The sequence below is a fragment of the Stutzerimonas sp. LR2 genome (assembly GCF_055755175.1).
In genome coordinates this window covers 400034-630719 of the sequence record NZ_JBVTRR010000004.1, presented here as the reverse complement: position 1 = coordinate 630719, position 230686 = coordinate 400034, and the positions used below count along the sequence as shown (strand labels likewise).

199 protein-coding genes (1 of these 199 only partly in view) are annotated in these 230686 nt (G+C 64.2%); 113 read left to right on the top strand and 86 right to left on the bottom strand.

Translation table 11 applies throughout. The features are described 5' to 3' along the window. Together ACVRRC_RS17260 and ACVRRC_RS17255 are read right to left on the bottom strand one after the other, a co-directional pair. Positions 1–1839, bottom strand: partial view of a TonB-dependent receptor domain-containing protein gene (locus ACVRRC_RS17260; protein WP_472997283.1) — the 5' portion only. The gene continues 117 nt to the left of window position 1, outside the view; only the first 1839 of its 1956 coding nucleotides appear in the window; it begins with the start codon at positions 1837–1839; its stop codon lies beyond the left edge, outside the window. Between the two features lie 89 nt (positions 1840–1928). After that, a complete protein-coding gene (locus ACVRRC_RS17255) occupies positions 1929–2186 on the bottom strand; it encodes a type B 50S ribosomal protein L31 (RefSeq protein ID WP_011912949.1) in 258 nt (85 codons plus the stop codon). Positions 2187–2512: 326 nt separating this feature from the next. On the opposite strand from ACVRRC_RS17255, the gene ACVRRC_RS17250 reads away from it, so the two are divergent. Then, complete coding sequence (locus ACVRRC_RS17250; protein ID WP_014596466.1) at positions 2513–3559, top strand: threonine aldolase family protein; 1047 nt, start codon at positions 2513–2515, stop codon at positions 3557–3559. Between the two features lie 61 nt (positions 3560–3620). Here the strand turns inward: ACVRRC_RS17250 and ACVRRC_RS17245 are convergent, their stop codons facing one another. After that, a complete protein-coding gene (locus ACVRRC_RS17245; protein ID WP_014596467.1) occupies positions 3621–4409 on the bottom strand; it encodes a helix-turn-helix transcriptional regulator in 789 nt (262 codons plus the stop codon). A gap of 59 nt (positions 4410–4468) precedes the next feature. Between ACVRRC_RS17245 and ACVRRC_RS17240 the strand changes: the two genes are divergently transcribed. Further along, the gene (locus tag ACVRRC_RS17240) at positions 4469–6124 is read left to right on the top strand and encodes an MFS transporter (RefSeq protein ID WP_472997282.1); all 1656 of its coding nucleotides are present in this window, start codon (positions 4469–4471) and stop codon (positions 6122–6124) included. 88 nt (positions 6125–6212) lie between these two features. On the opposite strand, the gene ACVRRC_RS17235 is transcribed toward ACVRRC_RS17240, so the two are convergent. Further along, a complete protein-coding gene (locus ACVRRC_RS17235) occupies positions 6213–6560 on the bottom strand; it encodes a MerR family transcriptional regulator (RefSeq protein WP_061373482.1) in 348 nt (115 codons plus the stop codon). A gap of 75 nt (positions 6561–6635) precedes the next feature. Between ACVRRC_RS17235 and ACVRRC_RS17230 the strand changes: the two genes are divergently transcribed. From ACVRRC_RS17230 to ACVRRC_RS17215, 4 genes are all read left to right on the top strand, one after another. Then, entirely contained in the window at positions 6636–7457 is an 822-nt protein-coding gene (locus ACVRRC_RS17230; protein WP_045632184.1) for an aminotransferase class IV family protein, read from the top strand. 184 nt (positions 7458–7641) lie between these two features. Beyond that, entirely contained in the window at positions 7642–8337 is a 696-nt protein-coding gene (locus ACVRRC_RS17225; protein WP_170800008.1) for a response regulator transcription factor, read from the top strand. 98 nt (positions 8338–8435) lie between these two features. Next, positions 8436–9674, top strand: a complete 1239-nt coding sequence (locus ACVRRC_RS17220) for a sensor histidine kinase (RefSeq protein ID WP_256045223.1) — start codon at positions 8436–8438, stop codon at positions 9672–9674. Between the two features lie 86 nt (positions 9675–9760). After that, a complete protein-coding gene (locus ACVRRC_RS17215; protein ID WP_472997281.1) occupies positions 9761–11716 on the top strand; it encodes a TonB-dependent receptor domain-containing protein in 1956 nt (651 codons plus the stop codon). 120 nt (positions 11717–11836) lie between these two features. Here ACVRRC_RS17215 and ACVRRC_RS17210 read toward each other — a convergent pair whose 3' ends face one another. Further along, positions 11837–12745, bottom strand: coding sequence for a LysR family transcriptional regulator (locus ACVRRC_RS17210; RefSeq protein ID WP_014596474.1), 909 nt, complete (start codon positions 12743–12745; stop codon positions 11837–11839). Positions 12746–12846: 101 nt separating this feature from the next. Here ACVRRC_RS17210 and wrbA point away from each other — a divergent pair, with 101 nt between their 5' ends. Both wrbA and ACVRRC_RS17200 read left to right on the top strand, forming a co-directional pair. Next, on the top strand, positions 12847–13473 hold the full coding sequence (gene wrbA, locus ACVRRC_RS17205; RefSeq protein WP_014596475.1) for an NAD(P)H:quinone oxidoreductase: 627 nt from the start codon (positions 12847–12849) through the stop codon (positions 13471–13473). After that, the gene (locus tag ACVRRC_RS17200; protein WP_472997280.1) at positions 13470–14648 is read left to right on the top strand and encodes an MFS transporter; all 1179 of its coding nucleotides are present in this window, start codon (positions 13470–13472) and stop codon (positions 14646–14648) included. The genes wrbA and ACVRRC_RS17200 overlap by 4 nt, the downstream gene beginning before the upstream one ends. Before the next feature lie 14 nt (positions 14649–14662). On the opposite strand, the gene ACVRRC_RS17195 is transcribed toward ACVRRC_RS17200, so the two are convergent. Next, positions 14663–15499, bottom strand: a complete 837-nt coding sequence (locus ACVRRC_RS17195) for an isocitrate lyase/PEP mutase family protein (protein WP_045157846.1) — start codon at positions 15497–15499, stop codon at positions 14663–14665. Positions 15500–15765: 266 nt separating this feature from the next. On the opposite strand from ACVRRC_RS17195, the gene ACVRRC_RS17190 reads away from it, so the two are divergent. Further along, on the top strand, positions 15766–17892 hold the full coding sequence (locus ACVRRC_RS17190; RefSeq protein WP_472997279.1) for a putative bifunctional diguanylate cyclase/phosphodiesterase: 2127 nt from the start codon (positions 15766–15768) through the stop codon (positions 17890–17892). Between the two features lie 8 nt (positions 17893–17900). On the opposite strand, the gene ACVRRC_RS17185 is transcribed toward ACVRRC_RS17190, so the two are convergent. Both ACVRRC_RS17185 and ACVRRC_RS17180 read right to left on the bottom strand, forming a co-directional pair. Next, on the bottom strand, positions 17901–18233 hold the full coding sequence (locus ACVRRC_RS17185; RefSeq protein ID WP_013982547.1) for a protealysin inhibitor emfourin: 333 nt from the start codon (positions 18231–18233) through the stop codon (positions 17901–17903). Between the two features lie 9 nt (positions 18234–18242). After that, on the bottom strand, positions 18243–19286 hold the full coding sequence (locus ACVRRC_RS17180; RefSeq protein WP_013982548.1) for a M4 family metallopeptidase: 1044 nt from the start codon (positions 19284–19286) through the stop codon (positions 18243–18245). Positions 19287–19485: 199 nt separating this feature from the next. Between ACVRRC_RS17180 and ACVRRC_RS17175 the strand changes: the two genes are divergently transcribed. From ACVRRC_RS17175 to ACVRRC_RS17165, 3 genes are read left to right on the top strand one after another with little or no spacing between them, the layout of a single operon-like run. Then, positions 19486–20925 (top strand): cytochrome ubiquinol oxidase subunit I, encoded by a 1440-nt coding sequence (locus ACVRRC_RS17175; RefSeq protein ID WP_011912958.1) that lies wholly within the window; start codon positions 19486–19488, stop codon positions 20923–20925. A 3-nt stretch (positions 20926–20928) separates the two neighbouring features. Further along, complete coding sequence (cydB, locus tag ACVRRC_RS17170) at positions 20929–21936, top strand: cytochrome d ubiquinol oxidase subunit II (protein WP_011912959.1); 1008 nt, start codon at positions 20929–20931, stop codon at positions 21934–21936. Continuing rightward, positions 21936–22103 (top strand): DUF2474 domain-containing protein, encoded by a 168-nt coding sequence (locus tag ACVRRC_RS17165; protein ID WP_011912960.1) that lies wholly within the window; start codon positions 21936–21938, stop codon positions 22101–22103. The genes cydB and ACVRRC_RS17165 overlap by 1 nt, the downstream gene beginning before the upstream one ends. A gap of 266 nt (positions 22104–22369) precedes the next feature. Here the strand turns inward: ACVRRC_RS17165 and ACVRRC_RS17160 are convergent, their stop codons facing one another. Together ACVRRC_RS17160 and ACVRRC_RS17155 are read right to left on the bottom strand one after the other, a co-directional pair. After that, a complete protein-coding gene (locus tag ACVRRC_RS17160; protein WP_048329391.1) occupies positions 22370–23407 on the bottom strand; it encodes an AraC family transcriptional regulator in 1038 nt (345 codons plus the stop codon). Beyond that, complete coding sequence (locus ACVRRC_RS17155; protein ID WP_472997278.1) at positions 23404–24417, bottom strand: carbon-nitrogen hydrolase family protein; 1014 nt, start codon at positions 24415–24417, stop codon at positions 23404–23406. The genes ACVRRC_RS17160 and ACVRRC_RS17155 overlap by 4 nt, the downstream gene beginning before the upstream one ends. 187 nt (positions 24418–24604) lie before the next feature. Here ACVRRC_RS17155 and ACVRRC_RS17150 point away from each other — a divergent pair, with 187 nt between their 5' ends. The 5 genes from ACVRRC_RS17150 (at position 24605) to ACVRRC_RS17130 (ending at position 30713) form a co-directional block, all read left to right on the top strand. Further along, positions 24605–26635, top strand: coding sequence for an NADPH-dependent 2,4-dienoyl-CoA reductase (locus ACVRRC_RS17150; protein ID WP_017245326.1), 2031 nt, complete (start codon positions 24605–24607; stop codon positions 26633–26635). Between the two features lie 32 nt (positions 26636–26667). Next, complete coding sequence (locus tag ACVRRC_RS17145; RefSeq protein ID WP_106443378.1) at positions 26668–27090, top strand: nuclear transport factor 2 family protein; 423 nt, start codon at positions 26668–26670, stop codon at positions 27088–27090. Positions 27091–27277: 187 nt separating this feature from the next. Beyond that, positions 27278–28636 carry a chromosome partitioning protein ParA gene (locus tag ACVRRC_RS17140; protein ID WP_472997277.1) on the top strand — a complete coding sequence of 453 codons (1359 nt, stop codon included), beginning with the start codon at positions 27278–27280 and terminating at the stop codon, positions 28634–28636. An 8-nt stretch (positions 28637–28644) separates the two neighbouring features. Beyond that, positions 28645–29592 carry a 1-aminocyclopropane-1-carboxylate deaminase/D-cysteine desulfhydrase gene (locus ACVRRC_RS17135; protein ID WP_472997276.1) on the top strand — a complete coding sequence of 316 codons (948 nt, stop codon included), beginning with the start codon at positions 28645–28647 and terminating at the stop codon, positions 29590–29592. Between the two features lie 17 nt (positions 29593–29609). Next, positions 29610–30713, top strand: a complete 1104-nt coding sequence (locus ACVRRC_RS17130) for a cyclic nucleotide-binding domain-containing protein (RefSeq protein WP_017245329.1) — start codon at positions 29610–29612, stop codon at positions 30711–30713. Positions 30714–30723: 10 nt separating this feature from the next. On the opposite strand, the gene ACVRRC_RS17125 is transcribed toward ACVRRC_RS17130, so the two are convergent. Further along, positions 30724–32118, bottom strand: a complete 1395-nt coding sequence (locus ACVRRC_RS17125; protein ID WP_125866138.1) for an MATE family efflux transporter — start codon at positions 32116–32118, stop codon at positions 30724–30726. Between the two features lie 121 nt (positions 32119–32239). Between ACVRRC_RS17125 and pdxB the strand changes: the two genes are divergently transcribed. From pdxB to ACVRRC_RS17085, 8 genes are all read left to right on the top strand, one after another. After that, positions 32240–33385, top strand: a complete 1146-nt coding sequence (pdxB, locus tag ACVRRC_RS17120) for a 4-phosphoerythronate dehydrogenase PdxB (protein WP_019407641.1) — start codon at positions 32240–32242, stop codon at positions 33383–33385. Between the two features lie 86 nt (positions 33386–33471). Beyond that, the gene (dnaX, locus tag ACVRRC_RS17115) at positions 33472–35490 is read left to right on the top strand and encodes a DNA polymerase III subunit gamma/tau (RefSeq protein WP_014596491.1); all 2019 of its coding nucleotides are present in this window, start codon (positions 33472–33474) and stop codon (positions 35488–35490) included. 19 nt (positions 35491–35509) lie between these two features. Further along, the gene (locus ACVRRC_RS17110; RefSeq protein ID WP_008567825.1) at positions 35510–35836 is read left to right on the top strand and encodes a YbaB/EbfC family nucleoid-associated protein; all 327 of its coding nucleotides are present in this window, start codon (positions 35510–35512) and stop codon (positions 35834–35836) included. A 79-nt stretch (positions 35837–35915) separates the two neighbouring features. Beyond that, entirely contained in the window at positions 35916–36515 is a 600-nt protein-coding gene (gene recR / locus ACVRRC_RS17105; RefSeq protein ID WP_014596492.1) for a recombination mediator RecR, read from the top strand. A gap of 145 nt (positions 36516–36660) precedes the next feature. Then, a complete protein-coding gene (locus tag ACVRRC_RS17100) occupies positions 36661–37650 on the top strand; it encodes an ABC transporter substrate-binding protein (protein ID WP_013982562.1) in 990 nt (329 codons plus the stop codon). A gap of 102 nt (positions 37651–37752) precedes the next feature. Then, a complete protein-coding gene (locus tag ACVRRC_RS17095) occupies positions 37753–38499 on the top strand; it encodes an ABC transporter ATP-binding protein (RefSeq protein ID WP_013982563.1) in 747 nt (248 codons plus the stop codon). Next, on the top strand, positions 38496–39269 hold the full coding sequence (locus ACVRRC_RS17090; protein WP_011912976.1) for an ABC transporter permease: 774 nt from the start codon (positions 38496–38498) through the stop codon (positions 39267–39269). The genes ACVRRC_RS17095 and ACVRRC_RS17090 overlap by 4 nt, the downstream gene beginning before the upstream one ends. Positions 39270–39279: 10 nt before the next feature. Continuing rightward, a complete protein-coding gene (locus tag ACVRRC_RS17085) occupies positions 39280–39981 on the top strand; it encodes a type 2 periplasmic-binding domain-containing protein (RefSeq protein ID WP_472997275.1) in 702 nt (233 codons plus the stop codon). A gap of 41 nt (positions 39982–40022) precedes the next feature. On the opposite strand, the gene ACVRRC_RS17080 is transcribed toward ACVRRC_RS17085, so the two are convergent. The 4 genes from ACVRRC_RS17080 to hemN form a co-directional block, all read right to left on the bottom strand. After that, a complete protein-coding gene (locus ACVRRC_RS17080; RefSeq protein WP_472997274.1) occupies positions 40023–40631 on the bottom strand; it encodes an SCO family protein in 609 nt (202 codons plus the stop codon). A gap of 38 nt (positions 40632–40669) precedes the next feature. Next, entirely contained in the window at positions 40670–41218 is a 549-nt protein-coding gene (locus tag ACVRRC_RS17075; protein WP_011912979.1) for an adenine phosphoribosyltransferase, read from the bottom strand. 26 nt (positions 41219–41244) lie between these two features. After that, positions 41245–41979 carry a fumarate/nitrate reduction transcriptional regulator Fnr gene (gene fnr, locus ACVRRC_RS17070; RefSeq protein WP_011912980.1) on the bottom strand — a complete coding sequence of 245 codons (735 nt, stop codon included), beginning with the start codon at positions 41977–41979 and terminating at the stop codon, positions 41245–41247. Between the two features lie 111 nt (positions 41980–42090). Further along, positions 42091–43473, bottom strand: coding sequence for an oxygen-independent coproporphyrinogen III oxidase (hemN, locus tag ACVRRC_RS17065; protein ID WP_472997273.1), 1383 nt, complete (start codon positions 43471–43473; stop codon positions 42091–42093). 206 nt (positions 43474–43679) lie between these two features. Here hemN and nadE point away from each other — a divergent pair, with 206 nt between their 5' ends. Then, entirely contained in the window at positions 43680–44507 is an 828-nt protein-coding gene (gene nadE / locus ACVRRC_RS17060) for an ammonia-dependent NAD(+) synthetase (protein WP_013982567.1), read from the top strand. 14 nt (positions 44508–44521) lie between these two features. Here nadE and ACVRRC_RS17055 read toward each other — a convergent pair whose 3' ends face one another. From ACVRRC_RS17055 to ccoN (ACVRRC_RS17000), 12 genes are all read right to left on the bottom strand, one after another. Next, the gene (locus ACVRRC_RS17055; protein WP_061373496.1) at positions 44522–45238 is read right to left on the bottom strand and encodes a sulfite exporter TauE/SafE family protein; all 717 of its coding nucleotides are present in this window, start codon (positions 45236–45238) and stop codon (positions 44522–44524) included. Continuing rightward, positions 45231–45437 carry a cbb3-type cytochrome oxidase assembly protein CcoS gene (gene ccoS, locus ACVRRC_RS17050; RefSeq protein WP_011912984.1) on the bottom strand — a complete coding sequence of 69 codons (207 nt, stop codon included), beginning with the start codon at positions 45435–45437 and terminating at the stop codon, positions 45231–45233. The genes ACVRRC_RS17055 and ccoS overlap by 8 nt, the downstream gene beginning before the upstream one ends. 92 nt (positions 45438–45529) lie before the next feature. Next, positions 45530–47950, bottom strand: a complete 2421-nt coding sequence (locus ACVRRC_RS17045; RefSeq protein WP_079328604.1) for a heavy metal translocating P-type ATPase — start codon at positions 47948–47950, stop codon at positions 45530–45532. Between the two features lie 7 nt (positions 47951–47957). Then, on the bottom strand, positions 47958–48458 hold the full coding sequence (locus tag ACVRRC_RS17040; RefSeq protein ID WP_017245337.1) for a FixH family protein: 501 nt from the start codon (positions 48456–48458) through the stop codon (positions 47958–47960). An 11-nt stretch (positions 48459–48469) separates the two neighbouring features. Then, positions 48470–49882 (bottom strand): cytochrome c oxidase accessory protein CcoG, encoded by a 1413-nt coding sequence (gene ccoG / locus ACVRRC_RS17035; RefSeq protein WP_011912987.1) that lies wholly within the window; start codon positions 49880–49882, stop codon positions 48470–48472. 137 nt (positions 49883–50019) lie between these two features. Continuing rightward, positions 50020–50937, bottom strand: coding sequence for a cytochrome-c oxidase, cbb3-type subunit III (ccoP, locus tag ACVRRC_RS17030; protein WP_011912988.1), 918 nt, complete (start codon positions 50935–50937; stop codon positions 50020–50022). Continuing rightward, entirely contained in the window at positions 50938–51123 is a 186-nt protein-coding gene (locus ACVRRC_RS17025; protein ID WP_003294837.1) for a CcoQ/FixQ family Cbb3-type cytochrome c oxidase assembly chaperone, read from the bottom strand. Between the two features lie 6 nt (positions 51124–51129). Further along, positions 51130–51741 (bottom strand): cytochrome-c oxidase, cbb3-type subunit II, encoded by a 612-nt coding sequence (ccoO, locus tag ACVRRC_RS17020; RefSeq protein WP_011912990.1) that lies wholly within the window; start codon positions 51739–51741, stop codon positions 51130–51132. 12 nt (positions 51742–51753) lie between these two features. Next, complete coding sequence (gene ccoN, locus ACVRRC_RS17015; RefSeq protein WP_011912991.1) at positions 51754–53181, bottom strand: cytochrome-c oxidase, cbb3-type subunit I; 1428 nt, start codon at positions 53179–53181, stop codon at positions 51754–51756. A gap of 352 nt (positions 53182–53533) precedes the next feature. Next, positions 53534–54469 carry a cytochrome-c oxidase, cbb3-type subunit III gene (ccoP, locus tag ACVRRC_RS17010; protein ID WP_472997272.1) on the bottom strand — a complete coding sequence of 312 codons (936 nt, stop codon included), beginning with the start codon at positions 54467–54469 and terminating at the stop codon, positions 53534–53536. 98 nt (positions 54470–54567) lie between these two features. Beyond that, the gene (gene ccoO, locus ACVRRC_RS17005) at positions 54568–55179 is read right to left on the bottom strand and encodes a cytochrome-c oxidase, cbb3-type subunit II (RefSeq protein WP_011912993.1); all 612 of its coding nucleotides are present in this window, start codon (positions 55177–55179) and stop codon (positions 54568–54570) included. Positions 55180–55192: 13 nt separating this feature from the next. Further along, positions 55193–56617, bottom strand: coding sequence for a cytochrome-c oxidase, cbb3-type subunit I (ccoN, locus tag ACVRRC_RS17000; protein ID WP_011912994.1), 1425 nt, complete (start codon positions 56615–56617; stop codon positions 55193–55195). Positions 56618–56679: 62 nt separating this feature from the next. Between ccoN (ACVRRC_RS17000) and ACVRRC_RS16995 the strand changes: the two genes are divergently transcribed. Then, entirely contained in the window at positions 56680–57423 is a 744-nt protein-coding gene (locus ACVRRC_RS16995) for an alpha/beta family hydrolase (protein ID WP_472997307.1), read from the top strand. Here ACVRRC_RS16995 and ACVRRC_RS16990 read toward each other — a convergent pair. Then, positions 57413–58981, bottom strand: a complete 1569-nt coding sequence (locus ACVRRC_RS16990) for a methyl-accepting chemotaxis protein (protein WP_045632207.1) — start codon at positions 58979–58981, stop codon at positions 57413–57415. The two genes, ACVRRC_RS16995 and ACVRRC_RS16990, sit on opposite strands and share 11 nt — an antisense overlap. 349 nt (positions 58982–59330) lie before the next feature. After that, entirely contained in the window at positions 59331–62006 is a 2676-nt protein-coding gene (gene acnA / locus ACVRRC_RS16985) for an aconitate hydratase AcnA (RefSeq protein WP_170800045.1), read from the bottom strand. A gap of 173 nt (positions 62007–62179) precedes the next feature. Between acnA and rlmM the strand changes: the two genes are divergently transcribed. Both rlmM and tusA read left to right on the top strand, forming a co-directional pair. Beyond that, positions 62180–63229 carry a 23S rRNA (cytidine(2498)-2'-O)-methyltransferase RlmM gene (gene rlmM / locus ACVRRC_RS16980; RefSeq protein WP_084903143.1) on the top strand — a complete coding sequence of 350 codons (1050 nt, stop codon included), beginning with the start codon at positions 62180–62182 and terminating at the stop codon, positions 63227–63229. 72 nt (positions 63230–63301) lie between these two features. Then, positions 63302–63553, top strand: coding sequence for a sulfurtransferase TusA (tusA, locus tag ACVRRC_RS16975; RefSeq protein ID WP_011912999.1), 252 nt, complete (start codon positions 63302–63304; stop codon positions 63551–63553). A 41-nt stretch (positions 63554–63594) separates the two neighbouring features. Here tusA and ACVRRC_RS16970 read toward each other — a convergent pair whose 3' ends face one another. From ACVRRC_RS16970 to coxB, 4 genes are read right to left on the bottom strand one after another with little or no spacing between them, the layout of a single operon-like run. After that, positions 63595–64449 (bottom strand): cytochrome c oxidase assembly protein, encoded by an 855-nt coding sequence (locus ACVRRC_RS16970; protein WP_045158179.1) that lies wholly within the window; start codon positions 64447–64449, stop codon positions 63595–63597. Next, positions 64440–64799 (bottom strand): hypothetical protein, encoded by a 360-nt coding sequence (locus tag ACVRRC_RS16965; RefSeq protein ID WP_013982581.1) that lies wholly within the window; start codon positions 64797–64799, stop codon positions 64440–64442. Before ACVRRC_RS16965 ends, ACVRRC_RS16970 begins: the two co-directional genes overlap by 10 nt. Continuing rightward, positions 64799–67327: a cytochrome c oxidase subunit I gene (gene ctaD / locus ACVRRC_RS16960; protein WP_019407626.1), complete on the bottom strand. Its 2529-nt coding sequence runs from the start codon at positions 67325–67327 to the stop codon at positions 64799–64801. Before ctaD ends, ACVRRC_RS16965 begins: the two co-directional genes overlap by 1 nt. Continuing rightward, positions 67324–68214, bottom strand: coding sequence for a cytochrome c oxidase subunit II (gene coxB, locus ACVRRC_RS16955; RefSeq protein ID WP_045632211.1), 891 nt, complete (start codon positions 68212–68214; stop codon positions 67324–67326). The genes ctaD and coxB overlap by 4 nt, the downstream gene beginning before the upstream one ends. A 147-nt stretch (positions 68215–68361) precedes the next feature. On the opposite strand from coxB, the gene ACVRRC_RS16950 reads away from it, so the two are divergent. Continuing rightward, on the top strand, positions 68362–68841 hold the full coding sequence (locus tag ACVRRC_RS16950; protein WP_013982584.1) for a DUF2231 domain-containing protein: 480 nt from the start codon (positions 68362–68364) through the stop codon (positions 68839–68841). A gap of 102 nt (positions 68842–68943) precedes the next feature. Here the strand turns inward: ACVRRC_RS16950 and ACVRRC_RS16945 are convergent, their stop codons facing one another. Beyond that, complete coding sequence (locus ACVRRC_RS16945; RefSeq protein ID WP_011913003.1) at positions 68944–69357, bottom strand: CopD family protein; 414 nt, start codon at positions 69355–69357, stop codon at positions 68944–68946. A gap of 105 nt (positions 69358–69462) precedes the next feature. Then, positions 69463–70314: an ion transporter gene (locus ACVRRC_RS16940; protein ID WP_011913004.1), complete on the bottom strand. Its 852-nt coding sequence runs from the start codon at positions 70312–70314 to the stop codon at positions 69463–69465. A 189-nt stretch (positions 70315–70503) separates the two neighbouring features. Here ACVRRC_RS16940 and moaA point away from each other — a divergent pair, with 189 nt between their 5' ends. From moaA to fliT, 9 genes are all read left to right on the top strand, one after another. Beyond that, the gene (moaA, locus tag ACVRRC_RS16935) at positions 70504–71499 is read left to right on the top strand and encodes a GTP 3',8-cyclase MoaA (RefSeq protein WP_045158182.1); all 996 of its coding nucleotides are present in this window, start codon (positions 70504–70506) and stop codon (positions 71497–71499) included. Between the two features lie 234 nt (positions 71500–71733). After that, the gene (gene smc, locus ACVRRC_RS16930) at positions 71734–75222 is read left to right on the top strand and encodes a chromosome segregation protein SMC (protein WP_045158183.1); all 3489 of its coding nucleotides are present in this window, start codon (positions 71734–71736) and stop codon (positions 75220–75222) included. Positions 75223–75396: 174 nt separating this feature from the next. Continuing rightward, entirely contained in the window at positions 75397–76218 is an 822-nt protein-coding gene (zipA, locus tag ACVRRC_RS16925) for a cell division protein ZipA (RefSeq protein WP_014596513.1), read from the top strand. 279 nt (positions 76219–76497) lie between these two features. Then, on the top strand, positions 76498–78873 hold the full coding sequence (gene ligA, locus ACVRRC_RS16920; RefSeq protein ID WP_472997271.1) for an NAD-dependent DNA ligase LigA: 2376 nt from the start codon (positions 76498–76500) through the stop codon (positions 78871–78873). Between the two features lie 406 nt (positions 78874–79279). Continuing rightward, positions 79280–80749, top strand: coding sequence for a flagellin (locus ACVRRC_RS16915; RefSeq protein ID WP_045158186.1), 1470 nt, complete (start codon positions 79280–79282; stop codon positions 80747–80749). A gap of 73 nt (positions 80750–80822) precedes the next feature. Continuing rightward, complete coding sequence (locus ACVRRC_RS16910; RefSeq protein WP_230624767.1) at positions 80823–81182, top strand: flagellar protein FlaG; 360 nt, start codon at positions 80823–80825, stop codon at positions 81180–81182. 77 nt (positions 81183–81259) lie between these two features. After that, a complete protein-coding gene (gene fliD, locus ACVRRC_RS16905) occupies positions 81260–82726 on the top strand; it encodes a flagellar filament capping protein FliD (RefSeq protein ID WP_472997270.1) in 1467 nt (488 codons plus the stop codon). Between the two features lie 122 nt (positions 82727–82848). After that, positions 82849–83235, top strand: coding sequence for a flagellar export chaperone FliS (fliS, locus tag ACVRRC_RS16900; RefSeq protein WP_045158188.1), 387 nt, complete (start codon positions 82849–82851; stop codon positions 83233–83235). 45 nt (positions 83236–83280) lie between these two features. Next, positions 83281–83577 (top strand): flagellar protein FliT, encoded by a 297-nt coding sequence (gene fliT, locus ACVRRC_RS16895; protein WP_045158189.1) that lies wholly within the window; start codon positions 83281–83283, stop codon positions 83575–83577. Positions 83578–83644: 67 nt separating this feature from the next. On the opposite strand, the gene ppnP is transcribed toward fliT, so the two are convergent. Together ppnP and ACVRRC_RS16885 are read right to left on the bottom strand one after the other, a co-directional pair. Then, positions 83645–83926: a pyrimidine/purine nucleoside phosphorylase gene (ppnP, locus tag ACVRRC_RS16890; RefSeq protein ID WP_045158190.1), complete on the bottom strand. Its 282-nt coding sequence runs from the start codon at positions 83924–83926 to the stop codon at positions 83645–83647. 73 nt (positions 83927–83999) lie between these two features. Then, positions 84000–84341 carry a DMT family protein gene (locus ACVRRC_RS16885; RefSeq protein ID WP_045158191.1) on the bottom strand — a complete coding sequence of 114 codons (342 nt, stop codon included), beginning with the start codon at positions 84339–84341 and terminating at the stop codon, positions 84000–84002. Positions 84342–84470: 129 nt separating this feature from the next. On the opposite strand from ACVRRC_RS16885, the gene ACVRRC_RS16880 reads away from it, so the two are divergent. Next, complete coding sequence (locus ACVRRC_RS16880) at positions 84471–84722, top strand: YkgJ family cysteine cluster protein (RefSeq protein ID WP_472997269.1); 252 nt, start codon at positions 84471–84473, stop codon at positions 84720–84722. A gap of 120 nt (positions 84723–84842) precedes the next feature. On the opposite strand, the gene gltA is transcribed toward ACVRRC_RS16880, so the two are convergent. Continuing rightward, the gene (gltA, locus tag ACVRRC_RS16875) at positions 84843–86114 is read right to left on the bottom strand and encodes a citrate synthase (RefSeq protein WP_003302389.1); all 1272 of its coding nucleotides are present in this window, start codon (positions 86112–86114) and stop codon (positions 84843–84845) included. Positions 86115–86474: 360 nt separating this feature from the next. Between gltA and sdhC the strand changes: the two genes are divergently transcribed. The 15 genes from sdhC (at position 86475) to htpG (ending at position 104704) form a co-directional block, all read left to right on the top strand. Further along, positions 86475–86849 carry a succinate dehydrogenase, cytochrome b556 subunit gene (gene sdhC / locus ACVRRC_RS16870; RefSeq protein ID WP_003302391.1) on the top strand — a complete coding sequence of 125 codons (375 nt, stop codon included), beginning with the start codon at positions 86475–86477 and terminating at the stop codon, positions 86847–86849. Next, complete coding sequence (gene sdhD / locus ACVRRC_RS16865) at positions 86843–87211, top strand: succinate dehydrogenase, hydrophobic membrane anchor protein (RefSeq protein WP_472997267.1); 369 nt, start codon at positions 86843–86845, stop codon at positions 87209–87211. The genes sdhC and sdhD overlap by 7 nt, the downstream gene beginning before the upstream one ends. Before the next feature lie 3 nt (positions 87212–87214). Beyond that, the gene (gene sdhA, locus ACVRRC_RS16860) at positions 87215–88987 is read left to right on the top strand and encodes a succinate dehydrogenase flavoprotein subunit (protein WP_011913019.1); all 1773 of its coding nucleotides are present in this window, start codon (positions 87215–87217) and stop codon (positions 88985–88987) included. A gap of 10 nt (positions 88988–88997) precedes the next feature. Next, positions 88998–89702 (top strand): succinate dehydrogenase iron-sulfur subunit, encoded by a 705-nt coding sequence (locus tag ACVRRC_RS16855; protein WP_472997266.1) that lies wholly within the window; start codon positions 88998–89000, stop codon positions 89700–89702. A 292-nt stretch (positions 89703–89994) separates the two neighbouring features. Further along, positions 89995–92826: a 2-oxoglutarate dehydrogenase E1 component gene (locus tag ACVRRC_RS16850; protein WP_019407614.1), complete on the top strand. Its 2832-nt coding sequence runs from the start codon at positions 89995–89997 to the stop codon at positions 92824–92826. Positions 92827–92897: 71 nt separating this feature from the next. Beyond that, positions 92898–94133: a 2-oxoglutarate dehydrogenase complex dihydrolipoyllysine-residue succinyltransferase gene (gene odhB, locus ACVRRC_RS16845; RefSeq protein ID WP_472997265.1), complete on the top strand. Its 1236-nt coding sequence runs from the start codon at positions 92898–92900 to the stop codon at positions 94131–94133. Between the two features lie 95 nt (positions 94134–94228). Beyond that, complete coding sequence (lpdA, locus tag ACVRRC_RS16840; protein WP_011913021.1) at positions 94229–95665, top strand: dihydrolipoyl dehydrogenase; 1437 nt, start codon at positions 94229–94231, stop codon at positions 95663–95665. A gap of 193 nt (positions 95666–95858) precedes the next feature. Further along, positions 95859–97025, top strand: coding sequence for an ADP-forming succinate--CoA ligase subunit beta (gene sucC, locus ACVRRC_RS16835; protein ID WP_011913022.1), 1167 nt, complete (start codon positions 95859–95861; stop codon positions 97023–97025). Beyond that, positions 97025–97909 (top strand): succinate--CoA ligase subunit alpha, encoded by an 885-nt coding sequence (gene sucD / locus ACVRRC_RS16830; RefSeq protein WP_011913023.1) that lies wholly within the window; start codon positions 97025–97027, stop codon positions 97907–97909. Before sucC ends, sucD begins: the two co-directional genes overlap by 1 nt. A 368-nt stretch (positions 97910–98277) precedes the next feature. Then, positions 98278–99597 carry a branched-chain amino acid transport system II carrier protein gene (gene brnQ / locus ACVRRC_RS16825; RefSeq protein ID WP_014596526.1) on the top strand — a complete coding sequence of 440 codons (1320 nt, stop codon included), beginning with the start codon at positions 98278–98280 and terminating at the stop codon, positions 99595–99597. An 89-nt stretch (positions 99598–99686) separates the two neighbouring features. After that, the gene (locus tag ACVRRC_RS16820) at positions 99687–100412 is read left to right on the top strand and encodes a DUF599 domain-containing protein (protein ID WP_013982601.1); all 726 of its coding nucleotides are present in this window, start codon (positions 99687–99689) and stop codon (positions 100410–100412) included. A 57-nt stretch (positions 100413–100469) separates the two neighbouring features. Then, positions 100470–100931 carry a PaaI family thioesterase gene (locus ACVRRC_RS16815; RefSeq protein WP_011913026.1) on the top strand — a complete coding sequence of 154 codons (462 nt, stop codon included), beginning with the start codon at positions 100470–100472 and terminating at the stop codon, positions 100929–100931. Continuing rightward, the gene (locus ACVRRC_RS16810) at positions 100928–101371 is read left to right on the top strand and encodes a PaaI family thioesterase (RefSeq protein ID WP_011913027.1); all 444 of its coding nucleotides are present in this window, start codon (positions 100928–100930) and stop codon (positions 101369–101371) included. The genes ACVRRC_RS16815 and ACVRRC_RS16810 overlap by 4 nt, the downstream gene beginning before the upstream one ends. A 65-nt stretch (positions 101372–101436) precedes the next feature. Beyond that, a complete protein-coding gene (locus ACVRRC_RS16805; protein ID WP_017245267.1) occupies positions 101437–102678 on the top strand; it encodes a hypothetical protein in 1242 nt (413 codons plus the stop codon). Positions 102679–102799: 121 nt separating this feature from the next. Continuing rightward, on the top strand, positions 102800–104704 hold the full coding sequence (htpG, locus tag ACVRRC_RS16800) for a molecular chaperone HtpG (protein ID WP_011913029.1): 1905 nt from the start codon (positions 102800–102802) through the stop codon (positions 104702–104704). A 63-nt stretch (positions 104705–104767) separates the two neighbouring features. Here htpG and ACVRRC_RS16795 read toward each other — a convergent pair whose 3' ends face one another. Further along, positions 104768–105202 carry an OsmC family protein gene (locus tag ACVRRC_RS16795; RefSeq protein WP_423567408.1) on the bottom strand — a complete coding sequence of 145 codons (435 nt, stop codon included), beginning with the start codon at positions 105200–105202 and terminating at the stop codon, positions 104768–104770. A 200-nt stretch (positions 105203–105402) separates the two neighbouring features. Between ACVRRC_RS16795 and ACVRRC_RS16790 the strand changes: the two genes are divergently transcribed. From ACVRRC_RS16790 to sstT, 5 genes are all read left to right on the top strand, one after another. Beyond that, positions 105403–106428 carry an amidohydrolase family protein gene (locus tag ACVRRC_RS16790; protein WP_013982604.1) on the top strand — a complete coding sequence of 342 codons (1026 nt, stop codon included), beginning with the start codon at positions 105403–105405 and terminating at the stop codon, positions 106426–106428. Positions 106429–106492: 64 nt separating this feature from the next. Continuing rightward, a complete protein-coding gene (locus tag ACVRRC_RS16785; RefSeq protein WP_014596532.1) occupies positions 106493–106963 on the top strand; it encodes a DUF3859 domain-containing protein in 471 nt (156 codons plus the stop codon). Positions 106964–107116: 153 nt separating this feature from the next. Then, positions 107117–108742: a methyl-accepting chemotaxis protein gene (locus ACVRRC_RS16780; protein ID WP_472997264.1), complete on the top strand. Its 1626-nt coding sequence runs from the start codon at positions 107117–107119 to the stop codon at positions 108740–108742. A 130-nt stretch (positions 108743–108872) separates the two neighbouring features. Beyond that, on the top strand, positions 108873–110480 hold the full coding sequence (locus ACVRRC_RS16775) for a methyl-accepting chemotaxis protein (protein WP_472997263.1): 1608 nt from the start codon (positions 108873–108875) through the stop codon (positions 110478–110480). Positions 110481–110657: 177 nt separating this feature from the next. Then, positions 110658–111896 (top strand): serine/threonine transporter SstT, encoded by a 1239-nt coding sequence (sstT, locus tag ACVRRC_RS16770; protein ID WP_020306184.1) that lies wholly within the window; start codon positions 110658–110660, stop codon positions 111894–111896. Positions 111897–111960: 64 nt separating this feature from the next. Here sstT and fabB read toward each other — a convergent pair whose 3' ends face one another. Continuing rightward, positions 111961–113178, bottom strand: coding sequence for a beta-ketoacyl-ACP synthase I (gene fabB / locus ACVRRC_RS16765; RefSeq protein ID WP_013982608.1), 1218 nt, complete (start codon positions 113176–113178; stop codon positions 111961–111963). 11 nt (positions 113179–113189) lie between these two features. Continuing rightward, complete coding sequence (gene fabA, locus ACVRRC_RS16760; protein WP_003285418.1) at positions 113190–113705, bottom strand: 3-hydroxyacyl-[acyl-carrier-protein] dehydratase FabA; 516 nt, start codon at positions 113703–113705, stop codon at positions 113190–113192. Between the two features lie 416 nt (positions 113706–114121). On the opposite strand from fabA, the gene ACVRRC_RS16755 reads away from it, so the two are divergent. From ACVRRC_RS16755 to ACVRRC_RS16720, 8 genes are all read left to right on the top strand, one after another. Continuing rightward, complete coding sequence (locus ACVRRC_RS16755) at positions 114122–115144, top strand: NAD(P)H-dependent glycerol-3-phosphate dehydrogenase (protein WP_013982610.1); 1023 nt, start codon at positions 114122–114124, stop codon at positions 115142–115144. Positions 115145–115159: 15 nt separating this feature from the next. Next, on the top strand, positions 115160–115516 hold the full coding sequence (locus ACVRRC_RS16750) for a DUF4389 domain-containing protein (RefSeq protein ID WP_026006572.1): 357 nt from the start codon (positions 115160–115162) through the stop codon (positions 115514–115516). Beyond that, positions 115513–115971, top strand: coding sequence for a phosphohistidine phosphatase SixA (gene sixA, locus ACVRRC_RS16745; RefSeq protein ID WP_017245274.1), 459 nt, complete (start codon positions 115513–115515; stop codon positions 115969–115971). The genes ACVRRC_RS16750 and sixA overlap by 4 nt, the downstream gene beginning before the upstream one ends. A 76-nt stretch (positions 115972–116047) precedes the next feature. Continuing rightward, a complete protein-coding gene (locus tag ACVRRC_RS16740) occupies positions 116048–116491 on the top strand; it encodes a hotdog fold thioesterase (RefSeq protein WP_017245275.1) in 444 nt (147 codons plus the stop codon). A gap of 130 nt (positions 116492–116621) precedes the next feature. Then, complete coding sequence (locus tag ACVRRC_RS16735; RefSeq protein WP_017245276.1) at positions 116622–117434, top strand: alpha/beta fold hydrolase; 813 nt, start codon at positions 116622–116624, stop codon at positions 117432–117434. Next, positions 117431–118288 (top strand): alpha/beta fold hydrolase, encoded by an 858-nt coding sequence (locus tag ACVRRC_RS16730; RefSeq protein ID WP_256068506.1) that lies wholly within the window; start codon positions 117431–117433, stop codon positions 118286–118288. Before ACVRRC_RS16735 ends, ACVRRC_RS16730 begins: the two co-directional genes overlap by 4 nt. Before the next feature lie 217 nt (positions 118289–118505). After that, complete coding sequence (locus tag ACVRRC_RS16725) at positions 118506–119324, top strand: DUF4892 domain-containing protein (RefSeq protein WP_011913044.1); 819 nt, start codon at positions 118506–118508, stop codon at positions 119322–119324. A gap of 85 nt (positions 119325–119409) precedes the next feature. Beyond that, positions 119410–120504 (top strand): AI-2E family transporter, encoded by a 1095-nt coding sequence (locus ACVRRC_RS16720; RefSeq protein ID WP_020306189.1) that lies wholly within the window; start codon positions 119410–119412, stop codon positions 120502–120504. 13 nt (positions 120505–120517) lie between these two features. Here the strand turns inward: ACVRRC_RS16720 and ACVRRC_RS16715 are convergent, their stop codons facing one another. Continuing rightward, on the bottom strand, positions 120518–121504 hold the full coding sequence (locus ACVRRC_RS16715; RefSeq protein WP_011913046.1) for a patatin-like phospholipase family protein: 987 nt from the start codon (positions 121502–121504) through the stop codon (positions 120518–120520). A 121-nt stretch (positions 121505–121625) separates the two neighbouring features. Between ACVRRC_RS16715 and selD the strand changes: the two genes are divergently transcribed. The 16 genes from selD (at position 121626) to ACVRRC_RS16635 (ending at position 138258) form a co-directional block, all read left to right on the top strand. Next, complete coding sequence (gene selD / locus ACVRRC_RS16710) at positions 121626–122660, top strand: selenide, water dikinase SelD (RefSeq protein ID WP_013982616.1); 1035 nt, start codon at positions 121626–121628, stop codon at positions 122658–122660. Next, positions 122660–123766 carry a tRNA 2-selenouridine(34) synthase MnmH gene (gene mnmH / locus ACVRRC_RS16705; protein ID WP_236450432.1) on the top strand — a complete coding sequence of 369 codons (1107 nt, stop codon included), beginning with the start codon at positions 122660–122662 and terminating at the stop codon, positions 123764–123766. The genes selD and mnmH overlap by 1 nt, the downstream gene beginning before the upstream one ends. 28 nt (positions 123767–123794) lie before the next feature. Further along, on the top strand, positions 123795–124073 hold the full coding sequence (locus tag ACVRRC_RS16700) for a hypothetical protein (RefSeq protein ID WP_011913049.1): 279 nt from the start codon (positions 123795–123797) through the stop codon (positions 124071–124073). A 278-nt stretch (positions 124074–124351) separates the two neighbouring features. Continuing rightward, entirely contained in the window at positions 124352–125269 is a 918-nt protein-coding gene (locus ACVRRC_RS16695) for an AAA family ATPase (RefSeq protein ID WP_011913051.1), read from the top strand. 34 nt (positions 125270–125303) lie between these two features. Next, positions 125304–126266, top strand: a complete 963-nt coding sequence (locus tag ACVRRC_RS16690) for a DUF58 domain-containing protein (protein WP_017245280.1) — start codon at positions 125304–125306, stop codon at positions 126264–126266. Beyond that, the gene (locus tag ACVRRC_RS16685; RefSeq protein ID WP_013982620.1) at positions 126263–128263 is read left to right on the top strand and encodes a transglutaminase TgpA family protein; all 2001 of its coding nucleotides are present in this window, start codon (positions 126263–126265) and stop codon (positions 128261–128263) included. Before ACVRRC_RS16690 ends, ACVRRC_RS16685 begins: the two co-directional genes overlap by 4 nt. Positions 128264–128381: 118 nt before the next feature. Next, entirely contained in the window at positions 128382–129179 is a 798-nt protein-coding gene (locus ACVRRC_RS16680; RefSeq protein ID WP_045158201.1) for an acyl-CoA thioesterase, read from the top strand. Positions 129180–129428: 249 nt separating this feature from the next. Beyond that, positions 129429–129884 carry a hypothetical protein gene (locus ACVRRC_RS16675; RefSeq protein WP_013982622.1) on the top strand — a complete coding sequence of 152 codons (456 nt, stop codon included), beginning with the start codon at positions 129429–129431 and terminating at the stop codon, positions 129882–129884. Positions 129885–129944: 60 nt separating this feature from the next. Continuing rightward, positions 129945–130382: a YqaA family protein gene (locus ACVRRC_RS16670; RefSeq protein ID WP_011913057.1), complete on the top strand. Its 438-nt coding sequence runs from the start codon at positions 129945–129947 to the stop codon at positions 130380–130382. A gap of 67 nt (positions 130383–130449) precedes the next feature. Continuing rightward, the gene (locus ACVRRC_RS16665; RefSeq protein WP_472997262.1) at positions 130450–131508 is read left to right on the top strand and encodes an AraC family transcriptional regulator; all 1059 of its coding nucleotides are present in this window, start codon (positions 130450–130452) and stop codon (positions 131506–131508) included. Between the two features lie 186 nt (positions 131509–131694). Then, entirely contained in the window at positions 131695–132462 is a 768-nt protein-coding gene (locus ACVRRC_RS16660; protein WP_126526485.1) for an SDR family NAD(P)-dependent oxidoreductase, read from the top strand. A gap of 11 nt (positions 132463–132473) precedes the next feature. After that, positions 132474–133658 (top strand): acetyl-CoA C-acyltransferase, encoded by a 1185-nt coding sequence (locus ACVRRC_RS16655; protein WP_472997261.1) that lies wholly within the window; start codon positions 132474–132476, stop codon positions 133656–133658. 10 nt (positions 133659–133668) lie between these two features. Further along, the gene (locus ACVRRC_RS16650; RefSeq protein ID WP_313289234.1) at positions 133669–134808 is read left to right on the top strand and encodes an acyl-CoA dehydrogenase; all 1140 of its coding nucleotides are present in this window, start codon (positions 133669–133671) and stop codon (positions 134806–134808) included. A gap of 127 nt (positions 134809–134935) precedes the next feature. Beyond that, complete coding sequence (locus tag ACVRRC_RS16645; protein ID WP_458993387.1) at positions 134936–136555, top strand: long-chain fatty acid--CoA ligase; 1620 nt, start codon at positions 134936–134938, stop codon at positions 136553–136555. Between the two features lie 75 nt (positions 136556–136630). After that, on the top strand, positions 136631–137713 hold the full coding sequence (locus ACVRRC_RS16640; RefSeq protein WP_472997260.1) for a CaiB/BaiF CoA transferase family protein: 1083 nt from the start codon (positions 136631–136633) through the stop codon (positions 137711–137713). Between the two features lie 278 nt (positions 137714–137991). Continuing rightward, positions 137992–138258: a hypothetical protein gene (locus ACVRRC_RS16635; RefSeq protein WP_011913064.1), complete on the top strand. Its 267-nt coding sequence runs from the start codon at positions 137992–137994 to the stop codon at positions 138256–138258. Positions 138259–139114: 856 nt separating this feature from the next. On the opposite strand, the gene ACVRRC_RS16630 is transcribed toward ACVRRC_RS16635, so the two are convergent. The 5 genes from ACVRRC_RS16630 to ACVRRC_RS16610 are packed head-to-tail and all read right to left on the bottom strand — an operon-like array spanning position 139115 to position 144661. Next, positions 139115–140266 (bottom strand): acyl-CoA dehydrogenase family protein, encoded by a 1152-nt coding sequence (locus ACVRRC_RS16630; RefSeq protein WP_472997259.1) that lies wholly within the window; start codon positions 140264–140266, stop codon positions 139115–139117. A 38-nt stretch (positions 140267–140304) separates the two neighbouring features. Next, positions 140305–141399 carry an enoyl-CoA hydratase/isomerase family protein gene (locus ACVRRC_RS16625; protein WP_156245959.1) on the bottom strand — a complete coding sequence of 365 codons (1095 nt, stop codon included), beginning with the start codon at positions 141397–141399 and terminating at the stop codon, positions 140305–140307. Positions 141400–141401: 2 nt separating this feature from the next. After that, the gene (mmsB, locus tag ACVRRC_RS16620) at positions 141402–142292 is read right to left on the bottom strand and encodes a 3-hydroxyisobutyrate dehydrogenase (RefSeq protein WP_472997258.1); all 891 of its coding nucleotides are present in this window, start codon (positions 142290–142292) and stop codon (positions 141402–141404) included. Positions 142293–142328: 36 nt separating this feature from the next. Next, positions 142329–143102, bottom strand: a complete 774-nt coding sequence (locus ACVRRC_RS16615) for an enoyl-CoA hydratase (protein WP_011913069.1) — start codon at positions 143100–143102, stop codon at positions 142329–142331. Positions 143103–143149: 47 nt separating this feature from the next. Beyond that, positions 143150–144661, bottom strand: a complete 1512-nt coding sequence (locus ACVRRC_RS16610; protein ID WP_125919097.1) for a CoA-acylating methylmalonate-semialdehyde dehydrogenase — start codon at positions 144659–144661, stop codon at positions 143150–143152. Positions 144662–144818: 157 nt separating this feature from the next. On the opposite strand from ACVRRC_RS16610, the gene ACVRRC_RS16605 reads away from it, so the two are divergent. Beyond that, positions 144819–145712 carry a LysR family transcriptional regulator gene (locus tag ACVRRC_RS16605; RefSeq protein ID WP_014596559.1) on the top strand — a complete coding sequence of 298 codons (894 nt, stop codon included), beginning with the start codon at positions 144819–144821 and terminating at the stop codon, positions 145710–145712. A 75-nt stretch (positions 145713–145787) separates the two neighbouring features. Here the strand turns inward: ACVRRC_RS16605 and ACVRRC_RS16600 are convergent, their stop codons facing one another. Further along, positions 145788–146141, bottom strand: coding sequence for a YgaP family membrane protein (locus tag ACVRRC_RS16600; protein ID WP_014596560.1), 354 nt, complete (start codon positions 146139–146141; stop codon positions 145788–145790). Between the two features lie 198 nt (positions 146142–146339). Here ACVRRC_RS16600 and ACVRRC_RS16595 point away from each other — a divergent pair, with 198 nt between their 5' ends. Genes ACVRRC_RS16595 through ACVRRC_RS16570 form a run of 6 tightly spaced genes read left to right on the top strand, consistent with a single transcriptional unit; the run spans position 146340 to position 154177 of the window. Beyond that, on the top strand, positions 146340–146429 hold the full coding sequence (locus ACVRRC_RS16595) for a hypothetical protein (protein WP_017244973.1): 90 nt from the start codon (positions 146340–146342) through the stop codon (positions 146427–146429). Between the two features lie 8 nt (positions 146430–146437). Next, complete coding sequence (gene kdpA, locus ACVRRC_RS16590) at positions 146438–148138, top strand: potassium-transporting ATPase subunit KdpA (RefSeq protein ID WP_125872651.1); 1701 nt, start codon at positions 146438–146440, stop codon at positions 148136–148138. 11 nt (positions 148139–148149) lie between these two features. After that, a complete protein-coding gene (gene kdpB, locus ACVRRC_RS16585) occupies positions 148150–150201 on the top strand; it encodes a potassium-transporting ATPase subunit KdpB (RefSeq protein WP_472997256.1) in 2052 nt (683 codons plus the stop codon). 42 nt (positions 150202–150243) lie between these two features. After that, on the top strand, positions 150244–150810 hold the full coding sequence (gene kdpC, locus ACVRRC_RS16580; protein WP_472997255.1) for a potassium-transporting ATPase subunit KdpC: 567 nt from the start codon (positions 150244–150246) through the stop codon (positions 150808–150810). A gap of 5 nt (positions 150811–150815) precedes the next feature. Further along, positions 150816–153485, top strand: a complete 2670-nt coding sequence (locus ACVRRC_RS16575) for a DUF4118 domain-containing protein (protein ID WP_472997254.1) — start codon at positions 150816–150818, stop codon at positions 153483–153485. Further along, the gene (locus tag ACVRRC_RS16570; protein WP_472997253.1) at positions 153482–154177 is read left to right on the top strand and encodes a response regulator; all 696 of its coding nucleotides are present in this window, start codon (positions 153482–153484) and stop codon (positions 154175–154177) included. Before ACVRRC_RS16575 ends, ACVRRC_RS16570 begins: the two co-directional genes overlap by 4 nt. Before the next feature lie 11 nt (positions 154178–154188). Here the strand turns inward: ACVRRC_RS16570 and glgP are convergent, their stop codons facing one another. The 3 genes from glgP to ACVRRC_RS16555 all read right to left on the bottom strand — a co-directional run bounded on the left by glgP (position 154189) and on the right by ACVRRC_RS16555 (position 161127). Continuing rightward, positions 154189–156699 (bottom strand): alpha-glucan family phosphorylase, encoded by a 2511-nt coding sequence (gene glgP / locus ACVRRC_RS16565; protein WP_472997252.1) that lies wholly within the window; start codon positions 156697–156699, stop codon positions 154189–154191. Positions 156700–156770: 71 nt separating this feature from the next. Continuing rightward, complete coding sequence (locus ACVRRC_RS16560; protein WP_048329302.1) at positions 156771–157880, bottom strand: endonuclease/exonuclease/phosphatase family protein; 1110 nt, start codon at positions 157878–157880, stop codon at positions 156771–156773. Positions 157881–158007: 127 nt separating this feature from the next. Next, complete coding sequence (locus ACVRRC_RS16555) at positions 158008–161127, bottom strand: transglycosylase domain-containing protein (protein ID WP_472997251.1); 3120 nt, start codon at positions 161125–161127, stop codon at positions 158008–158010. Positions 161128–161320: 193 nt separating this feature from the next. On the opposite strand from ACVRRC_RS16555, the gene ACVRRC_RS16550 reads away from it, so the two are divergent. The 3 genes from ACVRRC_RS16550 (at position 161321) to ACVRRC_RS16540 (ending at position 163241) form a co-directional block, all read left to right on the top strand. Then, positions 161321–162121: an AraC family transcriptional regulator gene (locus tag ACVRRC_RS16550; protein WP_014596569.1), complete on the top strand. Its 801-nt coding sequence runs from the start codon at positions 161321–161323 to the stop codon at positions 162119–162121. 161 nt (positions 162122–162282) lie between these two features. Further along, complete coding sequence (locus ACVRRC_RS16545) at positions 162283–162933, top strand: AzlC family ABC transporter permease (protein ID WP_084899016.1); 651 nt, start codon at positions 162283–162285, stop codon at positions 162931–162933. Continuing rightward, the gene (locus tag ACVRRC_RS16540; protein WP_013982642.1) at positions 162930–163241 is read left to right on the top strand and encodes a hypothetical protein; all 312 of its coding nucleotides are present in this window, start codon (positions 162930–162932) and stop codon (positions 163239–163241) included. The genes ACVRRC_RS16545 and ACVRRC_RS16540 overlap by 4 nt, the downstream gene beginning before the upstream one ends. A 5-nt stretch (positions 163242–163246) precedes the next feature. Here ACVRRC_RS16540 and ACVRRC_RS16535 read toward each other — a convergent pair whose 3' ends face one another. After that, positions 163247–163915 (bottom strand): TIGR04211 family SH3 domain-containing protein, encoded by a 669-nt coding sequence (locus ACVRRC_RS16535; protein WP_013982643.1) that lies wholly within the window; start codon positions 163913–163915, stop codon positions 163247–163249. 473 nt (positions 163916–164388) lie between these two features. On the opposite strand from ACVRRC_RS16535, the gene ACVRRC_RS16530 reads away from it, so the two are divergent. From ACVRRC_RS16530 to ACVRRC_RS16515, 4 genes are all read left to right on the top strand, one after another. Further along, complete coding sequence (locus ACVRRC_RS16530) at positions 164389–166842, top strand: PAS domain-containing protein (RefSeq protein WP_419186706.1); 2454 nt, start codon at positions 164389–164391, stop codon at positions 166840–166842. A 123-nt stretch (positions 166843–166965) separates the two neighbouring features. Further along, a complete protein-coding gene (locus ACVRRC_RS16525) occupies positions 166966–168294 on the top strand; it encodes a TrkH family potassium uptake protein (protein WP_125851330.1) in 1329 nt (442 codons plus the stop codon). Next, positions 168284–168988 (top strand): potassium channel family protein, encoded by a 705-nt coding sequence (locus ACVRRC_RS16520; RefSeq protein ID WP_013982646.1) that lies wholly within the window; start codon positions 168284–168286, stop codon positions 168986–168988. The genes ACVRRC_RS16525 and ACVRRC_RS16520 overlap by 11 nt, the downstream gene beginning before the upstream one ends. Before the next feature lie 119 nt (positions 168989–169107). After that, entirely contained in the window at positions 169108–169497 is a 390-nt protein-coding gene (locus tag ACVRRC_RS16515) for a GFA family protein (RefSeq protein WP_013982647.1), read from the top strand. 3 nt (positions 169498–169500) lie between these two features. On the opposite strand, the gene ACVRRC_RS16510 is transcribed toward ACVRRC_RS16515, so the two are convergent. From ACVRRC_RS16510 to ACVRRC_RS16490, 5 genes are all read right to left on the bottom strand, one after another. Further along, positions 169501–171849 (bottom strand): FdhF/YdeP family oxidoreductase, encoded by a 2349-nt coding sequence (locus tag ACVRRC_RS16510; RefSeq protein ID WP_472997250.1) that lies wholly within the window; start codon positions 171847–171849, stop codon positions 169501–169503. Then, positions 171846–172643, bottom strand: a complete 798-nt coding sequence (fdhD, locus tag ACVRRC_RS16505) for a formate dehydrogenase accessory sulfurtransferase FdhD (RefSeq protein WP_170800120.1) — start codon at positions 172641–172643, stop codon at positions 171846–171848. The genes ACVRRC_RS16510 and fdhD overlap by 4 nt, the downstream gene beginning before the upstream one ends. 107 nt (positions 172644–172750) lie before the next feature. Beyond that, positions 172751–173638 carry a LysR family transcriptional regulator gene (locus tag ACVRRC_RS16500; protein WP_020306227.1) on the bottom strand — a complete coding sequence of 296 codons (888 nt, stop codon included), beginning with the start codon at positions 173636–173638 and terminating at the stop codon, positions 172751–172753. Positions 173639–173688: 50 nt separating this feature from the next. Beyond that, entirely contained in the window at positions 173689–174726 is a 1038-nt protein-coding gene (locus tag ACVRRC_RS16495; RefSeq protein ID WP_048329294.1) for an AraC family transcriptional regulator, read from the bottom strand. Positions 174727–174733: 7 nt separating this feature from the next. Beyond that, positions 174734–175648, bottom strand: a complete 915-nt coding sequence (locus ACVRRC_RS16490) for a GGDEF domain-containing protein (RefSeq protein WP_014596579.1) — start codon at positions 175646–175648, stop codon at positions 174734–174736. A 1079-nt stretch (positions 175649–176727) separates the two neighbouring features. Between ACVRRC_RS16490 and ACVRRC_RS16485 the strand changes: the two genes are divergently transcribed. From ACVRRC_RS16485 to ACVRRC_RS16460, 6 genes are all read left to right on the top strand, one after another. Continuing rightward, a complete protein-coding gene (locus ACVRRC_RS16485; protein WP_079329043.1) occupies positions 176728–179211 on the top strand; it encodes a TonB-dependent receptor in 2484 nt (827 codons plus the stop codon). Between the two features lie 74 nt (positions 179212–179285). After that, entirely contained in the window at positions 179286–181202 is a 1917-nt protein-coding gene (locus ACVRRC_RS16480) for a phytase (RefSeq protein ID WP_472997249.1), read from the top strand. 66 nt (positions 181203–181268) lie between these two features. After that, positions 181269–181982: a protein TolQ gene (tolQ, locus tag ACVRRC_RS16475; protein WP_472997248.1), complete on the top strand. Its 714-nt coding sequence runs from the start codon at positions 181269–181271 to the stop codon at positions 181980–181982. Positions 181983–181993: 11 nt separating this feature from the next. Beyond that, positions 181994–182458, top strand: coding sequence for a protein TolR (gene tolR, locus ACVRRC_RS16470; protein ID WP_041771721.1), 465 nt, complete (start codon positions 181994–181996; stop codon positions 182456–182458). Continuing rightward, positions 182458–183246 carry an energy transducer TonB gene (locus ACVRRC_RS16465; RefSeq protein ID WP_472997247.1) on the top strand — a complete coding sequence of 263 codons (789 nt, stop codon included), beginning with the start codon at positions 182458–182460 and terminating at the stop codon, positions 183244–183246. The genes tolR and ACVRRC_RS16465 overlap by 1 nt, the downstream gene beginning before the upstream one ends. 29 nt (positions 183247–183275) lie before the next feature. Next, positions 183276–185237 (top strand): PhoX family protein, encoded by a 1962-nt coding sequence (locus ACVRRC_RS16460; protein ID WP_472997246.1) that lies wholly within the window; start codon positions 183276–183278, stop codon positions 185235–185237. 8 nt (positions 185238–185245) lie between these two features. On the opposite strand, the gene ACVRRC_RS16455 is transcribed toward ACVRRC_RS16460, so the two are convergent. Further along, positions 185246–188230 (bottom strand): PAS domain-containing protein, encoded by a 2985-nt coding sequence (locus ACVRRC_RS16455; protein ID WP_472997245.1) that lies wholly within the window; start codon positions 188228–188230, stop codon positions 185246–185248. A gap of 215 nt (positions 188231–188445) precedes the next feature. Between ACVRRC_RS16455 and ACVRRC_RS16450 the strand changes: the two genes are divergently transcribed. Continuing rightward, positions 188446–190443: a UvrD-helicase domain-containing protein gene (locus ACVRRC_RS16450; protein WP_472997244.1), complete on the top strand. Its 1998-nt coding sequence runs from the start codon at positions 188446–188448 to the stop codon at positions 190441–190443. Here the strand turns inward: ACVRRC_RS16450 and ACVRRC_RS16445 are convergent. From ACVRRC_RS16445 to ACVRRC_RS16425, 5 genes are all read right to left on the bottom strand, one after another. Then, entirely contained in the window at positions 190440–192161 is a 1722-nt protein-coding gene (locus tag ACVRRC_RS16445) for a bifunctional protein-serine/threonine kinase/phosphatase (protein ID WP_106443315.1), read from the bottom strand. The two genes, ACVRRC_RS16450 and ACVRRC_RS16445, sit on opposite strands and share 4 nt — an antisense overlap. A 63-nt stretch (positions 192162–192224) precedes the next feature. After that, positions 192225–193037 (bottom strand): formate/nitrite transporter family protein, encoded by an 813-nt coding sequence (locus tag ACVRRC_RS16440; RefSeq protein ID WP_011913097.1) that lies wholly within the window; start codon positions 193035–193037, stop codon positions 192225–192227. A 167-nt stretch (positions 193038–193204) separates the two neighbouring features. Then, the gene (gene nirD / locus ACVRRC_RS16435) at positions 193205–193588 is read right to left on the bottom strand and encodes a nitrite reductase small subunit NirD (protein ID WP_045633191.1); all 384 of its coding nucleotides are present in this window, start codon (positions 193586–193588) and stop codon (positions 193205–193207) included. Continuing rightward, entirely contained in the window at positions 193588–196146 is a 2559-nt protein-coding gene (gene nirB, locus ACVRRC_RS16430; protein WP_407043128.1) for a nitrite reductase large subunit NirB, read from the bottom strand. The genes nirD and nirB overlap by 1 nt, the downstream gene beginning before the upstream one ends. A gap of 391 nt (positions 196147–196537) precedes the next feature. Next, positions 196538–197296: an SIR2 family NAD-dependent protein deacylase gene (locus tag ACVRRC_RS16425; RefSeq protein WP_407043127.1), complete on the bottom strand. Its 759-nt coding sequence runs from the start codon at positions 197294–197296 to the stop codon at positions 196538–196540. A 206-nt stretch (positions 197297–197502) separates the two neighbouring features. Between ACVRRC_RS16425 and ACVRRC_RS16420 the strand changes: the two genes are divergently transcribed. After that, the gene (locus tag ACVRRC_RS16420) at positions 197503–198831 is read left to right on the top strand and encodes an oxygen-independent coproporphyrinogen III oxidase (protein WP_472997243.1); all 1329 of its coding nucleotides are present in this window, start codon (positions 197503–197505) and stop codon (positions 198829–198831) included. A 6-nt stretch (positions 198832–198837) separates the two neighbouring features. Here ACVRRC_RS16420 and ACVRRC_RS16415 read toward each other — a convergent pair whose 3' ends face one another. Genes ACVRRC_RS16415 through ACVRRC_RS16375 form a run of 9 tightly spaced genes read right to left on the bottom strand, consistent with a single transcriptional unit; the run spans position 198838 to position 208210 of the window. Continuing rightward, positions 198838–200331, bottom strand: coding sequence for a methyl-accepting chemotaxis protein (locus ACVRRC_RS16415; protein WP_017245004.1), 1494 nt, complete (start codon positions 200329–200331; stop codon positions 198838–198840). 51 nt (positions 200332–200382) lie between these two features. Then, the gene (locus ACVRRC_RS16410; RefSeq protein WP_221292072.1) at positions 200383–201648 is read right to left on the bottom strand and encodes an SAM-dependent methyltransferase; all 1266 of its coding nucleotides are present in this window, start codon (positions 201646–201648) and stop codon (positions 200383–200385) included. Further along, entirely contained in the window at positions 201635–202450 is an 816-nt protein-coding gene (locus ACVRRC_RS16405) for a DUF1365 domain-containing protein (protein WP_218422548.1), read from the bottom strand. The genes ACVRRC_RS16410 and ACVRRC_RS16405 overlap by 14 nt, the downstream gene beginning before the upstream one ends. Beyond that, positions 202447–203694 (bottom strand): NAD(P)/FAD-dependent oxidoreductase, encoded by a 1248-nt coding sequence (locus ACVRRC_RS16400; protein ID WP_218422583.1) that lies wholly within the window; start codon positions 203692–203694, stop codon positions 202447–202449. Before ACVRRC_RS16400 ends, ACVRRC_RS16405 begins: the two co-directional genes overlap by 4 nt. A gap of 2 nt (positions 203695–203696) precedes the next feature. Next, entirely contained in the window at positions 203697–204464 is a 768-nt protein-coding gene (locus tag ACVRRC_RS16395; RefSeq protein WP_221292071.1) for an SDR family NAD(P)-dependent oxidoreductase, read from the bottom strand. After that, a complete protein-coding gene (locus ACVRRC_RS16390) occupies positions 204461–204889 on the bottom strand; it encodes a nuclear transport factor 2 family protein (protein ID WP_011913107.1) in 429 nt (142 codons plus the stop codon). The genes ACVRRC_RS16395 and ACVRRC_RS16390 overlap by 4 nt, the downstream gene beginning before the upstream one ends. After that, the gene (gene phrB, locus ACVRRC_RS16385) at positions 204886–206316 is read right to left on the bottom strand and encodes a deoxyribodipyrimidine photo-lyase (protein ID WP_221292070.1); all 1431 of its coding nucleotides are present in this window, start codon (positions 206314–206316) and stop codon (positions 204886–204888) included. The genes ACVRRC_RS16390 and phrB overlap by 4 nt, the downstream gene beginning before the upstream one ends. Further along, positions 206313–207248: a MerR family transcriptional regulator gene (locus tag ACVRRC_RS16380; RefSeq protein WP_079328475.1), complete on the bottom strand. Its 936-nt coding sequence runs from the start codon at positions 207246–207248 to the stop codon at positions 206313–206315. Before ACVRRC_RS16380 ends, phrB begins: the two co-directional genes overlap by 4 nt. A 2-nt stretch (positions 207249–207250) precedes the next feature. Further along, positions 207251–208210 carry a YbgA family protein gene (locus ACVRRC_RS16375; RefSeq protein WP_279639354.1) on the bottom strand — a complete coding sequence of 320 codons (960 nt, stop codon included), beginning with the start codon at positions 208208–208210 and terminating at the stop codon, positions 207251–207253. 329 nt (positions 208211–208539) lie between these two features. On the opposite strand from ACVRRC_RS16375, the gene ACVRRC_RS16370 reads away from it, so the two are divergent. Together ACVRRC_RS16370 and hemH are read left to right on the top strand one after the other, a co-directional pair. Next, the gene (locus ACVRRC_RS16370; RefSeq protein WP_049325079.1) at positions 208540–209442 is read left to right on the top strand and encodes a TIGR01777 family oxidoreductase; all 903 of its coding nucleotides are present in this window, start codon (positions 208540–208542) and stop codon (positions 209440–209442) included. Positions 209443–209517: 75 nt separating this feature from the next. Then, entirely contained in the window at positions 209518–210543 is a 1026-nt protein-coding gene (gene hemH / locus ACVRRC_RS16365; RefSeq protein ID WP_053527048.1) for a ferrochelatase, read from the top strand. Between the two features lie 42 nt (positions 210544–210585). On the opposite strand, the gene ACVRRC_RS16360 is transcribed toward hemH, so the two are convergent. The 8 genes from ACVRRC_RS16360 to ACVRRC_RS16325 all read right to left on the bottom strand — a co-directional run bounded on the left by ACVRRC_RS16360 (position 210586) and on the right by ACVRRC_RS16325 (position 217907). Further along, positions 210586–213246 carry an EAL domain-containing protein gene (locus ACVRRC_RS16360; protein ID WP_472997242.1) on the bottom strand — a complete coding sequence of 887 codons (2661 nt, stop codon included), beginning with the start codon at positions 213244–213246 and terminating at the stop codon, positions 210586–210588. Between the two features lie 175 nt (positions 213247–213421). Continuing rightward, a complete protein-coding gene (locus ACVRRC_RS16355) occupies positions 213422–213862 on the bottom strand; it encodes a PAS sensor domain-containing protein (RefSeq protein WP_011913114.1) in 441 nt (146 codons plus the stop codon). Between the two features lie 84 nt (positions 213863–213946). Beyond that, positions 213947–214474, bottom strand: a complete 528-nt coding sequence (locus ACVRRC_RS16350) for a DUF3833 domain-containing protein (protein WP_048329271.1) — start codon at positions 214472–214474, stop codon at positions 213947–213949. Beyond that, a complete protein-coding gene (locus ACVRRC_RS16345) occupies positions 214471–215706 on the bottom strand; it encodes an MFS transporter (RefSeq protein ID WP_472997241.1) in 1236 nt (411 codons plus the stop codon). The genes ACVRRC_RS16350 and ACVRRC_RS16345 overlap by 4 nt, the downstream gene beginning before the upstream one ends. Further along, positions 215703–216224 (bottom strand): chalcone isomerase family protein, encoded by a 522-nt coding sequence (locus ACVRRC_RS16340; protein WP_472997240.1) that lies wholly within the window; start codon positions 216222–216224, stop codon positions 215703–215705. Before ACVRRC_RS16340 ends, ACVRRC_RS16345 begins: the two co-directional genes overlap by 4 nt. Before the next feature lie 9 nt (positions 216225–216233). Beyond that, positions 216234–216605: a dihydroneopterin triphosphate 2'-epimerase gene (gene folX, locus ACVRRC_RS16335; RefSeq protein WP_053527043.1), complete on the bottom strand. Its 372-nt coding sequence runs from the start codon at positions 216603–216605 to the stop codon at positions 216234–216236. Next, positions 216605–217162 (bottom strand): GTP cyclohydrolase I FolE, encoded by a 558-nt coding sequence (folE, locus tag ACVRRC_RS16330; protein ID WP_017245016.1) that lies wholly within the window; start codon positions 217160–217162, stop codon positions 216605–216607. The genes folX and folE overlap by 1 nt, the downstream gene beginning before the upstream one ends. A gap of 304 nt (positions 217163–217466) precedes the next feature. Then, complete coding sequence (locus ACVRRC_RS16325) at positions 217467–217907, bottom strand: thiol-disulfide oxidoreductase DCC family protein (RefSeq protein WP_049324554.1); 441 nt, start codon at positions 217905–217907, stop codon at positions 217467–217469. Positions 217908–217999: 92 nt separating this feature from the next. Between ACVRRC_RS16325 and ACVRRC_RS16320 the strand changes: the two genes are divergently transcribed. The 5 genes from ACVRRC_RS16320 (at position 218000) to nahK (ending at position 227004) form a co-directional block, all read left to right on the top strand. Then, entirely contained in the window at positions 218000–218947 is a 948-nt protein-coding gene (locus tag ACVRRC_RS16320) for a MerR family transcriptional regulator (protein WP_181090897.1), read from the top strand. A gap of 34 nt (positions 218948–218981) precedes the next feature. Further along, positions 218982–221513, top strand: coding sequence for a pyrroloquinoline quinone biosynthesis protein PqqF (gene pqqF, locus ACVRRC_RS16315; protein ID WP_170800970.1), 2532 nt, complete (start codon positions 218982–218984; stop codon positions 221511–221513). Positions 221514–221770: 257 nt separating this feature from the next. Then, the gene (locus ACVRRC_RS16310) at positions 221771–222958 is read left to right on the top strand and encodes a porin (protein ID WP_013982685.1); all 1188 of its coding nucleotides are present in this window, start codon (positions 221771–221773) and stop codon (positions 222956–222958) included. A gap of 313 nt (positions 222959–223271) precedes the next feature. Beyond that, positions 223272–224435: a nitric oxide-sensing protein NosP gene (gene nosP, locus ACVRRC_RS16305; protein WP_013982686.1), complete on the top strand. Its 1164-nt coding sequence runs from the start codon at positions 223272–223274 to the stop codon at positions 224433–224435. After that, positions 224365–227004, top strand: coding sequence for a hybrid sensor histidine kinase/response regulator NahK/ErcS' (gene nahK, locus ACVRRC_RS16300; RefSeq protein ID WP_011913125.1), 2640 nt, complete (start codon positions 224365–224367; stop codon positions 227002–227004). Before nosP ends, nahK begins: the two co-directional genes overlap by 71 nt. A gap of 30 nt (positions 227005–227034) precedes the next feature. Here nahK and ACVRRC_RS16295 read toward each other — a convergent pair whose 3' ends face one another. From ACVRRC_RS16295 to tusD, 6 genes are all read right to left on the bottom strand, one after another. Then, positions 227035–228039, bottom strand: a complete 1005-nt coding sequence (locus tag ACVRRC_RS16295) for a glutathione S-transferase family protein (RefSeq protein ID WP_014596611.1) — start codon at positions 228037–228039, stop codon at positions 227035–227037. An 84-nt stretch (positions 228040–228123) separates the two neighbouring features. Then, a complete protein-coding gene (locus ACVRRC_RS16290; RefSeq protein WP_472997238.1) occupies positions 228124–229107 on the bottom strand; it encodes a glycosyl transferase family protein in 984 nt (327 codons plus the stop codon). Next, entirely contained in the window at positions 229104–229436 is a 333-nt protein-coding gene (locus ACVRRC_RS16285; RefSeq protein ID WP_014596613.1) for a TusE/DsrC/DsvC family sulfur relay protein, read from the bottom strand. The genes ACVRRC_RS16290 and ACVRRC_RS16285 overlap by 4 nt, the downstream gene beginning before the upstream one ends. Beyond that, the gene (gene tusB, locus ACVRRC_RS16280) at positions 229433–229735 is read right to left on the bottom strand and encodes a sulfurtransferase complex subunit TusB (RefSeq protein ID WP_125865316.1); all 303 of its coding nucleotides are present in this window, start codon (positions 229733–229735) and stop codon (positions 229433–229435) included. The genes ACVRRC_RS16285 and tusB overlap by 4 nt, the downstream gene beginning before the upstream one ends. Beyond that, a complete protein-coding gene (gene tusC, locus ACVRRC_RS16275; RefSeq protein WP_256045173.1) occupies positions 229735–230094 on the bottom strand; it encodes a sulfurtransferase complex subunit TusC in 360 nt (119 codons plus the stop codon). Before tusC ends, tusB begins: the two co-directional genes overlap by 1 nt. Then, positions 230094–230486 (bottom strand): sulfurtransferase complex subunit TusD, encoded by a 393-nt coding sequence (gene tusD, locus ACVRRC_RS16270; protein WP_026012488.1) that lies wholly within the window; start codon positions 230484–230486, stop codon positions 230094–230096. Before tusD ends, tusC begins: the two co-directional genes overlap by 1 nt. Positions 230487–230686: the final 200 nt, after the last annotated feature.

The following is a 230686-nucleotide window of genomic DNA, read 5'->3' as shown; positions in this document are numbered from 1 at the left end:
CAGGGTGTCGCTGATGCGCTGGCTGATTTCCAGGTGCCAGAGGCTGTAGGCGGGAACTGCATGGGCCGTGTTGCTGGAGTAGGACAGTTGGCTGCCGACATACTCGCCGCGCAGTTGTCCGGTGAAGTCTGCGGTGGGCGTCCATTGCAGCCGGGTGTTGGCCAGGTGACGGGCACGGTCGCCCAGCCGGCGATCGACGCTGCGATCGATGGCGTCGAGGTAGGTGTAGTTCAGCTCCCAGCGGAGATCGGCCGGCAGATCCAGACCGCCACCAAACTCCAGGCCGCGGATTCGCGCCTTGTCGACGTTGTCGTAGTTGCGGACCTCACGGCCGCGGAGTCCGCAGCTGGCGACGCACACGGTCTGGATGAGCCCGCGAACATTGTTCTGGAACACGCCGCCATTGAGCGTCCAGCCACTGCCCTGGTAGTCCGCGCTGAGCTCGTAGGTGGTGTTGATCTCGGGTTCCAGATCGGGGTTGCCGTAGATGGTGAACATCCCGCCGCCGCCAATGGCCGAGTAGCCAGGGGAGAGCTGCTTGAGCGACGGCGCCTTGAAGCCGCGCCCACCGCCACCCTTGAGCGTCAGCGCATCGCTGACGTGATGCACGAGGTAGGCGCGCGGGCTGTTGTGCCAACCGTATTCCTCGTGCCGATCGAAGCGATTTCCAACGACGAGCGACCAGGACGGGGCGAACTCGATTTCGTCCTGCAGGAACAGGGCGCGATGAATGATCCGCGCATCACCGCTGGCAAAACCTCGGTCCTCAAGCTGCTCCTTGCGCCATTCGCCGCCGAGGGTGAACAGGTGGGTGTCGGCCTGGAGGGACGCGCTGCCATCGATCACGTCGTCGGTGAGCTCCTGGCGCGGCGAAGTTGGGATGACCCCGTTGGTGTAGCGATTGTTGCGCTCCAGTGAGTTGCGATAGGCGCGCACGGAGCTTTTGCCCCAGGCCCATTCTCCACTGTGCGCAAGCGACAACCGCTCGCGCTCGATGCGATCACGGGATTCATAGTCGACCGGTGCGCGGCCTGCACTGCGGGTATTGCGCCAACGATCTTCCTCGCCGCTTGCAAAACCTAGGTCGATGCGTTGCGCCGCGTCCGGTGTCCAGCTGAGCGTTGCGCTTGCGCTTTGGGCGTCTCGACCTTCGATCTCGGACAGCCGCGTATCCCGGTGCAGGGGTGTTTCCTGACGGCGCCGCGTCTCTCCTGTCAGCGACAGGCCAATCACGCCAGGCACCAGCGGACCGCCGGTATAAACACCTAACTGATGGGTCTGACCTCCTCGGCCATCTTCCCTCACTCCGCCGTTGAGCTGCGCCGCTCCCTGCCAGGCCTCAGTGCTGCGGCGGGTGATGACGTTTACCACGCCGCCGAGGGCTTCGGAGCCGTACAGCGAGGACATCGGGCCGCGCACGACCTCGATGCGCTCGATGGCTTCGACCGGCACCCAGCCCAGATCGAAATCCGCGTGCGCCACGGCGCCGCCTGCGTTGCCGATGCGCTGTCCATCGATCAGTACCAGGGTGTGCTCGCTTCCCATTCCACGGATGCTCACGCCCCGGCGCGTCATGCCAACGCCGGTGAACTGCAGCCCGGCAGTACCGCGCAGCGCATCCTCGAGATCCTGAACCGGTCGCAGTGCGAGCTCCTCCCGACTGATCACCGACACGCTGGCAGGCGCATCGCCAAGCTGCCGGAGGGTCGACGTGGCGGTCACGACGGTTGGTTCCAGATGCAGCGCCTGGTCGGCGAAGGCCGACAGTGGAAAGAGGGCGAAGGCGGGGATCAGGCGAGCGCGGTGGCAGGCATTGCTCAGGCGGTTACGGCGGGACATCGGGTCGTCTTCCTTGAAGGATCGGGCGGACGGGCACAGCGGTGCCGTCCGCTCAAGAGAGCGGGTCGGATCGCTGTGACACGGGAGATTTATTTCTTCGTGGCGAAACCGGCGAAGCGCTTGTTGAAGCCGGCAATGCGCCCTTCGGTGGTGGTCTTGCGCTGCTTGCCTGTGTAGATGGGATGCGAAGCACTCGAGACATCGAGGGCGATGTACGGGTAGGTATTGCCGTCGGTGTGCTGGTGGGTGCGCGTTGTCTCGGCCGTCGAGCCGATCAGGAAATAAACGTCTGCTGCCGTGTCATGGAACAGCACAGGCCGATAGTCGGGGTGGATGCCTGGTTTCATGTCAGAGTCTCCAAGAAGGAATGCGCTGATGATGTTATATCATAACAATCGGTGCAAGCCTCCGGAGCCGGATATGACTTCAGACGTCGAACTTCTGCAGGATGCTTGAAGAATCCTTGAGCCATTCGCTGCGCCGTCCTTGTCGCGTGTGCCTTCGGTCTACACGGCAGGCAGACCGAAGGTCGAATGACTAACCTGCGAAGCCAGGGCTGCGAGCCAGCCTAGCTGGTCGGTGGGCAATTCCCGTTTGCGCTCGGAGGCGCTGGGCTCTACAAACTAACGTGCTGCCCAGTAACAGTCCGGCAGTGCCACACGACGAGGATTCGATGACCACCGCCAATCAGCAATTTGCCAGCGACAACTATTCCGGCGTATGCCCAGAAGCCTGGGAGGCCATGGCCAGAGCGAATCAGGGGCATGACAGGGCGTACGGCGACGATCAATGGACAGCGCGCGCGGCCGATCACTTTCGGGCGCTGTTCGATACCGACTGCGAGGTGTTTTTCGCTTTCAATGGCACGGCTGCGAATTCCCTGGCGCTGTCGTCGCTCTGCCAGAGTTACCACAGCGTGATCTGCGCCGACATTGCCCACGTCGAGACCGACGAATGCGGCGCCCCCGAGTTCTTCTCCAATGGCTCCAAGCTGCTGCTCGGCCGGTCCGAGCAGGGCAAGCTGACGCCCGCGGCCATTCGTGAAATCGCCCTGAAGCGCAAGGACATCCACTACCCCAAGCCGCGCGTGGTGAGCCTGACCCAGGCCACCGAAGTCGGCACCGTGTACCAGCCCGAGGAATTGCGCGCGGTCAGCGATACCTGCAAGGAGCTTGGCCTGCATCTGCACATGGATGGTGCCCGCTTTGCCAATGCCTGCGCTCATCTCGGCCTTGCTCCTGCCGAGCTGAGCTGGAAAACCGGGGTCGACGTGCTCTGTTTCGGTGGTACCAAGAACGGCATGGCGGTGGGCGAGGCCATCCTGTTCTTCAATCGGGATCTGGCCATCGATTTCGAGTACCGCTGCAAGCAGGCCGGCCAACTCGCCTCCAAAATGCGATTCCTTTCTGCGCCGTGGGTTGGCCTGCTGGAAAACGGGGCTTGGCTCAAGTACGCCGACCACGCCAACCGCTGCGCTCGGCTGCTGGCCGAGCTCATAGGCGAATTGCCGGGGGTTGAGCTGATGTTTCCGGTACAGGCCAATGGTGTCTTCGTCAGCCTTCCGCCAGCGGCGCTGGAAGCGCTGAAACACCGCGGCTGGCTGTTCTACACCTTCATCGGCGTCGGCGGCGCACGCTTCATGTGCTCCTGGGACACCAGCGAAGCGCGGGTGAGGCAGCTGGCCGATGACATTCGTGCGGTCGTGATCGGATCGGTGTAGGTGCACCGTTGCGTTGCGTAGCTGACGTCATGCCCGATGACGAGCGGTTGCAGCTGGCGCTTCAGGTCTGGAAGTACACCACCATTCGAAGATGCCGATGCTCATCCACGATGAGCGTTTCGTGACGATAGCGATATAGCGTGCCGCTCGAGTCGAGAAGATGGCTGATGCCGCGTTGCGCGACGACCCGGTGGGGGGCTTCCCATTCCTGTCGAAAGCCGGGGGACAGCAATCGGAGCGTCTCGATCAGGTCTAGCATCAACGGGTCGTCAGGGGCGACGGCAACGTCATACCTGAGTTGAGCCAGGAGCCCAGCGGCGTCGTCACCCCAGGCCGGCATCCGACGACGCATGCTGGAATCGGCAAAGACGAGTTCCAGCACGTTGCGCTCCTCTGGCAGCTTTGAACTGAAGCGAAACAGATCATCCGCCGCCGTGTTCCACGCGATCGCATCCCAGCGCAGATTCTGAACGTAGGCGGGTCTGGGCAACTCGTCGAGCAGCTGCTGGATTCCCGCCGACACCGAGGTAGGTTGCCGCGCCTCGGGCGATGGAGGGCGGCGATGTGCGAGCAGGAACAGATGGCTGCATTCGGCATCGTCCAACTTGAGCGCGTAGGCGATGTTCAGCAGGAATTTCTCCGAGACATGAATATCGCGCCCCTGTTCGAACCAGGTGTACCAGGACAGTCCGACGCCGGCGAGCGCGGCCACTTCCTCCCGCCGCAGGCCAGGAGTACGGCGTCGTTCGGTGGACGGCAGCCCGACATCCGCTGGCGTCAGCTTCCGTCGATGGTGCAGGAGGAAGTCGGAAAGATCTTTGCGAGTACGCTTGAGGCTACGGTCAGCCATGGCTGTTGGTCCTGACAATAGGATAACTAGCAAAATTGTAATAGGTTAATGGTGCCCCGATGATGACGCCTCCGCAATCGACCATGCGTGAGGACACGATGACCCTTTCATTGAAATCCAAGTCGTCTGGAGTGCCCGTCATTTCCTGCGTAGCCGAGCGTAACAAGCGAGCTGGGCCGCGTGCCTGGGCCGGGCTGGCACTGCTATCGCTACCCACGGTCATGCTGGGTCTGGACTTGACGCTGTTGCATCTGACATTACCGGCGCTGGCGCTCGACCTCAGCCCGACCAGCACTCAAGCGCTCTGGATCATGGATGCATACGGTTTCTTTATCGCAGGCTTCTTGATCACCATGGGTACGCTGGGCGATCGGATCGGGCGACGCAAGCTGTTGATGATAGGTTCGGTCGCCTTCGCCATGGCGTCCGTGGTCGCCGCTTTTTCGACCAGTGCCAACATGCTGATAGCGGCGCGGGCGGCCCTTGGTGTGGCAGGGGCAACGCTGATGCCTTCGACGCTCGCGCTGATCAGCAATCTGTTCGTCGATCCGCGTCAACGGGCGCTCGGCATCGGCATCTGGGCAACGATGTGGGGAGTCGGTTCCGCATTGGGACCGGTGGTCGGTGGCCTCATGCTCGAGTGGTTCTGGTGGGGTGCGGCGTTTCTACTGGTGGTACCCGTTGTAGCTCTGCTGGTGCTGCTGGGACCGTTCGTCCTGCCAGAATACCGATCGCCCAGGGCCGAACGCCTGGATCTGTTGAGCGTCCTGCTTTCCCTGGCCGCGGCGTTGCCATTCGTTTATGGCCTCAAACAGGTGGCCAAGGAAGGTCTGGTGTCCAGCGCCGTTATGGCGACGATCGTCGGGGTGCTGTTTGCCTGGCTGTTTGTAAGGCGTCAGCGCCGTCTGACCGACCCATTGCTTGATCTCTCTCTTTTTTCCGACCGCGCCTTCTCCGTGGCGCTTGCCGTGCTGCTTTTCGCTCTGGTCGCGGTTGGCGGCACCATGTTGCTCGTCGCGCAGTACCTGCAACTGGTAGCTGGATACTCACCTTCGGATGCCGGTCTGTGGATGGGGTTGGCCGCGTTGGCGATGATCATCGGTGGTATTGGTGCTCCGCTCGTTGCCCGAGCGATCCGTCCCGGCTTTGTCGTTGCGGGGGCACTGGCATTGTCGGCGGCGGGTTATCTCCTGCTCAGCCAAGTGACGGATGCAACTTCGGGCGTGCTCATGGCTGTCGCCTCGCTTGCCTTGGCCTACCTGGGCAACGGCACCATCGCGGCGCTGGGCACAGATCTGGTGGTTGGGGCAGCACCTGCAGAGAAGGCCGGGTCGGCCTCGGCCATGACCGAGATGGTGCAAGACCTCGGGATATCGTTCGGCATCGCGTTGCTCGGCAGCATCGCCGGGGCGGTCTATCAACGAACCATTACGCCCTTGCTCTCCGGCGAGCTGACCGCCGCCACGCGCGAGGCAGTGGCGGACAGCCTCTGGGCCGCGTCGTCAGTCGCCGCACAGTTGTCGCCGGAGCAGGTTGCTCATGCACAAGCCGCATTCGTGAGCGGTGTTCGAGGCGCAGCCTTGTTCAGCGCTGTGAGCGTTGCCGCGCTGGCGGTTGTTTCAGCGGTTGCGCTGCGCCATCTGCGTTCCAGTGGGGTAGGGACGGGCGCTAGCGATACGGTTATCGACGGGCTACAGGATGGGGTAGATGCATGAATCGCAAGATTGATCTCGTTGAGATGCAGCCCGGCTGACCGAAGAGGAAGGCAACATGCCTCGCCGAATCGCTCTCCGTTGGGATGGCTCACTGGATTTCCAGCAGAAACCTCTCGAGCACCTTGCGGCTCTGCATGAGTTTTTCGCTTTTCTGGTCGACCAGGGCGATCTGTTCGATCAGCGTGGAGCGGAGCTCATCGCACGGCTCCAGCAGATGAGCTTCGCCCCGGATGCACGGCAGAAACTGTTTGATCGTGGCGAGCGTCATGCCTGCGGAGCCCAGCAGCTTGATCCGCTCGACAGTCTGCTCTTCACGCGGCCCGTACTCCCTGAAGCCGCTTGGGCTGCGTTGCGGCTTGAGGAGGCCTTCCCCTTCGTAGTAGCGCAGCATGCGGATGCTCACTTCGCATCGCCTGGATAGTTCACCGATCTTCATTGCTGGGCTTGACTCTAACAGTGCTGTCAGATTTTACACTCGATGCTCCCAATCGACAGACGAGGAGCATTTCCCATGGGATCACGCCCGCAAATCTACCCGATATTGCTCAACGAAGTAGCCGCAACGGCGGATGACCTGACGCCTCTCGCGTTCGCCGGCTTCGCGCACTTCACGGCCTTGCAGGTACGGGGGCGTCGAGTCAAAGGTCTCGATCTGCATTTGGCGCGCCTGCGAAACGCTTCGATCCAACTCTTTGATCGCGCAGTATCGGACGAAACCGTGCGGCGCAGCATCCGGCAGGCGATTGAGCTCGGCCCTCAGGATCAGTCGCTCACCGTCACGGCGTTTTCACCGGAGGGCGAATTCACCGCTGCAAGCGGTAGCGGCGAGCCGAGCCTGCTCGTTCGTACTGGTCCTCCATCGGATGGTCCCGAAGGGCCCCTTCGACTGGCCGTCGTCGAGCATGAGCGACACCTGCCAGCCATCAAACATGTGGGTGAGGGCGCGAAAACGCATTATCTGCGCAAAGCTGTGGCGCAGGGCTTCGACGACGCGGCCTTCATCGACCGGCATGGTCGCCTGGGGGAGGCGACTATCTGGAATCTCGCCTTCTGGGACGGACGTTCCGTTGTCTGGCCGCGTGCGCAGATTCTGGCGGGAACGATGATGGGTATCGTGCAGCGTCAGCTGGGCAGCCTTGGGATCGCGCAGCGGCATGAGGATGTCTTTCTCGACGGCTTGGATAAATTCGCGGGCGCCGCCGTGATGAATTCCTGGACGCCGGGTGTGGCGGTCTCCGCCATCGGTTCTGTCAGCGTCCCTGAGGCACCGGGATTCCTAGACGCGTTGCGTGCCGCTTTCAATGCTGAACCCGACGTGGCGCTGACTACCTAGCCGTGGACTGGCTCGATGAGTGCCGGGCGGGATGCCGGGCGCCGGAGGAGCAGCCGAACTGTTCAAAGTCCTGAAGTCGGTCAACGGGGCGTTGTGTTTGTTATGGTTCGGGCGATCGTCTTGCCTTAAGCTATTTGAGAATTATTATCTTTAGCTGCCGGTGTTTCAGGTGACAGGGAGTGGTATGGGAGCATCGCTCGTTGAAGTGCTGGTCATCGAGGATGATCAGGTGCTGGGCGCGCAGCTAGGCGAGCTGCTTCGGTTGCAGGGATACAGGGTGCGTTCGAGCCCGCTCGGAGAGTGTGGTCTGGCAATGGCGCTCACCAAGGCGCCTGATCTCATTCTGCTGGATGTGATGCTGCCGGATGTGAATGGTTTTTCGGTACTACGGCGTCTGCGCGAGCAGCAACAGACGCCGGTTATCATGCTGACCGCGTGCGGCGCCGAAGAAGAGCGTATTCGTGGCCTGCGCCATGGCGCCGACGACTACCTCGCCAAGCCGTTCAACTTCACGGAACTGCAACTGCGGATCGATGCCATATTGCGGCGCACCCGTACCGCTGATAGCCGCGCGATTCAACCGACCTCGTTAACTGTTGACGCCCTGGTGCTGGACAGGCAAACACTGCGTGCCCGCGTTGCAGAGCAGGATCTTGCGTTGACCCCCTTGCAGTTCCGGCTGCTGTGGCAACTGATCGTGCAGCGTGGCGAGGTGCTGACCAAGCCCTACTTGTACCGCGTCGTTTTCGAGCGCGAGCATAGCGGCTACGACCGCAGCCTGGACATGCACATCAGCCGCATCCGGCGTCGGTTGAGTGAGGCCGGGCTGGCCGCGGACCGTCTGCAGACGATTCACGGACGCGGTTACAGCTTCCAATGAACCGTCGCCTGTTCTGGAAACTCTGCCTTGGCGTAGCGCTTGGAAGCGTGGCGCTTTTCTGGGTCATCGCTCGCCTGAGCGGCCAGGCGCAGGAGCAGATGAGCTTCATCGACGCCGAGCATCAACGCACTCTGCGTGCGTATGGCGTACAAGCTGAAGCGCTGTACAGGGCCGGCAACGAGCAAGAGCTGGCGCGCTGGCTACAGCAGCTTCAGGAGCGAGAGCAGACCTGGGCGGCGATAGTCGACCCACAGCTGTCGGCGATTGCCGGCAGCGAGCTGTCCGAGCGGTTCAGACGGGAGTTCTCTCTGGGGCGCGACCCGTCCTGGAAGATTCATCTGTACTTCCAGGACAACCCGATCATGGATGTGCCCTTCAGCGACGGGCATCTTCGCTTTCTGATTCAGCTGCCACAACGCATGCGTCCCGGGCACTACTGGTATCCGGCTCGCTTGCTGCTCGAACTGGTACTGCCGCTTGTACTTCTGGTCTGTGGCTGCCTGCTGCTCTACCGCCATCTAATGCAGCCGCTACGACGGCTTGAGCAGGCAACTCGGCAGTTCAGCGAGGGCGATTACTCGGCTCGGGCAGGGGTATTGCTGGGGGCGAGACGAGACGAGCTCGCCGGTGTGGCGTCAACCTTCGATTCCATGGCCGAGCGCATTGGCGGCCTGATCATTGACCAGCGGCGGCGTTTGGCCGAAATGTCCCATGAGCTTCGTACTCCGCTGGCTCGCATCGAGATGGCCGTCAGCCTGGCTGAACAGGGAGGCGACGCATCCACCTTGCTGTGTCGTATTCGCCAGGATTGCTCGGCGATGCGCCGCCTGGTCGAGGATGCCCTCACATTGAGCTGGCTCGAGACCGAGCGACCGACACTGCGTGCCGAGACGCTGGATCTGACGGATCTGCTCGACAGCATTCTCGACGATGCACATTTCGAGTACCCGGATCGCCAGATTGAAACCCAGCTGCCTGCCGAGGCGGAGCTGGTGGGCAGTTGCCACCGCGCGCTCGGCCAAGCCGTCGAGAATATCGTCCGTAATGCGCTCGACCATACGCCGCCGGGCAAGACGGTATGGGTTTGCCTTCATGCCGCTCCCCAGGCGTATCGACTGGAGATCATCGACCAGGGACCGGGCGTGCCGCCGCAGTGGCTAGAACGGATCTTTCAGCCGTTCGAGCGTGTAAGCGGCGACCGTCCGGGCTTCGGCCTGGGTTTGGCTTTGGCCCAGCGGCAGATTCGGGCAATCGGAGGGCGCCTGGCTGCGAGCAACCACGTCGACGGCGGCCTATGCATGACCATATGGTTGCCGCGGGGCGGCGCAGCAACGTAACAGTTGTAAAAGTGATACGTGGCCGATAGGGCACGGGGTCACAATCATTAATACGAAGCGTTCGTATTAATGATCAGGGGTTCGTCATGCAGCACTGTGCTTTCCGGCTATCACTTCTCGGTTCGCTGTCCTTTTCCGCGCTGTTATTCACCATCACCTGCCAGGCACAGACCAAGGAGCCGCTGGAGCTGAGCAGCAGCGAGGTGACGGCGCGCCACGAGCAAGGAGACAGCGTCGACGCCGAACAGCTACAGCATTATCAGGCAGCCGACTTGCAGGATGTATTCGAGTCCAGCACGGAGGTTTCGGTTGGTGGCGGCGCCGGTGTGGCACAAAAGCTCTATCTTCGCGGGCTTGAAGACACACTTCTGAATGTGACGATCGATGGCGCCAACCAGCCGGGCCAGACCTTCCACCATACCGGCCGTATCGGTATCGAGCCGGAGCTTCTCAAGCGTGCCGAGGTCCAGCCGGGGACCGGCGACGCAACGGCTGGGCCGGGTGCGCTGGGAGGCGCGATTCGTTTCGTCACCAAAGACCCGGACGATCTGCTGCGCGCCGGCGAGCGCGTCGGGGCGCTGGTCAAGGGCAGCTATTTCAGCAATGCCGAGGGCTTCAAGAGCAGCAACAGCCTGTACGGACGGCTCGATGATGTCTGGTCAGCCATGGCCGTGGTGACGTACCAGGACCAGAACGACTACCAGGATGGCAATGGCCGGAGCGTCCTCGGTACAGGTGCTCGGCAACAACTGGGGTTCGCCAAGGTGGTCGGTCAGCTGACCGATGAACAGACGCTGAGAGTGGCGTATGAGCGGCGAACCGATGAGGGCGAACGCAGCCAGCGTCCGCAATGGATTCCAAGTGGCTTCAATCCGTTGTACCCCCTGGAGACCGAGCGAGAAACCCTGACCTTGAACTACGGCTGGAACCCGATGGACAACGATCTGCTCGATGTCGGGGTGACGGCGTACCACACCTCCACCGAGCTGCAGCAGGACGGCCGCTATGGCCTCTATATCGGCGATACGAGAAGCGCCGGCCTTGATGTGCGTAACACCAGCGAACTGGGTGCTCATCGGCTGACCTATGGCATCGACTATCGCGACGACCAGACCCGTCTCGGGCCGGACGGCGACCGCAACCTGGATGAAGAGAATGGCGACGTTCTGGGATTCTATGTGCAGGACAGCTATCAGGTGACTCGGAAGCTGCTGTTGGGCATGGGGCTACGCTACGATCGTTACCGCCTCGATGACCGGGACGGTCAAAGGTTTTCGGATTCCGGGGCCAGCCCCAATGCGAGCCTTCGTTATAACCTGACTCCGGAACTGGCGCTCCTAGCCAGCCATGCGCGAGCGCTACGCGGTGTTCAGGTGCGTGACGCATTCAAGCTCGATGCAGCTGGAAACGACGCGGACCTGCAAGCCGAAAAGGCGCGTACCAATGAAGTGGGGTTCGAGTATCGTCAGGGCGGCCTGGAGTTGTCGGGTAAGGTTTACGACACCCGCATTCGGGACGTCATCTACGATCCGAGCGGGCGCCCGAATCTGTATGTCAACGGCGGGACTTTGAAAAGTCAGGGTGTGCTGTTGCAGAGCGCCTACCATTGGCAACAGCTCAGCGTTGGGCTGAGCTATCACCACAACGATGTCGAGCTCGACGGCAACGAGCTCAATGTGTACGAGCACAACGGATTGGGTACGACGCTCGGTGATACCTGGATCGGTTTCGCTGATTACCGCGCGACAGATCGATTGAGCTACGGCTGGCAGGGGCGTTTCGTCACGGCTGTCAATTCGCTGCGCACCGGAGTCGGCACGCTCGATAAGCCTGGTTACGGCGTACATGACCTTTACGCTCAATGGTCCGTGCTGGGCGATGACCGCCTGGTACTGAACATGACGCTGAAGAACCTGTTCGACAAACAGTATCTGGATCACGCCAGTAACGAAGATTTCGAGAGCATCCCTGGCTATGAAGGTGTCCGTGGCAGCTACGAGCCAGGACGCGAGTTGCGTCTGGGTGTAACGCTGCGTCTCTGACTGAAATGGCGCGCAAGGGTGAGCCCGGCGCGCTTTTCAATGAGCGGCGGCCGCTTGCACGGTCAACCATCCTGGCGCGTCTCGGTTCAGCTTGTTGTCTGTTCGACTGCACTGAGGTACCTAGCCGCGAACCGGCTCGAGGAGTGCGCGACGGAATGCCTGGGCAACAGGGCCCAGCGGCTCGTCCAGGCGGTGCGCCAGGTAGGCTTCGGACTGCACCTCGCTGTTGCGCCCGAGGTCGGGAATGGGCACGCGCACCAGGCGGCCCGAATCCAGATCGTTCTGCACCTGCCATGTCGGCAGTCGCCCCCAGCCGAGGCCCTCGCGTATCAGCGCCAGCTTGGCATCCTGAGTGTTGACCCGGCAGGTGAAGGGGGACAGAACGCCGAATGAGCGGCCCTCCGAGAGCGGGGTAGGGTCGGTCAGAACGATCTGCAGATGGTTGGCGAGATCGGCGATTCCGAGCCGCTCGCGCTCTTCCCGTGCAGCGAGGGGATGTGTAGCGCACACCACCGCAACCTGCTGTACCGAGCCGATGGCTTCCAGCGACAGCCGAGGATTACGGAAGTCCTCACCGACGATTATCGCCAGCGCGCAGCGCCTGTCCTCCAGCGCGGCGATCGGCCCTCCCAGCGCTTGCACATCCATGCGAAAGCAGGTCGACGGAAACTCGGCGCTCGCTGCGGCAACCGCCCGCGCCACCGACTCGATCGGGAACAGGGTATCGACTACCAAAGCCAGTTCCAGCTCCACCCCGGCGCCCAGCGCACGGGCGCGCGCCCGCATGGCATCGGCACGCAGCAGGATGTCGCGCGCATGCGCCAGCAGGGCCTCGCCTTCGGGCGTCAGTACTGGCCGATAACCACTGCGATCGAACAGTTGCAGTTCCAGCTCTGCCTCCAGATTTGCAATCGCATGGCTGACCGCCGATTGCACGCGCAACAGCCGCGCCGCGCCGGAGCGAAAGCTGCCGCTGTCGGCAACCGTGACGAACGTCCGGATCTGATCCAGCGTCATTGCATCGAGCATGATCTGCTCCGTAGATCGTGTTGATCGAAATTTAATCACTCTTGGAGAGCATCGCCAGTGCTTATCGTTGGCTCGGTCCAATGACAACGAGGATTCGAGCGATGACTAAGGTACTGGTGCTGTATTACTCCTCTTATGGGCATATCGAGACGTTGGCCCACGCCGTGGCCGATGGGGTTCGTCAGGCAGGAGCGCTCGCACAGGTCAAAAGGGTGCCGGAACTCGTTCCGGAGCACGTCGCACGCAAGGCGGGCTACCGGACGTTGCAGCCGGCGGATGTCGCTTCCGTTGCCGAGCTGCCCGAGTACGACGCCATCGTCATCGGCACGCCAACGCGCTTCGGCAACATGGCTGCACAGATGAAGAATTTCCTCGACCAGTGCGGCGGCCTGTGGGCGGACGACCGTCTGGTGGGCAAGGTTGGCAGCGTTTTTACCTCGACCGGCAGTCAGCACGGGGGACAGGAGAGCACGATCCTGGCGACCCATACGGTGTTGCTGCACCTGGGCATGGTGATCGTCGGGTTGCCCTACAGCTTCAAGGGTCAGTTACGAATGGACGCCGTTACTGGCGGATCGCCCTACGGTGCCTCCACGCTTGCCGATGACGGCAGCGGCGGCGACCGTCAGCCAAGCGAGAACGAACTGGAGGGCGCCCGTTATCAGGGCCGCCACGTCGCACGTGTGGCGGCCGCGCTCGCAGGTGCTGGCGGTGGTATCGCCGGATGAGCCGCTCGCTACGAGGCGCTCGATCGGCGCTTGCCAATTGGTTGGTGCTGGCCAGCGGCGTCGTCGCGGCACTGCATCTGGGCAAGGCCGCCATCGCCACCCCGATGCTGCAGACGGACATGGGGCTGAGTCTCGCTCAGGCCGGCTGGCTGACCAGTGTTTTCGCTGTGCTGGGCTTGCTGGGCGGTGCCCCGGCAGGTGCGCTGGCTGCCGTCATGGGACGGCGCACAGCGCTGTTGCTTGGCCTCGCGATCATGGCGCTGTCCGGTTTCGCCGGCACCCTGGTGCCTTCATTCGGTACGCTGCTGGTTTCCCGGCTGTTGGAAGGGCTCGGGTTTCTGCTGGTGATCGTCGCCGGGCCGGCGATACTGGAGCGCCTCGCGACCGGCGCAGCGCGTGATCGTGCGCTGGCGCTTTGGAGCTGCTTCATGCCATGCGGGATGGCCCTGGCCATGACGGCCGGGCCGTTTTTCTCGGCCTGGCAATGGCTGTGGTGGTCCAGTTCGGCTCTGGCGCTGATCGCTGCGCTGGCGGTTTTCTACTGCGTCCCCGAGGATCCGAGGCAGCGCGTGGCAGGGCGACTGTTCGACGGTGTTCGGCGGGCATGGTCCAGCGCCACGGTCCTGCTGGCGTCCACATTCGCGCTGTACAGCCTGATGTTCTTCGCCCTGTTCGCTTTTCTGCCGGTGCTTCTGATGGAGCGCATGGACGTCACGTACCGCGATGCCGGCTTGCTCAGCGCCTTGGCCAGTGCGGTCAACATCAGCGGCAACCTCGCCGCAGGCTGGCTGCTGGCGAGAGGGATCGGGCGCGGTGCGCTGATCCTCTTTGCCAGCGCGACCATGGGCGCAGCCGCGCTCGGAATCTTCCTCGGACTGTTCCAGCCACAGACGACCTTCCTGCTGTGCCTGCTTTTCTCGGCCGCTGGCGGCCTGATTCCGGCAACGTTGCTGGCATCGGCGCCGCTGGCGGCCCGGGAATCAACCCTGGTGCCTGTCGTGGTCGGTGTCGTCATGCAGGGAAGCAATCTTGGCCAGCTCTCAGGCCCGGTGCTGGTGGGAGGGATGACGGCAGCCCTTGGATGGGGGGCCGCCGGATGGATCGTCGCCGCCGCAGCCATGATCACTGGCGCCATCGCGCTCGTGCTTCAGGCTACGCTGGTCCGCAACGGCTGACGCGCAATCACGTGTTATGGCCTGTCTCGGCGATCGAACATCCCGTCGAGCTCTGCGCCAGAGGCCGCGTCGGCGAAACCATCGAAACGGCCGTGCTCGGCAAGGGAGCGAGCGGCGCGCAGGAAGCCTGCCCACGCCGTGCGGGCCAATGCACCGCCGACACTGATGCGCCTGACGCCGAGGTCCGCGAGGTCCTGCACGGTGAGATCGGTGTCCCAGCCGATCAGCACGTTGACCGGCTTCGGCGCCACCGCCGCGATCACCGCACTGATCTGCTCTCGCGTCCTGAGCCCAGGTGCATAGAGGCAGTCGGCGCCAGCATCGGCGTAGGCTTTCAGGCGCCGGATGGTGTCGTCCAGATCGGGACGGCCGACGAAAAAGTTCTCGGCGCGTCCGGTCAGGATGATTTCGCCGCCCGCCGCATCGATGGCTTGCCGCGCGGCCTGCATGCGTTCCGTTGCCTCGGCGATCTCGCGCAGGGGCGCGCGCGAATCGCCCGTCGAATCCTCGATGGATATCCCCGCCACGCCGGTCTCGATTGCCATGCTCACGTTCTCGGCGACGCCGTCAGGCGTGGCGGCGTAGCCGCTCTCGAAGTCGGCATTGATCGGCAGCTCTGTAGAGCGAGCCATCAGGCGCAGGTGGGCGAGGACATCATCACGCGTCATCTGTCCATCTGCATGCCCGCAGGACCAGGCGTAACCTGAGCTGGTGGTGGCCAGGGCCCTGAAGCCGAGGCTGGCGAGAGCCGCTGCGCTACCGACATCCCAGGGGTTGGGCAATACGAAGCAGCCCGAACGGTGAAGCTCGCGGAAAATGGCTCGTTTCTCGGACTGGCTGCGATCGACCATGGGTACCTCGGCTGGCTGGTGGGCGCGCCGGATTCGCTATGCCGGCGCGGTTAAGCGTAGATGGTGCGCTGCGACTCGGCATTCGTGCCTGATTTCGGTGCGTCGAGACGATCGCTGCGCCTTTCTGGAGCGTACTGCACGTGTTTGCAGCCTGCCCAGGCGGGTAGCCTGACGCAAACAGGCTGGAGCGTTTCTTGCTCGGTGCTGGCTTTCTGCCTTTTCGCAGCCGACCGTACGGTCATGCGAAACATCTCAAGCCCGAAAAGATGATCGATAAATCCGCCAACCGCCGCAGCAGCCTGCTCACCTGCGAGGTCCTAGACCGCTCTCGCGTACTCGATACCCTGGTCAACAACCTGGAAGGAATGGCCTATCGCTGCCGTAACGATGCGTCGTGGACGATGATTTTCGTCAGCCAGGGCTCGCTGGGGTTGTGCGGCTACAGCGCCGCGGCCCTGGTGGATGACGCGGAGGTATCGTGGGAGCAGATCACCCATCCGGATGATCGCGCGCGGGTGCGCCGCAGCATCGATGGAGCCATCGCCGCCCTTGGCCGCTTCACCGTGCATTACCGGATCCGCACTGCGGCAGGTTTCATCAAATGGGTCATCGAGCGCGGCGTCGCGGTGCCGGACGAGCAGGGCGAAATCGTCGTCGAAGGCTTCATCGAAGACATCACCGCCCAGCGCGCCGTGCTCGAGGCACTGGAGCAGGCGGAGCTGCGCTATCGCAGCATCTTCGAGAACGCCTCGGAGGGGATCTTCCAGTCGACCCGCGATGGCCGCTACCTGGCTGCCAACCCCGCGCTGGCCCGTATCTATGGCTACGACAGCGCCTCCGAACTGGTTGCCGGCCTGGCGGACATCGAGCGTCGTCTGTACGTCCAGCCGGGGCGGCGCGAGGCGTTCTGCCAGCTGATGGAGCAGCATGGCGAGGTGCTCAACTTCGAGTCAGAGGTCTACCGGCGCGATTGCACGCGCATCTGGATTTCCGAGAATGCCCACGTGGTGCGCGGCCCCAATGGCGAGTTCATCTGCTACGAGGGCACGGTGCAGGACATCTCCGAGCGCAAGCATTACCAGCAGCAGTTGGAGCGGCAGGCCAACCACGACCTGCTGACCGGTCTGCCCAACCGCATACTGCTCAACGACCGGATCGAGCAGGGCTTGGCGCGGGCGGCACGCCTGGGCTACTACCTGACGCTGGTGTTCATCGACCTGGACAACTTCAAGTTCATCAATGACGGCCTCGGCCATGTCGCTGGCGACGAGCTGCTCAAGAGCATCGCGGCGCGCCTGGCCGGCAGCCTGCGCGGCTCCGACACCGTGGCGCGGGTGGGGGGCGACGAGTTCGTGCTGGTGCTAGGAGACCATTACCGCATCAGTACCGTGATCTCCTTGCTCGAGCGCGTGCTGAACGAGATTCGTCGCCCTGTGACCCTTGCCGGGCGCGAATTCCAGGTTGGCGCCAGCCTCGGCGTGGCGATGTTCCCGGATGACGGAGAGGATGCGCAAACCCTGCTCAAGCATGCCGATATCGCCATGTACGCGGCGAAGAAACGGGGACGCAACAACTTCCAGTTCTTCACCCATGACCTCAACCGCATCGCCGATGAGCGTCTGAATCTCGAGGCCGCGATGCGCACCGCACTGGAGCGCGACGAGTTCGCGGTGCATTACCAGCCGAAGGTGGATGCCCAGCGGCGCATCGTCGGCTTGGAGGCGCTGGCCCGCTGGACACACGCCGACCTCGGGGTGATCGGCCCCGATCGCTTCGTGCCGGTGGCCGAGGAAAGCGGCCTGATCATGCCCCTGACGCTGGCCGTGCTGCGCCGCGCATTCAGCGACGCCCGGCGCTGGAATGCGGGACGCCAGGTACCGCTGCTGGTGGCGGTGAACCTCTCACCGCTGCTGTTTCTCGGCGACGATGTGGTCGAGCGGGTCATGGCGGTGCTCGACGAGGTGGGATTGTCGCCGCTGCTCGTCGAATTGGAGATCACCGAAACGGTGTTTCTCGGCGATGGCAGCCGCGCCGTATCCATTCTTGCCGACTTCAAGGCACGCGGCTTTCGCCTGGCCATGGATGATTTCGGCACCGGTTACTCGGCGCTCGGCTATCTGCGGCGGTTCCCGCTGGACATCATCAAGATCGACCGTTCGCTGGTCACCGGTCTCGAGCAGGAGGACGAGGTGGCGATGATCGCCCGCGCCGCCATCTCGCTGGGCAAGAGCCTGCACAAGACCGTGGTTGCCGAAGGCGTAGAGAACGCCGCGCAATTCGAGTTCCTGCGCCACAACGGCTGCGACGAATTCCAGGGTTACCTGCTGTCGCGGCCGTTGCCGGCGACGGGAATCGACGCGCTGCTCGCTGCAGGGGACGAGCTGCGCTTCTAGCCGTTCGCTCAGCCTGGCGGATCGGGGATCGCGCCGTCCTGCCAGAGCCGCAGCAACTCCTGTGGCGCGCGCTCCTCGGCGATCTGCAGGATCATCTCGGCATCGCTGTCCTCGCGGCGATAGTGCAGTTCGACCTTGAAGAAACGCTGGTCGCCACGACCGACGTCCTTGCTGGCGACCGGCAGGCAGCGCTCCACAACCGAGCAGAGGCCACGGCGCTGCGCCGGGTCGCAGTCGGCGAATTCGATCTGCCGGGGGCGGGTGAGCGCCGGCGCGGCAACGAGACCGCCCTGGCGCGAGATCCGCAAGGATGTTTCAGGGCCCAGGGCCGGCATCTTCATGTTGCCTCCTCAGCGCGGTGAAACGCCGACCTGCAGCCATGCCTGCTGCACGGCTTCGGCTTCGCTGGAGCCGCGGCCGAACAGGCGCGTTGCCTGTTGCAGCGTGACGCCTGCAAACGTCGCGAAATCGGCATCGTTGGGTAGTTGCGGGTCGCAGATAGTGGCGTACCAGACGCGCCCGGCCTGTTCCCATGCGTACCCGCCCAACGCCATGGCCGCGAGGTGGAATGCGCGGTTGGGGATGCCGGAATTGAGGTGCACGCCGCCGTTGTCTTCGCGGGTTTCGATGAAATCGCGCATATGCGCCGGCTGCGGGTCGCGGCCGAGCAGCGGGTCGTCGTAGGCGGTGCCGGGGTTGGCCATGGAGCGCAGCGCCACGCCCTGGACCTTGTCGGTCAGGAGTTCGGCACCGACCAGCCAGTCGGCTTCGGCGGCAGTCTGGCCAAGCGCATGTTGCTTGGTCAGCACCCCGAAGACGTCGGAAACCGACTCGTTCAGCGCCCCTGGCTGGTTGTAGTAAACCAGCGCGGCCTCGCTCTCGATCAGCCCGTGGGCCAGCTCGTGAGCGACCACGTCGAGGGAGCGGGTGAAGCGTTGGAAGAGCTCACCGTCGCCATCGCCGAACACCATCTGCTCGCCGTTCCAGAAGGCGTTTTCATAACCCTGGCCATAGTGCACGGTGCCGATCAGCGGCATGCCCAGATCGTCGATGGAGTCGCGCTGGAACACCTGCCAGAAGAAGGTGTAGGTCGCGCCCAGGGCATCGTAGGCCTCGTCCACCGCGGGGTCGCCTGAAGCGCTCTGACCCTCGCGGCGACGGAGCGTGCCGGGCAGCTGCATGCGCTGCTCGGCATCGTGGATGCGCCGTTGTGGATGACCGGGCGTGCGCAGCTCGCCGAGCTCGGCGATCGCCGTGGGGCGGGGCGGTCCCGGGTTGGGCAGCAGGCTCTGCACGTGGTCCAGCGTTTCGCGAGCACAGCTGCGCAAGTAGGGCGAGCCGCGATCGATCATGCGGTCGAGAATGTACGGCGGGATGAACGAACGGATGGGCACCGGCGAAACTCCTGGTCGGATGCGGCTAGCTGCAGCATAGACCGCTCAGGTTCGATCGGGCGGACCGCCGATCCAGAGGCTGCGACGACTTGCTGCGGCGGTTGCGCTGCACCCTTGGCGCGATCTGCTGTCACTTGTGCTGGACCCCGTATTCGCCGTCACAGACGAGGCGGGAGGTCATCAGACGAGGAGTTGCCCAATGTTCGGACTGGAAGCACTCGAGCTGGCACGTGTGCAGTTCGCGTTCACCATTACCTTCCACATCATCTTCCCGGCCATCACCATCGGCCTGGCCAGCTACCTCGCCGTACTCGAGGCGCTGTGGCTGAAGACGAAGCAGGAGGTCTACCGGGACCTCTACCACTTCTGGCTGAAGATATTCGCGGTGAACTTCGGCATGGGCGTGGTCTCTGGCATCGTCATGGCCTACCAGTTCGGCACCAACTGGAGCGCCTATTCGGAGTTCGCCGGTAGCGTCACCGGGCCGCTGCTGACCTATGAGGTGCTGACGGCCTTTTTCCTCGAGGCCGGCTTTCTCGGCGTGATGCTGTTCGGCTGGAATCGCGTCGGGCCCAAGCTGCACTTCTTCTCCACGGTGATGGTGGCCGTGGGCACGCTGATCTCCACCTTCTGGATCCTCGCTTCCAACAGCTGGATGCACACGCCGCAGGGCCACGAGATCATCGATGGCGTGGTGGTGCCGGTGGACTGGCTGGCGATCATCTTCAACCCGTCATTCCCCTATCGCCTGGCGCACATGTCGGTGGCTGCGTTCCTTGCCACGGCGTTCTTCGTCGGCGCTTCGGCGGCCTGGCATCTGCTGCGCGGCAAGGACAACCCGGCGATCCGCAAGATGCTCTCGATGGCGATGTGGATGGCGCTGCTGGTCGCTCCGGTACAGGCGGTGATCGGTGATTTCCATGGTCTGAACACCCTCGAATACCAGCCGGCAAAGATCGCTGCGATGGAAGGGCACTGGGACAATTCCGAAGGCGGACCGACACCGCTGCTGCTGTTCGGCTGGCCGGACATGGAGGCCGAGGAAACCCGCTACAAGATCGAGATTCCCTATCTCGCCAGCCTGATCCTCAATCACAGCCTGACCGAGCCGATCCCGGCGCTGAAGGACTTTCCGCCCGAGGACCGGCCGAACTCGACCATCGTGTTCTGGACGTTCCGCATCATGGTCGCGCTCGGGCTGCTGATGATCATCACCGGCATCTGGAGCCTGCTGCTGCGCCGTGGCGATCGGCTGTACAGCTCCCGGGCGTTTCTGCGCATGGTGCTGCTGATGGGGCCGTCCGGGATCATCGCCATTCTCGCCGGCTGGTACACCACCGAGATCGGACGTCAGCCCTGGGTCATCTACGGCCTGATGCGCACCGCCGACGCGGTCTCGAATCACGGCGCGGGGCAGCTGGGGCTCACCCTGGCGATGTTCGTAGTGGTCTATTTCGCCGTTTTCGGCATCGGCATGGTGTATGTCCTGCGGCTGGTGAAGAAAGGGCCGGTGATCAGCGAAGGGCGCGAGAAAGGTGCCGGCGGGCCGGGCGAGGCGCGCACGCCGATGCGTCCGATATCCGCCGCGGACGAGGCGATCAACCATGAACAGGGCGATCAACTGGGCGAGAGGAACTGAGCCATGGGTATCGATCTTTCACTTATCTGGGCAGTGATCATCATCTTCGGGATCATGATGTACGTGGTGATGGACGGCTTCGATCTAGGCGTCGGCATCCTCTTCCCGTTCGTGCAGGACACTTCCGATAGGGACGTCATGATGAACACCGTGGCGCCGATCTGGGACGGCAACGAGACCTGGCTGGTGCTGGGCGGGGCAGGGCTGTTCGCGGCCTTTCCGCTGGCCTATTCGGTGGTGTTATCGGCGCTCTACCTGCCGATCATCTTCATGCTGATGGGGCTGATCTTCCGCGGCGTGGCATTCGAGTTCCGCTTCAAGGCCAGCAAGCAGCGGCAGCACATATGGGACAAGGCCTTCATCGGCGGCTCGCTGGCGGCGACCTTCTTCCAGGGCGTGGTGCTCGGCGCATTCATCAGCGGCCTGCCGGTGGAGGGGCGCGCCTATGCCGGCGGCGCATTCGACTGGCTGACGCCGTTCTCGCTGTTCTGCGGGCTGGCGCTGATCGTCGCCTATGCACTGCTCGGGTGCACCTGGTTGATGATGCGCACCGCCGGCGAGCTGCAGCGGCGCATGCACGACATCGGCATTCCTCTGGTCTGGGCGGTGTTGGCAGTAACCGGCATCGTCAGCCTGTGGACGCCGCTGACCCACCCGGATATTGCCGAGCGCTGGTTCAGCATGCCGAACCTGCTGTACTTCATGCCGGTCCCGGTGCTGGTTCTGCTATGTGCCTTCGGCCTGCTGCGCTCGATCCAGCGGTACGCCAACTACACGCCGTTCCTGCTCACCCTGGCGCTGATCTTCCTCGGCTATAGCGGGCTGGGTATCAGCCTCTGGCCGAACATCATCCCGCCATCGGTGACCATCTGGGAGGCGGCCGCACCGCCGCAGAGCCAAGGCTTCACGCTGGTCGGGGCACTGCTGATCCTGCCGCTGATCCTGATGTACACGGCGTGGAGCTATTACGTGTTCCGCGGCAAGGTCAGTGCCGAGGATGGGTACCACTGATGGCCCCGCATGAACGAAAGCCCGCCGGCGAGGGCGAGCCGAAGCCACTCTGGCAGCGCATGAGCTGGCTAGTACTGATCTGGAGCGGCAGCGTGCTGGCGCTGGGCGTCGTGGCCTGGCTGCTGCGCCTGGCAATGAACGCGGCGGGGTTGTCCTCGCCGTCCTAGCTGCACACCTGCTCCAGCTGCCGGCGACAGTCGATCGTTGGCGTCGCCCCGTGCTCTCCGGTCACGATAGGTTCACCATCGGGCTGTAGGCTCCTCGGCATGAAACTTGATAACTGATCGATGAACATTGGTTCGATGTAGCCGCAGGCGAGGAGATTCGCGATGGACGACTATCAGGATGAGCTATTGGAATGGCATGCCGCCGAGCATGATCATCCGGACAGTGCCGAGGACGCCGTCGAACTCTAGTCCGAAGGGTCGACTGGTCAGACGCCGCGCCGCTGCGCGCGCCGGTAATCACCCGGCGTCTGACCGCTCCAGCGCTTGAAGGCGCGCTGGAACGCCTCCGCGGAGGAAAAGCCGAGCAGCCAGGCGATTTCGCCGAAGGCCGATTCGGTATCGCGGATATAGGCCATCGCCAGATCGCGACGTGTGTCGTTCATGATTGCGCGGTAGCTGCTGCCTTCTTCGGCCAGTTTGCGCCGCAACGTCCAGGCGGGCATCTGCAGGCGGGAGGCTATCTGCTGCAGGTCTGGCTCCTGCCCCTTGAGCATGGGTCCGAGCATCTGCGTGACGCGTTCGCGCAGGCTGCGGGTGCGGGTACGCCGCTCCAGCTCGCCTTCGCACAGCTCGACCAGATGTCTCCAGGTGCCGGGACAGTGCTCCGGATTGCGCAGGGCCAGCGCGCGCTGATCCAGCTGCAGCTGGTTCGCTTCGGCGCCGAAGGCCACCGGGCGACCGAACAGCGCTTCGTAACGCGCCGCATATTCCGGTGCCTCGAACTCGATATGGATTGCCGCGGGCACCAGCGGCTGCCCGCACAGGCGTGTCAGCTGGGCGATCCAGCTGGCGAGCACGGTGTCGACCACGAAACGGTTGTAGGCGTTGTAAGGGCTGATGGAATAGAAGCGCAGCCAGGCACCGGCGGCGTTTTCGTGGAAGCTCGAGCTGCCGCGATAGTTGGAGGCATACAAGGGTTCGTAACGGATCAGAGCCCGCGCCGCGTCTCGCACCGTCGGCGCCTGGGTGGCGGTCAGTCCGGCGAGCCCGAGGTGGCTCGGCTTGCGCAGACGTCCCATCTCCAGGCCCAGCGCGGGATCGCCGGCCAGCTGAATCGCCGCATGGCCGAGCCGCATATAGCGCGGGATGGACAGCCGTGCATGAGGCTCGGCGAGGCGCTCTGCATCCAGCCCATAGGCCTGCAGCAGCGGTTGCGGATCCTGCCCATACAGCTGCAGCGCCTCACCCAGACTGTGCAGGAAGCCGACCGAAAGATCGCCCAGCCGCACCCGTTGCGCATTCATGGCGCGCTTCCAAGCCAGTGGTTCTTGATCTGTACCGGAATGCCATGTCCCGGTGGGGCCGGGCGGCGTGGGGAGCCGAGCAGGTTCCAGGGGACGGCCAGGGTATGCACGGACATGGCTGAGGGTTCGGCGAGCCGGTTGTCGGGTGCGCTGCCGCAGGCAGATTGTGGGTCCGCCAGGGCGCCCGGTACCGCCAGCAGTCTCGCCTCCGCTGGCGGTCGCTGCAGGTAGGCATCGCAACCTAGCAGCACCGCCAGCGAACCTGCGGGCGTTTCGATCAGTCGGTGCGGTTCGGGGATCGGGGCGACGCTGTAGCGTCGCTCGTACCGGCTCAAGGCGTGCTTGTACTGCAAAGCACCGAGCGGCTTGCCGCGGCCGTCGAAGGTCAGGCTGATCTGGCGCAGCGGTCCGTCGCCGATCTTGAGCCTGTCGTTTTCCAGATAGGGCTCGGGCAGCACGATCGAGCCCGCTACCAGGGTGACGCCGAACTCCTTGGCGAGGCCGCCGAAAATCGCCTGGTACTCTTCGGCCATCTGCCGCGCTTTGAGGCGCAGCACGGCACCGGTGCGGCGGTCGTCGCCCTGGTTGCCGGTCAGGACGCGCAGATACCGCCCGGGGTTGCTCAACGCCATCCACTGCATGGCGTCGCGCAGCGTTCGCGCCTGCTGGACTTCCGGCTTCTCGCCCAGGGCGAAGAGGCCGGTGCCGACATGCTCGGGCAAGACCACGACGGTGCGCTCGCTGAGCAGTCCTTCATCCGCCGCCTGTTGCAGGTAGGTACGGAACTTCAGCTGCAGCCGCTCGCGGCTCTGGTAGTCGGCCGGTTGCAGTCGGGTTTCGATGCCCAGCAGATTGCCCGCGCCGCCGGCCTGACCGCGGCTTTCGATGGTCAATGTGCGTAGGTCGGATAGCAGCGGCCCGCTGCGGCGGTCGTGGGTCCAGTCGAAATAGACCGCGAGCGAGACGCCGGCCAGGACCGCCAGCAGTGCGAGATTCAGATAGGTGCGCATGAAAAGAAGGCCGTGATGAACGCCGTCAGACTAGGTAATGCGGCGTGGCTTGCCAAGCGTTTTGCGCTGAATGATCAGAAAGTTGTCATTTATGATCATTGAGCGTGAGGTTTGGGCTGTTTATCGTCGCTGCATATCCGACCGCAGCCCCAAGAGGCTCGGCACCGACAATGATGAGGACACACCGATGACCGCCTTCCCGCATCTGCTGGCTCCGCTCGATCTGGGCTTCACCACGCTGCGCAACCGCACCCTGATGGGCTCCATGCACACCGGTCTGGAGGAGATGCCCAACGGCTTCGAGCGGATGGCGGCGTTCTTCGCCGAGCGCGCCCGCGGTGGCGTCGGCCTTATCGTCACCGGTGGCGTCGGGCCCAATGAGGAAGGCTCGGTGCGCGCCGGTGCCGCCAAGCTGTCAACGCCGGAAGAGGCCGAAGAGCACAAGATCGTCACCCAGGCCGTGCACGAGGCCGGCGGCAAGATCTGCATGCAGATTCTGCACGCCGGTCGCTATGCCTACAGCCCGCAGCTGGTCGCACCCAGTGCGATCCAGGCGCCGATCAACCCGTTCACCCCGCGGGAGCTGGACGAAGAGGGCATCGAGAAGCAGATTCGCGATTTCGTCAACTGCGCGACCCTGGCCCAGCGCGCCGGCTACGACGGCGTAGAGATCATGGGTTCGGAAGGCTACTTCATCAACCAGTTCCTGGTCGCTCACACCAACCACCGTACCGACCGCTGGGGCGGCAGCTACGAGAACCGCATGCGTCTGCCGGTGGAGATCGTGCGCCGGGTGCGTGAGGCGGTCGGCCCGAACTTCATCATCATCTATCGCCTGTCCATGCTCGACCTGATCGAGGGCGGCAGCATCTGGGAAGAGGTGGTGCAGCTGGCAAAGGCCATCGAGCAGGCCGGCGCCACGCTGATCAACACCGGCATCGGCTGGCACGAGGCGCGGATTCCGACCATCGCCACCAAGGTGCCGCGCGCGGCGTTCACCAAGGTCACCGCCAAGCTGCGCGGCGAGGTGAACGTTCCGCTGATCACCACCAACCGCATCAACACGCCGGAAGTGGCCGAACAGGTGCTGGCGGAGGGTGATGCCGACATGGTGTCCATGGCACGTCCGTTCCTCGCCGATCCGGAGTTCGTCAACAAGGCGGCCGCTGGGCACAGCGAGCGGATCAATACCTGCATCGGCTGCAACCAGGCCTGCCTGGACCATACCTTCAGCGGCAAGCTGACCACCTGCCTGGTCAACCCCCGTGCCTGCTATGAAACAGAGCTCAACTACATTCCCACCACCGCGGTGAAGAAGATCGCGGTGGTCGGCGCCGGTCCGGCGGGCCTCGCCGCAGCGACCGTCGCAGCGGAGCGGGGGCATCAGGTGACGCTGTTCGACGCTGCAAGCGAAATCGGTGGGCAGTTCAATGTCGCCAAGCGCGTGCCAGGCAAGGAAGAGTTTTACGAGACCCTGCGCTATTTCCAGAATCGGCTGGAGGAAACCGGGGTCGAGGTGCGCCTGAATACCCGCGCCACGGCAGAGGCGCTGCTGGCGGGCGGTTTCGACGAGATCATCCTGGCCACGGGCATCGTGCCGCGCACCCCGGAGATTCCCGGAATCGACCATCCGAAGGTGATCGGCTATCTAGACGCGATTCTCGAACGCAAGCCGGTCGGCCAGCGCGTGGCGGTGATCGGTGCCGGTGGCATCGGCTTCGACGTGTCGGAGTACATCACCCACGATGGACAATCCACCAGCCTGGACCGCGAGGCGTTCTGGAAGGAGTGGGGCATCGATCTCGGCCTTTCCGTGCGCGGCGGCATCGCTGGCATCCAACCGGCGCCGCATGCACCCAAGCGCCAGGTCTATCTGCTGCAGCGCAAGAAATCCAAGGTCGGCAACGGGCTGGGCAAGACCACCGGCTGGATTCATCGCACGGGACTGAAGAACAAGCACGTCCAGATGCTCAATTCGGTCGAGTATCTGCAGATCGACGACGCCGGGCTGCATATCCGTGTCGGCGAGGGCGAGCCGCAGGTGCTGCCGGTGGATACGGTCATTCTCTGCGCCGGCCAGGAGCCACTGCGTGAGCTTCAGCAGACGCTGGAGGCTGCGGGCGCCCGGGTCCACCTGATCGGCGGCGCTGATGTGGCGGCCGAACTCGATGCCAAGCGAGCCATCAATCAGGGCTGCCGTCTGGCCGCGGCGCTCTGATTCCATTCAGGCTTAACCCACGGAGCACGCGTATGGACATCAATACAATGCTGCAGCCGCAAGCCGCCGAATGCCTGCAGGCCTGGCACGCGATGATCGCCCAGCGCGATCTGAGCGGCTTGCCGGAACTGCTGCACCCCCTGGCGGTGTTCCGCTCGCCGATGGCTCACAAGCCTTATGAAGGAGCGCCTGCGGTCAACCTGATCCTCAATACCGTGCTGCAGGTGTTCGAAGGCTTCCGCTATCACCGCGAGCTGGCCAGCGCCGAAGGCCGCGATGTCGTGCTCGAGTTCAGTGCCAGGGTGGGTGATCGCGAACTGAAGGGCATCGATCTGATCCGTTTCGACGAAACGGGCCGGATCATCGAATTCGAGGTGATGGTTCGCCCCATGAGCGGCTTGCAGGCGCTTGGCGACGAGATGAAGCGTCGCCTCGCCGCCTATGGCGGTAGCTGAATTAGCTAAGCTCATCGCAAATCCGCCGGACGGCTCTGGCGGGTCGCGCGATGCGCGGGCTCGCTGCCAACCGAGTCACATTGCACGCTTGATCAATTCCCCTAAACTCGAGCCCCAAAGAGACGCGATCGTGGATAAGCGTTTCAGTATTCGGGCTCGCGGTGACGGGCGATAAGGGAAGTCGAGCATGCAGAACAAACCGCAGATGGTCGAGGCCGTGCTGTTCTACAACGAAGGCACCATCTGCAAGGAAATGCTGTATCCGGAGTTCGAAGCGGTGCTGGACGGGGTGGTTGCGTTGCCCGAGTTCGCTGACCGCCAGATGCATGCCGTCTACGTGATGATCAACCCGCGGCTGCAGGTGCGTGCCGCCGTCTTTTTCTGCCTCGACTTCAATGAAGATGGTTCCGCCGATGACGGCTGGAACATTCCGCTGCGCCAGCTGGCCGAGCGCACCGGCCGCGGGCCGGACATGGGCGCCGGCCCCATTCGCCTGGCCTGCCGCAGCCAGTGCCCCGTCTCCTGGCACCAGATGCATATGTGGGATCCCAAGGTCAGCGCCGAGCGCAACGATCTGGCACTGCTGCGCGACACCATCAAGCGCAACCAGCTCGGCCTGCTGGTGGAGGACGAGGGCGCGCCTGTCGTGCCTGCCGAACGCCTGCAGATGGTGGCCGAAGACGCCTGGTACGCGGCCGAGGCTGGCAAGGAGGCCACTGCCCAGCGATCCGAAAGTCACGAGCGGGAGCAGCGCCAGAAAGCCGCGTTGCTCATCAAGCAGCAGCGTCAGCGCATCGCCAATCTCGAACGTTTGCGGGAAGAGGACGCGCTCAAGAGCGCTGCGGCGGCGGACAAGGAACGCAAGCTTCTGCAGGACGAGATCCGCTCGCTGCAGCAGCAGCTGCAGCAACAGACCGAACTCAATGCCAGCCTGCATGCGCAGATGACTGCGCAGGCGGAAAGCTTCCAGAAAGCCCGCGAGGAGATGAGCAAGCAGTTGCGCACGCTGGAAGTCAGCGGTCGTGTCGAGATCGGCGCGGCGCGAGAGCAGTTCGAGCATGAGGCCCAGGCGCGCATCGCCGCAGCAGTGGCCGAGTACAAGGAGCAGGTGGCGATCCGCGACGTCGAACTGGCCTATCGCAATGAGCTGGACGCGCAGCAGGAAGATGAGATCCAGCGGCTGAAGAACGAATGCGAGACGCTGCGGCAGAGCGGTGACCGGGTGCTGGAGGACCTGTCGCGCCAGGGCGTGGTGTTCATGGCCTACCATCCGGGCGCCGGACATCTGACCATCGCGCTGCAGGACCTTGCTCGCTACCGAGCCAACCCCCTCGCTTATGCCGCTGCCAAGTGCTTCGTCTCCGAGGAACAGTACCGGCAATGGCTCGAGCACTACCAGAAACCCGCCTGTATCGCGACTTTGGCCAGTGGCGAGCGTTGCGCCATGCCGCTGGACAAGGTCGATGCACCGAGTCGTTTCGTGATCGGCGAATCCAACTGCTGTGCCCGGCATCGTAAGGAAGACCGGCAGCGTACCGGTAGCTGAGCCGTTTGTTGATTTCCGAACTTTGCGTCGCCTCCGATGCCTCGCTGATTCTGCAACGTCTGCATCTGGACTGGTTGCAGCAGGCCGCTGTCGACGTGGTGGTGTTGCGGCTCGACCTGGCGGACCCGGAGCTGTCCGGAAACAAGTGGTTCAAGCTCGTTAACCATCTGGACGCAGCCCGCCGTGCCGGCGCGCCGGGGCTCATCAGCCTTGGTGGTCCGCATTCCAACCATCTGCACGCTCTGGCCGCGGCCGGTCACCGTTTCGGTTTCGCGACGGTCGGTCTGCTGCGTGGACACGAGCAGGACACGCCGACGGTGGCCGATCTGCAAGCCTGGGGCATGCAGATCCACTGGCTGGGCTACGGTGGCTTCCGGGCACGCAACCTGCCCGGCTTCTGGCAGCCATGGCAGCAACGCCATCGCGGTTACTACTGCATTCCCGAGGGCGGAGGCGGGCTGCCTGGCGCCCTGGGTTGCGCCGAACTCGTGCCAAGGCTGCCATCGGCACTGGCTGCGGTCGGTTGGGACGATTACGACGCTGTCTGGCTTGCCGCCGGAACCGGAACGACCCTGGCCGGACTGGTCATCGGCGAGGCCGGGCGGCATCCGGTAATCGGCGCGCTGGCCGGCCCGCCATCGCATGCTGTCGATGACAATGTGGCGGCGCTGCTCGCGCAGGCGGGCGTTGCCAATGAGGGCTACGAGCTGCTGGATGCCAGCCGCGGCGGTTTCGCCCGGTTCGACAAGGAGCTGGCGAATTTCATGTACACGGCCGAGCGTGACGGCGGGGTGCCGCTTGATCCGATCTATACCGCAAAGACCATGATGGCATTGCGCCTTTATGTCGAGCGCGGTTATGTTGCCGCCGGCACACGCGTGCTTTTCGTCCACACCGGTGGATTGCAGGGGCGCCGTGCTGCTGAGAGTCAGCTGCACAAGCTGATCCATGGCTAGAGGTTGGATTTTCTAGGATGAACAAACCGCTGCACCCTGATCAGCTGCGTGATCTGATCCCGTTGAACGCGCTGTCGCCACGTCAGCTCTGGGAGCTGCGTGCGCGCACCGTGCCGCTTGTGCTCACCGCAGGCGAGGTGCTTGAGCTGGACGAACGGCACGCGACGACACGCTACTACCTGATGGCCGGGAAGCTGCTCGTCAGCGATGTCGAGGGGCAACAGGGGCTGCTCGCGGCGGGGACTCCGGCGGCGCTGCATAGCCTGCTGTCAGAACGGACGCGGGAGGTGCGGGCACTGGAGGATTGCCATCTGCTGAGCGTGGATGCCGTGGAACTCGATCGCCTGCTTTCCTGGCGCCAAGCGCTGCAGGATGTGCTGCTGCAGCTGACCATGGACGGCGAAGAAACGGAGTGGCTGGAACGTCTGCTCGAAAATCCCCTGTTCGCCCAGGTTCCTCCGCAGAACATACGCAGCATGCTGCACCGGCTCGTGTCGGTCGAGGCACCGGCCGGGCAGACGCTATTGCGTGAAGGCGAGGCGGGGGACTGCTGCTATTTCCTCAAGAGTGGTCGGGCGCAGGTGCTCAAGGCCGAGGGCAGTGGCGAACAGCTCTTGGCGGAGCTCGAAACCGGCGCCTGTTTCGGCGAGGAAGCGCTGCTGGAAGATCGTCCGCGCAACGCCAGCGTGGCAATGATCGAGGACGGCAGCGTGCTGCGCCTGGGCCGGGCCGACTTTTTCGAATTGCTCAAGGCGCCGGTGGTGAGCGAGGTCGATCTGGACGAAGTGGCCGATCTGCTCGGCTGCGGCGCTCAGTGGCTGGACGTTCGGCTCGCCGATGACTACGAGCGCGGCCATGCCATGCAGGCGCTGCACATGCCGCTGCACCTGCTGCGGCTGAAAACGCGACTGCTGAATCCCCGCCGCACCTACCTGTGCTATTGCGAAAGTGGCAAGCGCAGCGCGAGTGCGGTCTTCCTGCTGACCCAGCTCGGTTTCACTGCCTATGCGCTGCGGGGCGGGCTCGATGCGCTCGGCAGCGATGATCGCGCGGCGCTGCTGTGGGAGTGCGGCACCGGCTATCTGGCTCGGTCCGATGGACGCATAGAACGCAGCCTCTGAGCGGGTTGGCTCAGGCCGCGCTTCTGCGCAATGCGGCATGGCGGCGGATTTCCCGGCGCGCACTACGTGCCAGCCGCACGCTCAGCAGCAGCGCCGCGCAGCTGAGACCAGCGATCAGGCCCTGCCACAGGCCGCTCGGCCCGCTCGCCGGGCCAAGCTTATCGGTCAGCCCCAGCAGGTAACCCACCGGCAATCCGATGCCCCAGTAGGCGAACAGCGTGTAGACCATGGTCATGCGGGTGTCCTGATAACCGCGCAGCGCGCCCGCCGCGGTGACCTGAACCACGTCCGAGAACTGGAACAGCGCGGCATAGAAGAACAGGCTGGCGGCGACCGCGATCACCGCTGGATCAGGCGTATAGATCCGTGCGATCTGCTCGCTGAACAGCAGCATGACGCTCGCCGAGAAACAGGCATAGACCAGCGCTGCGGCGATCCCGACGCCGGCTACGAAACGGGCATCGCGCGGTGCGCTGCGGCCCAGCTCCTGACCGATGCGCACGGTCACGGCCATCCCCAGCGACAGCGGGATCATGAAGATCAGCGAGGTGAAGTTCAGGGCGATCTGATGCCCGGCCACCACCGTCGCACCGAGCGCACCGATCAGCAGCGCGATCACGGAGAAAATGCTCGCTTCGGCGAACACGGCGATGCCGATGGGCACGCCGACCGACAGCAGGCGACGAAGCATCGGCCAGCGCGGGCCCTCGAAGCGGGAGAACAGCTGGCTTGCCTGATAGGCCGGCGCACGCTTCACCCAGATGGCCATGGACGTCAGCATGAACAGCATCACCAGTGCCGTGGATACGCCGCAACCCACTCCACCCAGCGCCGGCATACCGAGCTTGCCGTAGATGAACACGTAGTTCAGCGGGATGTTCAGCAGCAGGCCGAGAATGCCGATGACCATGCTCGGCCGTGGGTGACCCAACCCGTCGCTGAAGCAACGCAGTACCTGATACAGCGCCATGGCCGGGAAGCCGCAGGCGACGGCGCGCAGGTATGCCATGGTTGGATCGATCAGGGCGGGTTCGACCTTCATCAGATGCAGCACCGGCTTCGCGTTCCACATTAGCAGTGCACTGCCGATGCCGATGCCAACGCCCATCCACAGGGCCTGGCGCACCAGCGGGCCGATTTCAGCGTGGTGCCCGGCGCCGAAGCGCTGGGCGACGTTGGGTGTGGTGGCCAGGGTGATGCCGCTGACCAGCAGATAGACCGGCACCCAGATCGAGTTGCCCAGCGCGACGGCAGCCAGGTCGTGCGGACTGACGCGGCCGGCCATCACGGTATCGACAAAGCCCATGGCAGTGCTGGCCAGCTGAGCGATCATCATGGGCAGGGCGAGGGCGAAGAGGGTGCGCAGTTCAAGGCGGACCCGTCTGAGTCGAAGCTCAGTGGGCATTGCGAGGCGTTCCAGTTGTATACAAGAAACGCGCTAGTCTACGCCGGGTCGCTGCACGCAGGAAGGCGGCAAAGCGTCGGCGGCCCGTCTAGAATGTGCTTCCCCCAATCGGAGCCACACCATGCACATCCTTGCCGACGAAAACATCCCGCTGGTCGATGAGTTCTTTGCCGGTCTCGGCGAGATCCGTCGCATGCCCGGGCGTCGCATCAATCGGGCGGCGCTGGAGGGCGTGGATGTGCTGCTCGTGCGCTCGGTGACGCGGGTCGATCGCGAATTGCTGCAAGGCACCGCGGTGCGCTTCGTCGGCACCTGCACCATCGGCACCGACCATCTGGACCTCGACTATTTCGAACAGTCCGGCATCGATTGGGCCAGCGCGCCTGGCTGCAACGCGCGGGGGGTGGTCGATTACGTATTGGGTTGCCTGTTGGCCTTAGCCGAAGTCAGGGGCGAAGCCCTGGCGCGACGCCGCTTCGGCGTGGTGGGTGCCGGCGAGGTAGGCGGGCGCCTGGTCGAAGTGCTGCGAGGCCTCGGCTGGGATGTGCGCGTTTGCGACCCGCCGCGCCAGACTCGCGAGGCAGGCGGTTTCGTGACGCTGGATGAAGTGATTGCCGAGTGCGATGTCATTAGTCTGCACACCCCGTTAAGCATGAGCGGCGACTGCCCGACCTTCCATCTGTTCGACCGTCAGCGCCTGAACGGGCTGCGACCGGGTGCCTGGCTGATCAACGCCAGCAGAGGAGCGGTGGTGGATAACGCGGCGTTGCGCGATCTGCTGCTGCAGCGTCCGGATCTCGAGGCGGTGCTGGATGTCTGGGAAGGCGAGCCACAGGTGGACGTCGAACTGGCTGATCTGTGTCGCATCGCCACGCCACACATCGCCGGCTACAGCCTGGACGGCAAATTGCGTGGCACGGCGCAGATCCATGCGGCCTACTGCGCCGCTCGCGGCCTTGAGCCGGCCGTCGAGCTGGCGCAGCTGATGCCCGGCCCTGCGCTTGCCGGGCTCACCTTCGCCGCATCGGCAGAGCCGGCCGAGATGCTGGCAACGCTGTGCAGGGCGGTCTACGACCCGCGTCGCGACGACGCGGACTTCCGCCGCAGTCTCCAGGGCGACGATGCGCAGCGCCGGGCTGCCTTCGATCTGCTGCGCAAGGCCTACCCGGCGCGACGTGAGATCGACGGTCTCGCCGTAAGGATAGAGGGGGACAATCCGGCGTTGACGGCGGTGGTGAGCGCGCTCGGGGCCCGCTTGCTGCGCTAGCCTCGGATCGGACTCAGCTCGGATGCAATTTCCATCCTGCTCCGCTAGCATTACCCGTCCTCTGCCTAGTTCCCCGCGATGGTGTTATGAGTTATCAGGTTCTTGCACGTAAATGGCGTCCGCGCTCGTTCCGCGAAATGGTCGGCCAGACGCATGTGCTCAAGGCCCTGATCAACGCGCTGGACAATCAGCGCCTGCACCATGCCTATCTGTTCACCGGTACCCGCGGCGTCGGCAAGACGACGATCGCGCGGATCATCGCCAAGTGCCTGAACTGCGAGACGGGCGTCAGTTCCACACCCTGCGGGCAGTGTTCGGTCTGCCGGGAGATCGATGAGGGGCGCTTCGTCGACCTGATCGAGGTGGACGCTGCAAGCCGCACCAAGGTCGAGGACACGCGCGAACTGCTGGACAACGTGCAGTACGCGCCGAGTCGTGGACGCTACAAGGTCTACCTGATCGACGAAGTACACATGCTCTCGTCGCACTCTTTCAACGCGCTGCTCAAGACCCTCGAAGAGCCGCCGCCCCACGTCAAGTTCCTGCTCGCGACCACCGATCCGCAGAAGTTGCCAGTGACCATCCTGTCGCGCTGCCTGCAGTTCTCGCTGAAAAACATGCCGCCGGAGCGAGTCGTTGAGCACCTGACCCATGTGCTTGGCGTCGAGAACGTTCCTTTCGAGGAAGATGCGCTGTGGCTGCTCGGTCGCGCCGCGGACGGTTCGATGCGCGATGCCATGAGCCTGACCGACCAGGCGATCGCCTTCGGTGAGGGCAAGGTGCTGGCCGCCGATGTGCGGGCGATGCTCGGCACGCTCGATCACGGTCAGGTCTATGGCGTACTGCAGGCGCTGCTCGAGGGCGATGCCCGGGCACTGCTCGAAGCCGTTCGTCATCTCGCTGAGCAGGGGCCGGATTGGGCCGGCGTACTCGCGGAAATGCTCAATGTGTTGCATCGCGTCGCCATCGCCCAGGCGCTACCGGAAGCGGTGGACAATGGCCAGGGCGATCGCGATCGGGTGCTGGCGCTGGCGCAGGCGCTGCCAGCCGAAGACGTGCAGTTCTATTATCAGATGGGCCTGATCGGGCGACGCGATCTGCCATTGGCACCCGATCCGCGCAGTGGCTTCGAAATGGTTCTGCTGCGTATGTTGGCGTTCCGCCCAGCGGATACGGGTGACGCGCCACGAACATCGCTAAAGAATTTGGGAATCAGTCCGGCCACAGCTGATTCCAAGCCTGCAGCGGTGGCCGATACCGCTGCCCCCGGCGTGTCGCCTGTTTCAGCCCCCGCTCCGGTTGGTCCTGCCGCCGCTGTGGCGCCGCCAGCGGCTCCGGTGGTGATAGCCAGTCCGGCTGAGTCGGCGGCCACAGTGGCCCCCGAACTGCCTGCCGTGGCGCCGTCGCCGGCAACGCCTGCGCAAGAGCAGGCCGTGCCGGTGATCGATGTACCCTGGAACGAACCGCCCGAGGTCCCGCCGGTTGCCGTCGAGGCCAATGCAATACTGCCCGAGCCGGCACTGGACGGGCCACCCGACCATGTGGCTGCCGTGGTTCAGGTCGAAGAGCCTGACGATGACGAGCCGCCGCTGACCGACGAAGACTATTTCGAGGTCGAAAATCAGGCCGAGGCTTACTTCGAGGAGCTGCAGCAGGACGAGACGGACCAGCAGGAGGTCGAACCGCTGCCGGCAGTTGAGCCTGCCACCGGGCTGGCTGCCGAATGGCTGGAGCTCTATCTCAAGCTCGGTCTGTCCGGCCTGACCGGCAGCATCGCGGCCAACTGCACGTTGATTTCGGTGGAAGGCGATCGCTGGCTGATGCATCTCGACCCGGCCCAGAGTGCCCTGTTCAACCCGACGCAGCAGCGCCGGTTGAACGATGCGTTGAATCAGTACCACGGGCGTACGTTGCAGCTCGATATCGTGCTGCAGAAGCCCGAGCAGGAAACGCCGGCGCAGGCCGCGCAGCGTCGTCGCGCCGAGCGACAGCGCGCCGCTGAACAATCGATTCATGCGGACCCGCTGGTCCAGCAGTTGATGCAGCAGTTCGCCGCGGTGATCCGCGAAGGCACCATCGAACCCGTAGAACACTCAGAACCCTGATCGAATTGAGGTGATACCCATGATGAAAGGTGGCATGGCCGGCCTGATGAAGCAGGCGCAGCAGATGCAGGAAAAGATGCAGAAGATGCAGGAAGAGCTGGCGAACGCCGAAGTCACTGGCCAATCCGGTGCCGGCCTGGTCAGCGTGGTAATGAACGGCCGTCATGACGTCAAGCGCGTCAGCCTCGATGACAGCTTGATGCAGGAAGACAAGGAAATCCTCGAAGACCTGATCGCTGCGGCCGTCAACGATGCGGTACGCAAGATCGAGCAGAACAGCCAGGAGAAGATGGCCGGCATGACCGCAGGCATGCAGCTCCCGCCGGGCTTCAAGATGCCGTTCTGATCCATCGCGCAGTTCCAGCCGGGCCGCCCCCTCGCTGTGGGGCGGCCGGTTTTTTCAGTGATTCCATTTCGAGACGTACATGAGCTTCAGCCCGCTGATTCGGCAACTCATCGATGCCCTGCGCATTCTTCCTGGCGTAGGACAGAAGACCGCGCAACGCATGGCGCTTCAGCTGCTCGAGCGTGACCGCAGCGGTGGTCTGCGCCTGGCGCAGGCGTTGACCCGGGCGATGGAAGGTGTCGGTTACTGCAGGCAGTGCCGTACGCTGACCGAAGACGAACTCTGCCCGCAGTGCGCTGATCCGCGGCGCGATGATTCCCTGCTATGCGTGGTGCAGAGCCCGGTCGACGTGTTTGCGGTCGAGCAGACCGGCTTTCGTGGGCGTTACTTCGTGCTCAAGGGGCATCTGTCTCCGCTCGATGGCCTGGGGCCAGAGGCCATCGGCATTCCGGAGCTGCTGGGGCGGGTGGCGGGTGGCGCATTCAGCGAAGTCATCCTGGCAACAAACCCCACTGTCGAAGGGGAAGCCACCGCGCACTACATCGCACAGATGCTCATTCCCAAAGGCCTGACCATCAGCCGAATTGCCCATGGTGTTCCACTGGGCGGCGAGCTGGACCTGGTCGATGGCGGCACACTGGCTCACGCCCTCGCAGGGCGCAAGCCGATCAGCCTATAACTCGACGCCTTTAGCTTATTGCTACTTGCTAGTGCCGTTCTGCAGATAGTTCGGGTAAAGTTCTAAGCCATAAACGTTAGATAACCAAAGCGAATATACTGCTTTGTTTTGGTTATATGCGCTGGCTATCCGAATCGAGGTCGAAATGAAAGCGAAGCTCTGGCTGGTTCCTGCTCTTGTGCTCCTGAGTGCGTTCGCGCAGGCGCAGGAAAAGTTCAAGGTAGGTTACATCCGGGTGATGGATGATGCCCAGGCCATGGTCGCCCACGAGGCAGGGCTGTATAAGAAGCACGGCCTGGACGTCGAACTGATCGAGTTCAGCTCGGGCACCGATCTGATCAAGGCCATCGTCGGCGGTCAGCTGGATACCGGTGTGCTGGGCTTTACCAATGCGGTGGCCTGGGCGTCCAAGGGGGCCGATCTGAAGGTGGTGGGTGGTGCGCAGCAAGGTTATCACTCGATCCTGGTGCGTGAAGATACCGACATCCAGGACGTGGCAGGCCTCAAGGACCGCACACTGGCTTCGCAGCGCGAAGGCAGCACCGCCGATGCGGTGCTGCGTGGCGTGACCTTGAAGAATGCCGGCCTCAAGCCGAGCGATGTCAACATCATGGGCGTCAGCCCGGCAGTTGCGGTGCAGTCGCTGGTATCCGGGCGAGTGGATGCCGCCTTCCTGTTCGAGCCCTACGACCGCATCGCACAGCTGGTGGCGCCGGTTCGCCAGGTCTATGAGATCGGCGAAGTGTGGCCGTTCCCGTGCATGGTGGTGATCACCTCCGGCGACACCCTGGCCAAGCGCAAGGATGCCGTCTGGAAATCCCTGGATGCTCAGCGCGATGCCATCGAACTGCTGGACAAGCAGCCGGCCGAAGCGGCGAAGCTGATCGCCGGCTACTTCATCGCCGAGCCAACCTTGAAAACCCTCAAGCGCGGCGAACTGGCTCGCGAGGTGGTCATCGAGGAAGCCATTGGCACCCAGACCTTCAGTGCCAAGCTTGGCGACGACGATCTGGCCCGTATTCAGGAGCTTGCCGACATTCTGCAGGAGCAGGGCTCGCTGAAGACTCGCGATGGCAAGCCGTTCGATACCCGAGCCATTCTCGATCTGAGCTGGCAGGAAGCACGGGAACTCTGATCGGCGCTGTGCCTTTCGGCAACACAAAGGCCCGACCCTGAGTCGGGCCATTCATTTTGCCCGCATCGCCGGGCCGTTTCGTTTCTGGATTTGCGGATTTTTATGCAGCTCAGGTTTGAAGATGTAGACAAGCGCTTCGGGCAGCTCGAAGTCATCAAGGGGTTCAGCGGCGAGTTCGCCCAGGGCGAGCTGGTCGCCCTGGTCGGGCCCTCGGGCTGCGGCAAGTCGACCTTGTTGCACCTGGTGGCGGGGCTGGAGAAGCCCAGCGCTGGCCGCGTGCTTGCCGATGGCAAGCCGATCACCGAGCCGAGCCCGCGACGTACCTTGGTGTTCCAGGAGCATGCGCTGTACCCCTGGCTGAGCCTGCAAGGCAATGTCGCCATGGCGCTCGAGCTGCAAGGCGTCGCCAAGAGCGAGGCCTTCGAGCAGGCGCGTGTCTGGCTCGAGCGTGTCGGGCTAAATGGCTTCGAGCATTACTATCCCCACCAGGTTTCCGGCGGTATGCGCCAGCGCACCGCCCTGGCCCGCGCCTTCATCGCCAAACCCGAGGTGCTGCTGCTGGATGAACCGTTCGGCGCCCTCGATGCTCTGACCCGCATGGCACTGCAGGACGTGCTGCGCGAGCTGATCGAGGAGCATCAGCCGACCGTGCTGCTGGTCACCCATGATGTGGACGAGGCGCTCTATCTCGCCGATCACGTACTGGTGTTCAGCCCACGGCCGACTCGAGTGCTCAAGACCTTCAACTTCACCCATTGCGAGAAAAGCCACGACCTGTCGGCGTTTGCTGCCGAGCGTAAGGAGATTCTCAGCCTGCTGGGTATCAAGACGGAGGTAGCGCACCCATGAGTCAGGCTCGTCGTCTAACCGGCCCGAAGAAATACCTGGCCGTCGTTCTGGCCATCCTGTTTATTCTGCTGATCTGGCAGGCGGCGGCCTGGAGTCTGCCGGCGTTCCTCATGCCGGGTATCCCGACCGTGGTCGAGCGCCTGATCACCACCATCCAGCAACCCGAGTTCCGCGATGGCCTGTATGGCAGCATGAGCCGCCTGGGCAGTGGCTACGGCTTCGCCTTGCTGTTCGGCATCGGTTTCGGCCTTGTCGGCGGCGTGTTGTTCTTCTTCCGCGAGATCCTGCGCTCGGCCATCGTCATCCTGCAGTCGATTCCGTCGATTGCCTGGGTGCCGCTGTTCCTGATCGTGATGGGGTTCGGCAATCTGCCGATCATCGTCGTGGTGGCGCTGGCAGCGTTCTTCCCGATGGCGCTTTCGGTGATGAACGCCACCGAGAGTGTGCAGCCGGTACATGTCTCTGCCGCACGGGTGATGGGCGCTTCGCGTTGGCAGCTGCTACGGCGTGTCTATCTGCCGGCGGTGATGCCCGAGCTGATCACCGGCGCCCAGCTGGCCTTCGGCAACGCCTGGCGTGCACTGATCTCTGCCGAGATGCTGATCGGCTTCGGCCAGGGGCTGGGGCGCTCGCTGGCTTACTCCGGGGAGATCGCCGATATGGTGGGAGTCATGATGAACATTCTGGTGATCGCCATTCTTGCCACCCTGATCGATCAGGTGGTGCTGGAGAAGTTCAAGCAGCGGATGCTGCGCTATCAGTACGTCTGAGGTTCGGCCAGTGCCTGTCTTTTCGCACATCGTTCTCTGGCTCGCCTTGTTCACGCCCGCAGTGGGGCTGGCCGAGTCGCTGCGGATGGAGTTGCCCGAGCATCGCGTGCTGTCGAGCAGCGAGACCGAAAGTTTCGAGGCGGCGCTGGCCGAGCAGCTTGGCGTCGAACTCGGGCGCCCGGTGCGGTTCGGGGTGTCGGACGGGCAGGTCGGCGTGCGCGTGGAGGCCAGCCAGCAACGTGGCGTGACCACTTACTATCGCGCTGTCCCCGCGGCTCTTGTCCCCACCGACGCAGGGCCCGCCGCCTGGGCGGAACTTCGCGACCAATCCGTCTGCGTCAGTACTGCAAGCCCCTATGCGCCAGTGCTGCGCGAGCGTTTTGGGGCATCGCCGCGAGAGTATCCCAGCTCGGCGCATGCGCTTATCGGTCTCAAGCTGGGCGAGTGCCAGGCCGTTGTCGAGGATGAAGCCTTGCTGACCGAACTGGCTACGTTGCCGGAGTGGCGCCGCTACAAGCGCCTGCTGCCGCCGCTGGCGGATGCCGAGCGGCAGCTTCGCCTGACCGCGGATCAGGCGCGGTTACAGCAGGAAATCGACGCACTCGTCGCGCAATGGAGTGTGGACGGGCGCCTGGCAAAGCTGACGCAGCAGTGGATCGACGAAGTCGCCTTTCAGGCCTATGTGTTGGCCGACACCCTGGATTGCCACTGACTGCTTGATTGCTTTCGAGCTGCGCGAGTGCGAAGGGCTCGTCAGCGTTCTGTATCAACGATCTGCGGCAACATCCGCCGCAACCCCGCGAGTTGGAGCGGGGCACGGATGTGCCCGCGCAGCGTGCCGTCGGGGCCCACCAGGGCCAGATTGCCGCTATGGCTGACGCTGTAGTCCCCCTGCGTCTCGCTTACTGGAACGAATGGCAGGCCCAGTGCCTTGGACAGCCGCTGCAGCTGCTCCATATCGCCGGTGAGGCCGTTGAACCCGCCGCGGTAGTAGTCCAGGTACGTCTTCAGCTGCTGAGGTGTGTCACGCGCAGGATCGGCAGTGATCAATACCAGCTGCAGCTGGTCGCGGGTTTCCTTCGGGAGCTGGCTGAACAGCCGGCGCATGTCGCTCAGCGTGGTCGGGCAGATATCCGGGCAGGCGGTGAAGCCGAAGAACAGAATATGCCAGCGTCCCTGTAACGATCGCGTGTCGAACCACTGGCCATCCTGGTCGACCAGTTCCAGAGGCGGTATCGCGCGCTCACGGGGCAACAGGAGGATATTGGCCTGATCCAGCAGGACGTTGCGATCCAGCGCCAATGCGGGTGTGGTCCAGGCCAGCACAAGAATCAGCAGGCAGCGCCAGAGTCTCGTTGGCACGGCGTCTCCTCCAGATCGAGCAATCGGCGATGGGTTGGTCAGCGGTCGCTCAGCTCGAAGGCGGTCAGCGTGAAGGTTGGGATGCCGATGTCCTGCAGTTTCTGCGACCCGCCGAGTTCGGGCAGGTCGATGATCGCGGCAGCTTCATGGATGCTGGCGCGCATGCGTCGTACCAGTTGGGCTGCGGCGAGGAGGGTGCCACCGGTGGCGATCAGGTCATCAAACAGCAGTACCGAGTCGCCTTCACACAGGCTGTCGGCATGAATTTCCAGGTGCGCTTCGCCATACTCGGTGCAATAGGCCTGCGAAAGCACGTCGGCGGGCAATTTGCCCTGCTTGCGGAACAGCACCAGCGGCTTGTTCAGCTCGTACGCGAGGATCGAGCCGACCAGAAAGCCGCGGGCGTCGAGCGCCCCGATATGGGTGAAATCCGCTTCCACGTAACGCTGGATAAAGCTGTCGGCCACCATGCGCAGCGCCTTTGGCGACTGGAACAATGGCGTGATATCGCGAAATATCACGCCGGGCCGCGGAAAGTCCGGAACCGGGCGGATCAAGGTCTTGATGCTGAATTCGTCGAAGATCATCGGGCTACTGCTCCAAACTCGGTGACTCAGACGTCCATGGCGCCGCCGGCGAGGGCGCACAGTCCGATGGAATCCAGGATGCGCACTTCCTTGCCCTCGGCTTCGAGCAGACCGTTCTGCTGGAAGCGGGTAAACACGCGGGATACGGTCTCGACTGCCAGCCCTAGGTAGTTGCCGATCTCGTTGCGCGACATGGGCAGGCGGAACTGATTGGCGGAAAAGCCCCGTGCGCTGAAACGAGCCGACAGGTTGATCAGGAAGGTGGCGATGCGCTCGTCGGCAGTCTTCTTGGACAGCAACAGCATCATTTGCTGATCGTCGCGGATTTCGCGGCTCATGATGCGCATCAGTTGGCGGCGCAGTTGCGGCAGCAGCACGCTCAGCTCGTCGAGACGCTCGAAGGGGATTTCGCAGACCGATGTGGTTTCCAGTGCCTGGGCCGTGACTGGGTAGCTTTCGGTGTCCATGCCGGAAAGGCCAACCAGCTCGCTGGGCAGGTGGAAGCCGGTGATCTGTTCTTCACCGCCATCGGTCACGCTGAATGTTCGAAGCGCACCGGAACGCACGGCGAAGACCGAACTGAAGGTATCGCCCTGGCGGAACAGTGTCTCGCCTTTCTTCAGCGGGCGGCCGCGCTTGACGATATCGTCCAGCGCGTCCATGTCCTGCATGTTCAACGACAGGGGCAGGCAGAGCCCGGAAAGGCTGCAATCCTTGCAATGAGCTTGCCGCTGCGCACGGACCTTGATCGATTCGGACATAGAGGGCTTCCTGGAAACCGGTTTATAGCGCGCAAGGTTAACTCAGTACGAACGCTATGGCCAATTGGCGCAAGGGTCGCAGGTCGGAAGATTGGACGATGGTCTGAGCCGCTAGATGACGCGCGAGAAGCCTTGGTTGCCGTGTTCGGGCAGGTAGTGATCGAAGAGCATGCAGATCGAACGCACCAGCAGGCGTCCGGCCGGCTGAACGATAAGATGGCTCTCGCTGATCTCGATCAGTCCGTCTGCGGCCATCTGTTCCAGCATCGGCCAGGGCTCGGCGAAGTAATGGCGGAATTCGATGGCATGATCGTGTTCGATTCGGGCGAAGCTGAGCTCGAAATCACAGATGAGCGCCTGGATGACATCGCGGCGGATCAGATCGTCCTGATTGCAGCGCAGCCCCCTGGCGGTGGCGAGCTGACCCCGGTCCAGCTGATGCTGGTACTCCGCGATGTCGCTGTGGTTCTGGCAGTACAGGTCGCCGATCTGACTGATGGCCGACATGCCCAGGCCGACCAGATCGCAGTGGCCGTGGGTCGTGTAACCCTGAAAATTGCGTTGCAGGCTGCCGTCTTCCTGAGCCATGGCCAGTTCGTCGTCGGGTAGCGCGAAGTGATCCATGCCGATATATCGATAACCGGCATCGGTGAGCAGGTGGATGCTCTGCTCCAGCATTGCCAGTTTCTCTGCAGGCGCCGGCAGATCACTGGCGTTGATCCGTCGCTGCGGTGCGAACCGCTCGGGCAGGTGAGCGTAGTTGAACAGTGACAAGCGATCGGGTTGCAGATCGATAATGGCCTCAACCGTCTTGGCGAAGCGTGCCGGGGTCTGCAGCGGCAGACCGTAGATCAGGTCGATGTTCAGCGAGCGATACTGCAGTGTACGTGCCGCTTCGATGATGGTGCGGGTCTGCTCCAGTGTCTGCATGCGATTGATGGCGCGCTGAACATCCGGGTCGAGATCCTGCACGCCGATGCTGATGCGATTGAAACCAAGCTCGCGCAACAGGCCGATGGTCGGCCAGTCCGCTTCCCTTGGGTCGACCTCGATACTGAAGTCTCCATGGTCGTCGTCCTGCAGATTGAAATGCTGGCGCAGATGTTTCATCAGGCGGCGCAGCTCGTCATGGCTTAGGAAGGTCGGTGTGCCGCCACCGAAGTGCAGTTGCTCGACCAGCTGGTCCTTGCCCAGGTGGCAGGAGATCAGGTCGATTTCCTTTTCCAGGCGCTCCAGATAAGGCTGCGCCCGGCCGCGGTCCTTGGTGATGATCTTGTTGCAGCCGCAGTAGTAGCAGACGTTGGCGCAGAAGGGCAGATGGACGTACAGAGACAACGGGCGGGACGCCTGGCGGCTGCTGCGCAGGGCGTGGAGTAGATCGAACGAACCGATCTTGTCATTGAACTGGGCCGCGGTCGGGTACGACGTGTAGCGCGGGCCGGCCTGATCGTAACGACGGATCAGGTCGGAATCCCAGCGAATGGAGTCGAGCATGTGGCGTTCCCGGTCATGACGGCGGTCGCTGGATTCTAGGTGCAGGACCTCGCGACGGACTTGACCTGTATCAAAGTTGATCAGACCCTAGTGCGTTGGGTCAGATCGCTCCCGACATGCGGAAGGATCGCCGTGATTCGTGGTCAGATGGTCACCTTCCTCCGTTTCGAACCAGTAGATCCTAAATGTCGCTAGAGGAGAGTTTCATGCACAGTCGTCAGCAGGAAATCGCAGCCGCGCTCCATGTCTGCGCACCTTTCACCGGGCCGGAGTCCGTACAGACGGAAATCGAACGTCGGATACGCTTCATCCAGTCCTGCCTGCGCGAGTCCGGCATGAAGACACTGGTGCTGGGTATCAGCGGCGGAGTCGACTCGACGACTGCTGGCCTCTTGGCGCAGCGGGCCGTCGAGGGGATGCGCGCCGCTGGCGAGGGAGACCACTACCGTTTCATCGCCGTGCGCCTGCCGTATCAGGTCCAGCATGACGAGCATGAAGCTCAGCTGGCGGTGGATACCATCAAGCCCGATGAATGCCACACGGTGAACATCGGCACCGCGGTACTCGGTCTGGCGGCCGCTACCGAAGCACTCGAGCCGCTGAGCCCTGAACAGCGTGATTTCGTGCTGGGTAACACCAAGGCGCGGATGCGCATGGTTGCTCAATACACCATCGCCAATGCCCGTCAGGGGCTGGTGATCGGAACGGACCATGCGGCGGAGGCGGTGATGGGTTTCTTCACCAAGTTCGGTGACGGTGCGTGCGACCTGACGCCGCTGGCCGGTCTGGTCAAGGATCAGGTTCGGCAGATCGCCGCCGCGCTGGGAGCGCCGGAGCAACTGGTGCACAAGGTGCCGACCGCTGACCTCGAAGAGCTGTCACCGGGCAAGCCCGATGAGGCGGCGCACGGCGTCAGCTACCGCAACATCGACGACTTCCTGCAGGGCAAGCCGGTACCGGACGAGGCCGCCCAGATCATCGTCGATACCTATGACAAGACCGCACACAAGCGTCAGCTACCGAAGGAGCCCTGAGTTCCGCGCCCAGACTAGTGCGAATGCTCGCCGTGGACTGCTGCATTGCCGTGCCCCATGAGCCATTGCTGATGAGGACCCGGCAGGGTCCACAGGCCGAACAGGATCACCATCAGGCCACCGGCGATGCGTACGCCGCGTTTGCGCAGCAGTCCCGTCAGGCGCTCGGCGGCCAGGCCCGTGGCAAGCAGAACCGGCCATGTGCCGATGCCGAAGGCCAGCATCAGCAGAGCACTGTCCCACGCATCGCCCTGGCTGGCCGACCAGAGCAGGGTACTGTACACCAGACCACATGGCAGCCAGCCCCAGAGTGCCCCGAGAACGAGCGCGCGGGGCAGGCTGGTTACCGGCATCAGCCGGCTGGCGACGGGCTGGATCTGGCGCCAGAGACCACGCCCTAGCGCTTCCACGCGGGTCAGGCCGCTCCACCAGCCAGCGAGATAAAGCCCCATGCTGATCAACAGCAACGCGGCAACGACACGCAGTGCCGTCGCCGCCGGGCTATTCGCAATCGCCCAGCCTGCCAGACCGATCAGAAAGCCGGCAACGGCATAGCTGGCCACCCGCCCCAGGTTGTAAGCGAGCAGCAGGCGCAGGCGCTTTGCGCGCTGTTCCGGCGGAATGGCCATGGTCAGCGCGCCCATCAGCCCGCCGCACATCCCCAGGCAATGTCCGCCGCCCAGCAGGCCTAGGACCCAGGCGGAAAGCAGAAGCGGAGCCAGTTCAGTCACCTTTGCGCTGCTCCGGCTGCTGTTTGGCATCATCCTGTGCGTCCGCGGGACGCTGAGGCTCTTCGTCATCGAAGAGAATGCTGTGCGCCGGCCCGTCTAGGTCGTCGAACTGACCGCTGTCCACTGCCCAGAAGAACACCCAGATCGCAACGGCCACCAGGACCACGGCAACAGGGATCAGGATATACAGAGCGGCCATCAGGACCTCCAGAGGCCGAAATCAGGGTTTCGGCTGCGATTAATGGCGTGTCGCCTTGCGCATCGGCGCCGGTGGGGCGGTCCGCTTGCGGATCAGCCGCGGCCCGCTGGATCCGGCTGGCGCGTGAGCCGCAGGGCGTTGAGTACCACCAGCAGCGAGCTGATCGACATCCCGAGCGCCGCCCATAGAGGAGTGACCCAGCCCACTGCGGCGAACGGCAGAATCAGGCCATTGTACAGACTTGCCCACGCAAGGTTTTCGATGATGATGCGTCGGCTGCGCCGGGCGATATCGAAGGCCTGCGCGAGACTGCCGAGACGATTGGACAGCAACACGGCGTCGGCGCTTGTCTTCGCCAGATCCGTTGCCGAGCCCATGGCGACGCTGATGTCGGCCGCGGCCAGCACCGGGACATCGTTGACGCCATCGCCGAGCATCAGCACGCGATGCCCTTCGGCCTGCAATGCCTGCAGCCTGGCGAGCTTCGCCGCCGGAGTCATGCCTCCTTCGGCCTGGTCAATGCCCAGGTCGCTGGCGATCTGCGCCACCATCGGCGAGCTGTCTCCGGAAAGCAGCAGTGTCCGCCAGCCGCGTCGGCGGCAGGCTTCCAGCAGAGCCGGGGCGTCGTCGCGTAGCCGGTCGTCGAGTACCAGCCAGGCCAGCGGGCCTTGCTCGTCGCCCAACAGAAGCCACTGGCCGTGTTCGCCAGGAATGGCCGGCGCGGAACCGGCGAAACCTTCGGCCACGAAGCCCGGCTGGCCGATGCGCAGGTTGCGGCCTTGAACGCTGCCCTGCAGGCCGAGGCCTGGTACCGTCTCGACGGATTCGGCAGCCAGCGGCGCGCGGCCGAAGGCGCGGGCGATCGGATGCTCGGAGCGGTTCTCCAGCGCCGCGGCCAGCGCGAGACAGCTATCGGCATCGAGCTCACCGAGCGGGTGCACGGCGCTGAGCGTGAGGCGCCCTTCGGTGAGGGTTCCGGTCTTGTCGAAAACAACGGTGTCGATCTGGTTGAGGCCTTCCAGGACATGTCCGCGGGTCAACAGCAGGCCGAGCTTATGCAGGGTGCCGGTGGCCGCCGTCAGCGCAGTGGGGGTCGCCAGCGAAAGGGCGCAGGGGCAGGTCGCGACCAGCAGCGCGAGGACGATCCAGAAGGCGCGTTGCGGGTCGATCTGCCACCAGACCAAGCCGACGATGCTGGCCACCACCAGCACCACCAGCAGAAACCATTGGGCGACGCGGTCAGCCAGTTCGGCGAGCTTGGGTTTGTCGCCCTGGGCGCGTTCCAGCAGGCGGACAATGGCGGACAGCCGGGTGTCGTCGCCCAGTGCCTGGACCTCCACGGTCAGCGGGCCTTCGACATTGAGGGTGCCGGCGGTAACCGAATCGCCGGCACCGCGTGGAAGAGGCAGGTATTCCCCCGTTAGAACCGACTCGTCGACGCTGGATTGCCCGCTGAGAATCACGCCGTCAGCCGGGATCAATCCACCGGGCTGCACCAGCACCTGGTCGCCGAGCTGCAGTTCGCTGAGCAGGATGCGGTGACTGTGACCGTCGGCATCCAGCTTCAGGCAGGAGGCCGGCAGCAGGTTGACCAGTTGCGCGGTGGCGGCCGCTGTGCGCTCGCGTGCCCTGCGCTCCAGGTATCGCCCGGCCAGCAGAAAGAGGGCGAACATGCCCACCGCATCGAAATAAAGCTCGCCCTGGCCGGTGATGGTCGACCATATGCCGGCGACATAGGCGCCGCCGATGGCCAGCGATACCGACACGTCCATGGTCAGGTGGCGGGTACGCAGATCCCGTAACGCACCCTTGAAGAAATCGGTACAGCAGTAGAAGACGATGGGCGTGGTCAGCAGCAGCGCGGTCCAGCGGAGGGTGACGAAGAAGCTCTCCGACAGGTCCAGGTTGAACTCCGGCCAGGTCGCCATGGTTGCCATCATGACCTGCATCCAGAGCAGGCCGGTGACACCCAGTTGGCGCAACGAGCGCCGGTTCTCGCTCGCCAGGCGTTCGGCCGCCTGGTCGGCCTGATACGGGTGGGCCGCGTAGCCGATGCGGCGCAGTTCGCCCAACAGCTCGCTGAGCGGTAACTGCGCATCGCTCCAGCGCACGTTCAGGCGATGATTGGACAGGTTGAGGTTGGCCTCGGCCACGCCCTTCAGGTTGCGCAGATGGCGTTCGATCAGCCAGCCGCAGGCCGCGCAGCTGATGCCTTCGATCATCAGGGACGTGCTTGCCAGCTCGCCCTGGTGCTGAACGAAAGGTTGCTGTACGTCCTTGCGGTCGTACAACGCCATTTCCTCGCTGAGCTCCTGTGGGAGCGCCTGGGGATTGATCGCCGTGTCGCTGCGGTGCAGGTAGTAGCTTTCCAGGCCGCCCTTGACGATGGCTTCGGCCACCGCCTGACAGCCCGGGCAACACAAGGCCCGCGTCTCACCCAGCACGCGGGCCTGAAAGGGGCTGCCGGGAGGAACCGGCAGCCCGCAGTGGTAGCAGGGGAGGGGCTTTGCCATCAGCAGCTCAAGGCTTCAGTTCGAGCGCGCGGCCGGTTTCAACCGTCTTTTCACCATACAGGCGCCAGTCCTGGTCGCCTTCTCGGCCGAGGAGCTCGATGAAGCGTCGGCCGGTGATCGACTCCTGCATCTGTCCCTGATAGATGCCATCGCCCTGCGGTTGCAGGACCACGCGGCGGTCACGCTCCGGCTGGGTCGGGGAGAGCAGATTCAGCACCAGTTGCTGAGGCCGGCTCGCACCGCTCAGCTGCACCTCGGCCAGACCGCGCTCGTCATTGAGGACGATACGGGCCTGCATCTCCAGACGCTCCGCCAGCTTTTCGCGCTCGAGGGACTGGTTGATTCCTTTGCCGGCATCGTAGTAGTTGTCCGCCACCAGCGTATCGGCGTTGCGGATGGCAATCGTCAGCAACGACACCCCCAACACAACCGAACTCAGCAGAATCGCGATGACAAACCAGGCCCAGAACTGGGTGTACCAACGTGTTTGTTCGTTATCGGAGCGCATGCATTACCTTTCTAGCGGATGCTTGGGCCGATGAAACGGCTGTCGGCATCGTCATTGATCGATTCGTCGTCTACCGAACGGACATGGAAGACGATCTCATTGGTGCTCGAGGGCAGCTTCTCCGGTGCGATGGACAGTTCCACCGGCACGGTCACCAGCTCACCCGCTTCGGCCCGTATCTCGCTGCGGCCCTCATAGACCAGGCCGTCGAGACCCGAGGCCTCGATCACGAAGGTCTGCTCGCGCTGAGCCTTGTTCATGACCTTGAGGGTGTACACGTTCTCGATATTGCCTTGCTCGTTCTCGCGATAGAGCACGCGATCCTTGAGCACGTCCAGCTTGACCAGCGGGCGATCATACACGGCATAGGTGAACAGCCCCATCATCGCCAGCAGCGCGACCGCGTAACCGATCAGCCGCGGACGCAGCAGATGGGTCTTCTGGCCGGACAGGTTGTGTTCGGTGGTGTAGCTGATCAGCCCGCGTGGGTAGTTCATCTTGTCCATGATCGCGTCGCACGCATCGATACAGGCCGCGCAGCCGATACATTCGATCTGCAGACCGTCGCGGATGTCGATACCGGTCGGGCAGACCTGCACGCACATGGTGCAGTCGATGCAATCACCCAGGCCCATGGCCTTGTAATCGGCGTCCTTCTTGCGCGGGCCACGCTTCTCGCCGCGGCGCGGATCGTAGGAAACGATCAGCGTGTCCTTGTCGAACATCACGCTCTGGAAGCGTGCATACGGGCACATGTAGATGCAGACCTGCTCGCGCAGATAGCCGGCGTTGCCGTAGGTGGCGAGCGTGAAGAAAGCCACCCAGAACAAGGCCCAGCCGCCAACCTGCAAGGTGAGTAGGTCAGGTACCAGTTCGCGGATGGGGGTGAAGTACCCGACAAAGGTGACCCCCGTCGCGAAGGAGACGAACAGCCAGATGCTGTGCTTGCCCAGCTTGCGGATGAATTTGCCGCCGCTCATGGGAGCCTTGTCCAGCTTCATGCGCTGGTTGCGATCACCCTCGGTGACCTTTTCGGCCCACATGAAAACCCAGGTGAACACGCTTTGTGGGCAGGTGTAGCCGCACCATACGCGGCCGGCGAACACAGTGATGAAGAACAGGCCGAAGGCGCAGATGATCAGCAGCCACGACAACAGCATGAAGTCCTGAGGCCAGAAGGTAGCCCCGAAGACATGGAATTTGCGCTCCGGAAGATCCCACCAGACAGCCTGTCGGCCGTTCCAGTTGATCCATGCGGTGCCGAAATAAAGGATGAAGAGAACCGCTCCGCCGACGCGGCGGATATTGCGAAACAGGCCGGAGAAGGCTCGGGTGTAGATTTTTTCACGCGCGGCATAGAGGTCAGCGGACGCTCCTGCCTTGGACGGAGGGGTTACATCACGAACGGGGATCTGCTCAGTCATCGAGTGCGTACCACGGCGGAAGGTGGGTGTCCCGGCCGATACGTGCCAACCGGGATCATTTTTCTGTCCAGCTGCGAATGGTACGCCCGGAGCGTTGAGGTCGGGTGTGACAGGTCGTCACTCCCGACCCCGGTCGATCACTGCTCCGGTTGCTGCGACAGGCTGTAGACGTAGGCTGCCAGCAGGTGAACCTTGTCATGGCCAAGGATCGCTTCCTGGGCAGGCATGCGGCCATTGCGACCGTAGCGCAGGGTCTGTTGGATCTGAGCGAAGCTCGAACCATACAGCCAGACGTTGTCGGTCAGGTTCGGCGCGCCCATGGCTGTAACGCCCTTGGCTTCCGGTCCATGGCAGACTACACAGTTGGCCGCGAAGATTTTTTGACCCTGCTCAATGTCGACGCTGATACCCTCTGGGGTATCACGGCCGGACAGGCTGCGAACGTAGCCAGCCACGTTGCGAATGCCTTCTTCGCCGATCACGTCCTTCCACGCCGGCATTGCAGCCTGACGGCCATGCAGGATGGTGGTCTTGATCGTCTCGGGCTCGCCGCCCCACAGCCAATCATCGTCGGTCAGGTTGGGGAAGCCATAGGCGCCCTTGGCGTCGGAGCCGTGGCAGACGGAGCAGTTGGAGGCGAACAGACGGCCACCCATCTTCAGCGCCTGCGGGTCCTTGGCCACTTCCTCTACCGGCATGGCGGCGTATTTGGCGTACAGCGGGCCGTACTGCTCGTCGGCCTTGTCCATCTCGCGCTGCCATTCCTTGACCTGAGTCCAGCCGTCCTCATAGCCCGGCAGCAGGCCTTTCCAGTTGCCCAGGCCGGGGTAGAGCGCCAGGTAGCCGAGTGCGAACACCACGGTGCCGACGAACAGCATGAACCACCAGCGCGGCAGCGGGTTGTCGTACTCCTCGATGCCGTCATAGGAGTGGCCAACGGTTTCTTCGGTGCTGTCAGGGCGTTGGCCCTTGCGAGTTGCCAGTAGCAGCCAGACCAGCGCGGCAATGGTGCCGAGGCTCAGCAGGGTGACGTACCAACTCCAAAACGAGGTCATTTATTTCTTACTCCTGGAAGCTTCTTCATCACGCTTCTTGGCGTCGGTCTCGTCGTCCGCGAAGGGCAGATTGGCGGCTTCGTCGAAGCTTTGCTTGCGTTTGCTGCTGTAGGCCCAGAGCACCACGCCAATAAAGGCGACGAATACCAGAATTGTGCCCAGGCCACGAAGAGTCCCGATTTCCATCATGCGTTACCGTTTGTTGGTGAGTGCGGTGCCGAGTACTTGCAGATAGGCCACCATGGCGTCCATCTCGGTCTTGCCACGAACGGCATCCCGGGCGCCGGCGATGTCTTCGTCGGTGTAGGGCACGCCGAGGGTGCGCAGCGCCGACATCTTCTTGGCGGTGTCCTTGCCATCGAGGGTCTTCTCGACCAGCCACGGGTAGGACGGCATCTTCGACTCGGGCACGACGTTGCGCGGGTTGTACAGGTGCGCACGGTGCCAGTCATCGGAGTAGCGGCCGCCGACACGGGCCAGGTCCGGACCGGTACGCTTGGAGCCCCACAGGAACGGATGGTCGTAGACGCTTTCGCCGGCGACGGAGTAGTGGCCGTAGCGCTCGGTTTCGGCGCGGAACGGGCGCACCATCTGCGAGTGGCAGCCCACGCAACCTTCGCGGATGTACAGGTCACGGCCTTCCAGTTGCAGCGCGGTGTACGGCTTCATGCCCTCGACCGGCTCGTTGACGGCGTCCTGGAAGAACAGCGGGACGATCTGGGTCAGACCACCGATGCTCACCGCCAGGATCATGAACAGGGTCAGCAGACCGATGTTCTTTTCAAGTATTTCGTGGTTCTTCATCTATCCGTTTCCTCAAGCGATCTGCGCGGCAGCGTCGTACTGGGCTGCTTTGGCGACACGCACGGTGCGCCAGGTGTTGTAGGCCATCAGCAGCATGCCGGCGAGGAAGAAGGCGCCGCCGAGCGCACGGACGATGAAGCCCGGGTGGCTGGCTTCCAGCGCTTCGACGAAGGAGTAGGTCAGGGTGCCGTCTTCGTTGATTGCGCGCCACATCAGGCCCTGGGTGATGCCGTTGACCCACATCGAGGCGATGTAGAGCACGGTGCCGATGGTGGCCAGCCAGAAGTGCGCATTGATCAGGCCGATGCTGTGCATCTGCTCGCGACCGAACACTTTCGGGATCAGGTGGTACATCGAACCGATGGTGATCATCGCTACCCAGCCGAGGGCGCCAGCGTGTACGTGGCCGATGGTCCAGTCGGTGTAGTGGGACAGGGCGTTGACGGTCTTGATGGCCATCATCGGACCTTCGAAGGTCGACATGCCGTAGAACGCCAGCGAAACCACCAGGAAGCGCAGGATCGGATCGGTGCGCAGCTTATGCCAGGCGCCGGAGAGGGTCATCATGCCGTTGATCATGCCACCCCAGCTCGGTGCCAGCAGGATGATCGACATCACCATGCCCAGGCTCTGCGCCCAGTCCGGCAGGGCGGTGTAGTGCAGGTGGTGCGGGCCGGCCCAGATATAAAGGGTGATCAGCGCCCAGAAGTGGACGATCGACAGGCGATAGGAATACACCGGACGCTCGGCTTGCTTCGGCACGAAGTAGTACATCATGCCCAGGAAGCCGGTGGTCAGGAAGAAGCCCACGGCGTTGTGGCCGTACCACCACTGCACCATCGCATCGGTCGCGCCCGAATAGATCGAGTAGGACTTGAACCAGCTCACCGGGATTTCCAGGTTGTTGACGATGTGCAGCATCGCCGTCACCAGGATGAAGGCACCGAAGAACCAGTTACCCACATAGATGTGCTTGGCCTTGCGCTTCATGATGGTGCCGAAGAACACGGCAATGTACGACACCCATACCAAGGTGATCAGGATGTCGATCGGCCATTCCAGTTCCGCGTATTCCTTGGAGCTGGTGAAGCCTTGCGGCAGCGTGATGACCGCCAGCACGATCACGGCTTGCCAACCCCAGAAGGTGAAGGCAGCGAGACCATCGGAGAACAGCCGCGTCTGGCAGGTGCGCTGAACCACGTAGTAGGACGTGGCGAACAGTGCGCAACCACCGAAGGCGAAGATCACCGCGTTGGTGTGCAAGGGACGCAGACGACCGAAGCTCGTCCACGGCAGGTCAAAATTGAGCGAGGGCCACACCAGCTGCGCGGCGATGAAAACACCCAGGCCCATCCCAATGATTCCCCACACCACCGTCATGATGGCGAATTGGCGAACCACCTTATAGTTATAAGCAGTCTCACTTATTGCTGTGCTCATGCAAGGCTTCCACGCTAATGGCATTTTCGAAGGCAAAAACGGCGGCAAGTATGGAGAAAGCAGGGGGGCAATGCAAACGACGCCCGGGCTCTCTTTGCTGGCCGAAACCCTGATTTAAAGCGTCTTCCGTGTGCTGTGCAGGGACGATTCGCACCAGGCCGGTGCGCGGGATTTATCGAGTTCGCCTTATGGTTCTAGGCGGGGCGGCGAATCGGAAGCAAAGCTTAAAAGTGCAGCTGCGGAGGGGGAAGGTCTTCGGTCGGCTGAGGATGCGACAGATAGTCGCAGCGCCGTGGAAGTTGCCTTGGAACAAGGCGGGAAGGGCGGTACGAGTGTACCGCCCTTTTACGACTCACTGCTTGGCGACTTGTTCCGGGTTTTTCGACAAGCTGTAAACGTAGGCAGCGAGCAGGTGCACCTTGTCGTTGCCCAGGTACTGCTGCTGAGCCGGCATCTGGCCGTTGCGGCCGTGACGGATGGTCTGCTGCAGTTGGCCCAGGCTCGAACCGTAGATCCAGCCGGAGGCATGCTGCAGGTTCGGCGCGCCCAGCGCGGCCATGCCTTCGCCACCCTGGCCGTGGCAGACGGCGCAGGTCTGCGAATAGACCTCCTTGCCTTTGCCCAGATCGGCATCGGTGCCTTCCGGCAGCGGCAGACCGGCGAGTTCGTTGCGCACGAAGGCGGCGACGTTCTTCACGCCTTCTTCGCCGATGGCCTGGCCCCAGGCCGGCATGGCAGCGATACGGCCGTTCAGAATGCTGGTCTTGATCGAGGTCGCATCACCGCCCCAGCGCCAGTGCTGGTCGGCCAGGTTTGGGAAGCCCAGGGAGCCCTTGGCGTCGGAGCCATGGCAGATGGCGCAGTAGTTGGCGAACAGGCGGGCGCCCATTTTCACAGCCTGCGGGTCCTGTGCCACCTGTTCCACCGACATGGCAGCGTACTTGGCGAAGATCGGGCCGTACTTCTCGTCGGCTTGCGAAACCTCACGCTCCCACTGCTTCTCCTGCGTCCAACCACCTTCGTAACCCGGCAGGACGCCTTTCCAGTTGCCCAGGCCCGGATAGAGCACCAGGTAGAGAATGCCGAACACCAGCGTGCCGATGAACAGCAAGAACCACCAGCGCGGCAGCGGGTTGTCGTATTCCTCGATGCCATCGAAAGAATGTCCCATCGTCTTGTCCGTGGTGCCGGCTGGCTCGCCCTTGCGGGTGGCGAAGATCAGCCAGAACAGAGCGACGATGCTGCCCAGCGTCAGCAGGGCGATGTATCCACTCCAGAAATTGCTCATGTTCTACTCCTGGACAGCCCGAGCAACTCTAGCTGTCCGCGATTGAAGTCCCTGATGGCCGCCCTCGGCGGCGCACCTTTCTTAGATGGAGAGCCGTTTTACCGCTTGTTGGTCAGAGCCGTGCCGAGTACCTGCAGGTAGGCCACCATCGCGTCCATTTCGGTCTTGCCCTTGACGGAGTCACGGGCGCCGGCGATGTCTTCGTCGGTGTAGGGCACGCCGAGGGTGCGCAGCGCCGACATCTTCTTGGCGGTGTCCTTGCCATCGAGGGTCTTCTCGACCAGCCACGGGTAGGACGGCATCTTCGACTCGGGCACGACGTTGCGCGGGTTGTACAGGTGCGCACGGTGCCAGTCATCGGAGTAGCGGCCGCCGACACGGGCCAGGTCCGGACCGGTACGCTTGGAGCCCCACAGGAACGGATGGTCGTAGACGCTTTCGCCGGCGACGGAGTAGTGGCCGTAGCGCTCGGTTTCGGCGCGGAACGGGCGCACCATCTGCGAGTGGCAGCCCACGCAGCCTTCGCGGATGTACAGGTCACGGCCTTCGAGTTGCAGCGCGGTGTAGGGCTTCATGCCCTCGACCGGCTCGTTGACGGCGTCCTGGAAGAACAGCGGGACGATCTGGGTCAGACCGCCGATGCTCACCGCCAGGATCATGAACAGGGTCAGCAGACCAACGTTCTTCTCGAGTTTTTCATGCGATTTCATTTACGTCGGCTCCTCAAGCGATCTGCGCGGCGGCGTCATACTCGGCCGGCTTGGCCGCCTGAACGGTGCGCCAAGTGTTGTAGGCCATCACCAGCATGCCGGCGAAGAAGATCGCACCACCGATCATCCGCACCACGAAACCGGGGTGGCTGGCTTCCAGCGCTTCGACGAAGGAGTAGGTCAGGGTGCCGTCGTCGTTGATCGCACGCCACATCAGGCCCTGAGCGATACCGTTGACCCACATCGAGGCGATGTAGAGCACGGTGCCGATGGTGGCCAGCCAGAAGTGGGTGTTGATCAGGCCGATGCTGTGCATCTGCTCGCGACCGAACACTTTCGGGATCAGGTGGTACAGCGCGCCGATGGACACCATGGCAACCCAGCCGAGGGCGCCGGCGTGTACGTGGCCGATGGTCCAGTCGGTGTAGTGGGACAGGGCATTGACGGTCTTGATCGCCATCATCGGGCCTTCGAAAGTGGACATGCCGTAGAACGCCAGCGAGACCACCAGGAAGCGCAGGATCGGGTCGCTACGCAGTTTGTGCCAGGCGCCCGACAGGGTCATCATGCCGTTGATCATGCCACCCCAGCTCGGTGCGAGCAGGATCAGCGACATCACCATGCCCAGGCTCTGCGCCCAGTCCGGCAGGGCGGTGTAGTGCAGGTGGTGCGGGCCGGCCCAGATGTAGACGGTGATCAGTGCCCAGAAGTGAACGATCGACAGGCGATAGGAGTACACCGGACGCTCGGCCTGCTTCGGCACGAAGTAGTACATGATCCCGAGGAAGCCGGCGGTGAGGAAGAAGCCCACGGCGTTGTGGCCGTACCACCACTGCACCATCGCGTCGGTGGCGCCGGAGTACAGCGAGTACGACTTCATCGCGGTGACCGGAATTTCCAGGTTGTTGACGATGTGCAGGATCGCCACGGTCAGGATGAAGGCACCGAAGAACCAGTTACCGACATAGATATGCTTTACCTTGCGCGTCGCCAGCGTGCCGAAGAAGACGATCGCATAGGCCACCCAGACGATGGTGATCAGGATGTCGATCGGCCACTCCAGTTCCGCGTATTCCTTGGAGCTGGTGAAGCCCAGCGGCAGGGAGATCGCGGCGAGCAGGATGACCAGCTGCCAGCCCCAGAAGGTGAACGCGGCCAGCTTAGGCGCGAACAGGGTGGTTTGGCAGGTGCGCTGAACCGAGTAGTAGGAAGTTGCGAACAGAGCACAGCCGCCGAAGGCGAAGATCACCGCGTTGGTGTGCAATGGGCGAAGACGACCGAAACTGGTCCACGGGAGGTCGAAGTTCAGAAATGGCCAGGCCAATTGTGCTGCGATGAAAACGCCGAGCCCCATCCCGACGATTCCCCACACCACCGTCATGATGGCGAATTGGCGGACCACCTTGTAACTGTAGGCGGTACTGGTTGCTGTGTTCATGTATGGGCTTCCATCCACGGGTAATGAGCAGTTTTTTCTTTCTAATAGAAAGCGGGGCAAGAATGGGGAAAGGGCAATCTGCCGGTATTGACGCGGGTCAATACACACAATGTGACAAAGGGCATCTCGTCGGCTGGAACCATCCTCGGGGCGCGGCGTCGGCCAGCCTGATTCTGGCCCACGGCGCCGGTGCGCCGATGGACAGTCCGTTCATGGAGCAAATGGCTGTGCGCCTTGCCGCGCGCGGGGTTGCGGTGTGCCGCTTCGAGTTCGCCTACATGGCGGCGCGACGCCAGGGAATGGGCAGACGCCCGCCCAGTCCGCAGGCTCAGTTGCTCGCACAATGGCGGGAAGTCCATGCGCTGGTGCGACAGCAGGCCACAGGACCGCTGGCCATCGGCGGCAAGTCCATGGGCGGGAGAATGGCGAGCCTGTTAGCCGATGAGCTGGAGGCCGAGGCACTGGTGTGCCTGGGCTATCCGTTCCATCCCGCGGGGAAGCCGGACAAGCCTCGAGTGGCCCATTTGCAAGGGCTGAGGACCCCGACGTTGATCGTGCAGGGCGAGCGCGATGCACTCGGTGATCGCGAGCGGGTGGCGCAATACCCGTTGTCGCCTGCGATCGCCCTGCATTGGCTCGCTGCGGCGGACCATGATCTGAAGCCGCTGAAGCGCTCGGGGCTGACCCACGAGCAGCATCTGGACGAAGCGGCGGACGTCATCGCCGCGTTTCTGGGCGGGCTTCAAGCCCCTGAGAAGTGGCAGCGAGCACCTTGTGACGCTCGCTGCACTACGCTCAGCGGTTGAAGCGTTCGACCAGCGCGTACTGCCCCTGCGCCGTTGCCGCGAGATCCTCGCTGAGCAGCGCCGAGCTACGGGCGTCGCCGGCGGTCTGGTCGGCGAGGCGGGCGATGGTGCTGACGTTGTGGCTGATCTCGTCGGCGACGGCGCTCTGCTCTTCGGTGGCCGAGGCGATCTGCGTGGTCATGTCGATGATATTGCCCATGGCCTCGTTGATGCCCGTCAGCGCCTGGTCGGCCTGGAGCACCTGCTCGACGCCGCGGCTGGCATGGACCCGACCGGCCTCGGTGGTCTGCACGGCGTGGCGTGCCTGCTGCTGCAGCTTTTCGATGAGCTGGTGGATCTCGCCGGTGGCCGCCCCGGTACGCTGGGCCAGCTGGCGTACCTCGTCGGCAACCACGGCGAAGCCGCGGCCGCTCTCGCCGGCGCGCGCCGCCTCGATGGCGGCGTTGAGTGCCAGCAGGTTGGTCTGATCGGCGATGCTCTTGATCACGTCGACCACGCTACCGATCGCCTCGCTGTCGCTGGCCAACTGATTGACCGCTTCGCCGGTCTTGGCCACCGAGTCGGAGAGTTGCTGGATGGCCTTGCGCGTCTCGGCGGTGACTTCCCGGCCGTGGACGGTGAGGCGGCTGGCTTCGCGGGTGGCGTCGGCTGCCAACGCAACGTTGCTGGCCACCTCCTGCGTGGTTGCGGCCATCTCGTTGATGGCCGTGGCCACCTGCTCGGTTTCCTGATGCTGCTGCACCAGGCCGTTGGCACAGTTCTGAGCCAGCGTGTCGGCCTCCTTGGCCTGACCCTGCAGCTGCACGGCGGTGTCCTGCAGGCGTGTGAGGCAGGTCTTCAGGTGGGCCTGCTGGCTGAGCATGGCCATTTCCAGCTGCGCTTCGACGCCGCGGCTATCGGTGTACATGCGCGCGATCAGCGGATCACTGGTGCTCTGCTGCGCCAGCTGCATCAGCCGGCGCAGGCCACGCTGCTGCCAGTGCAGGCCGGCAAGGCCGAGCGGAATCGACAGCAGGGCCGCAGCCATGAAGCCCACGGCATGGTCGAAGAATGCACCGAGCAGAAAGCCGATCTGGCCCACCAGAATGAACGGCAGCCACTTCATCAGTACGGGTAGCCAGACGTCGCTGCGCGGTACGCCGCTCTTGCCCGCATTCAGTCGTGCGTAGAGTGCTTCGGCGCGCTGGATCTGCTCGCGCGTCGGCTTGGTCCGCACCGATTCGTACCCGGTGACCTGCCGCTGCTGATCGAGAATCGGCGTGACGTAGGCATTGACCCAATAATGGTCACCGTTCTTGCGACGATTCTTGACCACGCCCATCCACGGCTTGCCTTGCTTGAGCGTTGTCCACATATGCTCGAACACCGCGGGAGGCACGTCCGGATGGCGCACCAGGTTGTGCGGCGCGCGGATCAGCTCGTCGCGAGCGAAGCCACTGACTTCGGCGAAGATGTCGTTGCAGTAGGTGATCTGCCCTTTCAGGTCGGTGGTCGAGATGAGGCGCTGCTGGTCGGGGAAGGCATATTCACGCTGGGATACGGGCTGGTTGTTACGCATCGACTTTTCACGCCTGGCATTGAATGTTCGGAGGAGCGCGCCTGACCTTTGATGTTCTTCTGGGTCCGGGCTGACCTATGGGTCGGCCATGGCATGGCGTTCTTGAGACGGCAAAGCTGATTCGAGGATCAACTTTGGTCGAAAGGCGACTGACGGCAGATTCGGCTTAATGGTTCTGCAATCTTTTTGCGAGAGGGTTAATGCGTGTCCGGACGTTCCGGTCGGCGGGGCGGTGGCGAAGTCAGGGACCGGACAGCGTGCATGGATGTTCAGGCGGCTGGAGATTAGACGCCAGTGGACGGCGAAACGCCGGTGCGAACGGATTCGCACCGGCGTTTTTTCTGCCTGATCAGCTCCCGATCAGCTGGCGCAATACGTAGTGCAGGATGCCGCCGGCCTTGAAGTACTGGACCTCATTCAGCGTGTCGATGCGGCTCAGCACTTGGAACGAATCGCGCGAGCCGTCCTGCCGTTCCACGTCGACGGTGAGCAGCTGGCGTGGCCTGATGTCCGCGCCGAGCCCTCGGATCGACAACTTCTCCGTGCCGTTCAGACTCAGCGACTGACGCGTCTGCTCGCCGACGAACTGCAGCGCCAGCACGCCCATGCCGATGAGGTTGGACCGGTGGATGCGCTCGAAGCTTTCGGCGATGACCGCCTTCACGCCCAGCAGGTTGGTGCCCTTGGCGGCCCAGTCACGGCTGGAGCCGGTGCCATACTCCTTGCCGGCAATCACCACCAGCGGCACGTCTTCGGCCTGATAGCGCATGGCGGCGTCGTAGATCGACAGCTTTTCACCACTCGGCTGGTAGAGCGTGTTGCCGCCTTCCTCGCCGCCGAGCATCTCGTTCTTGATGCGGATGTTGGCGAAGGTGCCGCGCATCATCACTTCGTGGTTGCCGCGGCGCGAGCCGTAGGAGTTGAAGTCTTCCGGCGCCACCCCCAGCGACTGCAGGTACAGGCCGGCCGGCGAGCTCGCCTTGATGTTGCCGGCGGGCGAGATGTGGTCGGTGGTGATGGAGTCGCCGAACACCGCCAGAACCCGGGCATTCTCGACGTCCGCCGGCGGCGCTGGTGGCTGGCCGATATCTTCGAAGTAGGGCGGGTTCTGCACGTAGCTGGAGCTGGCATTCCACTGATAAGTGTCGCCGGCGCTGACCGGAATCTTCTGCCAGTGCTCGTCACCGCTGAATACGTCGGCATAGCGGCTGCGGAACATCTCGCCGTCGATACGCGCCACGGCTTCGGCGATTTCGGCGCTGCTCGGCCAGATATCCTTCAGGTACACCGGCTGATTCTGGTCGTCGTAGCCCAGTGGCTCGCGATCCATGTTGATGCGCGTGGTGCCGGCCAGGGCGAAGGCGACCACCAGCGGTGGCGAGGCCAGCCAGTTGGCCTTGACCAGCGGGTGCACGCGGCCCTCGAAGTTGCGGTTGCCGGACAGCACCGACGATACGATCAGGTCGTTGTCGGTAATCGCCTGGCCGATGGCATCCGGCAACGGTCCGGAGTTGCCGATACAGGTGGTGCAGCCATAGCCCACCAGGTTGAAGCCGAGCTGGTCCAGATAGCGCGTCAGCCCGGCCCGCTCGAGGTAGTCGGTGACCACCTTGGAGCCCGGCGCCAGTGAGGACTTGACCCAGGGCTGACGCTTGAGCCCGCGCTCAACCGCCTTCTTGGCGACCAGGCCGGCGGCCATCAGTACATTGGGGTTCGAGGTATTGGTGCAGGAGGTGATTGCCGCGATGACCACCGCGCCGTGCTTGAGGTGGAAGTTCTCGCCCTTGACCTCCACCGAGGTGTCGGCCTGCTGCTTGCGTCCGCCGGTTTCCAGTAGCAGGTCGAAGTTGGCGCCGATATCGCCGAGCGTGACCCGGTCCTGCGGGCGCTTGGGCCCGGCGACGGACGGCTGCACCTGGGCCAGGTCCAGCTCCAGGGTAGCGGTGAACACCGGGTCCGGCGAATCGCTGTCACGCCACATGCCCTGAGCCTTGCTGTAGGCCTCGACCAGGGCAATGCGCTCCTCGTTGCGGCCGGTCAGGCGCAGGTAGTCGATGGTGATCTGGTCGACCGGGAAGAAGCCGCAAGTAGCGCCGTACTCGGGCGCCATGTTGCCGATGGTGGCACGGTCGGCCAGCGGCAGGTGATCCAGCCCCGGGCCGTAGAACTCGACGAATTTGCCGACCACGCCGTGCTTGCGCAGCATCTGCGTCACGGTCAGCACCAGGTCGGTGGCGGTGACGCCCTCGTTGAGCTTGCCGCTGAGGCGGAAACCGATCACCTCAGGAATCAGCATCGACACCGGTTGGCCGAGCATCGCCGCTTCGGCCTCGATGCCGCCGACACCCCAGCCGAGCACGCCGAGGCCATTGATCATGGTGGTGTGCGAATCGGTGCCGACCAGGGTGTCCGGGTAGGCGACGGTTTCGCCGTTCTCTTCGCGGGTCCAGACAACCTGGCCGAGGTATTCCAGGTTGACCTGGTGGCAGATGCCGGTACCCGGCGGCACCACGCTGAAGTTGTCGAAGGCCTGCTGGCCCCAGCGCAGGAACTCGTAGCGTTCGCCGTTGCGCTGCATCTCGATCTCGACGTTCTGCTCGAAAGCCTGGTCGCTGCCGAAGCGGTCGACCATCACCGAGTGGTCGATCACCAGGTCCACCGGCGACAGCGGGTTGATCTTCTGCGGATCACCGCCGGCCCTGGCCACGGCATCGCGCATGGCCGCGAGGTCGACTACTGCCGGGACGCCGGTGAAGTCCTGCATCAGCACCCGGGCGGGGCGGTACTGGATTTCCTGGTCCGAGCTGCGGGTTTGCAGCCAGCTCACCAGCGATCTGAGATCGTCACTGCGTACGGTCACGTCGTCTTCCCAGCGCAGCAGGTTCTCCAGCAGCACCTTGAGGGAGGTGGGCAGTCGGCTGATGTCGCCCAGCTGGGCGGCTGCGTCGGGAAGGCTGTAGTAGTGGTAGGTCTTGCCGGCAACCTCGAGGCTGCGGCGACATTTCAGGCTATCCAGGGAAGGCATTCCTCATCTCCTTGTGCCCACACGGTGAGGGCTGGCTGATGAACGAGCTTTGAAACTAGCCCTTGGGCAGGTGTTTCGCTACTGCACTGGACCGGGCGATGCGGGCGAGGGTTCCCGCGGTCGGCTATGATGCGCGGCTTTGGCGCAGACCCGACCGCTCACAGGAGCCGAACATGAATACATTGTTGCTGCATTGCCGCCCCGGGTTCGAAGGCGAGGTCTGTGCCGAAATCAGTGAGCACGCCGCCATCCTCGAAGTCGCCGGCTATGCCAAGGCGCGGCCTGACAGCGCCTGTGCCGAGTTCATCTGCAGCGAGCCCGGCGGCGCCGAAAGGCTGATGCGCCGGCTGCGCTTCGCCGATCTGATTTTTCCGCGGCAATGGGCACGTGGCGACTACCTGCAGCTTCCGGAAACCGATCGCATCAGCGTGTTGCTGGCGCACCTGGCGGACTACCCGGTGTGCGGCAGCCTGTGGCTGGAGGTGCTGGATACCAACGATGGCAAGGAGCTTTCCAACTTCTGCCGCAAGTTCGAGGCGCCGCTGCGCAAGGCACTGGTCAAGGCCGGGCGCCTCGACGAGCAGGGCAAGGGGCCGCGCCTTCTGCTCACGTTCAAGAGCGGTCGCGAAGTATTCGTCGGCATCGCCGAGGCGAACAACAGCGCGCTGTGGCCGATGGGCATCCCGCGCCTGAAGTTTCCGCGCCAGGCACCCAGCCGCTCGACGCTCAAGCTGGAGGAGGCCTGGCACCATTTCATCCCGCGTGAGCAGTGGGATACGCGGCTGGCGGCGGGCATGACCGGCGTCGATCTCGGCGCGGCGCCGGGCGGCTGGACCTGGCAGCTGGTCAACCGGCATATCAAGGTCAGCGCGGTGGACAACGGGCCGATGAACGCCGACCTGATGGATTCCGGGCTGGTGGAACATTTTCGCGCCGACGGCTTTACCTTCCGCCCGAAAAGGCCGGTGGACTGGATGGTCTGCGACATCGTCGAGAAGCCGGCGCGCAATGCTGCGCTGCTGGAAACCTGGATCGGCGAGGGCCTGTGCCGCGAGGCGGTGGTGAACCTCAAGTTGCCGATGAAGCAGCGCTACGCCGAGGTCAAGCGCCTGCTCGAACGTATTGCCGACGGGCTGGCCGAACGTGGCGTCAAGGCCAGTATTGGCTGCAAGCAGCTGTATCACGACCGGGAAGAGGTGACCTGTCACCTGCGCCGCCTCTGATCGTTGATCGGCAGCGGATGACCTGTTCTCCCGCTTGCGCCACAATGCACGCCTGTTTTCCGGAGCCCCCTGATGAGCCAATCAGCTGAAATGACTGTCGACGCCGTTCTCGACGCCACCGGCCTGAACTGTCCCGAGCCGGTGATGATGCTGCACAACAAGGTGCGCGACCTGGCTGGCGGGGCCATGCTCAAGGTCATCGCTACCGATCCCTCGACCCAACGCGACATTCCCAAGTTCTGCGTGTTCCTCGGCCATGATCTGGTCGAACAGCAGGCCGAGGCCGGTACCTATCTGTACTGGATTCGCAAGAAACTCGACTGACCGCGCCTTCCCGCAGGGCCGACGCTCGGCGCCGTTGCGTGTCAGAGATCGGGCGCGGCGGCTCGCGTATTCTGCCGCCGCCACATGCGGGTCAGCCAGCGCCAGGCGATCCAGCCGCCGCCGATCAGGTAGATCAGCCCCCCCGGCACCCACATGATCAGCCCGGCCAGCTGCTGATCTTCCACTGAGCGGCCTTCACCGTAGAACGACACGCTACCGAAGGTGAGCAGGGCGCCCAGCAGACCGGTGTGCATCAGCGTCAGCAGCACCGCCATCAGTGCCTGTGGAACCTGCTTCGGGTTCGCGCGCAGCACCGACCACCAGAACAGCCAGCCGGTGAACAGGAAGCATGCATGCTCGAAGGCATGCCACCAGAGGTTGTCCAGCGCCAGCACATAGAGCTTCGGTGTGTGCCAGATCCAGATCACCGCGCCATGCAGCAGCGCCAGCAGCGTGGGGTAGCGCCCGGCACGCAGGATGCCGGTCCATAGCGGCTGGGCGAGGCGGCCGGTGACCCCGCGCCATTGCGGCAGCGGTCGCGCCAGCGCCCACAGCGGGGCGATCACGATGATGAACAGCATGTGTTGAGTCATGTGCCAGGCTGTGCTGGTTTCCGCCCAGTCGTCGATGGGGCCGAACACCGAGAACACCACCAGCAGCATTGCCGCGTGAAAGCAGAGGGCTTCACGGCGCCGCGGCGCTACCTTGCGACCACCGAGCAGGTACAGCAGCCAGGCCGCTGCCACCAGCAAAGCGGTCAGCAGCAGCGGCGCGCGGTCGAGCACATGGGCGTCGAACAGGCCGTGGGCGAAAGCAGGCGTCGATACACTCAGGGCTGCCGGCAGCGCCAGCAGTCCCGGTGGTATCCGCCGTTTGGCTCGGGAGATCACAGGCATGGCGGTATCTGCAACAGCGGAATGCCGACGAACAGCGTGGCCAGGGCCGCGATGAAGTGAATCCCCGCAGCGATCTTGGTGACGAACTGCTGCCGTTCGTTCTGTTCCTCCGGTGCCCGCGACAGACGCCAGAAATAGCGCGCCATCCACAGCAGCAACGCAAGGGTCAGCAGGGTCAGGGCACCCAGGCTGCCGTTCAGCCAGTTCCATACGCCCTGGGCCGGGTCGGGCGGGCTGAGCTTGCAGATCACCGCCTGGCCGCCATACATGGCGACGAACCACAGGCTCCAGATGATCAGGCCGATCGGAATCTGGATCGGATGGTAGGGCGACGTCCGCGCATACCTCATCACGCACCTCCCCAGGTGGCCGGAAACAGCACGATGGCCGCATAGCTGACCCAGAGCACACCCAGGTTGTAGTACCAGAGCTGCTCGACCACGACGGGCTCGTATGGCGCCTTGTCGCCCACGTAACCGAGGGCTACGCGCCACGCCTGCAGACCGGTGAGCACCGCTGCCAGTGTGCAATGGATCAGGCTGTACGCGAGCATCACGAACACCACGGCATCATGTGCGGTTTCGGTAGGTGCCAGCCCCGCGCTCAGCATCAGCCACAGCAGCATCACCGACTGCGCCAGTGCCAGCAGCCCCAGCCACGCCAGCTGCGCCATCAGCCCGTGGTGCGTGCCGGCCCGCAGGCGCTTGATCAGACGGTGCAGCCAGAGCGTGCCCGCACTCAGCAGCACGGCGCTGGCGAACATCAGCCAGCCGTTGAGCTGGCTCTCCGGCACCCGCCATTGCGGCGAAACGGTCCAGAGGTAGAACCAGCCGAACAGCAGCGACAGATACAGCGCGCCGTTGGCCAACAGCGTTACGCCCATGCCCCACAGGCCCGGCCCGTCGAAGGTGCGTGAATGCAGCGGCGGCTCACCGGGCTGGGTATGGGCATCCGGCGCGGCGGCGGGGTGGGCACCGTTCTCCCACGACCAGCGCAGCAGTACTACCACTGTCGCCACGGTCGCGCCGAGGGCGACCCAGTAGAACTTGTTCAGCAGGCTGAGGCAGAGCACGGCGAGGAACACGGACGCAATGAACGGCAGCCAGCTGTTGCCCGGTAGGTGAATGATCTCGCGCACCTTGCCGGTCAGCGGGTCGCTGCCCCAGGTCTCCCGGCGGCCATGATCGATGACCGTCAGCGCGTGCTCGCCTCGGGCTACGCTGTCTGGCAGGTCCGGGTCCTTCCATAGCGGGTGGCGATCGGTTACGTCTGGCAGGCTGACGAAGTTGTAGGCGCTCGGTGGCAGGCAGGTGGCCCACTCCAGCGTATCGGCCTGCCAGGGGTTCTTCGGCGCCGGCTTGCCGAAACGGAAGTGCAGCACGATGTCCAGCAGGATGGTCGCGACGCCCACCGCCATGATGAAGCTGCCGATGGAGGACACCAGGTTGGGCATGTCCCAGCCCAGTCCCGTGTCATAGGTGTAGACCCGCCGCGGCATACCGATCAGCCCTGTCCAGTGCATGATCAGGAAGGTCACGTTGAAGCCGATGAAGAACAGCCAGAAGCCCCAACGGCCGAGCTTGGCCGAGGGCATGCGGCCAGAGAAGTGTGGCAGCCAGTAATATAGCCCGGCCATCAGCGGGAAAACCATGCCGCCCACCAGCACGTAGTGCATGTGAGCAACCACGAAGTGGGTGTCGTGCACCTGCCAGTCGAACGGCACCAGTGCCAGCATCACGCCGGTCAGCCCGCCAGCGACGAAGACGATGAGAAAGCCCACCAGCCAGAGCATTGGCACCTTGTATACCGGCTTGCCGAGCCAGAGCGTCGCCAGCCAGGCAAAGATTTGCACACCCGTGGGGATCGCCACCAGCATGCTCGCCGCCGAGAAGAACGCTGTGGCCAGCTGCGGAATGCCGACCGTGAACATGTGGTGCACCCACAGCCCGAAACTGATGAAGCCGGTGGTCAGCACGCCCAGCACCACCCAGCGGTAGCCCACCAGCGGACGCTGGCAGAACACCGGGATTAGCGTCGAGACGATTCCCGCGCCCGGCAGGAAGATGATGTACACCTCGGGGTGGCCGAACAGCCAGAACAGGTGCTGCCAGAGCACCGGGTCGCCGCCCCGGGCGACATCGAAGAATGGCATGCCGGCCGCGCGCTCCAGCTCCAGCAGAATGGAGCCGAGGATCAATGGCGGGAAGCCGACCACGATCATCATGGCCATCACCAGGATGTACCAGGCGTACAGCGGCATCTTGTGCAGCGCCATGCCGTTGGTACGGGTGCGCAGGATCGACACCACCAGCTCGACCCCCGCCGACACCGCGGAAATCTCCACGAAGGTGATGCCGAGCAGCCAGAAATCCGAGTTCACCCCCGGCGTATGCGCTGAACTGGACAGCGGCGTGTACATGAACCAGCCGGCCTTCGGCGCGATGTCGAGGAAGATGCTCGACAGCAGGATCAGCCCGCCGAACAGGTAGCAGTAATAGCCCAGCGCGGACAGTCGCGGGAATACCAGGTCGCGGGCGCCGATCATCTTCGGGATCAGGTAGACCGCCAGCCCTTCCATCATCGGCACGGCGAAGAGGAACATCATCACCGTGCCATGCATGGTGAAGACCTGGTTGTAGACGTCCGGCTCCATCAGCTCGTAGCCGGGCAGGGCGAGCTGCGTGCGGATCAGCATCGCCAGCAGGCCGCCGACGAGGAAGAAGAAGGCGCCGGTCACCAGGAAGCGAAGGCCGATGCTGGTGTGGTTGACGATGGTCAGCGCGCGCCAGCCGCGCGGGTTGCCCCACACCTCGTTGAACTGGTCGTGCAGCTGGTCAGGGTCGGTGGCGGGGGCGCCAGTGTTACGGGTCGGGGTCATGGAGCGAGCGTCTCCAGCCAGTCGGCAAGCTCGCCGAGGGTTTCTTCGGGAATGTCGTCGTGGCGGGGCATGGCAATACCGTGCTTGATGCTCTGATGATCGCTGAGCCAGCGGCGCAGGCCTTCGGCGTCGTTGGCAATCACTCCGGCACCCAGCGTCGGGCGGGTCGCCAGGTCGCTCAGATCCGGGGCGCGATTGCCGTCACTGACACCGGCGACGCGGTGGCACTGCCCGCAGCGCTCGTCGAACACCTGGCCGGCGGCGCCGCCCGGCGGCTGGTGCTCACGCCCGGTGCGGGCCTCGATCCAGGTAGCAAACGCATCGGCTTCGAGAGCTTCGACATGCAGGATCATGTGCGCGTGCTGGCTGCCGCAGAATTCCGAACACTGCCCGCGGAAGACGCCAGTCTGGGAGGCCTGCAGACGCAAGGTGTTGGTCCGCCCGGGCACCATGTCCAGTTTGCCGCCCAGTCGCGGTACCCAGAACGAATGGATGACGTCGGCACTGGTAACCTCGACGTCGACCGGGCGATCTATCGGCAGGATGAACTGATTGGCGGTCACCACGCCGCTTTCCGGGTAACGCACCTCCCACCACCATTGATGTCCGATCACCTGGACACGCAGCGGCTGTTCGCCTTCCACCGGCAGCGGCAGCATGCTGCGTCCGGTAGGGATGCCGAAGGCCAGCAGCGCGACGATGCTGACCGTGGGCAGGACGAGGCCGCCACCGATGATCCAGCGCCGGTTGATGCGCTTGGCCTCTTCGGCGCTGTGGGTGCGCGGCTGACGCAGCATGGCGTAGATCCACAGCGCGCTGACCACCACCAGCACCACCACGGAGAAGCCGAACATCGCCCACCAGACATTGGCCACATCGCGCGCCATGGGGCCGGCCGGCGACAGCGCCGATTGCGGCCCCTCGCAGCCGAGCAGCGAAGGAACTGCCAGCGCCAGCGTGGTCCATTTGAAAGGGTTGCCGCCTCGTCTCGCTGAGCGGGCGGCCTGTTTCAGTTTGGAGCCTGGGAGGGCCGGATGGCCACAGAACGCGAGTCCATCAACAGTAACGCCGCCATTGCGGGCCATCCGCTGCACCCGATGATGATCCATTTCCCGGTCGCTGCTCTGATCGGTCTGGTGCCGGCGGACCTGGCCTACCTCTGGACTCTCGACGAGTTCTGGTGGCGTGCTGCGCTCTGGCTGTCCGGCGTCGGCGCGATCGGCGGCTGGATCGCCAGCATCGCGGGTGTCATCGACCTGGTATCGGTTCAGCAGATCCGCCGCAAGGTCACCGCCTGGTGCCATGCGATCCTGGCGGTGATGATGCTGTCGTTGGCCTCGCTGAACTGGCTGCTGCGCTACCAGGGCATGGACCGCGGCGACGGCGACGCGATGTGGGGGCTGTATCTCTCGCTGCTCACGGCCGTGCTGATCTCCCTGGCCGCTTTCCTTGGCGGGCGGCTGGTCTACGAGCACGCGGTCGGTGTGGATCTGGATGGCGAGCAGGCGCCCTGAGCCGTCGCAACGACGTGCCGGAGACGGCCAGCTCGGGCAGGCGGGATGGGAATGGTCGAGGCGGGCCGGGCGATCGGTCATGCGGGGCGGTCATTCCTTGAGTCAGAAGGGTTTGGCCAGTACCAGCCACAGGGTCAGGGCAATCAGAACCGGCACCAGTACACCCAGTGCCATGCACTGGTATGTGACGCCGCGCTCCGGCTCACGTTCGATACGCAGGACCAGAACGCCACACAGCGCATGACAGAGCGCCATGGCGGTGACCACCGTGAGTTTCATGATCAGCCAGCCGGCGAGGGTGCCGTCACGCAGGAACAATGCCGTGCCGGACCCAATGGCCAGTAGCGCGGCCGGTGTGCTGATGAGGGTGAAGACCATGCGGGTGAGGTGGGCATGGTCGCGGTAGAACAGCTGCTCGCTGCGCTTGGTGCCAGCGGCGATCATCGCCGGAAGATAGAGCAGCGAGCCGCACCAGCAGAGCAGGGCGGCGAAATGCAGCAGTTTGAGCAAGGGCATGCCGGTCTCCATCCTGCCTGACGCGAATCTGAGGATGTGACAGTGGCGCTTCAGGGCAGTTCGTCGCTTTTGCCGGCGAACTGCCTTCCCGGTCGTTCGCGGGCGTCAGCTTTGTGTCTGCTGCTCTCGCGGCTCGAACAGCTGGCTGCCGCAGCGGCTGCAGAATGCTGCGTTGGGTTCGTGGGTGAGCTTGTCGCAGGTGGGGCAGTTGTGGCGCAGGCTGTCCTGGCGCATCGCATTGGCCAGCTCGGCGGTGAAGATGCCGGTCGGCACGGCGATGATCGAGTAACCAGTGATCATCACCACGGTGGCCAGCGCCTTGCCCAGCGGTGTCAGCGGGACGATGTCGCCGAATCCGACGGTGGTCAGGGTGACTACCGCCCAGTAGATGCTCATCGGAATGCTGGTGAAGCCGTTGCTCGGGCCCTCGATGACGTACATCAACGTGCCGTAGACGATGATCAGGGTGGTCACGCTGAGCAGGAAGACAATAATCTTCTGCCGACTGCCCTGCAGCGCCACCAGCAGGAAGTTGGCCTGGCTGAGATAGGGCGCGAGCTTGAGGACGCGGAATATCCGCAGCATCCGGATGACGCGCACCACCAGCAGGTACTGCGCATCCGGGAACAGCAGGGCGATGAAGGCCGGCAGCACCGAGAACAGGTCCACCATGCCGTAGAAGCTGAGGATGTACTTGCGGGGTTCGGGGTGAGTGTAGATGCGCAGCACGTACTCGACGGCGAAGATCGCCGTGAAGCCCCATTCCAGATTGGTCAGCAGCTGGCCGTGCCGCTCGTTGAACGAGGCGATGCTGTCGAGCATCACCACCACCAGGCTGGCGAAGATGATCACCAGCAGCCAGGTGTCGAAGCGCTTGCCGGCCGGGGTGTTGGTGAAAAAGATGATGGTGTAAAGGCGCTCACGCCAGCTCATCGCTTTCAGGGAGTCGTTGTCCATTGGCCGTGGTCTCTCGCATGGGTGGCAGATTTCGCGGTCGCCTGCCAAAGCGGCCCATTAAAGCATTGCCCCGGGCCGGCTGCATGCCACTCGGTGGCGTTGGCGGTACGCCATTGGTAACGTCGCTTTGCCTGAATCGTACTTAGCGCATAGTCTGAACACAGGCGCATCCCGCAGTTGGAGAGTTCCATGCCCGATTCCCAGTTGGTCGACCCATTCGGCCGGCGCATCACCTACCTGAGGTTGTCGGTAACCGACCGCTGCGATTTTCGCTGCACCTATTGCATGAGCGAGGACATGGTCTTCGCGCCCCGTGCGCAGATCCTCACGCTCGAAGAGCTCTATGCGGTGGCCGATGCCTTCATCAGCCTGGGCGTCAAACGCATCCGCGTGACGGGTGGCGAACCGCTGGTGCGCAAGGGGCTGACCGGCTTGTTGGCGCGGCTCGGTGCGCGCAACGAACTGGAAGATCTGGCCATCACCACCAACGGCTCGCAGTTGCCGAGCCTGGCTGCATCGCTGCGTGAAGCCGGCGTGAGACGGCTTAATATCAGCCTCGACTCGCTCAAACGCGAGCGTTTCGCCGAGCTGACCCGCCGTGATCGGCTCGACCAGGTGCTCGAAGGCATCGAGGCTGCGCGTAGCGCCGGCTTCAAACGCATCAAGCTCAACAGCGTAGTGCAGAAGGGTCGCAACGACGACGAGATTCTCGACCTGGTGGAGTTCGCCATCGAGCGTGGGCTGGATATCAGTTTCATCGAAGAGATGCCGCTGGGCAGCGTGTCCAGCCATCAGCGCCAGATAACCTTCTGCTCCAGCGACGAGGTACGTGAGCGCATCGAGGCACGCCATACGCTGGTGCGCAGCAGCCATGCCACAGGTGGTCCTTCGCGCTACTGGCAGGTGGCCGGCAGCGAGACGCAGGTCGGCTTCATCTCGCCGCACAGCAACAACTTCTGCGGCAGCTGCAACCGCGTGCGCGTGACAGCCGAGGGCAAGCTCGTGCTGTGCCTTGGCCATGAGGGCGCGCTGGATCTGAAAAGCCTGATGCGGCGCTATCCGGGCGACAGCGAGCGCCTGCGCAACGCCCTGGTGGATGCGTTGCAGCTCAAGCCGGAAAAGCATCACTTCCGCACCGACCAGCAGGTTCAGGTGGTGCGTTTCATGAGCATGACCGGCGGCTGAGACTGTTTCGTCTTCCATTCTCTGAATGGCGCTTCATTTCCGTGATCATCCTGTCGCCTTAGAGCATGGCGTGGCCCGCAGCTGCGTTTCTGTGCACCGACGCGCTGCGAGTCAACCGGGGTGCCGTGATAAACTTCGCGGCTTCTTGCCAGCAGCCCAATCGATGCCAGGAATCCCGATGCTCATGGCGACTCCGCTTGTTCGTTCCCCCGTCGACCGCCACGGATAGGCCGCATGCGACTGAAAAGCATCAAACTCGCCGGTTTCAAATCCTTCGTCGATCCCACTACGGTCAGCTTCCCCAGCAACATGGCGGCGGTGGTCGGCCCGAACGGTTGCGGAAAATCCAACATCATCGACGCCGTGCGCTGGGTCATGGGCGAAAGCTCGGCGAAGAACCTGCGCGGCGAGTCGATGACCGATGTCATTTTCAATGGCTCCAATACCCGCAAGCCGGTAACCCAGGCGAGCATCGAGCTGATCTTCGACAACTCCGACGGTACGCTTACCGGCGAGTACGCCGCCTTCGCCGAAATCTCCATCCGCCGTCGCGTCACCCGTGACTCGCAGAACACCTACTTTCTCAACGGGGTGAAATGTCGGCGCCGCGACATCACCGATATCTTCCTCGGCACCGGCCTCGGACCACGCAGCTATTCGATCATCGAGCAGGGCATGATCTCCAAGCTGATCGAGGCCAAGCCCGAGGATCTGCGCAACTTCATCGAGGAGGCGGCCGGCATCTCCAAGTACAAGGAGCGCCGGCGCGAAACCGAGAATCGTATCCGTCGCACCCACGAGAACCTGGCGCGCCTGACCGACTTGCGCGAAGAGCTGGAGCGTCAGCTCGAACGCCTGCATCGTCAGGCGCAGTCGGCGGAGAAGTATCAGGAGTACAAGGCCGAGGAGCGGCAGCTCAAGGCGCAGCTGTCGGCACTTCGTTGGCAGGCCTTGAACGAGCAGGTGGGCCAGCGCGAGCAGGTCATCGGTGATCAGGAGGTCGCCTTCGAAGCGCTGGTGGCCGAACAGCGCAGCGCCGATGCGAGCATCGAGCGCCTGCGGGACGGACACCATGAGCTGTCCGAACGGTTCAATCAGGTGCAGGGTCGCTTCTATTCGGTCGGCGGCGACATCGCGCGCGTCGAGCAGAGCATCCAGCATGGGCAGCAGCGCCTGCGACAGTTGCAGGACGATCTGCGTGAGGCAGAACAGGCGCGCCTTGAGACCGAGTCGCACCTGGGCCACGACCGCACGCTGCTGGCCACGCTCGGCGAGGAGCTGGCGATGCTCGAGCCGGAACAGGAGCTGTCCGGCGCCGCTGCCGAAGAGTCCGCCGCCCAGCTGGAAGAAGCCGAAGCCGCCATGCAGGGCTGGCAGGAACAATGGGAGCGCTTCAACCAGCACAGCGCCGAGCCGCGTCGCGCCGCGGAAGTGCAGCAATCGCGCATCCAGCAGCTGGAGCAGAGCCTGGAACGCCTGGCCGAGCGTCAACGCCGGCTGGATGACGAGCGCGCGCTGCTGGCGGCCGACCCCGAGGACAGGGCGATGCTCGAGCTCGACGAGCAACTGGCGGCCAGCGAGCTGGATCTCGAGGCGCTCGCCGCGGTGGCCGAGGAGCTCAACGAGCGCCTGGAGCAGCTGCGCGATGAGCTGCAGCAGGCGACTCGGGCTCAGCAGCAGGCGCAAGGCGAGCTGCAGCGACTCAATGGTCGGATCGCGTCCCTCGAAGCCTTGCAGCAGGCGGCGATGGAGCCGGGCAAGGGGGTCGCCGAGTGGTTGCGCGAAGAGGGGTTGGAACAGCGCCCACGCCTGGCAGATGGGCTACGGGTCGAGCCGGGCTGGGAGCTGGCGGTGGAAACCGTGCTGGGCGCAGATCTACAAGCGGTGCTGCTGGACGATTTCGCCGAGGTCGAGCTTGCAGGCTTCCAACAGGGCGCATTGAATCTGGTCAGCGCGCCGCGCGGCGGTGACCGCCGCCCGGGCAGCCTGCTGGAGCGGGTCGAGTCGGCGCTTGATCTTTCGCCATGGCTGGGCCACGTGCGACCGGTCGAGTCGCTGGAACGCGCATTGGCCGAGCGCCCGTCGCTGGCGGAGGGCGAGAGTCTGGTCAGCCGGGATGGCTATTGGGTCGGCCGGCATTTTCTGCGGGTGCGTCGCGCCAGCGAGGCGGAATCCGGCGTGTTGGCGCGTGGGCAGGAACTGCAGCGTCTGCTGGCCGAGCGTGATGAACGCGAAGCGAGCCTGGCGGCGATGGAGGATCGCATCGCCGCGTTGAGCGGCGAACAGTCCCGACTCGAAGGTGAGCGCGAGCTGCAACGTCGTCAGCAACAGGAAGAAGCACGCAAGCACAGTGACCTCAAGGCCAGGCTGTCGGCCGGTCAGGCGCGGCTGGAACAGCTAGCACTGCGTCGTCGTCGGCTGGACGAGGAGCTTGCCGAGCAGCAGGAACAGCGCGAGATCGAGACCGAACAGCTGGGTGAAGCGCGCCTGCAGTTGCAGGAAGCGCTGGAGACAATGGCGCAAGACACCGAGCAGCGCGAAACCCTGCTGGCCAGCCGCGATGGCATCCGCGAGCGCCTCGATCGTATCCGCCAGGACGCCCGGCAGCACAAGGATCATGCCCATCAGCTGGCACTGCGGGTCGGGTCGCTCAGGGCGCAGCACGAGTCGACGCGTCAAGCCCTGGAGCGGCTGGAGCAGCAGTTCGAGCGCGCCGTCGAGCGCCGCGAGCAGCTGACGCTGAACCTGGAGGAGGGCGAGGCGCCGCTGGAAGAACTGCGGATGAAGCTCGAAGAGCTGCTGGAGCGCCGCATGGGCGTCGAGGACGAGCTCAAGCACGCGCGACTGGCCCTGGAAGACGCCGACCGCGAGTTGCGTGATGCCGAGAAACGGCGCACGCAGGCCGAGCAGCAGGCACAGCTCCTGCGTGGGCAGCTGGAGCAGCAACGGCTGGATTGGCAAGGGCTGAGCGTCCGGCGCAAGGCGTTGCAGGACCAGCTGCAGGAGGACGGCTACGACCTGCACGGCGTGCTCGGCACACTCCCTGCCGATGCGAGCGAGCCGAGCTGGGAAGCGGAGCTGGAGCGGCTGAGCCAGCGCATTCAGCGTCTGGGGCCGATCAACCTGGCGGCGATCGACGAGTATCAGCAGCAGTCGGAACGCAAGCGCTATCTCGACGCACAGAACGATGATCTGGTCGAGGCGCTGGACACACTGGAAAACGTCATCCGCAAGATCGACCGGGAAACGCGCAACCGCTTCAAGGAAACCTTCGACCAGATCAACAGCGGTTTGCAGGCGCTCTTTCCGAAAGTCTTCGGCGGCGGTAACGCTTATCTGGAACTTACCGGGGAAGATTTACTCGATACCGGGGTGGCCATCATGGCGCGCCCGCCCGGAAAGAAGAACAGCACCATCCATCTACTGTCCGGCGGCGAGAAAGCACTGACTGCGCTGGCGCTGGTATTTGCGATCTTCCAGCTCAATCCGGCGCCGTTCTGCATGCTCGACGAAGTTGATGCGCCATTGGATGACGCCAACGTCGGTCGCTATGCGCGGTTGGTTAAGGAGATGTCGGAGAAAGTTCAGTTCATCTATATCACCCATAACAAGATCGCCATGGAAATGGCTGATCAACTGATGGGTGTGACCATGCATGAGCCAGGCTGCTCGCGGCTGGTGGCGGTGGACGTCGAGCAGGCCGTTGCGCTTGCCGAAACCTAGGATTAAGCCGCTTGTTTGAGCGTTTTTGATACAAGGAAGGGCACAAAAAGAGAACTACCGCACGGTGCAAATCTACCGTTCGTCGTGCTAGCTTAGAGCACAATTTTTACGATGCGCTAAAAGCAGTTCCGGCTTGTTGCGTCTTTATCATCGAATTCAGAGGTTAAAGCATTAATGGATATCGGTCTGCGCGAGTGGCTGATCGTCATCGGCATCATTGTCATTGCCGGCATTCTGTTCGACGGCTGGCGTCGCATGCGTGGTGGCAAGGGCAAGCTCAAGTTCAAGCTGGACCGCAGTCTTTCCAACCTGCCCGACGTCGACGACTCCCCCGAGCTGCTCGGGCCGGCGCGTGTCGTGAATCGTGAGCATGAGCCCTCGCTGTCCGAGAATGATCTCCCACCGGTAACTGCGCGCGAATCCAGCAAAAAGCGCCGCCAGGACGAGCCCTACCAGGGCGATCTGCAGCTCAGCACCGAAGAGCCGGTCCCGACGTTGCTCGACCCCGTGGTCGGAGACGATGACGATGTGCAGGAGCGGCCGCAGAAGGAGCAGGCGCCGGTGGAAGAGGTGCTGGTCATCAACGTCATTTCCCGCGACCCGCACGGCTTCCGCGGCCCGGCTCTGCTGCAGAACATTCTGGAAAGCGGTTTGCGATTCGGCGAGATGGATATCTTCCACCGCCATGAAAGCATGGCCGGCAACGGCGAGGTGCTGTTCTCCATGGCCAATGCGGTCAAGCCCGGCACCTTCGACCTGGACGACATCGATCACTTCACCACCCCGGCCGTGAGCTTCTTCCTCGGTCTGCCCGGCCCGCGCCATCCGAAGCAGGCCTTTGATGTCATGGTCGCTGCCGCGCGCAAGCTCTCCCAGGAGCTTAATGGCGAACTGAAGGACGACCAGCGCAGCGTGCTGACCGCCCAGACCATCGAGCATTACCGTCAGCGCATCGTAGAATTCGAACGCCGACAGATGACCATCAAGCAGCGCTGATACTCTACCGAACCGGGCCTTGTGCCCGGTTTTGCGTTTTGTGGCTCCCTTTTTCCGCGCTCTGCAGAGCGCTGTAGGCTGGAGTTCAGCGATTGGTAGGCGTCCAGAACTCCGATCATTCAGGTCAAAGACCGCCTTCCCGCAGCGCTGCTCTGATGCAGCCGATACCCGCCGACCTGCCGTCGCCTTCGCGTTCGGCTAGAATCCGACGCCTTTCCTATCAACCAAGGCGTGCTGATGCGGTCTGAATCAGCACAGCCCCAGTCACGGCTTCGTCCTATGCCTTCTGCCCAAACCGCCGCCGAGCGTATTGCCGAACTACGCAGCGAAATCGACGCCCACAACTACCGCTACTACGTGCTCGACGAACCCAGCGTTCCCGATGCGGAGTACGACCGCCTGTTCAATGAACTCAAGGCGCTCGAGGCGGAGCACCCGGAGCTGGTGACACCCGAGTCACCAACTCAGCGGGTCGGCGGTGCGGCGCTGGCGGCGTTCGGTCAGGTACGCCATGAAGTGCCTATGCTGAGCCTGGGTAATGCCTTCGAGGAGCAGGACCTGCTCGATTTCGACCGCCGCGTGCGCGAAGGCCTGGATCTGCCAGCAGGCGACCTGTTCGGAGATGGCGCTGCTGTCGAATACAGCTGCGAACCCAAGCTCGACGGTCTGGCGGTCAGTCTGCTCTACGAGAACGGCCATCTGGTGCGCGGTGCTACCCGCGGCGATGGCAGCACTGGCGAGGATATCAGCGCCAATGTGCGCACCGTTCGCAACATCCCACTCAAGCTGCATGGCAGCGGCTGGCCGGCGGTGCTCGAGGTGCGCGGCGAAATCTACATGCCCAAGGCCGGCTTCGAAGCGCTCAATGCGCGACAGCTGGAAAGCGGCGGTAAACCCTTCGCCAATCCCCGTAATGCCGCAGCCGGCAGCCTGCGCCAGCTGGATTCGAAGATCACGGCCAGCCGGCCGCTGGAACTGTGCGCTTACGGTGTTGGACGCAGTGATGGTGAGCTGCCGAATACGCACATCGGAATTCTCGAAGCGCTGAAAGGCTGGGGTCTGCCCATCAGTCGCGAACTGAAGCTGGCCAAGGGCGTTGCCGAATGCCGCGCCTATTACGACGCCATCGGTGCAAAGCGCGACGCGCTGCCTTACGAAATCGACGGCGTGGTGTTCAAGGTCAATGCCGTCGAGCAGCAGCGCGAACTGGGCTTCCGTGCACGCGAACCGCGCTGGGCCATCGCCCACAAGTTTCCCGCGCGGGAAGAGATCACCGAGCTGCTCGACGTGGAGTTCCAGGTTGGCCGTACTGGCGCCATCACCCCGGTCGCCCGGCTCAAGCCCGTGCAGGTTGCAGGCGTCACGGTGTCCAACGCAACCCTGCACAACATGGACGAAGTTGCACGTCTGGGCGTGATGATCGGCGATACGGTAATCGTGCGCCGCGCCGGTGACGTCATTCCGCAAATCCTCGGCGTGATCGCCGAGCGTCGCCCCACCGATGCCCGCGCTGTGCATGTGCCAGAGCAATGCCCGGTGTGCGGTTCTGCCGTGGAGCGCACCCAACTGATCAAGCGCAGCAAGGGGCGTGAATCGGTCAGCGAGGGCTCGATCTACCGCTGTGTGGGGCGCCTGGCCTGTCAGGCGCAGCTGAAGCAGGCGATCATTCATTTCGTTTCGCGCCGCGCCATGGATATCGATGGGCTGGGCGACAAGATCGTCGAGCAGTTGGTCGACAAGGGGCTGGTCCGTTCTCCGGCGGATCTCTACTGCCTTACCCACGAGCAGATCATTGAGCTTGAGGGTTTCGCCGAGGTATCCACGCGTAACCTGCTCCACGCCATCGATGCCAGTCGCAAGCCGAGTCTCGCGCGGTTCGTTTATGCGCTTGGCATCCCAGACGTCGGTGAGGAAACCGCCAAATTGCTGGCACGTGCACTGGGTTCCCTGGACCGAATCGGCCGGGCACTGCCGGACGTGCTCGTCTACCTGCCCGACGTGGGGCTGGAAGTTGCCCACGAAATCCACAGCTTCTTCGAGGACGAACACAATCGCACGGTTATCGCGCTGCTGCGTGAGCGTGGCGTCGAGCCGCAGGAGGAGGGCGACGTGCATCCGGAATTCGCAGCCTGCGCGACACTGCCCGATCTGCTCGACCGGCTCAACATTCCTCATATCGCCCGCACCGGTGCCCAGCGCCTGGCAGAGCGTTTCGGCTCGCTCGGGGCAATCATCGCCGCCGACTGGCTCGACCTACGTCAGGTAGAGCGCCTCACCGAAAAGGCCGCACGTTCCCTGCGCGACTACTTCGACAAACCCGAGAACGCCGAGCGCGCCCGTTTGATCGAAGCCCAGCTGCGGGAGTTCGGCATGCACTGGGAAAGCGAGCGGAAAGCCGCCGAAGGCCTGCCGCTGGCCGGCCAGACGTGGGTGCTGACCGGCACGCTGGAAACCATGAGCCGTGATGAGGGCAAGACGCGGCTGGAGGCGCTGGGGGCAAAGGTCGCAGGGTCGGTGTCCGCCAAAACCAACTGCGTAGTAGCGGGCCCAGGCGCGGGCTCGAAGCTCACCAAAGCCAACGAACTCGGCGTGGCGGTGCTCGATGAAGCGCAATTCCTCAAGCGCCTCGCTCAGCTTGGTTCGGTAAACACATAGCGCATCAGCAACGGTTCACCCCTGCGAGCCTCTCCGTCAATCCCGCTCCCGATTCTTTCACCAAACCCCGTGGGAGCGGCCCTGGCCGCAGAAGCGCTTTTCCAAAGTCCAACAGCACACAGCGATCTTCCTTCGTCACCACCTTGGGAACCAGCTTCAGCCATCCCCCCTAAAGTTTTCCCCCCTGCGCCCGAAAAGCTGGTCAAGCAAGTCCGCAGTATGGATGCGCTGGCGTAGCGTTGGAGCGGTACCGGGCTCATGAAAAAGTTCGAATCTGCCCTAAAGCCAACCCAAACGGCGCCGATAAGCTAATCGAATGCGAACTCAATGGGTGCCTGGGCACAAGCCGGCCCGGAGTCGCAAGCTCAGGCAACCAAAGTAACTAGCGCCCTTGGAGGCAAACACCATGGCTCTTACCGTCAATACCAACATTCCGTCGCTGAACACCCAGCGCAACATCAACAATACGTCCAACGCGCTGAATACCTCCATGCAGCGCCTGTCTACTGGTAGCCGCATCAACAGCGCGAAGGATGATGCTGCCGGTCTGCAGATCTCCAACCGCCTGAGCAACCAGATCAGCGGCCTGAACGTTGCTGTGCGTAACGCTAACGACGGTATCTCCCTCGCCCAGACCGCCGAAGGCGCACTTCAGCAGTCCACCAACATCCTGCAGCGTATGCGTGACCTGTCCATCCAGTCCGCCAACGGCTCGAACAGCGACGCTGACCGTTCGGCGCTGCAAAAGGAAGTGTCTGCACTGCAGAACGAACTGACCCGCATCGCCGAAACCACCACTTTCGGTGGCCGCAAGTTGATGGACGGCTCTTTCGGTACCTCAAGCTTCCAAGTGGGCTCGAACGCCTACGAAACCATCGACGTTACCGTCAAGAGCGCCTCGGCCAGTGACATCGGCTCCTACCAGGTTGGCAGTGATAGTGCAGCAGGCACCCCGACTGTTAGCGGTAGTGTTGTTGCGGATCCAGCTGCTGCGTTCACTGCTGGCGATTTGACCGTTGTGGGTAATGGCCAAACCAAAACCATCGCCGTCGCGGCTGGCGACAGTGCTAAAAGCTTGGCAGCCAAATTTGATGGTGCTATCTCGGGTCTGACTGCTACTGCGCGAACTGTGTTCAAAGTGGAGGTCACTCAGCCGGCAGCAGGTGATACCGCCAACTTCACTATGACTGTCGGTAGCGGTGCTGACGCCAAGACCGTCGATTTTGTCGGCGTGACATCAAATACCGATCTCGCTGAGCAGATTAACTCCAACTCCGCCAAGCTAGGCCTGAAGGCAAATCTGGATAAAGATGGAGTTCTAACAGTCGAATCCAGCACTGGTGAGAACGTCTCGTTTGGCACGATCACGGGCGACGTGACCATGACCGCATCGGTACAGGACGCCAAAGGCGAGTACGCAACTGCTGCAGCTGTTGGCACAGCCAACGAGACCATTGTTGGGTACATCCAGCTAAACTCACCCACATCGTTCTCCGTGGCAACGCCAGCAGCCTCCACGGCCGTTGCCGCCGAGTTGTTCGGTGCTGCTAACGCTGAAAAAAGCTCGGTTGCGAAGGTTGACATCTCCACGGCAGATGGTGCGCAGCGTGCACTGGCGGTGATTGACAACGCTCTGGCGGGTATCGACTCCCAGCGAGCTGACCTCGGTGCGGTGCAGAACCGTTTCGATAACACCATCAACAACCTGCAGAACATCTCGGAAAATGCCGCGGCAGCACGCAGCCGTATCATGGACACCGATTACGCTGCAGAAACAGCCAACCTGTCCAAGAACCAAGTGCTGCAACAGGCTGGCACTGCGATCTTGGCTCAGGCAAAGCAGTTGCCGCAATCGGTCCTCTCGCTGCTCCAGTAAGTTAGAGCATCGGTTGATGTATGGAGGAAGGGGAAAGCCCCTTCCTCCTTTTTGCGTTGCGAGGTAACGAGCAATGGAAACTATTAATTCAGCTGCTCCCGCTACGCCTATCAATATGGCGAAGCGTGATACTCAAATCGGCACTGGTCTGCAAAGCCTGTCCGGCCCGACGGCTATCGGTACAGCATCAGCCGAACTGGCGCCTACCTCTATTGTAGAGGCGCGCTCCGCTGCGGAAGCTTTCAAGTCATTTGTACAAGACATTCAGCGTAACCTCGACTTCAGCGTGGACGACTCCACCGGTCAGGTCGTCGTCAAAGTCATCGATGGCGACTCCGGAAAGCTGGTTCGCCAGATTCCATCTGAAGAGTTGTTGCGTTTGTCCGAGCGACTCGATGACATGCGCAGCTTGCTGTTCAAAGCTGAAGCTTGAAACGGCACGCTTATTGATTGTGCATAGGCAAAGAGTTGAAACACGCTGCATTTGCCATTTAGTTGACGGGGTGAGGTATGGCTGGAATCACCGGTATCGGTTCCGGGATGGACATCAAGGGCATGGTCGAGGCAATAGTTTCTGCTGAGCAGGCACCCAAGGCCGGCCAGCTTAAGAAGCTCGAATCCAAGACCACTACGCAGTTGACGTCGCTGGGGCAGCTGAAAAGCGCTATCAGTAAATTCCAAACGGCGTTAAGTGCGCTGAACAGCCCTTCATCCTTCCTCGCGCGAGCCGCCAATTCCTCCGATACCAAGGTGTTGACTGTTAGCGCCAGCCAGAGTGCTCAGGCAGGTAGCTACAAAGTCAATGTCCAGCAGCTGGCCAGCGGCAGCAAGGTTGCATTGTCCGCCATGGCTAGTGACGCCAAACTTAATACAGGCTCCGTAACCATCAAAGTTGGTGATGGAGCGCCATTGAATATTGCTGTGAATGCGTCGAATAACTCCCTGGCGGGCATTCGCGACGCGGTCAATGAGGCAGGTAAGAACCAGGGACTAAGTGCAACCATCGTTACTGACGATAAGGGCGCGCGCTTGGTACTCAGCAGCAGCAAGGCTGGTGACGGTAACGATATCACTGTGACCGTGGACGAAACTGGCGTTGAAGCGGGCCGCGTTTCGTTGAATGAACTGGCTTACAACGGTCCAGCGACCCAGCCTACCTTGGGAGACTTTGCCAGCGCCGAAGATCCCGAAACTGCCTTCTCTGACGCAATGGCTGCGTACGCGAAGGGCGCTCAGACACTGGCCATCGCGCAAAGTGCGAAGCTGACTATCGATGGGTTGGCAGTTACCCGTGACAGCAATAGCATCAGCGATGTGGTTGGGGGGCTCAGCTTCGAACTCAAGGGCACGGGCTCCAGCGATCTGCTGGTCACCAAAGATGAGGCTGGAGTAGAGACTAACGTCAAGAACTTCGTTGACGCCTATAACGCCCTGATGGGCTTCATCAATACCGAAACCAAAGTTACCACTGTCAACGATAGCTCTGCCCCGGTTACGGGCGCTCTGGTTGGCGATGCCTCAGTTCGTGCTCTGGTCAATTCCATCCGCTCCGAACTGGTTTCCCCTCAGGGGCTGGGCACTGTTCGCGCGCTTGCGGATATGGGCATCACGACCAAGAAAGACGGCACGTTGGAGATGAATAGCGACAAGGTCAAAAAAGCGATCAGTGAGGATTTCGAAGGAGTTGCTGCCTATTTTACGGGCGACACCGGCTTGGCAGGTCGGCTCGGGGATCGCTTGAAACCTTATACCGACGGTGGTGGCATTCTCGCTTCTCGAACCGATGCGTTGCAAAAAACCATCGAGAAGGTTGATAAGCAGAAAGTCGATCTCACCACTCGGATGAAGGCACTGGAGGACCGGCTATACAAGCAGTACAACGCGATGGATAGCTTGGTTTCACAGCTGATGAAAACCAGTGACAGCCTGACGCAGCTGTTCGACAGCATGCCGGGCTTCGTTACTCAGAAGAAGTGAATCGTTCGCTACCAGCAGGGCTAGTTGTCCGGAAACCCAACCTTCTGCTCGTTTTGGCTAAAGGTGCGAAGCGCTTTGCCGATATCTGTTTCAGTATCGTTGAACACGCTTTGGAGTTCCCAATGAACGCTATGTTGGCCATGAAACAGTATCAGCGGGTTGGAGTGCAGGCTCAGGTCACCGAGGCGAGCCCGCATCGCTTGATCCAAATGCTGATGCAGGGCGGCTTGGACCGCATCTATCAGGCCAAGGGTGCGATTGAGTTCGGTCGGATTGCCGAGAAGGGTGAGCTGATCGGTAAAAGCATTGCGATCATCGGTGGTCTGCGCGAAGCCCTTGATCATGAGGTTGGTGGCGAGCTTTCAGCTAACCTGGATCGGCTCTATGAGTACATGATCAGGCGCCTCACCGACGCTAATCGCAACAACGACGCCGATGCGCTTGCAGAGGTGGCGGGCTTGCTGCAAGAGGTCAAAATTGGCTGGGATGGAATCGCCCAGTACGGCTAAGACCCGGCCTGAGGTTCAGCTACTGGGTTAAATGTCGGAACCATTATGAAATTGCTTATCGAATCACTTGAGTCGCTTCAGGCCAGCTTGCGTGATGCGCTTTCTCGTCAGGATTGGCCGGCCGTAAGCGCCCTCGATCCTCAGTGCCGTGCGCTGGTTGCAGAGATCGTGGCCCTTGAGCGTTGGGATGATTCAAGCCTGCGTGAGCATGTGGGTGTCCTGTCCACTTTGTATGCCGAGTTGCAGCAGGCTGCACGCGCGGAGCGTGAGCGTGTCGCCAGTGAGCTGGTCCGCCTCAATCAGTCAAAACAGGTTGATAGGGCTTACAAAACGTTCGGTTGATCTGCCTTCTCGGTATAGGATGTGGTGGAGAGCGGTGATGCTTTCCACCTGCGTCCGCGATCTTTGCTCAGCGATACTCGCAAAGATAAGCCGTATCCACCTTGACCCTTAGCTGAAACTTGCTGTTCGCCGGCACGGTGAACTGGCTGCCGCTTGCGAAGGTTTCCCAGGCACCGGCACCCGGCAGTTTCACGTCCAGGCTGCCTGCTACTACGTGCATAACTTCCAGTTGCGCAGTGCCGAACTCATATTCGCCCGGGGCCATCACACCGATGGTGGCCGGGCCTTCCGTCATTTCGAACGCGATGGATTTGACGGTGCCGTCGAAGTATTCGTTGACCTTGAACATTTGGTTTCCTTTGCGGGTTGGAAAGAGGGGCGCCAGTATGCCCAAGCGTCAGGGTTGGCGTCACCTGGCAGTGCTAGCTACGAAAGATGAAGTAGACGGCGCCGACCAGGCACAATCCTGCCCATAGATAATCGAGCTTCAAGGGCTGCTGCATGTACAGCACGCTGAAGGGAACGAACACCATGAGGGTGATCACTTCCTGCATGATCTTCAGCTGTCCAACTGAGAGTTCCGTATAGCCGATGCGGTTTGCCGGCACCATCAGCATGTACTCGAAGAAGGCGATGCCCCAGCTGATCAGGGCGGCAACGAGCCAGGGCTTGCCGTTCAGGCTCTTCAGGTGGCCATACCAGGCGAAGGTCATGAACAGATTGGAGCAGCAGAGCAGGGCGGCGGTTTGCAACCAAATAGGCATGATGGGGTGGGGCTCGAAATATTGACGCGCTAGCGTATTTCCAGGCGGTGCCGCGTGCAATGGCCATCTGGTGCGCACGCTTCTGTCGGATTATCATCGCGCGCGTTTTTTTCACTGAGTGGCGGTTTTATGGATTGTCGCCCCGGTTGTGGTGCCTGCTGCATAGCACCTTCCATCAGTTCTCCTATACCCGGCATGCCGTACGGTAAGCGTGCGGGGGAGCGGTGCGTGCAGTTGACCGCTGATTTTCTTTGTTCGCTGTTTGGAGACCCGCGGCGGCCAGTTGTCTGTTCTGCCTTCGCGGCCGATCCTGTCTGCTGCGGCAATGACAGGGAGGAGGCGGTTCGTCTGTTGGGCTGGCTTGAGCAGGCAACAGCGTAGCGGTATGGCAGTTACGGCTCTCGTTGCTTGTAACGGCTCTCGCTCGCGCCTACACGTCTGGTGGGGGTGATAAACAAAAAAGGCTGCCCAAGGGCAGCCTTTTTTGCGCGAGCTTGTCGCTTAACGCGGCAGATCGCGCTTGGCGTGGCCGGTGTACAGCTGACGCGGACGACCAATCTTCTGGCCGGATGCGATCATTTCTTTCCAGTGAGAGATCCAGCCGACAGTACGCGCCAGGGCGAAGATGACGGTGAACATGCTGGTCGGAATGCCGATGGCCTTGAGGATGATGCCCGAGTAGAAGTCCACGTTCGGGTACAGGTTGCGCTCAGCGAAGTAAGGATCGTTGAGGGCAATCTCTTCCAGCTTCATGGCCAGATCCAATTGCGGGTCATTGATGCCCAGCTCGCCCAGAACCTCGTCGCAGGTCTGCTTCATGACCTTGGCGCGCGGGTCGAAGTTCTTGTAGACGCGATGTCCGAAGCCCATCAGCTTGAACGGATCGTTCTTGTCCTTGGCCTTGGCCAGGAACTTCTCGACGTTCGATACGTCACCAATCTCGTCCAGCATGGTCAGTACGGCTTCGTTCGCACCGCCGTGAGCCGGTCCCCACAGGGCGGCGATACCGGCCGCGATGCAGGCAAACGGGTTGGCGCCGGTGGAGCCTGCCAGACGCACGGTGGAGGTGGAGGCGTTCTGCTCATGGTCGGCGTGCAGGATGAAGATGCGATCCATTGCCTTGGCCAACACCGGGCTGATCGGTTTGATCTCGCACGGGGTGTTGAACATCATGTGCAGGAAGTTTTCCGAGTAGCTCAGGTCGTTGCGCGGGTACATCAGCGGCTGACCGATCGAGTACTTGTAAACCATTGCGGCGATGGTTGGCATCTTGGCGACCAGGCGCACCGCGGAAATCTCGCGGTGGTGCGGGTCGTTGATGTCCAGCGAATCGTGGTAGAAGGCCGAAAGCGCGCCGACAACGCCACACATGATAGCCATGGGGTGGGCGTCACGACGGAAACCATTGAGGAAGGACTTCAGCTGCTCGTGAACCATGGTGTGGTTCTTCACGGTGCTGACGAACTGTGCCTTCTGTTCGGCGGTCGGCAGTTCCCCGTTCAGCAGGAGATAGCAGGTTTCCAGATAGTCGGATTTCTCTGCCAGCTGCTCGATCGGATAGCCGCGATGCAGCAGGATGCCCTTGTCGCCATCTATGTAGGTGATCTTGGACTCGCAAGAGGCGGTCGACATGAAGCCGGGATCGAAGGTGAAGTGACCCGTGGAGGTCAGGCTTCGTACGTCAATTACATCAGGCCCTACGGTACCGGTTAAAACGGGCAGTTCGACGGGGGCAGCGCCCTCGATGATCAACTGCGCTTTCTTGTCAGCCATGTATGGCCTCCTGTTTTGTGCTTGGAATCATCATGGCCCCCCACGCAGGGCCCGCATCACTATAGTGTGATAAACCGCAAAGTCAATTTGCGCGAACCCATGCCGTAGAGGGCTCTGCAGGGGGATGCGTACAGCTTGGGTGCACTGTTTACGGCATTTATATAGAGGTCGCTATCAGCCTTTAGTGGCACTTCACCACATTGTCATTAGTGACCTAACTGTTTATACTCGGAAACCGACCGGCAGGGGCCTTACAGGCAGTATTCTGTAGGTTGTCACTCGTGGGTAGCGGGTACTGCTGCGTACTCTTCCCAACAACTTTGCCCTGCGCTCTGGGGCTCTCAAGTGTGAAAAAAAGCCGTGAAAAGCCAACGACCTGTAAACCTAGATCTTAGGACAATAAAACTCCCCATCACTGCTTACACGTCGATTCTCCACCGTGTATCCGGTGTCATCCTGTTCGTCGGTATCGCCTTGCTGCTGCTCGCGCTCGATACCTCGCTGTCTTCTCCGGAAGGCTTCGAGGAGGTCCGTGCGTACCTGGGTAGCCCTCTGGCAAAGCTGGTGAGCTGGGCGTTGCTGTCCGCACTGCTGTACCACCTTGTGGCGGGTGTTCGTCACCTGATCATGGATTCTGGCCATGGTGAGACGCTGGAAGGCGGCAAGCTGGGCTCGAAAATCGTAATCGCCGTATCGGCGGTGCTGATCGTTCTGGCGGGAGTGTGGATATGGTAACCAATGTCACCAACTTTTCGCGCTCGGGTCTGTACGACTGGATGGCGCAGCGCGTTTCTGCAGTGGTTCTTGCGGCTTATTTTCTGTTCCTGCTTGGGTACCTGATTGTGAACCCAGGACTGGAGTACACCCAGTGGCACGCGCTGTTCTCGGCCAACTGGATGCGCATCTTCAGTCTGCTGGCTCTGGTCGCCCTGAGTGTGCACGCGTGGGTAGGCATGTGGACGATCTCCACCGACTACCTGACCAATATGGCGATCGGTAAGTGGGCTACCGGCGTTCGTTTCCTGTTCCAGGCGGTGTGTGGCATTGCCATGTTCACCTTCTTCGTCTGGGGCGTGCAGATTCTTTGGGGTATCTGATTCATGGCTAACATTCGTACGCTTTCTTTTGACGCCATCATCGTCGGTGGCGGTGGCGCCGGTATGCGCGCGGCGCTGCAGCTGTCCCAGTCCGGTCACAAGACCGCTGTGGTCACCAAGGTTTTCCCGACTCGTTCGCACACCGTTTCCGCTCAGGGCGGCATCACCTGCGCCATTGCTTCGGCCGACCCGAACGATGACTGGCGCTGGCACATGTACGATACCGTTAAGGGCTCCGACTACATCGGTGACCAGGATGCGATCGAGTACATGTGTTCCGTCGGTCCTGAGGCTGTGTTCGAGCTCGAGCACATGGGCCTGCCGTTCTCCCGTACCGAGCAGGGCCGCATCTATCAGCGTCCGTTCGGCGGTCAGTCGAAGGACTTCGGTAAGGGCGGTCAGGCCGCTCGTACCTGTGCCGCTGCCGACCGTACCGGTCATGCGCTGCTGCACACGCTTTATCAGGGCAACCTGAAGAACGACACCGTTTTCCTCAACGAGTGGTACGCGGTCGATCTGGTGAAGAACCAGGACGGCGCAGTCGTGGGTGTCATCGCCATCTGCATCGAAACCGGCGAAACCGTCTACATCCGTTCCAAGGCTACCGTGCTTGCCACTGGTGGCGCTGGTCGCATCTACGCATCGACCACCAACGCCCTGATCAATACCGGTGACGGTGTAGGTATGGCTCTGCGTGCCGGTGTCCCGGTTCAGGATATCGAGATGTGGCAGTTCCACCCGACCGGTATCGCCGGTGCCGGCGTGCTGGTGACCGAGGGTTGCCGCGGTGAAGGTGGCTACCTGATCAACAAGCATGGCGAGCGCTTCATGGAGCGTTATGCGCCGAACGCGAAGGACCTGGCCGGTCGCGACGTCGTTGCACGTTCGATGGTCAAGGAAATCCTGGCGGGCAATGGCTGCGGTCCGGATGGCGACCACGTGATGCTGAAGCTGGATCACCTGGGTGAAGAAGTGCTGCACAGCCGCCTGCCTGGCATCTGTGAGCTGTCGAAGACCTTCGCTCACGTCGATCCGGTCGTCGCGCCGGTGCCGGTTGTACCGACCTGCCATTACATGATGGGTGGTATCGCCACCAATATTCATGGTCAGGCCATCACTCAGGATGCCAACGGCAACGACAAGATCATCGACGGTCTGTTCGCTGTGGGCGAAGTGGCCTGCGTATCCGTACATGGCGCCAACCGTCTGGGCGGTAACTCGCTGCTGGACCTGGTGGTGTTCGGCCGCGCTGCCGGCCTGCACCTGGAAAAGGCGTTGAAGGAAGGTATCGAGCACCGCGGTGCCAGCGAAACCGACCTGGACGTTGCTCTGGCTCGCCTTGCCGGTCTCAACGAACGTACGACCGGCGAAGACGTCGCTCCGCTGCGCAAGGAACTGCAGAACTGCATGCAGAACTACTTCGGCGTGTTCCGCACCGGCGAATACATGCAGAAGGGCATCGCTCAGCTGGTGGATCTGCGTCAGCGTATCGCCAACGTCAAGATCTCGGACAAGAGCCAGGCGTTCAACACCGCGCGCATCGAAGCGCTCGAGCTGCAGAACCTGCTGGAGGTCGCCGAGGCCACTGCAATCGCCGCCGAGACCCGCAAGGAGTCCCGCGGTGCTCACGCTCGCGAAGATTTCGAAGAGCGTGATGACGAGAACTGGCTGTGCCACACCCTTTACTTCCCGGGTGACAAGCGCGTTGCCAAGCGTGCCGTGAACTTCGCTCCGAAGACCGTTCCGGCATTCGAGCCCAAGGTTCGGACTTATTGAGGTCGCCGATATGTTGCAAGTGAGTGTTTATCGCTACAACCCCGATCAGGACGAAAAGCCGTTCATGCAGGATTTCCAGGTCAATACCGATGGTAAAGACCTGATGGTTCTGGACGTCTTGGCTCTGATCAAGGAACAGGACCAGGGTTTCTCCTATCGTCGCTCCTGCCGTGAAGGCGTGTGCGGTTCCGACGGGATGAATATCAATGGCAAGAACGGCCTGGCTTGCATCACCCCGCTGTCCTCCGTGGTCAAGGGCAACAAGCTGGTCATTCGTCCGCTGCCTGGTCTGCCGGTCATTCGTGACTTGGTCGTCGATATGAGCATCTTCTACAAGCAGTACGAGAAAGTGCGTCCGTATCTGATGAACGAAACGCCGCCGCCGGCTATCGAACGGCTGCAAAGTCCGGAGGATCGCGAGAAGCTGGACGGTCTGTACGAGTGCATCCTGTGCGCTTGCTGCTCGACCAGCTGCCCGTCGTTCTGGTGGAACCCTGACAAGTTCCTCGGTCCCGCTGCGTCGCTGCAGGCCTATCGTTTCCTGGCCGACAGTCGCGACACCGAAACCGAGAACCGTCTGGCCGGTCTGGACGATCCGTTCAGCGTGTTCCGCTGCCGCGGTATCATGAACTGCGTCGACGTTTGTCCGAAGGGATTGAACCCTACCAAGGCAATCGGTCACATACGCAACATGCTGCTGCAGAGCGGTACCTGATGACACCCCGGTCGCGAAAGGTTATGCGCTAGCCTGGAATGGCCGGATTGCTTTACCCGTAACACCTGCGGCGCCGAAGTCGAAGCTCGGCGCCGTAGTTTTAGTAGGAATCCCAGCTCACAAAGCCGGGATTTCACTCTGAAAATTTGATGACCAGCAGGAGCATCCGGGTTGTGCCCGGGAACTATCTGCGCGGTCCGTAGTGGCTTTACCTGAGTCGCTGCTTCAGAACTTGGGAAGTCATGCTGCGGTTTCCACGCTGGTGGTGTCTCCTTATCGAAGGTGACCAGACATGCAAGAAAGCGTAATGCAGCGCATGTGGGACAGTGCCCACCTATCCGGTGGTAACGCTGCCTATGTGGAAGAGCTTTATGAGCTCTACCTGCACGATCCCAACGCTGTGCCCGAAGAGTGGCGCACTTACTTCCAGAAGTTGCCCTCCGGTGGCAGCGCTTCAGCCGATGTATCGCATTCGACGATCCGCGACCACTTCGTCCTGCTGGCCAAGAACCAGCGCCGTGCTCAGCCTGTATCCGCAGGCGCTGTCAGCAGCGAGCATGAGAAGAAGCAGATTGAAGTCCTGCGCCTGATCCAGGCCTACCGAGTGCGCGGCCATCAGGCAGCACAGCTCGATCCGCTTGGCCTGCAGCAGCGCACCGCACCCGCCGATCTGGCGATCAACAATTACGGTCTGACCGACGCTGATCTTGACACCGTGTTCCGCACCGGTGACCTGGCCATGGTCAACGGCCAGGCCACTCTGCGCGAAATCGTCAACGCTCTGCAAGAAACCTATTGCCGCACCATCGGCGCGGAATACATGCACATCGTTGATTCCGAGCAGCGCAGCTGGTTCGTCCAGCGCTTGGAAAGCGTGCGTGGCCGTCCGGAGTTCTCGCCGGAGATCAAGAGCCATCTGCTCGAGCGTCTTACCGCTGCCGAAGGTCTGGAGAAGTACCTGGGTACCAAGTATCCGGGTACCAAGCGTTTCGGCCTGGAAGGTGGCGAGAGCCTGATTCCGCTGCTCGACGAGATCATCCAGCGCTCCGGCTCCTACGGCACCAAGGAAATCGTCATCGGCATGGCCCACCGCGGCCGTCTGAACGTGCTGGTCAACACCTTCGGCAAGAACCCGCGCGACCTGTTCGACGAGTTCGAAGGCAAGAAGGTCGAAGGCCTGAGCTCCGGTGACGTCAAGTATCACCAGGGTTTCTCTTCCAACGTGATGACCCCGGGCGGCGAGATCCACTTGGCCATGGCGTTCAACCCGTCGCACCTGGAGATCGTTTCTCCGGTGGTCGAGGGTTCCGTACGCGCCCGCCAGGATCGTCGCAACGACCCGGTTGGCGACAAGGTCCTGCCGGTCACCATCCACGGTGACGCAGCCGTCGCCGGTCAGGGTGTCGTGATGGAAACCTTCCAGATGTCGCAGACCCGTGCCTACCGCACTGGCGGCACCATCCGCATCGTGGTCAACAACCAGGTCGGCTTCACCACCAACAAGCAGGAAGATGCTCGCTCCACCGAGTATGCGACCGACGTGGCGAAGATGATCCAGGCGCCGATCTTCCATGTGAACGCTGACGATCCCGAGGCGGTGCTGTTCGTCACCCAGCTTGCCGTCGACTATCGGATGCAGTTCAAGCGCGACATCGTCATCGACCTGATCTGCTACCGCCGTCGCGGCCACAACGAAGCCGACGAGCCAAGCGGTACCCAACCGCTGATGTATCAGAAGATCGCCAAGCAGCGCACCACTCGTGAGCTGTACGCCGACTCGCTGATTCAGTCCAAGGTACTGGACGACGAGCGTGTTCAGGCGAAGATCGACGAGTATCGGACTGCGCTGGACAACGGTCTGCACGTGGTCAAGAGCCTGGTCAAGGAGCCGAACAAGGAATTGTTCGTCGACTGGCGCCCCTATCTGGGTCATGCCTGGACCGCGCGTCACGACACCAGCTTCGATCTGAAGACTCTGCAGGACCTGTCCAATAAGCTGCTGCAGACGCCGGAAGGCTTCGTGGTGCAGCGCCAGGTTTCGAAGATCCTCGAGGACCGCCAGAAGATGGGCGCAGGTGCGCTTGCCATCAACTGGGGCTATGCCGAGACCATGGCCTACGCAACGCTGCTGTTCGAAGGCCACCCGGTGCGTATTTCGGGCCAGGACGTGGGTCGCGGTACCTTCTCGCATCGCCACGCAGCGCTGCACAACCAGAAGGATGGCAGCACCTACATCCCGCTGCAGCACCTGTACGAAGGCCAGCCGCGTTTCGATCTGTACGACTCCTTCCTCTCCGAGGAAGCGGTTCTTGCGTTCGAATACGGTTACGCCACTACCACGCCGAACGCGCTGGTGGTGTGGGAAGCGCAGTTCGGCGACTTCGCCAACGGCGCCCAGGTGGTCATCGACCAGTTCATCACCAGCGGTGAGCACAAGTGGGGCCGTCTGTGCGGTCTGACCATGCTGCTGCCGCATGGCTATGAAGGGCAGGGGCCTGAGCACTCGTCCGCGCGTCTGGAGCGTTACCTGCAGCTGTGCGCCGAGCACAACATCCAGGTCTGCGTACCGACCACGCCGGCGCAGGTCTACCACATGCTGCGTCGTCAGGCGATTCGCCCGCTGCGCAAGCCGCTGGTAGCACTGACGCCCAAGTCGCTGTTGCGCCACAAGCTGGCCACCTCGACCCTGGAAGAGCTGACTCAGGGCTCCTTCCAGACGGTGATTCCGGAGATCGATCCGATCGATCCGGCCAAGGTCGAGCGCGTCATCATGTGCAGCGGCAAGGTCTACTATGACCTGCTGGACAAGCGTCGTGCCGAAGGCCGTGACGATATCGCCATCGTCCGTATCGAGCAGCTTTATCCGTTCCCTGAGGAAGACCTCGCCGAGGCGCTCGCGCCGTATCAGAACGTCAAGCACATCATCTGGTGTCAGGAAGAGCCGATGAACCAGGGCGCCTGGTACTGCAGCCAGCACCACATGCGCCGTGTTGCGACCGCACACAAGAAGGAACTGTTCCTTCAGTATGCGGGTCGTGATGCATCGGCGGCACCGGCGGTCGGTTACGCCTCGATGCATGCCGAGCAGCAGGAAAAACTGCTGCAGGACGCGTTCACCGTTTAATCCATTCGTGCGAGAGGCCGCGAACGTTCGCGGCCTCGATGTAGAAACCGAATCAATAGGACCCCTGAATAATGGCTATCGAGATCAAAGCCCCTACATTCCCGGAATCGGTCGCCGACGGCACCGTTGCCACCTGGCACAAGCAGCCGGGCGACGCGGTTAAGCGTGATGAACTGATCGTCGACATCGAAACCGACAAGGTAGTCATGGAAGTACTGGCCGAAGCTGACGGCGTGCTGACCGAGATCGTCAAGAACGAAGGCGACACCGTGCTGAGCGGCGAGCTGCTCGGCAAGCTGGAAGCAGGCGCTGCTGCCGCCGCTGCACCCGCTCAAGCTGCCGCCCCGGCCCCGGCCCCGGCCGCTGCTGCTCCGGCAGCCGCTGCCAGCGCGGGTAGCGAAGAGCCGATCCTGGCCCCGGCGGCCCGCAAGCTGGCCGAAGAGAACGGTATTGATCCGAACAGCATCCGCGGTACCGGCAAGGACGGTCGCGTGACCAAGGAAGACGTCGTCGCCGCCGTCGAAGCCAAGAAGTCCGCTCCGGCTGCCGCTGCCGCCAAGCCGGCCGCTCCTGCCGCTGCGGCTCCGATCTTCGCCGAGGGTGATCGCGTCGAGAAGCGCGTGCCGATGACCCGCCTGCGTGCCAAGGTCGCCGAGCGTCTGGTCGAAGCCCAGTCCTCCATGGCTATGCTGACTACGTTCAACGAAGTCAACATGAAGCCGATCATGGAACTGCGCGCCAAGTACAAGGACCTCTTCGAGAAGACCCATAACGGCGTGCGCCTGGGCTTCATGTCCTTCTTCGTCAAGGCTGCGGTGGAAGCGCTCAAGCGCCAGCCGGGCGTCAATGCCTCCATCGACGGCAACGACATCGTCTACCACGGTTATCAGGACATCGGCGTCGCCGTTTCCAGCGACCGCGGTCTGGTGGTGCCGGTCCTGCGTAACGCCGAGCACATGAGCCTGGCGGAGATCGAAGGCGGCATCAACGAGTTCGGCAAGAAGGCCAAGGCCGGCAAGCTGACCATCGAGGAAATGACTGGCGGTACCTTCACCATCTCCAACGGTGGTGTGTTCGGTTCCCTGCTGTCGACCCCGATCGTCAACCCGCCGCAGACTGCCATCCTCGGCATGCACAAGATTCAGGAACGTCCGATGGCCGTCAACGGTCAGGTGGTCATCCTGCCGATGATGTACCTGGCGCTGTCCTATGACCATCGCTTGATCGACGGCAAGGAAGCTGTGACCTTCCTGGTTACCATGAAGGACCTGCTGGAAGACCCGGCCCGTCTGCTGCTGGATATCTGATAGAAACGCCCCGGGCTGCAGTTGGCAGGTCAGGTGAAAGCCGGTCTTGCTGCCTGCAGCCTTTGGCTTTTAGCTGCTTTTGAAGAGGATTCGTAATGAGCCAGAAATTCGACGTCGTCGTCATCGGTGCCGGCCCCGGCGGCTATGTTGCCGCTATTCGCGCAGCCCAGCTGGGTCTGAAGACCGCGTGTATCGAAAAGTACCAGGGCAAGGACGGCAAGACCGCTCTGGGCGGTACCTGCCTGAACGTAGGCTGCATTCCTTCCAAGGCTCTGCTGGACAGCTCCTACAAGTTCCATGAAGCCCACGAGAGCTTCAAGGTGCACGGCATCAGCACTGGCGAAGTGGCCATGGACGTTCCGACCATGGTCGCGCGCAAGGACCAGATCGTTAAGAACCTCACCGGTGGTGTATCGGCCCTGCTGAAAGCCAACGGCGTGACCGTCTTCGAAGGCCACGGCAAGCTGCTGGCCGGCAAGCAGGTCGAAGTTACCGGCCTGGACGGCAACGTACAGACTCTCGCTGCCGAGAACGTCATCCTGGCTTCGGGGTCTACCCCGGTGAACATCCCGCCGGCACCGGTTGATCAGAAGGTCATCGTCGACTCCACCGGCGCGCTGGACTTCCAGAGCGTGCCGGGCAAGCTGGGCGTCATCGGCGCCGGTGTGATCGGTCTGGAGCTGGGTTCGGTCTGGGCCCGTCTGGGCGCTGAGGTCACCGTCATCGAGGCCATGGACAAGTTCCTGCCGGCCGCTGACGAGCAGATCTCCAAGGAAGCTTTCAAGGTCCTGTCCAAGCAGGGTCTGAAGATTCTGCTGGGCGCGCGCCTGACTGGCTCGGAAGTGAAGGGCGATCAGGTGACTGTCAACTTCACCAGTGCTGAAGGCGAGCAGCAGATGACCTTCGACAAGCTGATCGTTGCGGTCGGCCGTCGTCCGGTCACCACCGATCTTCTGGCGGCCGATGCCGGCGTCGATATGGACGAGCGTGGTTTCATCTTCGTCGACGATTATTGCGCCACCAGCGTTCCGGGCGTATACGCCATCGGTGACGTGGTTCGCGGCGCCATGCTGGCGCACAAAGCGTCGGAAGAGGGCGTGATGGTTGCCGAGCGCATCGCTGGCCACAAGACCCAGATGAACTATGACCTGATTCCGTCGGTCATCTACACTCACCCGGAAATCGCATGGGTCGGCAAGTCCGAGCAGGCGCTCAAGGCCGAAGGCGTTGAAGTCAACGTCGGCACCTTCCCGTTCGCGGCCAGTGGTCGTGCCATGGCTGCCAACGACACCGCCGGCCTGGTCAAGGTCATCGCCGATGCCAAGACCGACCGCGTGTTGGGCGTGCATGTAATGGGCCCAAGCGCCGCCGAGCTGGTTCAGCAGGGCGCCATCGGCATGGAGTTCGGCACCAGTGCCGAAGACCTGGGCATGATGGTGTTCTCGCATCCGACCATGTCCGAAGCGCTGCATGAAGCGGCCCTGGCAGTGAATGGCCACGCCATCCACATCGCCAATCGCAAGAAGCGCTAATCGGTTTAGTGCTGTACCCGGGGCCCGACGTATCCAGCGATACGCCGGGCCTTTTGCAAACTGCAGGTTCGAAAGGATTGCAGGTCGCTGAGAGGTATCGTGAATTCGCAGATAGTTTTCAGCGACTTGTGAGGGAGGCACGACGGTTCGTCGTGCCGTAAATGCGCCAATACCAAAACAGACGGTAGAAAGCATGAATCTTCACGAGTACCAAGGTAAACAACTGTTCGCTGAATACGGTCTGCCCGTGTCCAAAGGCTATGCGGTAGATAGCCCGAAGGAAGCAGCGGAAGCCTGCGACAAGATCGGCGGCACACAATGGGTGGTCAAGGCCCAGGTGCATGCCGGTGGACGTGGCAAGGCGGGTGGCGTAAAGCTGGTTCGCAGCAAGGATGAGGCCCGGGCGTTCGCCCAGCAGTGGCTCGACAAGCGTCTGGTGACCTACCAGACCGATGCCAATGGTCAGCCGGTCAGCAAGATTCTGGTCGAGGCGTGCACCGATATCGACAAGGAGCTCTACCTGGGCGCCGTGGTCGATCGCGCCAGTCGCCGGATCGTCTTCATGGCGTCGACCGAAGGTGGCGTGGACATCGAAAAAGTCGCTCACGACACGCCCGAGAAAATCCTCAAGGCCACCATCGATCCGCTGGTAGGCGCGCAGCCCTTCCAGGCGCGCGAACTGGCGTTCCAGTTGGGCCTCAAGGGTGACCAGGTCAAGCAGTTCGTACACATCTTCGTCGGCCTCGCCCAGCTGTTCCAGGACTATGATTTGGCCCTGCTGGAAGTGAACCCGCTGGTGATCAAGACCGACGGCAATCTGCACTGCCTGGACGCCAAGATCAACATCGATAGCAACGCCATCTATCGCCAGCCGAAGCTGCGCGACATGGCCGACCCGTCACAGGACGATCCGCGCGAGGCGCATGCTGCCAAGTGGGAGCTCAATTACGTGGCGCTCGACGGCAACATCGGTTGCATGGTCAACGGTGCCGGTCTGGCCATGGGCACCATGGACATCGTCAACCTGCACGGCGGCGCGCCGGCGAACTTCCTCGACGTGGGCGGTGGCGCCACCGAGGAGCGCGTGACCGAAGCGTTCAAGATCATTCTCTCCGACAGCAATGTCGCTGCGGTTCTGGTGAACATCTTCGGTGGCATCGTGCGTTGCGACATGATCGCCGAGGGCATCATCGGTGCCGTACGTGAAGTGGGGGTCAAGGTGCCGGTGGTGGTGCGGCTGGAAGGCAACAACGCCGACCTGGGCGCCAAGATGCTGAGTGAGAGCGGTCTGAACATCATCGGTGCGAACAGCCTGACCGATGCGGCCATTCAGGTTGTCAAAGCCGCGGAGGGCAAGTAATGAGCGTACTGATCAACAAGGACACCAAGGTCATCTGTCAGGGCTTCACTGGCTCGCAGGGCACCTTCCATTCCGAGCAGGCGATTGCCTACGGTACCAAGATGGTCGGTGGTGTCACGCCCGGCAAGGGCGGCACGATGCATCTCGGGCTGCCGGTATTCAACACCGTGCGCGAAGCGGTCGAGGCGACGGGCGCCGATGCATCGGTCATCTACGTACCGGCACCGTTCTGCAAGGACTCCATCCTCGAAGCGGCCTTTGGTGGCATCAAGCTGATCGTCTGCATCACCGAGGGCATTCCGACGCTGGACATGCTGGAAGTGAAGATCAAGTGCGACGAGCTCGGTGTGCGCCTGATCGGGCCGAACTGCCCCGGCGTGATCACGCCCGGTGAGTGCAAGATCGGCATCCAGCCGGGGCACATCCATATGCCCGGCAAGGTCGGTATTGTCTCGCGCTCCGGCACGCTGACCTACGAAGCCGTGAAGCAGACCACCGACGCCGGTTTCGGCCAGTCGACCTGCGTCGGCATTGGTGGCGATCCGATTCCGGGCTCGACCTTCATCGATATCCTCAAGCTGTTCCAGGACGATCCGCAGACCGAGGCTATCGTGATGATCGGCGAGATCGGCGGTTCGGCCGAGGAAGAAGCGGCGGCCTTCATCAAGGCCAACGTGACCAAGCCGGTAGTTTCCTATATCGCGGGCGTTACGGCTCCGGCCGGCAAGCGTATGGGCCATGCCGGTGCGATCATCTCCGGCGGCAAGGGCACGGCGGAGGAGAAGTTCGCCGCGCTGCAGGACGCAGGCGTGAAGACCGTGCGCTCGCTTGCCGATATCGGCAAGGCGCTGGCGGAAGTCACAGGCTGGCAAATGAAGGCCTGATGAAAAAAGGCCCGGCGAAAGCCGGGCCTTTTTCGTTGGGCTTACCCAGGCCGCTTGCGCGGCGCACCTTGGGCGCTCTCATGGGGCGGCTGCGACCTTCTGGCCGCCAGCTTCCGCAGCGAATACCGACGTTCTGATCGGCATTCGCGCTGCATCGTGGCATCATTGCCACTCATTCATACGTGTTTCGCTCCACAAGAGCGATGGCGTGCATCGAAGGTTCGGCCCAACCGGCTGAGTGACGTTTCCCCTTATCCCTGAAGGAAACCCGTATCCCATCATCAGGCCTGTGTGATCGCTGAACCGCCGCTTTGGCTGCGCGGGCGTCGCGTCATTTGTGCCGTTATCTCTCTGGTAGTTTTCCCTGCATGAATCGTTTGAAAGGTTTTGACCTGCTTGCCCTCGGCTTCATGACGTTTGCGCTGTTTCTCGGTGCGGGCAATATCATCTTCCCGCCCAGCGCCGGCATGGCGGCGGGCGAGTTCATCTGGCGCGCGGCGCTGGGCTTCCTCCTCACGGGCGTCGGGTTACCGCTGCTGACCGTGGTTGCGCTGGCGCGCGTTGGCGGCGGGATGGATCGACTCACCGCTCCTCTGGGCAAATTCGCCGGTACGGTGCTGGCTGTCGCGGTGTACCTGGCGATCGGTCCGCTGTTCGCCACACCGCGCACCGCAGTCGTTTCGTTCGAGATGGGTATCGCGCCGTTCAGTGGCAACTCGGGCATGCCGCTGTTCATCTACACGCTGGTGTTCTTCGCGGCCATGCTGTTTCTGGTGCTGAATCCGGGGCAATTGGTCAACCGCATCGGCAAGTTCATCACGCCGGTGCTGTTGGCGGCCTTGCTGGTGCTCGGTGGCGCTGCGATCTTCGCTCCGGCGGGCGAGGTGGGAGCGGTCAACGAAAGCTATCGTGGCGCGCCGTTGATCAAGGGCTTCCTCGAGGGATACCTGACCATGGATACGCTGGGTGCTCTGGTGTTCGGTATCGTGATCGCCACGGCCATTCGTGATCGCGGTGTAACCGAGCCGGCGCTGGTGACCCGTTACTCGATGATTGCCGGCGTGATCGCCGCCATCGGCCTGTCGCTGGTCTACCTGGCCCTGTTCTATCTCGGCGCCACCAGTCAGGGTATCGCCGGCGGAGCGGAGAACGGCGTCCAGATCCTGACCACCTATGTGCAGCACACCTTCGGGACGCCGGGCAGCCTGCTGCTGGCTGTGGTCATCACCCTTGCGTGCCTGACCACGGCGGTGGGGCTGACCACCGCCTGTGGCGAGTTCTTCAGCGCGCTGCTGCCGGTCTCCTATCGCAGTGTGGTGATCGTGTTCGCGCTGTTCAGCCTGCTGGTGGCGAACCAGGGGCTGACGCAACTGATCAGCGTGTCGGTGCCGGTGCTGGTCGGTCTGTACCCGCTGGCCATCGTGCTGGTAGCGCTGAGCCTGCTGGATCGCTTCTGGCTGTCGTCGTCGCGTGTCTTCGTGCCTGTGATGGCGGTGACGCTGGTTTTCGGCGTTGTCGATGGCCTTGCCGCAGCCGGTCTCGGCAGCTGGGTGCCGGCGCTGTTCACGCAGCTGCCGCTGGCGGATCAGAGCATGGGCTGGTTGGTTCCGGTACTGGTGATGTTGGTACTGGCGGTCGTCACCGATCGTCTGCTCGGCCGTGCCGAGCGGGTGCAGCACCGCGCGTAAGCTCAAGCAAGGCGCCGCATCGCTCGACGATGCGGCGCTGACCTCGGAAGCGGCTGGCTATAATCTGACGACCTTTCCGAGGACCCGCCATGACGTTATCCGATACACACGTGCCGCATCTGATCGCCGTCCTGTGGTTCATCCTCTGCTGGGTCGGCTATACACGCTATGCGGATTGGCGGGGGCGCGATACCGCCTGCCTGGCGAGTGTCATGCATCTTTATCGGCAAGACTGGATGCAGCGCCTGCTGTTGCGGGAGAACCGCATCGCCGATGCCAATGTCATTGGTAACCTGGAACGCAACGCCTCGTTTTTCGCCTCCAGCACGCTGATCATCCTCGCGGGCATCCTGACTGCGCTGGGCGCGTCCGACCGCGCGGTTTCGCTGCTGGCCGATCTGCCGTTCGCGCAACCTGTCAGCCGCGGGCTTTCGGAGATCAAGCTGCTGTGCCTCGCGGTGGTTTTCGTCTATGCGTTCTTCACCTTCAGCTGGTGCATGCGCCAGTACAACTTCGCCGCCGTGCTGGTGGCCTCCGCTCCGATGGTGGGGGAGCGTAACGTCAGCGATCAGGAGCGCAGAGCTTTCGCCGATCGGGCTGCACGGGTCATCTCCATGGCGGCCAACCAGTTCAACTTCGGCTTGCGCGCCTACTATTTCGGCATGGCGACGCTGGCCTGGTTTATCCATCCGTGGTTCTTCATGCTTGTTACCGCTGGCGTGGTGCTCATCCTCTATCGCCGGGAGTTCCATTCCGACGTGCTCGAGGTGATGGTATTCACGCCAACTTCGCCGACCGAATCGCCCAAGGAATAGGGCGCGCTGCTGGCGAGACGGTATCATGCGCGGCCCGACCCACATCCGAGAGTTCGAATGAGCGATAGCCAGATACTCGAGCGCACGCAGCGCTTTCTGTCTTTTCTGCGGCACTGTCAGGTGCTCGGGCTGAGCGTTGAGCATGCCGATCGCCGGGGGCTGACCTTGCGCCTGCCGTACAGCGAAAAGATAGTCGGCAACCCCGAGACCGGCGGCGTCCACGGCGGCGCCATCACCACGCTGATGGACACCACGTGCGGAATCTCCACGGCCTGTGCATTGCCAGAGCTGGAGGTGTGTCCGACGCTCGATCTGCGCATCGACTACATGCATCCCGCCGAGCCCGGTCACGACATCTTCGGCTTTGCCGAGTGCTACCGTGTCACACCAACGGTGATCTTCACCCGAGGCGTGGCCTATCAGCGAGATATCAACGAGCCGATCGCACATGCCGTGGGCACCTTCATGCGCATGGGCAAGGCGGCTCAGGGCCCGTTCGGCAAAGGCGGTGCAGCATGAGCGAGCTCAATCTCAACGCGCTGGTGCAGAGCGCTCATGCCAACAACGATTACGATTCGCTGATCAAGCTGGTTCCCTATGCCCGGCTGATCGGGATCGAATGCCTGCGGCTTGGCGACGAGATGGTGTTCCGTCTGCCGCAGAACGAAGACAACATCGGCAACCCGCTGCCGGCCATCCATGGCGGCGTCATCGCGGGCTTTATGGAGCATGCGGCAATGCTGCATCTGCTGATGTTCATGGGCGCGCCACATTTGCCCAAAATCATCGACTTCTCGATAGATTATCTGCGTGCCGGTCACTATCGTGACACCTTCGCTGCCTGCCAGGTCTGGCGCCAGGGCCGCAGGGTCGCCAATGTCGCGATCACCGCCTGGCAGACCCATCAGGCCGAACCCATCGCCACCGCCCGCTGCCACTTCAAGATCGACGAGCCCTGACGCATCGACGGCTAGCGGCGCTGCGGTGTGCGCTGTTACCCCTGCGATTGCGTGAAGGAACTCGAATGGAAGCACTGTTGATACTCGGCGGCCTGTTACTGATGCTCGCCGGTTTCGTCTGGCTGATCAGCCAGGCATTCACGACCAGCCTGCTGTGGGGGCTGGGCAGCTTGCTGCCGCCGATGACGCTGGCTTTCGCGTTCAGCCATTGGCGTGTGGCACGCAAGGCCGTGGTGCTTTCCTGTCTCGGAATCATTCCCCTCGTGGTCGGGCTGTCTTTGCTGGCCAGCCGCGATTCCGAGCGGCTGACTGCCATATTCAGCCTGGGCTGGCTGCCCGCCCAGTCGCAGCCCGAGCTGGAGATGGGCATGCGGGGGCAGTTGAACGGCCGCCGGTTCGTGCCGCAGCAAGGGGAGCTGATCAATGGCGTGCTGAGCTTGCGCGCAGGGCAAGGATTTTTTGCTCGCCAGGAAGTCACCATCCGTCTGCACCAGCCCGTAGACGGGGCGGTGCGTGTAGATGTCCTGCCGGATGACAGCGGCGACCTGCCGGAAGTGGAGATCGCCTGGTTGGGGCAGGATGAGGAGTTGCCCGAGACGCGACGTCTTGATCGCGGCTACACCCTGCATCTTGACCTGCAGCCGGTAGCGCCGAATCGGCTGAAAGGCGATTTCCATCTGGTCTTGCCGCCGCAGTACGACACCAGTCTCACTGGCGTTGTCGAGCTGTATACAGACCGCCTGCGTTATCGCGACGGTCAGGTCGATCGCCGTCACGACTCGCGTGACACCATCGCTTACGTCGTCGAAGACTATCTGCAGCGCCGCCACGCAAGCCGCGATGTCGTGCTGCAGGCCTTGCCTTCGCTGACATTGCCCGCCGATGAGTTGCAGCTGGAGGCGCAGGCGCAGGTGAAGGGGGAGCCGCAGGCGTTTACGCTGCGTCTGGGCAAGAACGAGCAGGGCTGGCATGTGAAGGGGGATGACTATCCGCCTCTGGCGGTGGAGAAGGCAGCCTCCGTGCCGGCAAGCAAGACGGTGGAACCCGTCGGCGCTGTGCCCGCCGCACCGCGCAAGGTCGATGGGCGCCTGTACTTTTCCATGGAGCAGGTGCTGCGCAATCCGGGGCGCTACCAGCACCGGCTGATGCGTGCCCATACCGAGCGTGGCGGCATTGCCGAAGGGCGCTTCGCCGGGCTGGACGGCGATGGCAATCTCGTCATCCGACGGATCATTCGCGGGCCTGGCGAGGCGACCTACAATCTGGCGCCCGGCGAGATCGTCCTGCTGGAACTGATCGAGCCCTGATGCGGGTCGGCCGGCGCCATGTCGCGTCGGCCGCCCTTGAAATTCGTCGTCCCGTCCCCATCTGCCAGACATCGCCGCAGCCGCGGTCCGTGCCCTATAGATGACGTGGAGTTCGTAGACGATGAGTGTGGAAACTCAAAAAGAAACCCTGGGCTTCCAGACCGAAGTGAAGCAGCTGCTTCACCTGATGATCCATTCGCTGTATTCGAACAAGGAAATCTTCCTTCGCGAACTGATTTCCAACGCTTCCGACGCTGCCGACAAGCTGCGCTTCGAGGCGCTGGCCAAGCCGGAGCTGCTCGAAGGTGGCGCCGATCTGAAGATTCGCCTGTCCTTCGACAAGGACGCCAAGACCGTAACCCTCGAAGACAACGGCATCGGCATGAGCCGCGAGGACGTGATCGCCCACCTCGGCACCATCGCTAAATCCGGCACCGCGGATTTCCTGAAGAACCTTTCAGGCGACCAGAAAAAGGATTCGCACCTGATCGGCCAGTTCGGCGTGGGCTTCTATTCGGCGTTTATCGTCGCCGACAAGGTCGACGTCTACAGCCGCCGCGCCGGTACCCCGGCCAGCGAAGGCGTGCACTGGTCGTCGAAGGGCGAGGGCGAATTCGAAGTCGCGACCATCGAAAAGGCCGAGCGCGGTACCCGCATCGTCCTGCATCTGAAGAAGGACGAGGAAGAATTCGCCGATGGCTGGCGTCTGCGCAATATCGTCAAGAAGTACTCCGACCACATTGCCCTGCCCATCGAGTTGCCGAAGGAGCACTACGGTGAAGAGAAGGACAAGCCTGCCGAGGTCGAGTGGGAGACCGTCAACCGTGCCAGTGCCCTCTGGACCCGTCCGCGCAGCGAAGTGAAGGACGAGGAATATCAGGAGTTCTACAAGCACGTCGCTCACGACTTCGACAACCCGCTGTCCTGGAGCCACAACAAGGTCGAGGGCAAGCTGGAGTACACCTCGCTGCTGTACGTGCCGGGTCGCGCGCCGTTCGATCTGTACCATCGCGAAGCGCCCAAGGGCCTCAAGCTCTACGTTCAGCGCGTGTTCATCATGGATCAGGCCGACGAGTTCCTGCCGCTGTACCTGCGTTTCATCAAGGGTGTGGTGGACTCCAATGACCTGTCGCTCAACGTTTCGCGCGAGATCCTGCAAAAGGATCCGGTAATCGACTCGATGAAGTCGGCGCTGACCAAGCGCGTGCTGGACATGCTGGAAAAGCTGGCGAAGGACAAGCCGGAGGACTACAAGAAGTTCTGGTCGCAGTTCGGCCAGGTGCTCAAGGAAGGCCCGGCAGAAGACTTCGCCAACAAGGAGAAGATCGCCGGTCTGTTGCGTTTCGCCTCTACCAGCGACACATCGGGCGAGCAGTCCGTGTCGTTGGCCGACTACCTTGGCCGCATGAAGGAAGGTCAGGACAAGATCTACTACCTGACCGGCGAGAGCTATGCACAGGTCAAGAACAGCCCGCACCTGGAGGTCTTCCGCAAGAAGGGCATCGAAGTGCTGCTGCTCACCGACCGCATCGATGAGTGGCTGATGAGCTATCTCACCGAGTTCGATGGCAAGCAGTTCGTTGACGTGGCGCGCGGCGATCTGGATCTGGGCAAGCTGGACTCGGAGGAGGACAAGAAGGCCCAGGAAGAGATCGCCAAGGCCAAGGAAGGGCTGATCGAGCGTCTGAAGGGGGCGTTGGGCGAAGAGGTGGCCGAGGTGCGGGTATCCCACCGCCTCACCGACTCGCCGGCCATTCTTGCCATCGGCGAGCAGGATCTTGGGCTGCAGATGCGCCAGATTCTGGAGGCGAGCGGGCAGAAGGTGCCGGAGTCCAAGCCCATCTTCGAGATCAATCCGCAGCATCCGCTGATCGAGAAGCTTGACGCCGAACCGGACGAGGATCGCTTTGCCGATCTTTCACACATCCTGTTCGACCAGGCCGCGCTGGCTGCCGGTGACAGTCTCAAGGACCCGGCGGCTTACGTGCAGCGCTTGAACAAGCTGCTGGTCGAGCTCTCGGCCTGACCGGCAGACGCAGTAAACAAAACGGCCCGTCACTGACGGGCCGTTTGCGTTTACGAGCCCTTCTCAGAGCAACATGCTGACCAGTCGAGTGCCGTGAGTGAGGTTGTCGGCCACCGGACAGCGTTTTTCGATCAACTCCAGTAACGCCTGCTTGCCGGCGCGGTCGAGATCAGCATCGATTTCCACCTTCACCCGCAACTCCTGAAAACCGGGGCGCATGCTCGGGTCGCGCCCCAGCAGGCCCGACGGATCGTAGTCGGCCTCGATCTCGAAGCGCATGCCACGCAGTTCGATTTTTTGCTGGTGCGCGATAAAGCGGCCAATAGTGCCGAAGCATCCTGCTACCGCAGCCAGGATGGCTTCCAGCGGAGTGGGGCCCAGATCCTGACCGGCCGCGTTTCTGGGCTGGTCCATGATCAGGCGGTGGTTGCCGCACTCGACTTCGATCGCCATGCCGGCATTCATCTGTCCACGGGCACTGATGGTTTTCATGGTCATGCGCTGAGTTCCTTTGCTGATTCGAACAGCGATGCGGCGAATGGCATCGATCTGACCGGATATTAGGAGCGCAGCGGGGAGGCCACGTTGATTCTGGTCAAATACGGTGGGGGGTATGCGGGATGCGGGCTCGTGGCCCCGCAAGCTGAACGCTCATGCGTGCCGGCGGTCTACTCGCTGGCTGTCAGGAGGACCGAGCTTTGTACATCCAGAGAATCTTTTGCGCGCTTTCCATCTGCCTGTTGGCCCCATTCACCGCGGCCGAGGAGCGGGAGTACCGGTATAGCGATGCACACCTGCACTATGTGGACTTCTTCCAGGAAACCGACGGCATGCAGAAGCTGCTCGAGGCAATGGATGCAGGACGCATCGATCATGTGATGATCAGCGGCATTCCGGTCGCAAAGAAATGGCACGAGAACGAACCCAAGCGTCCACGCTATTACGCCGGCGATGACGCGCCGGTGTACTGGTACAGCGCCACCGATGTGCTGGTGGCCGCGGCGCTGGAGGAACTCGACGAAGAGCAGCGCAAGCGGTTTCATCCGTTTCTCTCCGGCTTCAATCCCAACGACAAGAACGCCGATGCCCATATCCGTCGCATGCTCGAGTTGCATCCCGGGCTCTGGCAGGGGTTGGGGGAGATCTTCACCCGCCATGACGATGTAACGGCCCTGACCGAAGGCGACACGCCGCGCGCCAACAACGAGGCGCTGGCCCGGGTCTACCACCTGGCTGCCGAGTTCGACCTGCCGGTGATGCTGCACTCGAACATCACCTCCAAGCGCGAGCGCAATCCGCTGTATCTGGTCGAGCTGGAGGAACCGCTGCGCAACCATCCGCACACGCGGTTCATCTGGGCACATGCCGGCACCAGCATGGAGCTGCACCGGCACCAGGAAAAGCTGGAATTTCTCCATGAAACGGTCAGTCGGCTACTGGACGACTACCCCAACCTGTACATTGATCTGTCCTGGACGATGCTCAAGCCTTACCTGCTGGGCGAAGGGGACAAACCTGATCCGAAGTGGGTGGAGCTGGTGACGCGGCATCCGACGCGTTTCGTGATCGGCTCCGACGTAGTGGGCCATTTCGAGAATCTGGCCACAGGCATGAATGCGTTTGCCCCTTTTCTCGATGCCTTGCCCGAAGCGGTGGCGCGGGGTGTGGCGCGTGACAACTTCCTCGCGTTGTTGCCGCAAAAACGCCAGGACGAGCTGCGCTGAGCGTCATGAGGCTGTAATCGCGACGTCATAACCTGCCGGCTCCTCACATTGGAAGGAGCAGGTCATGTCGTTCACTCGTTGGTCGTTGGTTGCCACGTTGTTGGTGGTAGGTATTCCTGCGCAGGCGCAGGTTGAAGTGGTGGGGCCGGTGGAGTACGGCATCTTCGAAACGTCCAAGGACGACTTCCAGCCGGGCGAGCGTGTGCTGAGCCGCCGCGACCAGCCGATTCGTCAGACCATTGAGGTGCCAGCCAAGCTCGGCAGCAAGTTCGGGTTGCGCTATCGCCTCTCCGGCAAGCGTGAGGGGGATACACCGCTGACTCTGCTGTACCTGACGCCGGGCGTGGTGACGCCTGATGGCAAGCGTCATGACAAATTCGAGGTGGTGCAGAGCCTGGTGCCCGATGCCGAAACCGACGTGATGGCCTTCGAGTTTACCGAGGTGCACGAGGTGGTGCCGGGCGAGTGGCGGCTGATGGTCTTTCAGGGTGACCGGAAATTGGCCGAACGGACGTTTCAAGTCCGCTCGAGATGATGGCGATATCGCTTGGACGTAGTGGCCTTCAAAACCGTCAGTCGCCCTAACCATTAATTTGACGTCAAAAATTCAAGAGTGCGGTTCTGTCTCCGATAAATGAAGCAGGTCACGGTTTGTGACGTCGTTTCAATTCATGGAGAAAGTAGCCCCATGTCCATCCGCAATCTCACAATCGGCAAACGTTCCGCCCTCGGCTTCGGTTTGATCGGATTACTGGTTCTGTTCCTCGGCCTGTTCGCGTTGAACCAGATGGCAAATATGCGCAAGGAAAGCAGGGAGGTCGACGAGAACTGGCTGCCGAGCATCATGGCCATCAGCGAGCTCAACATGACGGTGATGCGTATTCGGGCGCTCACCCTGCGCATGACCGTCGCCGAAGACGTGCAGGTCGTGCAGAGCACTGCTCAACGCTTGGCACAGCTGCGCGGGGAGGTAGCGGAGCGCGATGCACAGTACGTCAAGCTGTTGACGACGGCGGAAGAAAAGTCCGCGTATCAGCGGTTCAAGCAGGCCTTCGACCAGTACCTGCCGTTGCAGCAGCGCATCGTCGACCAAGTACAGCGGGGCGAACATGATCAGGCTATCGCGATCATCAACGGCGCGATCAATGAACATGCCGATAACGTCACGGCCGCGTTGAACGAGCTGCAGCGGATAAACAATGAAGAGGCGGGGCAGGCAGCTGAGCGGGCGTCCATTCAGTACGACACCGGTTTCGGTTGGGTTGTGGCCACGCTGATCTTTGCCGCCGTGGTTACGGTCATGCTCGCCTGGATGTTCACCCGTAGCGTCGTGGGCCCGCTGGGACAAGCGGTTTCGGTTGCCGAGCGTATTGCCAATGGCGACCTGACCGGCGATTTCGCGGTGAATGGCAACGATGAGCCAGCTCGTTTGCTGGCATCGCTCAAGACCATGCAAAACAATCTGCGGGGCACCATCCAGGGCATCGCCGAGTCGTCCAATCAGCTCGCTTCGGCGGCTGAGGAGCTCAACGCCGTTACCGAAGATTCGACGCGTGGCCTGCATCAGCAGAACCATGAAATCGAACAGGCCGCAGCAGCTGTCAATCAGATGACCGCGGCAGTGGATGAAGTGGCGCGTAACGCGGTGGCTACCTCCGAAGCCTCGCAGGAGTCGAACGACACGGCGCAGCGCGGGCGCAAGCAGGTTCTGCAGACGGTGGAATCGATCAACCTGCTGGCCAGCGACGTGACCAACACCGCTGGCGAAGTGGAGCATCTCGCCGGACAGGTGCGCGACATCAGCAAGGTGCTGGAGGTGATTCGTTCCATTGCCGAACAAACCAATCTGCTGGCATTGAATGCGGCGATCGAGGCCGCGCGCGCCGGCGACGCCGGGCGTGGTTTTGCGGTGGTCGCGGACGAAGTGCGCGCCCTGGCGCATCGCACTCAGCAGTCCACAGCCGAAATCGAACAGATGATCGGCAGCGTGCACCAGGGTACCGACAAGGCGGTAAGTGCCATGCATGTCAGTAATGAGCGGGCCCGTACCACGCTGGAAATGGCACGCGCCGCAGGTGAAGCGCTGGACGGTATCACGGCCGCGATCAGTCAGATCAGCGAGCGCAACCTGGTTATTGCCAGTGCTTCGGAAGAGCAGGCTCAGGTTGCCCGCGAGGTGGATCGCAATCTGGTCAACATCCGTGACCTGTCGCTGCAATCGTCGGCGGGCGCCAACCAGACCAGCGCAGCGAGTCAGGAACTGGCGAGGTTGGCGATTGGGCTAAATGAGGTGGTGCAGCGTTTTCAGGTTTAAGCGAACCTAAAGGAGTTAGATTCTCAGTTCCGAAAACATATTTTCAAGCCAGGTGTCAAGTAACGATAGACCTTATCCGATATACGGTTATATCCCGTAGTCACGTGAGGTCGTCGTTATGTTCAGACAAATGAAAATAGCCCTGAGGGCTGGATTGGGCTTCGGCTTTGTGGCGTTGCTGGTCTTCGCGCTCGGCGTTTTCGCGTTGACGCGCATCTCGGCCATGGAGGATGAGGCCGAGGAAGTTGACCAGCGGCTGTTGCCTACCATTCAGCTGCTCGGTCAGGTCAATCAGGAGTTTCTGATGATCCGCGCCGCCACCCTGCGCCTGCTGATCAGCCAGCTTGACGAGCGGCGCCGCGGAGCGGATACCCTCGATGGTCTGCGCAAGACCCTGGCGCAGGAGCGGCAGGAGCTGGATCGGCTGATCCAGGACGCGGAGGGCAAGGCGCTGCTTGCCTCGTTCGACCAGGCGCTGACCCGTTATGAGAGCTTCCAGCGAAAGATCGTCGAGCTCGCGCTGCAGGATCGTGTGGATGAGGCAATCGAGCTGACCAGGGGTGAGCTGAACGAGCACGCGCGCAGCACCTCCCAGGCGATCGCCAATCTCATCGATCTCAATCGCAAGGCGGCCGATGCAGCCAGCGACCACGCCCTCGAGGTGGCAAGCAACGCCTTCGAGGGTGTCGTGATTGCAATGGTGGTCGCGTTTATCGCCACGATCGCGCTGGCGACGCTGCTGACCCGCAGCATCGTGCAGCCGTTGGCTGAGGCCGTAGGTGTCGCCGAGGTGATTGCCGGCGGTGATCTGACCCGCAGTATAAAAGTTGTCGGCAATGACGAGCCGGCACGCCTCCTGATTGCGCTCCAGGCCATGCAGCGCAGCCTGCGGGACACCATTCAGGGCATCTCGCATTCGTCCAATCAGCTGGCTTCGGCGGCGGAGGAGCTCAATGTCGTCACCGAAGACTCCACTCGCGGCCTCCACCAGCAGAATCATGAGATCGAACAGGCTGCAACGGCGGTCAACGAGATGACCACTGCGGTGGACGAAGTGGCGCGCAACGCCGTGGCGACATCCGAAGCGTCGCGCGAGTCCGATGAGACGGCACAGCATGGCCGCCAGCAGGTCATCCGTACGGTGGAGTCGATCGGCCTGCTGGCGAACGACGTCACGCAAACGGCTACCGAAGTGGAGCGTCTGGCGGGTCAGGTGCGTGACATCAGCAAGGTGCTGGATGTGATTCGCTCGATCGCCGAGCAGACCAATCTGCTGGCGCTCAACGCGGCCATCGAGGCGGCACGGGCAGGGGATGCGGGCCGTGGTTTCGCCGTAGTGGCCGACGAGGTGCGTGCACTGGCCCATCGCACCCAGCAGTCGACCCAGGAGATCGAACAGATGATCGGTGATGTGCACCAGGGAACCGACAAGGCGGTGCACGCCATGCAGTTGAGCAACGAGCGCGCCAGAACCACGCTGGATCTGGCGCGCGCCGCCGGGGAAGCGCTCGATGGCATCGCCAGTGCGATCAGCCAGATCAGCGAGCGCAACCTGGTGATTGCCAGTGCTTCGGAAGAACAGGCCCAGGTGGCGCGCGAGGTCGACCGAAATCTGGTCAACATTCGTGACCTGTCGCTGCAGTCTTCCGCGGGCGCCAACCAGACCAGCGCTGCCAGCCAGGAGCTGGCGCGCCTGGCGATCGACCTGAACAACCTGGTGGCGCGCTTCCAGGTCTGAGCCATGGGTGAGGCTTCGTCAGACGCCTCACCCAATGACAGCTCATATGGGCATTTTTCGCCCTCCCGTGACAGCACAGCGCTGGGCACGGGCGGGCGAGCGGCGTACTATCCCGCGTTTTTCCACAGCAGGAACGGGCTGAGTCGGGGCCGTTCTTCCCAGCTGCGAGATGTGCCCATGTCCGATCTGCCTCGAATTTTCCGCTTCATCAATCGCACCAGCCTGGTCGCCCAGATCGTGGTTGGCCTGCTGGCCGGCGCGCTGCTGGCGCTGTTCCTGCCTGGGGCTGCCAAGTCGGTGGCGCTGCTGGGGGACCTGTTCGTGCAAGCCCTCAAGGCGGTTGCGCCGGTTCTGGTGTTCGTGCTGGTGACGTCATCGCTGGCCAACCACAAGCGCGGGCAACCCACGCATATTCGGCCGATCATTCTGCTTTACGCGGTGGGCACCTTGAGCGCGGCGGCCGTCGCTGTGCTGGCGAGCTTCATGTTCCCCACATCGCTGACGCTGGTGAGCGGGGCGGCTGATGTAACGCCGCCGTCCGGTGTCGGGGCGGTACTGCAGACGCTGCTGTTCAACATCGCCGACAACCCGGTGCGTGCGCTGCTCAATGGCAACTTCATCGGCATCCTGGCATGGGCAATCGGTCTCGGCTTCGCTTTCCGCCATGCACAGGACAGCACGCGGCGGCTGATCGGCGATCTGTCCGATGGCGTCACGCTGATCGTCAAGGTGGTGATCCGCTTCGCGCCGCTCGGCGTGTTCGGTCTGGTGGCTGGCACCCTGGCCGATTCCGGTTTCGATGTACTGCTCGGCTATGCGCGGCTGCTGCTGGTACTAGTGGGCGCCATGCTGTTCATGGCGCTGGTGATGAACCCGCTGATCGTGTTCTGGCAGATTCGCCGCAATCCCTATCCGCTGGTGTTCACCTGCTTGCGCGAGAGCGGCATAACGGCCTTCTTCACCCGCAGTTCGGCCGCCAACATCCCGGTGAACATGCAGCTGTGTCAGCGTCTCGGGCTGCACAAGGACACCTACTCGGTTTCCATCCCGCTGGGCGCGACCATCAACATGGGCGGTGCGGCGATCACCATCACGGTGCTGACCCTGGCTGCGGTCAATACGCTTGGCATCCAGGTGGATGTGGCCACTGCGGTGTTGCTGAGCCTGCTGGCGGCGGTCTGCGCTTGCGGTGCCTCGGGTGTGGCCGGTGGCTCGTTACTGCTGATTCCGCTGGCTTGCAGTCTGTTTGGCATCTCCAACGACCTGGCGATGCAGGTGGTGGCGGTCGGCTTCATCATCGGCGTGGTGCAGGACTCGGCCGAGACGGCGCTGAATTCCTCGACTGACGTGCTCTTCACCGCAGCGTCCTGTATTGCCCATGGCGATATCGACGAGGGTGCCGAGCGGCGCGTTTGAATCAACCGATAACGGAAACAAGAACGGCGCCCTAGGGCGCCGTTTTCGTGTGTCACTTGCTGGATCAGGCCTTGTAGCGGCGCAGTACCAGCGTGGCGTTGGTGCCGCCGAAGCCGAAGCTGTTGCTCATGATCGTGTCGATCTGAGCGTTCTCGCGGGTTTCCCGCAGGATCGGCATGTCCGCGACTTCCGGGTCCAGCTCGTCGATGTTGGCCGAGGCTGCGATGAAGTTGCCTTCCATCATCAGCATCGAGTAGATCGCCTCGTGGACACCGGCAGCGCCCAGCGAATGGCCGGACAGGCTCTTGGTCGAGCTGATGGTCGGGATCTTGTCGCCGAACATGTTGCGCACGGCCTTGATCTCGGCCACGTCGCCCACCGGGGTGGACGTGCCATGGGTGTTCAGGTAGTCGATCGAGCCTTCGACGGTGGACATCGCCTGCTGCATGCAGCGCAGGGCGCCTTCGCCGCTCGGGGCGACCATGTCGTAGCCATCGGATGTAGCGCCATAACCGACGATTTCCGCGTAGATCTTGGCGCCGCGCTTGAGGGCGTGCTCCAGCTCTTCGACCACGACCATGCCGCCACCGCCGGCGATGACGAAACCGTCACGCTTGGCATCGTAGGCGCGGGAGGCCTTTTCCGGAGTTTCGTTGTACTGGCTGGACAGGGCGCCCATGGCGTCGAACAGGCAGCTCTGGCTCCAGTGTTCCTCTTCACCGCCACCGGCGAAGACGACGTCCTGCTTGCCCATCTGGATCTGCTCCATCGCATGGCCGATGCAATGCGCGCTGGTGGCGCAAGCCGAGGCGATGGAGTAGTTGATGCCCTTGATGCGGAACGGGGTCGCGAGACAGGCCGAGACGGTGCTGCTCATGGTGCGCGGAACGCGGTATGGGCCGATGCGCTTGACGCCCTTGTCGCGCAGGATATCGATGGCTTCCATCTGATTGATGGTCGATGCACCACCCGAGCCGGCCACCAGGCCGATACGCGGGTTGGAAATGTCATCCAGACTGAAACCGGCGTCCTTCACGGCCTGCTCCATCGCCAGGTAGGCGTAGGCGGCGGCGTCACCCATGAAGCGCAGGACCTTGCGGTCGATCAGCTCTTCGAGGTTCAGGTTGACGGAGCCCGAGACCTGGCTGCGCAGCCCCATGTCCGCATAGGACTGGTTGAAGCGAATGCCGGGGCGACCGGCGCGCAGGTTGCCGGAGACGGTCTCTTTGTCATTGCCCAGGCAGGAAACGATACCCAGGCCAGTGATCACGACGCGACGCATGCGGATGTCCTTCAAAAGCTGTCGGTAGAGGTGAACAGGCCGACGCGCAAGCCTTCGGCACTGTAGATCTCGCGGCCATCAACGCTGACGGTGCCATCGGCGATGCCGAGGATCAGCGAGCGGTTGATGGTGCGCTTGATATGGATGTTGTAGGTGACCTTCTTGGCGGTCGGCAGCACCTGGCCGAAGAACTTGACTTCGCCAGAACCCAGTGCACGCCCGCGGCCAGGGTTGCCCTGCCAGCCGAGGTAGAAGCCGACCAGCTGCCACATGGCATCGAGACCCAGGCAGCCGGGCATGACCGGATCGCCTTCGAAGTGGCAAGCGAAGAACCAGAGATCAGGGTTGATATCCAGCTCGGCGACCAGCTCGCCCTTGCCATACTTGCCGCCCACTTCACTGATGTGAACGATACGATCGACCATCAGCATGTTCGGCGCGGGCAGTTGCGCATTACCGGGACCGAAGAGTTCGCCGCGGCTGCAACGAAGCAGGTCTTCCCGAGTAAAGGCGTGTTGTTTGGTCATGCGTATTCCTCAATGGGCCCCGCGAAGGGCTTTGCTGCTTACATACCGGGCCCGAGTTCGAGGCCTGATCATCAAGACTAGTCATAGACTGTCGCGTTGTGGCTAAAGTCACAGCCTGACAACAGCGACGCCATTCACCCGTACCTGCGGCTGAAGGACGCAAAGACAGAATCGGGCGGCTACTTTAACACTCCTGAAAGGCTAACGAGGACCTTGCGACAGCTTGTCCTCTATAGACAATCGTTGCAGTGACGGTTGCATGGCCCGGGTGAATCGTTTTCCAGGCGTGTCCGCTGACGCCGGATGCAACTGTAACCGGATGATTTCACAGGGGCTTGCTGTTGCGCTGTTCGCTGCGGACGCGAAACGTATAATGCCTCGCACTGCCATTTCGGATGGCCCACGACGGAACCCTCATGACACGACAGCAACCCATTGCGGTACTCGGCGGCGGCAGTTTCGGTACCGCGATTGCCAATCTGCTGGCCGAAAACGGTCACCACGTCCTGCTCTGGATGCGCGATGCCGAACAGGCCGAAAGCATCCGTACCCTGAGGCAGAACCCGCGCTATCTCAAAGGTGTCGAGATCCTTCCGCTGGTGGAGCCGACCACCGATCTGTCTTCCACTCTCGATGCGTGCGAGCTGGTCTTCGTCGCCCTGCCGTCCAGCGCGTTGCGCCAGGCGCTGCAGCCGTTCGCGACGCAGTTGGGGGGCAAGATGCTGGTCAGCACCACCAAGGGCATCGAGGCCGAGAGTTTCATGCTGATGAGTCAGATCCTCGAGCAGATCGCGCCTCAGGCGCGCATCGGTGTGCTCTCCGGGCCGAACCTGGCGCGCGAAGTCGCCGAGCACGCGCTGACCGCGACGGTGGTTGCCAGCCAGGACGAGGCCTTGTGCCGCCATGTGCAGAAGGTGCTGCATGGGCGGACCTTTCGTGTATATGCCAGCTCCGACCGTTTCGGTGTCGAGCTGGGCGGGGCGCTGAAGAATGTCTACGCGATCATGGCGGGCATGGCGGCGGCGCTGGGCATGGGCGAGAACACGCGCAGCATGCTGATCACCCGGGCGCTTGCGGAGATGACGCGATTCGCCGTAAAGCTCGGCGCCAACCCCATGACCTTTCTCGGCCTCGCCGGGGTCGGCGATCTGATCGTCACCTGCACCTCGTCGAAGAGTCGCAACTTCCAGGTCGGCTATGCGCTTGGCGAGGGACTCAGTCTCGACGAGGCGGTTTCACGGCTGGGCGAGGTTGCCGAAGGCGTGAACACCATCAAGGTGCTCAAGTGCAAGGCCGAGGAACTGCAGGTCTATATGCCACTGGTCGCCGGCCTGCATGCCATCCTGTTCGAGGGGCGTACGCTCGATCAGATCATTGGCGTGCTGATGCGTGGCGAACCCAAGACCGATGTGGATTTCATTTCAACCGACGGATTCTGAGCCGAGGCTATGTCCATGAACCAATCGAATCAGGCTACGGAGCGCGAATCGCTGATTCTGCGGGCCGTCTGGATGCTGATCTTCTTCTTCGTCTGGCAACTGGCCGAGTTGGCGCTGCTGGTGGTCGTGGTGCTGCAGCTGGTGATGCGCCTGGTCAAGGGGAACGCCGACTCCAGCCTGCAGGGCTTCGGCGACAGCCTGAGCCAGTACATTGCGCAGATCGGTCGTTTCGCCACCTTCAATACCGAGCGCAAGCCCTGGCCGTTGTCGGATTGGCCCACACCACGCCCAGCGGATGTGGAACTGGTCACGCCGGTGCCGCCGGCTGCGTCCAGTGAATCGAATGACTCTCAACAAGGCCCTACGGCATGAGGCTCTGGTTGCTGCGTCATGGCGAGGCCGAACCACGCGCACGTACGGATGCCGAGCGCAACCTGACCGAGGGAGGCCGGCGTGACGTGCGCCGCAGTGCCACTTTTCTGCGCGGCAAGCCGCTGCAGGTAGTGCTGGTCAGCCCCTACCAGCGTGCACAGCAGACCGCCGATGAGGTCTGCAAGGCACTGGGTTTCAGCGGCCGGCGGGAAACCGTGGACTGGGCCACGCCCGAGTCGGATCTCGAAGAGGCCCTGCGAGCGCTCGATATGCGCGGCGAGAGCGATCTGCTCCTGGTCACGCACCAGCCCTTCGTCGGCAACCTGGCCGGTTGGCTGGTCAACGGCAGTCATTCCGAGCCGCTGCCGATGGCGACGGCGTCGCTCGCCGAACTCGAAGGGGAAGCCATCGCGGGCGGGCTGATGCAGCTGGCGTCCTTGCACCATGTTGGTTAGGGTTGGTCGGGTCCGCTTGGTCATGCGTGGTCACAGCGGCATCCCAGAACAACAATAGCCCTCAGGAGTATGCGCCTTGAGCATCTGGCACCGTCAGCCCGACCTGGAAGAGCTTCACAGCACTCGCAAGAACACCATCACCGACCTGCTGGATATCCGCTTCGAGTCCTTCGATGACTCGTCCATCACCGCAAGCATGCCGGTCGATGCTCGCACCCATCAGCCGTATGGCCTGCTGCATGGCGGCGCCTCCGTGGTGCTGGCCGAGACCCTGGGTTCCATGGCCAGCTATCACTGCATCGACACCAGCAAGTTCTATTGCGTGGGGCTCGAGGTCAATGCCAATCACCTGCGTGGCCTGCGCAGTGGACGGGTGACCGGGGTATGCCGGCCGGTGCATCTGGGGCGTTCGACCCATGTATGGGACATTCGCCTGAGCGGCGAGGACGGCAAGCCGAGCTGCATTTCCCGGCTGACCGTTGCTATCGTGCCGCTGGACAAGGGCGGCTTACCGAGCTGATCGCCGGCGGGCCGGACAATGCGGCCTGCTGATTGGCCTGAATGCCCTTCATTCGGCAGGGCTATGGCGATTGCCGCCTGCCGAGGGCTGCCAGACAATGAGGGCTCAGTCTGTCCGGCACCTTCAGTTCATGTCGCAACCTATCTTTTTCGCTCATGCCAACGGCTTCCCCTCGGCGACCTATCGCAAGCTGTTCGAGGCCCTTGCGCCGGAATACCGGGTCGCGCACATGGATCGGCACGGACATGATCCGCGTTTCCCGGTGGACGATAACTGGAACAACCTGCTCGACGAGCTGTTCGAGCAGCTCGAAGGCCTGCGCGAACCGGTGTGGGGGGTCGGGCACTCGTTCGGCGGCATGCTGCACTACCGCGCCGCGCTGCTGCGGCCCGAGCTTTACCACGGCGTGGTCATGCTCGATTCACCGTTGCCGACCTGGTTCGACCAGACCGTCATCTGGGCTGCCAAGCGGCTGGGCTTCATCGACCGGCTGACCCCGGCCGGCCGCACGCTCGGACGCCGCGAACAGTTCTCCAGTGCCGAGGAAGCGCGCGCCTATTTCGCCGGCAAGGCGCTGTTCAGCAGCTTCGATCCCGAATGCCTGGAGGCCTACATCGAACACGGGCTGGAGCCGGCGGGGCAGGGGCTGCGCCTGCGCTTCGATCCGCAGACCGAAATCAGCATCTACCGCAGCGTGCCGCACCTCACGCCCGGCTGGCCGCCCGCGCTGAAGATTCCGTTGGCCATGGTGCGCGGCCGCGAGAGCCGTGTGGTACTCCCGCACCATGCCTACCTGCTGCGGCTGATGGCCCGTGGCGAAGCGCATACGCTGTCCGGTGGCCATATGTTTCCGTTCGAGCGACCTCAGCAGACGGCCGAGAAGCTGCGCGAGCTGCTGGGGCGCTGGGATGCAGGTCGCGCGTTGTCCCGGGGGGCGGCATGAGTATGTTGTTCGAAGAGGTCCGGCTGAGCCTGCCTCATCTGGAGGTGGCGGCGCACCTGTACGGACCTGAAGACGGCAAGCCGGTCATCGCGTTGCACGGCTGGCTGGACAACGCCGCCACCTTCAGTCGGCTGGCCCCGCGCCTGCAAGGGCTTCGCATCGTCGCGCTCGACCTGCCGGGGCATGGCCATTCGGACCACCGCCCGGCCGGCGCGGGGTACAACATCTGGGACTATGCCCACGATGTGCTGCAGGTCGCCGAGCAGTTCGGCTGGCAGCGCTTTTCCCTGCTCGGGCACTCCATGGGCGCGATCGTCTCGGTGCTGCTCGCCGGTGCCTTGCCAGCGCGCATCGAGCGCCTGGCATTGATCGACGGCGCCATCCCCTATACCGGCGAGGCGGACGGCGCGCCGCAGAAACTCGGTGCCGCGCTCGAGGCATTGCTGGCCGTGGACGACAAGCGCAAGCCCGTCTATTCCACGTTCGACAAAGCCGTGCAGGCGCGCATGAAAGGCGTCGGCGCGGTCAGTCGCGAGGCGGCCGAGCGTTTGGCGCAGCGCGGACTGATGCCGGTGCCCGGCGGTTACACCTGGCGAACCGACGCGCGTCTGATGCTGCCTTCAGCCATGCGGCTGACCCGTGCCCACGCGCAGGCATTCGTCCGGCAGGTCACCTGCCCCAGCAGTCTGGTGCTGGCCGAGCAGGGGCTGATGATCCAACCGGAGCTGCGAGAACTGGTCGACGGGCTGCCCTTCGCGGTGCAGCGCCTGCCCGGTGGCCATCATCTGCATCTGGATGACGAGCCGGGCGCCGAAGCGGTTGCTGCAGTGTTCAACGCCTTCTTCCACGGCTGAGAGCAGTCAAGCGTTTGCAATACTCTCTCGCAAAGCCTTGCTTGACTTGCTTTTGCCAACTGGCGAGGCTGGACGGCAACGTTCCCAGCCGAGTCAGCGCAATGATCGAATGCTCCACCGTCGCAACGCTCGCTGGCCAAGCCCCTGCGCTTGACCTGGGCTTGCCGCAGCCGCCGAGTTCAGGCGAACAGTCGAAGGTGATCCGTTGAGGAGTTTTATGCGACGTGCATGGATGGCCGCACCGGCTTTGTTTCTGTCCGCTGCTGCAATCGCGGCCGATGTGGCCGGCAGTGCTGATCTCGAGCGTGTGCCGCGCTTCGCCCAAGCGCAGATCATCGACTACCGGCAGTCCACCGTTCAGGAACGCATCTACCCGCAGGACTCCATACGTCGCATCAGCGGCAACCTGCGCATGGCCGCTCAGGTGGTCGCCTCTGGCCGACTGACCGCCGTGACTTACCAGCTGCCGGCTTCGCACACTGGCATCGAGGCCTTCACCCAGGCCCGCGGCGACCTGCTGGAGCAGGGTGCCGAACTGTTGTTCTGGTGCGAAGGGCGCGAATGCGGCTCCAGCAGCCTGTGGGCCAACGCCATCTTCGGCAAATCCATGCTCTACGGGCCGGAAGCGCAGCAGGCCTATCTACTGGCTCGCCTGCCAGAAGGGGAAACCGAGGGGCAGGACGACCTGATCGCGCTATACGGCGTGACCCGCGGCAATGGTCGGCCCTACCTGCATGTCGAGCAGCTGCAACCCGACGAGCCGCTGGCCCAGGTGCTGCCCACCGCGGCGACCCTGCTGCGTCAGCTGCGCAGCACCGGCGAGCTGCGCCTGCCACGCCTGGCTGATCAGCCGACTGCCGAGTGGGGCGAGCTGCTGGCCAATGTCCTTCGGCTGGACAGCACAACGCGCATCAGTCTCGCGGGGCAGGGCGCCGCAGCGTGGCGAGAGGCGCTGATCGCCGAGCGCATCCGCGGCGGGCGACTGGAAGTCGACGAGTCGCAGGAGTCGGGACTGCTGATCCGCCTATTGCGCTGACACGGCATTGCGGCTGCAATAGCCGACTCTGTCGACGCACCCAATGCATAGGGTGCGTCGGTATCTTTGCGTAGAGTAATTTCCCATGCTCAACAATGATCGCCTGCTTGCGCAGATCCTGCTGCTCGGCTTGCTGGCAGCCTGTCTCTGGGTGTTGGCGCCTTTTGCGTCGGCCTTGTTCTGGGCCGCCGTGCTGGCATTCGCCAGCTGGCCGGTGATGCGCCTGCTGACCCGCTGGCTGAACGGCAACGCCACGCTCGCGGCGGGGCTGCTCACCTTCAGCTGGATGGTGCTGGTGGCCGTGCCACTGGTATGGCTGGGGTTCAACATCGCCGATCAGATTCGCGACGCCAACGCGCTGCTGCACGATCTGCAGGTCGAAGGGTTGCCGCCTGCGCCTGAATGGCTCGGTGAGCTGCCGTTGATCGGTGATTCGCTGGTGAACTTCTGGAATACGGTGGACGAGCAGGGCACTGCTCTGATCGCCAGCATCAGGCCTTATATCGGCCAGGTCGCCAACTGGCTGCTGGTGCGCAGTGCGCGGATCGGCGGCGGCATGCTCGAATTGGCACTGAGCCTGGTGCTGGTGTTCTTCTTCTATCGTGACGGGCCACGGCTGTCGGCCTTCGTGCACAGTCTGCTGCACCGGCTGATCGGTGATCGAGCCGACCATTACCTCGAACTCGTGGCCGGAACCGTGCAGCGAGTGGTCAACGGGGTGATCGGGACGGCCGCGGCGCAGGCGATTCTGGCCTACATCGGTTTCCTCATCGCCGGCATTCCGGGCGCGCTGGTGCTGGGTCTACTGACCTTCGCCTGCAGTTTCATCATGGTACCCCCGCTGATCTGGGGGCCGGCAGTCGCCTGGCTGGCCTGGCAGGGCGACTACGGCATGGCGGTGTTCCTCGGCATCTGGGGCATGTTCGTCATCAGCGGCGTGGACAACGTGCTCAAGCCCTATCTCATCAGCCGGGGCGGCAACCTGCCGCTGGTGGTGGTGCTGCTCGGGGTATTCGGCGGCATCCTCGCCTTCGGCTTCATGGGACTGTTCCTCGGTCCGACGCTACTCGCGGTCGCCTACAGTCTGCTCGGCGACTGGCTGATCAAGGAGGTGCCGCAGATGCCGGCCCATGAGTCGACACAGCTTCCAGGCGAGTCGCGCGAGTCGGTCGGCCCGTAGCGTCAGGCTGCGCTCACTGCTCCTCTTCGTAACGCACCAGCGCGTCATGGGCGACGATGCGCCCGAGGGCGATCAGCTCGGGCGCCTTGTAGAACTCGTAGAAGCGACAGGCGCGCTTGGGGATGTTGACCAGCACGTTCGGCGGGTAGCCGGCGATCTTGTACTGCGCCAGCGATGACTGCATGACGTCGAAACTCTGGTTGATCAGCTCCAGCAGCGAGGCCGGCCCGGTCACGTCGACCACTGTTGCACCTTCAGCGGATTTCGGTGCGCTGCGGCTGGTTGGCGCCGCCGGTGGCTGGTCGCCGCGCAGCAACTCGCCGGCGCGGATGTCGTCGAGTTCGGCCAGGGCGGTCTCCTCCTTGCGCCAAAAGGGCAGGTGCGAACTGATCGAACTCATGATCGTGTCGAAGCGTCCGGGGCGCTCGATCTCCGGCAGCGGGTACTGCTTGTGGTTGTTGGCGTTGAGGTTGACCGCGATGATCATGTCGCAGTGCGCCGACACCACCGGGACGATGGGCAGAGGATTGAGCAGGCCGCCGTCGACCAGCATGCGGTTACCCTGCATCACCGGGGTGAACAGGCTGGGAATGGCGGCGGAGGCGCGCATCGCCAGCTCCAGGCTGCCTTCCTGGAACCAGATTTCCTGCTGGTTGGTGAGGTCGGTGGCAACGGCGGTGAAGGGGATCGGCAGGTCCTCGATGCAGATCTTGCCGACCATGTCGCGGATCCGACCGAACACCTTTTCGCCGCGGATCGCCCCCAGGCTGAAGCTGGGATCGACCAGGCGCAGCAGATCCAGGTAGTCCAGGCTCTCGATCCAGGCGCGATATTCGTCGAGCTTGCCCGCCGCGTAGATGCCGCCAACCACGGCGCCCATGGAGCAGCCGGCGATGCAGGCGATCTCGTAGCCACGCGCTTCCAGCTCCTCGATCACGCCGATGTGCGCATAGCCCCGCGCACCGCCGGATCCCAATACCAGTGCAACTCTCTTGCTCATGCGGTTCTCCCTGTGGCATTGGCGATAGCTTCATGCCTGGCCGGCGAGCCTGCAAGGGCGAATGCGTGGCCGCCTTTGCTACAATCGCCGCCCGTTTGTGCACGTGTCACGAGAGAGTCCGATGAGCGAACCGATCCGCCTCACCCAGTACAGTCATGGCGCCGGCTGCGGCTGCAAGATATCGCCCAAGGTGCTGGACGTGATTCTTGCCGGCAGCGGTGCGCAGAATCTCGATCCGCGTCTGTGGGTCGGCAACGCCTCGCGCGATGATGCGGCGGTCTATGGCATCGACGAGGAGCGCGGTGTGGTATCGACCACCGACTTCTTCATGCCCATCGTCGATGATCCCTTCGACTTCGGCCGCATCGCCGCGACCAACGCCATCAGCGACATCTATGCCATGGGCGGCGACCCGCTGATGGCCATCGCGATCCTCGGTTGGCCGGTCAACGTGCTGCCGCCGGAAGTCGCCCGCGAAGTGATCGCCGGGGGCCGTGCCGTCTGCGATGCCGCCGGCATTCCGCTGGCCGGCGGGCACTCGATCGATGCGCCCGAGCCGATCTTCGGGCTGGCCGTCACCGGCCTGGTGAACAAGCGCCAGATGAAGCGTAACGACACCGCTACCGCCGGCTGCAAGCTGTACCTGACCAAGCCGCTGGGCATCGGTATCCTCACCACCGCCGAGAAGAAGGCCAAGCTGCGCGTCGAGGACGTCGGCTTGGCCCGCGACTGGATGTGCACGCTGAACACCGCCGGCAGCCGCTTCGGCAAGCTTGAAGGCGTTCGTGCCATGACTGACGTGACCGGTTTCGGCCTGCTCGGCCATCTGGTGGAGATGGCCGATGGCAGCGGCCTGACCGCGGAGATCGAATACGCCCGCGTACCGCGCCTGCCTGGCATTGAATACTACCTGGAGCAGGGCTGCGTACCGGGTGGCACCCAGCGCAATTTCGACAGCTATGGGGAGCGCATCGCCACACTCGACGAGCGTCACAAACCTCTGCTTTGCGATCCGCAGACCAGTGGCGGGCTGTTGGTCGCCGTGGCGCCGGAGGGCGAGGCGGAGTTCCTCGCGGCCTGTGCCGAGCTCGGCCTTGCGCTGGAGCCGATCGGCCAGCTGGTCGCCGCGCGTAGCCATGCGGTCGAGGTACGTTAATGCGCGGCGACACGGAGAATTATCGCGAGCTGTTCCTCAACGACGTTCCCATGATGGATGCCCGTGCGCCGGTGGAGTTCGGCAAGGGGGCCTTTCCCGGCGTGGTCAATCTGCCGCTGATGAATGATGTGGAGCGGCAGAAGGTCGGCACCTGCTACAAGCAGCACGGCCAGAAAGCCGCCATCGAGATGGGCCATCAGCTGGTCTCCGGCAAGACCAAGGCCGAGCGGCTGCAGGCCTGGGCCGATTTCGCCCGCGCCCACCCGGACGGTTACCTGTACTGCTTCCGCGGTGGTTTGCGTTCGAAGATCGTCCAGCAATGGTTGAAGGACGAGATGGGCATCGACTACCCGCGCGTGGTCGGCGGTTACAAGGCGATGCGTCACTTTCTGCTCGACACCATCGAGCAGGCGGTGGAGCAGTGCGAGTTCGTACTGGTGGGCGGCATGACCGGGACCGGCAAGACCGAGGTGCTGGCCCAGCTGGGCAACAGCCTGGATCTCGAAGGGCTGGCCAACCACCGCGGCTCCAGCTTCGGCAAGCGCGCCACGCCGCAGCCCTCACAGATCGATTTCGAGAACGCGCTGGCGATCCGCCTGCTGAAGATGCGCGCGGCAGGGATCGAAAGCTTCGTGATCGAGGACGAGGCGCGCCTGGTCGGGCGCTGCTCCATCCCGCTGCCGCTGTTCCAGGGCATGCAGCAGTTTCCGTTGATCTGGCTGGAGGACAGTCTGCAAGGCCGGGTCGAGCGCATCCTCAAGGACTATGTGATCGACCTGTGCGCCGAGTTCATCAGCGAACAGGGTGAGAACGGTTTCGCTGCATTCGCTGAGCGTCTTCAGCAAAGTCTGGTCAATATCAACAAGCGGCTCGGCGGCGAGCGTTACCAGCGCCTGGCCCTGCTGATGGATCAGGCCCTGGCGGAGCAGGCGCGCAGCGGTGCGGTCGATCTGCATCGCGCCTGGATCGAAGCGTTGTTGGGCGAATATTACGACCCGATGTACGCCTACCAACGCGAGAGCAAGGCCGAGCGGATCGAGTTCGCCGGCGACCAGCCGTCTGTCGTCGAGTATTTGCGTAACCGTAAGGCGCGCAGCGCGCCGTAACCCTGAATGGCACATGAGGGATGATGCGATGAAAACCTGGCTGACTTTGCCTTTGCTGGTTGTGCTGCTGGCCGGCTGTGCCGGCAAGACCGCGTACCGTGACAGCTGTGCCGCGGAGTTGGACGCGGCATGGAAGGAGCAGAGCCTGGCGGAAGCCGAGGGCTTTGCCGGTACCGTGAGCTATTCCAAGGCCATGGCGTTGCTGACCGGCGCCAAGACCCAGCAGCAGTTCGAAGCCTTCCGCGGTTGCACGCAGAAGGCACAGAAGGCGCGTTTCTACCTCCGTGAATCCCGCGCCGGACGTTAAACCGGCTATCACCGCTGCTCGGCCGTGCATTGAGTGCGGCCTGGGCAGCCGTTGGCGAGCGGTTTGGCTGGTTCGGTCAGCTTCCTGTCATCGGGCGTGAGCACTGCGCTTCGCGCCAGCATCCCCAACGTCTTTAGCGCGCACGCTCGCCTGGCGCGCGGTCAAGCGGCCGGCTGCCAGAGCGGGCGCAAATCACAAAGTCGTCACCGGGCGTTTCCATTGCTTTGCCTGGTCGCGGCCGACCAGTAGCATCGGGACGACGAACGAAGGAGATTTCGATGCGCACCCGATTGGACGCCTGCCTGCGAGCAGTCAATGAAGTATTGCTCGGCAAGGAGGCGCAGGTCCGGTTGGCCATGGCCTGCCTGCTGGCCCGCGGTCACCTGCTGGTGGAGGACATGCCCGGGATGGGCAAGACCACCCTGAGTCATGCCCTGGCCAAAGTGCTGGGCCTGGACTTCCAGCGCATCCAGTTCACGTCCGACCTGCTGCCTGGCGACATTCTCGGCACCTCGGTATTCGACAAGGACAGCGGGCAGTTCGTCTTCCACCCCGGGCCGATCTTCGCCGAGCTGGTGCTCGCCGACGAGATCAACCGCGCCACGCCGAAAAGCCAGAGCGCGCTGCTTGAAGCCATGGAGGAGGGGCAGGTCACCATCGAAGGGGCGACACGCCCCTTGCCCGAGCCGTTCTTCGTCATTGCCACGCAGAACCCGGTGAGCTCTGGCGGCACCTTCGCCTTGCCGGAGTCGCAACTGGACCGCTTTCTTATGCGCGTCTCCCTGGGCTACCCCGCCAAGGCGGCGGAAAAATCGCTGCTGCTGGGTGAGTCCCGGCGCGATCTGCTGACCCGACTCGAACCGTTGCTGCAGCACGACGAACTGCGGGCAATCCAGGATGCAGTCGGCCATGTGCGGGTCAGCGATGCCCTTGTCGATTACGTGCTGCGTCTGGTGGAGGCCACGCGCACTCAGCCGCAGTTCGCCTGGGGGCTGTCGCCGCGCGGCAGCCTGGCGTTGCTGGCGGCTGCCCGCGCCTGGGCATTCCTCGACGGACGCGACTACGTGATTCCGGAGGATGTGCAGGCCGTGTTGCCCACCGTGGTCGGCCACCGTCTGCGCGAGCGCGCGGATGCCACCGGTCACGGGGGCGGTGCGCTGGTGCAATGGCTGCTGCGCGAGGTGCCGGCGCTGTGAGGCAGCTGTCCGCCCCCTACTGCCGGCGTCCGGCGTGAGGTTGCTGCCGCGCTTTCGCGACCGCTGGTTGCTGCGGCGCATTCCGCCGGCTTCCAGCGTGCGGCTGAACCAGCGGCGAATCTTCATCATGCCGACGGCGGTGGGGCTGATGTTCATGGTGGCGCTGCTGCTTATGCTGCTTACCGCGATCAACTACCAGAACAGCCTGGCCTATGGGCTGACCTTCCTGCTTGGCTCCCTCTATCTGGTCACCATCCTGCACACCTGGCGCAACCTGGCCGGGCTGGTGCTGCAGGCCGGCGGCACCACCGCGGCGTTCGTCGGTGAGCAGGCCTTGCTGCGCGTCCGCCTGGAGAGCCAGGGACGCGCCTATCAAGCCGTTGCGCTGGGCTGGCCGGCGAGCGGGCTGCGCCTGGTCGACGTTCCGGCCGGAGGCACCGTGGAAGTCGAGCTGAGCCTGCCGACCCGCCGCCGCGGTTGGTTGCGACCGGGCCGGGTGCGGGTGGAGAGCCGTTTCCCGCTGGGGCTGCTGGTGGCCTGGAGCTGGATCGACCTGGAGCTGGCCGCACTGGTCTATCCGCAGCCGTCGGCAGCCGAGCGTCCCCAGGGCGGCAGCGCGCCGGAGACCGAGGATGAAGGCGTGCTGACCCGCGGCTCGGGCGTCGACGACTATCAGGGCTTGCGGGCCTGGCAGCCGGGCGATCCGCGTCGACGCCTGCACTGGAAGGCCTATTCGCGCGGCCAGGGCCTGTTGGTCAAGGATTTCGCCAGCCTGCTCGGTAACGATCCGCTGCTGGATTTCGACGCGCTTACCGGCGATACCGAGCAACGACTGTCGGTGCTCTGCCACTGGGTCATCGACCTCAGCGAAAAGCAGCAGCCGTTCGCGCTGCGGCTGCCGGCCGGCTTGTTCGGCCCGGACAGCGGCCAGGCGCATCGAGATGCCTGCCTGCGTGCGCTGGCGCTGCACGGCCTGGCCGATGGGGGCGATGCATGAGTGCGAAGCCGGGTATTCCGCGCAACAGCCTGATCTGGCTGCTGGTGGCGCAGGTGCTGGTGATCCTGCCGCATCTCACCCATCTGCCGCTGTGGATCATCGGCCTGTGGCTGGGCTGCGCGGGCTGGCGAATCCAGATCTTCCGCATGCGCGCTCGTTACCCGCGCAGCTGGACCAAGGCGCTGCTGATGATCGGGGCGGGATTCGGGGTGTACTTTTCCCGCGGCAGCCTGGTCGGGCTCGAGGCCGGTGTGGTGCTGCTGATTGCCGCATTCATCCTCAAGCTGGTGGAGATGAGTACCCGCCGCGATGCGCTGGTGCTGATCTTTCTCGGCTTCTTCGCGGTGGTGACCAGCTACCTGTTCGAGGACAGCCTGCTCGCCGGGCTCTACAGCCTCCTTCCGGTCACTGCATTGCTCGCCGCGATGATCGGCCTGCAGCAGAGCAGCCTGGTGACGCGGCCGTGGCCGACCGTGCGGCTGGCCGGCGCGCTGCTGTTGCAGGCGGTACCACTGATGCTGGTGCTGTTCCTGTTCTTTCCCCGCCTGCCACCGCTGTGGTCGCTGCCGCAGGCCGGCGACAGGGGTACGACCGGTCTGGCTGACCACATGGCGCCTGGCGATATCGCGCGGCTGGGGCGCTCGGCGGAGCTGGCGTTTCGTGTCAGCTTCGACGGCGAGATTCCCCCTCGCGACCAGCTCTACTGGCGCGCGGTGACCTTCGAGCGTTTCGATGGCCGGCGCTGGTCGCAGTCTTACGCATCCAACGTGCCCCAGGCACCGGAGTGGCAGGCGCTGGGCGAGCCGCTCAGCTATAGCGTGGTCATGCAGCCCAGCGGCCAGCCCTGGCTGTTCGCCCTGGACGTTGCTCAGGTTGCGTCGGGCGGGGCTCAACTGATGACCGATTTCCATCTGCAGCGCCGCCAGCCGGTGACCAAGCCGCTGATGTACCGGGTGACATCCTGGCTGGACGCCCGACGCGAAGCCATCGGTGCGCCGGAAAGCCTTGCCCGGGCGCTGCAGTTGCCGGAGCAGGGCAACCCGCGCAGCCGCACCTGGGCTGCCGAGCTGCGGCGCAGCGCACAGGAGCCACAGGCAGTGGTGGATGCACTGCTGCGGCATTTCAACCGCGAGCCGTATCACTACACGTTGGAACCACCGCCGGTGGGTAGCGATATCGTCGACGACTTCCTGTTCCAGACCCGCAGCGGCTTCTGTGCCCACTACGCCGGCGCCATGACCTTCGTGCTGCGCGCGGCGGGCATTCCGGCGCGCGTTGTGGCCGGCTACCAGGGCGGCGAGGTCAATCCTGCGGGCAACTACCTTTCGGTGCATCAGTTCGATGCCCATGCCTGGGTCGAATACTGGGTCGCCGAGCGCGGCTGGGTCAGTGTCGACCCGACTTTCCAGGTCGCGCCCGAGCGCGTCGAGCAGGGGCTGGAACAAGCCTTGGCGCGGGAGCGGAGCTTTCTCGCCGACGAGCCGCTGTCGCTGCTGCGGTTCCGCGACGTCGGCTGGATGAACACGTTGCGGCTGCGCTGGGACAGCCTCAACTATGGCTGGCAGCGCTGGGTCCTCAATTATCAGGATGAGCAGCAGTCGCAGATGCTGCAGCGCTGGTTTGGCAAGCTCGACGGCCAGGCGCTCGGTCTGGGCCTGGTCGCCGTGCTCGGGCTGCTGACCGGAATACTGGCGCTCGTGCTGTTCAAACCCTGGCGGCGGGAAAAAGATGTTCAGCAGCGCCAGTTCGATCGCTTCGAGCGCCTGCTGGCACGCCAGGGTATCCGCCGCCACAAAGGCGAGGGGGCACGCAGCTTCGCCGAACGGGCCGCTACCGAAATGCCCGATCAGGCGCCAGCAATCCGCGCATTCGTCCGGCTGTACGAGGCGCAGCGTTACGCGCAGCTGCCCGGGCCGGGAGAGGAGCTGTCGCGCGCCCTGACCAACGTTCGACGCGCCATGCCCTGGCGGATCGCTGCCCCGCGGCGGCATTCCTGACATTCATTGCCAACATGGATGATTCGGCATTTCATCCGGCCGCTTCTGCCAGACAGGGTCGCGCCGCCTCCCATGCGCCTTTAACATCGCCGGCATAACGAACGATAACGAGGTGCATATGGAGCTTTGCGAGCTGCTGCAAGCGGTGCGTGACAATCCCGAAAGCGTGGTCGTGCCGGCCAGCTGGGGGCAGGGGCGTGCGGGTTTCGGCGGCCTGGTCGCAGCGCTGGTATTCGAGAACATGCGCGCCAAGGTGCCTGAAGGACGCCCGCTGCGCTCGCTGGCGATCACCTTCGTTGGTCCGCTGGCGGTGGACAAGCCAGCCAGGTACGAGGCCGAAGTGCTGCGCGAAGGCAAGGCGGTGAGCCAGATGCTGGGCCGGGTGGTGCAGGATGGCCAGGTGGTCACCATCGTTCAGGGCAGTTTTGGCGCGCCGCGCAGTTCGGTGATCGATGTGCCGGCCGAGCCCGGTCCGTCCATGCCGCCAGTGGAAGCCTGCCAGGAGCTGCCCTACGTACCGGGCGTGACGCCGGAGTTCACCCGCTACCTGGCGATGCGCTGGGGTGTCGGTGGCCTGCCGTTCAGCGGCAACAGCTCCCGCCAGATGGGCGGCTGGGTTCGTCAGCGTGGCGACGTTCCGCGCGAACCGATGACCGAGGCGCACCTGCTGGCGCTGGTGGACGCCTGGCCGCCCGCTGTGCTGCCGCATCTCAAGAGCTTCGCGCCGGGCAGTTCGCTGACCTGGACCATCGAGTTCATCCAGCCGATGCCCGTGCTCGACAGCCATGAATGGTGCATGTACCGCGCCGAGATTGAGCATGCCCGCGACGGCTACGGACATTGCGCTGCGGCACTGTGGTCGCCATCTGGCGAGCTGATCGCGCTGAGCAGGCAGACCGTGACGGTGTTCGGCTGAGGCCGGACGTCGCGCCGACCTGACGTAGTCCTCTGGATGGTCTGAGCGCTCGGCACACTGCCTCGCTCGTGCCGACCCGCTCAGCAATGATCTGTAGCAAGGTTGCGCGCCATGGCGGGTCGCGCGCAGGCAGGCTGAGCTAGTCTCTTAACCAGGGTCATGGCAAAGAGCCTGAGCCGTGGACAGACTCGAGCGACAGCAGGCGGATCGGCGCCGTGCTGTTTGCCGCCACACAGGGGAGATTTGGCGATGAAGATCGAGCGATTCGAAGACCTGATCGACTGGACACGCGACACCCATGCCATGCTGGCCCGCTGCATGGCACGTTGTTCCGACAAGCACGACGAGACCCGCGCCAAGTGGCTGCTGGTCTACATCGCCGATCACGAGCGAGCGCTGGCCGAAACGGTCGACAAGATCGAGAAGCACGCCGATCCGAAAGCACTGCACACCTGGATCTACGATTACCTGACGCGCAATCCTGTACTGCGCAACCAGGCCTGCAAGGCCTACGACACCATGAGCGTGGAGGAGATATCGCTGGATATCTTCACCATCCACAATCAGGTCATCGACCTCTACCGTTCCCTGGCGCGTCGGGCCGAGATCGACGGTGCGCGCAACCTGGCCGAAGACCTGCTGCATCTCGAGGAGCACGAGACGATGCGCCTGGCGCGCCAGGTCAGCCGCATTCACGAGATGTAAGCGCAGACGCGTTTCGAGCATACTGCCGCACCACTCAGAGACTGCCTCACGGGACGGTGGATGTTCGAGCTTTCCGGCTATCTCGGCCTGTTCCTGGCAGCCTTCGGCGCTGCGACCCTGCTGCCCATGCAGTCCGAAGCCGTGCTGGCCGGGCTGCTGCTGACCGAACGCTATGCAGCATGGGAGCTGGTGGCGCTGGCGAGTCTGGGAAACGTGCTGGGCTCGCTGGTGAACTGGCTGCTGGGCCGTTATGTCGAGCACTTTCGTCACAAGCGCTGGTTCCCGGTCAACGAGCGTCAGCTGGCGAGGGCGCAAGCCAGCTATCACCGCTACGGCCGCTGGACCCTGCTGCTCAGTTGGGTGCCGATCATCGGCGATCCGCTGACCCTGGTGGCCGGGGTGATGCGCGAGCCGCTGTGGAGCTTCCTGCTGATCGTCAGCCTGGCCAAGACCGGTCGTTATCTGATGGTAATGGCGCTCACGCTCGGCTGGATGTGAGGCGAGGGCTGACAGACGCGGCGGCCTGGCCGATCATGGCGGGCATCGATGGAGGAACCCGAGCCGCATGATCACCGAGGCGCAATTGAAGGCTGACAAGGCGGTCACCGCTAGCCGCGACAGTATCAGCGTGCGGCTGGTGGTCGAGGCGCTGTGCGGCTTCCTGCAACCGGGGCTGACCGCCGAGCAGCTGCTGGAACAGATCGGTCTCGAACCCGGCTGCCTGCGAAACCCCGATGGGCGCATGGACGTGCGCGACTACTCGCAACTCTGGCTGCGCCTGGCGCGGCGCTTCGACGACGAATTTTTCGGCATGGACCCGCGACGCCTGCGCTCGGGCAGCTTCGTCTTCCTCAGCCGCAGTTGCATGCAGCAGCCGACGCTGGAGAAGGCTCTGGTGCATGCGCTGGAATTTCTCGGCCTGGGTCTGGAAAACCTGCGCGGCAAGCTGATCCGTAGCCAGAGTCTTGCCGAAGTGGTGTTGCGCGAGCGCAACGCCGAGCCGGCCCGGGCGTTCTGCTACTTCACCTACTGGATGCTGCTGCACGGGCTGGCCTGTTGGCTCGTGGGGCGGCGCATTCCCTTGCTGGCGGTGGAGTTGCGCTGCGCCGAGCCGGAGTACACCGACGACTACCGGGTCATGTTCTCCGACAACCTGCGCTTCGCGCGTCCTTCGACGCGCATCATCTTCGCTGCCGAGGTGCTCGATCTGCCGATCCGTCGCAGCGAGGCGGAACTGCGCAGTTTCCTTGCCGAGGCGCCGGCCAACATTCTGGTGCGCTACCGGGACCATTCCAGCCTGGCCAGTCGCATCAAGCAGCACCTGCGAAGCCTCCCCGCCGAGCGCTGGCCGGACAGCGAGACACTGGCGCAGGCACTGTGCATGTCGGCCTCGACGCTGCGTCGCCGTCTGGCTGAAGCGGGGCAGCCTTACCAGGCCATCAAGGACGGCCTGCGTCAGGAAATGGCCACCGAGTGGCTGGCCGACGCCAGCGTCAGCTATGGCGAGATTGCCGAGCGACTGGGGTTTGCCGATGTCAGCTCGTTCTACAAGGCCTTTCGCAAGTGGACGGGTATCAATCCGGGCCACTACCGCAACCTCATTCTCGCGCCGGCTCGAGGCTGAGCGCGGTGCTGCTGGGCTCCATCCCCAGCAGTTTTGCCCTCGCTCTATGGGCAGACCCGTAATCGCTTTTTGCCATTGGCCAAAACGGTCAGGCAGGTTGAATAGATCGACCATTGCCGCCCGCCCGTCGCTGTCCAAAGATGATCCCGGCTTTGAACCCCATAACAACAAGCACGGGAGAACGCCATGCGGATTCAGGACAACGTATTCCTTATCACCGGCGGCGCGTCCGGCCTCGGCGCCGCAGCGGCGCAGGCGCTGGTCGAGGCGGGCGGCAAGGTGGTTCTGGTCGACCTCGACGAAACGGCCGCACAGGCCACTGCCCACGCACTGGGCGCGAACGCGTTCAGTGTGGTCGCCGACATCCGCGACGAGACGGCCGCCCGCCATGCCGTCAGCGCTGCTCGCGAACGCTTCGGTGCGCTGCACGGATTGGTCAACTGCGCCGGCGTCGCCGGCGGCGAAAAGGTCCTCGGCCGCAACGGGCCGCACAGTCTGGACAGCTTCAGCCGCATCGTCGGCATCAACCTGATCGGCAGCTTCAACATGCTGCGCCTGGTCGCCGAGGCCATGGCCGAGAACGCTCCGGACGAAGGCGGCGAGCGCGGCGCGATCATCAATACGGCCTCGATCGCCGCCTTCGACGGGCAGATCGGCCAGACCGCCTATGCCGCGTCCAAGGGCGGTGTGGTCAGCCTGACATTGCCGGCCGCCCGCGAGCTGGCGCGCTTCGGCATCCGGGTAATGACCATCGCCCCCGGCGTATTCGAGACGCCGATGATGGCCGGCATGACCCAGGAAATCCGCGACTCGCTGGCTGCCGGCGTGCCATTCCCGCCACGTCTGGGGTATCCGGCCGAATACGCCGCGCTGGTGCGGCACATCTTCGAGAACAGCATGCTCAACGGCGAGGTGATCCGCCTCGACGGTGCCTTGCGCATGGCCGCCAAATGAAGGAAGCAGAGATGAAAGATGATCCGATCGTAATCGTCAGCAGCGCACGCACGCCCATGGGCGGCTTTCAGGGCGACCTGCAGGGCATGACCGCCTGGCAACTCGGCGCTGCCGCCATCCGCGCCACGGTGGAACGCAGCGGGCTGCCGGCCGAGAACGTGCAGGACGTGCTGATGGGCTGTGTGCTACCTGCCGGCCAGGGGCAGGCACCGGCACGGCAGGCGGCATTGAGCGCCGGACTGACCCGCGCCACTACCTGCACCACCGTGAACAAGATGTGCGGCTCGGGCATGCAGACGGTGATCATGGCCCATGATCAGCTGCTCGCCGGCAGCGCCGATATCGTTGTCGCTGGCGGCATGGAAAGCATGAGCAACGCACCGTACCTGCTCGACCGCGCCCGCGGCGGCTACCGCATGGGCCACGGCCGGGTGCTCGACCACATGTTCCTCGATGGCCTGGAAGATTCGTTCGACAAAGGCCGGCTGATGGGCACTTTCGCCGAGGAATGCGCCGACACCTTCGGCTTCAGCCGCGAGCAGCAGGACGGCTACGCGCTGGAATCGCTGCGCCGCGCCCAGTCGGCCATAGCCGAGGGGCGTTTCGCCGAGGAGATCGTCACGCTGGAGGTCACCCAGGGTAAACAGCAGCGGCAGATTCGTGACGACGAGCAGCCGCCCAAGGCGATGCCGGAGAAGATTCCCAGCCTCAAACCGGCCTTCCGCGAGGGCGGCACGGTGACAGCGGCCAATTCCAGTTCGATTTCCGACGGCGCCGCCGCGCTGCTGCTGATGCGTCGCTCCGAAGCCGAGCGCTGGGGTCTGCAGCCGCAGGCGGTGATCCATGGCCATGCGGCCTATGCCGATGCACCGAACCTGTTCACCACGGCGCCAATCGGGGCGATCCGCAAGCTGATGGAGCGCACCGGTTGGGCCGTCGAGGAGGTCGATCTGTTCGAGATCAACGAGGCCTTCGCCGTGGTTGCCATGGCCGCCATGCGCGAGCTGGCCCTGGACCCCGCCAAGGTCAACGTCAACGGTGGCGCCTGTGCGCTCGGGCATCCCATCGGTGCTTCGGGTGCGCGAATCCTGGTGACGCTGCTTTCGGCTTTGCGCGCCCGTGGCCTGCGCCGCGGCGTGGCGGCGATCTGCATCGGCGGCGGCGAAGCCACCGCCATGGCCGTCGAACTGGTCTGAGGAGGCGCCCATGTTGCCCAATGAGGATCAATGCGCGATCGCCGAGATGGCCCGGCAGTTCGCCCGGGAGCGCTTGAAGCCCTTCGCCGAACAGTGGAGCCGCGAGCACCGTTACCCGGCCGAGGCGATCGGCGAGATGGCTGCGCTCGGTTTCTTCGGCATGCTGGTGCCGGAGCAGTGGGGCGGCAGCGACACGGGCTACCTGGCCTATGCCATGGCGCTGGAGGAGTTCGCCGCCGGTGACGGCGCCTGCTCGACCATCATGAGCGTGCACAACTCGGTGGGTTGCGTGCCCATCCTGCGTTTCGGCAACGATCAGCAGAAGCGCGATTTCCTTGGCCCGCTGGCACGCGGCGAGCAGATCGGCGCCTTCGCCCTCACCGAACCTCAGGCCGGCTCCGATGCCAGCAGCCTGCGCACCCGCGCCCGGCGCGACGGCGATCACTACGTGCTCAATGGTGCCAAGCAGTTCATCACGTCGGGCAAGCATGCCGGCACGGTGATCGTTTTCGCCGTCACCGATCCGGACGCCGGCAAGCGCGGTATCAGTGCCTTTATTGTGCCGACCGACAGCCCGGGTTATCAGGTGGTGCGGGTCGAGGACAAGCTCGGCCAGCATGCCTCGGACACCTGCCAGATTGCCTTCGAGGATCTGCGCGTGCCGGTGGCCAACCGGCTGGGCGAGGAGGGCGAGGGCTACCGCATCGCCCTGGCCAACCTGGAGGGCGGCCGCATCGGCATCGCCGCCCAGGCGGTGGGCATGGCCCGCGCCGCCTTCGAAGCGGCGCGCGACTACGCCAGGGAGCGCGAAACCTTCGGCAAGCCGATCATCGAGCACCAGGCGGTGGCCTTCCGCCTGGCCGACATGGCGACGCAGATCGCCGTGGCGCGGCAGATGGTCCATCACGCTGCGGCGTTACGCGAGGCCGGTCGGCCGGCATTGGTGGAGGCCTCGATGGCCAAGCTGTTCGCCTCGGAGATGGCAGAAAAGGTTTGCTCGGCAGCGATCCAGACCCTGGGTGGCTACGGCTACCTGTCCGACTTCCCGGTGGAGCGCATCTACCGCGACGTACGGGTCTGCCAGATCTACGAAGGCACCAGCGACATCCAGCGCCTGGTCATCTCCCGCAACCTCGGAGGATCTGACTGAGCACCGCTGCGCCGCCCGCGTGCCTGAGGCGGCCAAACGAAGAACCATGCCGGTAGAACGCCGTTTCCTCGACCGGCACGTCGACAATAAAAACAAGATAGAGGTAGGAAACATGCAACCAGGTTTGATGCAGAACGCCCCCCTGCTGATCAGCGGCATCCTCACCCACGCCGCCCGTGCCCATGGCGACCGCGAAATCGTCTCGCGGCTGGTCGATGAACCCCTCTGGCGCTACGACTACGCCGGCCTTGCGAACCGCGCCGCGCAGGCTGCCAGTATGCTGCGTGCGCTGGGCATCGGCCCCGGCGACTGCGTGTCGTCGCTGGCCTGGAACACCCATCGTCATTACGAACTGTTCTTCGCCGTACCCGGCATCGGCGCGGTGTTGCACACCGCCAATCCGCGGCTGTCGGATGAGCAGATCGTGTACACCATCAACCATGCCGGCAGCCAGGTGCTGTTGTTCGACAGCAGCTTCGCCGCCTGCGTCGCCCGTCTGCGGCCGCGGTTGGGCAATATCCGGCATTTCATCGAACTGGCCGCGCAACCTTCGTCCGGTCTCGAAGGGGTGATGGGCTACGAGCAGCTGATCGCCGTCGAACAGCCGCTCGCCTGGCCGCAGTTCGACGAGAACGCCGGTGCGGTGCTGTGTTACACCTCTGGCACCACCGGCGACCCCAAGGGCGTGCTCTACAGCCACCGCTCGGTAGTGCTGCACGCCATGGCGGCGGGGCTTTCCGGCGCGTTCGGACTGTCCGCCTTCGATTGCATCATGCCGTGCTCATCGCTCTATCACGGCACTGCCTGGGGCATCCCGTTTGCCGCGGCGATCAATGGCTGCAAGTTCGTCCTGCCGTGCGACAAGATGGACGGCGCCAGCCTGCAGGAGCTGATCAAGAGCGAGGGCGTCACCCTGTCCGGCGGCGTGCCGACCATCTGGACCATGTACCTCGCCCATCTTGAGCGCAGCGGTGAGGACTCCGGCAGCCTGGCGCGTTTGGTGATCGGCGGGTCCGCGGTGCCGCGGGCCATGGCCGAGACCTTCCAGACCAAATACGGCGTGGCGGTCTGCCAGCTGTGGGGCATGACCGAAACCAGTCCTCTGGGCGTGGTGGCGACGCCGACGCCCAAGCTGGCCGAACGTGGCCAGCAGGCCACCAACGACACCATCTGGACGCGCCAGGGGCGCCTGCAATTCGGTATCGAACTCAAGATCGTCGACGAGGAAGGACGTGAGCTGCCGTGCGACGGCGTCAGCTCCGGCAGCCTCAAGGTGCGTGGCCCATGGACGGTAGAACGTTACTACCGCAGCGAGAAAAGCGCGCTGGATGCCGAAGGATGGTTCGACACCGGGGATATCGCCACGCTGGATGCCGATGGCTTCATGCGCATCACCGATCGCAGCAAGGATGTGATCAAGTCCGGTGGCGAGTGGGTCAGCTCCATCGATATCGAGAACGTGGCCGCGGCCTGCCCGGGCGTGAAGGTGGCGGCAGTGGTAGGGGTGTTCCACCCGAAATGGGAGGAGCGGCCGCTATTGGTGGTCGAGCCGCACAGCGATGCCGAGATCACGGTGGAGCAGATCCTCGCCCACCTGGAGCCGAACATCGTCAAGTGGTGGATGCCTGACGCGGTGATCTTCGACGCGGTGCCGCTCACCGCCACCGGCAAGATCGACAAGAAGGTCCTGCGCGAGCGTTATCGCAATCATCTGGTGGAAAACCAGCCCAGCGTCGTCAACCAGTAACGCCTGTTACCCCCGACGCGCTCCGTGCTTCGGCGCGGGGCGCGTCCGCGCGCGTGTGAATCGAGGAGATAGATCATGAACGAACATGACGATACCCGTAGCGGACCGCTGTGCGGGCTGCGCGTGCTGGAGTTCGCCGGTATCGGCCCCGGTCCGCATTGCGCCATGCTGCTGGCCGACATGGGTGCCGAGGTGCTGCGTATCGAGCGCGAAGGTGGCAATGGCTGGCCGAACCCGGTGGTCGATCGTGGACGCAAGACGCTGACCCTCGACATCCGCAGTGTGGCTGGGCGAGAGCGCTGCCTGGCGCTGACCGCGGACGCCGACGTGCTGATCGAAGGCTTCCGCCCCGGGGTGATGGAACGGCTGGGATTGGGGCCGGATGAACTGATGGCGCGCAATCCGCGGCTGATCTACGGGCGCATGACCGGCTGGGGGCAGAGCGGCCCGCTGGCGAAGGCCGCCGGGCACGATATCAACTACATCGCGCTGACCGGCGCGCTGGCGGCGATCCGTGGCGACAGCGGGCCGGCCATCCCTCCGCTGAATCTGGTCGGTGATTTCGGTGGTGGTTCGCTCTACCTCGCCGTCGGCATTCTCGCTGCCTTGTGGGAGCGCGAGCGCTCAGGGCAGGGGCAGGTGATCGATGCGGCCATCGTCGACGGGGTGTCCTCGCTGATGACGTTCTTCGCCGGCTTGCTGCCGAGTGGGCGGATCGACCTGCAGCGTGAGCGCAATCCGCTGGGTGGAGCGGCGCCGAACTACCGGTGCTATCGCTGTGCCGATGGTCGCGAGATCGCCATCGGCCCGCTGGAACCGCAGTTCTGGCGCGAGCTGCTGGAGCGCATCGACGCACCGGAAGCGCTGTGGGCGGGCTGCGCCGATCCGGCCGAGTGGCCTGCGCAGGGCGAGTTGCTGGAGCGGCTGTTCGCGACCCGCACCCAAGCCGAGTGGTGTGCCTTGCTGGAGGGCAGCGACGCCTGTTTCGCGCCCGTGCTGGAACTGGCCGATGCGCCGCAGCATCCCCATCTGCGCCAGCGCGGGGTCTACCAGGAGCTCGACGGGATGATGCAGGCGGCGCCGGCGCCGCGGTTTTCGCGCACACCGGGCAAGGCGCGGCGAACGCTGCGGTGCAGTACGAACGAAGGGTGGGACTGAGCACGCGGCGGGGTGAAATGGCGAAGAAGCCTGTGGGCTTTTTTCAATAAAAGCGTCGCTGGGGCCGTTCATGGTGCTGCCCGGGCGCCCTGCTTATCAGCATGGCCTTTATTGGACAAACAGTCAGGAAATGGATTCCAGAATATCTGCGACTTATGTTCGAACAGCCGCCAAAGTTATTGAAGGGTATCGACGAAAGTATGGGGTAATCCCTGTAAAGCCCGCCCTAGACGTGCCGCACGTCGGTTTTGGTTGCAGGCTTTTAACGGCGGACTAATATGAAAACGGAGGCTGCTTATTACAAGAAAAACGGGGAGTCAAACGTCATGAATAACAATGCCGAACAACAAGTAGTTGCACTTGAACTGTGTCGTTTCCTGGCCCATTGCGTCGCTGCGATCGTTGTCGTGGGGATGCTTTTCGTGGGTCTGATCGGATCCTGGCACGCTGCCCTCAGTGTTGGCGTCGTTCCACTGCTGGCCATTCTGGCCTGCGATTACATGGCAAGACGCAAGGAAACTGCTGTGCAAACAGCGGACGCCTGATACGCCCAGGCGCTAACCAGCCGAAGAACCTACCTATGCCCATCGAGCGATCGACACCCTGACGGTGACCACTGTCGGGGTGTTCTGCGTTGAGCGCCCGACGCGGAGCTGCTGTTACTGGAAACCTGTCCGAAGGTGTTACTCCTTTCGAACGGCGTAACGGTCTCCTGGGGTGGGCGGTAACGAAAGGGCTGGCGCAGCAGTCTCCCGTGACAGGTGAAGAAGGCTAACTCATTGAAAATAAAGGAGTCTCAAAAGCTGGCACGGCGAATGCTTTCTAATGGCCACAACAAGAACAAGAAAGCACACCCAATAACAAGAACAACACGTAGCGACTCCGACACAATAAAAACAAGCAGGTGGGAGACGTAGCAAACTGATTCTTTTGGAGAGGAATTGCCCGACAGGTTTCCTGTCGACCGGACCGAGAACAATAAAACTGCCTTGAGGCAGCTCCAGAACCGGTTGAGCCCGCGAGGGCAGTGGCAACATCAGCGACCAAAATAATCCGTTTGTTCTTTATGTCCCGAATGGGACTGCTATGCGGACGATGGTCCGATCGGGCTGCGAACAAAAACAACAAGCCCGTCAGCAGAAGAAGAACAAAGCAACACGCCCTGAAGGGGAGCCTAGCGGCTCCCCTTTTTATTTGGCTGTGGTTATGCGAGTGGTGGGTGAAGCCCAGCCTGCAAAACCATCAGGCGGCAGGTGGACCGGGGACGTCACCTCCCGTGAGGTATTTACCCTAGGGTGGGCGTTGGCCCGCCAATGAAAGCTGAAAATTCACCCCAGGCTGCCCAGATTTTCCATCAGGCAGCACAACGGCATCGGCGCCGCCTTTTGCAAGGATTCATCACTAAAGCGGATAGTTCGCCAGCTCCCGCGCGATCAGCAGGCGCTGGATTTCGCTGGAACCCTCGTAGATCTGCGTGATACGCGCATCGCGGTAGTAGCGCTCCACCGGGTAGTCCTCGAGATAGCCGTAGCCACCGTGGATCTGCACTGCCTGCGAACAGACCTTCTCCGCCATTTCCGAGGCGAACAATTTGGCCTGGGAGGCTTCGGACAGGCACGGCAGGCCGGCGCTCTTCAGCCGCGCGGCATGCAGAATCAGCAGACGCGCCGCATTCAGTTGGGTCTGCATGTCGGCAAGCATGTTGGCGATGCTCTGGTGCTCGGCAATCGGTTTGCCGAACTGCACGCGCTCGCGGGCGTAGAGCAGGGCGGCCTCGAAGGCCGCACGGGCGATGCCCAGGGCTTGCGCGCCGATGCCGATACGGCCTCCTTCGAGATTCGACAATGCGATGGCCAGACCCTTGCCGCGCTCGCCAAGCAGGTTCGCCTGCGGGATTCGGCAGTCGCTGAGCGAGACCGCGCAGGTGTCCGAGGCGCGGATGCCCATCTTGTGTTCGCTGCGTTCCACCGCGAAGCCGGGCGTGTCGGTGGGCACCAGAAACGCGGAAAGACCCTTCTTGCCGAGGTCCGGATCGGTCACCGCGAAGACGATGGCCAACTTCGCCCGCTTGGCATTGCTGCAGAACTGTTTGCTGCCGTTGAGCACCCACTGGCCGTCCACCAGTTCAGCGCGGGTGCGCAGGTTGTGCGCCTCGGAGCCTGCTTGCGGTTCGGTGAGGGCAAAGCAGCCGATGGCGCGACCGCTGGCCAGTTTAGCCAGCCACTCGTCCTTCTGCGCCTGCGAGCCGTAATTCAGCACCGGGCCGCAGCCCACCGAATTGTGGATGCTCATCAGCGCGCCGGTGGCGCCGTCGCCGGCGGAGATTTCCTCCACGGCCAGGGCGTAGGCGACGTAGTCGATATAGCTGCCGTCCCATTCTTCCGGGACGACCATGCCGAGCAGGCCAAGCTCGCCCATCTGGGCGACCAGGGCGTCGTCGATCCAGCCGGCTTTTTCCCAGGCCTGTGCATGGGGGGCGATCTCGCGGCGGGCGAAGTCGCGCGCCATGTCGCGGATCATGCGTTGGTCTTCGCTGAGTTCGAGGTCATGCATTGCGCGGTCTCTTCTTGTTGTTGTGCTGCAAAAGAGGTTCAGGCCGTGGCGCTGCGGCGTGTCTTGCCGGTGGTGGCCTTGAAGCCGTCGAAGAAAGCCTGGACGCGCTCCGGCGTGACCTCTGCCAGCGTCGGCGGACTCCAGCGCGGTGACTTGTCCTTGTCGATGATCAGCGCGCGCACGCCTTCCATGATGTCGCCCTTGGCGAACCATTGACGGTCCAGATGCAGCTCCAGGGCGAAGCAGTCGGCCAGCGGCAGATTGCGGCCGCGCCGCAGCATCTCCAGGGTGACGCACATCGCCAGGGGTGAGCGGCTGTCGAGCACCTTGAGGGTCTCGGCGGCCCAGTCGCTGAATTCGGGACGGTTCTCGGCTGCCAGCGAGGCACGAACCGATGCCACGTCCTGCTTGGCGAAATGCTCGTCGATGGCCTGGTGCAGCGCTTTGAGTTCGGAACCGGGCAGCCTGTTGGTGCCTAGTGTGGCCACCAGGGTGCGCAGCGCCTCCTGGGGATGGACCGACCAGCTCATGCGGTCCAGGCAGCGATCCAGCTCGGCAATCTGGTCGTGGCTGACGCACCAGTCCGCCAGGCCCACGTGCAGCGCATCGGCGGCGCGGATCTGCAGGCCGGTGACGCCCATGTAGGTGCCAAGCTCACCCGGCAGGCGCGAGAGGAAATAGCTGCCGCCGACATCCGGGAAATAGCCGATGCCAACTTCCGGCATGCCCATGCGCACGCGCTCGGTGACCACTCGCAGCGACGCGCCCTGGACCAGGCCCATGCCGCCGCCGAGGACGAAACCGTCCATCAGCGCCAGCAGTGGTTTCGGGTAGGCATGGATGTACTGGTCGAGGGCGTATTCCTCCTCGAAGAAGGTTTCGTGCTCGGTGTCGCCGCGCTGGAAGCTGTCGTACAGCGAACGGATGTCACCGCCGGCGCAGAAGGCTTTTTCGCCATTGGCACGCAGTACTACGGCATGAATCTGCGGATCGGCAGCCCAGGCGCTGAGCTGCTGGTGCAGCAGGCGGACCATTTCCAGGGTCACCGCATTCAGCCCGGCCGGGCGGTTGAGGGTGAGGTGGCCGACGTGGTTGCGTACGGCGGCCAGCACGGGGCGTTCGGTTGCACTCATGGTCAGGTGTCCTTGCGGTACTGATTGATGATCGCCGAGAAATCCAGGCCGCCATGACCCAGGGCGCTGAAGCTCTGGTAGAGCTGCTGGGCGAGGGCGCCGAGGATCACCGGCTGACGCACCTGCTTGGCGGCCTCGGTGGCCAGGCCCAGATCCTTGAGCATCAGGTCGCTGCCGAAGCCGCCGCTGTAGCCGCGGGAGGCCGGTACGTTGTCCAGCACGCCAGGGAAGGGGTTGTAGGTATCCGAGCTCCAGCAGCGGCCGCTGGAGGTGTTGATCACGCCGGCCAGGGTCTTGGCATCCATACCCAGCGCGACGCCCAGCGCCATCGCCTCGGCGACGCCGATCATGGAGATGCCCAGCAGCATGTTGTTGGCGACCTTGGCCACCTGGCCGTTGCCGGCTGCACCGCAGTGCACGATGTTCTTGCCCATGGCCGCGAGAATCGGTTGTGCACGATCGAAGTCCGCATCGCTGCCACCCACCATGAAAGTCAGGGTTCCGGCTGCTGCACCGCCGGTGCCGCCGGAAACCGGTGCGTCGAGCATCGGGTTGCCATGCTCGGCGGCAGCCATGGCCACTTCGCGGGCACTGTGCGGATCGATGGTCGAACAATCGATCAGCATCACACCGGCACGGCTACTGGCGATCAGACCGTTCTCGCCCAGGTACACGCTCTTCACGTGAGGCGCCGCTGGCAGCATGGTGATGATCAGCTCGGCATTGCCCTGGGCGATGGCGGTCGGGGAGTCGACCGGCAGCGCGCCGGCGCCGACCAGGTTTTCAACGGCCGCGGCGTTGAGGTCGAATACGCTGAGCTGGTGGCCTGCCTTGAGCAGGTTGTGGGCCATGGGTGCGCCCATGTTGCCCAGGCCGATGAATCCGATATGCATGGCGTGTTTCCTCTTGTTGTTATGGCCAGATGCGGCTTAGCGATTGGTGAACTCAGGCTTGCGCTTCTCGCTGAACGCGGCCATGCCTTCCTTCTGATCCGCGGTCGCGAACACCGCATGGAACACGCGACGCTCGAAGCGGATGCCTTCGGCCAGCGTGGTCTCGAAGGCGCGGTTGACGCTTTCCTTGATCATCATGGTGGCCGGCAGGGATTTCTCGGCGATCACCCGGGCGGCCTTGAGGGTTTCCTCCAGCAGGCTTTCGGCCGGGAATACGCGCGCGACGAGGCCGGCGCGCTCGGCTTCGGCGGCGTCCATCTGGCGACCGGTCAGGCACATGTCCATCGCCTTGGCCTTGCCCACTGCGCGGGTCAGGCGCTGGGTGCCGCCAATGCCCGGCAGCACGCCTAGGTTGACTTCCGGCTGGCCGAAGCGCGCATTGTCGGCGGCGAAGATCATGTCGCAGAGCAAGGCGAGTTCGCAGCCACCACCCAGCGCGTAACCGGCGACGGCGGCAATCAGCGGCTTGCGGCGCGTGGCGATGCGGTCGGCTTCGGCAAAGAGGTCATCGAGATAGACCTGCGGGTAGGACAGCTCGGCCATTTCCTTGATGTCGGCGCCGGCGGCGAACGCCTTGGCCGAGCCGGTGAGCACGATGCAGCCGATCCGCGGATCGGCCTCGAGCTGGCCCAGGGCCTGGTTCAGCTCGCTGATCAGCTGCGCATTCAGCGCATTGAGCGCCTGCGGCCGGTTGAGGGTGATCAGCGCGACGCGCTCCTGGATGTCGACGAGCAGGGTTTCGAATGTCATTTCAGCGTCCTTGAGGGCCGGCGCGTCCGCCGGCCCGGTGGGTGATGTCACTTCAGGTTGATGGTGGTGTTGACCGGGCCGCCGACCTCGTTTTCGTCGAACCAGCGCTCGGTTATGGTCTTGGTCTGGGTGTAGAACTGCACCACCTGCTTGCCGTAGGGGCCGAGGTCGCCGAGCTTGGAAGCGCGGGAGCCAGTGAAGGAGAACATCGGCACCGGCACCGGGATCGGTACGTTGATGCCCACCTGGCCCACGTCGATCTCTTCCTGGAAGTGCCGCGCCGCCGCGCCGGAGCGGGTAAAGATGGCGGTGCCGTTGCCATTCGGGTTGGCGTTGATCAGCTCGATGGCTTCGTCCATGGTCGCCGCCGCCATGACGCACAGGACCGGGCCGAAGATTTCTTCGCGGTAGATGCTCATCGAGGGGGTGACGCCGGAAAACAGGGTCGGGCCGACGAAGTTGCCGTTCTCGTAACCGCTGACGCTCGGGTTACGGCCATCCAGTTCGAGCCTGGCTCCTTCCTGCACACCACGTTCGATCAGCCCGCTGACGCGATCCAGCGCCGCGCAGGAAACCAGCGGGCCGACATCGGTGCCAGCCTCGACACCGGCGTTGACCTTGAGGGTCTGCGCCTTGGCTACCAGATCGGGAATCCAGGCCTGCGCCTCACCCACCAGCACCACCACCGACAGCGCCATGCAGCGCTGGCCGGCCGCGCCGAAGGCGGCACCGGCGATGGCGTTGAGGGTCTGCTCCTTGTGCGCATCGGGCAGCACGATGGCGTGGTTCTTCGCGCCCATCATGCACTGCACGCGCTTGCCGGCCTGGCTGGCACGGTTGTAGACGTGGGTGCCGACCTTGGTCGAACCTACGAAGGACACCGCCTTGATATCCGGGTGGTCGCAGATCGCATTCACCGCATCGGCGCCGCCATGCACCACGTTGAGCACGCCCGGCGGCACGCCGGCTTCCAACGCCAGTTCGCACAGGCGCATGGTGACCATCGGGTCCTGTTCGGACGGTTTGAGGACGAAGGTATTGCCGGTGGCGATGGCCATCGGGAACATCCATAGCGGGATCATCGCCGGGAAGTTGAACGGGGTAATACCAGCGCAGACGCCCAGCGGCTGCAGCAGGGTATAGGTATCGACGCCGGCGGCGACGTTGTTCGCCAGCTCGCCGAGCTGCAGGTTGCCAATACCGGCGGCGTGCTCGACCACTTCCAGGCCGCGGAACACGTCGCCCTCGGCATCGGCCAGGGTCTTGCCCTGTTCGGCAGTGAGGATCGCCGCCAGCTCCTTCATATTCTCGCGGATCAGCTGCTGGTACTTGAGGAAGATGCGCGCACGCGCACCGATCGGCGTCTTGCGCCAGGTCTTGAAGGCCTGCTGGGCGCTGGCGACGGCGCGGTCGATTTCCTCGGCGGTCGCAAACGGCACGCGCGCCAGGACTTCCTGGGTCGCCGGGTTGACGACGTCGCGCCAGTCCTGGGTGGTCGAATCGATAAATTCACCGTCGATCAGCAGTTTGACGGTAGGAATGGCGTTGGACGTTGTCATATGGCTCTCCGCCTGAAAAGGCACTGTTGTTGTTATTGGCTCGCGGACGGCTGCGAGGGCTGCATTGAATGTAGCAATGCAAAAAATCACATTACAATGCGATCGACTGCAGAGTCGCTCTGCATAAATGCACAGGAACCTGCTGGAGGCGGCAACCATGGACTGGGACAATCTGCGCTATTTCCTCGAAGTCGCCCGAGCGGGGCGGCTGACCACTGCGGCGCGTCGGCTCGCGGTCGACCACACCACGGTCTCGCGCCGGCTGCAGGCGCTGGAAAAAAGCATCGGCCTGCAGCTATTCCTGCGCGAGCCGGGTGGCTACAAGCTCACCGAAGCCGGGCGCAACCTGTTGCCGCGGGTCGAGGCCATGGAAAGTGCCAGCGTGGCCATCGAACATTCACTGCCCAGCATGGGCGATGGCCTTTCCGGGCAAGTGCGCATCGGCGCCACCGAGGGTTACGGCACGGTGATGCTCGCCGGCCAGCTCACCGGGCTCAGCCGGCGCTATCCGCACCTGAACATCGACCTGCTGGCGCTGCCGCGCGCGGTGCGCCTGTCGCGTCACGAGGCGGACATCGTCATCACCCTGGAACGCCCGGAGCGCGGACCGTTCATCATCACCCGGCTGACCGACTACGTGCTGCGGCTGTATGCGTCGCCGGCGTATCTCGACGAACACCCGCCGATCCGCAGCCGCGAGGATCTGGCAGAGCACCGCTTCGTCAGCTACGTGGATGACCTGCTGTTCAGCAAGGAGCTGCTGTTTCTCGATGGGATCGCCGATCCCCGCTCGGTCGGGCTGCGCAGCACCAGCCTGCTGGCGCAGCAGGAAGCTGTGGCGATGGGGGCGGGGATCGCGATCCTGCCGGCGTTTTCCGCCGATGCCGATCCACGGTTGCGACTGCTGCTGCCAGAGGAGGTCAGCTTTACCCGCACCTTCTGGATGCTGATGCCCATCGAGTTCAAGGACCTGGCGCGCATGCGCACCACCTGGGACTACCTCAAGGAGATGGCACAGCAGAATCAGGGGCGGTTGCTGGGGCAGGCTTGATCGGGCGTCGGTACGGCGAGGCAGGCGCCGACTCCCGGCGCGCAAAGGGTGGGCTTCAGCCCACCTTGCAGAGGTTCAGACCTGCGGCGTGCCGCGCGTCTCGTGACCCATTGGTGTGCTGTCGGGCAATGTCACGTTGTCACCCTTGAAGTCCGGGCTGTGGACTTCCGAATCCAGCGGCATATGACTGTAGCGCTGGCTCGGCAGGGCTGGCTTGCTCTCCATTTCAGTCAACATGCGCTTGGCTTCGCAGCGCCCGCTGATGCCTCGCGCCAGTGCCATACCGCCCATGGCGAGCTCCGCCAGCCCGATCAGCCCGCCCCGACGCAGCCCCTTGCCCATCATCACCAGCCCACCCGCCAGCGAGGCGGCGCGTTCCCAGCCGTGGACGTTCTGCGGGGCGGATTTGTCGAACAGTTGCTTCATCATCTGCGTCTTCCTCAAAAGGCAAGTGGTTAATAGAGGACTGCGCCGCTGCGCTGGCGTTCCAACAGCCGCGGACAAGCGGAGCGTTCAAAAAATACGGTTTCTTTACGCGGCCCGCGCCTCGCTGCAATCGAATCTTTACGCCGCCAGCCCGGACACTTCCGGTACACGCATCGACGCGTTACAGGGAGTACACCATTCATGACCATTCTCGACGGGCTCGCGCTGGGCCTGGCCATCGTTCTGTTCTTCTACCTGTTGGTCGCGCTGATGCGCGCCGATCGCGGTTAGGAGGTCACATGCAGACCCATGACTACTGGCTGATCGCGGCCTTTTTCGTACTCGTACTGGTTCCTGCCCCATGGCTCGGCCGCTATCTGTACCGAGCCATGGAAGGCGAGCGTACCTGGCTGACTCCACTGCTTGGGCCGCTGGAACGATTGTGCTATCGCGCGGCCGGTGTCGATCCGGAAGGCGAGCAGACGTGGAAGGGCTACAGCCTGGCGCTGCTCAGCCTGACTGCGATCAGCCTGGCGGCGCTGTTCGCGATCCTCGTGCTGCAGGGCCAGTTGCCATTGAATCCGCAGCAGCTGCCGGGTCTCGAGTGGCATCTGGCGCTCAACACCGCGGTCAGTTTCGTCACCAACACCAACTGGCAGGCCTACAGCGGTGAGGCCCAGCTCAGCTACTTCAGCCAGATGCTCGGGCTAGGCGTGCAGAATTTCGTCAGCCCCGCCGTCGGCCTGGCGGTGCTGGTGGTTTTCTGCCGTGCTTTGGCGCGTCGCTGTGCCAGCGGCATCGGCAATTTCTGGGTCGATATGACCCGTGCCGTCCTCTACTGTTTGCTGCCGCTCAGCCTGGTACTGGCATTGTTGCTGGTGTGGCAGGGCGTTCCGCAGAGCCTGACCGACTATGTTCAGGCATCGACGCTACAGGGCGCCGAACAGACGATCCCGCTCGGGCCGGCGGCCAGCCAGATTGCAATCAAGCAGCTGGGGACCAACGGCGGCGGCTTCTTCGGCGTCAATTCGGCTCACCCCTTCGAGAACCCGACGGCCTGGAGCAATCTGCTGGAAGTTGCTGCGATCCTGCTGATCCCGGCTGCGTTGGTGTTCATGTTCGGTCACTACGTGCGGGACCTGCGTCAGAGCCGGGCGATCCTGGCCTGCATGCTGCTGCTGTTCGTGCTCGGGCTGGGGACCGTTCTCGTGGCCGAGCATCAGCCCAATCCTGCGTTTGCGGGCCTGGCGGTGGAACAGCAAGGCTCGCTCGAGGGCAAGGAAAGTCGTCTTGGCATCGCTGCCTCTGCGCTATGGGCGGTGACCACGACGGCGGCATCGAACGGCTCGGTCAACGCGATGCACGACAGCTTCAGCCCGCTTGGCGGCATGGTGGCGATGTTCAACATGATGCTTGGCGAAATCGTCTTTGGCGGTGTCGGTGCGGGCTTGTATGGAATGTTGTTGTTCGTGCTGGTCACGGTCTTTCTGGCCGGGCTGATGATCGGCCGAACGCCTGAATACCTGGGCAAGAAGCTCGACGCGCGGGAGGTCCGTCTGCTGGTCGCGACGCTGCTGGTGATGCCGGTTGGCGTGCTCGTGCTGGCGGCGCTGGGCGTGAGCCTGCCAGGTCCCGCCGCGTCGATCAGCAACCCCGGACCGCACGGTCTGAGCCAGATCCTCTATGCGTATACGTCCGGCACTGGCAACAACGGTTCGGCATTCGCGGGCTTCGGGGGCGGCACCCTCTACCACAACCTGATGATCGCGTTCGCCATGCTGCTGGGCCGCTTCGGTTTCATCCTGCCCGTGCTGGCCATCGCCGGCAGCCTCGCGGCCAAGAATCGTGCGGTGACAGACCTCAACAGCTTTCCCACCCACGGCCCTCTGTTCGTGACGCTGTTGACCCTGGTGATCCTGATGGTCGGCGGGCTGACGTTCCTGCCGGCTCTTGCCCTCGGCCCTATCGCCGAACACTTCGCCCAACTGCAGGGCTACTGAGGAAGGTTTCGATGAACGTTCGTCAAACGGCATTTGGCGGTGCCGAGCCTCAATCCGCCTCCAGCTCGTTCGCTACGCTCTGCAAGCCCGCCATGCGGCAGGCTTTGCTCAAACTCGATCCGCGGCAGCTGGTTCGTTCGCCGGTCATGCTGGTGGTGGAGATAGCCGCCATCTTCACCACGCTGCTGTGCTTTGCGCCGGATGCTGCGGTGAGCCGCTCGGTGGCGGCGCAGATTGCCATCTGGCTGTGGTTCACCGTGCTGTTCGCCAACTTTGCCGAAGCGCTGGCCGAAGGACGCGGCAAGGCGAGGGCGGACAGCCTCAAGGCGGGCGCACAGGGGCTGGAAGCCCGCCTGCGGTCCGGCGACGGTTATCGGCTCGTACCGGCAAGCAGCTTGCGCCGCGGTGATGTGGTGAAGGTGGAGGCCGGCGAGCTCATACCGGGTGACGGTGAAGTCATCGAAGGAATCGCGGCGGTCAATGAAGCAGCCATCACCGGCGAGTCGGCTCCGGTCATCCGCGAGTCGGGTGGGGACCGTTCGGCGGTCACCGGCAATACGCGCGTGGTGTCTGACTGGTTGCTGGTGCGTATCGGCAGCGACCCGGGGGAGTCGACACTGGACCGGATGATCGCCCTGGTCGAGGGCGCCAGACGGCAGAAAACGCCCAACGAGATCGCCCTGGATGTCCTGTTGATAGGGCTGACACTGATCTTTCTGGTGGTGGTCGCCACGCTGCAGCCATTGGCGCGCTTCGCCGGCGGCGATCTGCCGTTGGTGTACCTGGTCGCGTTGCTGGTGACACTGATCCCCACGACGATCGGCGGCTTGCTGTCCGCCATCGGAATTGCCGGCATGGATCGTCTGGTGCGACTCAACGTCATCGCCAAGTCCGGCCGTGCGGTCGAAGCGGCAGGGGATGTGCAGGTGCTGCTGCTGGACAAGACCGGCACCATCACCTTCGGCAATCGACGCTGCAGCGCGATGGTGAAGGCGCCCGGCGTTTCGGCGACCGAGCTGTCGCATGCTGCGCTGCTGGCATCGCTGGCCGACGATACGGCCGAGGGCAAGTCCATCGTCGAGTACCTGCGCGCCCTTGCCCCGATGGCCGAGCCATCCGCGCAGGGCATTCTGCCGATCCCGTTCAGTGCGGAAACTCGCCTGTCCGGCGCCGACTATCAGGGGCGGCGGTATCGCAAGGGTGCCGTAGACGCCGTGCTCGGACATCTGGCCATGACGCCCGAGCAGGTGCCGCCAGTGCTGGCGCGTGAAGTCGAGAAGATCGCTCAGAGCGGCGGCACGCCGCTGCTGGTGTGCGTCGATGATCGTCTGCTGGGCGCCATTCACCTGAAGGACGTGGTCAAGCCCGGCATACGTGAGCGTTTCGCCGAACTACGCCAACTGGGCATCCGCACGGTGATGGTTACCGGCGACAACCCGTTGACCGCCGCCGCGATTGCAGCGGAAGCCGGCGTCGACGACGTGATCGCCGAGGCGACGCCGCAGAAGAAGCTGCAGCGCATACGCCAGGAGCAGGCTGAGGGAAAGATGGTCGCGATGTGCGGTGATGGCGCCAACGACGCACCCGCGCTGGCACAGGCCGATGTCGGCATGGCGATGAACGACGGCACGCAGGCGGCCCGCGAGGCGGCGAATCTGGTGGACCTGGATTCTGACCCGACCAAGCTGCTCGACGTGGTGCAGGTGGGCAAGCAGTTGCTGGTCACGCGAGGCGCGCTGACGACCTTCTCGGTGGCCAATGATGTGGCGAAGTATTTCGCCATCCTTCCGGCCTTGTTCATCGGCATCTATCCGCAGCTGGCCGCGTTGAACCTGATGCAGTTGCACAGCCCGCAGAGCGCCATTCTGTCGGCCATTGTCTTCAACGCGCTGATCATCGTCGGGTTGATCCCCCTGGCGTTGCGAGGCGTGCAGATAAAGGCGGTCGATGCGGCCGGCCTGCTGCGGCGCAACCTGCTGATCTACGGGCTGGGCGGTCTGATCGCGCCCTTCGTCGGCATCAAACTGATCGACCTGTTACTCACGGCGATCGGCCTGGTTTGAGAACTGTCGCGCCATCGTGGCGCTGTTAGGGAGATGACAAGCATGTTCGAACACATTCGCCCCGCCATTGCCTCACTGGCCCTGATGACACTGGTCACGGGGGCAGCCTATCCGCTGACCGTCACGGCCGTTGCGCAGCTGGCCATGGCCGAGGCGGCTAACGGCAGCCTGCTGCGCGATGGCAGTGGCCAGGTTCGCGGCAGCGCCTTGCTGGCTCAGCCGTTCCAGGGCGCCGAGTGGTTTCTGCCGCGCCCTTCGGCTGCGGACTACGCCACCGTCGCCAGTGGTGCCAGCAACCTGGCACCAAGCAATCCCGAGTTGCTGGAGCAGGTTCGCCAGCGGGTACAGGCCTGGAATGAGCGCACCGGACGGCCGGTGCCCATGGAGCTGGTGACGACCTCTGCCAGTGGACTGGACCCCCACCTGACGCTGGCCGCGGCGCGCTACCAGATAGCCCGCGTCGCCCAGGCGCGAGGCATGCCGGCCGAGTCGCTGGAGCGTCTGCTACAGGCACACCTGAGCTCGCCGATGGTGGGCCCCGCCGTGGTGAACGTACTGGCCCTGAACCTTGCATTGGCTGACAATCGCTCGCCTGATTCCAGCGAGTGATGTGAATGAGCGATGCCATGCGCGCGGATGCGCTGCTCGACGAAGCTCCCAGGGAGGGACGCGGGCAACTCAAGGTATTTCTCGGTGCGGCGCCTGGCGTAGGCAAGACATACGCCATGCTCCAGGCCGCGCAACGCCAGCGCCGTCTTGGCCGCGACGTACGCGTGGGGGTGGTGGAGACTCATGGTCGGGCGGAAACCGCAGCCATGCTGGTCGGGCTTGCCGACCAGCCGCTGTGCCGCAGCGAGTACCGTGGCATAACCCTGTTCGAACTGGACCTGGACGGCCTGCTCGCGGTGCGTCCCGACATCGCACTGGTCGATGAGCTGGCGCATAGCAACGCCCCCGGCAGCCGACATAGCAAGCGTTGGCAGGACGTCCTGGAGCTGCTCGAAGCCGGGATCGATGTCTACACGACGGTGAACGTCCAGCATCTCGAGAGCCTCAATGACCAGGTTCGCGCGATCACCGGCGTCCAGGTCCGGGAGACGGTGCCGGACTGGATCCTGCATGAGGCCGACGACATCCTGCTGGTGGACCTGCCGCCCCGCGAGCTGCTCGAGCGCCTGCGTGAGGGCAAGGTGTATGTGCCCGAACAGGCGCGGGCGGCCATCGACGCCTTTTTCACCCAGACCAACCTCACGGCCCTGCGTGAACTGGCGATGCAAACCGCCGCCGCACGAGTCGACGCCGATCTGCATCGCCGCTACCGGTTACAGGGGCAGCGTGCGCCGGCGGTACGTGGCCGCCTTTTGGTCGGCATCGATGCTGACGAGTCAGCCGAGGGGCTGGTGCGCCATGCCGCTCGGGTGGCCGAGCGCCGCCACCTGCCTTGGTCGGTAGTCCACGTGACCCTTGGTGCGGCGCGCGAGGAAACCGAGCTGGGTTATCTGCAGGCGGCCCAGCAACTGGCTGAACGCTTGGGCGGAGAGGTAGTGGAGCTGAGTGGGGCGCGGGTGTCCCGGACACTGATCGACCATGCCCATGAGCGCCGCGCCTCGCTGTTGCTGGTCGGCCGGAGCAAACGACCACGGCGACGCTGGCCCGGGCGGTTCGGGCAGTCCATCGCCGAGCAGCTGATCGCGGCGGGCGATGGGCTCGAGGTCAGCGTGCTCGATCAGACGAAACCCACGCAGCGCAAAGCGGCGCGCCAGCGAACTGGACGATGGGACTGGCGCAACTACTTGCTCGCCGGGCTCGCCACCCTCAGTGCCACGGCGATCGCGCTGGTGCTGGCGCGCTACCTGGCACTGCCGAACATATCCCTGGTATTCCTCGCGGCCGTGCTGGTGGTTGCGGTCCGCAGCAGCCTCGGGCCGGCGTTGGCGTGTGCGGGGCTGTCGTTCCTGTTCTACGACTTCATGTTCATCCCGCCCACGTTCACTTTTATCGTGGCTCGTCAGGAAGACGTCCTGACATTGCTGTTCTTCCTGTTGATGGCAATCCTGGCCGGCAACCTTGCCAGTCGCCAGAAGCGGCAGCTGGAAGCGTTGCGTCAGACCCAGGCGCAAACCACGGCCTTGCTCGAGCTCTCGCGCCGGTTGGGTGCTGCCACCGATGTGCAGGCGGTCTGCAGCGTCGCGGTCCACCAGTTGCAACTGCTGGCTGACATCGAGGCACTGGTGGCCATGCGTGACAAACAGGCCGCGTGGATATTCAAGGGAGACCTTTTGCCGTCACTCACCGAGCAGGAGCAGGCTGCTGCGCAGTGGGCCTGGAAGCATGGTCAGCAGGCAGGGCAGGGCACGGATACCCTGCCGGAGGGGCACTGGTGGTGGCTGCCCTTGAGCGGTGACGGACAGCCTCTCGGCCTGCTGGGTATTCGAACGTTCGCCCAGGGACGGTTGCCGCCGGACAGACGCCGTCTCGTTTGCGCCCTGGCCCAGCCGCTGGCCCAGGCATTGGGGCGCGCGATGCTTGCCGATGAACTCGAAGCGGCTCGTCTGCATGGGCAGACCGAAGAGCTGCGCAGCGCATTGCTGGCCTCTGTCTCGCATGACCTGCGCACGCCGCTGACGGCCATGCGCGGCTCCATCGACTGCCTGGCGAGCCTGGGACACAGCATGAGCGAGGACGACCGGCGGGAGCTGCTGGAGACCACGCGTGACGAGGCTGAACGCCTGGATCGCTACATCCAGAATCTGCTGGACATGACCCGTCTGGGGCATGGTGGTCTGAAGCTCATTCGCGACTGGGTCGCACCAGGCGATATCGTCGCCAGCGCGTTGCAACGCCTGCAGCGCGTGCTGGCCGAGCTTCGAGTCGAGGTCCTGCTGCCCGATCCGCTGCCGTTGCTGTATGTGCATCCGGCACTGATCGAACAGGCGCTGGTCAATGTGCTGGAAAATGCCGCGCGGTTCTCGCCCCCAGGTGGCCGGCTGCAGGTGGCTGTAGACGCCGGGTCGAACGCCCTGCGCTTCGTCGTCAGCGATGAAGGGCCCGGTATCCCCGAGGCGGAGCGGGAGAAGATCTTCGACATGTTCTATACAGCGGCGCGTGGCGATCGTGGCGGACCCGGGACTGGACTGGGGCTCGCCATCTGCCAGGGAATGATCGGTGCCCATGGGGGGCGCGTGGCCGTGGGCGAAGGGCTCGACGGGCGAGGTGCCAGCGTGACGCTGGAGCTACCATTGCAGCCTCAGCCGGCAATGGACATGGAGAGCGACCTGACGTGAGTGGCGATTCGGCATCCGTACTGATCATCGACGATGAGCCGCAGATTCGGAAATTCCTGCGCATTAGCCTCGCTTCCCAGGGCTATCGGGTGCTGGAAAGCACGGACGGGCGCGGTGGACTGGCGCGCGCCGCATTGGAGCAGCCCGACCTGGTGGTACTGGACCTCGGCTTGCCGGATATGGACGGCCAGGACGTACTCGGCGAGCTGCGCAGCTGGACGCGGGTGCCGGTGATCGTGCTTTCGGTTCGTTCCAGCGAGGCGGAAAAGGTCAGGGCGCTCGATGCCGGCGCCAATGATTACGTCACCAAACCGTTCGGTATTCAGGAATTTCTTGCGCGGGTACGCGCGCTGTTGCGCCTGCCCCAGTCGACCACGAACAGCCCCGGTCAGGTGCTCTGCGGGGCACTGTGCATCGACTTGGCATTCAGGCGGGTCAGCCTGGGCGAGCGAATAGTGAGCTTGACGAGGAAGGAGTACGCCGTGCTCGCCGAACTCGCCCGCCACGCCGGGCGGGTAGTCACCCAGCAGCATCTGCTGAAGCTCGTCTGGGGCCCCAGCCATGCTGGAGACAGTCACTATCTGCGCGTCGTGATCGGCCACCTGCGCCAGAAGCTCGGCGATGATCCCGCCGCACCGCGTTTCATCGTCACCGAGGCCGGGGTCGGCTACCGGCTGATCAGCGATGCCTGAACCACAGGCAGTCATCGCTGCCAGTGAATCAGCCCAAGCTCCAGCGGTACGGTCAGGCCCAGCGTGCAGCCGGGGATGATCCGCGCGGTGTAGTCCGTCTCCGGACGGTCGGCGGAGAAGTGGCCGCGGAAGGTGGCGAACGTACCCTCATGCCGCGCAAGGTTGAGCGAATGGATCTCGGCGGGCATCGCGTTCCGACCCTCCGCGAAGAGTTGCACGGCGATATGCTGCGGATCGACGTGGCCCAGGTTCAAACGTGCTTCGACCTGATACCGGCCGTTCTCGCGGGCCCATTGCACACCGGTGAAGGCCAGTTCATGCCAGTAGCTGCGCAGACGGCTGAGCTGGTGCGACAGTGTGCTGGCCATCGCCGAACCATCGGCGCAGCGCCGGCGGTAGGCCGTCGCCATGGGCAGGTAATACTGTTCGGTGTATTCGCGCACGGTTCGATCGGCGGAAAAGCGCTCGACCAGCGCGCTCATGCTGCGCCGCATGCGTTGCACCCAGGCGGTGGGCACCCCTTCATCGTCACGGGCGTAGAAGGTGGGGACTACCTGGGTTTCCAGCAGCTGATAGAGCTGCTCGGCATCCACTTCATCGTGCTCCGGGCCGTATTCCAGGCCGTCGCCAACGGCCCAGCCGAGGTCGGTGGCGTAGGCTTCGGCCCACCAGCCGTCGAGTTGCGACAGGTTCAGGCCGCCATTGGCCAGCACCTTCATGCCGCTGGTGCCGCTGGCCTCCCAGGGCCGCCTCGGCGTGTTCAGCCAGACGTCCACGCCTTGCACCAGGTGTCTGGCGATGCGCATGTCGTAGTCCTCGAGAAAGACCACGCGGCCGGCGATGTCGGGCCTGGCGGCGAAACGTTGCCACTCGGTCAGCAACGCCTGCCCGGCGCGGTCGGCCGGATGCGCCTTGCCAGCCACCAGCAACTGCACCGGGCAGCTGCGGTGGTTGAGGATGCGCGCCAGCCGTTCGGGGTCCTGCAGCAGCAGGTTGGGGCGCTTGTAACTGGCGAAGCGACGGGCGAAGCCAAGCGTCAGCCGTTCCGGATGCAGGCGTGAACCGGCCACTTCGATGTCCGCTGGCGAGGCGCCATGCACGGCCAGGCTGCGGGCCAGATGGCTGCGCACGAAGCCGAGCAGTTCGTTGCGCGCATGCTGGCGGATCTGCCACAGCCAGCGGTCGTCGACCTGGGCCAGCAGTTCGTCCACCGAAGCGTGGTCTATGCCGCGCCAGGGAATCTCGTCGCCGTGCAGCTCGTACCAGTGGGCTTCGGCATTCGGCGACACCCAGGTCGGCAGGTGGATGCCGTTGGTGACATGCCCGACCGGTACCGCCGCCAGCGGCCAGCGCGGATACAGTTCGCGGAAGATGTAGCGGCTGGTGTGCCCGTGCAGCTGGCTGACTGCATTGACTGCGCCCGCCCCGCGGGTGGCCAGGTAGGCCATGTTGAACGGCTCGTGGGAGTCCTGCGGCTGCTTGCGCCCCATGGCCAGCAGCGTCTGCATGGAAATGCCCAGCTCGTATTCGGCATAGCGCTCCAGATACTGGCTCACCAGCTCGGGCGGAAAGCGATCGAACCCGGCTTCGACCGGTGTATGGGTGGTGAACAGATTGCCGGCGCGCGTCGCATTGAGGGCCACGGCGAAGGAGACCCGCTCCCGGGCCATATGGCTGCGCGCCCGCTCCAGCACGGCGAATGCGGCATGGCCATCGTTCAGGTGGAGCACATCGGGCTGCAGGCCGGCGGCTTCCAGCAAGCGCCAGCCGCCGATGCCCAGCACCAGTTCCTGGCGCAGGCGCATCTCGTTGTCGCCGCCATAGAGTTCGCTGGCGATCAGCCGCGCGATGGGTGGATTGGCGGGGTCATTGGTATCGAGCAGCAGCAGGCGATTGAGGCCGACCCGGGCCTGCCAGCCGCGCAGCCAGATCTGCAACCCCGGCAGCTGTATGGCCAGCCTCAGAGGCGCGCCGCTGGCGTCATGCAGCGGCTCGATGGGCATCTGCCGGGTGTCGTTGACCGGATACAGCGCCTGCTGTCGGCCGTCCGGGCCGATGCTCTGGCGGAAGTAGCCGTGCTGCCAGAGCATGCCCACCGCGGTGACCGGCACGCCGAGGTCGCTGGCGGCCTTGAGCTGGTCCCCGGCGACGTTGCCGAGGCCGCCGGAATAGATAGGCAAGGCTTCGCTGAGCATGTATTCCATGGAAAAGTAGGCGACTCGCGCGAGGCGTTCGCCGTACTGCTGGCAGGCGAACCAGGTCGGCTGCTCCAGACGCGCCTGGCGCGCCTTGACGATGCCGTCCACCAGGCGGTGGCAGTCGACGCGGCGCAGCAGCGCCTCCAGCTTCTGCTCCGGCACGGTACTGAGGATCAGGCTGGGATTGCGGGTCAGCGCCCAGAGGTCGTTGTCGATCAGCTGCCAGAGGTCATCGTTCTGGCTGGTCCAGCGAATCGACTGGTCGAAAGCCAGTTCGCGCAGGGTGTCGGGCGTGAGGGCGGGGCGATCGGATGCAGGTGCCAAAGGAACCTCTCTTCTGAACCGGTGAGCGCTGTCTCGTCCAGCATAGGCCTTGCGCGTAGCGGGGATAACCCTCAGCGGCGCGGCCCGGCCTCGGGTTGTGGCACATCCTGCGACGTTGCCGGTTCTTCGGCTATGGTCTCGGCGGCCTGCCGCTGGTCATCACGATCAGCCTCGAGCCCTTGCTGCTCTTCAGTGTGCTTCGGGTCGTACTGCAGCTCGATGAACACCGGGAAATGATCGGAGCCGATGTCCGGCAGGCGCAGCAGGCGGACGAAACGGAAGTGCGCACTGTGAAAGAAGTGGTCCAGCGGCCAGCGCAGGAACCAGTGATGGGCATGGAAGGTGTTGTACATGCCGCGGCCCACGCGTGGGTCCAGCAGCCCGCTGATCTTGCGGAACAGCCGGGTGGTCGGCGACCAGGCCACATCGTTGAGATCGCCGGTCACGATGATCGGGTCATCGCTGTGCTGGATGCTTCTGGCCACCACCAGCAGTTCCACGTCGCGCTCGGTGGACTCGTCGTTCTCCGTGGGGCTGGGCGGTGCCGGATGCAGGAAATGCATGCGCACCGAAAGGCTGTCATCGACACGCACCCGGGCATGCATGGAGGGCACGTCGTCTTCCACCAGGAACTTGAGTTCCGGCTCCTCCAGCGGCAGGCGCGAATACACGTGCATGCCGTAGAGGTTGTCCTGCGGGCAGCGAATACTGTGGGGATAGTCGTCGCTCAGCTGGTCCAGGTGTGCTTCCCACCAAGAGTCGGTTTCCAGCGTCACCAACACGTCGGGTCGGTACTCGTGCACCAGCGCCAGCAGGCGCTCGGCCTGGCGATTCGGCCCCAGCACGTTGGTGGCCATCACGCGGATGCGTAGCCCCGGGGCGTCTGGCTCGGCACGTAACACCTCGTTGCGCCACAGGCGGGTGTAGGGCGCGATCCACCAGAGCTGATAGATCAGGCAGGCAGCGCTGGTCAGCGAGGCGAGCAGGTGCCAGGGCTGGCCATAGTCCAGCAGCGGCGCCTGCGCGACCAGCAGTACCGCCAGCAGTGTGGCGAGCTGCAGGCGTGGAAATTCCCATACGCGCACCCACCAGGCGCGATGCCGCCAGAGAGGCAGCAGTGTGACGAATGCGAAAAGGCCTGTGCTGGCCAGCAATATCCCTTCGAGCATGACGTTTCCCATTGTCGGCCGATCGTTACGGCGGCGGCCTTGCACATCGACGGGCAAGGGCCGAGGCATTCGACAGGCAAACAGGCGAAGCGTCGCAAGAAAAAAACAGGCCCCGAGTGGACGGGGCCTGTCTGGGCGGTCAGTTCTCCGCTGACAGCATGCCGCTGGTCAGTGCCGGCAGGTGCTCGCGCTGGCACAGGCTGTTCGCGCCTTGCAGGTACGGCTGCAGGATCGGCGCCATGCCCTTGAGGGTCTGTACCGGCAGCGCCGAGGTGAAGCGGAAGCTGTCGGCGGCCCGGCCCGGCACATAGGCCGTCAGCGTGCCGAAGTGATTCGGCCCCAGATAGAAGACGAAGGTGGCGGTGCGGTTCAGCGCCAGCGAACTGATCAGCCGGCCGCCGGCGCCGACGCTCTGGATGCGGTTGTCGCCGGTCCCGGTCTTGCCACCGATGCGCAGCGCGCTGCCATCCTCCTGCTTGAAGGCACCTTGCAGACGTCGCGCCGTGCCGCCTTCGACCACGTTGGCCAGCGCATCCTGCAGCGCCCGTGCGACTTCCACCGGCATCACGCGCTTGCCGGACCCGGCCACGAAGCCCAAGCGCGTCTCGTATGGCGTGCCCTCGGCGAAGTGCAGGTTGTCGATACGCACGCTGGGCAGGCGGACACCGTCGTTGAGGATGATGCCCATCAGCTCGGCCAGCGCGGCCGGCCGGTCTCCGGAACTGCCAAGCGCGGTAGCCAGCGACGGCACAAGGTTGTCGAACGGATAGCCGAGGCGCTGCCAGCGCCGATGGATATCGGTGAAGGCTTCCACCTCCAGCATGATGCGGATGCGACTGTCGCGCGCGCTCTTGTGGCGGCTGCGGAAAAGCCAGCCATAGACTTCCTGACGCTCGGCGCGGCTGTCGGCGACCACTTCGGAGAGCGTTGCCTGCGGGTTGGCGATCAGATAGCCGAGCAGCCACAGGTCCAGCGGATGGGTGCGGGCGATATAGGCCTGATCGGGCAGGCTGTAGGCGCCCGGACCGTAACGGGTGTATAGCGAATCGAGTTCCTTCTCGCTTAGCGCCGCATCCGGCAGGTGCTGCTTGAGGAAGCGGTCGAACACTGCGCGTTCGGCATCCGGCATCAGGTAGCGATGCACGGCAGCCAGGCGTACGGGCGTCGGGCGCATGCCCTGAAGGAAGGTCTCGATACGCTCGTCGGCGCTCTTGTTGCGGTATTTCTTCCAGAACCGCTGCAGAAACACCGAGCCCTCGCGGTCGGCGAAGCGGGTCAGGTATTCCTGCCGGCGCGGGTCCTTGTCGTCTCTCAGCAGCTCGGCGCTGTTGATGGTTTCGTAGGTGCTGTAGCTGACCAGGTCGCGCATCAGGCGCACGAAGGGGAGGTTGATCGACTCGCGCAGCGACTCGCGCACCGTGGGAATGCGCCCGTCGTCTTCGCGGCGGAAGTTGCCGAAGCGGTGCATGCCGGCTCCGGTGAAGAAGCGCTCGGCCGGGCTCGCCGAGTAGCGGCGCTCCAATGCGGCATCGAGCATGCGCTCCAGGCTGCGATCGCTATTGGTTGCCAGATAGTCGATGGCCCAGCGGCTGAGGTTGGCTCGCGCGTCGATCTTGCGCAGTTCGCTCGCGCTGAGTTCGGAATAGCGCTGGTGCAGCTCGGCGATGACTTCCAGGTAGGTAGTCAGCACCCGCAGCTTGGCCGTCGAGCCCAGTTCCAGCTTGCTGCCTTCGTTGATGTCGAACGGCTGGTTGGTGTTGTCGGTCTGCACCCGCACACGGAAGCCTTCTTCGCCGCGCTCGAACAACGTGAAGCTGTAGCGCACGTCGCCGGTCTTCTCCGGCGAGAGCATGCGGTCGCCGAACAGACCGACCGACTCGGCGAAGGCCGGATCGGCCAGGCGCACCAGGTATTCGCTGATCTGGCTCTGCAGATCACCCTGCAACGACGTACTGGCGGTGAGGTCCAGCCGGTCCAGGTCATACAGCGGCAGGCCGAGCAGACCGGCCAGGCGCATGCGCGCCACGGTGATGCCCTTGGTGGCTTCCACGGGCTGGATCGCCGCGTCGCGATTGGGGTTCTGCGCCACGACGCGCTGGCTCAGCGCGGCATCGCGCAGGGCCGTGTCGATGATGCCGCCGTTGGCCAGCAGGCGAATATGGCTGTCGGTCAGGGCCGCCATTTCCTCGCGGCCCGCGCCCAGGTAATAGGAGGGCCGGCGCTGAGCGATCAGCAGCGACAGTACCTGACGCAGCGCCAGGCCACGGGCCTGCTGGTCGACCGCTTCCGGGCTGCGCGGATCGAGCAGGCGGTTGACCTCGCGGAAGTCGGCACCGAACCAGAGCCGCAGGCCGTCGGCGATACCGTGCACTTCGCCGTGACCCGGTGCGGCGGAAAGCGGCACGCTGTTGAGGTAGTCACGCACGATGCGCTGGCGGGTGGCGAGCGTCTGCGGGCCTTCGCGGTAGGTCCGTACGCTGGCGGAGACCATCTGCCGGATCTTTTCCTGCGGATCACCGGTGCGCCCCTCGGGGGAGTGACGATACTTCTCCACCTGAGTGGCCAGGGTGCTGCCGCCAGCGGCCTGGCCGCCGAGGCCCAGGCGCTTTTCCAACTGGCTGATGGCTGCCTTGGTGAACCGTGGCCAGTCCACCGCCGGGTTGGCGTTCGGCCGGCTGGCGTCGAGCAGGCCACGATCCTCGATGAACAGCAGGCTCATCACCACGAGCGGGGGGATGTCCTCGAAACGTTCGTAATACTGGCGTGGATAGCTGTTGGTATAGAGCGGCAGCCCACGGCAGTCGTTGATCGTCAGCCCGGCCTGGGACTCTTCCGGGTAGGGTGGGAAGAAGCCGCGGCTGGTGTAATCCAGCAGCGCGCGCGAGAAGCGCGCCTGTTCCTCGATGCGGAAATTGCGCTGCACCAGCCGTTCGATGAAATTAGGTAGATCGACGTAACCCAGTCGGCGATCGAAGGGGCCATCCTCGGGAAACTGGATGCGCGGACTCGGACCGGGCTTGACGGTGTAATCCAGGTCGGCGGCATAGCGGCTCAGCCACTGCGACTGCCAGCGTGAACTCTCCAGCTCCTGCCAGCCGAGATAGCCGCCACCGGCCAGCAATGAAACGCCCACGAGCAGCGCCAGGCGCCGCGCCGTCTTGCGACGGCCCTTGCCGGATGTACGGGATGATGCAGGGGAGGGGGCGCGCGTGTTACGCCCATCCTGGGGTGTCTTGTCGGATCGCCATACTGCGCCCATGTGTGCCTGGCTTCCTAGCAGTTCTCTACGCCAAGCATAGTCGGCGCGCGGGGCTTAAGCGATGTCCGTTTGACGAACGGAACGGCTCAAGAATGCCCTTGCGCGGGCTGTGGTTGCCTGTCATCGCCATCGCTCGCTACCGTAGCGCGGGTCAGCAACGAAACGATGGCCGCCGGACGATGACGCGACGCACATGAACGACAAGGATTGGGTCAGGCGCCCGCACGAACCGGGGCGGCTCGAGCGACTGGAGGCCTACTTCGCCGGTTACGGATTCGCTCCTCACCGGCACGACACCTATGCCATCGGCTGTACGCTGGCGGGCCTGCATCGTTTCAACTACCGCAAGTGCGCGCGCCACAGCCTGCCGGGCGACAGCTTCGTGCTGCATCCGGACGAGCTGCACGATGGCGAGGCCGGTAATGAAGCGGGGTTCCGCTACCGCATCGTCTACATCGAGCCCGCCTTGTTGCAGGGCCCGCTGGGCGGCCAGCCGCTGCCCTTCATCGACGAAGGCGTATCCCGCGACCCGCGCCTGCAGCGAGCCATTGGCAGCCTGTTGCAGTGTCTGGACCGGCCACTCGAGGGGTTGGAGGAAGAGGATGCGCTATACGACCTCGCTCAGGTGATGGCCTCGATCGCCGGGACAAAGGGGCGGCGGCGCAGCGTCGATTTCCGCGCGGCCGAGCGGGCCCGGGATTACATCCACGAATTTCTGACTCAGCCCGTCAGCCTCGATGAGCTGGAGCAGGTGTCAGGCCGTGATCGCTGGAGCCTGTCGCGGGATTTCCGCGCGCTGTTCGGCACCAGCCCTTATCGTTATCTGACACTGCGGCGGCTCGACCAGGTTCGCCGCCTGCTGCTCGGAGCAATCTCGCCCAGCGAGGCCGCGCTGATCGCCGGTTTCTCCGATCAGAGTCACATGAGCCGCCAGTTCAAACAGGCCTACGGGCTTTCGCCCGGGCATTGGCTGCGGCTGATCCGCCAATCCTGAACCACCTCGTCTGCACGATCGTGCAAGACGCTTCCGCGCGGCACGACCGAGACTGGCCGTGACAGGTTCGTGCAGCGGGGTGTCAGGTGACAGAGGCAACGGAGGATTTCGCTCGACCGCAGGGGCGCCGTGCGGCGAGCCTGGCTGGCTATCGACGTGCTTTGCCGGCCGCGCTTTCGGTCATGCCGGTGGGCATGCTGTTCGGCATATTGGCGGCGCGTTCCGATTGGTCGTGGTGGGAGGTGCTGCTGGTCGGTTTGCTCGGCTTTACCGGCAGCGGTCAGTTTGCCGCTTTGCCGCTCAGCGAGGGCGGCGCAGGCTTTCTTACCCTGCTGCTGGTCACGGCCTCGATCAACAGCCGCTACGTGCCCATGGCGCTCACCACGGTAGACCGCCTGCCGGAACGAGCGCTGGATCGCGCCTGCTGCGCGCACATGCTCGGCGACGAGGCTTACGCCAGCGAGCGTGACGACGATGGGCCCGGCGTGGTGCTGCGCCTTCGCCTGATGATTTTCCTCGCCTGGGTGCTGACCGGCGTGCTGGGTGCGTTGCTGAGCCGCGCACTGCCTACAGCCTGGCTCGGCGACGATCTGAATCTCGCCTTCCCGGCGAGTGCAGTGTTGCTGTATCTGGCCGTGTCGCAGCTCAGGAGCCGGATCGGTTCGTTGCAGCACGATCGGCAGATGGCGTTGATGCGGATCGCGGTCGTTGTCGCAGGGGCGAGCGGGCTGATCCTGCTGCTCGGGCCGGTGTATTTCTGGGTCCCCGGCGTGCTGCTGGCGACCTGGCTGCTGGGCAGGCGTCGGTCATGAACGATGCAGCGCTGGTCGCCATGGCTGCCCTTTCGACCACCAGCGTGCTGGTGCGCATAGTGCCCGCATTCGTTCGCCTCTCGCTGGGCGAACGGGGGCTGCACCTGGTCGGACAGGTGATGCCGATGGCCGTGTTCGTCAATCTCGCCGTGTATGTCGTCTACAGCGAAATCGGCAGCTCACCCGTGGCCGGCGGGTTGGCGCTGATGGCTGTCGCGGTGCTGGCCGTGCAGGGGCGCATCGGGTTGATGGGCAGCACGCTGCTGGCGGCTGCCATCTACTATCTGCTGGCCAGCCACCTGGCCTGAGCGGCTCAGAACCAGCGATCGTTGCGTTTGCGGCCACGGGTCAACGACGGCAGGATCAGGCCCACCAGCAACCCGGCACCGGCAATGCTGCCGCCGTAGACCATGTACTGCATGAGGACCTGCTTGTTCTCGTCACCGAGGCGGGCCTGGGTGGCGCGCAGTTCCGACTGTGCTTCGGTCAGTGCCGTCTCGAGGGTCATGCGCCGGGCTTCGAGCTCGTCGATCAGCGCCTTGCGCGAATCCAGGGTTTCCTGCATGCCCTGCACGCGGACCTTCCAGCTGTCGTCGATGGTCTTGAGCTGCTCGCTGAGTTCGGCGACCTGCTGCTCAAGTTGCGGCAGACGCTCGGCCTGGCCGGGCACTTCCTGCAGCTCCCTGCTGGGAATCCACACGGTGCTGCCCGATTCGGAGCGTACCTGGCTGTAGTCACCCTGGGTGCTGATCAACTCGACCTTCTGGCCAGAGGTCAGGGTGCCGACGATGCGATAGCCATCGGTGGGACCACTGCGAACGAAAGTATTCAGACTGTCACTGACCCAGCGAGCGTTGCTGTCATTGTTTTCCTGGGCATGGATCGGCGTTGTGGCCAGCAGCGCGCCAAACAGGCCGGCGCCGATGAAATGGCGCGAAGTGAAGCGGGAAAGCAAGGCAGAAAGATGAAGAGATATGGACATGAAAGATTCGCGATATTGGAAGAAGAATAAAGTCCCCGGGGCGGGGCAGTGGGGTTGGCTGCACCTGGCCCCGATGGGGCGCTGTCGAATACCGGACGACAGGCACATCGGAAGCAGCCGGGCGGGTCGGTTGACCGCAGCCGGGCGCGCGAAGCACAGCGCGCCCCGCAACGGAGCGCGCAGCTGCCGCTCCGTATGGTGCATCAGCTGAATGACAGCCCACCGCGGGGAAAGTTCAGGCATGCCAGCGCAGCCGATAGGCGGCAGGACATGGAGGGCAGGCGAGGCAACAGGCGCACTGGCCGACTCGACGTCATGCCTCATGGTGGCGACTGCCGGTGTGCAAAACCCGGTCGTTTCTGGTCTGATTGCCGGCATTAAATGACGGGTAGTGGTCCGCCCCTGGTCAAGGCTATGGAAGAGGGGGAGCAGCTCTGGAAAATCTTACCCGCGAGGAGCTCGTGGCCGAGGTGGTGCGCTTGCGCGCAGCGCTGGAGGAGCGCGCCATCGGCGACACCGAGGTGCGCTATCGCCTGGCGGCCAAGGCAACCAACGATGCCGTCTGGGATTGGGACCTGGACAGCGATCATGTGCTCTGGAACGACGCGCTGGAGCAGGCCTACGGCCATCCGCTGGCCAGCATCGAGTGCACCGGCGACTGGTGGCTGGCGCACATCCACCCGGACGACCGCGGCCGCATCGACGCTTCGATTCATGCCGTACTCGATGGCGGCCAGACTGCCTGGAACGACGAATATCGCTTCCGCCGTGTGGATGGCTCCTATGCGGAGATTCTCGATCGAGGCCATGTGATCCGTGACGAGCACGGGCGCGCCGTACGTATGATCGGTGCGATGCTCGACCTGACCCGCGTTCGCGCCGCCGAAGCGGCATTGCGCCAGAGCGAGGAGCGCTTCAGCGCTATCCTGCAGACCATCGAAGCCGCCTTCGCCATCGTCCAGGTCAAGTTCGACGCCGATGATCGGCCGGTGGACTACCAGTTCGTCGAGGTCAATCCGGCGTTCGAGCGGCAGACCGGCGTCGACCTGCACGGCAAATGGGTGACCGAATTCGCGCCGGAGCTGGAACGGTTCTGGTTCGATGCCTATGGCCACGTCGCCAAGACCGGCGAGCCGGCCAGCTTCGAAAGTTACGCGCAAGCGTTCGGTCGCTGGTTCGATGTGCGGGCGGTCCGGGTAGGTGCGCCGGCAGACCGCCGCATCGCCATTCTCTTCAACGACGTCACCCAGCGGCACGATGCCGAGGATCGCCTGCGCGTCAGCGAGTCCCTGGCGCGCGAGAACGTCCAGCGCGTCCAGCTGGCGCTGGCGGCCGGGGCCATCATCGGCACCTGGAACTGGGATCTGCGGACCGACCGGTTCACCGTCGACGAGGGTTTCGCCCGTGGGTTCGGCCTGGACCCGGCGCTGGGGCGCGAGAGGCTGAGCCTGGAGCAGATCATCACTAGCGTGCACCCGGAGGATCGCCCCGGACTGATCGCTGCCATCGACGAAGTCATTGCCCGTGGCGGAGCCTACGCCCATCAGTATCGGGTCCGCCGTGCCGACGGTCGTTACTACTGGATCGAAGCCAACGGCCGCGTCGACCACTCGCCGGAAGGCATCGCGCTGAGCTTTCCGGGCGTGCTGATCGATGTGGAAGACCGACGCTCCATCGAGGCCGAACGCGACCGTGCCACCGCGGCGCTGCGCGCTCTGAACGATACCCTGGAGCTGCGCGTCGCCGAGCGCACGGCCGAGCTGATCCATGCCGAGGAAAAACTGCGTCAGTCGCAGAAAATGGAGGCGGTCGGTCAGCTCACCGGTGGGCTGGCACATGACTTCAACAACCTGCTGGCCGGCATCAGCGGTGCGCTGGATCTGATGGGCATGCGGATCGCCCAGGGGCGGCTCAACGATATCGACAAGTACATGCTGGCCGCACAGAGCGCGGCCAAGCGCGCCGCGGCGCTGACCCATCGGCTGCTGGCGTTCTCACGCCGGCAGACACTCGATCCGCGGCCGTTGGACGTGAACCTGCTGGTCGAAGGCATGACCGAGCTGATCCAGCGCACGGTCGGGCCGAGCATTCTGGTCGAGACCGTCAGCGCTCCCGACCTCTGGTCGGCATCGGTGGATGCCAGCCAGCTGGAGAACGCCATCCTCAATCTGTGCATCAATTCGCGCGATGCCATGCCGGACGGCGGTCGTATCATCATCGAGACGGCAAACCAGTGGCTGGACGCGGAGGCGGCGCTGGCCAACGACCTGCCGGCCGGTGAATACCTGTCGTTGACGGTGACCGACACCGGTACCGGGATGGCGCCTGGCGTGATCGCCAAGGCGTTCGATCCCTTCTTCACCACCAAGCCGATCGGCGAGGGCACCGGCCTCGGCCTTTCGATGATCTACGGGTTCGCCAAGCAGTCCGGCGGGCAGGTGCGTATCAGTTCGGAACTGGGCAAAGGCACGTCGATGTGTATTCATCTACCGCGCTATCACGGCGAGGCGGGTGCCAGCACTGCGGCCCCGGCGCAGTCGGCCGCAGCGCTCACCGGCTCCTGCGGGACGATCCTCATCGTCGATGATGAGCCGACGGTACGCCTGCTGCTGACCGACGTGCTGGGTGATCTGGGCTACACCCTGATCGAGGCGGCTGACAGCCTCACCGGGTTGAAGCTGCTGCAGTCGGATGTCGGTATCGACCTGCTGATCACCGATGTCGGCCTGCCAGGGGGCATGAACGGGCGGCAGATGGCCGATGCCGGGCGGGAGGTGCGCCCCGGCCTGAAGACCCTGTTCATCACCGGCTATGCGGAAAGCGCGGCGCTGGGCAACAGCTCTCTCGGTGCCGGAATGCAGGTGCTGACCAAGCCGTTCTCCATCGACATCCTCGCCACCCGGGTGCTCGAGCTTTTACGCGGCTAGGCGCTTGCCGCCTTGCCACTGCCAGTTGAACAAACGGATCAATGGGCATAGCCTCTCGCTCTGCTCACGGGCCGCCGGTCGGACGGCCCGTTCTCCTTTCCCGGATCTGTTGGCGCGGGTCGAATGAAATCATTGCTGCACCCAGGCAGGACCGTTGCTCTCGTTTTTCTGTTCGCCATCCTCTGCGGCACAGCGCTGCTCTCGTTACCCATAGCCCATGCCAGCGGCGAGACCGGCCCGTTGCTCACGGCCTTCTTCACCGCTGTCTCGGCGGTCTGCGTCACCGGTCTGGTGGTGGTCGATACGGGCACCTACTGGTCGACCTTCGGCCAGGTCGTGATCATGGCGCTGTTCCAGCTCGGTGGCTTCGGCATGATGACCCTGGCGACCCTGCTGGGCTTGCTGGTCAACCGTTCGTTCCGCTTGCGCGCCAAGCTGATCGCGCAGGCCGAGTCCCATGTACTGGGGCTGGGCGACATCAGCAGCGTGGCGAAACTGGTGCTGGTCGTGACGCTGGTGATGGAGCTGGCGGTCATGCTGCTGCTGACCCTGCGCCTGCATCTGTCGTACGGGCTTGGCTGGGGCGAGGCCGCCTGGAGCGGTCTGTTCCATGCCGTATCGGCGTTCAACAATGCCGGCTTTTCCATCCACGTCGATGGCCTTGTGCGCTACGCCACCGATGGATTCATCCTGCTGCCGGTGATGAGCGCGATCATCATCGGCGGTATCGGCTTCCCCGTTCTCAACGACCTGCGCCGCAGGTGGTCGGACCCGCGGCACTGGTCGTTGCACACCAAGCTGACGCTGTCGGGGACGGCAGTGCTGCTGGTGGGCGGCTTCATGGCAGTGCTGCTGTTCGAGTGGTCCAATCCGGGTACGCTCGGTCCAATGGCCTGGGCCGACAAGCTTCTTTCGGCAGCCTTCGTTTCGGTCTCGGCGCGTACGGCCGGTTTCAATGCGCTCGATATCGGCGCGCTGACCCATGAGAGCTGGGCGCTGCACTATTTCCTGATGTTCATCGGTGGCGGCAGTGCCGGTACTGCCGGTGGGGTGAAGGTCGGAACCGTGGCCATCCTGGCGCTGCTGGTGATCGCCGAGATCCGCGGCAGGGCCGACACCGAAGCGTTCGGCCGCCGGGTCGGCAGTTCGGCCCAGCGCCAGGCGATCACCGTGCTGGTGCTGGGGAGCGCCATGGTCGTGCTCGGTACGCTGGTCATCCTGCGTGACACCGACATTCCCACCGATCAGGTGATCTTCGAAGTCATTTCCGCATTCGGCACCGTCGGCCTGTCCACCGGTATCACCGCCGATCTGCCGGAGACCAGCCAGCTGATGCTGACGCTGCTCATGTACGTCGGCCGGGTCGGCACCATCACCCTGGCCGCCTCGCTCGCGCTGGGCGAGCACCGCATGCCTTACCGCTATCCGGAGGAACACCCAATTGTTGGCTAAATTGTTGTTTTCAGAGCAATTTTCGTTCTCCAAAGGCGACAGTGTGGTGGTCATCGGGCTTGGGCGCTTTGGCAGCTCGGTGGCGCGCTCGCTGACACGCCTTGGCCATGACGTGATGGGTATCGATCAGGCCGCCGAGCCCGTTCATGCATGGGCCGATCTGCTGACCCATGCGGTACAGGCTGACTCCACCAATGTCATGGCCTTGCGTCAGCTTGGCGTTGCCGATTTCCCCCACGCCATTGTCGGCATCGGCAGTGACCTGGCGGCGAGCCTGATGACCATCATGGCGCTGACCGAACTGGGCATCAAAGACATCTGGGTCAAGGCGCTGACCACCGAGCATGGGCAGATCGCAACGCGGATCGGCGCGCATCATGTGGTCTACCCCGAGGCGGACATGGGCGAGCGGGTTGCCCATCTGATCTCCGGACGGATGATGGACTTCATCGAGTTCGACGACGGCTTCGCCATTGCCAAGATCCATGCGCCCGAGCGCATCCACAACAGCACCCTGGCCGCAGCGGCGGTGCGCGAGAAATTCGGCGTGACCGTCGTCGGCCTCAAGCGGGCCAACCAGGATTTCCAGCACGCGACGCCCAGCACTCAGGTGCTGCCGGGCGATCTGCTGATCGTCTCGGGGCCGACCCATGACATCCAGCGTTTCGCTGGCCAGGGGCGCAAGGGAAGCTGAAGCTGGTCTTCGTTAGTGCGGTGGTCCGGAGGCGACTACGCTTCTCGGGCGGCCGAGCCACGACCGTGCGCCCGCGACCCCTGGCGCGGCGCTCTCGGCACTGACGGAGGAGACACAAGGTGAATTCATTAAGCGGTGGCTGCCTGTGCGGCGACGTGCGCATCGTGACGGCGGGGCAGCCCTATCGAGTCGGCATCTGTCATTGCCTGGACTGCCGTAAGCATCACGGCGCGCTGTTCTACGCCGCTGCGGTGTTCCCGCAGGATGCGGTGACCGTTGAGGGCGAGACGGCCGAATACGCCGGACGGTATTTCTGCCCCCGCTGTGGCTCATCGGTTTTTTCCCGCTTCGCCGATGAGATCGAGGTACACCTTGGCGCACTGGATGCGCCCGACCAGCTGACGCCGACCTACGAATGCTGGACCGTGCGCCGCGAAGCCTGGCTGCCAGCGTTTCCGCTCAGCCGGCGCTACCCCCACGACCGTGACGATTCCAGTCGCTTCGAATGAGCGTCATTGCCCGCTGGCGATCAGCTGCTGCTCGGTCGTCCGCGTGTTCGGCAGCACGCGGATCGCGATGAACTTGGAGGTGGGCGTATGGCTGCGCGCACCGAAGCTTTCCAAGGGCACCAGCGGGTTGGTTTCCGGGTAGTAGGCGGCAGCCTGACCCTGCGGGGTGTCGTAGGCGAGCAGGGTGAAGCCGCTAACGCGCCGTTCGATACCGTCGTCCCATAGCGAAACCAGATCGACCTGCTGGCCGGCTTCAAGGCCCAGGCGCTGGATGTCGGCGGGGTTGACGAACACCACCTCGCGCATCCCCCTGACGCCGCGGTAGCGGTCGTCCAGGCCGTACAGCGTGGTGTTGTACTGGTCGTGGGAGCGCAGCGTCTGCAGGATCAGATCGGCACAGATGCCCGCCTGGCGCGCCTGCTCTGGCAACAGGTCGGCCGGCAGCGCATGCGCCTTGAACTCGGCGCGGCCGCTGGCGGTGCTCCATTCCCGACGCGCGGCCGCGTTGCCCAGGTAGAAACCGCCAGGGCGATGCAGGCGGTGGTCGAAGCCTGCGAAACCCGGGATGGTCGCCGCGATCAGCTCGCGGATTCGTGCGTAGTCCTCCACCAGCCATAGCCAGTCCACCGGGCGCTTGCCCAGCGTGGCGGCGGCGATACCGGCGACGATGGCGGGTTCCGAACGCATCTGCGTCGACAGTGGCTCCAGCTGGCCCCGGGAGGCGTGGATCATGCTGAACGAATCTTCCACGGTCACCGCCTGCGGGCCGCAGGCCTGGCGGTCGATGTCGGTGCGGCCGAGGCAGGGCAGGATCAGCGCATCGCGACCCATGGTCAGGTGGCTGCGGTTGAGCTTGGTGCTGATCTGCACGGTCAGCGCGCAGTTGCGCAACGCCTGGCGGGTGCGCGGGCTGTCCGGCGTGGCCTGGGCGAAGTTGCCGCCCAGGCCGATGAATACCTGCACCTCGCCGGCCAGCATGGCCTGGATGCATTCCACGGTGTTGTGCCCGGGCTGGCGGGGCATCGGCAGGGCGAAATGGTGCTCCAGCGCATCCAGTAGCGCGGCCGGCGGGCGTTCGTTGATGCCCATGGTGCGATCACCCTGCACGTTGCTGTGGCCGCGCACCGGGCAGGCACCGGCCCCAGGCTTGCCGAGGTTGCCGCGCAGCATCAGAAGGTTGGCGATCTCCTGGATGGTCGCCACCGAATGATGGTGCTGGGTGATGCCCATGGCCCAGCAGACGATGGTCCGCCCGGCGTCGCGGTAGATTGCGGCGGCCTGGCCGATCGCGTCGCGTTCGAGCCCGGACTGCTGCTCGATCTGCGCCCACGGCGTGGCATCGATCGCCTCCAGATAGGCATCGACGGCATGGGTGTGCTCGGCGATGAAGTCGCGATCGAACACCGCCGGTCCGCCGCTCCCCAGCGCTTCGCGTTCCCATTGCAGCAGGTACTTGGCGATGCCGCGCAGTACGGCCAGATCGCCGCCAAGGTTGGGGCGCAGGTAGAGGCTGTGGGTTGGCGCGTCCTGGTTGGCGAGCATCTCGATGGGCTTCTGCGGATGCTGGAATCGTTCCAGGCCGCGTTCGCGCAGTGGATTGAAACAGACCACCTGGGCACCGCGCTCCAGCGCCTGGCGCAGCGGTTCGAGCATGCGCGGGTGGTTGGTGCCGGGGTTCTGGCCAAGTACGAAGATCGCATCGGCGTGGTCGAAATCTTCCAGCGTCACCGTGCCCTTGCCGACACCGATGGATTCGATGAGGGCGACGCCGCTGGCCTCGTGGCACATGTTCGAGCAGTCGGGAAAATTGTTGGTGCCGAAGCTGCGGCCGAACAGCTGGTAGAGATAGGCCGCTTCGTTGCTGGCCCGACCGGATGTGTAGAAGGCTGCCTGGTGCGGGCTGGCCAGGCCGTTCAGGTGTCGCGCGATCAGCGCGAACGCATCATCCCAGGTGATCGGCTGATAGCGGTCGCTGGCCGCGTCATAACGCACCGGTTCGGTGAGGCGTCCCTGGTATTCGAGCCAGTAATCGCTCTGCTCACGCAGCTGGCTGACGCTGTGGCGGGCGAAGAAGGCGGCATCCACGCGGCGGCGCGTGGCTTCCCAGTTCACCGCCTTGGCGCCGTTCTCGCAGAACTTCACCGCACCGGCCTCCGGCGAATCGCCCCAGGCGCAACCGGGGCAGTCGAAGCCGCCGTTCTGGTTGGTCTTGAGCATGGCGCGGATGTTCTTCAGCGCATTGCCGCTGCCGAGCCAGGCGCTGGCCACGCTGCGCAGGGCGCCCCAGCCGCCAGCCGGGCCGGCGTAGGGCTGGAAGCGGGTGGCGGGATGGAAGCGGGACATGCGGCTCATGGGTGACATCCGTTCTGGTCGGGCAGCGCAGGCGCAGGGCTGTAGACCCGCGGAGCGCTGTGGTGGGGCAGATGAATGAGGTTGAGGTGGTGCTGACGCGCCCACTGCACGGTGAGCTGAGTCGGTGCCGAGAGGCTGACCAGCGTGCCGATGCCGGCGCGCACGGCCTTGTGGATCAATTCCAGGCTGCAGCGGCTGGTGATCACGACGAAGCCTTCGCTCGGCTTGCGGCGTTGCAGCGTCAGCGCGCCGATCAGCTTGTCCAGCGCGTTATGCCGGCCGATGTCCTCACGGCAGAGGGCGATCTTTCCGTTGCCGTCGACATACAGCGCCGCGTGCAGCGCACCGCTGTCGCGCGCCATCAGCTGGGCGCTCGCAATGCGCTGGCGCAGCTCATGGAAATGCCCTTCGGGCGGCAGTGCTGTCGGCTGCAGCGGCACCAGCCGCGGCAGTGCCTGATCCAGCGCATCCACCCCGCAGAGTCCGCAGCCGCTGGTGCCGGCGAGCTGGCGACGCTGCTGCTTGAGTGTCCAGAACGCCCGCGGGCTGACCTGTACGTCCGCGCGGCGAGCGCTGCCGTCGCCGAGCAGGCGCAGGTCACGCAGGTCATCGAGTCGCTCGATCAGCCCGCCAGCGAGGCTGAAGCCGACGACGAACTCTTCCAGATCCTGCGGCGTCACCATCATCACGGCGTGGTTCAGACCGTTGTAGCTGATGGCCAGCGCGCATTCCTCGGCCAACAGCGCAGCGCGTGCATCGTGCGGTTCGGCGGAGTTCAGAGTGGCGTAGAGCATGGCGGCTGCCTGCGACAGGTCGACGCAGGCAGCCTAGGAGCGCCGGTGCCGGCCGTCCAATCGCTATGTCCGATGGTGTGATCGATGGCGTCGATCACAAGCCCCTTTCATCGCTGTTGCAGCAGTTCGCTGGCCTCGTTGAAACAGGCCTCCCCCAGTGCGGATCGCGGCGAGTCGCGCCGCAGGATCAGCCCCAGCGGCGCCAGAGTGCTGGCATTGTCGATAGGCGTCAGCGTCAGCCGGCTGTCCAGGGCCTCGAGTCCGCTATCGAGCGGCATGATGGCGCAACACAGTCCGGCGCCTACGGCCTGCAGCAGGTGATGTACGGCATCGGTCTGCAGCCGCGGCGCAAGGCTCAGGCCACGGCTGCGCAGCGCGTGGTCGATGGACTGGCGAAAGTGCATGCCGCCGGTCAGCAGGCCCAGGGGCAGGCCAGCCAGGGCCTCCCAGCTCAGAGAAGGGGCATCGAAGCGGAAATGGCGCTCGTCATGCAGCAGGCCCATGCGCGTTTCGCCGAGGGGCAGGCTGGCGAAGTGCGCGTCGTCGAGGCGCTCCAGATAGGACAGGCCGAGATCCAGCAGATTACGGCTGAGTCGCTCGAGAATCTGCTCGCTGCTGAGTGCGAACAGCTCGAAACGCAGGCTCGGATGGCGTTCGCCGAACGCCCGTACCAGCTGCATCGGGTCGAACCCGGCCAGCGGTACTACGCCCAGGCGCAGCGTGCCGACCAGCTGGCCGCGGCAGGAGGCGGCCTCGGCCAGCAGTCCGTCCTGAGCGGCCAGCAGGCTACGCGCCCAGGCCAGGATGCGCTCACCTTCGGGCGTGAAGCCTTCGAAGCGCTGACCACGAATCACCAGCTGCAGACCGAGCTCGTCTTCCAGCGTGCGCAGGCGCATCGACAGCGTCGGCTGGGTGACGTGGCAGCGCGCCGCCGCCTGGCTGAAATGCCGCGTTTCGTCGAGCGCCACGAGAAACTTCAGCTGCTTGATGTCCATGCCCGGTCCGTTTGCATCGAAGGTAGTGCGGGCCGAACCTTAGCATTTCCTCAGGGTGCGTCGAACAATGGCTGCAGCCCGCTGGGCACCACGCCTGTCCAGCGCTTGAAAGCGCGGCGGAAATTGGTGGTGTCGTTGAAGCCCAGGTGCCGCGCAACAGCCTCGTTACCCAAGCCACAGGCCTGGTAGAGGTAGAGCGCGACGTGCTTGCGAACCAGGTCCAGTTGTTCCTGGAAATGCGTACCGTGCTTGGCCAGCTTGCGCTTTAGCGTCGCCGGGCTCATGGCGAACGCGACGGCGACGCGCTCGAGATTCAGCGGCTCGCGGATGTGCGCCTCCAGGTACTGGTAGAACGCATCGAGAAACGCGCACGGCCCGTCCAGCGCATCGATCTGTTGCTGGCTGGCCTGCACCGCGACCTGGCCCACGGTGGTCGACGCCTCCGGCCAGGGCTGATGCAGGTATTCGCGCGGCAGGCTGAGCAGGGTCAGCTGGCGGTCGAACTGCAGCGCATCGCCCAGATGCACCCAGTACTGCTCGACGTGCCGCGGCTGCGCATAGGCGAACTGGAAGCGCCAGGGCAACCGCAGACCGGAGCCGCGTTTGCACAGCGCGACGATGGCGGTCAGGTGCGCCTCCACGAGAAACCGCTGGTGCCGCCCACTGGCGCCGCCATCCAGCCAGTACAGGTGAATATGGCGTTCATCCAGCAGCAGCCTCGGAGCCAGCAACGGGCAGAGCAGGGCGCGGAACTGACATAGGCGCTCCAGCGCCTGCTCGAGATTGCCGGCATTGGCCAGCGCCAGGCTGACTTCGCCGTAATGGCCGGGCAGCAGGCGCTGGCCGAAGAGGAAACTGCTGTCCGCTGCGCCGAGCAGGCGTTCCGCGTTGCCGATCAGGGTCAGCAACTGCGCCGGGCTGACCCGCGCCCGGCCACTGGCGATGTCTTCGTAGAACAGCCCGCTGCCGCGCAGCAGCGCGTGGCTGTCGATGCCGCGCGACAACGCCAGGTCCAGCAGGACCGCCGGCTGGTGATGCGCGGCGATGAAGCGGCTGTCCCACTCGTACCAGCGTAAGGGGCTGCTCATGGTCGTCTCAGGCGCAGCGCGGCAGTGACTGCTTGGCCTTGGCCAGCGCGAGGTTGAGGCGCTGGAGCAGCTGCTCGGCATCGTCGTCGAAGGCCATCACCACCGCGGTACTGGCGCTCAGATGCAGGCGTTCGCCATGCTGGCGCGTCTTGTGGGCGAGGCTGGCCACGGCGGTCTGCAACTCCTCGGCAAGCTGCCGCGCCTGCTGTTCGGCAGTATCCGGCAGGAGCACGACGAAGCGATCGCCGGCCAGGCGGCAGAGCAGGTCCTGATGACGAAGGTTGAGCACCAGCAGCTGCGCCACGGCCTGCAGCACCAGATCGCCCTCGGCCTGGCCGTAGCGCTGATTGACCCGGCTGAAGTCGTCCAGGTCGATCGCCAGCAGAGACAGCGGGCGCTGCTCCTCGTCGGCCTGGCGCAGGGTCTGATCGAGCTGCCGCCGCAGGTATTCGGCGGTGCTCAGCGGGGTGAGGTTGTCGAACAGCCGATGTTCGCGAAACAGCCGCTCGCGCTTGTGCATCTGCGCGTTGATGGCGCGTTGTTCCTGGTTCAGGTGGTAGATGCCGAAGGTCAGCAGCAACAAACCCACCGGCATGGGCGCGGTTTCCAGCCAGTTGTCCCAGGCGATGCTGGCGGGGATCTGGATGAATTCGTCGAGCAGGTCCATCCACCAGGAAAAGCAGATGCAGGCCAGGCCCAGTGCGAGCAACCGCGTCACCCGGCCGGCCGGGCGGCTGTGCAGCAGCATGACCAGCCAGGCGAGGGCGAGGGCGGCGCAACCGCCTTCGCCGACGACGTCCATCCAGTCGATCTCGCCCCAGGATTTGACCGTGCCGACTGCGAGCAGCAGCTGCAAGCCGACGTTGGCGGCCAGGGCGAGGCCGAGGAGGGTGAGGGTGTGGAGTTTGAGGAGGGATTTCATGAGGTCTCCGTGGCGGGTTCGCGCCAGTGCGTGAGGGCACGGAAACAGATGGATGTGACGGTTGGATGAACGGGGTGGGGGTTGAATTGGCTCAGGGTTTTTTTGGTTTGGTTGATTTGCTGGATGGGATTGGGGATGTGGTTTGCCCTGATGGATTTGGATCAGTTCTGGACGAGGGGCTTGCTTCATCGAGTCGATGTCGATTGCCGAGTTGCCTGGCGATTCAGGTTTCGCCCTGCTGGGCGAGTCACTTTTTCCAGACGCGGAAAAAGTAACCAAAAACGCTTTGCCCCTGCATCCGGCCCCGCGCTCCGCGCGGGGTTCGTTCGCTCCATCGCCGCTTCAGGGGTCGGCTTACAAGGGCCTTCCATGGCCCTTTAAGCCTTTCGCCGCATCCATGCGGCTCACCCCCTTACGCAACGATTCCGCTCTCCCTACTGAAGGGGCGAGGGTGGGGCCTGCGACGATTTTCAACAAACGGATGATGACGATCAGCCGACCCGTGTCGTTCGTTGGAAACGTCCTTTACGGTTTTCCCTCATATTGGATCCTAGCAATCACGGACTTGCAGGCGACATCGATCGCCCCTTTCAGGAGGCCGAATGTAATCGCTACGTAGAGGGGCGAGCGGCATGGATGCCGCGAGAGAACTAGGCGTCCCCCCGTAAAGGGCCATGGATGGCCCTTGCACAGTGACCCTCGGAGAAGCGATGGAATGAGGGAAGTCTCGCGTAGCGAGACCCGGATGTAGGGGCAAGACTTTTTGGTTCCTTTTGGCGGGGCCGGCCATCCGGGCGACTGCCAAAAGGAACTCGCGCAGCAGCGCGAAACAGAAGTACCGGAACACCCGGAAAATGGGTTGCTCCCCCAACCTGATCCCAGCGTGTCTGCGATAGGCATTTCCATATCCATACCGCTAAAAACAGGTCATATCAGCTCAACCCCACCCCCAAAATCCCGCAAAACCCACTCTTCCAAGCTCTCGCCAAATTTCCTGTCACAGAACCGCCATATCCCCCACCTACCGTCCGCTGCAGTTCCGGGATGGACCCGGCAAACACCATTCGGGGGAATCGTTCATGAACACATACCGCAGCGGCATCCGCCATGCAGGATTCCGCATCAGCCTGCTGGCTCTGGCTGTCAGCGCCGGTTCGGCCTGGGCCGAGGAGCCGCTGGTCATGGAGCACGTCGAGGTCATCGGCCAGGCCGTCAGCATCGACGAGGCACTGAAGGACCAGCGCAGTTCCGACAGCGTCAAGAGCGTGGTCCACGCCGACGGCATCGGCCAGCTGCCGGATGACAACGCCGCCGAAGCGCTGCAACGCATTCCGGGAATCTCGGTGGAGCGCGACCAGGGTGAAGGGCGCTTCGTCAGCGTGCGTGGCATCGCACCGGACCTGAACAGCGTCACCATCAACGGCACACTGGTGCCTTCACCGGAAAGCAAGCGCCGCGCGGTGGCGCTGGATGTGCTGCCGTCCGAGCTGGTGCAGTCGCTGTCGGTGGTCAAGACGCTCACCCCGGACATGGACGCCAACTCCCTGGGGGGCACCATCGAGGTGGAAAGCCTCTCGGCGTTCGATCATGACGGCCTGTTCTACAGCATCAGCGGCGAGGGCAGCTACGACGAGAATGTCGAGAAGACCAGCCCGAAGTTCTCCGGTGCGATCAGCAACCGCTTCAGCCTTGGCGATGGCGTCGACAACTTCGGTGTGGCCGCAGCCCTCAGCTGGCAGGAGCGCAAGTTCGGTTCGGACAACGTCGAAACCGGCGGCAAGTGGGACTTTGCCGACGACGGCGCACGCCTGGAGGAGTTCGAGCAGCGCGACTACGAGATCACCCGCGAGCGCACCGGTTTCGGGCTGAACTTCGACTACAAGCCGGATGACGTCAGCAGCTATTACCTGCGTACGCTGTACAGCCGCTTCAAGGACACCGAAACGCGCAACGCCGCCGGCGTGGAGTTCGAGGACGCCCAGTTGCCCGGCGAAACTGGCGATGCTGAAGGCTGGCGCGAGCTGAAATCGCGCGAGGAAACCCAGACCATCCAGTCCTACGTGTTCGGCGGCGAACGCATGATGGGCCTCTGGACCCTGAGCGGACAGGTCGGCTACAGCCAGTCCCGCGAGCGCAATCCGGGTGGCATCTCCGGCGCGACCTTCGAAGGCGACTTCGCCGACGCGGGTTTCTCCAGCAGCCGCAAGCCGCGCCTGACAGTGGATTCGGCCTTCTACGATCCGGCTTCCTTCGAACTGGATGAAGTGGAATGGGAGAAGAGCGATACCCGCGACCGGGAGAAGAATATCCGCCTGGACCTGGCCCGCGACTACGACATCCAGGGCTACGCGGCGCAGGCCAAGTTCGGCGGCAAGCTCAGCCGCCGGCACAAGGACAACGACAGCGAGGTCTGGGTCTATGACGACTTCGACGACCTGACCCTGGCCGATTTCCAGGGTGGCAACGTCGACTACGCGCTCGGCCGCTTCGGCCGCGGCATCAGCGCCTCGGCGATCAAGGGCGCTATCGCCGGGCTGGACGCCAGCGAGTTCTACGACGAGGAGGAGTCGCGCATCAATGACTTCGACATGCACGAGGACATCAATGCCGCGTACCTGATGAACACGGTGGACGTTGACCGCTGGCGTGTCATCGCCGGCCTGCGCTACGAGGGCACGCGCTTTCGCGCCAAGGGCACCGGCATGCGCGACGACCAGTTCGAGTCCATTTCCAGCAGCAACGACTACCACCACTGGCTGCCCGGCCTGCACGTGCGCTACCAGCTGACCGATGACACGCTGATCCGCGCCGCATGGACCAACAGCGTGGTACGCCCGACCTTCGGCCAGCTGGCACCCGGTTTCGTCATCGATGGCGACGACGCCGAGTTCGGTAACCCCGATCTCAAGCCGCTGGAGTCCGTCAACTACGACCTCGGCATCGAGCACTACATGGGCCGCGCCGGCGTGGTGTCCGCCTACCTGTTCTACAAGGACATCGACAACTTCATCTACAACACCGACCTGGCCGGCACCGGCCAGTGGGCGGCGTTCGACGAAGCGCTCAGCTTCCAGAACGGCAGCAGCGCCAAGCTCTACGGGCTGGAGCTGGCCTACTCGCAGAAGCTCGACTGGCTGCCGGCGCCGTGGAACGGTTTGTTGCTGGGCGCCAATGCCACCTTCAGCAAGTCCGACGCGGACATCGAGGGTCAGGGCATGCGCCGCAGCATCGACCTGCCGAACCATTCCGATACGGTCGGCAACCTGATGGTCGGCTGGGAAAACGACCGGCTCAACCTGCGCCTGGCCGCCAACTACAAGTCCGACTACCTATACGAGGTGGCCGGCATCGACGACAAGGCCCACGACCTGTACGTCGATGACCAGCTGTTCGTCGACTTCAAGGCCGGCTACTTCATCACGCCGAGCCTGCAGCTGACCTTCGAGGCGCTGAACCTGACGGACGAGTCCTATTACGTCTACACCGGCCGCCGTTCCTACAACGCCCAGTACGAAGAGTACGGCCCGACCTACAAGCTCGGCCTGACCCTGACTCACTTCTGACCCCTTGCCGCTCCGGTGCCCGCCGTTCCCCTTTACGGCCGGGCACCGGCCTGCGGCACCTGAATGGATATCGCATGAACGCATTACCCAAAACCCTGCTGCTCGGCCTGTGCATCACCCTGGCCGCCTGCCAGTCCGCCGGTCAGGACGAGGTGCCACAGAGTACGCAGCTGAGCATCACCACGCCGGCGCAGACGGGCCTCGAATACGCGCAGCTGCTTGCCGGCAATGGCCCCTGGGCGGATGCCGAGCGCGTCCAGCTGGACAAGCAGGGCCTGCGCCTGCTGGACAAGGCCGGCAACACACTGGCCCAGCACAGCGGGCGTTTCGAGGGCCTCGACCATCGCCTCGAGCGTAGGGGCCTGCTGCTGGCCACCGTGGAGCGCAAGCGCCAGCAGGCGATGCTGATCGGCCTGGATGACAACCGGACCTGGAGCCAGCCGCTGTATCTGCCGCGCACCTCATTCGCCATCGAGGGGCTGTGCCTGTACCGCGACAGCGCGCGCAACGACTTCGTGTTTCTGCTCGGCGAGGAAGGTGTCGGCGAGCAATGGCTGGTGGGCAGCCAGGGCCGCCTGCTCGGTGAAGCACGGCGCGTGCGGGGGCTCAGCCTGCCGCCGCAGAGCACCTTCTGCCAGACCGATGACATGGCCGGGCAGCTCTACGTCAACGAGGAGAACGTCGGCTTCTGGCGCTACCCGGCGGATGCCGAGGCGCCGCTGCAGCGTGAGCCGGTCGATCTGGTCAAGCCGTTCGGCGCGCTGACAAAGGTGGCGGCTGGCATGGCGTTGGTGCCGGGTGGTCTGTTGGCCCTGGATGCCGAGGCGCCGGCGCTGCACCTCTATCGTCAGAGCGAATCGGGTTGGCAGGCGGACGGCGTGCTGCCGCTGGACGGCCTCGATGAGCCGGAACGCATCAGCGCGCGTCGCACCTCCGAAGGAGTCGAACTGCTGCTGGCGGACGAGCAGGGCCTGCATCGCGCCCAGCTGGCGTGGCAGCCACAGGCACTGCCGCATCCCGAACCCATCGTCAGTCTGGCGGCAGCGGTGGAGACCGGCCCGGTGCCCAGTCTGGGGGACGCCGCCGATGACCCGGCGATCTGGGTCAATCCGCGCGATCCTGCTCAGAGTCGCGTGCTCGGCACCGACAAGAAGGGCGGGCTGGTGGTGTACGACCTGGAAGGCCGCCAGCTGCAAAGCCTGACCGTCGGCCGGCTGAACAACGTCGATGTGCGCAGCGGCTTCCGCCTCGGTAGCAAGCGCGTGGACCTGGCCGTGGCGAGCAACCGAGACCACAACAGCCTGCACCTGTTCGCCATCGACCGCGCAAGCGGGGTGCTCCGCGATATCGGCCAGATCGCCACGCCGCTGAGCGATATCTACGGCCTGTGCATGTTCCAGAACCGCCAAGGTGTCACCTACGCGATCGCTAACGACAAGGACGGCACCTTCGTCCAGTACCGCCTCGATGGCCAGTCCGGCCAGCCGCAGGGTGAACTGGTGCGGCGCTTCAAGCTGGACAGCCAGCCCGAGGGCTGCGTCGCCGATGACCGTGGCGAGCGGCTGTTTGTCGGTGAAGAGGACGTTGCGGTCTGGGTGGTCGATGCCCGTGCCGAAGTGCCGGCAGCGCCCCAGAAGGTGATCGGCGTTGGCGGGCCGGTGTACGACGACATCGAAGGCCTGGCGCTCTACCAAGGCGAGGGTGGCGATTACCTGGTGATCTCCAGCCAGGGCAACGACAGCTACGTGGTGCTCGATGCCCAGGCGCCGTATGCCGTGCGCGGCGCGTTCCGCATCGGCCTGAATGCCGAGCGCGGTATCGACGGCGCTTCGGAAACCGACGGGCTGGAGGTCACCTCGGCGAATCTCGGCGGCCTCTGGAGCCGCGGCATGCTGGTGGTGCAGGACGGCCGCAAGCGCATGCCCGAAGGCACGCAGAACTACAAATACCTGCCCTGGTCAGCCATCGCCGATGCGCTGGGTCTGGATTGATGTCATCGCCCGGTAACCGACCCGCCATCCAATAGCAGCTGCCCATGCGGGCAGGAGGAAAGATTCATGCAAACGACTCTCGAGCACATGTCCGTCTGGGGCCTGATCAGCGAGGCCAGCCTGGTGGTGCAGGCGGTGATGGTGATCCTGGTGCTGGCTTCGGTCTCCAGCTGGTACCTGATCATCCGTCGCAGCGCCGCGCTGCACCGCAGCGAACGCCTGCTGCGCAGCTTCCAGCAGCGCTTTCGCCAGGGCGGCGATCTCGCCCAGCTCTACCGCGAAGGGCAGCAGCAGCCGCTGCCGGAGGAGGCCGCGTTGCAGCGCATCTTCCTCGCCGGTTACGGCGAGTTCGCCCAACTCCAGCGTGAAGGGGGCATCGCCCCGGATGCGGTCGCCGAGGGCGTGGAGCGCAGCCTGTACGTCGCCATTGCCGAGCAGGAGGAACGCCTGGAGAAGGGCCTGCAGTTCCTCGCCACGGTGGGTTCGGTGAGCCCCTACATCGGCCTGTTCGGCACCGTGTGGGGGATCATGAACTCCTTCCTCGGCCTTTCGCAGGTACAGCAGGCCACGCTTTCCACCGTCGCCCCGGGTATCGCCGAGGCGCTGATCGCCACGGCCATCGGCCTGTTCGCGGCGATTCCCGCGGTGATGGCCTACAACCGCTTCGCCGCCCACGGGCAGACGCTGGTCGGCCGTTACTACGCCTTCGGCAACGAGCTGCAGGCGCGCCTGCATCGGCGCCTGCACGCTGCTTCGCCCAGCGTCGCCGCAGCCGCTTGAGGAGGTCAGCAATGCTAGTCAGGCCACAGCGCAAACACGGGCCCAAGGCGGAAATGAATGTGGTGCCCTATATCGACGTGATGCTGGTGCTGCTGGTGATCTTCATGGTCACCGCGCCGATGCTGGTGCAGGGCGTCAAGATCGAGCTGCCGAAGGTGGCGGCCGAGGCGCTGCCGGTGGAGAACGAGCGGCAGATCCTGACGCTTTCGGTGAAGGCCGACGGCGGCTTCTACTGGAACCTCGGCAGCGAACTGGACGTCGAGAACCAGACCGACAGCGCCGTCGACCTGGCCGAGCTGCAGGCCAAGGTCGGCGCGGTCATTGCCGCGCGGGGCGACACCCAGGTCTATATCCGTGCCGACGAGGCGGCGGACTACGGTCGTGTGGTCGCCGGTATCGCCGAGCTGCAGCGCGGCGGGGTGGTCAACCTGGGTCTGATCACCGAGGCGCCGGCCGCTGCGGAGCAGGAGCAATGATGGCGCTCGGCTTGTCGGCGCCGCCCGCGGCCGTGCTCACACAGCGGCGATGGACCGGTGCCGCTGGCGCGGCGCTAACCACGCTGGGCTTGCATGCCGGGCTGTTCGCCCTGCTGCTGACCAGCTGGACGCCGACGATGGACGCACCGGTTGCCACCCAGGTGATGCAGACCCAGCTGATCAGCCTGCCGCCGCCGGTGCCAGTACTGCCCGAACCGCCGGTTGCGAAACCGGTCGAAGCGCCGCCGCCCCCCGTTCAGGTCGAAGCGCCACCACAGGTGGAGCAGGCCGACCTGGCCTTCAAGCGCGCCGAACGGGAGCGCGAAGCCGAGCAGCAGCGCAAGCAGCAGCTGGAACGTCGCCGCGAGGAGCAACGTCGCCGTGACGAACAGCAGCGTCGGGAGCAGGAGCGTCTGGCCGAGCAGGCACGGCTGGACGCGCAGCGCCGCCAGGCCGAGGCAACGGCCCGTGCCGAAGCGGCCGAGCGTGCCCGGCAGGCGGCTGCCGCGGAGGCAGCCAGCCGCCAGTACCTGCCGATCGCCAAGAAGCCGCCGGTCTATCCGCAGCGGGCGCTGGACGCCGGGCTGCAGGGCGCCTGCACGGTGAGCTACACGGTGGACGTCCAGGGACGGGTGCGCTCGCCCAAGGTGGTTGGTGACTGCCATCCGCTGTTCATCCGTCCATCGCTGATCGCGGCCCAGAGCTTCCGCTACCAGCCGCGCATCGTCGATGGGCGGGCGGTGGAGGTGCCCAACGTGCAGAACACCTTTCATTACCGCATCGAGTGATGCGGTTCAGCCATTCAGGATTCGTTTTGATGAAACAGGATTTCAGCGATTTTCACGCCAGCATCGCCGCCCATGATGACCAGGCGATCAACCCCAGCCGCAACGCGCCGCTGCAGGATGTCATCGATCGGCGCCGCCGCGGCCTGCTCAAGGGCGGCCTGGGCCTGGCCGGCATCGCCTTTCTCGGCGGCGCAATGGCCGGCGCCCGGGTTGCTGCCGGACCTGCGCGACTGATCGGTTTCCAGGGCATTCCGGCGCAGCTCGACCCGCAGTTCGACCGGGTCGAGGTGGCGCCAGGGTATAGCGCGCGGGTGTTCTTTTCCTGGGGCGACCCAGTACTGGCCGATGCGCCTCAGTGGCAGGCCGATGCCAGCGACGACTGGCAGGCGCAGCTCAAGCAGGCCGGCGACAACCACGACGGCATGCATTTTTTCCCGTTCCCCGATGCGCCGGACAGCCACGGCCTGCTGGTGATCAATCACGAATACGTCAACCCGACGCTGCACACCGAAGGCATGCGTCTGGAGGAAGGCCGGCGCCCGCTGGAACAGGTGCGCAAGGAGCAGGCGGCCCACGGTCTGAGCGTCATCGAAGTGCGCAAGGATGCCCGTGGCCAGTGGCAGCGGGTGTTGCCGTCGCGCTACAACCGGCGCCTCAGCGCGTTGACGGAGATGGCCATTTCCGGGCCGCTGGCCGGCCATCTGAGCATGAAGACCGTCGCCGACCCGGATGGCAGGACCGTTCTGGGCACGCTGAACAATTGCTCCAGCGGCTTCACCCCCTGGGGCACCTATCTGATCTGCGAGGAGAACTGGCACAACTACTTCGTCAACCACGATCCGCAGGACCTGGCGGCGCGGGTCTCGCACCAGCGTTACGGCATCGCCGGCAGCGGCTTGAGCAAGCTCTACGGCTGGGAAACCGCCGATCCGCGCTTCGATGCCACGCCGCAGGCCGACCAGCCCCACGGTGGCTACGTCAACGAGCCGCACCGCTTCGGCTGGGTGGTGGAAGTCGATCCGTTCGCCCCTGACAGCGTACCGGTCAAGCGCACCGCGTTCGGCCGTTATTGCCGCGAATGCTCGGTGCTGTCGCTGGGCGAGGATGGCCGCATGGCCTTCTACTCGGGCGACGACACCAAGGGCGAGTATGTCTACAAGTTCGTCCCCAGCGGTCGCTTCGTGGCCGGGGCGGACGCCGACAACCGCCGCCTGCTGGATGAGGGCACGCTGTACGTTGCCCGCTTCGACGCCGACGGCGGCGGTGAGTGGCTGGCGCTGGTGCATGGCGAGCACGGGCTGACCGCAGAGAACGGCTTTCCCGGCCAGGCCGAGGTGCTGCTCAATGCCCGCGCTGCCGCTGACCGCGCCGGGGCGACGCCGATGGACCGACCCGAATGGGTGGCGGTGCAGCCGCACAGTCGTGAGGTCTACGTGACCCTAACCAACAACGACGGCCGCGGTGCGAAACAACCGCTGGACCGGGCCAACCCGCGCCCCAACAACCTGCACGGGCAAATCCTGCGCTGGCAGGAAGAGGGCGGTGATCCGACCGCCACGCGCTTTGAGTGGGAGGTCTTTCTGCTCGCCGGCGAGCGCAGCGGGGCGCGGGACGCCCAGGGCAACCCGGTGGCGGCCAATCTGGTCGGTACCATCGACGGCGACTGCTTCTCTTCGCCGGATGGTCTGGCATTCGATGCTGCTGGCCGGCTGTGGATCGAGACCGATTTCGACGACGACCAGCCAGCCATGCAGGCCATGGGCACCAACCAGCTGCTCTGTGCCGACCCGGTCACCCGGGAGGTTCGGCGTTTTCTGGTGGGTCCGCGTGGTTGCGAGATCACCGGCATCACCTGGAGCCCGGACTACCGCGCCATGTGGGTGAACGTGCAGCACCCGGGGCTGAGCTTTCCGGCCAGCGACGGCCAATCACGCCCGCGCTCGTCCACCGTGCTGATCACCAAGGACGATGGCGGCGTGATCGGCAGCTGAGGCGCTCGTCAGCACAGCTGCTCGATGGCATCGAGCAGCTCGTCCTGACTGAACGGCTTGGCCAACCGGTGCAGCGGAAGCGCCGGCGCGGTGGAGGGCAGTTCGGCGTAACCGGAGACCAGCAGGATCGGCAACTGCGGGCGGGTCTCCCGCACCACGGCTGCCAGCTGCGCACCGCTCATCAGCGGCATGGCGTGGTCGGTGATCAGGATGTCGACCTGGTTGACCTGCAGCAGATCCAGCGCTTCCCCGGCCGACCGCGCGGTGAGCACTCGATGTCCGGCCGCTTCCAAGATGCCGGCGGTGCTGAACAGCACCAGCTCGTCGTCGTCCACCGCCAGCAGGGTCAGCGGCTTCGTCGTGCGCCGGGGGCTTTCATCGGGTGCCGGCGTGGAGACAGGCGCCGATGCAGGCGCGTTTTCCGCCGCCAGGGCCGGTAGCCAGATCTCGGCGGTGGTGCCCGCACCGGGCGAGCTGCGCAGCACCAGCCGACCGCCGGATTGTTCGGCCAGCCCATGGACCATGGACAGCCCGAGCCCGGTGCCCTTGCCGACCCCCTTGGTGGTGAAGAAGGGCTCGGCCGCGCGCTTGAGGGTCGCTTCATCCATGCCGCTGCCGTTGTCGCTGAGATCCAGGCGCACATAGCGGCCGGCGGGCAGGCCGTTCTGCTCCTCGGGTAGCGTCAGCTCTTCGGCGGCGATGCGGATACGGCCGACGCCGGACATGGCGTCACGCGCATTGGCGGCGAGGTTGAGCAGGGCGGTTTCCAGCTGGTTGGGATCGGTCTTCACCTGCGCCAGCCGGGCCGGCAGCTCGACCTGCAGCTGGATGGTCGGGCCAAGCGAGCTGAGCAGCAGCTCCTTCATGCCCGCGATCAGCTGCGGCAGGTCGATCGGTTTCTTGTGCAGTTCCTGCTTGCGGGCGAAGGTGAGCATGCGCGCGGTGAGCGAAGCGCCGCGTTCGGCACCGGCTCTGGCATTGTCCACCAGGCGCAGCAGCGCGGGGTCGGCGGGCATGCGCCGACGCAACAGGTCGAGGCTGCCGAGCACGGCCATCAGCAGGTTGTTGAAGTCGTGGGCGATACCGCCGGTGAGGTTGCCCAGCGCCTCCATCTTGTGCAGCTGCTGCAGCGCCTGTTCGGCGTTCACCCGTTCGCTGATGTCCAGCGCCTCGGGTACCAGGGCCACGATGCTGCCGTCCTCGCCCGGTACCGGGCGCATGGAGAAATCGAAGACGCGCACGCCCTGGGGCATGTTCAGGGTCATGGTCACGTGCTCGGTGGCGCCGGCCGCTACCCGCCGTGTCATCTCTCGCATCACCTCGGGCATACCCGGTGTCGCGGCGAACCAGGGCGATTCCCAGAACGGCATATAGGCCAGTTCGTTGAAGCGGGCGCCGATGCCGGCCAGGGCCGTGGCGTTCACGTAGAGAATCGCGCCATCCGGCGCGAGCATCGCCATGTACAGGTGCGAGGTCTCCAGCACCGCGCGGATGTTGGCCTCGCTGCGGGCCAGCGCCGCGGTGCGCTCGAGCACCTTGGCTTCCAGCTGTTCGAGGAAGCTCTGCTCGCGCTGGCGCACCGCGGCGGCGGAACGCACCCGTTCGATATGGGCCCACGAACGGTCGGTGACCTCGGTGAGCAGGGCCAGCTCGCAGGCGCTCCAGGCCCGCGGTACGCGGCTGTGAATGGCCATCAGTGCGGTCAGCCGGCCTTCCTTGACCAGCGGCATGCAGATGGTGGCGGCGATGTCGAGTTGCTGGAAGGTCGCCGCGTCGGCGGCGGGCAGGCGGGCGAGGTGATCGTCGACGATGAAGGGTTCGCCGGCGCGCAGCTTCTGGACCGCCAAACTGCCGAACGCGGCGAGGCGGTAGTGGCCGACGATGCTCATGCAGCCCGGCGCCGACCAATCGCCACGGATGGTGAAGCTGTCCTGGTCGGGCTCCATGTCGGCGTAGGCGCAACTGGACAGTCCCAGGTGTTCGCCGAGCATGCGCGTGGTGGTGGCCAGGATGGCATCGGCATCGACACTGCGCGCCGTCTCCTTGGACAACGCATCGAGGAAGCGCAGGCGCTGCTCGTTTTCACGCAGCGCCAGGTCGGCCCGGGCACGCTCGGTGACATCGTGGCCCTCGACGAAGATGCCGCCGACGTTGCCATCGATATCGGTGACCGGCTGGAAGACGAAATCCAGCACGCGGTCTTCTTCCGCGGCGCCGCGGGTGCGCTGCAGACCGATGTGAATGCCGGAACCGACGAAGGCCTCGCCGCTGCGGTAGACCCGGTCGAGGATTTCGATGAAGCCCTGGCGCTCCACTTCCGGCAACGCATCGCGCACCGGCTTGCCGATGATCTCGCGCTCGCCGACGAGCCGGCAGTAGGCCGGGTTGACCATTTCGAATACGTGCTCGGGGCCGCGCAGCATCGCCATCATTCCCGGCGCCTGCTCGAACATCTGCTGCAGTCGGGCCTGCTGGCCCTGCAGTTCACGCTCGGCCAGCACGCGTTCGGTGGTTTCCACGACCATCGCAATCACGCCGGCCGGCTGCGCCTGCTCGTCGAACACCGGCGAATAGTCCAGGTTCATCCAGGCGCGGGCCGGGCGGCCGTTGCGGTATAACGCCAGCTCCTGATCCTTGTAGGAGAGCGTGCCGCCGGCCAGGCCGACCTTCATCACGTGGTCGTTGAAGTCGGCCACTTCCGGCCAGCCCAGGCGCACTTCCGAGCCCAGCAGCTGCGGATGACGGCTGCCGGCGAACCCGGAATAGGCGTCGTTGTAGATCATGATGCCGCGCTCGCCCCAGAGCAGGACGATGGGTGTTGGCGAGAGCAGCAGCATCGCCGTGACGGTTTTCAGGCTCTGCGGCCAATCCCGCAATGGCCCCAGTGGAGTGCTGGACCAATCGAAGCGTCGGATCAACGTGCCCAGCTCGCCACCGTCCGGGAGGAAGCTGTGGCTCGCATCATCAGGCGTGGGGTTGGCTGCTGGTTCCATCAGAAGCGTTCCGTCATCCGGTAGAGGGGCATTCGGCTCGGCCGAAAGATAGGCTGTTCAGCTCGGACAGCCATTTGCGCGCGAAATCCTGCAGGCGAAGCTGCCCGGCGCCTCATCTCAGCGAGTTTGCCTGCCGTTCGTTCCCGCGGCAGCCAGAGTACAGGGAAAAACCCTTACCATATCAATGATATGTGAATGGTCACGGTGAATTTCCGATGCTTTCTGCCGTCAAGCGCTACAGGTCCCTGGTCGCCGGGGTGCTGAAGCGCTGCTTTCCACGCACCTCGGCCCATCTGCGCGACGAGGACGAGCTGCTGTTCCGTCGCTGGGGGCATGGGCCGGACAAGGCGCAACCGCAGTCCACGGACAAGCGCAGTGGCAAGGCCCAGGGCAAGGCCAGGGGCGCCAAGGGCAAGGCCAAGCCGAAGGCGGCAGCCAAGGCGGACGCCAAGGAAGGCGGCCCTGCCAAACCCCGGCGAGCGGCTGCGCAGGGCATCTACCCGGCGGCCGCGCTGAAGGTGGACGAGGGCCAGGTTCGTGCCATGCGCGAGCGTGTCGAGCAGGCGGTGGCAGCCGGTATCGTCAGCGCGCCGTCGGAGGAACAGTGGGCGATGATCCTGGGGCGCAGCCCGCTGACGCGCATCTTTGCCGGCGCCGGTTCAGGCAAGTCGACCACCTTGCTGCTGCGCGTGGTATTCATGCTCTGCCACCTGGGCATCGAGCCGGGACGGCTGACGGTGATCTCCTTCACCAATGCCTCCTGTGGGCAGCTGCGCGAGCAGCTGCTGCGGGTCCTGGCGTTCTGGCAGTTCCCGTTCGACGAGCGCCAGGCGCGCCAGTGCGTGCGCACTTTCCACTCGGCCATGGCACAGCTGGCGCGCGAAGTGCTCGGCACGGCGCAGTGGTTCGAGCAGCTGGACGACAAGGCTGCCGCGGGCGACGAGCCGGACAACCCGCTGGCGAATGCACGCTTGCGTCCGGCACAACAGCGGCTGCTCAAGCAGGCCTACCAGCGTTGCTATGCCGAGCAGCCGGATTTTCGCGAGCAGGTGCACCGGCTGCTCGATCTGCCCGGGCCGGCGGTCGAGCCTGCCAAGGGCAGGCGTGCCGCGCCAAAGGCGCCGGAGAAGCCCTTCAGCCTGGCCGGCGAGTTCGCGGCATTGCCGTTGTACGAGGCGTTTCACGTCCAGGCCGGATTTATCGAGAGCATCGGCCTGCGCATCGATCGCCTGCAGCCGTCCGGACTCGAATGCACATCCCGCGAGCGCCAGTTCATCGAGGCACTGATCACGTTCCACGGCTGTTTCCAGGCGGTGCTGCGCGAGCAAGGTCTGCAGACCTTCAACGCCGCGTTCCAGCAGCTCGGCGAGCGCCTGAACGCCGCTGATAGCGTACCGCCGGCGAGCCTCGCACCGTTCCAGCACCTGCTGATCGACGAGTTTCAGGACATCTCACCGCAGATCGTCCAGTGGTTGCAGGCGCTGCATCGGCAGCTGGCCCGCCAGGGTTCGAGCCCGAGCCTGATGGCCATCGGTGACGACTGGCAGTCGATCTACGGCTGGCGCGGCAGTTCGCCGGAGCTGTTCATGGAGTTCGACCGGCACTTCCCGCGGCGTGGCGCCGAGGGCAGCGAAACGCTGCTGCTGGAAACCAACTACCGTTCCATCGAACCGGTGATTCGCGATGGCGAGGCGGTGCTGGCTGGTGTGCGCTTCAAACAGGCCAAGACCAGTCGGCCGAACCGGCCCATGCAACCGGGTGACCACGGCGTCCGGCTGGTCACCGGTTTCGAGCTGAACGGCGGGCTGGCACAACTGGTCGCCGAGATAAAGGCGCAATGCGCCCACGTCGTCGAGCGTGGCAGCCGCGAGCGCACCGCGGTGTTGCTGCTCGGCCGACGCAACGACACGCTGCGGGCCATCCAGGCCGAGCTGGATCGCACGCTGCCGGTCAAGGCCTATACCATCCATCGCGCCAAGGGCCTGCAGGCGGAGGTCGCCATCGTCGTCGACGACTGCCTGCCACCGCAGCCGCACCCGTTGCGCAATGCGCTGTATGCGTACTGCGGGTTCTTTCGCAACAGCTATGACCAGGCGATGGCCGACGAGAGTCTGCGCCTGGCCTATGTGGCCATCACCCGCGGCGTCAGCCGGGTGCTCTGGTACACGCGCAAGGCGCAGGGCGCGACGGCACTGTTGCGCCCGCGCGGCTAGCGCAGCAGCAGTGCAACGACCGCCAGCCCCAGCAGCAGCGACAGGCCCTTCCAGAACAGCAGCGGGTTGCGTTCCAGCAAGGGTGGGCGAGTGCGGTTGAGCAGCGCCGGGTTGGGCTGGCGCAACTCGAAGACGAACTCGGACAGATCGGCATAGCGCCGCCGCGGATCGGGATGCAGCGCCTTGGCCAGCACCTCGTCGACCCAGGCCGGGATCTCGCGCTGGGCGTCGCGTACCGAGCGGTAGTGCAGGCGCTTCTGCGCGGCCAGGGTGCGTGCCTTGCAGACATCGGTGCCATAGGGCAGGCGACCGCTGAGCAGCTGGTAGGCGATCACCGCGAGGGAGAACTGATCCGAACGCGGCGAGCCCGCCTCCCCAAGGAAATACTCCGGCGCGGTGTAGGCGGCGGTGCCGAGCAGCGCTTCCTGCGGGCCCGGGGCCTGTCGGTCGGCGAGCCCGGCAACCCGTGTCGAGCCGAAGTCGATGATTTTCAGCGTGCCGGTGGCGTCGATCAGCAGGTTCTGCGGGCGCAGGTCCTGATGCAGCATTTCCAGGCGGTGAAAGGCGCGCAGGCCGCGGGCGATCTGTTCGACGAAGCCGCGTACGGTGGTCAGGTCCGGCGTCGGGTGGTCGAGCATCCACTGCGCGAGCGTCTGCCCTTCGATGAATTCGCTGACCGTGTACAGGTAGTGCCGCCGGCGTGGCGGCGGGCAGGCCTTGACCACGTGAGGGTTGTCGATGCGCCGGGCGATCCATTCCTCGAGAAGGAAGCGCTCGAGATAGGCCGGGTCGCCACGCAGATCGAGCGACGGCGTCTTCAGCACCACCTGCGCGCCGCTCTTTTCGTCGACAGCCAGATGCACGTGGCTGCGGCTGCTGGCATGCAGCTGACGAACGATGCGGTAGCCGTCGAACTGCATGCGCGGCTCCAGCAGCGGCGGCAGGGCCAGTTCGCCGAGCTGGCGCTGCACGTCGTCGGCCGCTTGCTCGGGCAGGCTGTCGATGCGCACCAGCTGCACGGTGAGGTTGTCATCGCTGCCGTTGACCAGCGCCTGCTCGACCAGCTGTCGCGCTGCAGCGTCCAGGTCGTCGGCATGGGTCGCGATGATATCGGCCATCGCGCGCGGATCGAGGTGCTCGTACACGCCGTCGGTGGCGAGCAGGAACAGGTCGCCCAGTGCCAGCGGGAGGTTGCGGTAGTCGATTTCCAGATGCGGGTTGATGCCCAGGGCGCGGCCGAGATAGCTGGTTTCGGCGCTGACACGCACGCGGTGATCCTCGCTCAGCTGTTCGAGGGCGCCTTCACGCAAGCGATGGATGCGCGCATCGCCGATGTGGAACAGGTGCGCGCTGCCGCCCTTGAGCACCAGCGCACTGAAGGTGCAGACATAGCCGCGGTCGCGGTCATAGCGATAAGGGCCTTGGCGGGTCTGCGCATGCAGCCAGGAGTTGACTGCCACCAGCACGCGCTGCGCCGACTGTTTCACCGACCAGGCATCGGAGGTGCAGAAGTAGTCCGAGAGAAAGCTCGCCACTGCGGTTTCGCTGGCGATGTGGCTGACCTCGCTGCTGCTGATGCCGTCGGCCAGCGCGATGGCGATGCCCTTGCTGGCGAGCTGCGCGTCGGTGGGAATGCAGGCGCCGTGAAAGTCCTGATTGAGCGGCTTGCGCCCGGCGTCCGAATGCTGGCCGAGGGAGATAACGAGTTGGCTGGGCATCTTCGATCTGCACGAAAGCCCCGGACGCGAATGCGCAACCGGGGCTCTCGGCCGCACTCCCGATCAGTAGACGCTGCGCTTGGGCGCGGTGCGTACGTGGGTGGTGTAGAGCGTGAGGCCGGTGAAGGCCAGGCCGCCCACCAGGTTACCCAGCGCGGTGGGGATCTCGTTCCAGACCATGTAGTCCATGACCGAGAAGTCGCCGCCCATGATCATCGCCGAGGGGAACAGAAACATGTTCACCACCGAATGCTCGAAGCCCATGAAGAAGAACAGCATGATCGGCATCCACATGGCGATGACCTTGCCGCTGACCGAGGTGGAGATCATCGCGCCGACCACGCCCATCGAGACCATCCAGTTGCACAGCATGCCGCGCAGGAAGATGGTCGCCCAGCCCGCTGCGCCGAACTCGGCGTAGCCCAGGGTGCGGTCCTCGCCGATGTGCGAGATCTTCTCGCCGATCGGTCCCGGTTCGGTGGAAAAGCCCATGGTGAAGACGAAGGCCATCATGAAGGCCACCACCAGCGCGCCGCCGAAATTGCCGAGAAAAACCCAGCCCCAGTTGCGCAGGATGCCGCCCACGGTCACGCCCGGGCGGCGGTCCAGCAGCGCCAGCGGCGTCAGCATGAAGACCCCGGTGAGCAGGTCGAAACCCATCAGGTAGAGCATCACGAAGCCCACCGGAAACAGCATGGCACCCACCAGCGGCGAGCCGGTCTGCACGGTTACCGCGACCGCGAACACCGCGGCAAGAGCCAGGATCGCGCCGGCCATGAAGCCGCGGATCAGGGTGTCGCGGGTGGACATGAAGATCTTCGATTCGCCGGCGTCCACCATCTTGGTGACGAACTCGGAGGGAATGATGTAGGACATGTCGGTCTCTCTGAATGGCAGTAAGGGGCCAGGCCCGCGACGGCGGCCGCGGGGCGCTGGCTGAGCGATGTGGGTGGCTGGCGAGTTGGGGTCAGGTTCGCGGCCAAGGCCGCTCCCGCAGGATCGCTGCGGTGTGCAAGGGATGTTGCCCGGGCAGCGGGCGGCGATCAGCCCGCGGCGATCTGTACCTCGTCGCCGACCAGGCGCACCGGCCATACCTGCAGGCGCTGTTCCGGGTACTCCAGGCAGCTGCCATCGGCCAGGCGGAAGTGCTGCTTGTACAGCGGCGAGGCGATCACCAGTTCGCCCTTGAGACTGCCGACGATGCCGCGGCCGATGACGTTGGCGCCCGACTTGGGGTCGCGGTTCTCGATGGCGAACAGCTGCTCGCCGTCGGCGTTGTCAGGCAGGTGGAACAGCGCCACCTGGGCGCCATCGTGCCAGGCCACCACACCGGAATTGGCGACCAGATCGGCACGGCTGCACAGCGTCTGCCAGGCCGCCGGCGCGTTGGAACGGGAGTCGAGACGAACGACGTTGGACTGGCTCATCAGAGCACCTCCTGGGTAAGTGGGATCAGGTGAAGTTCGCTGGCGCGCACCGGCCGACGCTGGCCACGCTCCTTGACGAAGTGGATGTCCGGGTCGGCGCGCCCGTCGTTGACGAAGGTGCGGAAGCGCTTGAGCTTCTCCGGATCGGAGATGGCGTTGGCCCATTCGCACTGGTAGCTGTCGACCACGTGCTGCATCTGGCTCTCCAGCTCGGCGGCGAGGTTCAGGCTGTCGTCGAGGATGACGTCCTTCAGGTAGTCCAGGCCGCCTTCCAGGCTTTCGCGCCAGACCGAGGTACGCTGCAGCTTGTCGGCGGTGCGCACGTAGAACATCAGCACGCGGTCGATGATGCGGATCAGCGTTTCGTCGTCGAGGTCGGTGGCGAACAGTTCGGCATGCCGCGGGCGCATGCCGCCGTTGCCGCAGATGTAGAGGTTCCAGCCCTTGTCGGTGGCGATCACGCCGATGTCCTTGCTCTGCGCCTCGGCGCATTCGCGGGTACAGCCCGATACGGCGAACTTGATCTTGTGCGGTGCACGCAGGCCCTTGTAGCGGTCCTCCAGGCGCAGCGCCATGCCGACGCTGTCCTGCACGCCGTAGCGGCACCAGGTGCTGCCGACGCAGGACTTCACCGTGCGCAGGCTCTTGCCGTAGGCGTGGCCGGTCTCGAAGCCGGCGGCGATCAGCTCGCCCCAGATGTCCGGCAGTTCGTGCAGCTGAGCGCCGAACAGGTCGATGCGCTGGCCGCCAGTGATCTTGGTGTAGAGGTCGTATTTCTTCGCCACCTGGCCGATGGCGATCAGCCCCTCGGGGGTGATCTCACCACCCGGGATGCGCGGCACCACCGAGTAGGTGCCGTTCTTCTGCATGTTGGCCATGAAGGTGTCGTTGGTGTCCTGCAGCGGAATCAGCGCCGGATCGGTGATCGGCTGGTTCCAGCACGAGGCCAGGATCGAACCCACCGTCGGCTTGCAGATGTCGCAACCGACATGGCCGCGGCCGTGCTTGGCCAGCAGTTCGGCGAAGCTCTGGATGCCCTCGACGCGGACGATGCCGTAGAGCTCCTGGCGGGTGTAGGCGAAGTGTTCGCAGAGGCTCTTGTCCACCGCCACGCCGCGCGCCGCCAGTTCTGCGTCGAACACCAGCTTGAGCAGGGCATTGCAACCGCCGCAGCCGGTGGCCGCCTTGGTCGCGGCCTTGAGTTCGCCGAGATCGGTGACGCCGGCATCGACCTGGCAGCACACCGCGCCCTTGCTGACGTTGTGGCAGGAACAGATGGTCGCGCTGGCCGGCAGGGCGTCCGGACCAAGCGTCGGCGCGCCCTCGGTCTGCGGCAGGATCAGGCCGGACGGATCGGCCGGCAGCTTGATGCCGTTCTGCGCGTACTGCAGCAGGGTGTCGTAGTAGCTGTTGTCGCCTACCAGCACCGCGCCCAGCACGCGCTTGCCATCGGCGGAGACGACCAGGCGGCGGTAGCTGGCGCTGGCCTCGTCGATGAAACGGTAGCTCCGGCTGCCCGGGGTCGCGCCATGGGCGTCACCGATGGAGCCGACATCCACGCCGAGCAGCTTGAGCTTGGTCGACATGTCGGCACCGAGGAACGGCGTGTACGCTGCGTCGGCCAGCTGCGCGGCAACGCAGCGGGCCATGCTGTAGCCCGGGGCGACCAGGCCGAACACGCTGCCGTTCCAGCTGGCGCATTCGCCGATGGCGAAGATCGCCGGGTCCGAGGTACGGCAATCACTGTCGACCACGACGCCGCCGCGTGCCGCCAGTTCCAGGCCGCAGTCACGGGCCAGGGCGTCCTGCGGGCGAATGCCGGCGGAGAACACGATCAGGTCGGTTTCAAGAAATTCGCCGTCCTGGAAGACCATGCGGTAGGCGTATTGCTCGCCGACGATGATCTCCTGGGTGGCACGCGACAGGTGCACGCCGACACCCAGCGCCTCGATGCGCGCCCTCAGCGCCGCGCCGCCGGCATCGTCCAGCTGCACCGGCATCAGCCGCGGGGCGAACTCGACCACGTGGGCTTCCAGGCCCAGCGACTTCAGCGCATTGGCCGCTTCCAGGCCGAGCAGGCCTCCGCCGACCACCACACCGCGGCGTGCGCCGGTTGCGGCCGCGCGAATGCCGTCGAGATCCTCGAGGGTGCGGTAGACCAGCCGCGAGTTGCCTTCGGCACCGGGAATCGGCGGCACGAAGGGGTAGGAGCCGGTGGCCAGGATCAGCTTGTCGTAGGGCTGGCGGCCGTTGCCGGTGACCACTTCCTTGCGCTCGCGGTCGATCTCCAGCACCTGCTCGCCCAGGTGGGCCTGTACGCCGTGCCGGCTGTAGTAGTCGGCTTCGCACATTGCCAACGACTCGGCATCGCGGCCGCCGAAGTACTCGGACAGGTGTACGCGATCGTAGGCGCGCTGGCGCTCCTCGCCGAACACGTGCACGTCGTAGCGGGCGAGGGCGTCCTGTTCGATCAGCTGTTCGATGCAGTGATGCCCGACCATGCCGTTGCCGACGATGACCAATGTCTCGTGCTTGAGCGGGGTGACGGTTGAACTCATAGCCTTTCCTCTCGAGCGGCTGCGGCACGCGGCCGGCAAAACGCAAAAAGGCGCCTGGAGCTGGGGTCAGCTCCAGGCGCCTTTGCCTGGTTTCAAAAATGTCGTGGGGGTGATTGGCCTGGCGTCGTTGCCTGGTTCACCCGGTCCCGTGCCTGCTGGCGGGCGGTCGTCGCTGACCGCCTGGGACGTGCTGCCGTGCTGGCAGCTGTTGCAAGGGATTTAGCAGGTTGCGTGCCAGCTGTGCCGGGGCACCGCTGCAACCCCCGGCCGGCGGGCCCGTGCGGGCTTGTCCGGGGGGGGCGAATCGCCGCCGGCCGCGCGATGCGGTTGAACCACTTCGGTGCGAAAAGGGCTGTGCGCTCACTGCTTTGGGGCGATTTGCGCGCGGCGGTCAGCCGCCGAAAGCCTCGCGAACCAGCTGCGGCAAGGCCTGGCCGGCGGGCTGCGCGAGCAGGTGTTCCTGTGCACTTTGCGGCGCCTCGCCCTGTGGGTTGACATGCACCAGCGTGGCGCCAGCGGCCCGCGCCAGATGCGGCACTTCAGCGGCGGGATAGACCACCCCTGAGGTACCGACCGACAGCAGCAGGTCGCACGCCTGTGCCGCGGCGAAGGCGGTGCGCAACGCATCGCCCGGCAGGCTCTCGCCGAACCAGACCACGCCGGGCCGCAGGCGTCCGCCGCAGTGGTGGCAGCGCGGCGGTTCGAGACGACGTCCGGCTTCGGGTTCGTCCGGTGCGGGCAGCGGCTCGGCCGGCTCACGGGCGCAGGCGAAGCAGCGTGGCCGGTGCAGGCTGCCGTGCAGATGGATCACCTCGCGGCTGCCGGCGCGTTCGTGCAGGTCGTCGACGTTCTGCGTGATCAGCGTCAGCTGCGGCACATGGCCGGCGAGCTCGGCGATGGCCATGTGCGCGGGGTTCGGCCGGGCCTGGAGAACCTTCATCCGGCGCCACTCGTACCAGCCCCAGACCAGCGCAGGGTCGCGACGAAAGGCGTCGGCAGTGGCCAGTTCGCCCGGATCGAAACGCTCCCACAAGCCGGTGAGCGCATCGCGAAAGGTCGGGATGCCGCTCTCGGCGGAGACGCCGGCACCGGTGAACACCACGACATGGCGCGCCGAATGCAGGGCGCTGAGCAGGGAAGAGGGGATCACGGGCGGCTCCGGTGGCTGGCTGGTCGGACATCAATAGCACCGTGTGACGGGCTTGCCAAAGATTGCGCTGCACCGATTGCGGGGCGGGTGGCTACCGTCCGGCTGCTCGCTGGGCCCATCTGTCACCTACTTGACGGGCGTCAAAGCCGCCTGGCTCCGCTCCCGGATGATGCCGAGTACGCGAGATTCGAGGGTGGGAGGCGCTTATGCTTGGCTCAGTGACCTGGGACGAGGCCTTGGTACAACGTTACGGACAGTTCGGGCAGCTGCACTGCAGCTATCCGGCTGCGGTCGATTTCAGCGACCGTGTCGCACCGCTGGACCTGTTGCGCGCCCTGCGCGAAAGTCGCCGCGGCGGACGGCCGCTCTCCCTCTCCATTCATCAACCGGACGGCGCCGGCCTGCAGCCCGACGCCGCGGCGGCTTACCTGCAGCGGCTCGAACGCGAGATCGAGCAGCTAGGCTGTCACGCCGGGCCACTGCAGGCGGTCGAACAGCTGCGCCTGAGCGTCGGCACCCTCGGTATCGAGGCGCTGCGCCGCCTGCTCAGCCAACTCAAGCGCCGCTTCGCCTTCGTCGAACCCCATGCCGGCAGTTTCCTGGCCGAGGTGGAGCTGGCCCATGTCGACTGGCCGCTGATCGGTGCGCTGCACGAGCTGGGCTTCAACCAGCTCAGCGTCGCGGTACCGGACCTGCGCGCCGACGATGGCGGCACGGTGGAGTACTTCCGCAGCTCGGCCCGCATCCGTGCGGTGATCGAGGCGGCACATGCGCTGCACTATCGCTCGGTGAACCTGGACCTCGGCTACGGTCGCTCCTGGCAGACCCCGTCGAGCTTCGCCCGGAAGCTGGCTTCGATCATCGAGCTCGCGCCCGATCAGGTCACCATGTTCGATTACCGTGACGCCGTGCCGGCCGCTGTCGGCCGCCTCGGCCTCGCGTCGCCGGCCGACACCCTGGCGATGTACCGGCACGGGGTGGAGCAGTTGAGCGCGGCGGGCTACCGCTACATCGGCCTGGGCAAGTTCGTGCTGCCGCATGACGACCTGGCCATGGCCCAAGAGATCGGCGCGCTGCACCATGACCTCTGCGGCTACAGCCTGCATGGCGACTGCGACCACCTGGGCTTCGGCGTCGGCGCCGTCAGCCGGGTGGGCGGCCTGTTCTGCCAGAACGCCGATCGCGTGCCGGCCTACCAGCGGGCGCTCGATCAGGGCCAGCTGCCCTGCGTTCGCGGCCTGCATGCCAATCACATCGATCCGTTGCACCGCCTGCTGCTCGAGCGCCTGCTCTGCACCTTCGCGCTGGATTTCGATGCCCTGAGCCTGCAAAGCGGCGTCGATGTGCGTCAGCGCTATGCGCAGCACTGGCCGGCGCTGCGCCAGCTGCACGCCGATGGTGTGATCGTGCTGGACGACAGCGGGCTGCGGGTTCCCGCGCAGGCGCGGTTGCTGGTCGCGGCAGTCTGCGCGGCCTTCGAGAAGCCTGGCGCGGTGACCATCGGCCACTCGGCCGGGAACACCGCGCGGCGCTGAGGGCCGTTACAGGGCGAAGCGACCACCCAGGCTGCCGAGGCGGCCGGCCAGCTCGTGCAGCTGGCGACCGCCGCTGTCCAGCGCGCTGGCATCCCCGGCGTTGCGCTCGGCCACCTGCTGCACGCTCTGCAGGTGACGGCCCATGTCCGCCGAAACGGCAGTCTGCTCGTGGGTGGCCGCGGCGATCATCTCGTTCATCTGGCTGATGGCTTCGATCTCGTAGGCGATGGCGTCGAGCAGGGCGGTGGTGTCCTGGCTGCTGCTGACGCAACGGGCAACGCTGGCGCGGCTGTCGTGCATCGCTTCGGTGGCCTGGCGACTGCCCTGCTGCAGTCGGCTGATGATGCCCTGGATTTCGCTGGTGGAGGCGGCAGTCTTGCGCGCGAGGCTGCGCACCTCGTCGGCCACCACGGCGAACCCGCGCCCCTGTTCGCCGGCGCGCGCCGCCTCGATGGCAGCGTTGAGGGCCAGCAGGTTGGTCTGTTCGGCGATGTTGCGGATCACTTCCAGCACGCGATCGATCTGCTCCGCTTGTGCCGCCAGGTCCTGCACCACGCGGTCGGTACCCTCGATATGTTCGGCCAGGGTGCCGATCTCGTTGCGCACGCCGCTGACCGCCAGGCGACCGTCACCGGCCTTGCGACTCGCACCCTGTGCGGCCTGGGCGGCGCGATCGGCATGGCCGGCGACGTCGTCGATGGCCACCGTCATCTGTTGCATCGCCTCGACCATATAGGCGGTTTCGTCCAGTTGGCGGCTGGCGCCCTCGCGTAGCTGGCGTGTCGCCGTGCTCAGGTTGGCCGCGGTGCCGTCCAGCCCGGCGGTGTCGCGCACCACCGCGCCGACCAGTTCGCCGAGCTGGTCCAGCATATGATTGAAGCGCTGGGTGACCGGGCCACTGGCGCGGCTGCGGCAGCTCAGGTCGATGCGCTCGGGATGCGCGGTGATGGCGGCAGCGGCGCCGAGCAGGGCTTCGCCTTCGCGGGCTTCGGCATTGGCGCGGATCGCCAGGTAGATGAGGATGGCGCTTTCCAGTACCACGTAGAAGGCATGCAGGAACACCACGCCCCAGGTTCCTTCCGGCACCAGATAGACGCCCGCGCCCTGTTGCTGCAGGGCGAAGAAGCTCAGGTGATGCACCGCGATGGTGGCGGCCGCGACGACGATCGGTAGCCAGTCGCGGTAGTACACCAGGAATGCCAGCAGGGCGAAGATGCCGAAATGCATTTCCAGCAGACCATGGGCCTGGTTGATCTGCAGTGCGGCCAGCACCATGAACGCGGCACCGATCAGGCAGCGCAACAGACGCTGGCCAGGAATCAGCAGGTACAGCGCGGTCATCGAGATGGCGGTCAGCCCGCCGATGACCAGCGCCTGTGCCCAGTTGCCATAGAACGCCGCGATCCCGCAGGAATAGGCCAGCAGAAACCAGATCACGCCGAGCATGATGCGGTCGGCCTTGAGGTAGTGCGCTTGCAGCGTGACGCTATCGGTGCTCATGGGTGACTCCGGATGATGTGCAGTCTGGTTATCGGCAGCCGAGGCGCCGAATTACCCGACATAGAGGGGTTTCCGACGGGTGCCCGGTTTACCCAGCAGCAGCTGTGCGGTGCCGATGGCGCGCTCGAGAAAGCCGCCTTCGCAGTAGCACAGGTAGAACTCCCACAGGCGGTAGAACTGCTCGTCGTAACCGTGGCGCTCCAGCTCGCCGCGCGCCTGGCGGAAGTTCTCGTGCCACAGGCGCAGGGTGCGCGCGTAGTGCTCGCCGAAGTCCTCCATGTGCAGCAGGTTCAGATCGGTGTGCTGCGTGGCGACATCGAGCATGCGCTGCAGCGAGGGCAGGGCGCCGCCGGGAAAGATGTAGCGCTGGATAAAATCGACATTGCGCCGCGCCTGCTCGTAACGCTGGTCGCGGATGGTGATCGCCTGCAGCAGCATCAGGCCGTCGTCCTTGAGCAGCCGCGCGCACTGGCGGAAGTAGCCTGGCAGAAAGTCATGCCCCACGGCCTCGACCATCTCGATGGAAACCAGCTTGTCGAATCGTCCTTCGAGATCGCGGTAGTCCTTGAGCAGCAGCGTGATGCGGTCCTGCAGACCCTCTTCCTCGATGCGCCTTTGGGTATAGGCGAACTGCTCGTGCGACAGCGTCGTGGTGGTCACCCGGCAGCCATGGTGGATCGCGGCATACAGCGCCATGCTGCCCCAGCCGGTACCGATCTCCAGCAAATGATCGTCGGCTTGCAGATCGAGCTTCGCGCAGATGCGCTCCAGCTTGTGCAGCTGGGCCTGCTCCAGGCTCTGCTCGGGCGTGGCGAACATGGCCGCCGAGTACATCATGGTCGGATCGAGGAAGCGCTCGAACAGCTCGTTGCCCAGGTCGTAATGCGCGGAGATATTGCGCTGCGAACCGGCGCGGGTGTTGCGGTTGAGCCAGTGCAGCGCCTTGATCACCGGCTGGCCGAACAGCGCCAGCGCGCCGCGCTCGATGCTGTCCAGCACATCCAGGTTGGCAACGAACAGGCGGATCACGGCGGTCAGGTCAGGGCTGGTCCAGTAACCATGGATGTACGCCTCGCCCGCGCCGATGGAGCCGCGTGCGGCCACCAATCCCCAGAGACCGGCATCGAGTACATGGATCTCGGCCTTCAGCGGGCTTGCCAGGTCACCGAACAGCTGCTGCTGATCCCCGTGGTGCAGCGTCAGCTGACCGTGACGCAGCTTGTACAGCTGATGCAGCACGGTGCGGCGCAGCAGGCCGGCGGCCAGTCCCATCCCGGCCAGCGGGTGGGCTTTGACGGTCAGGCTAGGGCTCTTCATGGCGGCCTCCTGTGGAGTGGGTAACGGCCAACCCGAACGGCTTCGTCGGGGGCCGATGGTTGAAGATCGGCGTGCGCTTGAGCAGCAGGCGCAGCGCCTGCCAATAGATGGCGAGCAGGGTCTTGGCGGTCATCCAGGGGTAACCGAACAGATAGCGATGCACGGCGCCGCGGCCAAGCGGCTGGCGTTCCAGGCCGAGGGTGGCGTCGAACAGCTTCTGTTCGCCCTGCCAATCCTCCATGTGCACGCCGATGCGCCGGCCCGGCGGGTTGAAGCGCATGCGGTACTCCAGGGCCTCCGGCAGGAACGGCGAGACGTGGAAGGTCTTGGCTACGCTGCAGCGCAGATTGCGGTTGCCGTTGGCCGGCAGTACGTAGTGATAACGCTCGCGCCAGGGCGTGTTGCTCACCTCGCAGAGCACCGCGGCAAGTTGCTCCTGTTCATCGAAGCAATAGAAGAAACTGACCGGGTTGAAGCACAGGCCCCAGCTGCGCGGCTGGGTCAGCAGGCGCACCGCGCCGGTGACCGGTCGACCCAGCGCTTCGCTCACGCGTTGGCGCACGGCATCGGCCAGTGCGATGCCCTGTCCGGTGTACTCCGGCAGGTAGTCGCGCTCGCGGAAGGAGAAGGGGGCGAAGCGCCCGCGGCCACTCAGCGGTGAAAGGCCGAGCACCGCATCCTGCTCGGCCAGGTCCAGGTAGAGCAGCCCCATGCGGTAGCTGAACGCATGGGCGCGCGGCGCGAAACGCCGGTGCTGCACCCAGCCGCGGTACAGCGCGCTGTGTACGATGGCGCCGTTCACAGCGCGGCTCCGAAGGCTGCGGCGACGCGCAGGGCACTGACCACGCCGTCCTCATGGAAGCCGTTGCCCCAGTAGGCGCCGCAGAAGTAGCTGTGGTTGGCACCCTGCAGCTCCTCGGCGCGGGCCTGGGCGGCGATGCCGGCAAGGCTGTACTGCGGATGGGCGTACGTGAAGCGCGCGAGAATCTGCTCCGGATCGATGGCGTCGGTCTGATTGAGGCTGACGCAGAAGGTCTGTGGCGCCTCGATACCCTGCAGGATGTTCATGTTGTAGGTGACGGCTGCCGGCTGCTGGCTCGGTCCGCCGAGACGGTAGTTCCAGCTGGCCCAGGCACGCGGGCGCCTGGGCAGCAGGCGGATATCGGTGTGCAGCACCACGTCGTTACCGGCGTAGCCGATGGCGCCGAGGATGTCGCGTTCCGCCTGGCTCGGCCGTGCCAGCAGGCGCAGCGCCTGGTCGCTGTGGCAGGCGAAGATCACCTTGTCGAAACGCTCGGCACCGGCCGGGCTCTGGATCGTCACGCCATGCTCGTCGCGCAGCACCTCGAACACCGGACAGTTGAGGCGGATATGCTGGCTGAAGCCCTTGGTCAGCGGTGACACGTATGCGCTCGATCCGCCCTCGACCACGTACCACTGCGGGCGGTCGTTCACCGACAGCAGCCCGTGGTTCTTGCAGAAGCGGATGAAGAACTCCAGCGGAAACTCCAGCATGTCGGCCGGCGACATCGACCAGATCGCCGCACCCATGGGCACGATGTAGTGATCGATGAAGCGCTGGTTGTAGCGACCCAGTCGGAGGTAGCTGCCAAGGGTGACCTGAGGGGTGATGCGACCGTTGTGGTAGTCGTCCAGCGCCTCGCGATTGAAGCGCAGGATGTCGCGCAGCATGCCCCAGAAGGGGGGCGAGAGCAGGTTGCTGCGCTGAGCGAACAGGGTGTTGAGGCTGTGCCCGTTGTATTCCAGGTCCCGCTGGGGGTCGCAGACCGAGAAGCTCATCTCGGTGGGCTTGTAGCGGACTCCGAGCTGGCCCAGCAGCTTGATGAAGTTGGGGTAGGTCCAGTCGTTGAAGACGATGAAGCCGGTGTCCACCGCGTAGTCGCGTCCGTGCAGGCGCACGTCCACCGTATGAGTGTGGCCGCCGATCCAGCTGGCCGACTCGAACACGGTAACGGCGTGCTGGCGGGCCAGCAGATGCGCACAGGTGAGACCGGCAATACCGCTGCCGATGATGGCGATCTTCATGGTTATCCTTCCTTGAGAGGCGTGCGCGCCAGTCGCCGACCGAGGGCGAACTGCAGGCGCGCGGGCAGGTGCGAGAACAGGCGCAGCATGGCGATGAACGGTGCGGGAAAGGCGATGTGCAGCGGGCGGCGTTCCAGGCGCCGGGCGATCTGTCGTGCAGCCTTGTCCACCGGCCAGCGCATGGGCATGGGAAAGTCGTTGCGACGGGTCAGCGGTGTATCTACGAACCCTGGGCTGACCAGCGTGACGTCGATGCCTTCGCCAGCCAGGTCCAGACGCAGCGATTCGAGCAGGTAGCGCAGCGCGGCCTTCGAGGCGCCGTAGGCTCCGGCGCGCGGCAGCGGCAGCCAGGTCACCGAGCTGCCGATGCCGACCAGATGCGGTCGCACCCCCTGCCGCAGCAGGGGCAGTGCAGCCTCGATGCAATGGCCGGCGGACAACAGGTTGGTCTGCACGACCCGCTGCAGCAGGGCCGCCTCGAAATGCCGGGCGTCGATGTACTCGCAGCTGCCGGCATTGAGGATCACGCTGTCCAGCGCGCCCCAGTGCGACTCGATCGCCGCGCCGATGGCACGTACCTGTTCGCTGTCGGTGAGGTCACCAGGCAGTGCCAGTACCCGCCCCGGATAGCGTCGGGCAAACGCCAGCAGCGGCTCGGCGCGACGTGCCGATAGCGCCAGACAATGCCCCTCGGCCAGCAGCAGACGTGTCAGTTCGAGGCCGATGCCGCTGCTGGCACCGGTCAGCCAGATCCGTCGCGAGAGATTCATGCCAGTCTCCGCTGCAGCCAGCGGATCGCCGAGCCGAGCAGCGGCACGTGCTGGTAGAGCAGCGCGCCGGCATCGAAATAGTCGCGATGTCGCTCCACCTTGCCGTCGGCGTTCCAGCGCAACAGCGAGCACCCTTCCAGGCTGATCAGCTGGCCGCGATTGAGGCGCGGGTGGCGAAAGCTCATCAGCCAGCGCAGGTAGCCCTGTCCCTCGCACACCTGGTCGTGGCTGATGAACTCGAAATGCAGCTGCTCGACGTTGGCGTACAGTTCGGCGAAATAACGCTGCAGTTCAATCAGGCCGACCACCTCGTGCAGCGGGTCGGTGAAATGCACGTCATCGCTGTAGAGCTCGCCCAGGCGCTCCAGCTTGTCGGCATCCAGACTGGCGAACTCGGCCGCGAAGCGATGCAGGAAGCTGCTCATGGCCGGACGTCCGGCAGGTTGCGGAAGGCGTCTAGGGCTCGCGCGCGGCTTTCCCCGAGGTCGATGATTGGTGCCGGGTAGTCGGCCTTGCCGAACAGGCTGCGCTGCGTGGATGGGTTGTGTATCTCGCGCTTGCCCAGTCCCTGCAGTTCCGGCAGCCAGCGGCGCAGGAACTGGCCGTCCGGGTCGAAGCGCTGTGACTGGCTGATGGGGTTGAACAGGCGGAAGTAGGGCACCGAGTCGGTTCCGGTGGACGCGCTCCACTGCCAGCCGCCGTTGTTGGCGGCCAGATCGCCGTCGATCAGGTGGCGCATGAACCAGCGCTCGCCCTCGCGCCAGTCGATCAGCAGGTTCTTGCTGAGGAACATGGCCGTGACCATGCGCAGGCGGTTGTGCATCCAGCCGGTTTCCCGCAGCTGCCGCATCGCCGCATCGATGATCGGAAAACCGGTGCGGCCCTCTTGCCAGGCCCGCAGCTCGTCGGTCGAGCGGCGCCACGGCAGCGCTTCGGTCTCGGCGCGGAAGGCGCGGTGCATCGAGACCCGCGGGTAGCCGACCAAGATGTGCTTGTAGAACTCACGCCAGAGCAACTCGTTGATCCAGGTGGTGGCGCCGGCGCTCCCGCTGTCCAGCTCGCCGCGGTTGCTTGCCACGGCCGCGTGCAGACACTGGCGGATGGAGATGACACCAGCCGCGAGATAAGCCGACAGCTGGCTGGTGCCGGGTTCGGCCGGCAGGTCGCGGCGTTGGTGGTACTGGTGCAGATCGTCTTCGATAAACGCCGCCAGGCGGTGCTGGGCGAAGGTTTCGCCGGCGGGCCACAGCGTGCGCAGGTAGTCGCTCGGCCGATCGAAGCCGCGCACCTCGTCCGGTGGCACGTCGCTGGTGACGGTCATGGGTTGCTGCGGGGCCGGTGGCGCGACGCATGCCGGCAGCGACATCGCCAGGCGTGCAAGGCAGGCGCGGCGGAACTGGCCGAACACCTTGAAGTAGCCACCCGACTGGGTGAGCACGCTACCCGGCGCGAACAGCAGCTGGTCGAGATAGCCGCGCACGTCGATTCCGGCGGCCCGCAGCCGGGCGGCAACGGCATGGTCACGGCGCTGCTCGTTGACGCCGTATTCGTCGTTGTAGTGCAGGCGCTGCACGGCCAGCTCCTGGCAGAGCTTGAGCAAAGCGTCGGGTGCGACTTGCCATTCCTCTACGTCGCGAATCAGCAGCGGCACATTGAGCGCCTGCAGCCGGCCCGCCAGCTCGACGAGGTTGCGTAGCCAGAAGTCCACCTTGCAGGCGGCATCGTCATGGGCGAGCCACTGGCCGGGGGTGATCAGGTAGACCGCGACGGTGGGGCCGGCGGCCATGGCAGACGCCAGGGCGGTGTTGTCGCTCGTGCGCAGATCGCTGCGCAGCCAGATCAGCTGCGTCATGCGGCACCTCCCTCGCTGCCGGGCAACAGGCCGGCGTGCTGCAGGCACTGCAGGGCGCTCAGCGGATCGTGGGCCAGTGTCAGGCCACGCTGGCCCTGCAGCACCGGCGCGTGGATGTGCACGGCCGGGCCGGTCATGAACAGCGGTGCGGCGCTCTGTTCGAGCAGGCGCGGCAAGTCTCGCTGCAGGCAAAGGCCCGGCAGGCTGTTGCTGGCATACAGCAGGACGGCGCGCGGCCGAATGCGTTCGCCGGCCAGACTCAGCTCGTTGAGCGGTACCGGCCATTCGATGACTTCCACCGGGCAGTCGGTGCTGGAGACCAGCCAGGCGCTCAGCCAGAGGCCGGGCGTGAAGCTGTCCTGGTCGAGATTGACCAGCAGCAACGGGCGGCCTGCCTGCTGGCGATTGTTGAAATAGATGCGGCTGCCCAGCTTGCTGCGCAGCCAGGAGTGGAACAGCACGCGCTCCAGCGATGCGCCGTACTGGCCCTGCCAGCGTCGCTCCAGGGCTTCGAGCAGCGGCTGCAGCAGGTGCTGGAAAAGCGTGCGCGGCGGGTAAAGGGCGACCGCGCGGTTGAAGGCGTCATCCAGCTGCCGTTCGCTGAAGCGATCGATCGCCTGCAAGAGCTCGTCGAGCAGTGCAGACCACTGATTCTGCTGCGGCAGCTCCGGCGGCGTGCTGGTGCCGAGCAGTGTCCTGATCTGGCTGACCGCCACGCCGCGATTGAGCCAGGTGACGATGTCACGGATGCGCTCGATGTGGGTGTCGTCGTACAGGCGGTGCCCCTTGGCCGTGCGCAGCGGCACGATAAGCCCGTAGCGGCGCTCCCAGGCGCGCAGGGTCACGGCGTTTACGCCGGTGATGCGGGCCACTTCGCGGATGGGCAGCAGGCCGTCGGCGGTCAGCTGCGCCAGGTCCGTTGGTTCGATCATGGTCAGATTCCGTTACGCAGACTGAGTGTTTCGGGGTGCGGCTGCAGGTAGGCCTGGCGCGCGATGTAGTGGTCCGGGTGGCGGCGGAAGTGGTGCTTGAGCAAGGTCAGCGGCACTACCAGCGGAATCACGCCGTCGCGGTACTGGTCGATCAGCCGGCGCAGTTCACGGCGGTCGTCCGATCCGAGGGCATCCTTCAGGTAGCCGCTCAGGTGCAGCAGCACGTTGCAATGCGTGCCGCGAGTGGCGGGCTTCTTCAGCGCCCGCATCAGCTGGCTGAAGTAGCCTGGGGCGAAATCTTCCAGCGCGTGCTCGGCCAGGGCCGCGACCCGTCGGCCGAGCGCCTTGTATTCCAGCGGATTGCTGGCCATGAGCTGGTACTTGTAGCGCGAGTGGAAATCGACGATGGCGCGACGGCTCAGACCGGTCTGCAGCAGGCGCTGCCAGTCGGCATAGGCGTAGACGCGGGTGAGGAAGTTCTCGCGCAGCACGGCATCGTTCAGTCGTCCATCCTCCTCGATCGGCAGATCGGGGCGTGCCTGCATCAAGGCCTGGGCGAACACGCCGGTGCCACCGCCGGGCAGGGTGTGGCCGTTGGCGGCATAGACCTTGACCCGCTCCATGCCGCAGGACGGCGACTTCTGCATCAGGATGTAGCCGCTGATGTCGTGCAGCTGCTCGGCGATCTGCCGACCGTAGGCGGACAGCGCGTCAGTCACGTCCAGCTCCGGGCGCACCGTACCGACCGCACGCGGCGCATCGGCATCGCCCACCAGGCGGATCGGTTCACGCGGCGTGCCGAGGCCGATGGCCACTTCCGGGCAGACCTGCACGAATTCGAAATGCTGTGCCAGTGTCTCGCTGCACAGGCGCGATTCCTTGTGGCCGCCATTGAACCGCACCGGGTTGCCGAGCAGGCAGGCGCTGATTCCGATTCGGGGGGTGGGGAGCGTGGTGTGCATGATGACAACCTCTTGTACAAGATGAATTTCTGTACAACTTGATGCCATCTTATTCTTCGTCTTGTACAAGTCAATATGCGATGTACAAGATAGCCCGGCTTTTCTTGTACAAAAAGGCGACTGCCGGCAGAATGGCGCTCAGCAACGCGGTGTCGCATCCTTGGCGGACCGTCAATACGCGCCTCAGGCTCGCAGCGTTACCGATGGTGGCGGCTCTTTCTGCACCGAACGGGGCGCCATCAGCTGTACATTCGAATAACCATGTATAGGTGTATGCTGTAGTTGAGGCGGGTCGACCAGCACAGCGCGCAGCGCAACAGGAGCTCACCATGAACATCTTGCTCACCGGCGGTACCGGGTTGATCGGGCGGGCGCTGTGTCGCCGCTGGCTGGCCGACGGGCATCGACTCTGGGTCTGGAGCCGCTCACCGCAGCGTGTGGCGCAGCTGTGCGGCGCCGAGGTAAAGGGCGTCGGCAGCCTGCAGCTGCTCGATGCGGTAGCGCTGGATGCCGTGGTGAACCTGGCCGGTGCGCCCATAGCCGACCGACCTTGGACCAAGGCACGCAAGAGCCTGCTCTGGGATAGCCGAGTGAGGCTGACCGAGGAGCTGGTGGAGTGGTTGGGCCGGCGCGAGCAGAAGCCGGCGCTGCTGATCTCTGGCTCGGCAGTCGGCTGGTACGGCGACGGCGGCGAGCACCGCCTGACCGAAGCTGATCAGCCGGTCACCGCCGACTTCGCCAGCCAGCTGTGCAACGCCTGGGAAGAGCGCGCCAGCGAGGCCGCGGTGTTGGGTATTCGCGTGGTGCTGATACGCACCGGGCTGGTGCTGGCGCGTGATGGCGGCTTCCTGCAGCGCTTGCTGCCAGCGTTTCGCCTGGGGCTGGGTGGCCGGCTGGGCAATGGCCGGCAGTGGATGCCCTGGATTCATATCGAAGACCAAATCGGTCTGATTGATTTTCTTCTGCGGCAGCCGGCGGCCAGCGGCCCGTACAATGCCTGCGCACCGACGCCGGTACGCAACCTGGAGTTCACTCGCAGCCTTTCCCGCTGCCTGCATCGACCGGCTTTGCTGCCGGTTCCGGCAGCGCTGCTCAAGCCTTTGCTCGGCGAACTTGCCGGGTTGCTGCTCGGTGGCCAGCACGCCCAGCCGCAGCGGCTGCAGGAGGAGGGCTACAGCTTTCGCTTCACCGATCTGGACTCGGCGCTGGCCGACTTATTGACGCACCCCTGAGCGGTGCACCCTGTGTGAAAATAGCGCGCCTGCCTGGAGCGAGGCGCCATCCTTTAACGTAGTCAGGAAGTTTGCATGACAGAGCAGGCGTTGTTGTTGGTCAATCTGGGTTCGCCAGCCTCCACGGAAGTCGCCGATGTGCGCCGCTACCTCAACCAGTTCCTGATGGACCCGTACGTGGTCGATCTGCCGTGGCCGCTGCGCCGCCTGCTGGTCTCGATGATCCTGATCAAGCGGCCCGAGCAGTCCGCACATGCCTATGCCTCGATCTGGTGGCCGGAAGGGTCGCCGCTGGTGGTCCTAAGCCGCCGACTCCAGGAGGCGGTGAAACCGCATTGGACAAAGGGCCCGGTGGAACTGGCGATGCGCTATGGCGAGCCGTCGATCGAAGGAGCGCTGAAGCGCCTGGCCGGACAGGGCATCACCCAGGTGGCCCTCGCACCGCTCTATCCGCAGTTTGCCGACAGCACCACGACGACCGTCATCCAGGAAGCGCGCCGGGTCATCCGCGAGCACGGGCTGGATCTCAAGCTGTCGATCCTGCAGCCCTTCTACGATCAGCCGGAATACCTCGACGCGCTGGTGGCCAGCGCCATGCCGCACCTGCAGCAGGGCTTCGATCATCTGCTGCTGAGCTTCCATGGGCTGCCGGAGCGGCACCTGCACAAGTCCGATCCTACCGGTGCGCATTGCCTGAAGGGTGACGACTGCTGCCAGCGTGCCGAAGGTGCCGTGCTCGCCACTTGCTACCGCGCCCAGTGCATCCGCACTGCCGAGGGCTTCGCTGCGCGTGCCGGGCTGCGCAGGGATCAGTGGTCGGTGTCGTTCCAGTCGCGACTGGGGCGTGCCAAGTGGATAGAACCCTACACCGAGACGCGCCTGGACGAGCTGGCCGAGCAGGGCGTGAAGAAGCTGCTGGTGATGTGCCCGGCGTTCGTCTCCGACTGTATCGAGACGCTGGAGGAGATCGGTGATCGCGGACGCGAGCAGTTCATCGAGGCGGGTGGCCAGGAGCTGGTGTTGGTGCCGTGCCTGAATACCCACGAGGATTGGGTCCAGGCGCTGGTCCAGCTCTGCAGCCGAGCGCCGCAGGCGCTGTAAGCCTCGCCTGCGGTGACGTCGCCACGGGCGACGCCCCGACCGTCATGGGCGGCCGTGGGCGACGCCGTGCGCTGTGGCTGAAACCATCTCCTCCAGCTCCATCGCCGGCATCGGCTTGCCGAACAGATAGCCCTGGAACCGATGGCAGCCATTGCCGAGCAGCACGCTTCGTTGGGCTTCGCTCTCGACGCCTTCTGCAATCACCTCCAGCCCGAGTCCACTGGCCAGCGCACAGATGGCCCGCACGATGGTCAGGCTGCTGGCGTCGTCCGGCAGACGGCGGATGAAGGTCTGGTCGATCTTCAGCTCATCCAGCGGCAGCTGCTGCAGGTAGCTCATGGACGAATAGCCGGTACCGAAGTCATCGATGGAGAAACGGATACCGTGCTGCTTCAGGCGCGTCATGCGGGCGATGGCTTCGGGCATGTTGTCCAGCAGCAGGGTTTCGGTCAGCTCCAGCTTGAGCCTGGCCGGATTGGCGCCGCTGCGCTCCAGCAGGTCGAGCAGTTTCTCGACGAAATGATCCTGATACAACAGATGAGCGCTGAGGTTGACCGAGAGCGTCAGGTCGGCGAATGCCGGTGTCGCCGCCCAGCGCGCCAGCTGGCCGCAGGCCTGCTGCAGCACCTGCAGGTCGAGGGCATGGATCAATCCGGCGTGTTCCGCCTGGGCGATGAAGGCGGCCGGGCTCAGCAGCCCGCGTTGCGGATGCTGCCAGCGCACCAGGGCTTCGGCCCCGATGACCCCTGCGTTCTGTTCCAGCTGCGGCTGGAAGCTGAGCACGAACTCGCCATTCTTCAGGCCTTGGCGAATCTCCGCTTCCAGGCGCAGACGTTCCTGTACCGCCAGTTGCATGCGCGGGTCGAAGAAGCGCAGGGCGTTCTTGCCGGAAATCTTGGCCTCGTACATCGACATGTCGGCGCGCTTCATCAGCTCGTCGCTGCTGCAGGCCTCGCCGCCGAACAGCACCACGCCGATGCTGGCGCTGCTGTACAGGCCGAGTTCGTTGAGGCGGTACGAACGATCCAGCGAGTTCAGCAGCTTCATGCCGATGTGTTCGGCCTGGGCCGCGGCGCGTAGTGGGTCGTCGCCGAGGTTCTCCAGCATCACCACGAATTCGTCACCGCCGAGGCGCGCGACCGTGTCGCTGGCGCGCACCTCGGCATGCAGTCGCTCGGCGGCGACGCGCAGGACCTGGTCGCCGGTTTGGTGGCCATGCAGATCGTTGATGTTCTTGAAGTTGTCCAGATCGATGAACATCAGCGCGCCCAACTGGTTGCTGCGCCGGCTGGCGGCCATGGCCTGGTGCAGGCGATCGAGCAGCAGCCGGCGATTGGGCAGACCGGTCAGAGGATCGTAGAAGGCCAGGTTGTGGATCCGCTCCTCGGCCGCCTTGCGATCGGTGATGTCGGTAAAGGCGGCGACATAATGGGTGACCTCGCCGTGGACGTTGCGTACGGCACTGATGGTCAGCCACTCGGGAAATATCTCGCCGCTCTTGCGCCGGTTCCAGATCTCGCCTTCCCACACGCCGGTGGCTTCGACGCTCGACCACATGGAACGGTAGAAGTCCGGCCCGTGTCTCCCCGACGCGAGCAGCGCGGTGGTCTGGCCGATGGCTTCGGCGGCACTGTACCCACTGATGCGGCTGAAGGCGCCGTTGACGCGCAGGATGCGGTTCTGCGCGTCGGTGATCAGCATGCCTTGCTGGGATTCGAAGGCGATGGCCGCGATGCGGCGCTCCAGTTCGGTATTGACGCGATCGGTGATGTCGCGGCTCAGCCAGACCACGGCGCGCTTTTGCCCCGGAGGTTGTTCCAGAGGCAACGCACGGCCTTCGAAGACCTTCGGGCCGCCGAGGGTCGGCAGGCTATATTCGATCAGCTGCGGTGAGTCGCTGTTGAGGGTCTGCTGGATGAAACCGAGAAATCGCCGCTCCTCGGCCTCGGGCATGACGTCATGCAGGCGGCGGCCGAGCAGCTTGGACGGCTCGTCGTACAGCAGGCTGCGCTCGGCGCAGAGGATGTCCAGGTAGCGGCCGTCCTCGTCGAGCACCAAGAGCAGGTCGGGAATGGCCTGGGTGATGGCGCGCAACCGTGCCTCGCTGAAGCGCAGCGCCTGTTCGATCCGATCCCGCTCCAGCAGATCGTTGAGCAACACGCCGAGGGTGGCGGTGGCCAGAGGAAGGATCAGCAGCGTCGGCAAGGCGATTTCCCGCACCGCCTCCGCGCCCAGCGGGCTTGGCAACAACAGGGCGATCAAGCCGAGCACACCCAGGTGCAGAAGCACGCCGAACCCGAGCAGCTGCCAGAAGGCGATGCCGATCAGCCGCCTGCGCGAAGCGCAGCGGTAGGCCAGGCCGAGCGCGATGGGCAGCAGTACATTGGCCAGCCCCGGCACCACGCCGGGCCCGCCCATCCACAGGCGAAACCCACCCGCCAGCACGCCCGCTATGCCCGCCACCAGTGGTCCGCCGAACAGCCCGGCCATGCTCAGTACCGCGGTACGTGCATCGAGGATGATGCCGGTCTGGCCGATGCTGGTGTTGAGCATGCCGAAAATGCAGGCGCTGCCGAACCAGAGGCCGGCGAGCAGTTTCGCGGAGCGTTGTCCGCTGCGGTTCCAGCTGCGGGTGGTAAAGGCCAGCAGCCAGCACAACGCGAGCAGCATGACCGCGTTTTCTACGACGGCATCGAGGGTCAAGACAGCATCCTAGGGCAAGAATGCCCACTGCAGGATTGTGGAAAATAGCAAATCGCCATTATTCCACGTCGAATGCGCTCGGCGGAACGAAACTTAGGTAGGGGTTCGCGGGAGGAAGTGCATGGCTGGCAGGCGGACCTCGTCCGGCCCGCCGTCTGGCAGCGTGACTGGGCTTTCAGCGCTCGGCGAGCTTCGCCTTGAGTTCGCGGATTTCCGCTTCCAGCGCTTCGACTCGCTGCAAGGCGTCGACCTCGGCGGTGACGTTCTTCTGGATACCGATGAAGTAGGTCAGCTGGTCCGCTTCGTTGAATACCGGGGTGATGGACAGTTCGTTCCAGAACGGCGTGCCGTCCTTGCGATAGTTGCGGATGATCTGCCGGCAGGGCTTGTTGTTCTTCACCGCATCGCGGATGGCCTGTAGACCTGGCTGGTCGCGGTCCTCCCCCTGCAGGAAACGGCAGTCGCGATAGAGGATGTCGTCAACCGCGTAACCGGTCAGCCGCTCGAATGCCGGGTTGGCGTAGATCAGAATGTTGTCGTCGCCTTCCTGCTCGGCGACCACGATTCCGTCGTTGGAGGCTTCGATAACCAGTTGCAACAGCTTGGCATTGATCATGTCACGACATCCTGAAAGGGCATGCGGCGCATTCTAGAACAACTTGCCCCGATCGGTGCCTGGCCATGATGGTCCTTGCACAGCTCAATCGGCTCGTTTGCGGAAGAAGAGGGTGACCTGTCCCAGTTCGATGCCGAACTTGCTCATGAAAGAGCGGTTCGCCAGGGTCTGCTCGTCGATGAGGTACATCCAGTCGTCGAAGTCGACACGGTAGACCTCGTCATCCACCGGCAGGCTGAGCACATAGCGCCAGCGCAGCGCATTGCCGGACACTTCGCCGCGCGCCTCGCCGATCACATCGGCGGCAGTACCGCGCCAGCGACCCGGTGTGTCTTCGGTCAGTGTCCAGACCCGTCGCTGGGTGGTCCCGTCGCTGTAGCGGAAGTGCTCGTCCAGGATCAGCTTGTCGCCATCGAGGCTGCCGTCGATTTCCACTCGAAAGCGCTTCACCTCTTCGCCGGAGCGCTTCTGAAACATGCCCCAGGCGTCGACCTTGCCAACGAAATAGTCCCGCAGGTCCAGACGGGGTTCCTCATTGCGGTAATGCTCGACATCGACTGCAGTGCAGCTCATCAGCAGCAGGCATAGCGCCAGGGTCATCATTTTCTTCACAGGGTGGGTTCTCCGCTTGGCATGGATGTGAGCAGCCGCGCCGCCAGCAGTTTCAGCAGGCAGGGCAGGCCGGCATAGATCAGCGCGAGGTTCCAGCCGGCGGGAGTGCCGGGCTGGTAGCCCGTGAGCGCCAGCAGCGGCAAGGCCAGGCCGGCGATGGCCAGGGCCAGCTTGGCAAGCAGGCTCCACAGGCCGAAGTAGCCGGCGGTGGCGTCGCGTTCGGCAGCCGGGATGACGTCCGCCAGCAGCGCCGGCGGCAGTGCGAGGTCGGCACCCAGTGCAAGCCCCGAAAGCACGCATACCGCGGCATAGGCCCACGCCGAACCGGGGTCCAGCAGCAGGGCCCAGACAAAGGCGGCACAAGCACTGAGCATGCCGATCCGCCAGCTGCGGCGCTTGCCGAGCCGGTCCGCCAGCCGTGTCCAGAGCGGCAGGCCGGCCGCCCCGCTCAGGAAGTAGAGCGCCAGAAACAAGCCGGTCAGCTGCGCCAGCTGCAGGCGATCGGCGATGAAGAACAGCGCCAGTGTGGCTGGGATCGCCACAGCCACGGCGTTGATGAAGAAGATTCCCGCCAGCCGGCGGAATGCGCCATTGCGCAGCGGCTGGCGCCAGCTGGCGGGCACGCGTTGTGCGCTGCGCCGCGGCTGCGGCGCAGCGCACAACAGGATGACCATCGCGGCGCAGAGCAGCACGGCGAAGGCGGCGGCAAAGACACTCAGCGCTGCAGCCATGCCGTACCGTGTCGCCAGCGCGCTGGGCAGGACGCTGGCGAGAACAACGCCGAACAAACCGGCACCTTCGCGCCAAGCCGCCACCCGGGTGCGTACATCAAGCTGATCGGAGAGCCGCGCGCCCCAGGCCAGGTAGGTGATGTTGAGCAGGCTGTGCAGGGTGTAGGCGAGGGCCAGCGATGCCCCCAGCCAGACTGCGAGGGCGAGGCTGTCGAGGGCAGGGGGCACCAGCAGCGCCGCCATCGCCAGGCTCAGAAGGAGGGCGGAGCTCGCCAGCAGACGCGTCCAGCCGCGCGGCGAGCGACGGTCTATCAGCCGGCCGAGCCAGGGGTCCTGCACGGTGTCCAGCAGGCGCGCCAGGAACAGCACGCTGCCGGTCAGGGCCAGACCGAGGCCGAGGTCGGCAGCATAGAAGTTCGGCACCAGCACATAGATCGGCAGCATGGCCATCGCCAGCGGCAGGCCGAGCGCGCCGTAGGCGGCAAGGGCGGATTGCTTCATCGCTCACCCAGCAGACTGCGTCGCAAGCCTGGGTCGCGGCTGCGCGGGTCGAACCAGATGGCGAAGAAGGCCTCGGCAAACTGCGGGTCGGTCACCTCGTAGTGCAGCCGCTCGTTGACATAGAAGCGGCAGCCGCGTTCAGGCAGGTACACGCCGGTGATGCGCTCGCCGGGGCGAACATCGACGAAGGCCTGCTGCATGTGCTCACGCCAGCGTGCCGGCACAGATGCATCGAGGTCCGGACCGGAGAGTCGCTTCATCTCGCCGAGGCTGGTGCGCACGAAGTCGTCGCGACTGATGGAGCGGTGATAGGTCAGCTCCAGCGCGAAGGGCGTCCGGGCCTGCAGCGGCGTCGTCGGGCTCCACAATCGGGCGTCATAGATGCGAAAGCCGAATATCCGCAGCGTGCCCTCGCCAACCAGGCGCGCGTCCGGCATGGCCTCGCGCCAGCTGCCGTTGGCGAGGCCCGGCAGCAGGCAAAGCAGGCTGACCAGCGCGACGACACCCCGAGCGTTCATGGAGTCGCCTCAACGCTGGCCCGCGAGCGTGATGGACACCGAGTCGGCGAAGCGCAATGCGTGAGGCTTGTCGACCTCCACTTCGGCGTAGCGCACCGCCGGATGGGCCATGACCAGATCGAGCAGTTCCTGGGTCAGGCGCTCGAGCAGGGCGAAGCGATTCTGCTCGACGTGGCGGATGATCGCCTTGGTGATGGTGCGGTAGTTGAGGGCCTGCTCGATGTCGTTGTCGCGAACCGCGTCGAGCGCCGGGTAGAGGATGAGCAGATTGATCAGCACATCCTGGCGGTTGAGAATTTCGTCCTCATTGATGCCGATGTAGGTGCGCAGGCGCAGGTCCTTCACGCGAATGCGCGCCATCCCAGGTTCCAGGCGCGGCATCACTGGCCCCTGCCGATCAGCTGGAGAAACTCCATGCGCGTGTTGCAGGAGTTGCGGAAGGCGCCGAGCATCACCGACGTGTTCATCACCGAGTTCTGCTTCTCCACGCCGCGCATCATCATGCACATGTGCTTGGCCTCGATGACCACCGCGACTCCGGCGGCGCCGGTCACTTCCTGGATCGCTTCGGCGATCTGACGGGTGAGGTTTTCCTGGATCTGCAGGCGCCGCGCATACATGTCGACGATGCGCGCCACCTTGGACAGACCCAGCACACGCCCGGTGGGGATGTAGGCGACATGCGCCTTGCCGATGAAGGGCAGCAGGTGGTGTTCGCACAGCGAGTACAGCTCGATGTCCTTGACGATCACCATCTCATCGTTGTCGGAGGCGAACAGGGCGCCGTTGACGATTTCCTCCAGGCTGCGCTGGTAACCGCCGCACAGGTACTGCATGGCCTTGGCGGCGCGCGTTGGCGTATCCCGCAGCCCCTCGCGCTCGGGGTCTTCGCCGAGGCCGGTGAGTATGTCGCGATAGTGACCGGGCAGATCGTTCATGGTGGAGTCCCTTTCATGAAGGAAGTGAGCGGTCCTGTGCCCCAGTCCCGCAGCAAAAAAAACTATACGATGTACATTTTATGTACAAGTATATGTACAGGTTTTTGCCCGCTGCAACTGCAATGATTCGTCATCACGCTGCTTCGAGCGAAAAACGGCAATCACTCGCCAGCGCTACGGTTGGCGGGCTCGTTGCGTTGGCGGCAGGCCGGGGGAGGTACCAGTGGGAGCGGTCTGGTCCGCGAACGCCACTGCGGGATAGTCGTTAGGGACGAGACCTGATGCTTCGGATAGCGATTGCCGCTCAGCGCTCGTCCCTGGCCCTCGCTCTGGGCTTGGACGACGGAGCAGCACATCTTTCCGCACAACGCTGTGCGCCGTCTGGGTGAGGCAGCCAGTTCAAATGCGGGCGCAGCAGGCTGAAGGCGTGGTAGGCGAGCCGCAGCACTGGGCGCAGCGGCCGCCAGCCCAGCGGTGCTGCCCAGCGGCCATGGCCGGCCAGGCGCCAACTCCAGTAGGTGGCGTCGACCCCGGTCAGCCAGATGCCGCTGGCACTGCGAGCATGCAGACGGCGGCGCAGCTGCGGCAGATCGACGCCCAGGCCGGCGGGGTCGAAGCCCGCCGCGCTGATGTCGACCAGCCGCAGCCGCGTCGGATCGGCTTGCCGTTCCAGCCAGCGCACCTCGCGCGCGCAGAGCGGGCAGGAGCGGTCCACATAGAGCGTCAGCGGCAGGTCCGGCGTCATTTCATCGCATCTCGCATTTGTACAACGTTTGTAGAGGGTATGCGGCGAAACGCTGGGTTACAATCTCGGCATTTCCATCAGCGAGCCGCCCCATGACCGAGCCTTCCGGCGCTTCGACCCTCGCCTCGAATGCCTTCGAGCAGCAGGAGCTGTTTCCCATCCGCGAAGTTTCCCGCCTGACCGGTGTCAACCCGGTCACCCTGCGTGCGTGGGAGCGCCGTTACGGCCTGATCCGGCCGACGCGCACGGACAGCGGGCACCGCCTGTACTCCATGGCCGACGTTGAGGCTGTTCGCAGCATCCTCGCCTGGACTGAACGTGGCGTCGCGGTCAGCAAGGTCGGCAGCATTCTGGCCCGCAGCGCGGCTACCCGCGAGGCGGAGGAGCCGACGGTCACCGCTACCGGCGAATGGAGCGAATGGCAGGCGCAGCTTCGCGAAGCGGTGCGCAGCTTCGACGAGGTGCGCCTGGAGCAGCTCTACGGGCAGGTGTTTTCCACTTATCCGCTGGCCGTGGTGTTCCAGGACGTGCTGCTACCGGTCTGGCAGGCGTTGTTGCTGCGCCAGGACGAATTCGGTGGAAGCAGCGAGTGGTTGTTCCTCGACGCTTTCCTGCGCGCGCGGGCGCTGCAGCGCTTGCAACTGGCCCGTGTGCCGGGCGCCGAGCGTGTCCTGCTGAGCGCGCTGCCGGGGCAGTGCCGTGAACTGGAATTGCTGGTGGCCGGCCTCTTGCTCAGTGGTGACAGCCTGGCCGTCACGGTATTGCCGCTCGGTCAGCCACTCGAGGAGCTGGCGCTGGTGTGCGACAAGATGCGTTCTCAGGGGCTGGTGATGTTCTCCAACGTACCGCCGAACGAGGTTCAGCTGCGCCAGTTGAACAAGCTGTCGCTGAGCCTGGATTGCCCATTGGCGCTGGCCGGCGAGGCCGCCGAGCTCGGGCGCGAGGCCCTTGCGGGTTCGCCGATCGCCTGCCTCGGCAGTTCCGGCAAGCTGATGCAACGCCGCCTGCGGCAGTTTCTCGCCGGCCAGCTGGACACCTGAGCGAATCGCTGCGCGGCGTAAAGGAGTGCCAGCCATGAAACCCAGCGTTCCATCTGCCGTGCCGCCATCGCGCCATCGATTGCCCGGCGGCATGCGGCTGGGCTTCATCGCGTTGCCGCCTGGCAGCCAGGCCGCGGCGCTGGTGCGTGTGCATGCCGGTGCGCACGATGCTCCGCTCGATTATCCCGGCCTGGCGCACTTTCTCGAACACCTACTGTTTCTTGGCAGTCACGCCTATCCCCAGGCGCAGTCGCTGATGCCCTTCGTGCAGGGCTGTGGCGGTCAGCTCAACGCGTCGACCCGCGAACGCCACACTGATTTTTTCTTCCAGGTACCGAGCGACGCGTTCGACGATGCGCTCAAGCGTCTGCTCGACATGCTGGCCCGACCACTGCTCGACCCAGCGGCGCAATTGCGCGAGCGGGAAGTGCTGCAGGCAGAATTCCTGGCGCGCGGCCGCGACCGCGAAACCCTCTGCGATGCCGCCATCGGCACAGCGCTTGGCGAAGTGCATCCGTTCGCGGCGTTTCACGCCGGCAACCGCGAGACGCTGCCGGTGGAAGACGAGGCATTTCAGCGGGCGCTGCACGGCTATCACCGGCGCTTCTACCAGACGGGCCAACTCGAACTGCTGATCGCGGCGCCCTTTGCCCTTCAGCAGGTTCTGCAGACGCTCGATTGCCCGGAATGTCAGTTGCCGGGCGGTGAGCCCGTCACCCGTTCGATCCCACCGCTGCGAATGGCCGAAGGTCCCGCGTTGCGCCTGCAGGTCGCCGGCGCGCGGCCCTGTCTGAATTTGGCATTTGCCCTGGATGGTCTGCCGGGCGAAGCCGCAGTGGCGCTCGATCTGCTCGGGGCATGGCTGGCTTCCCAGGCGCCGGACAGTCTGCTGGCGCGGCTGCGCGAGCCGGACTGGTGCGATCGGGTCACATTGCGCGTGCCGTACTGGCATCGCGGACAGGGTGTGGCGGTCGTCGAGCTGCAGCTGACCGACCAGGGCATCGCCGCGCGTACCCAGGTCGTCGCCGCCATGCAGCAGTGGCTGCGCTTCATGACATCCGAGGCTGCGTGGGCGGCTGTCTGGGACGAATACGTGCAGATCCGCCAGCGCGGGCTGTTGGGCCGCGAGCCGCTTTCCCTGCTGCGCTACTGGGTGGACCCGGCGGCCTGGACGCCGACCCTCGATGCGCAACGCGTGCGTCAAGGGCTCGAGGCGCTGGGCGAGCAGCTGCACCGCAATCAGCCGCTGATCCTAACTGTCGATGACGAGGGTGGAGACCTGTCTGAGCCTATCGATCCGTCGCCGCAGGGTTTCGCTTTGCGGCTGTCCATGGAACGCCTGGTGGCGCATGCAGCACCGGATTGGCAGTGGCGCCTGCCTTCACATAATCGCTGGTTGAGCGAACGGCTGTCGCCTCGCCGGGTGACTACGGAGAAAGCCGGGCTGCGCTGGCTTGCACATGGCGACGGCGAGGCCTCCGGAGGGCTGGGCGCGCTCTACCTGCGCTGGCGTTTCGCTGCGCAGCAGCCGGTACCGGGACTCTGGTACGTGCTCCAGGCTGCCCTGCAGCCTTATACCCTGGCGGCCGAGCAGGCCGGCGTCGAGCTGCGCTTCGAGAACTACGGACGCAGCTGGTGCCTCGCGCTGTTCGGTTATGCCGAAGCGCTTCCCGTGATCCTGCGCGACCTGAAGGGGATTCTGAAACAGCCGCCGGCAGCCGTGTTCGACCAGGGCCGCCGTTTGCTGGCCGACGCCGTGCGGCCCGGTGCGGACGAAATCCTCATTCGCCAGCTGCTACGTCGCTTGCCCGTTCTGCTCGAGCCACCGGTGGCCGATGGGGGCGGGGAGCTGGATCAGTCGGCCCTCGCGCAGGCATGGCTTCTGTCACAGTGGGACGCACTGGCAGTCGGGTTGCCGATGCACCTGAGCGGCCCGCTGCATGATGTGCTGGATGAACTGCCCGGCGTTGCCACGCCGCTCGTGCAGCGAGATGACGCCAATCCCGCTCCCTATCGCTGGTGCCGCTTCGGCGACCCCGGAACGGAGACTGCACTGGTGCTGTTCTGCCCGCTGCCGGCTCGCACCCCTGCGGTCGAAGCCGCCTGGCGCCAGCTGGCGCGGCTTATGGAGGGCGCGTTCTTCCGCCGCCTGCGCAGCGAATTGCAGCTCGGTTATGCGGTGTTCTGCGGCTTCCGCCAGTTCGGCGGGCAGGGCGGGCTGGTCTTTGCGGTGCAATCACCCAGCGCGACGGCCGGCGAGCTCCTCCGCCATATCGAAGCCTTCCTCGAATCCTTTGCCGGTCAGCTGGACGACCAGCCCACCCGCGGTTCCCAAGCCAGCGGTGCGCCGCCGGGTGGCAGCGATATACGCCGTCATGCCGAGGCCAACTGGCAGGCGCTACTGGCAGGCTGCGATGCCGGCCATCCGGTGGCGGTCGCCGCGGCGATGGCGCAACTCGACTCCGAGGCGCTGCGCCTGCAACTGCGGGCCCTAAGGGCGGCCGATGGCGGCTGGATCGTGGTCTCCAATGCCGACGCTGCGGATACGCGCTGGCACAGTCGCTGACCTCGTAACCGTCGCCCACTCCTTTCCGCTGCATCCACCCCAGTCATCGCAGGCGCGACGGCTGGGCCGTGCGCTGCTTTGGGTGTACGACCTAAGCCTGGTCGATCAGCCGCAGGGAGGAGATGCTTTGCGGGCAAGACGGTCTGCGTGCCGAAAGTAGTAGCGTTTCGCCGCTATCGCAGCGTATGTGAGCCAGGAGGGCCTTTCGATAATCGCTCCCGACACGACTGCGAGTCGTCAATACAGCGGAGAGCGCCATGCACAACAACAAGAAAGCCGTATCAACCCTGCTGCCACTGGCCCTGGCCAGTGCTGTTGCCATGACCGTGAGCCAGTCGGCCATGGCTGAGATCGTGCTCTATGATGAGAACGACACCACTTTCTCCACCGATGGTTATTTCAACACCTTCTACGTTCACAGCGACGTGGAGCGGGACGGCGAGCAGTTCGATCGCAAGCAGTCCCGGGTGAAGATGGGCTTCCTGCCCAACTGGATCGGCTTCAACTTCGGCAAGCAGGTTGGCGACCTCAAGCTGGGCGGCCGCTCCTCGTTCTGGGTCACCATCAACGATAGCGATACCAACGGTACCGAAACCGGCATCGACGTACGTCAGTTCTACGCCACCGCGGCCAACGAGCAATGGGGTGAAGTGCTGTTCGGTAAGGACTTCGGTCTGTTCGGTCGTTCCAACATCCTGCTCGACGAGATGCTCAGCGGCTACGGCCAGGTCAGCGACACCCTGGGGCTGGTCGATGGCGGCGGCGTCTCCTTCGGCAACATCGGTACCGGTTACCCGTACCCGTTCCCGACTTCGCAGATCACCTATCGCTCGCCGAAGATGAATGGTCTGCGTATCGCCGCGGGCATCATGGACCCGGTGGACACCACCGAGGACACCGATTCCGATCTGGACAAGGCCTACCAGGAAGCGCCACGTTTCGAAGCCGAGGTGACCTACGAGTTCGAACTGGGCGGTACCCAGTTCTACACCTGGATCAACGGCATGCAGCAGAGCTCGGACAATACCGACAGCAGCATCGACAAGGTTGACTCCAAGGGCCTGGGTTACGGTGTGCAGGCCAAGATGGGCAACCTGTCGCTGACCGCTTCGGGCTTCCAGGCCGAAGGCATTAACCCATTCTTCACCAACAATGCCGGCGAGGCGCTGCTGCGTGAAGTGGACAGCGACGGCTACCTGCTGCAGGGCTCCTATCGTTTCGGCAAGAACCGCGTGGCGCTGTCCTACGGCAAGACCAAGGACGACGGCAACGGTCTGGGCAGTGCAGCCGACTACGAAACCCGCGGCATCGCGCTGTTCCACAGCATCAACGACAACCTGACCCTGGTCGCCGAGCTGAACCAGTTCGAGATCGAAGGGCGCGACACTGCAGCGCTGGATGAAGAAACCCGTACCTTCGCAGTGGGTGCGGCACTCAGCTTCTAAGCCGAATACAGGGCGCGGATGGCAGCCGAACCGTAGGTCGCGCCATCCGTTGCGATGCAGTGGTGCGTACGTCGATCGTCCCCACGCCCTGAACACAGTGCTCAGCGCTGTACCGCAAAGGCCGGCTCCCTCAAGGGGCCGGCCTTTTCGCCATCAGCGCTGGCGGCGTCGGTTCCGCACGCTAGACACCGCCTGCGTTGTTTCGTCGCGATGCTACCTAGGCAGGCCTTTTCCGGTACTCAAGTAGCATTTTCGTGCCATATGCCCTGCCCAAGAATGGGGTCATCCGATTCAGGCTGTGCGGGGTGCGTGCGTGACCGAACATCAAGGCGAAGTGATCCGCACGGCGATGTCCGATGCACGGCTAGCCGAAACGGTGGCCCAGGATCTGGCCCGACAGCTGATGCATCCGCATCTGGGCTTCGTGCTGTTCTTCTGCTCGGCCGAATACGATCTGCCCGCGCTGGGTGATGCGCTGCGCCAGTACTTCGGCGGCGTGCGTCTGGTGGGCTGCACCTCGGCTGGCGAGATCACGTCCCAGGGTTACGGGCGCAGCTGCGTGACGGCGGTCGGCTTCGACCACCGCAGTTTTTCCATCGCCTGCGAGCTGATCGACGAGATGGACCGCTTCAGCCTGATCGAAGCGCAGCAGCTGGTCGAGCGCCTGGGCAGCGACTGTCGCAGCAACTCGCTGGCGCCGATCAAGGATCACAGCTTCGCGCTGACGCTGCTCGACGGCTTATCCAGCCGCGAGGAACTGGTGCTGTCGGCCCTCAGCGCCGCCTTCGGCAGCATCCCGCACTTCGGCGGGTCGGCCGGTGACGACAATCATCTGAGCGACACCTACGTCTATTACGACGGCCGCTTCTACAGCGGCGCGGCAATCGTGGTGCTGATCAACACCTGGCTGGATTTCGAGGTGTTCACCACTCATCACATCCTGCCGCGCGAGGAGAAGCTGGTGGTAACCCGCGCCGACAGCACCAGCCGCCGGGTCTACGAACTGAACGCCGAGCCGGCCGCCGAGGAGTATGCGCGGCTGATCGGTGTGCCTGTCAGTGACCTCGACCATCGACTGTTCGCCGCCCACCCGCTGGCGGTGCGTATCAACGAACACTACTACGTGCGCTCGATCCAGAAGGTCAACGACGACCTGAGCCTGACCTTCTATTGCGCGGTGGAGAACGGCATCGTCCTCACCGCCATGCAGCCCGGTCCCTTGATGCCCAACCTGGAGGCGCTGTTCCAGCGACTGGAGCAGCGCCTCGGCCCGCCGCTGCTGACCATCGGCTGCGACTGCTTCCTGCGCCGGCTGGAAATCGAGGCCGATGGCAGCAGCGAGCAGACATCGGCCTTTCTCCGACGCCAGCAGGTGATCGGCTTCAACACCTACGGAGAGCAGTTCAATGGCATGCACATCAACCAGACCTTCACCGGTGTCGCCATTGGCCGACCGGGAGGACGGGCGAGTCGCTGAGCTGCTGGCGCGGCAGGCCGAACTCGAACGGGAGAACCACAAGCTCAAGCGCATCAATGCGGCACTGATCGAGCGTGTGGAATCCAGCGGTGCCGGCCGCGATGCCTCCTACGCGGCCTTCCAGCACTCGGTGGAACTGGCCGAGCAGGTGCGCGAGCGCACCGATGCCCTGAATCAGGCGATGGCTGAACTCAAGGGCAGCAACCAGCTGCTCAGCGATGCCCGCTTGCGCGCGGAAACCGCTCACCAGCATCTGGTGGACGCCATCGAGAGCATCTCCGACGCCTTCGTGCTGTTCGACCGCGATCAGCGCATCGTGCTGTTCAACCGCCGCTTCAAATCGCTTTGGACACGCACCCGCGCGCGCATCAACGCCGGCACGCGCCTGGCCGAGGTGCGGCGCATGGCCGAAAGCACCGGCCTCATCGTGGAGGAGCACCGTGGCAAGGGCGACGAACCCACGGTGTACCGGCTGAACAACGGTCGCTGGGTGCAGGTCAGCGAGCGGCCAACCCGCGAAGGCGGGCTGGTGATTCTCTACACCGACATCACCGAGGTGAAGGTCAGCGAGACCATGCGCCGCGAGCAAGCGCTGGCGCAGAAGTCGCGGCTGCTGCAGCGGGCGGTGGACAACCTGTCCCAGGGCGTGGCGATGGTCAGCGCCGAAGGCGCGCTGGAGCTGTGGAACCGACGCTTCCTCGAGCTCTGCGGGCTGGCGCCTATCGAGGCGCATCGACCGTTCGAGGAAGTCATGGCCGACAGCGAGCTGACCCTGCTCACGCCCAACAGCCGTGACGCCCGCGGCCGGCCGATTCGCGAACTGGAACAGCGTCTGTTCGACGGTCGGGTGCTGGAGATTCGTACGCACCCACTGCCCACCGGCGGTTTCGTCAATACCTTTACCGATATCACCGAGCGCTACCGTCATGCCGAGGCGCTGCGCGAGAGCGAGCGCTGGATCCGCCTGATCACCGACCATGTGCCGGCGCTGATCGCCTACGTGTCGGCCGATCTCACCTACGAGTTCACCAACAAGGTCTACGAGGAGTGGTACCGCTGGCCCAGCGACGGCATGCTCGGCCAGTCCCTGCGCGAGGTGCACAGCGGCGAGCACTGGCGGCAACTGGAGCCCTACATCGATCGCGCGCTGTCCGGCGAGAGCGTCAGCTTCGAGATGGCCGAGCGCAACCATGCCGGCCAGCAGCGCTACATGCTGCGATCCTATGTGCCGAACCGGCAGGCCAACGGCGAAGTGGCCGGTATCTTCGTGCTGATCCAGGACATCACCGACCGCCGGCGCACCGCCGAGGCGCTGCATCAGGCCTACCAGAACCTCGAACAGCGGGTTCGCGAGCGCACCGCCGAACTCACCAGCCTCAACGACCAGCTATTGCGCGAGATCGACGAACGCAGCCATGCCGAGGCGCGGCTGCGCGAAGCCAAGCGCGAAGCTGAATTGGCCAACCTGTCGAAGACCAAGTTCCTCGCGGCGGTCAGCCACGACCTGCTGCAGCCGCTCAATGCCGCGCGGCTGTTCACCAGCGCTCTGCTGGAGCAGCCCGGCGCGTCCAGCGGCGGGCTGATCCGCAATATCAGCAATTCACTGGAGGACGTGGAGAACCTGCTCGGCACACTGGTCGATATTTCCAAGCTGGATGCCGGCGTGATCAAACCGGATATTGCGCCGTTCGCCGTCAGCGAGCTGCTTGAAAATCTCGCCATGGAGTTTCGCCAGATTGCCGGTGCCGAACAGTTGCAGCTGGACTTCATTCCTTGCTCGGCGCTCGTGCGCAGCGATATCCAGCTGCTGGCGCGCATCCTGCGCAACCTGCTGACCAACGCCATTCGCTACACGCCCAAGGGACGCGTGCTTCTAGGCTGCCGCCGGCGTCGGCAGAGCCTGTCCATCGAGGTCTGGGATACCGGCGTGGGCATCCCCGCGGACAAGCTTGAGGAAATCTTTCAGGAGTTCAAGCGCGGCGAGGGCGTGCGACCGAATCAGGATCGCGGCCTCGGTCTGGGTCTGGCCATCGTCGACAAGATCGCCCGCATGCTCGGCCATCGCATCCGGGTCAGCTCGCATCCGGGCCGCGGTTCCTGCTTCGCCATCGACGTGCCGCTGGCCAAACGCGCGCCCAAGGCGCGGCCGGAGCCGAGCACCACCGAACTGGTGCTGCAGCGACTACAGGGCGCTCGGGTGTGGGTGCTGGACAACGACACGGCGATCTGCGCCGGCATGCGTACGTTGCTCGAAGGCTGGGGCTGCAAGGTGATCACGGCACTGTCCGAAGAAGACCTGGCGCGGCAGGTGGACAACTTCCACGCCGAGGCCGATCTGATGATCGCCGACTACCACCTGGACAACGGCCACACCGGCATTGATGTGGTGGCCACCGTCAATGCGCGGCGCGCCAGCCCGCTCCCGGCCCTGATGATCACCGCCAACTACAGCAACGAGCTTAAGCAGCAGGTCCGCGAGCTTGGCCATATGCTGATGCACAAGCCGGTGCGGCCGATGAAACTGAAGACTGCCATGTGCCATATGCTCGAGCACGGCAGCGCGGGCTAGAGGCCTGCGCTGCATTCGCCGCTGGAGTGGTCAGCGTTGCGGCCGTGTCCAGATTCCACGCCCCGGCAGCCGCTCGCGGTCATGCGTGCGCTCCAGGCCCAGCGCGGGGCCCTTGGGGACGATTCCAGTGCCGTTGATCTGCCGATGGCTGGCGTAGTAGTGGTGCTTGATGTGGGTGAAGTCCACGGTCTCGGCGATTCCCGGCCACTGGTACAGCTCGCGCAGCCAGTTCGAGAGGTTCGGATAGTCCTCGATGCGGCGCAGGTTACACTTGAAATGCCCGTGATATACCGCATCGAAGCGAATGGCAGTGGTGAACAGGCGCCAATCGGCCTCGGTCAGGTACTCGCCGGTCAGGTAGCGCTGCTTGCCCAGTCGCCGCTCCACCCAGTCGAGTTCGCGAAACAGCTCGTCGAAGGCTTCCTCGTAGGCGTCCTGGGTGGTGGCGAACCCGGCGCGGTAGACCCCGTTGTTGATCGCCGGATAGATCCGTGCGTTGAGCGCATCGATCTCGCCGCGTAGCGGCTCCGGATAGAAATCCAGCCGCGAGCCGGTGATGCCATCGAAGGCGGTATTGAGGATGCGGATGATCTCGGCGGACTCGTTGTTGACGATGCACTGGCGCTCGCGGTCCCACAGCACCGGCACTGTGACGCGGCCGGAATAGTCCGAGTCGTCGCGGGTGTAGCGCTGGTGCAGAAATTCAAGATCGTCCAGCGCGTCGCCGCTGGAGCCGGTGGCCTTGTCGAAGGTCCAGCCGTTCTCGGCCATCAGCCAGCTGACCACCGAAACGTCGATGAGCGATTCCAGCTCCTTGAGCTTGCGGTAGATCAGCGTGCGGTGAGCCCAGGGGCAGGCAAGTGACACGTATAGGTGATAACGACCGGCTTCGGCCGGATAGCCGGTCTTGCCCTTGGGGCCCGGTGAACCGTCCGGCGTGATCCAGTCATGGCGCTTGGATTGTTCGCGCTCGAATCTTCCGTCGCGGTTTGCATACCAGCGGTCATGCCACTGGCCATCGATCAGTAATCCCATGATGCCCTCCTGTTACGGAATAGGAGGGCAGTCTAGGAAGCATCGTTCGATCGATGTGACCGAACGGCCGCTTAATCCTATCGCTTAAATCGATGAGTGCCGGCTCTGCCAGTAGTCATGCGCCTGCTCGAAAGCCGCGTCCCGCGGGGCGCCAAGGCCGCGCAGGGCCAGGGCCATGGTGGCGATCACGGCGAGTTCGCCATAGGCATCTTCTTCCTGACCTTCCCAGACCGCCAGCAGATGCCGAGGGTCTAGCTGGGCCGGTTTCACATGGCGGCGCTCGGACAATGCCGGCCATTCTTCATCCCAGGGCAGCCCGCCAGTGGTGCCGTAGAGGTGGGAAATATTGTCCGGATTCATCTCGACCTCGCCGCCTTCGCCCTTGATGACGATGGCGTGGTCGCCGAGCAGGGTGCTGGCCTGGCGATGGGTGTCCTGATAGCCGGGATGGAAGATGCTCTGCAGCCCGCAACGCGCACCCAGCGGGTTGAGCAGGCGCGCCAGCGAGTGGATTGGCGAGCGCAGGCCGAGCAGGTTGCGCATGTCGATCATGCGTTGCAGCACCGGCATCCAGGCACCCAGTGGAATGAAGGCAAGGCGGTTCTCATCCAGCGCAGCACCGACCTCGGCCCAGTCGTCGCAGCGGCGGATACCGAGCAATTGCAGCTGCTGTTCGGTATAGATGCGCCCGGCGGTGTGGGCGCCGCCGCCGTGCATGACGATGCGCACGCCGTTGGCTGCCAGGCACTTGGCTGCGAGCAGGTACCAGGGCAGGTGGCGTTTCTTGCCTGCGTAGCTTGGCCAGTCCAGGTCGACAGCCGTCTTCGGCGCTTGCACCCGCTCGCGTACCGCTTCGGTGAATCCGGCCAGCTCTGCGGCGCTTTCTTCCTTGTGCCGCAACAGCATGAGGAAGGCGCCGAGCTGGGCCTCCTCGACCTTGCCGTCGAGCAGCATGCCCATGGCTTCGCGGGCTTCTTCACGCGTCAGGTCGCGGGCGCCACGTTTGCCCTTGCCGAGGATGCGCACATACACGGCGAAGGGGTGTTCGGCAGGAGTCTCGAGGATCATAGGCAATTGCTCGGTTTTGGCAGCCCCGCCAGCTTGGCGGCCAGTTTGGCTGGGGTGCCCTTGAACAGACGGTTGAGGTGCAGGCTGTTGCCTTTTTCCGCGCCGAGTTTGAGCGCAGCGTACTTGATCAGCGGTCGCGTGGCCGGGGAGAGCTGGAACTCGGCATAGAAGGCGCGCAGCAGATGAATGATCTCCCAGTGCTCGGCTTCGAGGGCCAGTTCCTCCCGCGCCGCCAGGGCCTCGGCCACGGCTTCGCTCCAGTCCGCTAGATCGACGAGAAAACCGTCCTGGTCCAGCGCGATCTCGCGCCCTTCGACGATCAGGCTCATAACCAGCTGTTGACCCGCGGATAGCGACAGGTCAGCTCGACGAAGCCGGGATAGTCCAGCAGCTGGACGCGCGGCGGCAGGACGGTGATCGAGCGTGCCTGAACGTCCTCTTCCAGGGCGAACAGCGCGACCTGCTCGGGAAGCTGGTGCAGCGCCAGGCACGGTTGGCTGCCGGGCTGTAACGCGTAGGTGGCGTCACCGGTCAACAGCAGGGCGTCGGTGTCGCCCAGCAGCGGCAGGCAACTGGCGAAGCGGCTGTCGCTGAACGGCGAATGAGAAAGCAGGTGCAGAGTAGCCATCAGAGGGTGATCACGTGGTCGTAGCGGTTGATCAGGGCGCGCAGGCCAGCTTCGTCGAGGACCTCGACCGGCAGCGCCAGCGTCGATTCGGCGAGCTGGCGCTCGCTGAGGCTGCGTCGCGCAGCGAACAGGGCATCGATACCGAACAGCGGCAGTGCCTGCAGATTCGCGGTCAGATCCTTCTGTTCGACGGATGCCGCCAGCTGCGCGGGGGCGAGCTGGAATACGCCGTCGTCGAGGAACAGCAGCCCCAGCGGCAGCTCGAAGGCGCCGCCAGCCAGCACGATGTCCAGCGCTTCGCGGGCGGATGGGCCGGACCAGGGCGCCTGGCGGCTGATGATGAGCAGGGAGCGCGCCATCAGTGACCTCCGAAGCAGACGAGGCGATCGGCTTGCTGTGCCGCCTCGTGCAGTTGGCCCAGCCCGGACAGCTCCCAGCCGGCGGCGAGGTTTGCCGCGGGTCGCCGATAGCGCTGCGCCTCGCCGGCATCCAGCACACCGCGACGCAAGCCGGCCGCGATGCAGACCACGCCATCCAGTTGGTTGGCGGTGACGAAGCGGCTCCATTGCGCCGCGACATCCAGTTCGTCCTGGGCCGCGACGATGTTCGCCGAGGCGCTGTGTACGCCGTCCTGGTAGAGGAACAGGCGACTGATCTCATGGCCGCCAGCCAGCGTGGCTTCGGCGAAGCGCAGCGCGCGACGCGCGGCCGGTGAGTGGGGCGGGGCGAACAGGGCGATTACGAATTTCATCGGGGCACCATTGCGAAACAGCCGACATGATACGCCAGCCGGGCGTATGAAGAATCCGTCGTCGGCCATTCCGGTGCTCGTCCGTCGGCGACGGTGCCGCGAGAATGCCCGAGTCTGCGAGCGGGCGGGGAGGGGCGGTCGGGCGGGCCAGCATTGCTCGGGTCTTCGCCCCTCCGGTAGATTGGCCGGCTTTCTGCCCG

Coding starts and splice junctions, on each gene's coding strand:
- ACVRRC_RS17255 (WP_011912949.1), bottom strand. CDS start 2,186: ATGAAACCAGGCATCCACCCCGACTATCGGCCTGTGCTGTTCCATGAC.
- ACVRRC_RS17250 (WP_014596466.1), top strand. CDS start 2,513: ATGACCACCGCCAATCAGCAATTTGCCAGCGACAACTATTCCGGCGTA.
- ACVRRC_RS17245 (WP_014596467.1), bottom strand. CDS start 4,409: ATGGCTGACCGTAGCCTCAAGCGTACTCGCAAAGATCTTTCCGACTTC.
- ACVRRC_RS17240 (WP_472997282.1), top strand. CDS start 4,469: ATGATGACGCCTCCGCAATCGACCATGCGTGAGGACACGATGACCCTT.
- ACVRRC_RS17235 (WP_061373482.1), bottom strand. CDS start 6,560: ATGAAGATCGGTGAACTATCCAGGCGATGCGAAGTGAGCATCCGCATG.
- ACVRRC_RS17230 (WP_045632184.1), top strand. CDS start 6,636: ATGGGATCACGCCCGCAAATCTACCCGATATTGCTCAACGAAGTAGCC.
- ACVRRC_RS17225 (WP_170800008.1), top strand. CDS start 7,642: ATGGGAGCATCGCTCGTTGAAGTGCTGGTCATCGAGGATGATCAGGTG.
- ACVRRC_RS17220 (WP_256045223.1), top strand. CDS start 8,436: ATGAGCTTCATCGACGCCGAGCATCAACGCACTCTGCGTGCGTATGGC.
- ACVRRC_RS17215 (WP_472997281.1), top strand. CDS start 9,761: ATGCAGCACTGTGCTTTCCGGCTATCACTTCTCGGTTCGCTGTCCTTT.
- ACVRRC_RS17210 (WP_014596474.1), bottom strand. CDS start 12,745: ATGCTCGATGCAATGACGCTGGATCAGATCCGGACGTTCGTCACGGTT.
- wrbA (WP_014596475.1), top strand. CDS start 12,847: ATGACTAAGGTACTGGTGCTGTATTACTCCTCTTATGGGCATATCGAG.
- ACVRRC_RS17200 (WP_472997280.1), top strand. CDS start 13,470: ATGAGCCGCTCGCTACGAGGCGCTCGATCGGCGCTTGCCAATTGGTTG.
- ACVRRC_RS17195 (WP_045157846.1), bottom strand. CDS start 15,499: ATGGTCGATCGCAGCCAGTCCGAGAAACGAGCCATTTTCCGCGAGCTT.
- ACVRRC_RS17190 (WP_472997279.1), top strand. CDS start 15,766: ATGATCGATAAATCCGCCAACCGCCGCAGCAGCCTGCTCACCTGCGAG.
- ACVRRC_RS17185 (WP_013982547.1), bottom strand. CDS start 18,233: ATGAAGATGCCGGCCCTGGGCCCTGAAACATCCTTGCGGATCTCGCGC.
- ACVRRC_RS17175 (WP_011912958.1), top strand. CDS start 19,486: ATGTTCGGACTGGAAGCACTCGAGCTGGCACGTGTGCAGTTCGCGTTC.
- cydB (WP_011912959.1), top strand. CDS start 20,929: ATGGGTATCGATCTTTCACTTATCTGGGCAGTGATCATCATCTTCGGG.
- ACVRRC_RS17165 (WP_011912960.1), top strand. CDS start 21,936: ATGGCCCCGCATGAACGAAAGCCCGCCGGCGAGGGCGAGCCGAAGCCA.
- ACVRRC_RS17160 (WP_048329391.1), bottom strand. CDS start 23,407: ATGAATGCGCAACGGGTGCGGCTGGGCGATCTTTCGGTCGGCTTCCTG.
- ACVRRC_RS17155 (WP_472997278.1), bottom strand. CDS start 24,417: ATGCGCACCTATCTGAATCTCGCACTGCTGGCGGTCCTGGCCGGCGTC.
- ACVRRC_RS17150 (WP_017245326.1), top strand. CDS start 24,605: ATGACCGCCTTCCCGCATCTGCTGGCTCCGCTCGATCTGGGCTTCACC.
- ACVRRC_RS17145 (WP_106443378.1), top strand. CDS start 26,668: ATGGACATCAATACAATGCTGCAGCCGCAAGCCGCCGAATGCCTGCAG.
- ACVRRC_RS17140 (WP_472997277.1), top strand. CDS start 27,278: ATGCAGAACAAACCGCAGATGGTCGAGGCCGTGCTGTTCTACAACGAA.
- ACVRRC_RS17130 (WP_017245329.1), top strand. CDS start 29,610: ATGAACAAACCGCTGCACCCTGATCAGCTGCGTGATCTGATCCCGTTG.
- ACVRRC_RS17125 (WP_125866138.1), bottom strand. CDS start 32,118: ATGCCCACTGAGCTTCGACTCAGACGGGTCCGCCTTGAACTGCGCACC.
- pdxB (WP_019407641.1), top strand. CDS start 32,240: ATGCACATCCTTGCCGACGAAAACATCCCGCTGGTCGATGAGTTCTTT.
- dnaX (WP_014596491.1), top strand. CDS start 33,472: ATGAGTTATCAGGTTCTTGCACGTAAATGGCGTCCGCGCTCGTTCCGC.
- ACVRRC_RS17110 (WP_008567825.1), top strand. CDS start 35,510: ATGATGAAAGGTGGCATGGCCGGCCTGATGAAGCAGGCGCAGCAGATG.
- recR (WP_014596492.1), top strand. CDS start 35,916: ATGAGCTTCAGCCCGCTGATTCGGCAACTCATCGATGCCCTGCGCATT.
- ACVRRC_RS17100 (WP_013982562.1), top strand. CDS start 36,661: ATGAAAGCGAAGCTCTGGCTGGTTCCTGCTCTTGTGCTCCTGAGTGCG.
- ACVRRC_RS17095 (WP_013982563.1), top strand. CDS start 37,753: ATGCAGCTCAGGTTTGAAGATGTAGACAAGCGCTTCGGGCAGCTCGAA.
- ACVRRC_RS17090 (WP_011912976.1), top strand. CDS start 38,496: ATGAGTCAGGCTCGTCGTCTAACCGGCCCGAAGAAATACCTGGCCGTC.
- ACVRRC_RS17075 (WP_011912979.1), bottom strand. CDS start 41,218: ATGATCTTCGACGAATTCAGCATCAAGACCTTGATCCGCCCGGTTCCG.
- fnr (WP_011912980.1), bottom strand. CDS start 41,979: ATGTCCGAATCGATCAAGGTCCGTGCGCAGCGGCAAGCTCATTGCAAG.
- hemN (WP_472997273.1), bottom strand. CDS start 43,473: ATGCTCGACTCCATTCGCTGGGATTCCGACCTGATCCGTCGTTACGAT.
- nadE (WP_013982567.1), top strand. CDS start 43,680: ATGCACAGTCGTCAGCAGGAAATCGCAGCCGCGCTCCATGTCTGCGCA.
- ccoS (WP_011912984.1), bottom strand. CDS start 45,437: ATGGCCGCTCTGTATATCCTGATCCCTGTTGCCGTGGTCCTGGTGGCC.
- ACVRRC_RS17045 (WP_079328604.1), bottom strand. CDS start 47,950: ATGGCAAAGCCCCTCCCCTGCTACCACTGCGGGCTGCCGGTTCCTCCC.
- ACVRRC_RS17040 (WP_017245337.1), bottom strand. CDS start 48,458: ATGCGCTCCGATAACGAACAAACACGTTGGTACACCCAGTTCTGGGCC.
- ccoG (WP_011912987.1), bottom strand. CDS start 49,882: ATGACTGAGCAGATCCCCGTTCGTGATGTAACCCCTCCGTCCAAGGCA.
- ccoP (WP_011912988.1), bottom strand. CDS start 50,937: ATGACCTCGTTTTGGAGTTGGTACGTCACCCTGCTGAGCCTCGGCACC.
- ACVRRC_RS17025 (WP_003294837.1), bottom strand. CDS start 51,123: ATGGAAATCGGGACTCTTCGTGGCCTGGGCACAATTCTGGTATTCGTC.
- ccoO (WP_011912990.1), bottom strand. CDS start 51,741: ATGAAGAACCACGAAATACTTGAAAAGAACATCGGTCTGCTGACCCTG.
- ccoN (WP_011912991.1), bottom strand. CDS start 53,181: ATGAGCACAGCAATAAGTGAGACTGCTTATAACTATAAGGTGGTTCGC.
- ccoP (WP_472997272.1), bottom strand. CDS start 54,469: ATGAGCAATTTCTGGAGTGGATACATCGCCCTGCTGACGCTGGGCAGC.
- ccoO (WP_011912993.1), bottom strand. CDS start 55,179: ATGAAATCGCATGAAAAACTCGAGAAGAACGTTGGTCTGCTGACCCTG.
- ccoN (WP_011912994.1), bottom strand. CDS start 56,617: ATGAACACAGCAACCAGTACCGCCTACAGTTACAAGGTGGTCCGCCAA.
- ACVRRC_RS16995 (WP_472997307.1), top strand. CDS start 56,680: ATGGGGAAAGGGCAATCTGCCGGTATTGACGCGGGTCAATACACACAA.
- ACVRRC_RS16990 (WP_045632207.1), bottom strand. CDS start 58,981: ATGCGTAACAACCAGCCCGTATCCCAGCGTGAATATGCCTTCCCCGAC.
- acnA (WP_170800045.1), bottom strand. CDS start 62,006: ATGCCTTCCCTGGATAGCCTGAAATGTCGCCGCAGCCTCGAGGTTGCC.
- rlmM (WP_084903143.1), top strand. CDS start 62,180: ATGAATACATTGTTGCTGCATTGCCGCCCCGGGTTCGAAGGCGAGGTC.
- tusA (WP_011912999.1), top strand. CDS start 63,302: ATGAGCCAATCAGCTGAAATGACTGTCGACGCCGTTCTCGACGCCACC.
- ACVRRC_RS16970 (WP_045158179.1), bottom strand. CDS start 64,449: ATGCCTGTGATCTCCCGAGCCAAACGGCGGATACCACCGGGACTGCTG.
- ACVRRC_RS16965 (WP_013982581.1), bottom strand. CDS start 64,799: ATGAGGTATGCGCGGACGTCGCCCTACCATCCGATCCAGATTCCGATC.
- ctaD (WP_019407626.1), bottom strand. CDS start 67,327: ATGACCCCGACCCGTAACACTGGCGCCCCCGCCACCGACCCTGACCAG.
- coxB (WP_045632211.1), bottom strand. CDS start 68,214: ATGGCGCGCGATGTGGCCAATGTCTGGTGGGCGATGTTCGGCTTCTCC.
- ACVRRC_RS16950 (WP_013982584.1), top strand. CDS start 68,362: ATGGCCACAGAACGCGAGTCCATCAACAGTAACGCCGCCATTGCGGGC.
- ACVRRC_RS16945 (WP_011913003.1), bottom strand. CDS start 69,357: ATGCCCTTGCTCAAACTGCTGCATTTCGCCGCCCTGCTCTGCTGGTGC.
- ACVRRC_RS16940 (WP_011913004.1), bottom strand. CDS start 70,314: ATGGACAACGACTCCCTGAAAGCGATGAGCTGGCGTGAGCGCCTTTAC.
- moaA (WP_045158182.1), top strand. CDS start 70,504: ATGCCCGATTCCCAGTTGGTCGACCCATTCGGCCGGCGCATCACCTAC.
- smc (WP_045158183.1), top strand. CDS start 71,734: ATGCGACTGAAAAGCATCAAACTCGCCGGTTTCAAATCCTTCGTCGAT.
- zipA (WP_014596513.1), top strand. CDS start 75,397: ATGGATATCGGTCTGCGCGAGTGGCTGATCGTCATCGGCATCATTGTC.
- ligA (WP_472997271.1), top strand. CDS start 76,498: ATGCCTTCTGCCCAAACCGCCGCCGAGCGTATTGCCGAACTACGCAGC.
- ACVRRC_RS16915 (WP_045158186.1), top strand. CDS start 79,280: ATGGCTCTTACCGTCAATACCAACATTCCGTCGCTGAACACCCAGCGC.
- ACVRRC_RS16910 (WP_230624767.1), top strand. CDS start 80,823: ATGGAAACTATTAATTCAGCTGCTCCCGCTACGCCTATCAATATGGCG.
- fliD (WP_472997270.1), top strand. CDS start 81,260: ATGGCTGGAATCACCGGTATCGGTTCCGGGATGGACATCAAGGGCATG.
- fliS (WP_045158188.1), top strand. CDS start 82,849: ATGAACGCTATGTTGGCCATGAAACAGTATCAGCGGGTTGGAGTGCAG.
- fliT (WP_045158189.1), top strand. CDS start 83,281: ATGAAATTGCTTATCGAATCACTTGAGTCGCTTCAGGCCAGCTTGCGT.
- ppnP (WP_045158190.1), bottom strand. CDS start 83,926: ATGTTCAAGGTCAACGAATACTTCGACGGCACCGTCAAATCCATCGCG.
- ACVRRC_RS16885 (WP_045158191.1), bottom strand. CDS start 84,341: ATGCCTATTTGGTTGCAAACCGCCGCCCTGCTCTGCTGCTCCAATCTG.
- ACVRRC_RS16880 (WP_472997269.1), top strand. CDS start 84,471: ATGGATTGTCGCCCCGGTTGTGGTGCCTGCTGCATAGCACCTTCCATC.
- gltA (WP_003302389.1), bottom strand. CDS start 86,114: ATGGCTGACAAGAAAGCGCAGTTGATCATCGAGGGCGCTGCCCCCGTC.
- sdhD (WP_472997267.1), top strand. CDS start 86,843: ATGGTAACCAATGTCACCAACTTTTCGCGCTCGGGTCTGTACGACTGG.
- sdhA (WP_011913019.1), top strand. CDS start 87,215: ATGGCTAACATTCGTACGCTTTCTTTTGACGCCATCATCGTCGGTGGC.
- ACVRRC_RS16855 (WP_472997266.1), top strand. CDS start 88,998: ATGTTGCAAGTGAGTGTTTATCGCTACAACCCCGATCAGGACGAAAAG.
- ACVRRC_RS16850 (WP_019407614.1), top strand. CDS start 89,995: ATGCAAGAAAGCGTAATGCAGCGCATGTGGGACAGTGCCCACCTATCC.
- odhB (WP_472997265.1), top strand. CDS start 92,898: ATGGCTATCGAGATCAAAGCCCCTACATTCCCGGAATCGGTCGCCGAC.
- lpdA (WP_011913021.1), top strand. CDS start 94,229: ATGAGCCAGAAATTCGACGTCGTCGTCATCGGTGCCGGCCCCGGCGGC.
- sucC (WP_011913022.1), top strand. CDS start 95,859: ATGAATCTTCACGAGTACCAAGGTAAACAACTGTTCGCTGAATACGGT.
- sucD (WP_011913023.1), top strand. CDS start 97,025: ATGAGCGTACTGATCAACAAGGACACCAAGGTCATCTGTCAGGGCTTC.
- brnQ (WP_014596526.1), top strand. CDS start 98,278: ATGAATCGTTTGAAAGGTTTTGACCTGCTTGCCCTCGGCTTCATGACG.
- ACVRRC_RS16820 (WP_013982601.1), top strand. CDS start 99,687: ATGACGTTATCCGATACACACGTGCCGCATCTGATCGCCGTCCTGTGG.
- ACVRRC_RS16815 (WP_011913026.1), top strand. CDS start 100,470: ATGAGCGATAGCCAGATACTCGAGCGCACGCAGCGCTTTCTGTCTTTT.
- ACVRRC_RS16810 (WP_011913027.1), top strand. CDS start 100,928: ATGAGCGAGCTCAATCTCAACGCGCTGGTGCAGAGCGCTCATGCCAAC.
- ACVRRC_RS16805 (WP_017245267.1), top strand. CDS start 101,437: ATGGAAGCACTGTTGATACTCGGCGGCCTGTTACTGATGCTCGCCGGT.
- htpG (WP_011913029.1), top strand. CDS start 102,800: ATGAGTGTGGAAACTCAAAAAGAAACCCTGGGCTTCCAGACCGAAGTG.
- ACVRRC_RS16795 (WP_423567408.1), bottom strand. CDS start 105,202: ATGACCATGAAAACCATCAGTGCCCGTGGACAGATGAATGCCGGCATG.
- ACVRRC_RS16785 (WP_014596532.1), top strand. CDS start 106,493: ATGTCGTTCACTCGTTGGTCGTTGGTTGCCACGTTGTTGGTGGTAGGT.
- ACVRRC_RS16780 (WP_472997264.1), top strand. CDS start 107,117: ATGTCCATCCGCAATCTCACAATCGGCAAACGTTCCGCCCTCGGCTTC.
- ACVRRC_RS16775 (WP_472997263.1), top strand. CDS start 108,873: ATGAAAATAGCCCTGAGGGCTGGATTGGGCTTCGGCTTTGTGGCGTTG.
- sstT (WP_020306184.1), top strand. CDS start 110,658: ATGTCCGATCTGCCTCGAATTTTCCGCTTCATCAATCGCACCAGCCTG.
- fabB (WP_013982608.1), bottom strand. CDS start 113,178: ATGCGTCGCGTCGTGATCACTGGCCTGGGTATCGTTTCCTGCCTGGGC.
- fabA (WP_003285418.1), bottom strand. CDS start 113,705: ATGACCAAACAACACGCCTTTACTCGGGAAGACCTGCTTCGTTGCAGC.
- ACVRRC_RS16755 (WP_013982610.1), top strand. CDS start 114,122: ATGACACGACAGCAACCCATTGCGGTACTCGGCGGCGGCAGTTTCGGT.
- ACVRRC_RS16750 (WP_026006572.1), top strand. CDS start 115,160: ATGAACCAATCGAATCAGGCTACGGAGCGCGAATCGCTGATTCTGCGG.
- sixA (WP_017245274.1), top strand. CDS start 115,513: ATGAGGCTCTGGTTGCTGCGTCATGGCGAGGCCGAACCACGCGCACGT.
- ACVRRC_RS16735 (WP_017245276.1), top strand. CDS start 116,622: ATGTCGCAACCTATCTTTTTCGCTCATGCCAACGGCTTCCCCTCGGCG.
- ACVRRC_RS16730 (WP_256068506.1), top strand. CDS start 117,431: ATGAGTATGTTGTTCGAAGAGGTCCGGCTGAGCCTGCCTCATCTGGAG.
- ACVRRC_RS16725 (WP_011913044.1), top strand. CDS start 118,506: ATGCGACGTGCATGGATGGCCGCACCGGCTTTGTTTCTGTCCGCTGCT.
- ACVRRC_RS16720 (WP_020306189.1), top strand. CDS start 119,410: ATGCTCAACAATGATCGCCTGCTTGCGCAGATCCTGCTGCTCGGCTTG.
- ACVRRC_RS16715 (WP_011913046.1), bottom strand. CDS start 121,504: ATGAGCAAGAGAGTTGCACTGGTATTGGGATCCGGCGGTGCGCGGGGC.
- selD (WP_013982616.1), top strand. CDS start 121,626: ATGAGCGAACCGATCCGCCTCACCCAGTACAGTCATGGCGCCGGCTGC.
- mnmH (WP_236450432.1), top strand. CDS start 122,660: ATGCGCGGCGACACGGAGAATTATCGCGAGCTGTTCCTCAACGACGTT.
- ACVRRC_RS16700 (WP_011913049.1), top strand. CDS start 123,795: ATGAAAACCTGGCTGACTTTGCCTTTGCTGGTTGTGCTGCTGGCCGGC.
- ACVRRC_RS16695 (WP_011913051.1), top strand. CDS start 124,352: ATGCGCACCCGATTGGACGCCTGCCTGCGAGCAGTCAATGAAGTATTG.
- ACVRRC_RS16685 (WP_013982620.1), top strand. CDS start 126,263: ATGAGTGCGAAGCCGGGTATTCCGCGCAACAGCCTGATCTGGCTGCTG.
- ACVRRC_RS16680 (WP_045158201.1), top strand. CDS start 128,382: ATGGAGCTTTGCGAGCTGCTGCAAGCGGTGCGTGACAATCCCGAAAGC.
- ACVRRC_RS16675 (WP_013982622.1), top strand. CDS start 129,429: ATGAAGATCGAGCGATTCGAAGACCTGATCGACTGGACACGCGACACC.
- ACVRRC_RS16670 (WP_011913057.1), top strand. CDS start 129,945: ATGTTCGAGCTTTCCGGCTATCTCGGCCTGTTCCTGGCAGCCTTCGGC.
- ACVRRC_RS16665 (WP_472997262.1), top strand. CDS start 130,450: ATGATCACCGAGGCGCAATTGAAGGCTGACAAGGCGGTCACCGCTAGC.
- ACVRRC_RS16660 (WP_126526485.1), top strand. CDS start 131,695: ATGCGGATTCAGGACAACGTATTCCTTATCACCGGCGGCGCGTCCGGC.
- ACVRRC_RS16655 (WP_472997261.1), top strand. CDS start 132,474: ATGAAAGATGATCCGATCGTAATCGTCAGCAGCGCACGCACGCCCATG.
- ACVRRC_RS16650 (WP_313289234.1), top strand. CDS start 133,669: ATGTTGCCCAATGAGGATCAATGCGCGATCGCCGAGATGGCCCGGCAG.
- ACVRRC_RS16645 (WP_458993387.1), top strand. CDS start 134,936: ATGCAGAACGCCCCCCTGCTGATCAGCGGCATCCTCACCCACGCCGCC.
- ACVRRC_RS16640 (WP_472997260.1), top strand. CDS start 136,631: ATGAACGAACATGACGATACCCGTAGCGGACCGCTGTGCGGGCTGCGC.
- ACVRRC_RS16635 (WP_011913064.1), top strand. CDS start 137,992: ATGAAAACGGAGGCTGCTTATTACAAGAAAAACGGGGAGTCAAACGTC.
- ACVRRC_RS16630 (WP_472997259.1), bottom strand. CDS start 140,266: ATGCATGACCTCGAACTCAGCGAAGACCAACGCATGATCCGCGACATG.
- ACVRRC_RS16625 (WP_156245959.1), bottom strand. CDS start 141,399: ATGAGTGCAACCGAACGCCCCGTGCTGGCCGCCGTACGCAACCACGTC.
- mmsB (WP_472997258.1), bottom strand. CDS start 142,292: ATGCATATCGGATTCATCGGCCTGGGCAACATGGGCGCACCCATGGCC.
- ACVRRC_RS16615 (WP_011913069.1), bottom strand. CDS start 143,102: ATGACATTCGAAACCCTGCTCGTCGACATCCAGGAGCGCGTCGCGCTG.
- ACVRRC_RS16610 (WP_125919097.1), bottom strand. CDS start 144,661: ATGACAACGTCCAACGCCATTCCTACCGTCAAACTGCTGATCGACGGT.
- ACVRRC_RS16605 (WP_014596559.1), top strand. CDS start 144,819: ATGGACTGGGACAATCTGCGCTATTTCCTCGAAGTCGCCCGAGCGGGG.
- ACVRRC_RS16600 (WP_014596560.1), bottom strand. CDS start 146,141: ATGATGAAGCAACTGTTCGACAAATCCGCCCCGCAGAACGTCCACGGC.
- ACVRRC_RS16595 (WP_017244973.1), top strand. CDS start 146,340: ATGACCATTCTCGACGGGCTCGCGCTGGGCCTGGCCATCGTTCTGTTC.
- kdpA (WP_125872651.1), top strand. CDS start 146,438: ATGCAGACCCATGACTACTGGCTGATCGCGGCCTTTTTCGTACTCGTA.
- kdpB (WP_472997256.1), top strand. CDS start 148,150: ATGAACGTTCGTCAAACGGCATTTGGCGGTGCCGAGCCTCAATCCGCC.
- kdpC (WP_472997255.1), top strand. CDS start 150,244: ATGTTCGAACACATTCGCCCCGCCATTGCCTCACTGGCCCTGATGACA.
- ACVRRC_RS16575 (WP_472997254.1), top strand. CDS start 150,816: ATGAGCGATGCCATGCGCGCGGATGCGCTGCTCGACGAAGCTCCCAGG.
- ACVRRC_RS16560 (WP_048329302.1), bottom strand. CDS start 157,880: ATGGGAAACGTCATGCTCGAAGGGATATTGCTGGCCAGCACAGGCCTT.
- ACVRRC_RS16555 (WP_472997251.1), bottom strand. CDS start 161,127: ATGGGCGCAGTATGGCGATCCGACAAGACACCCCAGGATGGGCGTAAC.
- ACVRRC_RS16550 (WP_014596569.1), top strand. CDS start 161,321: ATGAACGACAAGGATTGGGTCAGGCGCCCGCACGAACCGGGGCGGCTC.
- ACVRRC_RS16540 (WP_013982642.1), top strand. CDS start 162,930: ATGAACGATGCAGCGCTGGTCGCCATGGCTGCCCTTTCGACCACCAGC.
- ACVRRC_RS16535 (WP_013982643.1), bottom strand. CDS start 163,915: ATGTCCATATCTCTTCATCTTTCTGCCTTGCTTTCCCGCTTCACTTCG.
- ACVRRC_RS16525 (WP_125851330.1), top strand. CDS start 166,966: ATGAAATCATTGCTGCACCCAGGCAGGACCGTTGCTCTCGTTTTTCTG.
- ACVRRC_RS16510 (WP_472997250.1), bottom strand. CDS start 171,849: ATGAGCCGCATGTCCCGCTTCCATCCCGCCACCCGCTTCCAGCCCTAC.
- fdhD (WP_170800120.1), bottom strand. CDS start 172,643: ATGCTCTACGCCACTCTGAACTCCGCCGAACCGCACGATGCACGCGCT.
- ACVRRC_RS16500 (WP_020306227.1), bottom strand. CDS start 173,638: ATGGACATCAAGCAGCTGAAGTTTCTCGTGGCGCTCGACGAAACGCGG.
- ACVRRC_RS16495 (WP_048329294.1), bottom strand. CDS start 174,726: ATGAGCAGCCCCTTACGCTGGTACGAGTGGGACAGCCGCTTCATCGCC.
- ACVRRC_RS16490 (WP_014596579.1), bottom strand. CDS start 175,648: ATGAAATCCCTCCTCAAACTCCACACCCTCACCCTCCTCGGCCTCGCC.
- ACVRRC_RS16485 (WP_079329043.1), top strand. CDS start 176,728: ATGAACACATACCGCAGCGGCATCCGCCATGCAGGATTCCGCATCAGC.
- ACVRRC_RS16480 (WP_472997249.1), top strand. CDS start 179,286: ATGAACGCATTACCCAAAACCCTGCTGCTCGGCCTGTGCATCACCCTG.
- tolQ (WP_472997248.1), top strand. CDS start 181,269: ATGCAAACGACTCTCGAGCACATGTCCGTCTGGGGCCTGATCAGCGAG.
- tolR (WP_041771721.1), top strand. CDS start 181,994: ATGCTAGTCAGGCCACAGCGCAAACACGGGCCCAAGGCGGAAATGAAT.
- ACVRRC_RS16465 (WP_472997247.1), top strand. CDS start 182,458: ATGGCGCTCGGCTTGTCGGCGCCGCCCGCGGCCGTGCTCACACAGCGG.
- ACVRRC_RS16460 (WP_472997246.1), top strand. CDS start 183,276: ATGAAACAGGATTTCAGCGATTTTCACGCCAGCATCGCCGCCCATGAT.
- ACVRRC_RS16455 (WP_472997245.1), bottom strand. CDS start 188,230: ATGGAACCAGCAGCCAACCCCACGCCTGATGATGCGAGCCACAGCTTC.
- ACVRRC_RS16450 (WP_472997244.1), top strand. CDS start 188,446: ATGCTTTCTGCCGTCAAGCGCTACAGGTCCCTGGTCGCCGGGGTGCTG.
- ACVRRC_RS16445 (WP_106443315.1), bottom strand. CDS start 192,161: ATGCCCAGCCAACTCGTTATCTCCCTCGGCCAGCATTCGGACGCCGGG.
- ACVRRC_RS16440 (WP_011913097.1), bottom strand. CDS start 193,037: ATGTCCTACATCATTCCCTCCGAGTTCGTCACCAAGATGGTGGACGCC.
- nirD (WP_045633191.1), bottom strand. CDS start 193,588: ATGAGCCAGTCCAACGTCGTTCGTCTCGACTCCCGTTCCAACGCGCCG.
- nirB (WP_407043128.1), bottom strand. CDS start 196,146: ATGAGTTCAACCGTCACCCCGCTCAAGCACGAGACATTGGTCATCGTC.
- ACVRRC_RS16420 (WP_472997243.1), top strand. CDS start 197,503: ATGCTTGGCTCAGTGACCTGGGACGAGGCCTTGGTACAACGTTACGGA.
- ACVRRC_RS16415 (WP_017245004.1), bottom strand. CDS start 200,331: ATGAGCACCGATAGCGTCACGCTGCAAGCGCACTACCTCAAGGCCGAC.
- ACVRRC_RS16410 (WP_221292072.1), bottom strand. CDS start 201,648: ATGAAGAGCCCTAGCCTGACCGTCAAAGCCCACCCGCTGGCCGGGATG.
- ACVRRC_RS16400 (WP_218422583.1), bottom strand. CDS start 203,694: ATGAAGATCGCCATCATCGGCAGCGGTATTGCCGGTCTCACCTGTGCG.
- ACVRRC_RS16395 (WP_221292071.1), bottom strand. CDS start 204,464: ATGAATCTCTCGCGACGGATCTGGCTGACCGGTGCCAGCAGCGGCATC.
- ACVRRC_RS16390 (WP_011913107.1), bottom strand. CDS start 204,889: ATGAGCAGCTTCCTGCATCGCTTCGCGGCCGAGTTCGCCAGTCTGGAT.
- phrB (WP_221292070.1), bottom strand. CDS start 206,316: ATGACGCAGCTGATCTGGCTGCGCAGCGATCTGCGCACGAGCGACAAC.
- ACVRRC_RS16380 (WP_079328475.1), bottom strand. CDS start 207,248: ATGATCGAACCAACGGACCTGGCGCAGCTGACCGCCGACGGCCTGCTG.
- ACVRRC_RS16375 (WP_279639354.1), bottom strand. CDS start 208,210: ATGCACACCACGCTCCCCACCCCCCGAATCGGAATCAGCGCCTGCCTG.
- ACVRRC_RS16370 (WP_049325079.1), top strand. CDS start 208,540: ATGAACATCTTGCTCACCGGCGGTACCGGGTTGATCGGGCGGGCGCTG.
- hemH (WP_053527048.1), top strand. CDS start 209,518: ATGACAGAGCAGGCGTTGTTGTTGGTCAATCTGGGTTCGCCAGCCTCC.
- ACVRRC_RS16355 (WP_011913114.1), bottom strand. CDS start 213,862: ATGATCAATGCCAAGCTGTTGCAACTGGTTATCGAAGCCTCCAACGAC.
- ACVRRC_RS16345 (WP_472997241.1), bottom strand. CDS start 215,706: ATGAAGCAATCCGCCCTTGCCGCCTACGGCGCGCTCGGCCTGCCGCTG.
- ACVRRC_RS16340 (WP_472997240.1), bottom strand. CDS start 216,224: ATGAACGCTCGGGGTGTCGTCGCGCTGGTCAGCCTGCTTTGCCTGCTG.
- folX (WP_053527043.1), bottom strand. CDS start 216,605: ATGCCGCGCCTGGAACCTGGGATGGCGCGCATTCGCGTGAAGGACCTG.
- folE (WP_017245016.1), bottom strand. CDS start 217,162: ATGAACGATCTGCCCGGTCACTATCGCGACATACTCACCGGCCTCGGC.
- ACVRRC_RS16325 (WP_049324554.1), bottom strand. CDS start 217,907: ATGACGCCGGACCTGCCGCTGACGCTCTATGTGGACCGCTCCTGCCCG.
- ACVRRC_RS16320 (WP_181090897.1), top strand. CDS start 218,000: ATGACCGAGCCTTCCGGCGCTTCGACCCTCGCCTCGAATGCCTTCGAG.
- pqqF (WP_170800970.1), top strand. CDS start 218,982: ATGAAACCCAGCGTTCCATCTGCCGTGCCGCCATCGCGCCATCGATTG.
- ACVRRC_RS16310 (WP_013982685.1), top strand. CDS start 221,771: ATGCACAACAACAAGAAAGCCGTATCAACCCTGCTGCCACTGGCCCTG.
- nahK (WP_011913125.1), top strand. CDS start 224,365: ATGGCATGCACATCAACCAGACCTTCACCGGTGTCGCCATTGGCCGAC.
- ACVRRC_RS16295 (WP_014596611.1), bottom strand. CDS start 228,039: ATGGGATTACTGATCGATGGCCAGTGGCATGACCGCTGGTATGCAAAC.
- ACVRRC_RS16290 (WP_472997238.1), bottom strand. CDS start 229,107: ATGATCCTCGAGACTCCTGCCGAACACCCCTTCGCCGTGTATGTGCGC.
- ACVRRC_RS16285 (WP_014596613.1), bottom strand. CDS start 229,436: ATGAGCCTGATCGTCGAAGGGCGCGAGATCGCGCTGGACCAGGACGGT.
- tusB (WP_125865316.1), bottom strand. CDS start 229,735: ATGGCTACTCTGCACCTGCTTTCTCATTCGCCGTTCAGCGACAGCCGC.
- tusC (WP_256045173.1), bottom strand. CDS start 230,094: ATGGCGCGCTCCCTGCTCATCATCAGCCGCCAGGCGCCCTGGTCCGGC.
- tusD (WP_026012488.1), bottom strand. CDS start 230,486: ATGAAATTCGTAATCGCCCTGTTCGCCCCGCCCCACTCACCGGCCGCG.